Genomic DNA, 230,686 nt, shown 5'->3' on the forward strand with positions numbered 1-230,686 from the left:
GGAACGCACCGACCTGGCAGTCTCCGTCCGCCCGGCCGGTGCCGGAAGTACTGACGCTGCACTCCGGCGACCGGGTGCCCTTCTTCAGGAACCCGGTGTCGTCGACGATCAGCACTCCGGCCGGGTCGCCGAGGTGCTCGACCACGTAGTCCCGCACATCGTCGCGGACCGCGTCGACGTCCCAGTCCGCCCACCGCAACAACCTTTGCATCCCGTCCGGCGACGCATCCCCGGCCTGCTCAGCCAAGGTCCAGCCGTTCTTACGACCCAGACCAGAGACCAGCCCACACAGGTACTGACGGACCCGCAGCCGCGGCTCCGACCGCCGAAACCTGGGCCCGATCCGGGCATGCAGCCGGTCCAACTCTCCATGCCAACGATCGACATCAACATCCGTCACAGTCGGACCAACGAACACGAGTCGAACTCGATTCGCCTACTGCCGTTGCAGTACTAGGCCGTGTCTTCAAAGGTTCATAACCATTGGAGTAGCGCGGCGATGGTGACGGTGGCCCGGTATGACGTTGCTGTCTTGTCGTATCGGGTGGCCAAGCTGCGGCACTGCTTGAGCCGGTTGAAGCACCGTTCGACGACGTTGCGCCGCTTGTAGGGCTGCTTGTCGAACGCTGGTGGCCGGCCGCCGCGGCTGCCTCGCCGGCGGCGGTTGGCCTGCTGATCAGCGCGTTCGGGGATCGTGTGTGGGATGCCTCGTCGGCGTAGGCCGGCGCGGATGGCCTTGGAGCTGTAGCCCTTGTCGGCGATGACGTGCTCCGGGCGGACGCGGGGCCGGCCGGGGCCTGAACGCTCGACACGGATGCGGGTGAGGACCTGGGTGAAGCGGGTGCAGTCGTTGACGTTGCCGCCGGAGAGCACGAAGGCCAGGGGCCGACCCAGGCCGTCGCAGGCGAGGTGAATCTTGGTGGTCAGTCCACCTCGAGATCGGCCGAGGGCGTGATCTTGTGGTTCGTCCGTTTCTCGGCGCCCCCTTTAGCGCCTGCAGCGTGCTGGTGGGCTCGCACGATGGTCGAGTCGACCGACACCAGCCAGTCGATGTCACCGGCCGCGTCCGCGTCGGCCTGCACTCCGGCCAGCATCCGCTCGAACGTCCCGTCCAGGGCCCACCTGCGGAAACGGGTGTAGATCGACTGCCAGGACCCGTAACGGGCGGGCACGTCCCGCCACGCTGCCCCGGCCCGGACCTTCCACACGATCCCGTTGAGCACCCGCCGGTCATCGACCCGCGGCCGACCACCCGTCACCGCCGACGGCAGATACCTGGACAGGGCTTCCCACTCGACGTCAGACAACTCGTAGCGACGACCCACGCGCTACATCATCCGATACCAAGATCCTTTGAAGACACTGCCTAGTGCCCCGCCATGCGGCCTTGAACGGGTAATCCGGATGGCGGATCTTGGAGTTGGTGGCGTATCCGGTTCTTCGGTTGGGCGCGCTGGTTGTGCCAGCGGACATAGTCGCTGATGGCCCCGTCCTACTCAGCGTGGGTGCGATGGTCGGTGCCGTTGAGGGCGAAGTAGCGCAGGGCGGCGAACTCGGCTTCGATCCAGTTCAGCCAGGAGCTGCAAGTCGTCAGGAACACCAACTCAACGTCATTGGCCTGGCACCAGGCGTGATCGCTCACGCCATCCAGGGATCGAATTCGATTGAGGGCTACCAGGTATCCGTGGACGACGCTGCCGCGGCTGTCGCCGGTGACGAGCTGGTGGAGACGAACCCGCAGATCTGGGAGGTCATCACCGGCTACCGGGATGCCCTGACCTACGTGCAACAACTCGCCCGCTCACGCGAGTTCACCTGGCAGCACATGCTGCTCAACACACTGCACTTCATGATGCTCCGCCATGACCTCAGCAAATGGCCGGGCCGCTACCGTCCAGGAGACATCCACATCGACGAGGCGCACACCGGCCGACGCGTCTACACCGGGCCGGACGCCGACGATGTTCCGTCGCTGATCTCCGAGCTGATCGATTGGCTGGCCGACGGCGAACCGGAGACCCCGCTGCTCGTCCGGGCCTCCATGGCCCACCTGAACCTGGTCAAAATCCACCCGTGGCGGGACGGAAACGGCCGAATGTCGCGCTGCCTGCACACCCTCGTACTCGCCCGCGACGGCGTCCTCGCCCCGGAGTTCTCCTCGATCGAGGAGTGGCTCGGCGTCGGCCGAAACACCTACGCCTACTACGACGCGCCCGGCGAGGTAGGCGGCACAAACTGGCAGCCGGACAACGACACCAGCAGGTGGATCCGATTCTGCTTCAGCGCCCACCACCAACAAGCCCAACTGGTCCGGCAACGCCTCGACCAAGCAGCGCATCTCTGGGAACTGCTCGACACCTGGGTCCGACGTCACGGCCTGCCGGAGCGGGTGGTCAGCGCCCTACACCTCGCCGCGACCGGCGGCCGAGTGCGCCGCACCCTTTATCAACGCGACGAGAACCTCACCGACGACCAAGCAACCCGCGACCTACGCGCCCTCGTCCCGGGAGACATGCTCGAACAACACGGCGAGACCCGCGGCAGGTTCTACCTCACCTCGCCGACACTGCGCGACCTCGCCGCCCCCGCGCTACACCCAAAGGAAATCATCGACCCATACCGACAGTGACGCGCAGGCCCCGGCACTGCCACTCTCCGACGGTCAACGCGCTGCGGACAGACCAAATTGGGCCCATCCACCAGGCAAACCAGACTCATGACATTTGAGCCTAGATAGGCACAATAGGACACTCAATCTGTCCTATTTATCGTGATTTTCCACGAAATTTGGTGTCCGAGGGGGGACTTGAACCCCCACGCCCTATACGGGCACTAGCACCTCAAGCTAGCGCGTCTGCCATTCCGCCACCCGGACCTGCTCGTTCAGCCTACCTTGCCGCCCAGATGATCTTTCCATCCGAGGTCGGCACGGCGAGCCGCACGGGGAGTTACTGTACACGGCAGTCGTGGATCATGCACATCGCCTACCGTGCCCCGCCGGCTCGCCCTCCCGCCGCTGCTCACACCCGTCACCGAAGGTCACCGAAGCGGGATCGGGTGTAGGCCCGGGTAGCGTCGGCGGCCCGGTGACGGCAGCATTGCCCTGTGTCCCATCCCTCTCCTCTGGCCGCCGTCCAGCAACAGGCCCTCGCACTACGCACCGCGGGCGACCTCAACACTGCCCGGCAGCTGCTCGCGGACGCCGTCGGGTCCGCCCGTCCGCCGTACGGCGAGGACCATCCCGAGATGCTGCACACCGCGCACCTGCTGGCCCGCCTGCACCGCGAGGCGGACGACCCGCTTGCCGCCCGCCGGGTGCTGGAGGAGGCCTTCGCGGCGGGCGAGCGGCGCTGGGACCACTCCGAGTCGACGATGCTCGCGCTCGCCTTCGAACTGGCCGAGGTCGCCGAGGAGTTGGGCAACAGGCACGAGGCCCGCCGCAACTACACGCGCGTGGCCAGCGCCGGGCCCGCCGTGCTCGGTGAGCACCACCCGGTGGTACGCAGGGCCCGTGACTACCTCGGCGAGGCCAGCCCCGGCCCGAACCGGCCGGACGTCGGGTCGTCGACGTCCACCTCCGGAACGTTGACGGAGAGCTCGGGGGCGTTGACCGGCCCGACGCTGTCCCTGGCGACCATTGCCGCGATGCGGCCGGTGGCGGGCGACCCTCCGGCGCCCGCGTCGCCCTGGGCCCCGTCGCCTCCCTCGACTCCCGCCCAGCCGGTGCCGCCCACGCCCGCCGTGTCGCCGGCACCGGCCACCCCCGTCCGTCCGGCACCGTCCGCGCCCGCCACGTCACCGGCGTCGGCCACCCTCGATCGTCCGGTGCCGCCGCGCCAGCGGGCCGAGCAGCAGCCGGCGGCGTCGCCTCGGCCACCGGTCGCGCCAGCGCCCCGAGCGGCCGGCCGGCCGACGTCGCCCGTCCGGGAGCAGCCACCACCCGCACCGCCGCGTCAGCGCACGGGTGATCAACCGATCCAGCCGGTCCCCGAGACGCCGCCTTCGGCGCCGACGGCCGCGTACCCGGCCCACCCGCCGGCCGCCGCACGGCCCTCCGCCGCGCCGGCGGCACCCCCACCGCCGGTTCCGGCTCCGCGGTGGGCCGACCCGACCATTCAGGTACGGCAGATCGAGCCCCTGCTGGCCGAGGAGGCCGCCCGGATCGCCGCGACCGGGTCGAGCGGGCCCACCGGCACGACGGACGGGCCGGGGCACTCCGGGGCACTCCCGACGACTCCGGGCGCAGCCCCCTCCCGCGCGGCGAGCGGGCCGCCCCTGCACCACGCGGTCGGCGCGACGCCCGCCGCGCCGCAGCCGGTCTCCGCACCGCCCGTGCAAGCCGGCCCAGTCACCGCACCGGCCGGGGGTCCTTCCCGTCCGGTGTCGGCCCCGCCCGAGCACGGCCAACCCGTCTCCCGACCGCCGGACCGGTCCCACGCTGCCTCCGGGCCCCCGGCGGCCTACACCCAGCCGGTGTCCGGACCACCCGGCTACGGCCCGCCCGTCTCCGCGCCACCCGTCCACACGTTTCCCGTGTCGGGACCACCAGCACCGACGTTCCCGGTGTCGGGGCCACCTACCCACCACTACCCCGTGTCCGGGCCACCCGGTTACGGCCCGCCCGTCTCCGGACCGCCCGGACACCCCCACCCCGTCTCCGGACCACCAGCGGACGGCCAGCCGGTCTCCGGACCACCCGGACACTCCTACCCTGTCTCCGGACCACCAGCGCCGACGTTCCCGGTGTCCGGGCCACCCGCCCACCACTACCCCGTGTCCGGACCACCCGCCCACCACTACCCCGTGTCCGGACCACCCGGCTACAGCCAGCCCGTCTCCGCGCCGCCGGTGAGCGCGCCGCCCTGGGGACTGACCGCCCCGCCCTGGAGCAGCAGCGCGCCCCCGCATCCGCTGCCCACGGCCGGCGGCGACACCACCGATCCGACCAGGGCGGACATCGGGGAGACCACACCGGACGGGGAGACCACACCGGACGGCTCGGCCACGCCGATCAGCGCGGCCATCGTGGTCGACCCCTCCACCGCGGGTGGCGAGAGCATGCCGATCGTCAGCTCGACGATGTCCACCGGGCAGGGCGAGCCGTCGGGGTTCGCGTCCGCGTCGACGGAGGTGTTCCCGGCCGTCGGGCCGGCGCCGGCCCCACCGCAGGACACGACGGCGGGGCCCGCCGCGCCCGTGACCTACCTGCCGCCGGCCACCCCCACGCACCCGCCCGCCGCGCAGTACGCGGCCAGTCAGCAGTACCCGGGACAGCCCTATCAGCAGAGCCACGAGGTGTACCCGGGGCAGCGCTACCAGCAGGACACCTACTCCGCCGCGTACGCCGATGAGGGTGGTTCGGCAGGCCGCAGCCGGGCGACCCTGATCGGTACGGCGGTGGCGGCCGGGGTTGCCCTGGTCGCGGTCGCCGGCCTGGGCGCGGTGGTGCTGAACCGCGACGACGCGCCGCCGCCACCCGGCGCCACCGTGGCGGCGACACCGTCGGCGAGCGGCCCCCCTCCCGGGGACCTGAAGCTCCGCGACGACCTCGTGACGATCACTCTGACCTGGACGGACCCGTCCGGGGGCGCGGTGCCGTTCATGGTCGCGGGCGGACGGGCCGGTCTCGCGCTCGGGGTGATGGCCACTGTCGAACCGGGGCGCACCAGCCACACGGTCAACGGGCTCAGCTCCCGGGTGGACTACTGCTTCACCGTGCTGGCGGTCTACTCCACGGACAGCTTCGCGACCTCCGGCCAGGTCTGCACGAACCGGGAACGGTCCACGCCGCCGAGCTGACACAGTCGGGTTCGCGATCGTCGAGGTGAGCTGGGCGTCCACTGCGCACGCTCGGTATCCACAGGGGTGACCGTGCGGGTTCCCCCGTTCCCGGCCGGGCCATATGATGGCACCCGGCTCAGGGGAGGGGTCGCCGCGAGGCGTACGCCACCTGCCACGACTCAGGGAAGGCAGCCGGCTGTGGCCAGCATCGACGACGCCGAGCGGACCGACGCCCCCCGTTCCCGGTCCCGACTGCGCGGCGGGCTGGTGACGGTCGGCACGGTCACCGCGCTGCTGGCCGCCATGGGGCTGACCGTCCTGGGGCTGGGGGCGGCGGACAACGCGGTCGCCAACTACGACGCGAGTTCCTGGCTGTGGAGCGCGGTGCGCAGCGAGCTGGCCCGGGTCAACGGGGTCACCGCCCGGGTGGACACCCGCACCGAGGTTCCCGGCGCCCGCCGCCACCCGATGCAGGTCGCCCAGACCGATCGGCTGCTGATCCTGCGCGATCTGCAGACCGGGCAGATCAGCTCACTGGACCTGGCCACCCTGCAGCTCACCGCGACCACGCCGACCACCCCCGGTCTGGGTGTGAGCGTCGCCCTGCACGAGGACGCGGCGTTCGTCGTCGACGCCGTGCAGGGCATCGTGCGGCAGCTCGACCCGCGGTCGTTGAGCCCGGTCGGCGAGCCGGTGCGCTATCCCCCGGGCATCACCGGCGGCACCTTCGACGGTGAGGGCCGCCTCTGGATCGCGGTGCCCAGCGAGGGCACCGTCTCGGCGGTCACCGCCGCGAAGCTGCCGTCCGCACCGGCCTCAGCCGCCGCGCCGGCCGGGGGCGGGCTCAGCCCGGAGCGGGTCGAGACGTACGACGTGGCCGACGCCAGCCACGAGCTGGTGATCTCCACGCTGGACGACGGGGTGGCGGTGCTCGACCGCACGGCCGCCCGGCTGGTGCGGGTGCAGCGCGGTGAGGTCCGTCCGACGCCGTTGACGCTTCCCGGCCGTGCGGCGATGCCGACCCGCACCTCCGGACCGCGGGTGCCGGTGACGGTGCCGGCCGAGCGGCGGGTGTTGGTGGTGGGTGACACCGGCGAGGAGCGGGCGTTCACGGTGCCGGGCAGCGGCGACCGGCTGAGCCCGGCGGTGGCCTGGGCCGACCGGTTCTACTGCGCCGACGAGGCGACCGGCACCATCTACTCCTTCGACGCGGGCGGCCAGTTGGTCGACACCATCAAGGGCCGGGCGAACGGGCCACTGGAGATGGAGGTTCGGGAGAACCACCTCTTCATCAACTCGCCCGACTCGGCGACGGCCCGGGTGGTGGACGACAAGCACCAGGTGCGCGAGGTCGACAAGTACGCCAACGACGTGCTGGGCGGTGACCCGCCGCCTGCTCCCCCGCCGCCGCCCCCGCCGAAGAAGCCCCGGGTGGGCAAGCCGAGCGCGCCGCGCAGCGTCACCGCCGCCGCCGGTAACGCCCAGGCCCGGGTGAGCTGGCGGCCGGCCGCCGCGAACGGCGCCGAGATCACCAAGTACGTCGTGCAGGGAGCCGACCAGCGCCTGGAGGTGGGCGCCAACCAGCGTTCGGTGGAGGTCAAGGGGCTTACCAACGGCGAGACGTACCGTTTCGCGGTGCACGCCGTCAACGCCAAGGGTGACGGCCCGGCACGGAGCAGCAACCCGGTGACCCCGACCGCCGCGGTGCCCGACCCGCCGGCCAGCGTCACGGCGCAGGAACGGCCGGACGGCACGGTGGTGGTGAAGTGGCCGGCCGCGAACGGGCAGGGCAACAAGATCGCCAAGTACGCGGTGACGGCCACGTCGGCGGGGACGAACGCGCCGGCCGGCGAGTCGACGAAGACGGAGCTGGTGGTGCCGGCCGGCGAGTTGGAGTTCGGCACCCAGTACGCGTTCACAGTGGTGGCGGTCAACGACAAGGGGGCCGGTTCGGCGGCGTCGCCGGTCAGCAACACGGTGGTGCCGTTCGCGGCGCCCGGTCGGCCGCTCGACCTGCAGGCCGGTACGGTCGCCGACCAGCCGGGCGCGGTCACGGTGCAGTGGTCGCCGGCCGAGGCGAACGGTCGGCCGGTGACGAAGTACCAGGTGGACGTCGGTGGCAGGACCAGCGAGGTGACCGAGACCCGCACCACCGTCACCGGGCTGGGCAACGGCCAGAACGTCACGGTGAAGGTGAAGGCGGTGAACGAGGCCGGGCCGGGCCCGGAGGCCACCGCCACGGCCCGTACGGTCGCGGCGCCGCAGGTCACGGTGACCGGCTCGTCGGCGACCGCCACGTCGGCGACTGTCACGTTCACCGTGGACGCGGGCGGCGGGAGGGCCACCTGCTCGCTGAGCACGTCGGGTGAGCCGGCGAAGGCCGGGGCGTGCTCCAGCATCACGATGACGGGGCTGACGCCGGGCACGTCGTACTCGTTCACGGTGACGGCGAGCAACGCGGCCGGCAAGGGCACCGCGACGAAGGCTCAGCCGACCGACGCCCTGTACGGCGTCGCGACCTGCCGCAACGGCGCCTCGGGGCCCGAGTCGACCTACTGCGACCGGGACGTGAGCGGCCGCAACGGCAACGAGATCTTCTCGGTCACCCGGCAGGACAACGACAAGCAGGTGGGCTGGGCGAAGCCGGGCACGCGGCTGAAGGCGTACTGCAAGAAGTCCGGCGAAGAGGTCTACGCCTACATCTACAACAACGACAAGCGCAGCACCTGGTGGGTGCAGGTCGAGTACAGCGGGAAGAACTACATCCCCTGGGCCTGGCTCAACCTGGAGGGCGGCGACAACATCAACGTCCTGCCGACCTGCTGAACCACCAGCCGAGGAGCACCGCCGACCGTGAACATCCACGAGCCGCTCACCCAGCCGGAGGTGCAGGGCTTCGCCGCCCTGGCCGCCCGGCTGGCCGAGAACGTCAACGCGGTGGTGCTCGGCAAGCCGCAGGTGGTCCGGCTGGCGCTGACCGCGCTCTTCGCCCAGGGTCACGTGCTGCTGGAGGACGTGCCGGGGGTCGGTAAGACGACCCTGGCGCGGGCCATCGCCGCGACGGTGAAGGGTCAGTGGCGGCGCATCCAGTTCACGCCCGACCTGCTGCCCTCGGACGTGTCCGGTGTGACCATCTTCAACCAGGCGAGCAGGGACTTCGAGTTCCATCCGGGGCCGGTGTTCGCCAACATCGTGATCGCCGACGAGATCAACCGGGCGTCGCCGAAGACCCAGTCGGCGCTGCTGGAGGTGATGGAGGAGCACACGGTCACCGTGGACGGGGTGCGGCACCCGGTGCCGGCGCCGTTCCTGGTGGTCGCCACGCAGAACCCGGTGGAGATGGACGGCACCTACCGACTGCCCGAGGCGCAGCTCGACCGGTTCCTGGTGAAGCTGTCCGTCGGCTACCCGGACGAGGCGGTCGAGGTGGAGGTGCTGCGCGGCGCGACGGTCCGCTCACCCGAGGCGCTCGCCCCGGTCACCGACACCGCGACCGTCGGGGAGATGGTCCGGATGGCCCGCCGGGTGCACATCGCCGAGCCGCTCTACGCGTACGCGGTCCGGCTGGCCGCCGCCACCCGCACCCATCCGCAGGTACGCGTCGGGGTCAGTCCCCGGGGCGTGATCGCGTTGACCCGGGCGGCGTGCTCGTACGCGCTTATCGACGGTCGGGGCTGGATCATGCCGGAGGATCTGAAGGCGCTCGCCGAACCGGTGTTCGCGCACCGGCTGCTGCTCACCCCGGACGCGCAGGTGCGCGGGGTGACCCCGGCGGAGGTGCTGCGCCAGGCGATCGCCTCGGTGCCGGTGCCGTTGCCGTCGGGGCAGCCGGCCCCGGTGCAGGGCTGACCGGCAGCAGCGCCATGGGGATCACCGCCCGCGGGGTCGGGCTGCTCGTCGCCGCTGTCGTCCTGCTCGGCCTGGGGTTCCGCTTCGCGTACCCCGAGTTGACGTTGCTCGGCGCGGCGGCCGGCGCGGCGGTCGGCTACGCGGCGCTGACCGCGGCCTGGCGGCCCCGCCTGCTGGTCAGCCGCCGGGCGGACCCGGACCGGGTGGCGCGCGGGGAGCCGGCGAGCATGACGCTCACCGTCCGCAACGCCGGCCGGCTGCGGTCGGCGAACCTGCTGGCAGAGGACCGGTGCGGCAGCCGCGCGGTGCCGGTGCCGCTGCTGCGCCTGCGGCCCGGTCGGGACAGCGAGGTCCGCTACGACGTGCCGACCGTCCGTCGGGGGGTCGTGCCGGTGGGTCCGCTGCGGGTGACCCGGCGCGACCCGTTGGGTCTGGTGGCGGTGGCCCGCCCGTACGGGGAGACGGCGCCGGTCTGGGTGCACCCTCGGATCCATCCGCTGACGGCGGTGCCCACCGGCGCGGGGCGCAGCCTCGACGGCCGGGTGGACGGGGTGCCGCACGGGTCGATCACGTTCAATTCGCTGCGGGAGTACGTGGTGGGTGACGACCTGCGTCGGGTGCACTGGCGCACGAGCGCCCGGGTCGGTGAGCTGATGGTGCGCGAGAACGTGGACACCAGCCTGCCCCGCCTGGTCGTCCTCCTGGACAACCGCGCCGCCGCACACCCGCAGCGGGTGGACGGGGTGGCCGAGTCGTTCGAGTCCGCGTGCGAGGCGGCGGCGTCTGTCGTCACCGCCGCGCACCGCGCGGACCTGCCGGTGCTGATGCTGCTGGTCGGCCCGGAGCTGGTCGAGGGCGGGTCGGCGGGGGACGCCGGGATGCCGCCGCTGGACCGGCTCGCCGCCGCCGAACTGTCCGGCGAGGACGACGCGCTGCAAGGGGTCACCACCCGGCTGCGTCAGGACCGGCTCGGCGACACGCTGATCTTCCTGACCGGCCCCGGCGGGCGGGACGGGTTGGGGCACGTCGGCGCGCTGCGCGGCGCGTACCCTTCGGTGCTGGTCGGGGTGTTCGGGGCGGCCGAGCCGACGCCGGCGGGCACGGCCGGCCTGGTGGTGGTGGACGCGGTGGACGGCGCGCAGTTCGCCGCCGAGTGGGACGGGGTACGCCGGTGGTGACGGGCGTCGAGCCGCAGCGTGCGCCGGACGTGGCGGCGACGGACCCGCGGCGGACGACGTCGCGGGCCGGCGGCGCGACCGGGCGGGTGGTACGCGCGCTGCGGGCGGCCGTGGTGCCGCTGGCGCTGATCGCGCTCACCGCGCTCGCCGGGGTGGTGCTCGGCCGGGTGTACGCGGGCGACCTGCTGACCCGGCTGGTCATCGGCGCGGCGGTGGGCTCGGTGCTGGTGAGCGTGGCCGCCCGACGGCTGCCGTCCTGGCTTGTCGCACCGGTGTCGATGGCGGCGTTGGCCGGGTGGACGCTGTGGTCGTTGCGGCTGGCCGCCGACCGCGCCGACCTGCCGGGCAGCCTGTTGGAGGTGAGCGCGGACGCGGCGCGCAACGGCATTCCGCGGCTGCTCACCGCGATGATCCCGGTGGAGCCCACACCGGACACGGTGCTGGTCCCGGTGGTGGCGGCGTGGCTGGCCGGTCTGGCCGGGGCGGAGGTGGCGCTGCGCACCGGCCGGGTGCTGCTCGGCTACCTGCCGGCGGCGGGGCTCTACGCCGCGGCCCTCTACGTGGTCGGCCCGAACGCCGCACCGGCGATCGGGACGACTGTGGCCTTCGTCGCGGTCGCGGCGGTCGGGCTGGCCGCGCCGTCGGGTGCGTCGCCGGCCGGCGGTGACCCGACGGCCGGTCTCGCCCCGGGGATGCGCGCGGCGGTGCGACTTCGGCTGGCGACGTCGGCGACGCTCGGCGTGGCCCTGGTGATCGGTCTGGTCGCGCTGCTCGGTCCGGTGGTCGCCGGTCAGGTCGACGGGCGGCCGGTGGACCCGCGCCGGTACGTGGAGCCACCGCAGGTGCAGACGCTCGACGAGAACCCGTTGATCCGGATCTCCGGGTGGGCACTGCACCCGGAGCAGAAGCTCCTCGACGTGCGCACGGTGGGCGTCGCCCCACCGGCCGGCGGCGCGGACGACCCGACGGCGACCGGCGCTGCGGACGATCCGACGTCGGCCCCACCCGTACGGATCCGGTTGGCGGTGCTCAGCGACTACGACGGGATCACCTGGCGGGTCGGTGCGACCTACCGCAACGCGGGGCGGATCCTGCCGGCCACCGCCGCGGCCCGGGACAGCACCGTAGAGACCGTTCGGCAGGAGATCACCGTGGCGGAGCTGAGCGGTCGCCTGCTCCCGGCCGTGGCGACGCCGCGTGAGGTCAGCGGCGCGCGGGTGGCGTACGACCCGGCGACGGGGACGCTGATCCGGCCGGAGGGGCTGACGCCGGGGTTGCGGTACACGGTGACGTCGGCCCGGGAGCGCCCGGACAACAACCTGCTGGCCACCGCGAACGTGCCGGCCGGCGAGGAGGTGGCCCGGGTGCTGCGGGTCGCCGACGGGGTACCCGACCCGCTGCGCCGGCTGGCGGCACAGCTCGCCGAGGAGAACGGCGCCCCGTACGCGCGGGCGGAGGCGATCGAGCAGTTCCTGGCCGAGCACTACCGGGTGGTGGCCGACGCCCCGAGCGGGCACGCGTACCCGAATCTGGCCTTCTTCCTCTTCGGCCCCCGCAACGGGGGCGGGCAGCGGGGCACGTCGGAGCAGTTCGCGGCGGCGTTCGCGGTGCTGGGTCGGCTCTCCGGGCTGCCGACGCGGGTGGTGGTCGGCTTCTCCTCGGGTGGGCAGGGGCCGGTGCGGGCCGGCGACGCGTACGCCTGGCCGGAGGTGCTCTTCGACGGGTTGGGATGGGTGGCGTTCGACCCGCTGCCCCGCCCGGAGAACGAGCCGAGGCCGGTGGAGGAGGACTTTCGTCCGGCCCCTGAGGACCCGCCGCCGTCGGAGGTTCCGGCGCCCACCGCGGAGCCGACGGCGTCGCCGGAGCCGGTGGCCGCCCCGGACGGGCCGCCCGCACGAGGTGGTGTGTCCACGCCGGTGCTGGTCGCGGGCGGCAGCGGTGGGCTGCTGCTGGTGGTGGGGGCGCTGCTGCTGACCCTGTTGGCGATGCGCCGCTCCCTCTCCCGCAACCGGCTGGTGCGGGGTGACCCCGGCCAGCGCATCGCCGGCGCCTGGCGGGAGGTCACCGACGCGCTGCGACTGGCCGGCCGCCCGGTCGGCGACGACCTGGCGGCGACCGAGGTGGCCGGACAGGCCCGGCAGGCTCTGGCCGAGGCCCGCTCGGGCAGGAGCGGCGACGGCACGATCGGCGAGGGCACAGTCGGCGACGGGCCGGCCGTCGACGAGTTGGCGGCCCTGCTCAATCAGGTGGGCTTCGCCCCGGGTGCCGCAACGCCGGATCAGGCGGCCCGGGCCGCAGAGGTGGCCACCGCCTACGTGGCCACCCTGCGCTCCGCGCGCCCCCGGTGGCGCCGCCTGCTCTGGTCGCTGCACCCCGCTCCCCTGCGCCGAGCCCGCCGCGCCCCGCAGTGATCAGGACGCCTGCCGTCACCATCGGTGCGGCAGGGGTCCTCTCGCGTCGAGGGACGTCATCGGGCCGGTGATCGAGCCAGGGCGGCCCGACGACCGTAGTCGACGGCCACGGCAATGACGAGCGGCCCCCAGGCAAGCATCGGGGCGTAGTACCGGAGCACCTCCCAGCCGGGAGGCGGATGCACCGGTTCGTCTTCTCCGACTCCGACCCACGTGCGCTGCACGAAATGGAACCTGTGGTTCAGGAGGAAGTACGCGTAGATGGCGACGAGTAACGATCCGCCGATCAGCGCGACGAGCACCACTGCGCGCGCCGGGATCCGACGACCGCCGAGCACCGGCAACCAGCCCGGCACCCGTTGTCCCCAGCGCTGCACCAGCCCGAGTGTCAGCAGCGCCAGGCCCATCGACAGGACGGACAGGAAGATCATGTACCAGGTCGTGACGGCGCTGTCGGTGAACACGAGCGACAGTCGCCACAGCGCGGACGGCAGGACGCAGAGGGGGACGGCGTAGGCGGCCCAGACGGCCCAGGGTTTCGGGGCGGCCGCCCAGGTACGGTCGACGTCAGCGAGGGTCACGGTTGCTCCTGTCGGTGCGGGCCGGAGCCGCGAAGGCACCGGCGATTGTGGACGGATCGGAAGCCTCACGACGACGCGCTGGTGGCGGCTGTCTGCTCCTGGCGCGCGCGTGTGGCGCGGGCGTAGCCGGTGGTCGTGACGCCCAGCGCGACTCCCCAGCCGAGGAAGACCAGCAGCGTGGCGGCCACCGCCCACTCCTGCACCACGTCGGACCAGGGCAGTTCACCCGTCACCAGTCGACCGACCACGATCCCGCCGCTCAACACGCCGTAGGTGACGAGCGTGAGCGCCACCGCCCCGGCCGGGATCAGCGCCAGCAGCCGGGGAACCGGTCGACCGCGCAGCCCCGGCACCCAGCGCGGGAACTGCTGCCCCCACCGCTGCACCAGCCCGAGAACGAGCAGGCCGGCGAGCGGCGGGATCAGCGTGATCGCCACGCCCGTCCCCGTCGAGAGGCCCCGCTGGATCTCGGTCAACTGCCGCTCGGGAATGCCGAACGGAACGCCGAGCACCCAGAGCCCGTGCGGTACGGCCCAGCCCACCACCGGTAGCGCGACGGCCACGTACGCCCAACGGCTGGCCCACCGTGGCACCGGACGATAGCCGGCGGCCACCGGCGCACGCCGCGGACCGGAGGCGTTCGCCAGCCCGGCGAACAGGACGCCGCCGGCCGTCAGCGCGAGCCGGGCGCCCAGGTCACGCCAGTCCGAGGGACGCCCGGACACCGCGGCTGGCAGCTCGAAGATCAGGTGCAGCGGGAAGGCGAGGACCGTCAGCAGGGCCGCCGCGGCCCAGCTAGCGGCGGACGCGAGGCGGCCGGAGGACCGGACCGTGTGGAGAGCCACCGCCGCGAGGACGATGCCGCCTCCCACCGCGCCCCATCCCGCCCAGAAGGGCAGCGACTCGACGCGGTCCGCGCCGCACCCACCCCCGGGGTCGACCAGATCGGTGCGGTCGCAGGCGGTGTACGCCCACCGGCCCCCCGCGATCCAGTACAGACGGAGAGCCACCTCACCGACGACGAAGACGACGCACGCCACCGCCCACCGTCTGGTCGGGCCGGACGTTTCGGATGGGTGTGGACGGGCGGCGACAGTCATGCACCGATGATCTGCGCCGATGGACGGACCGGTCCTCCCCGGCGCAGGGGAAGCCGCTCCCGTCGCCGGGGGATGCCCCGTTACCCACCGTCACCCGGCCGGCTCGTGCCGACGGGTCCGTCGACTGGTGAAATGCGTTGGCGCGCGGGCGGCACGGCGATGACCATCAGCGTGTGGATCAGCATTCGAGCGACATCGTCGACTACTACACGCGGCGCTACCGCGAGGACCAGCGTCTCACCGGCCGACCCCAGGCCCGTCTGGAGTGGATCCGGACGTTGGAACTCCTGCGGGACCTCCTGCCGGAACCCGGCGCCCGCGTCCTGGATGTCGGCGGTGGCACCGGCGCGTACGCTCGCGCGCTCGTCTCCGCCGGTCACGAGGTGCGCCTCGTGGACCTGGTGCCGGGTCACGTCGCGCACGCCCGTGCCGGCCAGCCGTCCATCGAAGCGCAGGTCGCCGACGCGCGTGCCCTCCCGTACGCCGACGGCGCGTTCGACGCCGCGCTGCTGCTGGGCCCGCTCTACCACCTGGTGCGACGCGCGGATCGGCTACGGGCCCTGCGGGAGGCCGTCCGCGTCACCCGCCCCGGTGGCCGGGTCGTGGCGGCGGTCATCTCACGGTTCGCGGGTGCGCTGGACTTCGCGGCCACCGGCCGACTGGACGAGCGGACCCTCGCGGAGGCACGGGCGTTGCTCAGCGACGGCACCAACGACCCGCGGATCGGTTTCACCCACGCCTACTTCCACCGGGTCGAGGAAATCATTGACGAGTGCCAGGCCGCGGGGTTGACCGAGGTGGTCGTGCACGGGGTCGAAGGGCCGGCGTGGACGGCAGCGGAGGCAGCGATCGGCGGCCCGGCGGAGGAGACGGTCTTCGGTGGCGCGCTGGACCTCGCCCGGGTGTACTCCAGCGAGTCCGCGCTCGTCGCGTCGAGCGCGCACCTCCTCGCCATCGGGCGCGTGCCCGCGCGGTAGCGGCGGTCAGGCGGTCAGGCGGCGGACCAGCTTGCGGAGGCCGGCCTGCCAGCCGTCCGGGTCCTCGGCGCGGCGGCGCGCGTAGTCGGCGACCTCCGGGTGCGGCAGGATCAGGAACCGCTCCTCGGCCAGCCCGGCGATTGTCGCCTCGGCGACCTGGTCCGGGGTGAGCACCGCCCCGGAGGCGGCGATCACCCGGGCGCCCAGGTGGCCCTCCGCGATGCCGTCGGCGAGCATCGGGGTGTCCACTCCCTGCGGGCAGAGGGCGCTGACCCGGATGCCCCGGTCGCGGTAGGTGATGGCGAGCCACTCGGCGAAGCCCACCGAGGCGTGCTTCGTCGCGGTGTAGGCGGCGTCGCCCACCGCGGTCAGCACCCCCGCCGCCGAGCAGGTGTGCAGCAGGTGGCCGCCGCCGCGCGCGAGCATGCCGGGCAGCACCGCCCGGGCCGAGTAGACGTGGGCGAGCACGTTGACCCGCCACGCGCGGTCCCACGCCGCGTCGTCGACCTCCACTCCCCCGCCGGTGGTCACCCCCGCGTTGGCGCAGAACAGGTCGATGCGGCCGAAGCGTCGTTCGGTGTCGTCGACGAGCGCGCGTACCTGGGCCTCGTCGGTGACGTCGAGGGCGGCGGCGTGCGCCACCGGGCCGATGCCCTCGGCCACCGCGTGGGCCGCCTCGGCGTCCAGGTCGGCGACGACCACCGCCGCGGCGCCCTCGGCGGCGAAGCGCCGCGACAGTGCCGCCCCGATGCCACCGGCGCCGCCGGTGACGACCGCGATCCGATCGGTCAGGTTCACGCGGACGCTCCCACGGGCTCGGTGCCCAACTGTGCGATGAGGGTCATCAGCGCGGCGGCGCTGCCGGCGCTCACCTCCGGGGTGGGCAGCAACGCGAGGACCGGCACCTGGACGCCGGCGTCGGCGTAGCGGCGGACCTGGGCTCGGCACCGCTCCGGTGAGCCGTGCAGCACCAGGGCGTCGACCACCTCGTCGGGGACGGCCGCGCCGGCGCCGCGCCGGTCACCGGCGGCCCACGCCTCCCACATCGGCGCGAGGACCTCGTCGCGACCGAGCCAGCGGTGGAACTCGGCGTACGCCGGCACGGTGAGGTAGCTGGTGATCAGCCGGCGGCCGAGTTTGCGGGCGTACGCGGCGTCCTCGGTGGGGCAGACGAAGATCCGCGCGGCGACCTCGAAGCCGGCCCGGCGCTCGCCCAGCTCGGCGAGGGTCCGCGGCACGTCGTCGGCACTCAGCCAGTTGAGGATGACCCCGTCGGCCTCCGCGCCGGCGAGCCGGAGCATGCCCGGGCGCAGCGCGGCGAGCAGGATCGGCGGCGGCACCGCAGGTGGCCGTTCGAGGGTGAACCGGCGCACGGTGAAGGTGTCGTAGACCTCGTCCACCGTCTCGCCCCGCAGCGCCGCGCGCAGGAACCGCAGGACGTCGCGGGTGCGTCGGAACGGCTCGTCGAACCGCACCGCGTTCCAGTCCCGCACGAGCACCGGCGAGGACGCGCCGATGCCGAGCGCGAACCGGCCCGGGGCCGCCTCGGCGAGCGCCGCCGCGCTCATGGCGAGCAGCCCGGGGCCACGGGTGAAGACCGGGGTGATCGCGGTGCCCAGCCGCAGCCGTGGCTGCCACGCCGCCGCCAGCGCCAGCGGGGTGAAGGCGTCCGTCCCGGCGACCTCGGACGACCAGACGTCGGTGAACCCGGCGCGATCGAGGGTCGCGTAGACCGCCTCGTGATCGGCCAGCGGGATCCCGCCCAACGGCACCGTCATGCCCCATCGATTCGTCACCGGTCGATCGTGCCCGTTGACGGGGCAGGTGAGCAAGATCCCCGAAGTGGGCAGAATCGCCGGTTTCCGGCCGTGCGCGCCGGCCGGGGTGCTACGACTTCGGGGTGAACCGGAGCACCGGCGCAGGCCGCTGACCATGGGTTTCAGGGAATCTGGGCGCCTGGAGCCCGTCGCCTCGGCGGCCGCGCCCGGCCGGGCCACGTTCCTGGAACTCTTCTTCGACCTGGTCTACGTCTTCGCGCTCACCCGGATCTCCACGCGGGCGTTCGAGGACCTGACCGAGAGCCCGGCCCGGGATCAGGGCTGGGCGGCGGTCACCGGCAGCGGAAAGACCCTGCTGTTGCTGCTGGCGCTCTGGGCGGTGTGGCAAGGCACCGCGTGGACGACCAGCCGGTACGACCCGTTCCGGTTGAGCCTGCAGGCCGTGGTGTTGATCGCGCTGGTGTGCAGCATGGTGATGGGGGTGGCGATCCCCCGGGCGTTCAGCCAGACCGGGTTGATGTTCGCGGTGGCGTACGTGGTCGCGCAGGTGTCCCGGCCGCTGATCCTGGCGGTCGCGCTGGGCCCGCACCCGTACCGCCGGTTGAAGGTGCGCATGGCGGTGGTGTACGCCGCCACCGGGGTGCTGTGGATCGTCGGCGCGCTGCTGCCCACGAACGCGCAGGTGATCCTCTGGGCGGCGGCCCTGCTCGTCGAGTACCTGGACGCCCGGTGGGGCTGGCCGGTGCCGGGGCTGGGCCGGTCGACGGTCTCGAAGTGGGAGATCGCCGGAGAGCACCTGGCCGAGCGGTACCAGCAGTTCTTCCTCGTCGCGCTGGGTGAGACGATCCTGGTGGCCGGCTTCGCGTACACCAGGGGGACGGACGAGCCGGGGCAGGTGTGGGCGATCACGCTGGCGGTGGCCACGTCGATCATGTTGTGGCGGATCTACGTCCAGCGCGCCGGTCAGATCCTGGGCGAGGCCGTCATGGAGGCCCGGCACCCGGCCAACATCGGCCGCTCGGCGGCCGACACGCACCTGGTCATGGTGGTCGGCCTGGCCGCCACGGCGGTCGGCTACGAGCTGATCATCGAGCATCCGCTGGGTCACCCCCCGGGCTCGTGGCTGGTCATGGTGCTCGGTGGACCCGCGTTGTTCCTGGCCGGTCGGGCCCGTTTCGAGTACGAGGTGTTCGGGCGGGTCTCGCCGTCGCGGTGGATCGCCGTCCTGGTGCTGGCGGCCGCCGCCGTACCGCTGCTGTTCCTGCCGGGGTTGTTCGCGTCGGCCGCCGGCGTGCTCGTGCTGGGCGGCGTCGCGGTCGCCGACGCCCGCCGGGCGCAGGGCGCGCCGCCGGAGGCCGCCGCGACGCCGTTCTGACCCGTCGGCGTACGCCCCGACGCCGGTTAGTCTCGGCGGGTGACCTTCTCCCTCGTCGCCCGCTCCGCCGACGGCCGCCGCCACGGCGTCGTCGTGGCCAGCAAGTTCCTCGCCGCCGGGGCGTTGGTGCCGGCGGCGCAGGCCGAGGTCGGCGCCCTGGCCACCCAGGCGCACGTCAACCTCGCCTACCGCCCGCAGGGGCTGACGCTGCTGCGCACCGGGGTGGCCGCCGCCGACGTGGTGGCCGGCCTCGTCGCCGCCGACGGCGAGCGGGAGCACCGGCAGCTCGGCGTGGTGGGTACCACCGGCCCGGGCGCGAGCTGGACCGGCCCGGCCTGCCACCCGTGGGCGGGCGGGCGGACCGGCGACGGCTGGGCCGCGCAGGGCAACGTGCTCACCGGCCCGGAGGTCGTCGACGCGCTTGGCGAGACGTGGCTGGCCTGCGCGGCGCTGCCGTTCGCCGAGCGGCTGGTCGCCGCGCTGCGCGCCGGGGACGAGGCCGGCGGGGACCGGCGCGGCCGGCAGAGCGCCGGTCTGCTGGTGGTCGAGCGCGGCGGAGGGTACGGCGGCACCAGCGACGTGCTTGTCGACCTGCGGGTGGACGACCATCCCGACCCGGTCACCGAACTGGGTCGACTGCTGGCCGTGCACACCATGCTGTTCAGCCGACCCGACCCGGCGACCCTGCTCGACCTGAGCGGCGCGGTCGCCGACGAGGTGGCGACGTTGCTCACCGCGCTGGGCCACCAGGTGGGCCGCGCCGGGACGGAGGCCGCGCTGGTCTCCTGGGCGGGGCTGGAGAACCTGGAGGAGCGGCTGGTGCCGGGGCGGATCGACCCGGTGGTGCTCACGCACCTGCGGGGCGTCGCCCCGCACGTGCCCGCGCCGCGCCCGGCGAGCTGACCAACCAGGCTGGTTGGCCGGCCCGGGGCGCGCCGGTCAAGATCCGCGCAGTTTCGGGGAAACTGCCGCATCCTCGGCCGGCGAGGCGGCAGCTTCCCCGAAGTTGCGTGAATCTTGGGCCGCCTCGCGCGCGCGGTGGTGACGACCGGCTCGGGCGGGTGGTCAGCGACCGAAGACCAGCCAGCGGAAGCCTGCGGCATCGATCGTGGCCTGTTCCGGGACCGTCAGCGTCTCCCGACCGGTGGTCTTGCGGATCACTGTCAACCGATCCCACCGCAACCCGGCCGGGGCCGGTCGCCCACCGGTGAGCAGGTCGGCGATCACCGCCTCCGCCTGCGGGGTGAGCCACGGCGGTCGGCCCAGCGCGGCGGCCAGGTCCAGGCCGTGCACTCCCACCTCGACCACCCGTGTCCGCAGGAACTCGGTGAGGCTCATCGCGTCACCGTGCCGGGTGCGGATCACCCGATCGGGTGGGGCGTCAGCGACCGCCGCGTCGGCGGCCTGCCAGGCCTGTTCGAACTCGACCGCCACTGCCGCCCGTCCCGCAACCCGCCCGTCGCCACCGATCCGCGCGGCATCGGACCGCGCGGCCTCAGCCCGGGCGGCGTCGATCCCGGCGGCCTCGGACCACGCGGCCTCGGACCGGGCGGCCTCGGACCGGGCAGCCTCGGACCGGGCAGCCTCGGACCGGGCGGCGGCAGACCGGGCGGCCTCGGACCACGCGGCCTCGGACCGTGCGGCTTCGGACCGTGCGGCGTCGGACCGGGCGGCGTCGATCCGGGCGGCGTCGACCTGCGGGGTGAACTTGGCCGCGCCGAAGTAGCCGGCGGCGTCCACCTCGGCGCGCGGCGGGGCGGAGGCGGCGAGCATGTCGGCAAGCCGCCCGGCGCCGGTACGGACGTGGGCGATCAGCTCCCGCACGGTCCACGGCGGGCAGGGGGTCGGCCGGTCGAGATCGGCGTCGTCCACCTCGGACAGGATGTCGGTGAGCCGTACGCACTCGGCACGGAACGCCGCGCGAACCAGGTCCACCTGTCGACTCAGCCCTTGACCCGGGGCACCAGCCGGTGCACGACGGTCAGCACCTGGGCCATCACCAGCGCCATGGTGCCGGCGATGCCGGCGGCGCTGCCGGCGTACCCGACGAAGAGCGGGCGGCGGCTCAACTCCTCCGGGCCGGTCCCGCGCAGGTCCACCAGCCAGGTGAGCGCCAGTCCGGAGGCGATCAGGGCGAGGACGCCGGCCACGCCGAGCACGATCGCGGCGATGCGGTGCGCGTCGCCGGGCGCGATCTGGGCCTGCTCGCGCTGCGTGATCAGCAGGACCAGGCCGGCCAGTGCCGCCCAGACGCCCACCACCAGGTAGGCGGCGACCGCGTCGCTGGGTCGGTGCCAGCCGGCGGAGAGGGTCGCCACCCCGGCGATGGCGGCGTAACTCGCGCCGACGAAGGCGCCGACGGCCCGCACCTTGGGCGGCAGGACGAGCATCAACGCGACCGCCACCGACGCGGCGACGGCGGTGTGCCCGCTGGGGAGGCTGTTGCCCACCGCGGCGCGGTCGGGGTCGAGACCGAGGTCGGGCCGGCTCAGGCCGTACTTGAGCAGTTGGGTGGAGACGTTCGCCCCGGCGATGAGCAGGGTCGCGGTGACGGCCAGGGCGATCCGCCCCCGGATGAGCGCGATGAAGCCGATCATCGCCGTGGCGGCGAGCAGGGAGACGATCGACATCGCGTTGAGGATCCGGTCCACCGGCCCGTCGATGCGATCGTGGCCGATCTGGTTGCCCGTCAGGGCGACCGTGTCGACCCACTGGCCGATCTCGGTGTGCACGGCCACCCGCCAGACGGCGAGGAAGGCGGCCGCCTGGACGAGGGCCAGTACGACCAACCAGACCGCGGTCCAACCCCGTGCCGTCGCGCGCATCCGCACACCGTAGCGGCCGGTGCCGGCCGGTCGGCCGGTGGCCCACCGGCTCCCGGCGGTTAGGTTGAGGCGGAGGCGAGGAGGTGGCGGTGGGCGGCACACCGGAGCGGGAGTCCGGCCAGGTCGAACGCGGCCCGGACGGGCCGACGACGCCCGGCCCGGACGGGTCGACGACGCCCGGCCCGAACGGGTCGACGACGCCCGGCCCGAACGGGTCGACGACGGCCGGCCCGGACGCCGGCGGGGCGGCCCGGGCCGAGTCCCTGGCGGACCTGCTGGGCGGGCGGAGTGGCGCGGTGGACGCCACCCTGCCGCCGGTGGCTTTCGCGCTGGGCTGGCTGCTCGGCGACGAGTCGCTGTGGGCCGGGGTGGGCGCGGCGCTCGCCGTGGGCGTCGTGGTGGCCGGCGTACGACTGCGGCGGGGTGACCGGCCGCGCTCGGTGCTGATCGGGCTGCTCGCCGTCTGCGTCGCGGCGCTGATCGCGGTCCGGACCGGCCGGGCCGAGAACTTCTTTCTGATCCAGTTGCTGTCGAACGCCGCCAGCGCGCTGGCCTGGGCCGTCAGCATCGTGGTGCGCTGGCCGCTGCTCGGCGTGCTGGTCGGTGCGGCGCTGGGCCAGCGCGCCCGGTGGCGACGGGACCCGGCGCTACTGCGGGCGTACGGCCGGGGCAGTTGGGTGTGGACGGCCACCTACCTGCTGCGGCTGGCGGTGTTCGTCCCGCTCTACCTGAGTGGGCAGGTGCTCGCGCTCGTGGTCGCCCGGGTCGCGTTGACCTGGCCGCTGGTCGCGGCGGCGCTGGCCGTGAGCTGGGTGGTGGTGCGCCGGTCGTTGCCGGCCGGGCACCCGGGGCTGCGTCACCCGGTCGTCGGCGGCCCGGACACCCGGCCCGACGAACCTGCCGGGAAGGGGCCCCGAGGGGCATAAAAGTGGAGAGGCCGCCACGGGGGGAGCGGCCTCTCCGGTGACGTACGTTACTCCGTCATGCTCATTGGTGTGATCCCGTGCCAGCCCGAATTTCTGGGCTTTTTCGCGGCAGTCTTCAGTCCGGGCGGTGGGGTGGGCCGGTCGACCCGCTGCGTTGGCCAGATGACCGGCCCACCCCGGCCTGACCGTGGGTGTCAGGCCGTCCGCCGGCCGGGTCCCGTCGTTCCCCCGGACCCGGCCGAACCCCGGGGTGGGTGGGGCACTCCACCCACCCCGGGTCGCTCTCAGCCGTTCGGGAACAGGCTCCCGTAGTCGGCGTAGGCCATGGCCACGTCGGCCTGGGCCCAGAAGCGGTGGTAGTTGAACGTGGGCTCCGGGCCACCGTTCAGGTACGCCTGCACCTTGGGCCAGTCCGGGTCGTTCTTGTAGAACGACCGGATGTCGAGGAAGCTCTTGCCGGCGGCGATGGCGTCGCCGTTCGGCATCTTCCCGGTCCAGCCCGGCGGGACGTAGAGGCCCTGCCCGGTGGACGCGTCGTAGGTGTCGTCGAAGCGCTTGTAGTCGCCACGCGTCTCGGTGGTGGAGACGCCCTTCGCGTCACTGGCGGCGTCGAGCGCGTCGAGGAGCCCCTTGGCGGTGGTCTTCGCCGCCGCGTTGCCCGACTTGGCCGCGTACGCGATCAGGATCCGGGCGTAGGAGGCGGCGACGCCGACGTCCTGGCCCTTGCTGATCACCTCGACGTGCAGGTTGGTGTTGGGCTGCGGGCTGGACGGGTTCCAGGTGGTCGGCTGGCCGGTCCACTTCATGTCCGACGGGATCGACCAGTTGGTGCCGACGGTCGTGTTGGCGATCGCCCACGGCACCCACTTGTCCAGCAGCGCCTTGGCCTTCGCGTTGCCGGTCTGCAGGTACAGCTCGGCGATGCGCTGCATCGACCACGCCTGCATGCCGAACCACTGGTTCGACGGCGGGTCGTTGTAGACCGGGTCGACGTCGTAGAACATGCCGTAGAAGGTGCTGGTGCCCGACGGCGGCTGGGCGTAGCTGCCGTCCCAGCTGTTGGTCGCGCCGCCGGCGATGCCGCCCTCGGAGGACTGCAGCCAGGTGTAGAACTCCAGCTGCCGGTCGAAGCTCTTCGTCCAGTCGGCGACCGCGGTCGACGACTGCGGCTTGAGCTCCGGGGTGTTGGTGAGCGCCCAGGCCGCGAACGGGTTCTGGTAGCCGAAGTGGTTGTGGCTGGAGCCGATCCGCCAGGACCAGTTCTGGCTGGCGTCGTACGCGCCGCCCCAGGCGTAGTACCAGGACAGCAGGTAGTGCGCCGAGTCCTTGCCGCTGCCGGCGGGGCAGGTGCTGGCCCCGACGCAGTTGCCGATCTTCTTGAAGTACTTGTCGAACATCGCGTACCGCAGGTAGTCGCCCATCTTGGCGGCCTTGGCCACGGTGGCGGCGACGTCGGCCTGCTTGCCCTGCGCCTTGGCCCAGGTCAGCGCCCAGTACGCGGCCTGCACGGCGCGGGCGTCGGCGTCCGGGGCGTTCGTGTACTTCCACTGCTTGGCGGGGGCGCCGGTGTCCTTGACGAACAGGTCGAGGTAGCCGTACTGACCGCCGTGCTTGAAGGTGTCGCAGGACGGCTGCGGGATGGTCTCCCACACCGACTCCTGGGTGCCCCGCTGGAAGGTGTTGATGTACGCCGGCTTGGTGGTGCCGTCACCGCAGTGGCCGAAGCCGTAGGTGTTGTCGACGTCCATCAGCCAGTGCATGCCGTAGATGTCGCCGGTGCCGTAGGTGGACTGGAGCTCCGAGCGGAGCGGGTCCTGTCCGACGGAGATGTTCGGGTTCAGCGCCGACGGGTACTGGCTGGGCAGGTTGTACTCCGCCGCGTACTGCGGCGTGCCGGCGGAGCCCGCGGTGGGCTGGTCGGCGTGCGACGGGATGATGTACTTCTCCATCACCGTCCAGGCGTTGTTGAACGGCGCCCAGTTCTGGGTGACGCGGCCGTACTGGGCCTCCAGCCAGATCCAGAAGCTGAACGCCTCCGAGGTGGTCTCGTGGCCGTGGTCGGGCGCCTCGACGATGAGCGTCTCGACCGAGTGGTACGGCACTCCCTCGGGGCTGAAGTAGCCCGAGTTCTTGATCTTGCCGTACTGGGCGAGGAACTTCTTGATGTAGGCGTTGTCGCCGCCGGGGGTGTCGTTGTCGATCTCGGTGGCGCTGACCGCCAGGGACGCGAGACCGGTGGCGGACGCGGTGATGGTGGCGGCGCCGCCGACGGTGTCGGTGTCCTCCGCCGCGGCGACCGTGACGGTGACCCCGGTGTTCCAGTTGGTGGGCGTCAGCGTGGCGCTGGTCGGCGAGACCGTGACGTCGGTGTCCCCGCTGGGGGTGAGGGTGACCGGCACGCTGGCGCTCGGCGCGGCGCTGAGCTTCAGGTTGAAGGTGGTCGTGCCACCCTCGTTGACGCTCACCGCGGACGGCGTGGCGACAAGCGTCGGGCCGCTGGCGGCGCCGACGGTGAACGCCTTCTCGGCGACACCGATGCCGTTGGCGTTGTCGTACGCCTTGGCCTGCACGGTGTAGTTGCCGGCCGGCAGGTCCTCCTGCGTGTACGCGTACGGCGCGCTGGTGTCGGTGTTGATCAGCAGGCCGTTGCGGTAGAACTCGACCTTGCTGATCGTCCCGTCCGGGTCGCTGGCCGTGGCGGTCAGCGGCACGTCGGCGGGCGCGGTGAACGGCCCGGTCGGCAGGCTGAGGGAGACCGTCGGCGGCTGGTTGGCCGGCGTGCCGTTGCAGGAGGTGCCGTTCAGGGTGAACGAGGTGGGCTTCGGGTTGCTGCCCGAGTAGGAGCCGTTGAAGCCGATGGTGGTGGAGGCCCCGGTGCCGAGGTTGCCGTTGTACGACTCGTTGGTCGCGGTGACCTCACTGCCGGTCTGGCTGAACCTGGCCGACCAGCCCTGGGTGACCCGCTGGCTGCTGTTCGGGAAGGTCCACTTGAGCGTCCAGTTGTTGACCGCGTCGCCCAGGTTCTTGATGGTGACGTTGGCGGTGAAGCCGTTGTTCCAGTCATTGGTCGCGTAGACCACGTCGCAGGCGGGTGCGGCCTGCGCGGCGCCGGCGGGCAGGGTCACCCCGCCGATGACGAGCGCGGCGGCGGCGATGATCGCCACTCGGCGGCGTCGTGCCAGTTGTCTCATGTGCGCGGTGTCTCCTCGGACCAGGCCGGGGTGGTCCCCGGCGTGGCGCCTGCCCGCGGGGTGTGGTGGTACGCGGGGGATTCGGGCGCCGGGAAGGTGGTCGCCCCGGGCCCGGCCGGGGTGCGGCGGTGCGGCCCGGCGGGAGGGGGTCCCGCCGGCTGCGGTCGGGTGCCGTGACCGGAAGTCGTGCTGCCGGCTGCCCTCGGCGGACCCGCGCCCACGCGATCTGGCTCCTGTCGCGTTGAATCGACAGTGTGCCATGGAAGCGCTCCCACAACAAGCGCACAGGGGACAGGATCACCCAGTTGTTTCGATCTCGTTTTGGGTCTTTCACAAAGGCGTGACGGGGGTTACAGTCGCAACATCGGTCGATGGGAGCGCTTCCATCGACAAAGGTTCCAACTGGAAGATCACCGGGACCGTCCTCGTGGCGGGCCCGGGGAACCAACCCGAAGGCCGACGGCGGGCCAGCCCGGACGCCGCCGTCAGCCATCATCCCGCCACAGGGAGGGAGGTGGAACCAGAGCCACTCGCGTGGCCCGGCTCCCGCGCGACACGCACGGCAGGACCCAATTCCGCCCGTGTGTGTGCAGTTACGGTGGGGACGGGGGTTGCCCTCCCCCGTCCCCACACTAAACCCCCGTACACAATGGGAAAAGAGGCCGACGGGACAGGCGCGAAGCGCCGCCCGGTCGGCCTCGTTCGCTGTCCGGGGCCCTCACCCGCCTCGACCCGCCATGTCCGGCCGCCGTGACGGCCGGCTCACGGGGCCGGCCGCTCCTGGCCTATCCTGGGAGCGCTCCCGAATCTCGGCGGCGGCCCCGTATCCACGAGGAGAATCCATGTCGATACCTACCGGGCCCGCCGGCCCGCTGCGCTTTCCCCGCGACTTCGGCTGGGGCGCGGCCACCTCCGCCTACCAGATCGAGGGCGCCGCCAAGGAGGACGGCCGCGGCGAGTCGGTCTGGGACACCTTCAGCCGTGTCCCCGGACGCACCCGCAACGGCGACACCGGCGACGTGGCCGCCGACCACTACCACCGGTACGCCGAAGACCTCGACCTGATGCGCGACCTGGGTCTGCGCAGCTACCGCTTCTCCATCTCCTGGCCCCGCGTCCAGCCCGACGGCACCGGCGCACCCAACCAGCGCGGGCTGGACTTCTACCGCCGGCTCCTGGACGGCCTGCACGAGCGCGGCATCGCCCCGATGGCCACCCTGTTCCACTGGGACCTGCCGCAGGCGTTGCAGGACGCCGGCGGCTGGGAGTCCCGCGACACCGCCCACCGCTTCGCCGACTACGCCGACGCGGTCTTCACCGCCCTCGGTGACCGGGTACCGGTCTGGCTCACCATCAACGAGCCCAAGACCGTCGTGCAGAACGGCTACCTCATGGGCCATCACGCGCCCGGCCGGCAGGACCCGGACGCCGCCTACCTCGTCGCCCACCACCTGCAGCTGGCCCACGGCCTCGCGGTGCGCGCGCTGCGCGCCGGCAACGGCACCGGCCGGATCGGCCCCGCCCTCAACCTGCACCCCTGCTACCCCACCGACGACTCCCCCGAGGCCACCGCCGCCGCTCGGCTCTACGACGGCTACGAGAACCGCCTCTACCTCGACTCGCTGCTCAAGGGCAGCTACCCGCAGGACGTGCTGGCCGACCTGGGCCCGCAGAGCCGGATGGTTCGCGGCATCCGCGACGACGACCTGGCGGTGATCTCGTCCCCGGTCGACCTGCTGGCCGTGCAGTACTACACGCCCATCTACGTCACCGCCGACGGCAGCACCGAACACCGCTGGCCGACCTCCGAGGCCGGCTGGCAGCAGATCTACCCCGACGGGATGTACGACATCCTGACCCGGGTCACCCGTGACTACGGGCCGATCCCGCTCACCGTCACCGAGAACGGCCTGCCCACCCCCGACACCCTGACCGGGGACGACACCGTCGACGACAGTGGCCGGATCACCTTCCTGCGCGACCACCTGACCGCCGCGCACCGCGCCATCAGCGCCGGAGTGCCGCTGGAGAGCTTCCACGTGTGGTCGATGCTCGACAACTTCGAGTGGGACGAGGGGTACGACCAACGCTGGGGCCTGGTCTACGTGGACTACGCCACCCAGCGCCGGGTGCTCAAGCGCAGCGCCCACTGGTACCGCTCCGTCATCGCCGAGGGCGGTTTCTGAACGGGCCGCCCGGACGGCCGGGCCCGGACGGCTCGGCTCCGGGTGAGCCGGTGACCGTCCGGGTCGCGGTCGGGAACGCTCAGCGGGGCAGCGCCTGCTGCAACTCCGCTCGCAGCGCGGGGGTGAGCATCTCCCCCGCCTGCTTCGCCAACCGGGCCATCTCGTAGCCCACCACGCCGATGTCCGCGTCGCCGGCCGCGAGCGTGGCCAGGATCGACCCGTCACGCACCTGCATCACCAGGAAGTAGCCCCGGCCCATCTCGACCACCGTCTGCTTGACGATGTCGCCGTCGAACATCTGCGCCGCGCCCGCAGTGATGCTCATCAGCCCGGACGTCACCGCGGCGAGCTTGTCCGCGTTGTCGCGGGGCAGATGGTCGGAGATCGCCACCAGCAGCCCGTCGGAGGAGACCACCACCGCGTGCGCCACACCCGGCACCCGCTCGGCGAACGCGCTCACCAGCCAGCTCAGGTCACGTGCCTCCTGGCTCAACGTCGTCACTGTCGTCGTCCTCCTTCGTCGTGCCCCCACGAGGGTGGCACCGGTATCTCGGTGGTGTCCTCGGCCTCGGCACGCCGCACCCCGCTGTAGAGCCGGGACAGCATGCCGCCGACCGCCTCCGGGTCCAGCTCGGCGCGCGTCGGCGCCGACTCCGGCTGGGCCGGACGGGTGACCGCGGAGAGTTGGGCCATCGGCACGCGTACCGGCAGGCCCCGTTCGTTCGTGCCGGCCGTCACCGGAGTGGCGGGCGGAACGGCCGGGCCGGCGGCCGCCGCCCCGGGGGTCGGCCCCTGCCGGGACCACCAGCCGCCGCCGTCGTCGGAGCCGGCGGCGGCCGGGGCCAACACGTCCTCGGCGCGTACCGGGACGGGTCGGGTCTGGCGGGGCACGGCGGCGGGCGGGCGACCGGCCACCGGCAGGTCCAACGGCGCGGCGACCGGTCCACGGCCACCGGCCGACGCGGGCGTCCCCGACATCCGCTGCGCCGCGGCACCCCGCGCCGCACTTGCCGCAAGCATCCGGGCCGGCGCCGGCGGATCCAGCTCCACCGCACCGGCCGGCGCCAGCAGGGCGGCCGGCAGCACCAGCCGCGCGACCAGGCCGCTCTGGCCCGCGTCGAGCTGCACCCGCACGCCCAGCCGGCTCGCCAGGTGGCTGACCACGAACAGGCCCATCCGCTCGACCGCCGCGACGTCCGCGGCCGGCGGGCTGGCCAGCACGGCGTTCGCCTCGGCCAGCGCGGTCGGACTCATGCCCAGGCCGTCGTCCACGACCTCGATCAACGCGCCCGAAGCCTCGGCCCGGGCGGTCACCAGCACCACCGTGTCCGGACGGGAGAACGCGGTCGCGTTCTCCAGCAGCTCGGCCAGCATGTGCACCAGTTCCCCGACCGCGTGCCCCACCACGTTGACCTCGCCCACCGAATCCAGCCGGACCCGCTGGTACTGCTCGATCTCGGCGGCGGCGGCCAGCAGCACGGTGCCGAGACCCACCGGACGGTTCCACCGACGGGTGGAGTCGGTGCCGGCGAGGACCAGGAGGCTCTCGTCGTTACGGCGCATCCGGGCGGCCAGGTGGTCGAGTTTGAACAGGTTGTCGAGCTGGTCCGGGTCGCTCTCCTCACGCTCCAGGTCGTCGAGCAGTTCCAGTTGGCGCTCCACGAGCACCTGGCTGCGGCGGGCCAGGTTGACGAACATCGCGTTGACGTTGCGACGCATCAACGCCTGCTCGACGGCGACGGTCACGGCGCTGCGGTGCACGGCGACGAACGCCTCCGCCAGCTCACCGATCTCGTCGAGCGAACGGACCACCGCCGGCGCGACCTCGATGCCCGGCACCCCGCCGGTGACGGTCCGCAGCCGATCCAACGCGTCCGGCAGCTCGATCTGCGCGATGCGCAGCGCCTGGCTGCGCAGCAGCCGCATCGACCGGGCGACCGACCGCCCCACCAGCAGTGAGATCAGCAGGGCGACCAGCAGCACGGCGACGACACCGCCGACCACCAGCAGGGTGGTGCGCAACTGGCCGCTGCTGGCGTCGTCGGCCTGACGCACCGCGTCGTCCAGGACCCCCGCCTCGACCTGGCGCAGCAACTCCTGGCGCTGCTGGCTGGCCGACCACCACTGCTCCGACGGCAGCACCTCGGGCGCGGCGCTCCCGGCCGGCAGGCTGCGCTCCTCCAGCTGAGTGGCGACCAGGAACAGCGGGTTCACCGACATCTCGTCGTACCGGCGGATCTGATCCGTGGTGGCGGCCACGCGGAACGCGCCGAGGGCGGTCAACTGCTGGGCGCGCAGATCACTGAGGATCACCCGGTCCTCGGTGCCGTACCGACCCGCGCGGGCGGCGGCGTAGAGCTGGGCGCGGACCCGGGAGGAGAGCTCCTTGACCCGGGCCAGCTGCACGTAGCGCAGCACCGAGTCGCTCAGCGCCGCCCGGTCCTGACCTGGCGTCGGCTCGGCGAGCAGATCCAGCAACGCGCCCACGGCCCGGTGGTAGTTGCTCAGGATGGTGTCGTTGCTGAGCACCGCCGGCGGGATCGCCGGACGGATGTCGATCACCTGGTCGTACGCCTCCTGCGCCTCGGAGAAGGCCACCCGCCAGGACGCGTCGGCGTCGGCCAGCGGTCGGGCCGCCCGACTCAGGTCGGCCATCGCCCGGTCGGAGGCCACCTGCAACGGCCGCAACGCGCTGGCGGCGGCCTGGCGGTCGCCACCGCGGCGCAGCTCGCCCAGCTCACCCGCCGAGCGATCCCGCTCCTGCTGGAGCTGGTCCACCACTGCGGTGATCTGCCGGCCGATGTCGACCTGCCGGGAGAAGTCGTTGAGCGCTGTCGTCCGTCCGACCAGGGCGCTGGTCTGCACACCCGCGAGCACCAGGAACGCCAACGACGGCACCACCAGCACGGTGGCCAGCTTGGTGCTCATCCGCCAGTCCCGCAGCCGGAACGGTGAGCGGCGGCGGTGCGGAACGACGCGGACGTCGAAGCGTCGCCGGCGGTGGTTCGACACCCCGCCGGTCGCCGGGTCGGGACCTGCCGCCACCCTGCCTCCTCCTCCTGCCGCGTCCACCGCGACCCGGGGAGCGCAGTCCATCCAACCAGGCTCGGTAGCGCTGTCAACGGCCCGGGCAGGGCGAAAGTTCAGGAAGGATACTGCGGGTGGGAACGTCCTGTCGTGGTCGGTAATACCAGCTCATCCGTCCGGCCGATGTCGGCGAGCTCGGCCGCCTCGCCAAAGCGGCCCAGCGCCACGAGCGCCGCGCCGGTGGCGCCGATCTCCGGGTTGCGTTGGTGCGACACCGGTCGCGGCGCGAGCGCGGCCGCGAACGCCTGCCGCCACCACACCGAGGCGGCCACCGCGCCGCCACCCAGCACCACCCCGACCGGTTTGTCGACCGTGGACTCCAGCACCGCGAGATCGTCGGCGACCAGCTCGCACAGCCCCTGCATCAGCCCGGCCAGGATGTCCACCGCCGTGGTGCTGAAGCTCAGACCGCGCAGCTCGCCCGAGCCCGCCGGCACCAACCCCGGAGGGCGGTCACCCCCGAAACGGGGGTCGGTCGGCCGGCCGCCGCCCGTCGGCACCAACGCCAGCGCCGCGTCCAGCTCGTCCCCGCTGGGCAGTCGCAACTCCCGGTTGGCCCAGGCGAACAGGTTGCCACCGCTGGAGTACGCCGCGCCGGTCACCACGTGGTCGTGGTCGACCCGGTACCGCCAGAGTCGTTCGGGCAGCCGCGGCAGCGGCTCTCCGGCCGGGATCCGCTGCATCAGGCGTACGGCCGCGGAGGTGCCCACCGTGACCGCGGCCCGGCTCGGGTCGGCGCAGCCCGAGCCGACGTTCGACGCCCCGCCGTCACCCACCGGCGGCGCCCACCGGGCCTCGGCCAGCTGCGGCCAGCGGCGGGCGCGGTCGGGTCGGAGCCGGCCGTGCCAGTCCAGCTCGCCCAGGGACGGCAGGTCGCGCGGTCGCGCACCGGCGAGCGTCAGCGCCTCCTCGTCCCAGCGCAGGCTGCTCAGGTCCAGCAGGCCGGTGCCGGATGCCTGGGAGACCGACATGGGCGCCGCCTGCAGCAGCTCGCCCAGCACGTACTCCGGCAGGCCGACGAACCGGGCGATCGGGGTGCCGGACTGTTCCCGCAACCAGGGCAGGCGCATCGACCAGTAGGAGCGGTGCCACCAGCAGCCGGTGCGCTGGTGGAAGCCGTCCGGGTCGGCGGGGCCGGGCGTGTCGCCGACCGGCCTGGGCCGGGTGTCCAACCAGGTGACGACCGGGCCCAGCGGGCTGCCGTCGCGGTCCAGCGGAAGCACCGAGTGCCACTGCGCGGAGGTCGCCACCAGGTCGACGTCGTGCAGGTGCCCCGCCTCGGCCAGCTCGTCCAGACACTCGATGAGGCAGGCGAGGTAGTCGGGGCCGGAGAGCGTGCCGGTGCCGTCGTCACCGATGGCGAGGTTGACCTTCCGCCGGGCCAGGGCGCCGGGCAGCGGCTGGGTCTCCCCGTCCAGCACCAACCCGCGTACGGAGGAGGTGCCCAGGTCGAGCGCGAGAATGTTCATCGCCGGTCAAGTTACCCGGTGCCGGCCGCGCGGGAACGGTGGTCCGGCCGGGCACGCCGGTACGCCCGAAGGGGTCCCGAGCCGGGCCGCGACCGCGTAAGGTGGACCGCATGCTCGCGCACCCAACCTCCTGGTGGCCCGCCGACCCGGCGGCCACCCCCCGCGCGTAGCTTCATCCACGCGGCCGCCACCGAGGCGGCCGCCGGATCTCCCGGCCCGGATGGCCGCCACCGCTGGCGGCGCCCGGCCCCACGGAGACCACGATGACCAGCCTGACCCACCTGACCGACCTGCTCGCCGCCATCTCCCGTGGCGACGACCCCGGCCCGTTCGCGCTGCTGCGCCGCGAGGGCGCCGACGAGCTGGAACTGTTCACCGGCGTCGTCACCACAGTCGACCGGCTGGCGGACATCCCGCTGTCGCCGGGTGCGCCCGGCGCACGGACGCTGGCCCTGGTGCCGTTCCGGCAGATCGCCGAACGCGGCTTCGCCTGCGTCGACGACGACGCCCCGCTGGAGTGTCTCCAGGTCGGTGAGCACCGGCGGATCCCCCTGGCCGAAGCCCTGGCCGCGCTGCCCGACCAGCCGGTCCGCACCCGCGACGCCGCGTTCGACGTCAGCGACGAGGAGTACGCGCGGATCGTGCAGCAGGTGCTCACCGAGGAGATCGGCCGCGGCGAGGGCGCGAACTTCGTCATCCACCGCACCCTGCACGCCACCGTGCAGGGCGCCCCGCTGGTGGCCGCGCTGGCCGCGCTGCGCCGGCTGCTGGTCGCCGAGCGCGGCGCCTACTGGACGTTCGTGGTGCACACCGACACCCGGACCCTGGTCGGCGCCAGCCCGGAACGACACGTGAGCGTCGACGACGGGCTCGTGATGATGAACCCGATCAGCGGCACCTTCCGGCCCGGCGGCGACACCCCGAACCGGGAGGCGCTGCTGCGGTTCCTCGCCGACCCGAAGGAGGTCGAGGAGCTGTACATGGTGCTCGACGAGGAGCTGAAGATGATGGCTACAGTCGCCGAGCACGGCGGCCAGGTCATCGGGCCGTACCTCAAGGAGATGTCGCACCTGTCGCACACCGAGTACCTGCTGGCCGGTCGGGGCACCCGCGACGTTCGGGAGGTGCTGCGGGAGACGATGTTCGCGCCCACCGTGACGGGCAGCCCGATGGAGAACGCCTGCCGGGTGATCGCCAGGCACGAGCGCCGGGGCCGCGGCTACTACGCAGGTGTGCTGGCCCTGCTCGGTCACGACGACGCCGGCCGCCAGACGCTTGACGCGCCGATCCTGATCCGTACCGCCGAGATCTCTCCCACCGGCCGGCTGCGGGTGCCGGTCGGCGCCACCCTGGTCCGGCACTCGACGGCGGCCGGTGAGGTGGCCGAGACGCACGCCAAGGCCGCCGGGGTGCTGGCCGCGCTCGGTCTCGGCCCGGCGGCGCCCGCCGGCGACCGCGGGCCGGTCGTGCGGCTGGCCGACGACCCGGCGGTACGCGACGCGCTCGCCGCGCGGAACACGCCGCTGGCCCGGTTCTGGCTGGACCAGCGGGCACCGGACGCGCCGGGGCTGCCCGGGTTGGCCGGTCTGCGGGCACTGATCGTGGACGCCGAGGACACCTTCACCGGCATGTTGGCGCACCAACTGGGCGCGTTGGGTCTCGCGGTCACGCTGCGGCCCTGGCACGCCGGCGGCTCGGTCGACGAGTACGACCTGGTGGTGGCCGGGCCCGGACCGGGCGACCCGGGGAGCCCGGACGACGCGAAGATGGCCGCGTTGCGGGAGCTGCTGGACGGGCTGCTGGCGACCGGCCGGCCCACCCTCGCGGTCTGCCTGGGGCACCAGGTGCTGGCCGGGCTGCTGGGGCTGCCCCTGCACCGCCGGGACGCTCCCTATCAGGGGTTGCAACGGGAGGTCGACCTGTTCGGCCGAGCCCGCCGGGTCGGCTTCTACTCCTCGTTCACCGCGCGGGCCGAGACGGACCGGCTGGACACCGCGTACGGGACGGTGGAGCTGGCCCGCGACGAGCGCGACGGGTCCGTGCACGCCCTGCGCGGGCAGGGCTTCGCGGGGGTGCAGTTTCACCCGGAGTCGGTGCTCAGCCCGGACGGGGTGACAGTGCTGAGCGAGTTGCTGGCCGATCTGCTGCCGGCGCCGCGTCCGGCCCGGCAGGTGTAGCCGCGACCGGCCTGGCCGGCGTAGCCGCGACCGGCCCGGCAGGCGTGGCACGCCGGCCGGGCCCGCACGGCATGGTCCCCGCCGTTGTGGGGTACGGCTGGTGCGACCGGTGGTGCGGGCGGGCCGAGAGCCCCCGCCCGCGCCACCGGTCGCCCGCGTCGGTCAGCCGCCCATGCCCTGCTTGAGCGCGGCGCCGATCAGCACCGCCCGGCGGGCGGTGAGGGCGCACGCGCCAAGCGCCACCGCGTCCGGGGCGATCTCCCCGTTGTTGCTGGTGTGCGAGGCGCCGTACGGGTTGCCGGCGATGAACTGGCTGGAGTCGGTGTAGCCCGGGGGCACCACGACACCACCCCAGTGGTAGAAGACGTTGAAGAGCGAGGTCAGGGTCGTCTCCTGCCCGCCGTGCGAGGTCGCCGTCGAGGTGAAGCCCGCGTAGACCTTGTTGGCCAGCGCGCCCTGCGCCCACAGCGGACCGGTGGTGTCGATGAACTGCTTCAGCTGAGCGGCGATCATGCCGTACCGGGTAGGCGATCCGAAGATGCCCACGTCGGCCCACGCCAGGTCGTCGATCATCGCCTCGGGCACGTCCTGGGTCTCCAGGTGGTGTGCCTGCCAACCGGAGTTGGAGCGGATCGCCTCGTCCGGCGCCAACTCCCGCACCTTGCGCAGGCGCACCTCGGCGCCGGCTTCCCCGGCGGCCTCGCACACGGCCTGCGCCATCTGGTACGTGACGCCGGTGGCGCTGTAGTAGATCACCGCTACCTTGGTCTGGGCAGCCATCAGATGTGTCCCCTTCTCGTCTCGGGTCAGCTCCCGCGACTACCCCTGAGGCACTGTGACAAACGACGGACGGCGGGCTTCCGGTAGTCCGGGCTCAAGTTTTCCGCAAGTTCCCGGTCGTTCCGGCCCGGCCGCCCGCGCGGGCGGCGATCCTGATGCCATCCGGTGTCGGCGCGCTCCTACGCCCCCCGGGCACCGGGCGCCTGAACGGGGGATCGCGCTCCGCCGGCAACGACGCTGGCGTAGCGCGATCAGGGGTCACCTCCCCCGAGGGCTCCCGCCGGTCCGCTCAGCGGACCAGCGCCGCCATCAGCCGGTCCAGCTCGGCCGCCGGGTCAGCGGTGAGGCCGGTGTGCACCGGGCCGGCCTGGATCATCGTGCTGCGGGGCGCGACCAGCCAGTGGAACCGCTCGCCGAGCCGCATCCGGGTCGCCGGCCCGTCGCCGGAGCAGGTCCGGTCCAGGGAGTCGAGCACCGCGGCCACCGCCGGCAGATCGACATCGGGTGCCAGCGCCCGGACCCGGTCGGCGTCCAGGTGCGTCCGCGCGGCCAGGAAGTCGCGCTGCTGGCAGTAGAGCAGCACCCCGACGTTGATCTGCTCGCCGCGCTCGATGCGGGGCACCAGCCGGATGAGGGCGTACTCGAACGGTTGCCTCACGCCACGCTCCCCGCCGGTAGCCAGTCCGCCCGGCTGGCGACCCGCCGCGACAGGTGCGCCACGTACGCCTCCCGCGCGGCGTCGGCCGAGTCGAAGTCGGCGGCGGTCAGCCACTGGGCCGGCACCAGCGCCAGCACCTCCCGCAGGAGGTCCGGGGTGACCCGCGGCGCCAGCTCGGCGTCGGCCTCGGCAACCCGCGACGCGTACGGCTCCAGCACGTGATCGTCCGCGCGGTAGGCGCGGTGCACGGCGGCGTCGGCGCGCGGCCAGTTGTGGTGGAAGTACAGCGCTGCGCCGTGGTCGATGAGCCACAGCTCCCGGTGCCAGACCAGCAGGTTCGGGTTGCGCCAGCTCCGGTCGACGTTCTCCACGTACGCGTCGAACCAGAGCACCCGGGAGGCCAGCGCCTCGTCGACGGGGTGCGCGACCGGGTCGAAGCCGAGCGCTCCCGGGAGGAAGTCCATCCCCAGGTTGGCGCCGCCGCTGTTGCGCAGCAGTTCCTGCACCTCCTGGTCGGGCTCGGCCCGACCGATCACCGGGTCGATGTCGAGGACCACCAGCGGCGGCACCCGCAGCTCCAGCCGGCGGGCCAGCTCACCGCAGATCACCTCGGCGATCAGTGCCTTGGGCCCCTGCCCGGCGCCTCGGAACTTCGCCACGTACGTGCCGAGGTCGTCGGCCTCCACGACACCGGGCAGCGAGCCGCCCTCGCGCAGCGGCGTGACGTAACGGATCGCGGTGACCTGGCGGAGCACGTCGCCCACCCTACTGGGCTCCGGCCGCGACCGGCACCGGCCGCACCGAGTCGGTCGCACGCTCCGTCACCACCACCTGCCGAAGCCCGTCGCACCGAACGCGCGTGACACTCGGTGACGCCCCCGCCGAAGGCGCTACGCCGGCTGTCGCCTTTGCTCTGCTTCAACCGACGCACCACCAGCACTGAGCAGCGCCGACGTAGCGGCGGCGGAGCCCGCCGCGCTCGGCATGCAGCGCTCTGGGTAACTGTTGCGTGGGTTGAAGCAGAGCAAAGGACTCGCAGGGCACGGCGGGGCCACCCGCCGATGTCACCGAGCGTAAACCGTCGGCGCGACGACTGGCCTGAGCAGGCCGCCGGCCCTGCACGACCCGGCACGCGCGGGTCAGTCGAGCTTGTCGCGCAGCTTGTCGACCTGGGTCTGCAGGCGGTTCACGGCGTTCTCGTTGTTGACGAAGGTGCTGATGCCCGCGGCGAGGCCCAGGCCGATCAGTACCGCCAGGATGCTGAGCACCAGACCGCCGATCGACACACCGCGGCCGGTCACCCCGGGTCGGCGTGCCATCTTGAGCCCGACGATGCCGAGGATGATCCCGATGATGCCCAGCACCAGCCCCAGCCAGGCGAGGATCGCGGTCAACACACTGAACAGGCCGGCCACCCCGAAGACCAGTGCGAAGGTGGCGGCCGCGCTGGTCTTGGCGTCGGTGGGCCCCCGGTGTGTCCGGGACCCGGCCGGTACGCCGGCACCCCGGGCCGGCTCGCTTGCGGCAGTCATGTGACTCCCCTTTCGTACGCGCGGCTCGCGTACTTCCGGTCGGCCGCCTTCCCGCTGCTCCGGTCGTTATGCACAGGCGATCCTGTCGGTCGGGTGTCCTACCCTGGCCCGATGACCGGGGAGTTCACCGCATCCGAGGCGCTCGACCTGCGGATGACGAGCCTGCTGCTGCGCCCGCATCCGACCATCCGGCCCGGTGACGTGGCCGAGGTGGTCGAGTGGTTCGGCGCGATGCAGGCGCAGGATCTGGCGAGCGGTCTGTGGTCGCTGGGCGCCCGACTGCCGAGGTGGACCAGGTCCGACGTGCAGGCGGCGCTGGAGCGCCGCGAGGCTCTGCGGACGTGGCCGATGCGGGGCACCGTGCACCTCGTACCCCCCGCCGACACCCGCTGGATGCTGGAGCTGACCGGCGTCCGGTCGCTGGCCGGCGCGGCGACCCGTCGCGCGCAGCTCGGGCTCACCGAGGCCGACGCGGACCGCGCGCTGGACGTGCTCGGCGCCGCGCTGACCGGCGGGGGGCGGCTCACCCGGGCGCAGTGCCTGGCGGCCCTTCGCGCGGCGGGCCTGTCGACTGACGACCAGCGTGGCTATCACCTGCTCTGGTACGCGAGTGTGCGCGGGGTGACCTGCGTGGCGCCGAACGTCGGCAGCGACCAGACCTTCGCGCTGCTCGACGAGTGGGCGCCGGAGCAACGTCGGCTGGAGCGGGACGAGGCGTTGGCCCTGCTCGCCCACCGCTACGTCCGGGGGCACGGGCCGGTCACCGCCCGCGAGTTCGCGGGCTGGAGCGGCCTCACCCTGACCGACGCGCGGCGCGGCCTGGCCGCCGCCGGCGACCTGCTGAGCACGGTACGTGTCGACGGCGAGCCGATGCACGTCGACGCGGCGCTGGCCGGTACGCCGCGCACTCCGGTCGACGACGTGCTGGCGCTGCCCGGCTTCGACGAGTACCTGCTCGGCTACCGGGATCGCACGCTGATGCTCGACCCCGCGCACCAGGCGGCAGTCGTGCCGGGCAACAACGGCATCTTCCAGGCGACGGTGGTCCGTGGCGGCCGGGTGGTGGGCGTCTGGAAGCGCACGCTCGGCCGGACCGCCGTCACCGTGACGATCCGGCCGCTGGCAACGCTTGACGCGGGCGCTCGGGCCCGGGTGGAGCAGGCCCTGGGGCGGTACGCCGACTTCGTCGGGCTGCCGGCCCGCTACGACTGGTCGGCCTGACCGTCGCCCGCCGCCGGCCGACGCGCGCCATCCGAGGGGGGCGTGGCCGGTCGGGGGCGCGCGGCGGTGAGCAGGTCGACGATCCGGGTCACCCGTTCATCGGCGCGGATCTGCGCCACCGTGGCCGGCAGCGGCAGCCGCCAGTTCGGATACTCGTCGACGGTGCCCGGCATGTTGGGTTGGCGCACCTCACCCAGCACGTCGTAGAGGGAGACGCCGAGCAGCCGGGTGGGGCTGGCCGCGAGGGCGGCGTGCATCGCCACCACCACGTCGTCGGGTGGCGCCGACTCGCCGGCGACCACCGGTCCGGGGTCGGCCGGTTCGGGCAGCAGCGCCTCGTCGCGCAGCATCGTCAGCAGCCGCTCGCGGTCGGCGGTGGCCCGGGCGCGTTCGACAGCCACGTCGGTGCCGAGCAACTTCAACTCGTCGCGGACGCGGACGTGCTCGCCGGCCAGGAAGCCCGGCGCGGTGGGCAGGTCGTGGGTGGAGATGCTGGCCAGCGCGTTACGCGGCCAGCGGGCCGGCGGGACGAAGTCGCCGTCGTCGTCCCGGGCGAACCACAGCACCGTCGAGCCGAGCATGTTGCGCCCCCGCAGGCCCCGGGTCACGGCGGGTTGGACGGTGCCGAGATCCTCGCCGACCACCAGCGCGCCGGCCCGGTGGGCCTCCAGCGCGAGGATGCCGAGCATCGCCTCGGCGTCGTACCGGACGTAGGTGCCCTCGGCGGCGCCCGCGCCCGGCGGCACCCACCACAGCCGCCACAGCCCCGCGACGTGGTCGACCCGGAGGCCGCCCGCGTGCCGCAGGGTCCGCCGCAGCATGTCCCGGTACGCCGCGTACCCGGTCTCGGCGAGCCGGTCCGGCCGCCACGCGGCGAGGCCCCAGTCCTGGCCGAGCTGGTTGAAGTCGTCCGGTGGGGCGCCGACCCGCACGCCCTGGGCCAGGACGTCGGCGAGCTGCCAGCCGTCCGCGCCGCCCGGGTCGATGCCGACGGCAAGGTCGTGCACCACGCCGACCGGCATCCCGGCCGCCCGGGCCGCCGCCGTGACGGCGTCGAGCTGCTCGTCGCACAGGTGTTGCAGCCAGGCGTGGAAGGCCACCCGGTCGGCGAGCTGCCGACGCTGCTCGGCGACCGCCGGGGCGTCCGGGTGGTGCAGCTCCGCCGGCCAGGCACGCCAGTCGTTGCCGTGCCGCTCCGCAAGCGCGCACCAGGTGGCGAAGCTGGCCAGCGCCGGGTCCGCGGCCAGGTCGACCGGCTGGGCGTACGGGTGCAGCAGCTCCAGGGCGTGCCGCTTGGCGGTCCACACCTCGTCGTAGTCGATCAGGTCGCCTCGGTCGGGGCGCAGCGCGTCCACCACCGCCCGGGTCGCCGGGTCCGCCGCGGCGTAGGCGGCGGTGTCGCTGACGCGCAGGTAGAGCGGGTTGACGAAGCGCCGACTGGCCGGGGAATACGGTGAGGCGGCCACCGGATGCGCGGGCCCCACCGCGTGCAGCGGGTTGAGCAGCACCAGCCCCGCGCCGGTGGTGCCGGCCCAGCCGGTGAACTCGGCGAGGTCCCCGAGATCGCCCATGCCCCAGGAGCGTTCCGAGTTGAGCGCGTAGAGCTGGAGCATCCAACCCCAGGTGCGCGGCGGCACGGGCAGCCGACGGGGCACCACCACGAGGGTCACCTCGCGGCCGGCGCAGCCCAACCGGTGCCAGCCCAGCGGCAGGTCCCCCGGCAGTTCGCCGTCGACGTCGCGGCGGCTGCCGTCCTCCAGGGTCACCACACCGGGGCCGGGCAGCGCCCGCGTCGTGCCGTGGGTGAGCACCACAGTCGCCGGTAACGCTGCCCGGTCGACCGCGCGGGTGGCGGCCAGCGCGTCGGCCACGGCGGCCGGGCTGGTGGCGTCCACGCCGAGCAGGCCGAGCACGCCCACGACGGTCTCCGGAGCGACCTCGACGCGACGGCGTCGCCAGTCCTCGTACCAGGTGGACACGCCATGCGCCTTGGCCAGCGCGGTCAGTCGTCGGTCCATCCCGCCCCCCACCTCACGATGCGACCCACGACCACCTTGCCACGCCCACCCGCCCCCCGCAGCGCGGAGCGAGCCGTACCCGCCCCACCGCACCCGCGCCGATCTTGCATTTTCTGTCGCGACACCGAAAGTGCAAGATCGGCGGGTCGGGGTCGGGCGTCAGTCGGCCAGCGCGCCGGCTGCGCGGCCCTCGTGCAGCGTGAGGTTGCGGCCGTTGGTCGGGTCGAACAGGTGGATCTTCTCCAGGTTGAACCAGACCCGGCGGGACTGCCCCTCCACGACCGGCGACTCGGCCGACAGCCGGGTGACCAGGTTGCCGCCGCCGCCGGCGAAGTCGCCCGCCCCCGCGTCGGCGGCCAGCTCCTCCAGCTCGGCGGCGCTGGCCCGCTCCCCCTCCACGGTGAAGTAGACGTACTTGTCCGAGCCCATCGACTCGACGATCTCCACCGGGGCCTCGAACTCCAGGCCCCGGCGACGGGTGTCCTCGTCGACCAGCTCGGCGTCCTCGAAGTGCTCGGGGCGTACGCCGAGGATCAGCTCGCGGGGCGCGTCGGCGGCCTCCAGCTCACGGCGGACCCGGTCGCCGAGAGGCACCTCGCCCAGCGCGGTGTGCAGGCTGCCGTCCTGCACGGCGGCGTGCAGGAAGTTCATCGACGGGGAGCCGATGAAGCCGGCCACGAAGAGGTTGCGCGGGTGGTCGTACAGCTCCTGCGGAGGCCCGACCTGCTGGACCGCGCCACCGCGCATGATGACCACCCGGTCGCCGAGGGTCATCGCCTCGGTCTGGTCGTGGGTGACGTAGACGGTGGTGGTGCCGAGCTGCTTCTGCAGGCGGGACACCACGGTGCGCATCTGCACCCGCAGCTTCGCGTCCAGGTTGGACAGCGGCTCGTCCATGAGGAACGCCTTGGGCTGGCGGACGATCGCCCGGCCCATCGCCACCCGCTGACGCTGGCCGCCGGAGAGGTTGGCGGGTTTGCGGTCCAGCAGTGGCACCAGCTCCAACACCTTGGCCGCCTCGTCGACCTTGGCGTTGATGGTCTCCTTGTCGAGCTTCGCCAGCCGCAGCGGAAACGCCATGTTCTCCCGCACGGTCATGTTCGGATACAGCGCGTACGACTGGAACACCATCGCGATGTCCCGGTCCCGGGGAGCCTTGTCGTTGACCCGCTGGCCGGCGATGCGCAGCTCGCCGGAGGTGATGTCCTCCAGGCCCGCGATCATGTTGAGGGTGGTGGACTTCCCGCAGCCCGACGGGCCGACCAGGATGACGAACTCGCCGTCGGCGATCTCCAGGTCGACGTCCTGCACGGCGACGGTCCCGTCCGGGAAACTCTTGCTCACCTTGTCGAGCACGATGTCAGCCATGACTACTCACCTATCCCTTGACTGCGCCGGAGGTCAGGCCGGACACGATGCGGCGCTGGAAGAAGAGGACGAACAGGATGATCGGTACGGTGATCACCACGGCGGCGGCGCAGATCGCCCCGGTGGGGTCCTCGAACTGCGACGCGCCGGTGAAGAACGACAGCGCGGCCGGCACCGTGCGGGAGCGCTCGGTGGAGGTCAGCGAGATGGCGAACAGGAAGTCGTTCCAGCAGAAGATGAAGACCAGGATCGCCGTGGTGAACAGGCCGGGCGCGGCAAGTGGCGCGATCACCCGCCGGAACGCCTGCGCCTGGGTGGCGCCGTCCATCTTCGCCGCCTTCTCCAGATCCCACGGGATCTGCTTGAAGAACGCCGACAACGTGTAGATCGCCAGCGGCAGCGCGAACGTGATGTACGGCAGGATCAGCCCCGGCCAGGTGTCGAAGATCTTGAGCTGACGCTCGATCTCGAACAGCGGCGACACGAGTGACACCTGCGGGAACATCGCGATCAGCAGGGACACCCCGACCAGCAGCCCCTTGCCGGGAAAGTCCAGCCGGCTGATCGCGTACGCGGCCATCGCGCCGAGCACCACCGCGACGAGCGTGGCGACCAGGGCGATGCCGATGGAGTTGATCAGCGCGCGGACGAACTGGTCGGTGTCGAAGATCGTCTTGTAGTTGTCAAGCGTCCACTCCCGCGGAAAGAACTTCCCGTCGGTGAGCGTGGCCGGCGTCTTGAACGACAGCGAGGCGATCCACAGCACCGGGACCATCGCGAAGACGATCACGAGGACGTCGAGCAGACCCCAGCGCAGCTTCGCCCGGGTGGTGGTTTCGACAGCCATGTCAGCGCCTCTCCCCGTCGTCGCTGCCGGGGGCAGCGGTGCCGAACAGCTTCACGAAGACGAAGGCGATGATCGCCACGGTGATGAAGATGAGCACCGACATCGTGGAGCCGATGCCGAGGTTCAGACCCCGGATCAGGTTGTTGTAGGCGAGCATCGACACCGACGAGGTCTCGTTGCCGCCGGCCGTCAACACGAAGATGTTGTCGAAGACCCGGAACGCGTCCAGGGTGCGGAACAGCAGCGCGACCAGGATCGCCGGCTTCATCACCGGCAGCATCACCTTGGTGAACTTCTGCCAGGCGGTCGCCCCGTCGGTGGAGGCGGCCTTGAGCAGGTCCTCCGGGACCAGCGCCAGCCCGGCCATCAGCAGCAGCGCCATGAACGGGGTGGTCTTCCAGATCTCCGCGAGCATGATGATCGCCAGCGAGCTGGCCCGTTCGGTGAGCGGCGCACCGTCGCTGAACAGGTCGGCCAGGTAGCCGGTGCCGGGCGTCCAGGCGTACCGCCAGGAGAACGCGGCGACCACCGTGACGATCCCGTACGGGATGAGCGCCGAGGTGCGGACGAGCCCGCGCCCGACGAGCGTACGGTGCATGATCAGCGCCAGCCCCATGCCGAGCACCAGCTCGACGGCCACGGTGACCACCGTGATCAGCGCGGTCACCCCGAACGCCGTCCACCAGAACTCGTTGGTGAGCACGGTGACGTAGTTCTCCAGCCCGATGAACTCGCGCTGGTCGGGGAAGCGCAGGTCGTAGCGCTGCAACGACAGCCAGACCGAGTAGATGATCGGGTACGCGGTCACCGCGACCATCACCAGCGCGGCGGGCGCGCAGAGCAACCAGCCGAGTCGGCGTTCGGCCTTCTTGTTCTCACTCAGCGGCGGCTTGCGGCGGCCGCCCCGCTGGGTGGGCACGGTGGTCTGTCGTCTGGTCTCCTCGACTGCGGTGTTGGCGCCGGTCGGCGTGGCGCTGATGCTCACGGCAGGACCCCCTTGGACTGGAGGGCGTCGGCGATGGCGCCGCGCAGCTCGTCGGCCGTCTGCTGCGGACGGATCGCCGACGGCGGCGACAGGATCGCCGACATGACTGTCGAGATGCTCTGGTAGGCCGGGGTCAGCGGACGGGTCGCCGGATCCTTCAGCTCTTCGAGGATGGTGTCCTTCATGGGGTACGCCTCGGTCATCTCCGGCTCGTCGAACACCGCCTCGATGGTCGGTGGCACGCCGTCGTTGATGGCGGAGAACTTCTGGTGCTCGGGGCTGCGCAGACACCGGGCCGCCTCGAACGACTGCTCGGGGTGCCGGGAGTAGGCGCTGACCGCCAGGTTCACGCCGCCGATGGTGACCTTGCTGGGGGTGTTCTCGTCGATGCCGGGCACCCGCGCCCAGCCGACCTGCTTGGCCAGCTCCGGGTTCGCCTCCTGCAACGCCGGGTAGACGAACGGCCAGTTCACCTGGAAGGCGCCCGAGCCGGACTGGAACTCCAGCCGGACCGGATCCTCGGTGGCGTTGCTGAACGACGGCGACGTCACGCCCGACGTGGCGAACGTCTTCAGTTGCTCAAGCGCCCGGACCGTGCCGTCGTCCATCACGGCCTTCTTGCCGTCGTCGGAGAGGACCTTTCCGCCGGCGCTCTCGGCAAGCGTGTTGTAGAGGACGACCAGGCCCTCGTACTGGGCGCCCATGGTGAGCACCTGGTACGGCTTGCCCTGGTCCTTGAGCTGCTGAGCGGCCGTGATCATCTGGTCCCAGGTGGTCGGCGGCTGCGGCACGAGGTCCTTGCGGTACCAGAGCAGCTGGACGTTCGTGTTCTTCGGCGCGGCGTAGAGCTTGTCCTCGTAGCGGGCGGTGTCCAGCGGCCCGGCGAGGGTGCCCTGCTCGACGTCGGAGCGGTCCTGACCGGTCCACTCGCGGATCCAGTCGGCGCTGGCGAACTCCTGGGTCCAGGTGACGTCCAGGCCGAGGACGTCCATCCCGCTGTCCTCGGCGGCCAGCCGGCGCACCATCTGCACCCGCTGGTCGTCGGCCTGTCGGGGCAGCACCCGGTAGACGATCTTGTATCGTCCCTGGGCCTGCGCGTTGCAGTCGTCGACCACCTTCTGCAGGTTCTGCTCCGGCGGGTAGTACAGGTTGATCGTCGGCGTACCGCCGCCACCGTCGTCGGCGCCACACGCGGCCAGCGGCGCGACAAGCGCCAGCGCGGCGGCCGCGGCGCCGAGCCGGGCAGCCGGCCGACGCCGGTGTCGAGCCGTTTCGGGGTCCGTCATCGCCCTCCCCCTCTCTTCGGCGAGAAACCGGGGAGGGGCATCCGTGCCCCGGTGCACGGCGAGACGATTCCGGGCCGATGAGCTGCGGAAATGCCCGGCCCGGATGCTCCTGGCGGCTACACTGCCCCACCTGCCACGTCACGAAACCTGCCCGTCACAGCGGGACACGCTCGGACATCAACAGAGAGTTGCCGCACGACTCCGTATGACAGGGATAAGCTGCGCGTATGACAGAACCACAGCGCCGCTTCACGATCTCCGTCCCCCCGGACGTGGCGCAGACTCTGGAGAGCCAGGGCAACCGCATGGCCAGCGCCTACGTCACCGAGTCGGTACGCCGTCGCCGACGGGTGGAGCAGCACAAGGAGTTGCTGCTCGCCGCCGGCATCCACGTGACCGAGCAGGGCGTCGCCGAGGCTCGGGCCCGACGCCTGGGCACGGAGGCAGATTGGCCCTCGGAGCGCTTCGCGGCCGAGCGCGCCAAGATCCGCGCCGCCATGGAGGCCGAGATGAACGGCGACGACGACACCGCTCCTCACGCTGACGCCGCATGACGGCCGAGCCACAACCGCCGGTCCGGCTGATCCTGGACCGGTCCGCTCTGCTCGGCTATGCCGTGCTGCGGACGGTGCACGTGGGCGAGCCCGTCCACGAGGTGATCGAGGACGGGGTGCGGTTCGGAGTGCCGGTGGTGGCTGCCGCCGAAGCCCTGAACCTGGCGACCGGCAAGGACCTGGCCCTGCTGCACAGGCTGCTGGCCCTGCCCTCCTGCGCACTGCTGCCCGAACGGGCGCAGGACCTGCCGGAGTTGACGTTCTGGCAGCGCAGGACGCGCCGCTTCGACCTGGCCGCGGCCGCCGTGGCGGGCCTGACCCACGATGCCGCGGTGCTCACCGGCGAGGGGCCCGGCTACTCCGACGGGATCCCGCTGATCCACTTTCCAGGGTGAACGACGCCCGCCGAACGGCGGCCTGCACGCTGCGTCGAGGCCGCCGACAACCTGCCTCGCTCCGCCCCGCGCGGACGCCACGCGAGTGATCGACTCGGGTTCACGGAAGTCGGGCGGTCTCCGCGCCGGGATGCCCCAGCTTCCAGGAAGCGGAGTGGATCAATCAGTGCGCGACACCGAAGACCGCGTGGGCGGCACTGATCGGGCATCCTGAGGGCGTGATCGCGCGCTTCAAGGACCTCTGCCTGGACGCCTCGGACGCGCGCCTGCTGGGTGCCTTCTGGGCCCGGATCCTCGACGGGGAGGTGGCCGACGCCGGCGGCGACGACACCCGCGTCGACCCCCGCTCCGCGCGTTCCGACGCCGAGTCGATCTGGGTGAACCGAGTGCCCGAGCCGCGGGTCGGCAAGACTCGCGTACACCTGGATCTGCGGTTGGCCGGCGCGGACCCGGCGCCGCTGCTCGCAGCCGGCGCCCGGCTGGTTCGCGAACCGGACGGTGACGTCACCTGGTGGGTGCTTGCCGATCCGGAGGGCAACGAGTTCTGTGCGTTCGGCGCTCGCGAGGGTACGCGGCCGGGCCCGTTCGAGGTGGTCGTGGACTCGGTCGACCCGCTCGCGCAGGCGACCTGGTGGGCCGGTGTGGTCGGTGGCGTGGTCGAGCACGGGTCGTCCACGGCGTCGGTGGTCGGCGCGGCCGGGTTCCCGTGGGAGTACTGGGTGTTCGTCGGGGTGCCCGAGCCCAGGACGGTCAAGAACCGGATGCACTGGGACGTCGAAATGGTCACCCCGGAGCCGACCGCGTTGCTCGACGCGGGCGCGACGCTGGTACGCGAGCCGAGCGACGAGGCGCACTGGTGGGTGCTGGCCGACCCGGAGGGCAACGAGTTCTGCGCCTTCGCGCCGCGCCCCACCGGGTGAACGGCCGACTACCCAGCGCGGGTGGTGTCGGCTAGCGTTTCCGTAGCGCCGCAGCCGGCGCGTTCGCCGCCGACGTCGACACGCCTCCGGCCGGCCCAGCCTGCCCGATCGGTTGGTTATCGCGGGAACGTCCCACCGCCGCTGCACCGGTTCGGCAGGATCGTCCCAATGAGGGAGGTGCCGTCGTGCAGGACACCCGCGCTCTCGCCCTGACGTTCGAGGTGAGCGGCCTGCCACCGGTCAAGACCGAAGCGTTGTCCATCTTCGCCGCCGGGCACCGGCAGGCGACGAGGGTCCGCACCCTGCTCCAGGCCGCCCTGGTCGCGGCCCAGCGCACCGGCTGGACGCCGTTGCCCGGGCCGATCGAGGTGGACCTGGTTCTGCGCTGCCCGCCCGGGCACCGTACGTCCGACGCCAGCACGCTGCTCGGCGGCGTCTGCGCGGTGCTGCAGGACAAGAAGCGGGTCTCCACAATCGGCCTGGCGCACCTCGGCGTCCTGGTGGACGTCGCCCTCTACGACGACGACCGGCAGATCCGCCGCTTGTCGTACCACGAGGAGCCGGCGGAGGAATTCTCGTACCAGGTGCGGGTCGCCGCCGTGCCGACAGGCGTTTGACCGACGGCCGCGGTGGGGTATCGCGGACGCCGACGAAGGGAGCACCGATGTCGGAGCCACATGTCACGCTCGACCCACGCGGGCTCGATCCCGTGCAGCAGAAGCTGCGCGGGCCGCTGGAGGACCAGCTGACCTCGGCTCTCCAGGCAGCCACCGACCGGATTCGGGCCGGCTACGCCGGTGAGCCGGTCGAGTCGGTGTGCCAGCGGCTGTTGGACGAGACCCGCTCCGGGTTGCATCCCGACATCGCGGCCGGGTTCAACCCGGACATGGACGAGTTCTGCCGGGTGGCGATCTCGATCGTCCGCGGCGGGTCCGAGGAGTCGGACGCCCGCCACACCGGCGACGGCCGGCACCGCGCGTAGCGCACGGCACCGATAGCAGTGGCCGGGTCAGGGCCGGGTCCGCAACTACCCGGCCCTGACCCCCGGCGGTCCGACGGGGAGCGGACAGGTCGAGCACCCCACCGCGCGTGGGCGCGGCACGACGCCACGCGGCTCGGTGGGGAGGCCCGGCCGCCCTGCACTCAGCTCCACGGTGCCCACCTGCCGGACGCCGGTGCGCCCCCGGCACACCCCGAAAGGCCGCGAACGCCGGCCCAGGTTAGGCGGACCGCGACGGGCCGGACAAGCGTTGCCGGGCCGTCCGCGGCGTGACTCATCTCAAGGGCGAAAAGCGGCATGTGCGCGTAACGAGACCATGATCGGCGACGCTGTTGGGTTTCGACGGTCAGAAGTGTCGGAGCAGGTCCCGGAAGGCGGCCAGGCGCAGTACGCCGTTGTCGGTCGGGTCCAACTCGTCGTCCTCAAGCACCCACGTGTTCTCGTTCGGAATGAACACCGCGTTCAGCCCGGCCGCCCGCGCCGGGAGGATGTCGGACTTCGGGGAGTTGCCGATCATCCACGCGCTGGCCGGCTCGAACCCGTGCTCGCGGATGAGCCACCGGTAGGTGTCCACGTTCTTCTCGGCGACGATGTGCGCGGCCCGGAAGTGGTGCAGCAACCCGCACGCGTCCAGCTTGCGCTGCTGCTCCTCCCGCTCACCCTTGGTCAGCAGCAGCAGTTCGTGCCGGCCGGCCAACTCGTCGAGCGCCTCGGCGACACCGGGCATCAGCTCCACCCGGTGCTCCACGAGCGCCAGGGCCAGCCGGTCGATCTCCCGGCGCTCGGCGTCGGTGACCGGCCGTTCGCGCAGCCGCTCCAGGCACTCGGCGAGGCTGCGGAGGAAGACCTTGCTGCCGTACCCGTGCGCCACCGCGTTGGCCCGCTCGATGTCGTCGAGGATCGCCCGGGTCTCGGCCCGGTCCAGGGTGGGGTGGTCGAGCCAGGCCAGGAAGTCGTCGATCACCCGCTCGAAGACGACGTTGTTCTCCCACAACGTGTCGTCCGCGTCGAAGATCAGCACCTTCGCCTGCCGCCGCGCCGTTCCGCCGACCGTCATCTGTCCCTCCCCCGCACCAACGGCCCCCGAAGGCCGAGGGACCAGAATAGGCGCGCGAGAGTCCGGGACCGATTCGAGGAGTACGCGATGTTCACGGTGAATCGAGTTGCCGGCGCGGTGCTGCTGGCGTGCGCCGGCGCGCTGGTGGCGTGCGGCAGCGGTCCCGACAAGGCGCCGGGCGCCGCAGCCGGCACGGCGTCGCCGTCGGACGCCGCGGCGAGCACCACGGCCGCGGTGGTGACGCCGACCGCCGCGGCACCGGCGACCGACCCGCTGTTGTCCGGCAGGCGTGAGGTCACGATCACGCGGGTGCAGGGGTCCGGGAGCAAGCTGGAACTCAGCGGCCGACTCGAGGAGGGCGGCGACACCGGTGGCCGCGTCCTGTTCGTTCCGACGCCGATCGGCAACGACCAGTACGTCATCAGGGCGTTCGGCACGAAGGACGGGCATCCCGCAAACGACGATCCGTCCTGCTGGCAGGTCAACGGCCTGGACATCGAGCCGGAGCTGACGGTGGAGGCCGCCGTCTGCGACGAGGACAACCCGATCCAGCGGTTCACGATCACCACCAAGGGCAAGGGGACGTACGCGATCGGCAGCGAGACCCGGTTCCTCCAGCACAAGGCGGGCAACGGCCTGATTCTCAAGGAGTTGGGCGCTGCCCCGCTGACCACGTTCCGGTTCGTCGACAAGGGCCCGGCCAACCGCGAGCCCCTCGACTGAGCAGAGTGCCGCGCGCCGCCGACGCCGCGTCGGTGGTCACGGCCACCGCAGTAGCCGTCGTGCGATCAACGCCTCCCGGTCCTCCTGCCCCTCGGGTCGCAGCCGACCACCCCGGGTGAGCATCACCACGCCGTGCAGCAGGCTCCAGCCCACCTCGGCGAGGGTGTCCGGGTCCCGGCCCGCCGCCAGTGGGGTCAGCGCCGCCCGCAGCTCGGCGAAGACGGCCCGCGGCGCGGCCGGCACGCCATCGACGCCGAGGGCCAGGTCGGGGGTCAGCGCGAGCATCGCGTCATAGACCTCGGGATTCGTGTACGCGAAGTCGAGGTACGCGGTCGCGACCGCCGGCCAGACGCCCTCGGGACTGCCGACGGCCTGACTGTGCGCCTGCGCGAGAGCGGCTGCCAGGTCGGCGAAGGCGCACACGGCGACGGCGGCGAGCAACGCCTCCAGATCCGCGAAGTGCCGGTAGAGGTCGCCGACGTCGACCTCGGCGCGCTCGGCCAACCGTCGGGTGGTCATCCCCGCCCAGCCCTCCGCCTCGGCCAGCTCTCGCGCGACCGAGACGATGAGGTCGCGCCGGTCCTGTTCAGTGGCCTGCTCAGCGGGTCCGGGCACGCCCCCGAGCGTAGAGGCGAACACGTGCCGTGGTCGTCGGCTGACGGATTGGTGACTGGCCGGGCAGGCCCCGCACACACCTTTCACATCCACCACCGCGAACCCCTTGCGCAATGGTCAAGAAACGTTGACCATTGCTCCCATGCCTACCGACGATCTTCCCGAGACGTTTCACGTCACCACCGACGAGCAGCTACGTGCCGTCTCCAATCTCACGCGTCACCGGATCATGGCCATGCTCCGCTTCGAGCCCGCGACGATCACGCAGATCGCCGAGCGGGTGGGCCTGGCGAAGGGGAGTTCCAGCTACCACGTACGCCTGCTGGAGCGGGCTGGCCTCATCACCGTGGTGCGGACGCGCAAGGTCCGGGGCGTCACCGAGCGGTACTACGCCATGGCCGCGCGGTCGATCGTGCTGCCGGATCCGGGCGAGGGAGGGCCGGACATGCTGATGCGGCATGCGGTGGCCGACCTGGAGGCGGCGCCGGCGCAGAGCGAGCGGCACGTACGGATGGCGCACCTGCGGCTCACCGACGAGCAGTTCGCGGAGCTGGGGGCGCGCCTGCAGGCACTGGCGGACGAGTACCGGGAGTTGTCGGATCCGTCGCTGCCGGACGCGTCACTCGTCTTCGCCCTGTTCCACCCGGCCCGGCGCCAGCAGGCCGAAGGGGGTGCCAAGTGACCTCGGACGCACAGAAGTTGCCGACCGGATTCGGACGACTGTGGACCGCGCAGACGGTCTCCTCGCTCGGTGACGGGGTGTCGCGTGCCGCGCTGCCGCTGCTCGCGTTGACGTTGACGCGGGATCCGATGGCGCTCGCCGTCGTCGCGGCCGCGGGGACGCTGCCGTGGCTGCTCTTCGGAGTGCTCGGCGGCGCCCTGGTGGACCGCTGGGACCGCCGGCAGACGATGTGGATCACGGACGCCGCACGTGCGGTGCTGCTCGGGATACCCGCGGCGGCCGCCATGCTCGACGTGCTGAGCATTCCGCTGCTCGCGACAGTCGCCTTCCTGCTCGGCCTCGGCGGGCTCTTCTTCGACACGGCGGCCACGGCCTACCTGCCGGACCTGCTCGGCCGTCACCCCGCGCTCCTGGAGCGCGCCAACTCCCGCCTGCGCGGCGCCCAGACCGCCATGTCCGGCTTCGCGGGGCCACCCGCGGGCAGTGCCCTGCTCGCGCTCGGACGGGCGGTTCCGCTGCTCGCCGACGCGGTGTCGTTCGCGGTCTCCGCACTGCTCGTACGGTCGCTGCCCGCCGTGCCCCGACCCGTGCCGCAGGTCCGTGAGTCGCTGCTGCGGCAGGCGCGCGCCGGCGCCTCGTACGTCTTCCGGGATCGGCTGCTGCTCGGCCTCGCGCTGCGTCCGGCGGTCGGGAACATCGCCTTCCTCGCCGTGGAGACCGTCCTCGCCCTGTTCGCGCACGACCGCCTCGGCATCGACACCTACGGCTTCGGCCTGCTCCTCACCGCAGAGGCCACCGGCGGTCTGCTCGGGGCGGGCATCGCCTCGCAGCTCGGCCGACGACTCGGCACCGGCACCGCACTCACCTGCACAGCCGCCCTCGAAGGGCTCGCCATCCTCGGTCTGGCGGCCGCCCCGAACCCGTACGTAGCCGGTCTCGCGCTCGCCGTCTGCGGCGCGGGCATGGGCGCCACGATGGTGCTCGGCCCCTCCCTCCGGCAGACGATCGTCCCCGCCCACCTGATGGGCCGGGTCGCCTCCACGTCCCGGATGCTCGCCATGTGCGCCGCCCCGCTCGGCGCCTTCCTCGGCGGCTGGCTGGCCACCGCCTACGACGTACGCGCCCCGCTCTACGCCGCCGCGGGCCTCCTCCTCGCCATGACCGCCGTGACGGCGACCATGACCAGCAACCGCCGGGTCGAGGCGGCGCTCCGTGCTTCTTCCGACCGGGAGGGTCCGGCGGAGGACAGCCGCACCGACGTACTGGTCCCTGCCTGATCGACGCACCCACCCGCTCCGACGTCACGACTGCCGGAAAGGCACCAGATGCTCTACTCGACCGCACGCGTCAACGCCGACAGCCCTCACCGCCACATCACCCGACTCGTCTCCCAGCTCGGGCACCCGGCGCCCACCGAACTCGACGAAAGCTTGTCCATCACGTTCGGTGGCGGCACCTGCCTGCTCGTGGCGGCGACGACCCACTTCGACATGATCGTCAAAGCCGGCGAGTCGGACGCCGTCGCGGCGGTGGAGGACACCATCACCCGCGAGCTGCTGCGATTCGGGACCGGGGACGAGCGCACCGTCGACTGGCGGCCCCTGGTGCGACCCGCCACGAGCGGCGACGACGCCGCTCTCCTCGCCCTCGACAGTGCGGCGTGGACCGCCGGGTCGGGTCTCGCCTCCGCCGAGGGCGAGGAGCGAACGGCGTACTTCTCCGAACGGCGCAGGCCCGAGACCCACCTCGTCGCCGCTCTCGGCGACCAGATCGTCGGCGCGGTGAGCACCCACCGGACGACCCCCTTCCCGGAAGGGGCGCACGTCTTCGGCCTGTGGAACCTGGTGGTGGCCCAGCAGGCCCGCCGCAGGAACATCGCCTCGGCCCTGCTCTCGGCCGCCGAACACCGTGCCCGCGCGCAGGGCGCGAAGAAGATCGGCCTGCGCGTCCTGGCGACCAACACCGGCGCGGTACGCCTCTACGAACGGCACGGTTACGCCGTCGAGGGCCGACACGTCGACGAGTTCCTGATCGACGGCGCCTACGTCGACGACATCAGCATGGGCAAGCGCCTGACGCCGCTCTCCTGACGGACGTCGCCGCCGAGGCGTGCGCCGGTCCCCGCCTCCGCGTGCCACGGCCGATCCCTCCCTCGTTAGGCGAGGGGATCACCAGGACGGGAGGGCACGTGGCCGTTGGGCGGCACCGGCCCGTGGCAGGCCGATGAGCGGAAATTCGGGCGTGCCGCTGGTGCGCGGCGAGGCCAGCCTCCAGCGGGCCACCTTCCTGGAACTCTTCCTCGACCTGGTCTTCGTCTTCGCCCTCACCCGGATCTCGGCACGGGTGATCGCCGACTTCACCGACGGCCAGCGCGGGGTGCTCGCCGGTCTCGGGCAGGCCCTCCTGCTGTTCCTGGCCCTGTGGGCGGTCTGGTCGCTGACCGTCTGGTCGACCAGTTGGCTGGACCCGGAGGCGCCGATAGTCCAGACCGTGATCGTTCTGACGATGATCGGCGCCATGACGATGGCCGTCGCGGTGCCCGACGCCTTCGGCGCGCGGGCCGCCCTCTTCGCCATCACCTACGTGAGTCTCCAGATCGGCCGCGTGGTCTACTTCCACGTCGCCGGGCACGGCCGACCGGATCCGCGCCAGACCCTCCGGGTCCTGCTCTGGTTCGGTGTGAGCGCGCCGCTCTGGATCATCGGTGGGTTGGTCGACGACGGCACGGTCCGGGGGCCTCTGTGGACGGTCGCCGTCCTGGTCGACTACGTCGGGCTGTACCTCGGATGGCCGACCCCCCGCATCGGCGCACAACGGATCGGCGGCCGGATGATCGCGGCCGAGCACCTGGCCGAGCGGTACCAGCAGTTCCTCCTCATCGCGATCGGGGAGGCGATCTTCGTGCTCGGGCTGGCGTTCAGCGGCAGCGGGTTCCACGCCGACCAGACGGGCGGCTACGTCCTGGCGCTGGCGACCACCGTGCTGCTCTGGCGGATCTACTTCCACGTCGCGGGCAGGGTGCAGGACGCCGCCGTCAACCACTCCCGCAACGCTCCCCGGCTCGCCACCGAGATGGCGTTCGCTCACCTGATCATGATCGCGGGGATCGTGCTGACCGGCGTCGGCTTCGAACTGTTCATCACCGAGCCACGCGGGCACCTCCCGGCGGCCTGGCTCATCGCCATCCTCGGCGGCCCCGTGCTCTTCCTCGCCGGACGGTCGGCCCTCGAATACCAGGTCTTCGCCCGGGTCTCCCGCTCCCGGCTGGCGGGCCTGCTGGCCCTCGGCCTGCTGGTCCCGGTGACGATCCGCCTCGAGCCACTCACCGCCGGCGCCGCCGCCGCCGTCGTGCTGGCCGCCGTCGCCGTCGGGGACGCGCGACGCTCCCGCCGCCGGCTTGCGGAGACACCCCGGCCCCCGTTCTAGACGAGTACGTCCTAACTCAAGGCGGGGCTGGGTGACTCGGACCCGAGCCCTTCACTAACTGATCACTCCCCCTCCTCCTACGATCGATCTTGACTCGCTACCCTGCCGGCATGACGTCGGAGACCGCGCCGAGGAGACGCCGTACGAAGCGCGTCCTCGTGGCCGTCGCCGTCACGGTGGGCCTGCTGTCGTGCCTGTGGGTCCTGTGGTTCCTGTCGTTGCGCGTGTTCGGCGATGAGGGAGCCCTACCGCCGAAGTCGCGACTACCCGAGGTGCCGGCCGGGGCGAGCGTCGTCGACGAGAGTACGGAATGCGCCTCCGGTGGATGCTGGCGGCAGCTCACCGTGGCACCCGCGGCGGGGCAGACCCCGGAGGACCTGGCACGCGAGATGGGCCTCACCGAGGAGCGGAAACTGCCTCCGACGTTGTTCGACCCCGGGTCCGTCTACGTCGGGGCCCGCGTCGCCGACGGCAGGCTGATCGTGCACGTCGGCTACGAGTGAGAGCCCGACTCCGGGCACTCAGAGGTCGGTAAGCGTCTTGATGTCGTGTTTCTCGAGCAGCGCGGGCAGCGGGTCCGCGAGGCGCCGCCAGATGCGTCCCACCGTGGTCGGCGAGTTCGGTCCCGGCACGTCGTAGGGACCGCCCTGGGGGTAGACCGTCAGGGTGCTCCCCCACAGCCCGGCATCCACCCAGCCCAGGCGGACGATCTCGGCCCAGGCGTACGAGCGCCGCAGGCCACCGCGACCACGGATCAGCAGCCCCACATCGTCGGCGAGCACTGCGTTTCGCCGCACGACGACGGCCACGATGATCGAAGCGGCGGCAGCCGCCAGGATGTTCCAGCCGAACAGGTCGAAGACCACCCCGACGACGATCACCACGACCAGGACCGCGACGGGTATCGCGATCGCGGGCCAGGCCCGGGACTCGCCGAGGACGTGGACCTCACCCACCGGCTGCACCGACTCCCCCACAGCCGTTCACGATAGTGAATGAGTTCCACATTCTCGTCCCCGAGCTGCGGGTCGCTGACGCGTACGTCGCGTCACATCGTTTGACGTGAAGCGCTTGAAGTTGGGGACGCTTCACCCATGGCAGCGACGGCAGCGGGACGAACCGAATTTCCCCTGACCATTCAGGAGATGGCCCAGCGGTCGGGCTTCAGCGAACCGACGCTGCGGTACTACGAGAAGGTCGGCCTGCTCGGCGTGGTGCCACGCGACGACAGCAGCGGCCACCGCCGCTACGACACCCGACTCGCCGAGCGCGTCGACGCCCTGGCCTGCCTGCGCTCGTCCGGGATGAGCGTGGCGGACATGCGCCGGTACCTGACGTTGCTCGCCGAGGGCGACCGCGAGGCTGCCGCCGCGCAGCGCGACCTGTTCGCCCGGCACGCCGAACGGCTGTCCGCCGAGATCGAGCGCCTACGGGTACGCCAGGCGTACATGCGTGGCAAGGCGGACATGTGGGACGCCCGACACCGAGGTGACGCCGCCGCCGAGACCCGCGCGATCGAGCAGGTCGAGCGCGCTCTTCAGGATTTCTGAGAAACGAGGACACGAACAATGTCGAACGACGTTCAGCTCCCCGCCACCGACGACGCGCTCGTGCTGGTGACCGGCGCCACCGGGCACGTCGGCGGGTACTCCGTGGCCAGACTGCTCGACGAGGGCTACCGGGTACGGGTGACCGTCCGCGCGCCGGGCCAGCAGGACGAGGTGCTGGACCGGGTCCGGCGGACCGGCACCAACCCGGACGGCCGGGTCGAGTTCCGGACCGCGGCCCTCTCCGCCGACGAGGGCTGGGCCGAGGCGGCCGAGGGCGCGCGGTACGTGCTGCACCACGCGTCGCCCTTCCCGTTCACCCCGCCCGCGAACGACGACGAGGTGATCCGCCCAGCCCGCGACGGAGCGCTGCGGGTCCTGCGGGCCGCCCGCGAGGCCGGGGTACGGCGGGTCGTGCTGACCTCGTCGTACGCCGCGGTGGGCTACACGGTGAAGGCCGACGGCCGGTACAGCGAGGCGGACTGGACGAACGTGGACGACGACATCCCGGCGTACCACCGGTCGAAGACGCTCGCCGAGCGGGCCGCCTGGGACTACGTCCGGGACAACGGCGGGGTCGAGCTGAGCGTGGTCAACCCGACAGGCATCTTCGGACCGCTGCTGGGCGCACGGATGTCCGCGTCGACCGGGCTGGTGCAGGCGTTCCTCCGGGGCTCGATGCCTGTCGTACCCCGGATGTACTTCGGGGTTGTCGACGTCCGCGACGTCGTGGACCTGCACCTACGCGCGATGCTGCACCCGGCCGCCGCCGGCGAACGGTTCATCGGCGTCGGCGGCCCGTCGATCAGCTTCCTCGACCTGGCGAAAATGCTGGCCCGGCACCTGCCCAGCCTGGCCGACAGGGTGCCGGCCCGGGAACTCACCGACGAGGAGGTCCGCGAGGCCGCGAAGACCGAGCCGGCGCTACGCGACGCGGCCGCCCTGCGGGGCCAGGTGCCGGTGATCAGCAACGACAAGGCGCGCGACGTCCTCGGCTGGCGGCCTCGTCCGGTGGAGACGACCATCACCGACACCGCCGACAGCCTGATCAAGCTCGGCCTGATCACCGCCTGACCGTCCGCGTCCCGCAGATCCGGGTACGACGGTCAGCGGCGCAGCGTGAGGATCAGGTCGGCGATCAGGGCCGTCCAGCCGGTCTGGTGCCAGGCGCCCAGACCGGCGCCGTTGTCGCCGTGGAAGTACTCCGGGAACGAGATCAGGTCGCGCCAGTCCGGGTGGGTCTGGAACAACTGCGCAGCCCCGTAGATAGGTCGGCGGCCCCAGTCGTCCTGGGTGAACAGCGAGATCAACCGGGCCGACAGGTCGTCGGCGATCTCGTCCAGCGAGCGTTTCACCCCGGAGCGGGTCGGATACTCCACCTGCAGGTCGTCGCCGAAGAACGCCGCGTAGTCGCGCAGCGCGCTGATCAGCAGGAAGTTCGTCGGCATCCAGATCGGCCCGCGCCAGTTCGAGTTGCCGCCGAACAGGCCGCTTGTCGACTCGGCCGGTTCGTAGCCGACGGAGAACTCCTGCCCGCCGAGCGTGACCGAGAAGGGCTTGTCCAGGTGCGCGCGGGACAGCGTCCGCAGGCCGAAGTCGGAGAGGAACTCGTCGGGGTCGAGCATCCGCGCGAGCAGCCGGACCACCTGCTCCTGGCCGACCATGGACAGCAGCCGTTGCTGGCGGCCGTCCGGGCCGAGTCGGCGGGTGCCGATCACCTGGGCGTACTCCGGTCGGTTGGTGAGGAACCAGCGCAGCCGGGCGCCCAGCTCCGGCAGCCGGTGCAGGGTCTTGGCGGTGAGGCGGGTGGTGGCGGCCAGCGGCAGCAGCCCGACCACCGAGCGGACCTTCAGCGGCACCTTCGTGCCGTCGGCGAGGCGCAGCACGTCGTAGAAGAAGGCGTCCTCGTCGTCCCACAGCCCCTGCTCGTACGCGGCGGCGGCGATGTAGAGGAAGTGCTCGAAGAACTTCGTGGCGGTGTCGACCCACGTCCGGTCGTGCTCGGCCAGCACGATGGCCATGTCGAGCAGGTTGAGGGCGTACATGGCCATCCAGCCGGTGCCGTCGGACTGCTCCAGCACCCCGGCCACCGGCAGCGCCGCCGAGCGGTCGAACGGCCCCACGTTGTCCAGCCCGAGGAAGCCACCCTCGAAGACGTTGTTGCCGCCGGTGTCCTTGCGGTTGACCCACCAGGTGAAGTTGAGCAGCAGCTTGTGCATCACCCGGCCCAGGAACTCGAAGTCCCGGCCGCCGTCGATCTCGAACACCTTGAGCGCCGCCCAGGCGTGCACCGGCGGGTTCACGTCGCCGAACGCCCACTCGTACGCCGGGATCTGCCCGTTGGGGTGCAGGTACCACTCGCGCAGCAGGAGCAGGATCTGCTCCTTGGCGAAGCCCGGGTCGACCCGGGCGATGCTCACGCAGTGGAAGGCCAGGTCCCAGGCCGCGTACCAGGGGTACTCCCAGGGGTCGGGCATGGAGATGACGTCGAAGCTGGTCATGTGCCACCAGGCGCTGTTGCGCCCGTGCCGACGCCCGGCCGGCGGGGGCGACGAGCCCGGGTCGCCGTCCAGCCAGCGTTTGACGTCGAAGTGGTAGAACTGCTTGCCCCACATCAGCCCGGCGATGGCCTGCCGCGCCACCAGCGCCTCGTCCGCCGTCGCGGCCTCCGGGATCACGCCGGCGAAGAAGCGGTTCGCCTCGGCCCGCCGGGCCCACACCACGGCCTCGAAGCCGTCGCGGAGGTCGGCCGGGGGCGGCGGGGCGGCGGCCGGCGGGGAGGCGGTACGGGTCAGCCGCAGCCGGATCTGGCGCTGCCCACCGGCCGGCACGTCGAGCACGTAGTGCAGCGCGCCCTTGGTGCCCTCGCGGGCCGGGTTGACAGTCGGGGCGCCGTTGACCACGTGGTCGTTGATGCCGTCCTTCGGGTACGGGGAGCGGCCGGGCAGCCCCCACAGCCGTTCGGCGTTGGTGTCGTTGTCGCAGAGCAGCGGCACCGGGCCGCCGTCGCCCTCCAACAGCAGTTGGCCGAGCACCCGGTGCTCACCGACCAGCCGGGTGCCCTCCCCGGTCAACCGGGGGATCCGGTCGCCGCCGGGCAGGCCCCAGGCCCACGTGTTGCGGAACCACAGGGTGGGCAGCACGTGCAGGGTCGCCGCCCGGTCACCCCGGTTGGCCACTGTCACCACGATGCACAGGTCGGTCGGTGACGCCTTGGCGTAGTCGACGGTCACCGCCCAGTACCTGTCGTCGTCGAAGATCCCGGTGTCCACCAGCTCGTACTCGGTGTCGTCCCGGCCGCGCAGCGCGTTCACCGCGACGAGTTCGTCGTACGGGAAGGCGGCCTGCGGGTAGTGGTAGCGCCAGCGCATCCAGGAGTGGGTGGGCGTGGAGTCCTCGTACCACCAGTACTCCTTGGCGTCCTCCCCGTGGTTGCCACTGTCGCCGCCGAGGCCGAACATCCGCTCCTTGAGGATCGGGTCCCTGCCGTTCCACAGCGCCAGGGCGAAGGCGAAGGTCTGTCGGTCGTCGCAGACGCCTGCCATCCCGTCTTCGTTCCAGCGGTAGGCTCTGGACCGCGCATGGTCGTGCGGGAAGTAGTCCCACGCCGTACCGTGCTCGCTGTAGTCCTCCCGTACCGTCCCCCACGCCCGTTCGGACAGATAGGGACCCCATGCGCGCCAGTCCTGCTCCCCCGAGTCGGCCTGGGCGAGCCGGAGCCGCTCAGCGTCGGGTGGCGAGGCGTCGGAGGACGAGCGGTCATTGATCACGTGCACATCTTTGACGCCGCCGCGGTGCTTGACCACAGCGGCCATTCTCGTCGTGGCGTGTTACACCTCGGCGGCGGTGGAGGAAAGTTGATCGACATTCACTTCGGTCCGCAGGTCTGCGGCGATCTGACCAGCGCGTCCAGCCGGGAGTGGCTGGTGCCCGACGGCCTCGGCGGGTACGCGATGGGCACCGTCGGCGGGCTGCGGACCCGCCGCTACCACGGTCTGCTGGTCGTGCCCGGCGAAACTCCCGCGTCCCGCCAGGTGGGACTCGTCAGCCTCGACCCGACTGTCACCCTGCCGTCCGGCGCGCGGGTCCGGCTCGGCGCCCACGAGTGGTCCTCGGGCGACGTCGACCCGCGCGGCTTCGAGCTGCTGGAGCGCTTCGACCTGGTCGACGGGCTCCCCCGCTGGCGGTGGCGGATCGGCGGGGTGGTGATCGAGCGGGAGCTGGCCATGCTGCCCGGCCGCTCCTGCGTGGCGGTCGTGCACCGGCTGGTCGCCGGCGGTCCGGTCCGGCTGGAGCTGTCGGCGGCGTGCACCTGGCGCGACGCGCACGGCGAGCGGCGGGCCGACGGCCCGACGCCGCAGGTCGAGGCCGTCGCCGACGGCGCGGTGGTCGAGGGCGCGTACCGGCTCGCCGGGCCCGGCTGGGCGCCGGAGGGGCAGTGGTGGCTGGGCGTGCACCACCGCGAGGAGGCCGTCCGGGGTCTGCACCCGGACGAGGACGTCTGGTACGCGGGCCGCTTCGCCGGCGAGCTGGAACGCCCCGGTGACACGGTGTCGGTGCGGGCCTGGGCGGGTCGGCTGGACGAGGAGCCGCCGCCGGCCGCCGAGATCGTGGCGACGGCCCGGCGACGCAACCGGCAGGTGGTGGCCGCGGCGAAGCCGGCCGACGAGGTGGACGCGACGCTCGCGCTGGCCGCCGACGCGTTCGTGGTACGTCCCGGCGGCGCGGCGGTCGACGTGGTGGCCGGTTATCCGTGGTTCGGCGCCTGGTCGCGGGACACGATGATCTCGTACGAGGGGTTGTTCCTCTGCACCCGTCGGGCCGCCGAGGGGCGCGAGCTGCTGCGGGCGTACGCGGCGACGCTGTCCGAGGGGATGCTCGCCAACACGGCCGACACCGGCCGGGTGGAGTACAACACCGTCGACGGCACGCTGTGGTTCCTGCACGCGGTGAGCCGGCACGTGACGGTCACCGGCGACACCGATCTCGGTGACGAGCTGCTGCCGGCGCTGCGCACTGTCGTCGACGCGCACGTGGCCGGCACCCGGTACGGCATCGCCGTCGATCCGGCGGACGGGCTGCTCACCCAGGGCGCCCCGGGCGCCGCCCTGACCTGGATGGACGCCCGCGTGTACGGGGTGCCGGTCACCCCCCGCACGGGCAAGCCGGTCGAGGTCAACGCGTTGTGGATCAACGGGCTGGCCGGTCTCGCCGAGCTGACCGAGCTGGCCGGGCAGGATGCGGCCGAGCTGTGGCGGCGGCACGCGCAGGCGACCGCGTCGTTCCGGGACCGCTACCCGGCCCCGACCGGCTGGCTGCACGACGTGCTGGACGCGCCGGCTCCGGCGTACCCGCTGGGTGGGGCGGCCCTGCACGACGACGACGCCCTGCGCCCCAACCAGTTGCTGGCCTGGTCGTTGCCGTTCGCGCCGCTGGAGCCGGACGAGCCGACGCTGCGCCGCATCGCGACCGGGCTGCTCACCCCGCTCGGGCCGCGCAGTCTCGCCCCGGATTCCCCCGAGTTCGTGGCCCGACACCGGGGTGGCCCGGCCGAGCGGGACGGCGGCTACCACCAGGGCACGGTGTGGCCGTGGCTGCTCGGGCCGTACGTGGATGCCGCCCGTCGGGGCAAGATGTCGGTCGATGACGCATTGATCGGCATAGAGTCCCATCTGACCGAATATGGGCTAGGATCGGTAAGTGAGACGGCCGACGGCGTCGCGCCGCACTCCGCGACCGGCTGCCCGTTCCAGGCGTGGTCGGTGGCCGAGCTGCTGCGGGTACGCCGAAAGGGCCAGTAGCGCTTTACACGACCGCAACGGCGGTGTCTCCGCTGGTTATCTCGGCCCCGGCAGGATTGGCCCCGATCCAGACGCGACGGCGACATCGACTCCGGTGTCGGTCGGCGCGCGCCCGGGGACAACTCAAAGGGGGCCGCATGTCACCCGACGCCCACGTGATCGACATCCACCCCGCCCGTCAGCTGCGGGTGCTGATGCTGTCCTGGGAATATCCGCCGGTGCTCGTCGGCGGCCTGGGCCGCCACGTGCACGCGCTCTCCGTCGCCCTCGCCGCCGCCGGCCACGACGTCACGGTCGTCACCCGCCACGCCGAGGGCGCACCCCTGGAGGAGTACGCCGACGGCGTGCGCATCCTGCGCGCACCCGAAGACCCCGTCACCTTCCCCCTCGCCACCGGCTCCCTGCTCGCCTGGACGATGGCCTTCAACCACACCCTCACCCGCACCGCCCTACGCGCCACCCAGGCCGGCAGCTACGACGTCATCCACGCCCACGACTGGCTCGTCGCCCACACCGCGACCACAGTCGCCGAACACCTCGACCTGCCGCTGGTCACGACCATCCACGCGACCGAGGCGGGCCGGCACCAGGGCTGGCTGCCCGAGGAGATGAACCGCACCATCCACGGCGTCGAGCACTGGCTCAGCGGCTCCTCCACCCGGGTGATCACCTGTTCGGGTTACATGCGCGACCAGGTCACCGCGCTGTTCGACGTACCGGCCGGACTGGTCGACGTGGTCCCCAACGGGGTCGACGACCGGGCCTGGCGGGCCCGCCCGCGCGCGGTCGCCTCGGCCCGCGCACGGTTCGCCGCGGACGGCCCCCTCGTCGGGTACGCGGGACGCCTGGTCTACGAGAAGGGCGTGCAGCACCTCGTGCACGCGGTGCCCCGACTGCGCGAGCGGCACCCCGGGCTGCGCGTGGTGATCGCCGGCGACGGCCCGTACCGCCCCGAGTTGGAAGCTCAGGCCCGTCGCCTGGCGCTCGGCTCGACAGTCCGCTTCACCGGCTTCCTCGACGCCACCCAACTGCCGGCGGTGCTCGGTGCCACCGACGCGACGGTGGTGCCCAGCCTCTACGAGCCGTTCGGCATGGTGGCCCTGGAAGCGGCGGCCGCCGGGGCGCCCCTCGCCGTGGCCCGTACCGGCGGCCTCGCCGAGATCGTCGAACCCGGCGTGACAGGCGTGACGTTCCCGCACAGCGACCCGGCGGCCCTCGCGGGCGCGGTCGACCAACTGCTCGGCGACGAGGTCTTCGCCAGGCGGGTGGCCCGACGGGCCCGCACCATGGTCGGCGAGCGGTACGGCTGGGCCACAATCGCGGCCCGCACCGCCGCCACCTACGCCACCGCCCGTCGCGAACACGGCCCGCTCCAGGCCCGCCGGGCCGCCGCCCGACTGGCCGGCGGGCGTGACCGGATCGCCATCCCCGAGGGCAATCTGCTGGCTGCCGCCGACCACGCCGCCTGCTGAGCAAAGTCGGACGACCGATAGGTGACTTCCGATCCGCTGGTTAGGGTGTACCCCGGACAGCGGCTGAGGAGGAGCGTGCGCAGGTGCTGATCGCCGGTCGGTACCAGCTGCTCGACCTGGTGGGTCGCGGAGGCATGGGTCGGGTGTGGCGAGCGCGCGACGAGATGCTGCACCGCGAGGTCGCGGTCAAGGAAGTCGTACCGCCGAGTTGGTTGGCCGACCACGAGCGGGCCGAGCTGCGCTCGCGCACGCTGCGCGAGGCGCGCGCCGCGGCCCGGCTCAACCACCCCGCCGTGGTCCGGCTCTACGACGTCGTTCCGGTCGAGGGCAGCCCGTGGATCGTGATGGAGTACGTCCCGTCGCGCACCCTGCAGGACGTCATCGACGCCGAGGGGCCGCTGGCGCCGGCCCGCGCCGCCCGGATCGGCCTGGCCCTGCTCGGCGCGCTGGAGGCGGCGCACACGGCCGGAGTGCTGCACCGCGACGTCAAACCCCAGAACGTGCTCGTCGCCCACGACGGCCGGGTGATGCTCGCCGACTTCGGGCTGGCCACCTTCGACGGCGGGGACGGCGCGATGACCCGCCCCGGGATGGTGCTGGGCTCTCCGCAGTACGTCGCCCCGGAGCGGGCCGCCGAGGGGGTGTCCACGGTGGCCGCCGACCTGTGGTCACTCGGGGCCACCCTGCACGCCGCCGTGGAGGGCCGCTCCCCGTACGCCCGTAGCAACGCGATGGCCACGCTCAGCGCCCTGGCCGCGGGCCCACCGGACCCGGCCCCGCACGCCGGAGCGCTCGCGCCCGTGCTCGCCGGGCTGCTGCGCCGCGACCCGAGCGACCGCCTCGACCACGACGAAGCCCGCCGGCTGCTCACCGCCGCCGCGACCGGGCAGCCCAGCCCACCGGCGCACTCGCCGGAAGCCGCAGCCGACGCCCCGACCTCGTTCGCGGGCGCGACGGGCCCCGCGGTCTCGGCACGCTCCACAGGCTTCGCAGGCCCGACAGGCTTCGCAGGCCCGACCGGCTCCTCCGTCGAGAGGGTGTCCGCCTCCGGGGAACCGGCCGGCCAGGACGTCACCGTCTCGCTTCCCGAGCCCGACCCGACCGCCGGCACCGACGGCAGCGGGGCAGTTCCACCTGGGAACGCGTCGACCGGCGCCCGCCCGAGCGCCGAACCGGGCGTCGGGGCCTCGGCGGAGGCGACAGCCCCCACCCCGGCAGCGTCCGAGCAACCGGGCGAGCGACCGGTCGGGCGACTGAGCGGGAGACTGGGCGGGCGGCCCACGGCGCGGCGGGCGGCGCTGGCCGTCGTCGCGCTGCTCGTGGCCGCCGCCGCTGGCGTGGGCACCGCGCTGGCCGTCGCCGGTGACGCCCCGACCGACACCGCAGCGCGGTCCACCGCGTCACACGCGAATAGTCCGAACGACGGCGGCAGCCCGGACGGGGGCCACGGCGATGACCGGGGCGGCCCGTACGGCGGTGGCGGGCCCGGCGGCCCGTACGGCGGCGGTGGCCCCGGCCGGCCCGGCCCGCCGCCGAACGGCCGCGACGTGCCCCCGCCGCCGTTCCCCTGCGTCCATCCGGACGTCGCGGGTCCGCCGGTCTCGGCCGGAGCACCCGGTCCGGGTGAGCGGTTCCGGCCGCCCCCGGGGTGGGTCTGGCACGCCGACAGCACCGGCTTCCGGGTGTCCGTGCCGGCGAGCTGGCACTACTCGCGCGAAGGCGCGGTGACCTGCTTCCAGGACCCGGCCACCGGCCGGGCGTTGAGTGTCGCGCAGGATGGCACGGCCGACCCGCTGACCAGACTGCGGTCGGCCCGCGACGACGCGGCCGGCCACGGCGCGCTGCCGGGCTACGACGAGATCCGGCTCGCCGCGGGCGGCGGCGGCGCGGAGTGGGAGTGCCGGTGGACGGCCCCGTACGGTCCGGTGCTGCACGCCCGGCAACAGGTCCTCGCGGACAAGCGCTGGACACTGGGGTGGATCACCGACGACAGGGACTGGACGGCTGCCGGCGCGGACTGGACGGCAGTGCGAGACAGTTTCCGACCACCCCGCTGACCTGCGCCGTATGGCCCTGATCGGCCCTCCGTCCGGCGTGGATCGAGGCCGCTCAGCGGATGAGAAAAACAGCGTTGGTGGCTATCGTGTAACTCGGGGTGACCGAGGGGGAGCGGCGGTGCAGCAGTTGCTGATCGCGGGTCGGTACCGGCTGCTCGACCTGGTCGGCACCGGCGGGATGGGCCGGGTGTGGCTGGCCCGTGACGAGATGCTGCACCGGGACGTGGCGGTGAAGGAGGTCGTGCCGCCGGCCTGGCTGGCCGAGTCCGAACGCGCGGAACTACGACTGCGGACGCTGCGCGAGGCGCGCACCGCCGCGCGGCTCAACCACCCCAACGTCGTGCGTCTCTACGACGTGGTGCACCACGGGGAGAACCCGTGGATCGTGATGGAGTACGTGGCGTCCCGGTCGGTGCAGCAGATCATCAACGCCGAGGGCCCACTGAGTCCACAACGTACCGCCCGGATCGGGCTGGCCGTGCTCGCGGCGTTACGGGCGGCGCACACCGCAGGTGTGTTGCACCGCGACGTGAAGCCGCACAACGTGCTGGTCGCCGACGACGGGCGGGTGGTGCTCACCGACTTCGGACTGGCGACCTTCGACGGCGGCGACGGGGCGATGACAGGTCCCGGCCTGGTGCTCGGCTCGCCGCAGTTCGTCGCACCGGAGCGGGCCCGCGAAGGCGTGTCGGATCCACGTACCGACCTGTGGTCGCTGGGCGCGACGCTCTACGCCACTGTCGAGGGGCAGTCCCCGTACGCCCGGTCCAGCGCGATGGCGACGTTGAGCGCGCTGGCCACCGAACCGCCGGATCCGATGCGTCGGGCCGGCCCGTTGCGTCCGGTGATCACCGGCCTGTTGCAGCGCGATCCCTGGCGGCGGTTGACAGCCCTGGAGACCGAGCCGCTGCTGCGCGCCGCGGCCGCCGACCACGACCGGCCGGCCGAGCCGGCCGGGCCGGCCGCTTCCTCCGCGGTGGCGGCGGTCCGCAGCGCGGGCCGTTCCGCGGTGTCCGTTCGGGGCGGCCAGGCCGGTCCGCCGGACGACGCGCCGCCGACCCGCCCACCGGTGACACGCCCGGCCACCCGCCCACCGGACGACGCGCCGCCGGCCCGCCCACCGGTGACACGCCCGGCCGGCCGACGCGGCCGGCTGATCGCGCTGGGTGGCGCGGCGACGGCCGCCGTCCTGCTCGTCGCCGGGGGTGTCACGGCGGTGCTGCTCACTCGCCATGACGATCTGACGCCGCCGTCCGGCGCCGGAGGAGGCGCGACCGCCACCCGACCGGCCGCGTTCGCCTGCGCGGCGGCTCCGCCGCCGACGGCCACCCCGGTGCCGTCGGTGTCGCCGCCCGTCGACGCGCGGTACGGGCTGCGGGACGGTTGGACCTGGCACCTCGACCCGAGCGGCTTCCGCATCGCGGCGCCGGTGGGCTGGGCACGCTGGACCGAAGGGGCGGTGACCTGCTTCCGGGAGCCCAGCGGGGCTCGGGTGCTCAGCGTCGAGGCGGGGGCGCCGCGGGCCGATCCGGTGGCGCACTGGAAGGCCGAGGAGAAGCGGCTCGTCGGCGGCGACGCCCTGCCGGGCTACCGCAAGCTGGACATCTCGGCGCTCGACGTCTTCGACGGCGGGGCCCTCTGGGAGTGCAGTTGGGAGAACGCCGCCGGTGAGCGGGTGCACAGCATCCGGCTGCTCGCCAACACCTCGGCCGGGCGCGCCTACACCGTCTCGTGGTTGACAAAAGAGTTCGACTGGCAGGTCAACGCGGCATACTTCGTGATGATCCGGCAGAGCTTCACGCCCACCCTCTGACACTGTCCGATGTGGACGCTCCGACTGACGCCCCTGCGACACCGGCGCTGGCTACAGTGGCGTAGTTTTGGCGCTCAAGATCCCTGGGGAGGGTGAGCCGAGATGATGGGACCGTCGCACGCGCTGTCCGGCGCGGCGGTATGGCTGGCCGGGTCCTGGGCGCTGGACCAGTTCGCCGACTACCACCAGTCGCCCCTGGCGCTGGCGGTGGGTACGGCGGTGTGCGCGGGTGGGGCGCTCTTTCCCGACCTCGACCTGTCCGGCAAGGTGACCCGCAACCAGGGTGGCGCCACCGTCGCCCGTACGTTCGGGGTGTTCTCGCTCTTCGTCGCCGAGGTGATGGAGAAGATCTCGCTCGGGGTCTACTACGCGACGAAACTCAGCAAGGATCCACGCCGCAACAACGGGCACCGGACGCTCACCCACACGCTTCCGTTCACGCTGCTTGTCGGCTGGGGCACCACCGCGCTCTGCGCCGCGTACGGCAAGTGGGCGGTGATCACGATCCTGTTCTTCATGTTCGGCCTCGCCCTGCGCGGCCTCTTCGACGAGTGGGCCGAGCGGGCCGGCTGGGTGATCGTGACGCTCGCCTCGGCCGGGGCGGCCTGGTTCACCTTCGCCAACCTGCCGGGTGGCCGGGGCTATCCACTGATCGGCACGGCCGTCGGGGTGGGCTGCTTCGTGCACATCCTCGGCGACATGATCACCAGAGCCGGGGTGCCGATCCTCTGGCCGATCCCGATCCGCCGTCGCATGTGGACGATGATCGGCCTGCCCAACAGCATCGCGCTGCGGACCGGCAGCAAGACCGAGGTGGTCGTCCTGCGTGCCGTCCTGACCGTCGTGTCGGTGCTCGCCACCGCCGGCCTGATCGCCCCATCGGTGCTGCAGCGGTTCAACATCGACATATGACCGATCCCGCGCCACCGTCACCTCCGGCCGAGGACGCGCGGGTGCCGGAGTTCTGGGGCGCGCTCGGGCTGCCCGGCCTGGCGGACGTGCACGTGCACTTCCTGCCGCCGAGGCTGCTACGCCGGGTGTGGGAGTACTTCGACGCCGCCGGGCCGCTGGTGGGCACCGAGTGGCCGATCCGCTACCGGTGGAGCGACGCCTACCGCGTCGCCCACCTGCGCCACCTCGGGGTACGGGCGTTCAGCGCGCTGGCGTACGCCCACCGACCCGGCATGGCGGCCGACCTGAACCGCTGGACGCTGCGGTTCGCCCGGGACACCCCGGGCTGCCTGCCCTCGGCCACCTTCTTCCCCGAGCCCGGTGTCGCCGCGTACGTCGATGACGCGCTGACCGACGGGGCGCGGCTGTTCAAGGTGCACGTGCAGGTCGGCGGCTTCTCCCCCACCGATCCGGCGTTGGACGAGGTGTGGGGGACGCTCGCCGACGCGGGCGTGCCGGTGGTCGTGCACGCCGGACACGCTCCGGTGGGGACGACGCACACCGGGCCCACCCCGTTCGCCGACCTGCTCGCCCGCCATCCCCGCCTGGTCGCCGTGGTGGCGCACCTCGGCGCCCCGGACTACCGGGCGTTCCTCGACCTCGCCGAGGCGTACGAGCGGGTCCGGCTGGACACCACCATGGCGTTCACGCCGTTCTTCGACCGGTTCGTGCCCTTTCCCGCCGACGAGTTGCCCCGACTGCGCGACCTGGGCCTCGCCGGCAAGGTGCTGCTCGGCAGCGACTTCCCCAACATCCCCTACCCGTACGCCGACCAGCTGACCGGGCTGGCCCGGCTGGACCTGGGCGACGACTGGCTCCGCGCGGTGTGCTGGAACAACGCCGCCACCCTGTTCGACCTGCCCTGAACTCCCACCCGCGGGAGCGCGTTTCGGCGGCTCGTCGAGAGGGCTTCGGGGCGCGCGGCGGTGCGGTCGAGGGGTCGGACTTGTTTTCGACATCGGCTATTGACGTCGTCGTAACAGGTGGCCTAGCGTCTGTCGAACCGCTTCGTCGAAACGCTTCGACGATCATTCGGGAGCGATCCCACGCCGGGCCGGAGGAGGTGCGCGGTGGCCACCATGCACGACGTCGCCCGCCTCGCGGGGGTCTCCCCCAGCACCGTGTCGTACGTGCTCACCGGCACCCGGCCGATCTCCCAGGCCACCCGGGACAAGGTCCTCGCCGCGATGGCCCAGCTCGACTACCAGCCCAACGCCATGGCCCGTGGGTTGGCCAGCCGGCGCAGCCGGATCCTGGGCCTGCTGATGCCGATGGACGAGCGCGGCCTGGGCGCGACCGAGACCGCGTTCGTCACCGGCGCCGCCGCGGCGGCCAGCGCCGTCGGCTACCACCTGGTGCTCTCGCCGGTCGGCGGCGGCAACCTCGACGACCTGCGGCGGCTGGCCAGCCAGCGGATGCTCGACGGCGTCGTGCTGATGGAGGTGCAGCTCGCCGACGAGCGGGTCACCGTGCTCCAGGAGGCGGGCGTGCCGCTGGTGCTGATCGGGCGCACCGGGGACACCACCGGGCTCTCCTACGTCGACATCGACTTCGAGCAGACCGTGCGGGAGGCCGTCGCGCACCTGGTCGGCCTGGGGCACCGTCGGATCGTCTACGTCAACCACTCGGCCGCCACGCTGGCCAGCGGCTACGGTCCCGCGTTGCGGACCCGGGACGCGTTCGTCTCGGCGATGAGCGGGCACGGCCTGGAGCCGGTCATGATCCCGGCCGAGGACAGCGCCGCCGGCGGGCGTGCCGCCCTGGCCGCCGCGTTCGCGCGGACGCCGGGGCTGACCGCAGTGGTGGCGATGAACGAGACCGCGATCTTCGGCATCCTCGGCGAGTTGACCGGACGAGGGCTGTCGGTGCCCGACGACGTCTCGGTCGTCTCGATGGTCACCTCGCCACAGGTCGCCGAGCTGGCCACCCCGGCGCTGACCGCGATGACGTCGCCCGGGTCGACCCTGGGCCGGATCGCGATCGAGGCGCTGGTGCGCCACCTGGACGGGCGCGGCAACGAGCGCCACCAACAACTGCTGCCATGCGCGCTGGAAATCCGGGGATCGACCGCCGAGCCACGACGGCCGGCCCCGGCCAGCGCCGAACCGTCTCCGACGAGCGGGGGCTGACCAGCCAAAACGGCCCGCCGCCGCGCGGCAACGCGACGACGGACCCAGTGAAGTACCGGGCTCGATACTCAACGAGGAGGATAGCAATGCAGCGATTCCGCCGGATCGTCGCGGCGATCGCCCTGGCGGCGACCGCGACGACCACCGTGGCCGCGTGCGGCGGCGGCGAGAGCGAGGACGACAGCGGGGCCAAGACCCTCAAGCTCTGGCACTACGAGAGCGAGAACAGCGCGATGGGGGTCGGCTGGAACCGGGCGATCGAGATCTTCAAGGCCGAGCACCCGGGCGTCGAGGTGCGCTTCGAGCGCAAGGCGTTCGAGCAGATCCAGCAGAACGCCGGCATGATCATCAACTCGTCCGAGGGCCCGGACATCATGGAGTACAACAAGGGCAACGCGACGGCCGGCCTGCTGTCGTCGCAGGGTCTGCTCACCGACCTGAGCGCCGAGGCCGACAAGCGCGGCTGGGCCGGCAAGCTCAGCCCCAGCCTGCAGACCACCGCCCGGTACAGCGACAAGGGCGTGATGGGGTCGGGCAAGTGGTTCGGCGTGCCGAACTACGGCGAGTACGTCACGGTCTACTACAACAAGGACCTGTTCGAGCGCAACGGCGTCAAGGTGCCGACCACGCTTGCCGAGATGACCGCCGCGATGGACACCTTCGTCGGCAAGGGCGTCACGCCGCTGGGCATGGCCGGCGCCGAGTACCCGGCCGGGCAGCTCTTCTACCAGTTGGCGCTCGCCAAGGCCGACCGGCAGTTCGTCGACAATTACCAGCTCTACAAGAACCCGGTCGACTTCAAGGCGGACCCGCTGAAGTACGGCGCGGACACCTTCGCCGAGTGGGTGCGCAAGGGCTACGTGGCCAAGAACTCGGCGAGCCTCAAGGCCGAGGACATGGGCACCGCGTTCATCGCCGGCAAGACCCCGATGATCGTCTCGGGCAGCTGGTGGTACGGCCGGTTCAAGACCGAGATGAAGGCCAACTGGGACACCTTCCTCTTCCCCGGCAACACCCTCAACGCCGGCTCGTCGGGCAACATCTGGGTGGTCCCGGAGAACAGCAAGGCCAAGAGCCTGGCGTACGACTTCATCGACATCACCCTGCGTCCGGAGATCCAGGACCTGATCGGCAACAACGGTGGCGTACCGGTCGCCGCCGACGCGTCGAAGATCAGCGACCCGAAGGACCGCAAGCTGATCGAGGACTTCAACACGGTAAGCAAGCAGGACGGCCTGGCCTTCTACCCGGACTGGCCGGTGCCCGGCTACTACGACGTGCTGGTCGGCGGCTTCCAGGGCCTGATCAACGGGTCGAAGTCCCCCGACCAGGTGCTCGACACGATCGCCAAGCCGTACGCCGACGGCGTCAAGGAGATCACCGGCAAGTGACACGGCGAGCGGCGGGCACGACCGGCACGACCGGCGTGCCCGCCCGCTCCACCGGGAAGGATCTTCCATGGCAGTCTCCGAGACCGTCGCCGCCACATCCCCGACGGCGACGACACCCACCCCGCGCAAGCCCCGCCGCGCACCTCGCGGCCGCAACGCGGCGTACTGGCTCTACCTGCTCCCCGGAGCGGTGCTGTTCGTCCTGGTCATCGGCGCTCCGCTGGTCGGCACCGTCTATCTGTCGCTGACCAAGTGGTCCGGGATCGGCGACCCCACCTTCGTGGGGTTCGACAACTACCAGCGGCTGCTGCACGACGACGTGTTCTGGGCGTCGTTCCGCAACACCGTGGCGATGATCGTCGCGATGGTGGTGGTGCCCACAGTGCTCGGGCTGCTGCTCGCCTCGGTCCTCTTCGACGTCATCGGGCGTCGGTTCAAGCCGCGCACCGCCGCCGCGCTGCGGGCCGCGTTCTACCTGCCGCAGGTGCTGCCCGTGGTGGTGGCCGGCATCGTCTGGGGCTGGATCCTGCGCCCCGACGGCGCGTTCAACAGCCTCCTCGACGCGGTGGGCCTCGGCGCGCTGCGCCACGACTGGCTCGGCGACCCGGGGACGGCCCTGCCGGCCGTCATGGCGGTGATGATCTGGGTGCAGATCGGCTACCCGGTGGTCGTGTTCATGGCGGCGTTGCAGCGGGTCGACCCGGAGCTGTACGAGGCGGCCGAGGTCGACGGCGCGAACTGGTTGCACCGGTTCCGGGCGATCACCCTCCCGCAGATCCGGCCGGAGACCTTCGTGGTGGCCCTGACCTGCACCATCGCCGCGCTGAAGGTGTTCGGGCCGATCTTCGCGCTCACCAGGGGTGGCCCGGAGAACGCCACGAACGTGCCGTCGTACTTCGCGTACTACACGTTCTTCAAGAAGCTCCAGGTCGGCTACGGCTCCGCGATCTCCACAGTGCTCACGCTGATCATCGTCGTGGTGGCCGTGGTCTTCATCTGGATGCAGGCGCGCAGCGAGCGCCGGAACCGGGGGTTCTGACATGGCAGTCACGCTCACGCCGGCACCGGTGCCGGTGCACCGGCCGGTACGCGACAGGCACCACCGCGGCGTCAGCCGCTGGGTCGTGCTCGTCCTGGTCACCGTCGGCGCGCTCGTCATGCTTGTGCCGTTCGCGTTCATGCTGCTCAACGCGTTCAAGTCGCCCGGCGACTACTCGTCGGGCGGGCCGCTGAGCTGGCCGACGGAGTTCTACACCAAGGGTCTGCGGACGTACTGGACCGAGGTGAACTTCCCCCTCAAGCTGTGGAACTCGGCGCTCATCGCCGGCTCCGTGGCGGTGCTCGGCGTCGTCGTGTCGCTGCTCAACGCGTACGCCCTGGGCATCGGCCGGGTCCGCGGCCGGCTGTGGATCGTCGGGTTGTTCCTGCTGGCCAACATGCTGCCGCAGGAGGCGCTGATCTACCCGCTCTACTACGTGGCCAAGGAGGTCGGGCTCTACAACACCCGACTCGCGGTGATCATCATCTTCACGGTGATCCAGAGCGCGTTCGGCACGTACCTGCTGGCCTCGGTGCTGGGGACGTTCCCGCGCTCGCTGCTGGAGGCCGCCGCGCTCGACGGCGCCGGCAAGTGGACGGTGCTGTGGCGGGTGGTCTTCCCCAACCTGCGGCCCACCCTCGCCGTGCTGCTCATCTTCTTCTTCATCTGGACCTGGAACGAGTTCCTCATCCCGCTGGTCATGCTCATCGACAACCAGACGCAGACCATCCCGGTCGCGCTGGCGTCGTTGCAGGGCGACCGGCTGATGGACGCCCCGACGACAAACGCCGGCGCGTTGATCAGCCTGGTGCCGGCCATCCTCTTCTTCCTCATCTTCCAGCGCACCCTGGCGCGCGGCATCACGGCAGGAGCCGAGAAGTGAAGTTCACCGACGGGTACTGGCAACTGCGCCCGGGGGTCAGCGTGCTGCGCCCCGGCACGGTGGAATCGGTCGAGCCGGACGAGCGCGGCTTCACCGTCTTCGCGCCGGCCGGTCAGATCACCGGGCGGGGCGACACCCTCAACCGGCCCGTCGTCACCGTCCGGTTCTTCTCCCCCGCCCCCGGCGTCGTCGGGGTGACCATCGGTCACCACAGCGGTGGGCTGCCCCGCGAGCCGCACTTCGGGCTGAGCACCGACGGGGAGCACCAGGTCACCGTCGACATCACCGGCATCACCGCGTCGCTGACCACCGGCGAGCTGACCGCCCGGGTCGCGCTCATCGACGGCTGGCGGGTGGAGTTCCTGCACGGCGACCGGTTGATCACCGCGTCCACCGCGCGCAGCGTCGGCATCGTCACCGACGGCGAGGGCCGCCGGCACGTGCACGAGCGGCTCGCCCTCGGCGTCGGCGAGACGGTGTACGGGCTGGGCGAGCGCTTCGGCCCGTTCGTGAAGAACGGCCAGACCGTCGACATCTGGAACGCCGACGGCGGCACCGCCAGCGAGCAGGCGTACAAGAACGTGCCGTTCTATCTGAGCAGCGCCGGCTACGGGGTCTTCGTGGACCACCCCGAGCACGTGTCGTTCGAGGTCGGCTCGGAGGTCGTGGCGCAGAACCAGTTCAGCGTCGAGGGCCAGTCCCTGACCTACCACGTCATCGACGGGCCCACCCCGAAGGACGTGCTGCGCCGGTACACGGCGCTGACCGGCCGGCCGGCCCGGGTGCCCGCCTGGTCGTACGGGCTGTGGCTGTCCACGTCGTTCACCACCTCGTACGACGAGAAGACGGTGACCGAGTTCGTCGACGGGATGGCCGAGCGGGACCTGCCGCTGTCGGTGTTCCACTTCGACTGCTTCTGGATGCGCCAGTTCCACTGGGTCGACTTCGTCTGGGACCCGGCGACGTTCCCCGACCCGGAGGGGATGCTGCGCCGGCTGCACGAGCGTGACCTGAAGGTGTGCGTCTGGATCAACCCGTACATCGCGCAGCGCTCGTACCTCTTCGAGGAGGGCCGCCAGGCCGGCTACCTGGTCCGCAACCCGGACGGGTCGGTCTGGCAGTGGGACAAGTGGCAGGCCGGCATGGCGCTTGTCGACTTCACCAACCCGGACGCGGTTCGCTGGTTCACCGGCAAGCTCAAGGTCCTGCTGGACATGGGCGTCGACTGCTTCAAGACCGACTTCGGTGAGCGCATCCCGACCGACGTGGTGTGGCACGACGGCTCGGATCCGCAGCGGATGCACAACTACTACTCGTACCTCTACAACAAGGCCGTCTTCGAGCTGCTCGAGACCGAGCGGGGCGAGGGCGAGGCGGTGGTGTTCGCCCGCTCGGCCACCACCGGCGGGCAGCAGTTCCCGGTGCACTGGGGCGGCGACTGCGAGTCGACGTTCGTCGCGATGGCGGAGTCGCTGCGCGGCGGGCTGTCCCTGGCGTCGTCCGGTTTCGGCTACTGGAGCCACGACATCGGCGGCTTCGAGGGCACCCCCGACCCGGCCGTCTTCAAGCGGTGGATCGCGTTCGGCCTGCTCTCCTCGCACTCCCGGCTGCACGGCTCCGGCTCGTACCGGGTGCCGTGGGCGTACGACGAGGAGGCCGTCGACGTGCTGCGGCACTTCACCCGGCTCAAGCTCAGCCTGATGCCGTACCTGGCGGCGACGGCCGAGGAGGCGCACCGCGACGGCATCCCGATGATGCGTCCGATGATCGTGGAGTTCCCGGACGACCCGGCCGCGGCGCACCTGGACCGGCAGTACATGCTCGGCTCCGACGTGCTCGTCGCACCCGTCCTCAGCGCCGACGGCCAGGTCACCTACTATGTGCCCGCCGGCACGTGGACGCACCTGGTGACCGGCGCGCAGCTCACCGGCCCGGCCTGGGTCACCGAGAAGCACGAGTTCGACAGCCTTCCGGTGCTCGTCCGGCCGGGCGCGGTCATTCCGTTCGGGGCGCGCTCCGACCGGCCCGACTACGAGTGGGCCGACGGCGTGCGCCTGCGCCTCTACGCCCCGGCGGAGGGGCAGCGGCAACGGGTGCGGATTCCGTCGCCCGGCGAGGGGCCGGGCGCGGAGTTCGAGGTGAGCTTCCGCGACGGCGTGGCCACCGCGGAGCTGGTGGCGGGTGAATCGTCGGCGTACCACTGTGTGGTCGCCGGGACGGAGGTAGCAGGACGATGACGGCACGCACCTTTCCGGAGAGCTTCCTCTGGGGTTCGGCCACGGCGGCGTACCAGATCGAGGGCGCGGCCGCCGAGGACGGCCGGGGGCCGTCCATCTGGGACACCTACAGCCACACTCCCGGGCGGACGCTGAACGGCGACACCGGTGACGTGGCCGCCGACCATTACCACCGCTGGCCGCAGGACCTCGACCACATCGCTGAGCTGGGCCTGGGCGCGTACCGCTTCTCGATCTCCTGGCCGCGGGTGCAGCCGGGCGGGTCCGGCCGGTTCAACCAGGCCGGCCTGGACTTCTACTCCCGGCTCGTCGACGGTCTGCTGGAGCGCGGCATCCGCCCGGTCGCCACCATGTACCACTGGGACCTGCCGCAGGAGCTGGAGGACGCCGGCGGGTGGCCGGTGCGCGACACGGCGCTGCGCTTCGAGGAGTACGCGTCGGGGATCGTCGCCGCGCTCGGTGACCGGGTGCACACCTGGACGACGCTGAACGAGCCGTGGTGCTCGGCGTACCTGGGCTACGGCTCCGGCGTGCACGCGCCGGGACGGACCGAGCCGGCGGCCGCGCTGGCGGCGGTGCACCACCTGAACCTGGCGCACGGCCTGGCCGGCCGGGTGGTCCGGGAGCTGGCCCCGACCGCCGAGCTGTCGGTGACGCTGAACCTGCACGTGATCCGCCCGGCGTCGGACTCGGCGGCGGACGTCGACGCGGCCCGCCGCATCGACGCGCTTGCCAACCGGGCGTTCCTCGGCCCCATGCTCAACGGGGCGTACCCGGCCGACCTGCTGGCCGACACGGCGGGCGTCACCGACTGGTCGTTCGTCCGCCAGGGCGACGAGAAGGTCGCCGCCGTGCCGCTTGACGTGCTGGGCGTCAACTACTACTCGAGCACCCTGGTGCGCGCCTGGGACGGGCACTCGGCCCGCTCGGACGCCGACGGGCACGGCGCGTCGGCGCACTCGCCGTGGGTCGGCGCCGACGACGTCGACTTCCTGCCGCAGCCCGGCCCGTACACGGCGATGGGTTGGAACATCGACCCGCCGGCCCTGACGGAGCTGCTGCTGCGGCTGGGTCGGGAACACCCCGGGCAGCCGCTGATGATCACCGAGAACGGCGCGGCCTTCGACGACGTCGTGTCGGCCGACGGCCGGATCCACGACGACCTGCGGATCGACTACCTGCGTCGGCACATCTCCGCCGTGGCGGACGCCCGCGAGCAGGGCGTCGACGTGCGGGGCTACTTCGTCTGGTCGCTGCTCGACAACTTCGAGTGGGGCTACGGCTACGACCGCCGGTTCGGGATCATCCGCGTCGACTACGACACCCAGGAGCGCACCTGGAAGGACAGCGCGCACTGGTACCGGCGGCTCGCCGCCACCGGCGAGCTGGACCAGCCGCAGGATTAACGGCTACGACCGGCGATCGGTGGCAGTTCAGCAGCGCGATGCTCGGCGTGTCGAATTGCTCAGCTGCCACCGATCGAGAAACTCCTGCGCTCAGACTCCGACCCGCTGGGGCGGGACCGTGAGCCCGTAGAGCGCCATCAGCTCCGGGGTGTCGACGCGACTGCCGTCGGCCACCGTGTCGCAGGCGATGTCGACGATCTGGTCCTTGTGCGCCAGCAGGTACGGCCGGGCGCCCACGTCGGCGCTGGCCAGGGTCGCGATGCCGGGCCAGTGCCGGCGGCCGAACAGCATCGGGTAGCCGCGCAGCCCGTCGTAGGTGGCGCAGACCAGCACGTCCGGGTACGGCAGTGCGGCCACCCGGCGGACCGCCGCGGCGGTCAGGCCCGGCATGTCGACGGGCACCACCACCACGGCCTCGATCCCCGCGTCGTCCATGGCGGCCAGACCGGCGCGGATGGACGAGCCGACCCCGGTGCCCCACGCCTTGTTGATCACAACGGTCGCCTTGCCCAGGTCGGCGGTCTCCCGGACCTGTTCCGCAGCGGCCCCCAGCACGACCACGATCTGCTCGCAGCCCGCCTCGGTCATCGTGTCGATCATCTGGTTCACCAGGGGCTTCTCACCCTGGTGCAGCAGCGCTTCGGGACCGCCGATGCGGCGTCCCCCGCCCGCGGCGATGATCATTCCTGCGATCCGGTTCAGCTGCGCCCCCTCAAGCACGGGATCGACCGTGACGGCCGGCCCCCTCCTACGGACACTGCAACGAGGAGGGCCGCGCACGAGTGGCGGGGCAAAAAGGAGAAATAGCGCAACCGTTACACACTAGCCAGCTGCGTCGGTGGATCAATTGATCATTGAACGCTCTCCCGGGGGTAGCGGAGGTGTTCGGGTCGTCCTTTGCTCTGCTTCAACCGACGCAACACCAAGGGCCCGAAAGTGTTGCGTCGGGTTAAGCAGAGCAAAGGGGGCGGTGCGGAGGTGCCCCCCTCGTCCGACACCCGGTGCGGGCACCCGACGTCAAGGGTGGTCTTCAGAGGGTTGTCGCCAGGACTCAGGCCCTTGACGCGGCGGAGGCGACCGACGTCTCGTCAATGGACAACGGCAGGGCGGTGGCCGCCAGTCAGGCCGCGTCGGCGTAGCAGTCGACGATGGACAGATCCAGGGGGAAGCGCACCGGGGTGTCACCGAACAGCAGGGCGGTGGCCCGCTCACCCGCCCGGCGCACCGCCGCCGCGACGGCCTCGGCCTGCTCCGCCGGACAGTGCGCCACCACCTCGTCGTGCTGGAAGAAGACCAGCTCCGCGTCGGTCCCGGCCAGCTCGGTGCGCAGGGTGGCCAGCAGTGTGGAGGCCCACTCCGCGGCGGTGGCCTGGATGACGAAGTTGCGGGTGAACCGCCCCCGGGACCGGGCGGCCCGCGCCCGAGGGCTCTGCCGATCGGCCGCGGCGTCCGGATCGGCCGGCCCCTCGTCGGGGTCACCGAGCCCGACCGAGCCGGGTGGGCAGGTCCGCCCCAGCCACGAGCGGACCAGCCCACCCGCCTCGCCGGTGCGCGCCGCCGCCTCGACGTAGCCGAACGCCGTCGGGTAGCTGCGTTTCAGCACCGCCAGGGCCGGCACCGCCGCACCGCCGGTCTGCCCGTACATGGCGCCGAGCAGGGCCACCTTGGCCCGGGGACGGTCACCACCGAACGAGTCCCGGGCGAGCGCGGCGTACAGGTCGCCCGCGCCGCCCGCCGCCGCCAGCCGCGCGTCACCGGAGACCGCCGCCAGGACGCGGGGCTCCAACTGGCCGGCGTCGGCGACCACCAGCCGCCAGCCCGGATCGGCCACCACCGCCCGGCGGATCACCTTGGGGATCTGCAACGCGCCACCGCCCCGGGTCGCCCAGCGCCCGGAGACCACTCCGCCCGGCACGTACTCCGACTGGAACCGCCCGTCGCGCACCCACTGCTCACGCCAGGACCAGCCGTGCGCCGTCCAGATCCGATACAGCTCCTTGTATTCCAGCAGCAGGGGCACCGCCGGATGGTCCACCCCACGCAACACCCAGGCCCGGGTGCTGGGCAGCTCCACCCCGGCCCGGGCGAACGCCTTCAACAGCTCGGCCGGGGAGTCGGCGTGCAGGTGGCGCACGCCGAACGCGTCGGCGATCCGGGACGCCAACTCGGCCAGCCGGCGCGGCGGCCCGCCGACCGGGGACGGCTCCCCCAGCAGCTCGGCGAGGATCTCGTCGTGCACCTCGGCCCGCCAGGGCAGCCCGGCGGCGCCCATCTCCACCGCGATCAACGCGCCGGCCGACTCGGCGGCCACCAGCAGCCGGAACCGGCCCGGGTGCGCGGTGGTGGCGACCCGGGCGAGCTGGTCTGCGTACACCTGGGTCAGTGCCTCGATGCCCGGGCCCGGCGGGCCGGGCAGCGTGTCGAAGAGGGCGCCCTGGCCGTGCCCGGGTGGCGCGGCGGCGCGCGGTGGCGGGTCGGCCGGCACCGGCCCGCCGGTCAGGCGACCCCAGGCGGCGGCCAGCGAGCGGGGCTCGCCCCAGCGGCCGGCGTGCCCGAGCAGCAGCGCCTCGGTCAGCTCGACGTCGTGGCAACGCTCGACGCGCACCCCGGCCCGCAGCAGGGTCGGGTAGATCGCGCCCGCGGTGGCCCAGACCCACCGCGGGTGCTCGGTCGCCTCCCGTGCGGCCATCGCTGCCGCGAGGTCGCTGACGGTCTCGGTCGGGCCGACGGGTCGGCCGGCGGCGTCGAGCGGACGCAGCTCTCCCCCACCACGCTCGCCCGCCACCACCGCCACCAGCACGAATGTGATTCTGCCTTCCCCCTCCGACAGGAAAACAGGTCGGTGGGTCGGCCCGGCGCTCGGTAGCGTGGCGAGGTGCCTCCCCAGATCCCGCACGCCGACCCCGGCACCCCCGACACCCGCGGTCCGATGCGGTACCTGTGGTGGCTGGTCCGGTGCCAGCCCTGGCGGGTGCTGCGCGGCAGCCTGTTCAGCATGGCCTGGATGACCGGGCTCTCGGCCCAGCCCTACCTGATCGCCCACGCCGTCGACGACGGCCTGCGCGCCCGTGACACCCGTGCCCTGACCCTGTGGGTCGCGGCGGTCGTCGTGGCGGGGATGGCGTTGTCGTACCTGGGCATCATGCGACACCGCACGATGACCTTCATCCGCGAAGATGCCAAGGCCCGCTCGGCGGAGGTGCTGCTGCGTCAGCTCTCCCGGATCGGCGCGGCGCTGCCGCGCCGATCCGCCGCCGGTGAGGTGGCCACCGTGGGCGGTTCCGACATCGACTGGACGGCGCAGGTGCTGACCCTGACCGGGCCGGGGGTCGGCGCGATCGTCGCGTGCGGGGTCATCGCCGTGGTGCTCTGGTCGATCTCGCCGCTGCTCGCGCTCTGCGTGCTGGCCGGGGTGCCGGCGGTCGCGCTTGTCGTCGGGCCGCTGCTGCGCCGACTGGAACGGGCGGAGTCGATCTACCGGAAGCAGCAGGGCGCGCTCACCGCCCGATCCGGCGACATCGTGGCCGGGCTGCGCGTGCTCGCCGGGGTGGGCGGCCGGGACCTCTTCGCCCGACGGTACGCGGCCCGATCCCAGGACCTTCGCGCCGAGGGTTACCGCGTCGGCGCGGTCGTCAGCTGGATCGACGCGGCGACCGTCGCCATCCCCGGCCTGTTCCTGGCGGTGGTGGTGTGGTTGACGGCCCGGATGGCGGTCACCGGCGCCGTCAGTGTCGGTGAACTCGTCGCCGTCTACGGCTACGTCGCGAGCCTGATCGTGCCGGTCTGGTTCCTCATGGAGGGCAGCCACCAGCTGATCCGGGGTCGGGTCGCCGCCCAGCGCATCGCCGACCTGCTCCGGCTCACCCCCGACGATGTCGGCGGCCCGGGTCGCCGGTGGCCGTCCGCCGTTCCCGACGCGCGACACCCGGACGCGGTGGCCGCGCCGAGCGGCCCCGCCGACCTGCACGACCCGGTGACCGGGCTGACCGTGCACGCCGGCCGGCTGACCGCGGTGGCCGCCGACGACCCGGCGGCGGCCGTGGCGCTTGCCGACCGGCTGGGCCGGTACGTCGTCAGCGACACCACCTGGGGCGGCGTACCGCTGACCGGGGTCGCCCTGGACGAGGTCCGCGCCCGGATCCTGGTCGCCGATCACGACTCGTACCTCTTCGCCGGAGCGCTGCGCGACGTCCTGCGCCCCGGCAGCGACGACGAACGGCTGCGCACCGCCCTGCGGACCGCCTCGGCCGACGACATCGTCGACGCCCTCCCGGCCGGGCTGGACACTCCGCTGGACGCCCGGGCCCGGACGCTCTCCGGCGGTCAACGCCAACGGGTACGCCTGGCCCGGTCGCTGCTCGCCGAGCCGGAGGTGCTGATCCTCGTGGACCCGACCTCGGCCGTGGACGCGCACACCGAGGCGCGGATCGCCGATCGGCTGCGGACCGCCCGGGCCGGGCGGACCACCGTGGTGCTCGCCACGTCGCCGCTGCTGCTCGGCCGCGCCGACGTGGTGGCGCTCCTGAGCGGGGGCCGGATCACCGCCACCGGCACCCACGAGGGCCTGCTCGAATACGTTCCGGGGTACCGGCACCTGGTGGCCCGCGGCGACGACGACCCGGTGGCCGAGCGGCCCGCCGACGCCGAGGAGGCGTACCGGTGACCCGGCTGCCGGTCGCGGACCGCCGCACCGTACGCCGTGCCCTGCGCGACCTGATCAGCCGGCATCGCCGGGCGGTAGGCATTGTGCTGGCGTTGCACAGCGCCGCCGCGCTCGCCGGGCTCGCCCCGCCCTGGCTGCTGGGCACCATCGTCGACCGGGTCACCGCCGGCACCGTAGTGGCCACCGTGGACCGGCTGGCACTGGCGATCGCCGGCTGCGTCCTGGTCAGCGCGCTGCTCTCCCGCTACGCCCAGTACGCCGGTCACCGCTTCGCCGAACGGGCCGTCGCCGAGCTGCGCGAGCAGTTCGTCAGCCGCACGCTCGGGCTGCCCGTCTCGGTCGTCGAGCGCGCCGGCTCCGGCGACCTCGCGACCCGCAGCTCGATCGACGTGGCGACCGTCGGAACCACGGTGCGGGACGTGGTGCCCGTCATCGTCATCGCCTCGGTGCAGTTGACATTGCTGTTCGGAGCGGTGTTCCTGCTGCATCCACTGCTCGGGCTCGCGGCGCTGGCCGGGCTGCCGTCGATCGTGGCGGTGACACGGTGGTACCTGCGTCGGGCCAGCTCCGCGTACCTCACCGAGGGCGCCGCGGCGGCCGAGCTGACCGAGACCCTGACCACCACCGCCGAGGGCGCCCGCACGGTCGAGGCGCTGCGGCTGGCCGACGACCGGATCCGGCACGGCACCGCCCGCGTCACAGGTGTGTGGCAGGCCCGGCGGGCGACCCTCGCGCTGCGTACCGTGTTCTTCTCGGCCGTGGAGGCCAGCTACCCGCTGCCCATCGCCATGGTCCTGCTCGTCGGCGGTTACCTGCTCGCCGCCGACCGGGTCTCGCTCGGCGCGGTGGTCGCCGCCGCGCTCTACCTCCAGCAGGCCGTCGACCCGATGGACCGGCTGTTGCAGTGGACGGAGCAGGCGCAGCGCGGGTTCGCGTCGTACGCCCGGGTGCTCGGCGTCGGCCTGGTGCCCCCGGAGCCGCCCGGCGCCACGACCACCTCGCGGGGCGAGCGGCTCGTCGTCCGCACGGCGCGGTTCTCGTACGCCGACGGTCACGACGTGCTGCACGGCATCGACCTGGAGGTGCAGCCCGGCGAACGGCTGGCCGTCGTCGGCCCGTCGGGCGCCGGCAAGTCGACCCTGGCCCGGCTGCTGGCCGGCATCGACGCGCCCCGGCAGGGGGTCGTCAGCATCGGCGGTTGCCCGGTCACCGACCTGGACCCGGCCGAACGCCGGCGGCGGATCGCCCTGGTCACCCAGGAGCACCACGTGTTCATCGGCTCGGTACGCGACAACCTCGCGTTCGCCGCGCCGGACGCCTCGGACGAGCAGATGCGCGCCGCGCTGGCCACCGTGGGCGCCGACTGGTACGACGAGCTGGCCGAGGGTCTGGACACGGCGCTCGGCGACGGCGCCCGGCAGCTCGGCGCGGCCGAGGCCCAGCAACTGGCGCTGGCCCGGTTGGTGCTCGCCGACCCGCACACGCTGATCCTGGACGAGGCGACCGCGGCGCTCGACCCGAGCACCGCCCGACGGACCGAGCGGGCCCTGGCCGCCGTGCTCGTCGGGCGGACCGTCATCGCCATCGCGCACCGGCTCAACACCGCGCACGACGCCGACCGGGTGGCCGTCCTGGCCGACGGCCGGATCACCGAGATCGGCAGCCACGACGACCTCGTCGCGGCCGGCGGGGCGTACGCGGCGCTCTGGCGCTCGTGGCACGCACACGCCGACGAGCGCCAGAGGTGAGCGCCTACTTCACGGCGCCGGAGGTGAGACCGGCCTGGATCTGACGCTGGAAGACCGCGTACACGATGATCATCGGGAGAATGGCGATGGTCAGCGCCGCGAACAACCCGGACCAGTCCGCCTCGTAGCCGGCGTTCACCGAGATGTCGGCGATGCCCTGGGTGAGCACCCACTTGTCCTTGGCGTTGGAGAGCAGCACCAGCGGGAGTTGGTACTGCGCCCACTGCCCGATGATGTTGAAGATCGCCACGCTGATCAGGCCCGGCTTCGCCATCGGCATCATGACCTGGAAGAACAGCCGGCTGTGCCCGCACCCGTCGATCATCCCGGCCTCGGCGACCGAGGTCGGCAGCGTCTTGAAGAACGCCGCCAGGAAGAAGATCGTGAACGGCAGCGAGTAGGCGATGTAGACCAGGATCACGCCCTGGTAGGTGTCCAGCATGCCCAGCTGCTTCACCACGAAGAAGAGCGGCACCAGGGCCAGGAACACCGGGAACGCCAGTCCGGAGACGAAGAGGTAGTAGATCGCCCGGTTGCCCCAGAACCGGTAGCGGGCCAGCACGTACGCCGCCATCGAGCCGAGCAGCATGGTGCCGAAGGTGCTGCACCCGACCACGAGGACGCTGTTGAGGAAGTACCTGCCGACGTGCGCCTTGGTCCACGCCCGGCCGAAGTTCTCCCACCGCAGCTCCGCCGGGAGCGTCCACGGGCTGCTGAAGATCTCGCTGGTGTTCTTGAACGCGGCGAGGAAGGTCCAGAGGATCGGCACGATCACGATCACCGCCCACACGGCGAGCGCGACGTGCCCCAGGCCGGCGAAGAGCCGTACCTCGGAACGGGGGTCCTTGTCGCGCCGACCGCCGGCTGCGGACGGGTCGCCGGTCTTCGGCGGTAGGGCCGCCGGCGTCGGCGGCAGCGTCGACTGGGGGTTCATCAGTACTCCACGCTTTCCCGCTTGGTGAGCCGCAGCGTCAGCGCCGCGAACGTGAGGGTGAGGAAGAACAACGCGACGCCCATCGCCGAGGCGTAGCCGTACTTCGAGTAGACGAACGCGTTGCGGTAGATCTCCATGGCCAGCACGGTCGTGGCACCGTCCGGGCCGCCACCGTCCACCGAGAGCACCGCCACGATGGCGAACGCGTCGAACGCCGCGATGCCCAGATACACCCACGCGACCTGGAGGGTGTCCCAGAGCAGCGGCAGGGTGACCCGGAAGAACAGCGTCACCCTGCTCGCCCCGTCCATCTCCGCGGCCTCGTAGATCTCACCCGGGATGGAGGCCATCCCGGCCGAGAAGAGCACCACGTAGAAGCCGACGGCCTGCCAGACCAGCACCGCGAGGATCGACCAGAGGGCCAGGTTCGGCTTGACCAGGAAGAGGATCGGCTCCAGGCCGATCTTCATCAGCACGCCGTTGATCAGACCCGACTCGTTCGGCCGGTAGACCATCTGGAACAGCACCGCGATGATCGCCACCGCCAGGACCTGGGGGAAGAAGAACACCACCCGGTAGAACTTCGCCCCCCAGACCCCCTGGCGTTGACCGCCACTGCTCTTGCCACCCACGTTGAGCAGGAAGGCGAAGAACAACGCGATGGCGATGGTGATCAGCGGCAGGGCAAGCAGCAGTACGCCGTGGTGCTGGACCGCCTTCCAGAAGGCGCCGTCGTCGAGCAGCCTCCGGTAGTTGTCGAAGCCCACCCACTGCGGGGCGGAGAGCCCTCGCCAGTTGGTCATCGAGATCTGGAACGCCTGCGCGTACGGCCAGATCACGAATGTCACGTACAGCGCGACCGGGGCGAACAGGAACCCGATCACGAATGGATACTTGCCGTGCCGCATGACCCTAGCTCCGATCGATCAGCGCTTGAACTTGGCGACCGAGCTGTCCTTCTTGATCGCGTCGGCGCGCTTCTGGATCCGCTCCACGAAGGCGTCCGCGTTGATCCGGCCGAACATCAGCTCGTTGGTGGCGCTGCGCGCCTCCGTGTCGAGCTCCTTGTACCAGCCGTCGAAGTACAGGTTGAACACGTCCTGGCCGGCCGCCTTGAGCGCGGCCTGCGAGCTGGCCACACCGGGCGGGAAGGCGAAGCCCTCCGAACCGGCGGTGACCACGGTCGGGGCCTTGACCACCTCGGTGAAGCCCTTCGCGCCCGCCGTGGACAGCATCTGGCGCATGTACTCCAGGCCGCCCTTGGGGTTCTTGCTCTTCGCCGAGACGAAGTAGCCCTCGCCCGCGGTGGCCCGCAGCGCGGTGGCCGGCAGCTTGTCCGACGCGGTGAGGCTCGGCACCGGCATGAGCTGGTAGTCGAAGCCGGCCGGGGTGTCCTGCTTCTGCTCGCCCTCCAGCCAGTCACCGCTGGGGTACAGGGCCACCTTGTACTGGTTCTGCCGCAGCTGCACGTCGGTGTGCTTGAGCCCTTCGAAGCTCTTGTCGCTGAACTTCGCGCCGACCTCGGCCCACGCCGTGGCCGCCTGCTTGACCGCGTCCTGCTTCCAGGCGCCGTCCTCCAGGTTGTCGATGTTCTTCAGCACCTCCACGCCACCGATCTTGGCGGCCTGGGTGAGGATCACGTTCCACTGGTAGTAGGCCGCGTTCGCCCCGGCGTAGCCGTACGGGGTGATGCCCTTGGCCTTGATCTTGGTGAGCAGGGCGATGAAGTCGTCCCACGTCTTCGCCGGCGCCCAGCCGTTGTCCTTGAACAGCTTGGCCGAGTACCAGATGCCGAAGACCGTGGAGACGTAGTACAGCACGTACGGCTTGCCGTTGAACGAGCCCGCCTCGACGGTGCCCGGCACCACGGTGTCGCGGACCTTCTTGGCCGGGTCGTCGACCGACGGGGCGTCCCACAGCTCGGTGAGGTCCTGGAGCTGACCGTCGGCGACAAGCGCGCCGAAGTCCATCAGCTTCTCGCCCGAGTTGTTCACGAACTCCGGCGGGTTGCCGGACGCGAACCGCGGCTGCAGGACGGTGGAGACGGCCTGCGTGGACTGGTGCTTGATCTCCGCCTTGGGGAACGCCTTCTTGTACAGCGGCTCGTGCACGTCGGTGGCGTACTTCTCGCCGTAGCCGCCGTTGAAGATGATCACCTCGATGGGTGCGTCCTCCTTGACGCCCAGCGGGTTGGTCGCGCTCTTGGTGCCTTCGGCGGCCTTCTCGTTCTCCTTGTCACCGCCGCTGCTCGTGGCGCAGGCGCTGAGCAGGCCGATGGCCGGGGTGGCGAGCATGCCCACGGCGGCGGCGCGACGCAGCACCGTGCGCCGGTCGAGTGCGGCCGGGTGCTCGGGGGTAATCGACATCGTCGTCTCTCCTTGTGGAATTTCGGGTCAGGCGGTGCGCCGGAGACGCCCGGCGTACCGCGACTCGAGGGCGATGTTGTGCTCGTCCCCGCCGGGGACGTTGGCGGAGAGGTAGATAGGGGGTACCTCCCCGGCCTGGTGGAACCGTCGTACGACCTCAGCGGTCAGCAACTGCGCCAGCAGCGCCGTGGTGACCGAGGAGACCGCACAGACCGCGCCGCCGCCCTCGAGCGGCAGCAGTGCGTCACCGTACGGCGCGCCGTTGTCCAGCACGACGTCGGCGAGGTCGGCGAGCCGTTGACCGGACGGGTGCCGTGGCGCCACCCGTGCGGTGTGCTCGACCGAGGTGACCGCGATCAACGGGTGACCGCGCTCGGTGACCAGCGCCGCCAGCTCGACCACCGAGCCGTTGATGCCGGACTGGGACGCCACCACGAACACGTCGCGCGGCTGGGGCGCGGCGAGCGCGTAGATCTGGTGGGCGATGGAGGGATCGCGTTCCAGCTTGGGGTCGGCGAGCACGTCGCGTGGGGCGTCGCCGTGCACCACCAGGTCCCGTACCGAGAGCCGGTTGGTGGGGACCAGCCCACCGGCGCGGGCGACAAGCTCGGCGGCGAACGCCTCGGAGTGCCCGGCGCCGAACGCCTGGAGCACGCCGCCGGCGCGCAGGCTGTCGGCGATCAGGTCGGCGGCCCGGGTGATCCCGTCGGCCTCCGAGTCGAGGAGGCGGTCGAGCACCGGGCGGACGGCGTCCGCGTACCCCTGGGCGCTGATCATGAGACGACCCCTTTCGCGGCCTTGTGCCCGTCGACGGCCTGCGCGGTACGCCGGAAGGCCGCGTGGGCGCGGTCGTGGGTGCGTTGGGCGACGGCGATGTAGAGCAGGTCGAGCACCACCAGTTGCGGGTGCCGGGCGGAGAGCGCGTCCGGCCGGAAGGTGGTGGCCTGGCTGGCGGTGAGCAGCACGATGTCGGCCAGCTCGGCCAGCGGTGAGCGGGGAAAACCGGTGAGGGCGAGGGTCGTGGCGCCTCGGCTGCCCGCCTCCGCGAGCATCTCGATGGTCTCCCGGGTCTGGCCGGTGTGCGAGATGCCGAGCGCGACGTCGCCGACGCCGAGCAACGCGGCGCTGGCCAGCCCCTCGTGCACATCGCTCCAGGCCCAGGCGGCCACCCCGATGCGGTGCAGGCTGAACTGCATCTCCTCGCCGACCAGGGCGCTGCCACTGGCGCCGAAGATGTTCACCCGGTTGGCCCCCGCGATCGCCACCGCGGCGCGTTCCACCTCGCCCAGGTCGAGCAGCGTGGCGGTGTCGTGCATCGCCCGGGTGTCGGCAGCCATGATCTGGTCGAGGACCCGCGCGAGGGGGTCGGTCGGTTGGATCTCGCGGCCGATGTCGACGGTCCAGCCGGCCGAGCGGGCCCGGCCGGTCTCGGCGGCGATGCCCAGCCGCAGGTCGGCGTACCCCTCGAAGCCCATCGCCCGGCAGAAGCGGGTGATGGTGGCCGGCGAGGTGCCGCTGCGCTCGGCCAGCTCCACGATTGTGGAGCGCGCGGCGGCCTCGGGGTCGCTGAGGACGTGGTCGGCGACGCGGCGCAGCGCGCCGGTCAGCTCGCCCAGCTCGTTGCGCACCCGGGCCAGTACCCCGTCGGAGGGCGAGTGCCTCCGGTCGGTCACGTGGGCGTCGACCACCGCGGTCCCCGCGGCGGTGTCCACCTCGTGATCAACCATGGGACGCCTCACCTTTCCGAAAAGACTGTTAACTGTTAGTGGTAAAAGTTCTTACTGAAGGGCCCTCTGTGTCAAGACTGTGGGCGAAGTTTTCAAACTGTTACCTGGCGCACAGCCCTCCGCGCTCGCCCCAGGTTGCCCCGCGCGACCGCGCCGACCAGCATGAACAGGCCCAGCACCGCGCAGCGCAAGGAGGCCCGTGCCGATGTCCGACACCGTCGTGGTCGGTCTCGACGTCGGGGGTACGTCCACCCGGGCGACCGCCCTGACCCTCGCCGGCGACCGCCTCGGCACCGGCCGCGCCGGCGGGGGCAACCCCACCAGCCACGGTGCCGAACGCGCCGCCGCCGAGCTGTTGACCGCGCTCCGCGAAGCGCTCACCGACCTCGAACCGACCCGGGTGGCCGCCGGCACCATCGGGCTCGCCGGAGCCGGCCGGCTGCTCGCCGACCCGGCCGGGCGGGCCGCCTTCGACCAGGCCTGGCACGACGCCGGTCTGCGCTGCCCGTACGAGGTGCACGGCGACGCCCTGGTCGCGTACGCCTCGGGCACCGCCGCCCCGGACGGAACCATCCTCATCGCCGGCACCGGGGCGATCACCGCACAGGTCACCGACCTGCGGCTCGACCGGATCGCCGACGGCCACGGCTGGCTGCTCGGTGACGCCGGGTCGGGCTTCTGGCTCGGCCGCGAGGCGGTGCGCCGACTCCTCGCCGACCTGGACGCCGGCCAGGCGCCGGGCACGCTGGGCACCGCTGTGCTCACCGAACTGGTGGGCAGCGCCGACGTCGCTCCCCGCCCCCGCGACACCGTCGACGCCACGATCCAGGCAGTCACCCGCCGGCCGCCGATCGAGCTGGCCCGGCTGGCGCCACTTGTCGTCACCGCCGCGACCGACGGCGAACCGGTGGCCACCGCGCTGATCGCCGAGGCCGCCGCCCACCTCGCCGGCAGCGTCGGCCGGATCCGCCCCGGCGGGGCGACGACGCCCGTCGTGCTCGGCGGCGGTCTACTCACCGCGGACACCCCGCTCGCCGCAGCCGTCCGGGCCGAGATCGCGCGAGACTGGCCGGACGCGACACTGCGCACGGCCGGAGACGGGGCCGCCGCCGCAGCCTGGCTCGCCGCCCGCGGCCTGCCCGAGGTGACCGACCCAGCCGCGCTGCACGCCCGCCTCTTCCCCACCCCCTGACCCGCGCACCCCCGCGCCCCGCCCCGCGCGCCAGGCGCCCCGCCCCGGGCCGTGCCCCCCGCGCCCGCGCCCCGCGCGCCAAGATCCGCGCAACTTCACTGAAGTTGCGGCCTCAGCGCGCCGGGAGGCAGCAGTTTCACTGAAGTTGCGGGGATCTTGGTCGCGTAGCGGGCGGGAGCGGGCCCTCGGGCGGGTAGGTCTGCGCTGCGTCGTGATGATCGGTATTGGTCAGGTTCGGTTGCGCGACGTCGGGCCGGGTGTGCGGAGCCGGAGTTCGTCGACGCAGCGTCGAGGCGGTGGTCGCCCCTGCCACGCCGCATCGTCGGGTCGGTCGCGGCGGCCCAGCGGGCGGGAAGGCAGAGGGCGGGGGCGGTCCTGGCGAGTTGGCCGGCGACGCCCGCCGCCTGGACCCACTGTTGGAGAACCACGTGGATCACCAGCCCGACGTCGCGATGCCCAACTGGCGACAGGCCGACCGTAGCCCCTGACCCACCGACAGCGAACAGCCCTCCGGGCTGGCACCCACGTCGACTCGTTGTCCCTGTGTCAGCACCTGCGGAGGCAGGGACTGGTCCGGCGGATGAGGGAAGCCGAAGACGTACACCGATCACTTCCGGACGCGACATCGCCAGCATCACCCGAAGGGGAAGCCGGACGCGAACGCAGCCGTCGGCCACGACCGCCTGCGCCGCCGAGGTCGGCAGGCTCCAGAAGAACGCGCCCAGGGAGCTGGCCGGGGCCTCCTACCCTGGGTCCGTCCACTGTCGCCGAGGAGGCACGCGGTGCGTATCGACGAGACCATCGCCGCGCTGGAACGCGTCGCCGCGCGCGAGGTGGGCCGGGGCAGCGAGGCGCTGGCCGCGCCGGCCGCCGGCGGACTGCTGGCCGCCGCCAGCTCGCTCGTCGCCGCTGGCGCGCCGGACGCCGCGGTGTTCACCGGATTCTTCATCCCGGGCGCGGAGCCACCGGCCGCGGAGACCGACGGTCCGCTCGGCGCGGTCCAGATCGCCGTCGCCCTGCGCCTGCTCGGTGGCCGGTGCCGGCTCGTCACCGACCAGCCCTGCGCACCTGTGGTCGAGGCGGCCGTCGCCGCCGCCGCGCCGGGCCTGCCGGTCGACGTCGCGCCACTGCGGGGGTACGAGGAATGGGCCGCCACCCTCCTGCCCCGCTACGGCCGCCTGACGCACCTGATCGCCTGCGAACGGGTCGGACCCGGGGTGGACGGTCGACCCCACAACATGCGCGGCGAGGACATCGGCGCGCACACGGCGCCCCTGGACCGGCTCTACACCGCCGGATCGGCGTACCGGATCGGCATCGGCGACGGCGGCAACGAACTCGGCATGGGCCGTCTGCCGGCGGAGCTGATCGGCCGGGTGGTCGCCTCGGGTGAGCGGATCCGGTGCGTGGTGGGCGCGGACGCACTGCTCGTCGGCGGCACCTCCAACTGGGCCGCCGCGGCCCTCGTCGGCGCGCTGTCGCTGCTGCGCCCCGAGGTGCCGGCGCTTCGGACGCTGCTGGAGCCCGCGTGGTCGTCCGACCTGTTGGCCGCGATCGTCGCGGCGGGCGCGGTGGACGGGGTGCGCCGCCGCTCCACCCTCAGCGTCGACGGCCTGGACTGGCCCTCGTACAGCGAACCGCTCACCGAGATCGCCGACCTCGTCAGGGCAGGCCGGTAGGGCTGGGCGGTTCGGCCGCCGGCCGCAGAGGTCTCGACGCGCGTCTCGGCGGGCCGGCCCGGGCGACTCCGCGACGACGCAGCGGCAGGTGCAGGGCGGCGGCGACCACCGCGAAGGCCACCCAGCCGGCGCCCAGCGCGACGGCCGACGAGACGTCCTGAACGTAGTGGTACGCGGAGAGGAAACCGACGAGCGCGAGGCTGTTGCGGGCGAAGTGCCCGCTGAACTCGAACAACTGCCGGCGGGCCTCGACGGCGACAAGCACCCCGGAGTACGGGAACGTCACCACCATGCCGCGCAACACCGCGCCGAGCAACGCGGTGAGGATCGCCCCGACGAAGATCACCACCAGCTTGAGCAGGACGGGCAGCCCGTCCGTACGCGTCCTGGCGCCGTCGACCGGATCATCGGCGGGTGCGGTGCGCGGGCCGGCGTCGCGGCGGGCGCGACGGCGTAGCAGCAGCATGGCCGCCAGCCAGAGCACAAGCGTGCCGGCGAGGGCCGCCTCGAACGGGACGTCGACGGCCAGCAGGCCGGCGCTCAGCGCCACGTACACACCGATCCCCGCGGCGTCGGCGAGCAGGATCGGCCAGCGCAGCCCCTGGTGGGTGACCGCCACGGTGACGAAGAACAGGTTGAGCCCGAGCACGCCGAGCACCTGCGCGCCGTCCACCCCGTAGGGGGTGCTGACCAGGGCGAGCGTCATCGGCAACGGCAGGCTGTAGACAAGCGCCCGGAGCCGGATCGAGCGGATCACGCTGACCGCCCAGACCACGGCCGTCACCAGCAGGACCGCACCCCACGTCATGGCTTCCCCGTCTCCGCCGTCAGTCCGAGAAGGTAGCGGCGTTCACGCAGACGTCGAACACGCGGGTGAGCCGCTCGACGTCCGTCCGGTTGACCGAGAACTGGTTCTCGCCGATCTCGCCGTGCGCGGTCATCCGGGCCTCCCAGCAGCTCGACCCGTCCCAGACTGTCAGGTTGACGAGGAGCTGCGGACTGACCACACCGAAGGGCAGCAGCCCCACTCGCGCCCCGGCCGCGCGCTGCCGCTGCACCAGGTCGGACAGCTCGTCGGTGAGCGTGGCGTAGACGAAGACCCGCGTGATCCGGACACCCCGTTGCAGGGCCGCGAGGTTCGCCTCCCAGTAGCGCCGGCCGATCTCGCTGCGCCACCAGCTCAGCTCCCCGCTCACCCGGGGCATCACGTTTGTCAACGCGTCCAGCCGGTGCACGCAGCCGCGGGTCGCGCCGACCAGGTCCTCGTCCTCGTCGCCGCGTCGGATGATCCGCCCCTGCGCGAGCTGCTCGGCCTCCAGCCGGAACTGCTCGTAGCGCCGCTGCGCCTCCGTCGCGACCCGCGTGCCCGCGTGCTGCTCGGCCGCCTCCCGCATGGCCCCGGCCAGCTCCGTGGTGGTGTGGACGAGCCACGGCGGGCCGTCCAGCAACGTCCGCAGGTGGAACCGGCGTTCCGCGCGGGCCAGCGAGTCCACCAGCAGGGAGATGGTGATGCCCATCAGGCCGGCCAGCAGCGACTCCACCCCGGAGGCGGCGTTGGTGAGGTCGAGGATGACGCTGAGGCTGATCGACAGCGTGATGCCTACCAACGCCACCGGGTCGGTGTGCGCCACCAGACGGGCGAAGCCGTCGGACGCGCCGCCGCGCCCCCGCAGCCGCCGACGGGGCACGTCCCGGGGCATGTCAGGGGCCAGGTCACGGGCCATCGAACGTCTCCCATCCGCCGGTGCCGCCAGGGTAGACGCCGGCCACAATCGCCGGCCCCGCCGAGCCGGGGCGGTAGCATCCGGCAGGTGCAGAGCGCGGACGCGGCCCCGTCGACCGGGACGGTCGCCGACCAGATCACGGCGGACGTCCGGGCCTGGGTCGACTCCACCCCGCTCCGCGGCCTGGTCCGGCACTTCGGCGGTCACTGGCCGGCTGGCGACCTCGGCGACGTGCTGCGGTTCCTCGACGACTTCTCCGAGCGGCACTGGGACTTCCGGCAGGGGCGGGAACGCCCGGACGCGCGGGAGCCGACCTTCGACGCGTCCACGTCCAGGCTGGTCCTCGACGCGGCCGCCACGCTGGGCATGGTGCGTGCGACACCGCCGGCCCGCCCGACGTACGCCCATCTGGTCGTGCTGGGCGGCCTGGCGCACGCCTGCGTGCGTCGCGTCGCGTACGCCGCGCACCTGCTGCGTACCGGCCTGCGGGTGACCGGCGAGGTCGCGGTGCTGGGCAGCTTCCGACCGCTGTCCGAGTGGGAACGCGCCACCCTCGCCGACGCGGGCCTGCCACCGGACGAGACCGAGGTGGACGTGCTGGACACTGCGGTCCGCCAGGTGTTCGGGGTGACCGCCCCGACCGAGCGGGCCGGTGTCGACGCCGGCCACCCCCACCACTCCTGGTCGTCGCGGACCTACCGGCCGAGCGGCCTGCCGGCGGTACGCGTGCTGGCCGCGCCGTCCAGCGACCCGCACCGGCGGCGCGCGCACACGGCCGACACGCAACGGTTCTGGGCCGAGCACGTCCGGCTCGCGCCGGGCGACGAGGTGCTGATGGCGACCGCGCCGATCTACGTGCCGTTCCAGCACTGCGACGCGCTGCGCACCCTGGCCGTGCCGTCCGGGTGCGCCATCGAGACCGTCGGGGTGGACCCGACGCTCGCCGACCTCGCGGTGCTGCCCGAGCAGACGCTCACGCCGGGGCGCTACCTCCAGGAGATCCGCTCGGCCATCCGCTCGATGCGCGCCCTGCACGACGAGGTCGCCCGGCAGTGAACCGGACGACCAGGTCGCGCCACGGCGTCTGTCAGCCCGTCGTGGATTCGGCAGGTGCGACACGCCCGGTGGTCGTGGCCGGCGCGACGTGGCGGTGTCGCGGTAGCACGAGGCCGGCGGCGCTGGCCGCGAAGGCGAGCGCGGCGGAGACACTCATCGCTGGGACGTAGCCGTCGCTGAACAGTCCAGCGGTGGCGTAGCCGCCGGCCGTGGCGAACACGGCGCCGGTGAGGGCGATCCCGAACGCGCCCCCGAACTGCCGGAGGGTGCTGAAGGTGCCCGACGCCCGGCCGATGTCCTGCGGCGCGACGCGGCTGACGACCGATCTGGTGACTGCGGGAAGGGCCAGCGAGAACCCGAGGCCACCGACCGTCATCGCCACGGCGGTCGTGGCGTAGCCGATGCCGGGCTCGGAGATCAGCGCGATCCATCCCATGCCGACGCCGAGCAGGAGCGTACCGACGAGGACCAGCGCCCGTTCGCCGATCCGATCGGTGAGCGCGCCCGCCCGTGGCGCGATGAGGAACGGTGCGATGCCCCACGGCAGCAGCCGCAAGCCGGCTTGTACCGCACCGTGGCCGAGCGCGACCTGCTGGAACTGGGCGGTGAAGAAGATCGCGCTGGTCAGCGACGCGTTGATGAAGAACACCGCGGCGTTGCCGGCGGAGAAGGCCGGTGAGCGGAACAGGCGCATCGGCAGCATCGGGGCGGGGGTCCTCAGCTCCCGGACGATGAACAGGCCGCCGAGCAGGATCCCGCCGACAAGCGTCGACAGTGTCTCGGCGCTGCTCCACCCGGCCGCGTTGCCGCGCACCAGAGCCCAGGTGACGCCCAGCGCCGACCCGGCGGCCAGGGCCAGGCCCGGAAGGTCGAGCGTGCCGCCGGGCCCGCGGGTCTCGGCGATCCGGCCGAGCACCAGCGGAATCGCGATGAGCGTGATCGGCACGTTCAGCCAGAAGATCCACTGCCAGGTGAGGTTCTGGGTGACGACGCCACCCAGAACCGGCCCGGCGACCGCGGCGAGCCCGGTCACGCTGCCGTAGATGCCCGTCGCCCAGCCACGCCTCTCGGGCGGGAACGCGCCGTTGAGCACGCCCAGCGCGACCGGCATGATCATCGCCGCGCCGGCGCCCTGCGCGACCCGCGCCGCGATCAGCGGGCCGACCTGGGTGGACAGCGCGCAGGCGGCCGAGGCCACGCCGAACAGGCCCAGCCCGATCGCGAACAGGCGACGCCGTCCGTAGCGATCGCCAAGCGCCGCTCCGGTCATCAGCAGGACCGCGAAGCTGAGCGTGTAGGCGTTGACCGTCCACTCGAGGTCTTCGAGCGACGCGCCGAGGTCCCGTTGGACAGCGGGCAGCGCGGTCGCCACCACAAGCATGTCCAGCACCACGATGAACGATGCCAGGGAGCTGAGGGCCAGAACCCACCGCTGTGCCGGCGTTGTTGTTCCTGTCTTGTGCACGTTCTTCTCCAGGGGTGGACGAGGCGGAACGGTCAGGCGGCGGGGCAGTCGTGGTACGCCTCGACGAGCCAGCGCCCGGAGCGGCCGGACAGGACCCACGTGGCGATCGACCAGCGATCGGCGCCCGGCTCGTTCTCGCCGGCGTCGACGGTCACGCTGCGGCTGATCACGATCGCGGTGACGTCGTCGAGGAACCGCACGCCCTGCACGCGGTGGACGCGCCGGGTGCCCTTGAGCTGGTCGGCGAACGCCGCCGCCATCGCGGTACGGATCACCGCCCTGCTCAGGAGGGCGACCCCGGGCAGTACCGCGGTCGCGTCGTCGGCGTAGTGGGCGACGAACGCGTCCACGTCGTTGTCCCCCCATGCGGCCGAGACGCTGTCGATCAGCGCTCGCACCGCCTGCTCGGCGGTGTCCTGGCTCGTGGAACTCATGGTCGTCCTCTTCTCGATCGGGGAGGTGCCCTGGCTGGCCGGGGACCAGGCGAGGAGGCAGCTCGCCGGTCACGAGTGCAGACTCGGCGGACGGATCGGACTGGTCGGCCACCGACGGGGACGTGGGCTTCGCCACACCGGAGCCCGGACCGATCACTTTCCGGCGGACCGCAGGTCTGTACCAGGACAGGTCAGGCCGCAGACGGGTGGAGTGACGACATGACCCAGGCAGCGCAGGCTCCGGTGCAGGGGACGTACGCGGGGACGGCCGACGAGGAGTTCTCCCGGCTCACCGAGCCGTACCGCCGCGAACTCCTGGCGCACTGCTACCGCATGCTGGGCTCGACGCACGACGCCCAGGACGTCGTCCAGGAGACCTACCTGCGGGCCTGGCGCGGCTTCTCCGGTTTCGAGGGCCGATCGTCGCTGCGGGTCTGGCTGTACCGCATCGCCACCAGCGCCTGCCTCACCACACTCACGCACCGCAGCCGACGGGTCCTGCCCTCCGGACTGGGCCCCTCCGGCGACCCGGACCAGCCGCTGACGGTCGCCGGCCCGGACGTCGCCTGGGTCCAGCCGCTGCCGGACGCGGAACTGCCCGGCACGGATCCGGCCACGATCGTCAGCACCCGGAGCAGCGTCCGACTCGCCCTCGTGGCAGCCCTGCAACACCTTCCGGCCCGACAGCGGGCCGTGCTGATCCTGCGCGACGTGCTCGCCTGGCACGCCTCGGAGGTCGCCGACCTGCTCGACACCACCACCGACGCGGTCAACAGCGCGCTCGCCCGGGCCCGCGCGCACCTGGCTCGCACCGGCCTCACCGAGGACATGTTCGCCGAACCGGCCGATCCGGCCGACCGGATGCTGCTCGACCGGTACGCCCGGGCCTTCCAGAACGCGGACACGGATGCGCTGCTACAGGTGCTGCGCGAGGACGTCACGATGGAGATGCCGCCACACCTGACCTGGTTCGCCGGACGCGACGCCGTCCTTCGCTTCCTCACCACCACCGTGTTCGGCCGCGCCGGCGCGATCCGCGCCATTCCGGCGACGGCCAACGGCCAGCCGGCGCTCGCCACCTACACCCGCGGCGCCGACGGGCTCTACCGCCCCCACAGCCTCCAGGTGCTCACCCCCACCCGGACGGGCGTCTCCCGGATCGTCTCCTTCCACGACCGGAGCCTCTTCGAGCCCTGCGGTCTCCCGACGTGCGTCGACGGGGACGGCCGTTCCGTCCGAGGACGGTGGTCCCGCCGGCGGTGACGCCCCGGTCAGGCCCGAGCGGTGTCGGCGACGGCCTGGGCGAAGACCTCGGAACGGTGCTCGAAGTTGCGGAACCGGCCGTAGCTCGGAGCGGCCGGGGACAGCAGCACCACCCCACCCGCCGGGGTCACCTCCCGGGACAGCCGGACCGCGTCCACCAGGTCGTCGACCAGCTCCGTACGCACCTTGGGCAGGCCGTCGAGCGCCGCCACGATGCGGGCGCCGCTGTCCGGGATGCCGATCACGGTCAGCTCCCGCTCGGCGAGATGCTCGGCCAGCGGCGTGTAGTCCAGCCCTCGGTCGTTCCCGCCGACGATCACCGTCAACGGCCTCCCGTCGTACGCGTCGATGGCGTGCATGGCCGCGTACGGGCTGGTGGCCAGGGTGTCGTCGACGAAGGTCAACCCGGACGGGTCGGTGATCTCGGTGAGCCGGTGGGCCAGCCCCTGGAACTCGGCGACAGCGACGGCGAGGTGGTCCCTGGCGGCCACCACGTCGACGCCGAGCGCGTCGAGCACGGCCAGGGCCACGCACAGGTTGCCCTCGTTGTGCCGGCCGACGAGCGGCAGCACGGCACGGGGGAAGAGCGGCTGGTCACCGAGGTGGAACCACTGCGTGCCGTCCGCGCCGGTGGCGACGTGGGTGGTGTCGGGGCGGCCCGCGCGGACGGCCGGCAGCTCCCCCAGCTCGGCGGCGAGCCGCGGGTCGGCGCCGTTTACCACTGTCGTCTGCGGATCGTGGGCGAGCAGGTTGAGCTTGTCCCGGTAGTACTCGCGCTCGCCGCCGTGCGCGTCCAGATGTTCGGGGAAGAGGGCGGTGACCACCGCCACCCGGGGCGAGTCGGTGAGGTCGCTGCACTGGTAGCTGGACAGCTCCAGCACGTACAGCTCCGCCTCGGGCAGGTCGAGGGTCGGCACGCCGATGTTGCCGCCGAAGACGTTCGGGCGGCCCATCGCGGTGAGCAGGTGGCTGATCAGGCTGGACGTGGTGCTCTTGCCCTTGCTGCCGGTGACGCCGACGGTGCGCGCGGCGTGGTCCGCCATCCACAGCGCGGTGCCCTGGGTGACGGGCACGCCGCGTCGGCGCAGCTCGACCAGCCAGGGGTGGGTCTGCGGCACGCCGGGCGAGCGGACCACCACGTCCGCGGCGGCCAGCCGGGCGAAGCCCGCCTCGCCGGTGACCAGCGGGGCCGCCTCGGCCAGCGGGCCGTCCCAGGGCAGGGACAGGAAGTTGGCGCTGTCGTCGACGGCGACCAGCTCGGCGGGGCCGTGCGCGGCGATCGCCGTCACAGCGGCCCGGCCCTCCCGGCCGGTCCCCCAGACGGCGACGGTACGTCCGCGCAGGTCAGACAGGCGCACTGGGCTCTCCTCGGGGTCGCGGCGGCGGCAGGGCGGGGGCCCGGTCCGGACACGGCCGGACGAACCAGGGCCTAGTATGGCGTGTGCCCAACGAGCAGCTCCGGCGGATGGACGCCTTCACCTTCCCGTCCTACTCGATCGACTTCGCCACCGGCGAGGTGTTGTTCGACTACGCGCTCACCGGTCCGGCAGGTGAGCAACGGTTCACCGAGGTGATCACCCTTCCGTTGCCGGCGCAGCCGCCCTCGGACGAAACGGTGGCGACCCTCGGCCGGGTGCTGGAGGTGCTGCACCTCGTCGCCGGGGTCAGCTACTACAAGGTCGCCGCGCCGCCCCGACTGGTGCTGCCGGCGCCGCTGGGCGCGGCCACCGTCGACTACGTCACGGCCGTCTACACCAAGGGCCTCGCGGAGTACGCGTACCGCAACCAGTTGCCGCACGTGCTGGAGTTGCGCCCGGAGTTGCCGGCCGGCTCACCGGAGCCGCCGCGCGTGTACGACGACTCCGACCGCCGCCCGCTCTCGGCCGTCGGCGGCGGCAAGGACTCGATCGTCAGCCTGGAGGCGCTGCGCCGCGCCGAGCTGGACCCGGTGCCGTTCTCGGTCAACCCGAACCACGTCATCGTCTCGGTCAACGAGGCGTCCGGGCTCACCCCCCTCGCGGCCCGGCGACGCATCGACCCGGTGCTGTTCGACCTGAACGCGGCGGGCGCGCTGAACGGGCACATCCCCGTCACCGCCATCAACTCGCTGATCGCGGTGGCGACGGCGGTGCTGCACGGGCTCGGCCCGGTGGTCATGTCCAACGAGCGCTCCGCGTCCGACCCGAACCTGGTCTGGAACGGCCACGAGATCAACCACCAGTGGTCCAAGGGCGTCGAGGCCGAAGGGCTGCTGCGGGGGGCGCTGGCCGAACACGCCGGCCTGACCGAACCGTACTTCTCGCTGCTGCGGTCGCTGTCCGAGCTGCACATCGCCCGGCTGTTCGCCGAGTTCACCAGGTACGACGACGTGGTGACGAGCTGCAACCAGGCGTTCAAGCTGCGCGACGCGTCCGAGCGCTGGTGCCGGGACTGCCCGAAGTGCCGGTTCGTCTTCCTCGCGATGGCGCCGTTCATGCCCCGCGAGCGGGTCACCCACATCTTCGGCGGCGACCTGCTGGCCGACCCGGAGCAGATCCCCGGCTACCGGGAGCTGCTGGGCGTGGACGGGCACAAGCCGTTCGAGTGCGTGGGCGAGGTCGAGGAGTCGGTGGTGGCTCTCGGCCTGCTCGCCGAACAGGACCAGTGGCGCGACGCCCCGGTGATCAGGGCACTGGTCGAAGCCGTACCGGAAACGGCCTGGTCCGCGGTGGCGACGTCGGACGTCTTCACCCCCGGCGGCCCCAACCACATCCCCCCCACGTACGCAAAAGCCCTGGCCGCCCTCGCCTAACTCGCAAAGTGCCGGCGCTCCGCCCCTGTGACGCCGCGTAACCGCCGCAGCGCCCCACCGACAGCACCCCACCGACGCAGTGCCCCCGGGACGGGTGTCGCTGCTCCTTTGGAGCTGATGTCGTAGACGAATCAGGGCATGCCCCCGGCCGGGCGGGGCGAGCCGGGGCGGGCCGAGCCGAGCGAGCCGGGCCCGGACGAGCCGGGGCGGGGCGAGTGATTCGTTCACGGCATCACCTCGACAGCGTGCCGGACCCGCATGCCCAGCCCCCTGCCCGGGCCGATCCCCGCCCGGCGTCAGGGGGCTCGGACCGCTTCCAGGGCCAGCAGGGCCACGTGGAGGGAGAGGCTTGCCTCCACCGAGTCGAGGTCCACGTCGAGGATGCGGGCGATGCGGGCCAGGCGTTCGTAGAAGGCCGGTCGGGACAGGTGGGCGGCGGCCGCGCCGGCGGACTTGTTGCGCCCCTGCTCCAGGTAGGCGCGCAGCGTGTCGAGCAGCCGCTCCCGGGGGTGCTTGGCGTCGTACTCCAGCAGCGGGCCGAGTTCGCGTTCCACGAACGTCTGGAGCCGGGGCTCCTCGCGCAGCAGGTGCAGCAGCCCCGCGAGGCCCACGTGCGGCAGTCGGAAGATCGGTAGGTCCCGCCGGTCCCGCCGGGCCGCCTCGGCGATCTGCCGCGCCTCGACGAGCGACCGTCGCGCCTCCCGCAGACTGCTCACCCCGGACCCGGCCGCCACGATCACCGCGCCGGGACCACCACCCCGGGACGGATCGGCGCCGGATGGTGTCCGGCCAGATCCGGCGTCGAGGCGTACGCGACGAAGCGCGCCGGCGAACGCGGACAGTGCGCGGTCCTCAGCGGCCGGGTCGGGCAGCGCCAGCAGCGCGCCCACCGAGTTGTCGTCGACGGCACTGGTCAGCGCGGTCAGCTTCGCTTCCCGCAGCGCCTGGCCGACGGCCTCGGACAGGTCCCGCAGCCGGGCCGGGCCGGCCTCGGGGCCGCCCTCTCCGGCGGGGTCGTCGGCCCGCTGGCGAACCATCACGCCGACGAGGTGCCGCCGGTCCAGCGCCACGCCGAGCGCCTTGGCCCGCAGCGCCACCTCGTCGACAGGTCGGGAGTGGTCGAGCAACGCCGTGAGCAGGGTGCCGTGGAGCTGCCGTTCCAGCCCTTCGGCGTCGCGGCGGATCAGCCGGCCCAGCGCGAGGGTGGACGCGGCCCGCTCGACGAGGATGGTGAGCCGGGTGGGCGGGGCGACGGTCGGCTCGCCGGCTCGGGCGCTGGGCGCGTCCCCGCCGGCCGGCCAGCGCAGCAGCAGCCGCCCCCAGTCCTGCCCCCGGGCACCGACGACGGTCACCAGCCAGCCGCTGTCCGGCTCGTACGCGGTACGCCCGGCCGGCCGGATCCGCCGGGAGTGCTGCTCCCAGCCGTCCAGCAGCAGTTCGGCGCTCTCCCCCGCCGGGTCGTACCCGAGGACCTGCCGGGACAGGTTCTCCAGCACAACGGGGCACCCGGACAGCTCGGCGGCCTGCCGGATCACCTCGGCCGCGTCGGCGCCCTCGACGGAGAGCTCGGTGAACCGCTGGTGGATCTCCTCGGCGGCCCGCAGCTCGGTGAGCTGCGCGTCGACGATCAGCGCGTGCACCGCCTCGGTGATGCGTACGAACGGGGTGGCCCGGCGCAGCTCGACCAGGGGCAGGCCGCGCCGCTCGGCGGCGGCGGCCATCACCCGGGGCGCGCCGCTGACGTACCGGCGGCCCAGCTCGACGACGAGCCCGGAGACGCCGACGTCGGCGAGGTCGCCGATGAACGCGCGCAGCCCCGCGTCGTCGGCGGGCAGCCCGATGCCTGTGGTGAGCACCAGCTCGCCGCCGCCGAGCAGGGTGGCGATGTCGGGCACCTCGGCGACGTGCACCCAGCGGACCGGCCGGTCCAGCCCGGCGTCCCCGGCCACCACGCGGGGAGCGCCGTGGCGTACGGGGTCCAGGGCGAGGACCTCACGGACGGTAGGGAACACGGCCGACACGCTACCGTCCGTGACCCCCGACCCTGGAACTCGACCTGCCGGGCCGGTCAGTCGACGCCGAACTCCATGGCGGCGCGGTCGAGCGCCTCGTCGGCGGCGGAGGCGACGCCCCGGGAGGCGATGGCCTCCGCGCCGCCCTCGGGCATCGCACCGATCAACCCGGTGGAGGCTGCCTGCGCGGCGCCGATCATCGGCTGGCGCGCCGCGCCGCCGACCATGCCGAGGGAGGCGTACTGCTCGAGCTTCGCCCGCGAGTCGGCGATGTCCAGGTTGCGCATGGTGAGCTGGCCGATCCGGTCGGACGGGCCGAACGCCGAGTCCTCGGTGCGCTCCATCGACAGCTTGTCCGGGTGGTAGCTGAACGCGGGGCCTGTCGTGTCCAGGATCGAGTAGTCCTCGCCCCGGCGCAGCCGCAGCGTCACCTCGCCGGTGACCGCGGTGCCGACCCAGCGCTGCAACGACTCGCGCAGCATCAGGGCCTGCGGGTCGAGCCAGCGGCCCTCGTACATCAGCCGGCCGAGGCGGCGGCCCTCGCTGTGGTAGTTGGCCAGGGTGTCCTCGTTGTGGATGGCGTTGACCAGCCGCTCGTACGCGGCGTGCAGCAGCGCCATGCCGGGCGCCTCGTAGATGCCCCGGCTCTTGGCCTCGATGATCCGGTTCTCGATCTGGTCGGACATGCCCAGGCCGTGCCGACCGCCGATGGCGTTGGCCTCAAGCACCAGGTCGACGGGGCTGCCGAACTCCTTGCCGTTGATCGTCACCGGACGACCCTGGTCGAACCCGATCGTGACGTCCTCGGTCGGGATCTCCACCGACGGGTCCCAGAACCGGACGCCCATGATCGGGCTGACCGTCTCGATGCCGGTGTCGAGGTGCTCAAGGGTCTTCGCCTCGTGCGTCGCGCCCCAGATGTTGGCGTCGGTGGAGTATGCCTTCTCGGTGCTGTCCCGGTACGGCAGGCCACGCTCCAGCAGCCACTCCGACATCTCCTTACGGCCACCCAGTTCGGTGACGAAGTCGGTGTCGAGCCACGGCTTGTAGATGCGCAGCTGCGGGTTGGCAAGCAGGCCGTAGCGGTAGAACCGCTCGATGTCGTTGCCCTTGAACGTCGAGCCGTCGCCCCAGATCTGGACGTCGTCGGAGATCATCGCCCGCACCAGCAGGGTCCCGGTCACGGCCCGGCCCAGCGGGGTCGTGTTGAAGTACGCCCGCCCGCCCGAGCGGATGTGGAAGGCGCCGCAGGTCAGTGCCGCCAGCCCCTCCTCGACCAGGGCGGCGCGGCAGTCGACCAGTCGGGCGACCTCGGCGCCGTAGCTGAGCGCACGGCCGGGCACCGAGCCGATGTCGGGCTCGTCGTACTGGCCGATGTCGGCGGTGTAGGCGCAGGGGACGGCGCCCTTGTCGCGCATCCACGCGACCGCGACAGAGGTGTCGAGGCCGCCGGAGAAGGCGATGCCGACACGTTCGCCGATGGGCAGGGAGGTGAGAACCTTGGACACGGGGAAGATTATTCAACAAGACGCATGGTCATGCAAGCGGATCGTCGCGACCCAGTTCCCAGAACGCCACCGCAGCGGCTGCGGCGACGTTCAACGAGTCCACGCCACGCCGCATCGGGACGACCACCCGCACGTCGCTTGCCGACTGCGCCGCGGCGGTGAGGCCAGGCCCCTCGGCCCCGAGCAGCAACGCCGCCCTCCCGCGCTGCGCCGGGGTCAACCGCTGAATGGGTACGGCGTCCGGCGCCGGCGTCATGGCGAGCACTGTGAAGCCCGCCTCCCGCACCTCGTCGAGGCCGGCGGGCCAGCGCTCCAGCTTGGCGTACGGCATCGCGAAGACCTCGCCCATGCTGACCCGGACGCTGCGCCGGTAGAGCGGATCGGCGCAGGACGGCGACAGCAGCACGGCGTCGACGCCCAGCGCGGCGGCACCCCGGAAGATCGCGCCGAGGTTCGTGTGGTTGTTGACGTCCTCCAGGATCACCACCCGGCGCGCGGCGGCGAGCACCTCGGCCGCCGTCGGCAACGAACGGCGGTGGAACGACGCCAGCACCCCCCGGTGTACGTGGAAGCCGGTGGCCCGTTGCAGCACGTCCTGGGTGGCGGCGTAGACGGGCGCGTCGCCGGTGTCGAGGTCGGCGAGCTGGTCGACGCGCTTGGCGTCGACCAGGTACGACCGGGCCGGGTAGCCCGCGCGCAGCGCACGGCGCAGCACGAGCTCGCCCTCGGCGATGAACAGGCCGTGCGGAGGTTCCCAGCGGGTGCGCAGCTCGACGTCGGTGAGCGCGCGGTAGTCGGCGATCCGGTCGTCGTCGGGGTCGGTGATCTGGTGGACGGGCACCCGACGATTCTGCCCCGACGGCCGACCGCCACCCCGGACGCCCGCCCGACGTGGTGTTTTGTCCGGTCAGGAAGGGGAACGACCGGCACACGAGCGGACTCGACGGGAAGGACCAGCCAGGTGAGCGCAGACCACACGGCACCGGGCGAAGGGGGCACCCTGCCCCGGCGTCCGACAGTCGCGGACCACATCGTGTCCCGCCTGGCGAGCTGGGGCGTGCGCCGCTACTTCGGCTATCCCGGCGACGGCATCAACGGCATCACCTCGGCTCTGCAACGCACCAACGAGCGCGCCCAGTTCATCCAGGTACGGCACGAGGAGACCGCCGGCTTCGCCGCCTCCGCGCACGTCAAGTACGGCGGCGGGCCGCTGGGCTGCGCGCTCGTGACCAGTGGACCCGGCGCCATCCACCTGCTCAACGGCCTGTACGACGCCAAACTCGACCACCAGCCGGTGGTCGCCCTGGTCGGGCACACCGCGGTCACCGCCGAGGGCGGCGGCTACTACCAGGAGGTCGACCTCCTCGCCCTCTACAAGGACGTCGCGGCGGCGTTCCTGGCCCAGCTCGACCACCCGGCGCAGGTCCGCCACCTCGTCGACCGGGCGTGCCGCACGGCGCTGTCCCGGCGTACCGTCACCGCCCTGGTGCTCCCGTCGGACCTGCAGGACGAGGCGGCCATCCCCGACCCGCCGCACGCGCACGGCTACTACCACACCAGCAACGTGCCGAGCAGCACGCCTACCGTGCCGCCGCAGGCCGACCTGCGCCGCGCCGCCGAGGTCCTGCGCGGCGGCGAGCGGGTGGCCATGCTGGTCGGGCAGGGCGCGCTCGGCGCCGAGGACGAGGTCCGCGAGATCGCCCACCGGCTCGGCGCCGGGGTGGCCACCGCGCTGCTCGGCTTCACAGTGGTCGACCATCGCGAGCCGTGGGTGACAGGCGCGATCGGGCTGCTCGGCACCCGGCCGAGCTGGCAGCTCATGAGCGGCTGCGACCGGCTGCTGATCGTGGGCAGCAACATGCCGTACTCGGAGTTCTACCCGCCACCCGGGCAGGCCCGCGCGGTGCAGATCGACCTGGACGGCACCCAGCTCGGGCTGCGCTACCCGACCGAGGTGAACCTGACCGGCGACGCCCGCCCCACGCTGCGGGCGCTGCTGGACGAGCTGGGCCCCGGCCCCGGCCCGACCGCCTGGCGGGGGGAGATCGCCGAGGCCACCTCGGCGTGGCGACGCGTCCAGCGCGACCTGGCCGCGCAGACCGCCGACCCGGTCAACCCGCAACTGCTGTTCACCACGCTCAGCGACCGACTCCCCGACGACGCGATGCTCGCGGTGGACTGCGGCACCGCCACCGCCTGGTACGCCCGGCACGTGCAGGTCCGGCCCGGGATGCTGGCCAGCCTCTCCGGGACGCTGCTGTCGATGGGCGGTGCCATGCCGTACGCGCTGAGCGCCAAGTTCGCCCACCCGGACCGGCCGCTTGTCGCGCTGATCGGCGACGGGGCGATGCAGATGAACGGCGTCAATGAGCTGATCACCGTGGCGAAGTACTGGCGCGGCTGGGCCGACCCGCGGTTCGTGGTGCTGGTGCTCAACAACCGGGACCTGGCGTTCGTCAGCTGGGAACAGCGCTCCAGCGAGGGGACGCCGATGTTCCCGGACAGCCAGCAGTTGCCGGACATCGCCTACCACCAGTGGGCCCAGGTGCTCGGGCTGCACGGAGAGCTGGTCGACGCGCCGGAGCAGGTGCCCGGCGTCTGGGAGCGCGCGCTGGCCGCCGACCGGCCGGTCGTCATCAACGCCCTGGTCGACCCGGCCGAGCTGATGCTGCCGCCGCACTTCACCGCCGAGCAGGCCCGCAAGACCGCGGCAGCGGTGCTCCGCGGCGACACCGACTGGGCCGGCATCATCCGCCGCGGTCTCCCCGCGACGATCGCCAGCTACCGCCTCCGCCGCCGCGAACGCTGACGGCGCGACGCCGCTTGACACCGGGACTCCACAGTCGTCTACTTCATGTCACGACATACATGTCGTGACATGAAAAGGAGCGACCCAATGAACCCGATCAAGCGGGTGACCGTCGTCAGCACGGGCACCGTCCGGATCCGTCCCGAGCACGTCGAGACGAACGGCACCCCACTGCTGTGGTGGCTCAACACGTCACGCCGGTGGACCGACCCCCTCCCGATCAACGTGTACGTGATCGAGCACGACAGAGGGCTGGTGCTGTTCGACACCGGCCAGGACCGGCGCTCGGTCACCGACCCGGGATACTTTCCCGGCGGCCTGGCCGGACACGTCTACCGCCGACTCGCCACCTTCGACGTGCCCGCCGGCGCGACCCTGACCGACCGCCTCCGCGAGCAGGGCTACGACATCGCCGACGTGCGCGTGGCAGTCCTCTCGCACCTGCACCAGGACCACATCGGCGGGCTACGGGAGCTGCCCCGATCGACGCGGATCCTCGTCCACGCCGCCGAACTGGCCGAGGTCGACAAGAGGTTCGCGGTCTTCGCCGGTCTGCTGCGGGAGCACATCCACGTGCCGGGCGTCAGCTTCACGGCCGTCACCCCGCAGCGGGTCGACGACCCGGCGATCGTGCCGTTCACCCACGCCCACGACGTCATGGGTGACGGGTCCCTGTTGCTGCTGCCCACCCCCGGGCACACGCCCGGATCGATGTCGCTGCTGCTACGCGGTGCGGGGATGCCGCCCATGTTGTTCGTCGGCGACGTCACCTACGACGTGCGGCGGCTCGCTGCCGACCGCGTCCCCGGAGTCGGCGACGCCGCCGGGCTGCACGAGGTCACCGGGCGGGTCAACGCGCTGGCCGCCCGCTACCCGAGCATGCCGATTCTCGCCGCACACGATCCCGCGGCGGCCGGGCTTCTGGCCAGGGCGCTGGCCGAACACGGCACCATACCGGTGTGAGAACAGCCGAACAGCTCCGCTACCTCATCCTCGCGGCACAACGAGAGGGCAACCGCCAGCTCACCGTGCTGCTGTCCGCGATCGGCCTCACGCCGGCGCAGTCGGAAGCACTGCGCATCATCGCGGACCACGGACCGCTGGCACTCCGGGAACTCGGCGACATGCTCGTCTGCGACACCGGCACCAACCCCAGCCGCATCGTCGACCGACTCGTCGCCGCCGGCCTCGTGGAGAGAACCAGCAGTGAACACGACCGGCGGCAGGTCAAGCTCACGCTCACGCCGACGGGCCAGGACAAGGCCCTCCGCGTCGCAGAGATCGAGAACCAGCTGTACGACCTGCTCGACGACGCCACGGCGGGCACGGACGTGGGCGCCCTCATCGCGTTCCTGGACGGGTTCACCCGACAGTCACCCGCCGGAACCGCCCTCGCGAACCGCCTCGCCGCCGAGAAGAAGCAACCCGACTGACCCGTCGCCGAGTGCGACACGCCCCAAGGGAATCGCATGAGCTTCCAGCTGACCCTCGACATCAAGGCCCCCGCAGCGCAGGTGTTCGACTTCGTCGCCGACTTCACCACCATGCCGAGGTGGTATTCCGCGGTGCGACGCGTGGAGCGTGTCGAGGGCACCCACGGCCTCGGCACCCGCTACCACGTGTACCGGAACCTCCCCGGCGGGCCGGCCCGCAACGACGTCTCGATCACCACGTACACAGCGGGTGACGAGGTCACCTTCACCTCGGTGAGTGGGCCGACTCCGTTCACCTACCGCTACCTCGTCCGACCGTCGGGCGACATGACGGCACTCGTCCTCGAAGGCACGATCAGCGCCTCCGGGCTCACCGGCCCGGCGGCACTCCTCGGACCGTTCGCCGAGAAGCTTTTCAGCGGTGGGATGCGCGACAACCTCGGCACGCTCAAGCAGATCCTGGAGGCGGCCCCGCGCCATCAGCGCCGGATCACCTGAACGCCGTGCCGGGACGACGGACAGATCGAAGGATTGCCCGAGATCAATCGCGGGTACCTGCCCTGTCCGCTCACCCACGGGGGGTGGCACAAGGGAGCTGACGATGAGATCGACGACAGTCCGAGGAAGTGTGCTCGCCATTGTGGTGGCGGCCCTGCTGAGCGGCTGCGGGGGTGGCGGTGACGACGGGCAGCCGAAGTCGACGGCACCCGCCGACAACGGCGTCGCCGCGCTCGCGCCGAACGAGGCCCTGCAGCGCGCCACGACGGCCGTGCAGAACGCCAAGTCGTACCACCTGGTGGGCGACGTCGACAACGACGGCCAGAAGATGAGCCTGGACTTCAAGGTGACCGGCAGCGACCTGGGTGGTCGGGTGTCCACCGGCGAGGGCAGCGTGGAGTTGCTCTCCGTCGGCGGGCAGCAGTACATCCGGCCGGACGAGAAGTTCTGGGCCAAGAACGCCGGCGCCCAGGCGTCGGACGAGATCGTGAAGCTGATGGGCGACAAGTGGGCCAAGGTGTCCGCCAAGGACGACTTCTCGCAGCTGTTCGACGTCGCCAACATCGACGAACTGCTCAAGCCGGACGGCACCATGACCAAGGGCGAGGGCAAGGAGATCGACGGCGTCAAGACCATCGGCCTCGTCGACGGCGACAAGAGCGGCACGCTCTACATCGCCACCACCGGCGAGCCGTACCCGATGCGGATGGAAGGCAACCAGGACTCACCCGGTCAGATCACGTTCAGCGAGTTCGGCGCGACCTTCGACGACGTGAAGGCGCCGCCGGAGGGCCAGGTGGTCGACTTCGACCAGTTGAAGAACAAGAAGTAGACGACGCACTGCTGTTCGGCCGGCGCCTCCCCACTCTGCGGTGGGGAGGCGCCGTCGCGTAGCGGGTCAGTCCCGCCGGTCGCTGGCCGGGCTCGACAGGGCTTCCTGCGCGGTCTGGAGGATCTCCTCCGACAGGGGCGTCTGACCCGTCGCGCGGGCCAGCGTGAGCGCACCGACCATCGTCGCGAGGTCGACGAGCGCGCGCCGCCGGGCCTCGGTTCCGTCTCGGCCGGGCGCCTCCGCGAGGTCCGTCATGCGCTTCACGGTCTCCTGAAGACCCACCGCGTACGACGTACGGAGCGGGCTGTCGGCGGATGCCCGGGCGGCGTCGGCGGCCAGCGCGGTGTTGGCACATCCGGTGCCGGGTGTGTCGCGATGCTCGGGTGACAGGTAGTGCCGCAGCAGCGCGCTTCGCGCTTCCGACCGGTCGGGTAGGTCGTCGGAGAACTGGTCCAGCAGGGCCAGGAGTTCGCCGAACGCCGTCGTGGCGGCAATGCCCAGCAACTCGTCCTTGGAGCTGAAATGCTTGTAGAAGCCTCCGTGGGTCAGTCCGGCGGCACCCATGAGGTCCTGCACGCTCATGCCCGCCGTGCCGCGTTCACGCAGCAGCCGTGAGGTGACGGCCACCACCTCCTCGCGGTGCCTCGCCGCTTCGGCACGTGACGTTCTGCCCATCGCTCTTCCTCCCTCACGTGCTCACCGCTCGACCCCTCGATTATAGAGGACGACCCTAATCCAAAACTTGTCGCAACGGCGAGGCTCGGTTAGATTATGAGCGTCATCTAAAGCACGAGCACTGGAGATCCCCATGAGCACCTACCTGATCAATCACCTGCGCATCCCCGGCGGCATCCCGAACGAGGCGGGGCTGTCGTACCTGGAGCAGGTCGAGGCGACCGTGCACCCGTACGGCGGCAAGTGGCTCGCCCAGGGCGACGTGGACGTGGTCGAGGGCACCTGGCCCGGCTCCGTCGTCCTGATGGAGTTCCCCACCCGCGCCGACGCCGAGAACTGGTACAACTCGCCCGAGTACCGGGCGATCCTGCCGCTGCGGACGAACAACGCGGTCTCGGACATCATCCTGGTCGACAGCCTGGCACCGGACTTCACCGTCGCCGGTTTCGCCCGGCAGGTGCGCGCCGCCATCTCGGCAGCCTCCACCAACGGCTGAGTCTGGGCCCGGTCGAGTCGCACTCCGAGGTCCCGCCGGCCACGGCGGTGACCTCGGAGCGACCGACGCCAGCCAACGGTCCTGCGGGAAGAGCACGGCGGCCCGGCCCGAGGTGGGCCAGGCCGCCGTCACTGAATCCGGGGTCAGCCCCGGCGGTCGAGCCAGCGTTGGAGAGCCGAACGCGGGTCCTGGGTGGGCTGCTGCCCGCGGTCCGGGACGGCGGGGCGCTCGACCGGGCGGCGGGGCTCGCCGGCCAGCTCCTTGCTGGGCGCGGCGAACGCCTTCTCCGGCTGCCCCTTCACCGCCGTGGCGATGACCCGGGCGACCGCGTCGATCACCTTGCTCTGCACCGCCGAGCCCACCGAGTCGGCCGGGTCGTCCGGGTTGGCGGCGATGCCGGCCACCGCGACCTGCGGGGTGAAGCCGACGAACGTCTCCGTGGCGTTCTCCTCCGAGCTGCCCGTCTTACCGGCCACCGGCCGCCCGCCGAGGATGTCGTTCACGCCGGTGGCGGTGCCGCCGTTGCACTGCCCGTACGGCGACTGCTGGCCCACCGGGCAGCGGGCCGCGTCCGTCGCGGCGCGCGCCACGTCGGCGTCGAGGACCCTCTTGCAGGACGGCTGACCGACCGGCACCTTCGCGCCCTTCGCGTCGGTCACCGAGACCACCGGCACCGGCGTGCAGTACGTGCCCTCGGCGGCCACCGTGGCGTACGCGTTGGCCAGGTCCAGCGGCGTGGTGGCGGCGACGCCCAGGGTGAACGACCCCCAGTTCGCGGCGTTGTCCTTGGCGAAGGAGGCGTCCGAGTCGGCGCGGAAGGTGATGCCGAGCCGCTGCGCCATCTCGACCACCTTGTCCTGGCCGACCTGCTCGGCCAGCCAGACGAAGTAGGTGTTCACCGAACGGCCGAAGCCGTCCCACATCATCCGGTACCCGTCCATCCAGTCCGGGTTGGCGTTCGCCGGGCACCAGTGCCCGTCGCAACTGCCCGGCCCCTCGGCCGCGTACCGGGTGGGCAGCTTGGCGGGGGCGTCGAACCCGGTGGAGAGGGTACGGCCCGACTCGAGCGCGGCGAGCATGGTGAACAGCTTGAACGTCGAACCCGCCTGGTACCCGTCGACACTGGCCCCGCCGGAGATCAACGGGTTGACGGTGTTCGGGTAGTTCGCCTGCCCGGCGGGGTTGTCGGCCAGGCTGTAGTGCCTGTTGACCGCCATCGCCAGCACCTGCCCGGTGCCCGGCTGCACAGCCGCGATCGGCAGGGCGCGCTTGTTGTCGTAGCCGTACACCTTGGTGGCCTGCTGCTGGGCGGTGGCCTGGACCTGCGGGTCCAGCGAGGTGACGACCGTGTAGCCGCCCGAGCGCAGGGCCTGCTCGCGCTCGGCGGTGGTGGCGCCGAAGGCCGGCTGGGTCAGCCACCACTGGCGCAGATAGTCACAGAAGTAGCCCCAGTCGTCGTGGCCCTGGGCGACGGCGGTGCAGCCGTTGGGCTGCGCGGTCGGGTGCAGGGTCAGCGGCTCGGCCTTCGCCTGCGCGGCCTGGACGGCGGTGATCGCGCCGGTGGCGACCATCGAGTCCAGCACGTACGACCGACGGGTCAGCGCCTCGTCCTTGTCGCCACCGATCGGGCTGTACGCGTCCGGGGACTGCACCAGGCCGGCGAGCAACGCCGACTCGGCCAGGGTCAGCTTCGCCGGCGGCTTGCCGAAGTAGCGCTGGCTGGCCGCCGCGATCCCGTACGCCCCCGCGCCGAAGTAGGCGATGTTCAGGTACCGGTTGAGGATCTCGTCCTTACCGAGGCTCTTGTCCAGCGCGCCCGCGTACCGGATCTCCTGGAGCTTGCGCCCGACGGTGGGGTCGGTGGCGGCGGCGCGCTCCTCCGGCGTGCGGGTGGGGTCGGTCTTGAGGACGTTGCGGACGTACTGCATGGTCAGCGTGGAGCCGCCCTGCTCGGTGCCGCCGCCCTTGACGTTGGCGACCAGCGCCCGGGCCAGGCCGCGCAGGTCCGCGCCGCCGTGGTCGTAGAACCGCCGGTCCTCGGCGGCCACGATCGCCTGCCGCATCACCGGGGCGATGTCCGCCAGCGCGACGTCGGTGCGGTTCACGTCGTAGAACGTGGTGAGCAGCGTCTTGCCGTCATTGGCGTAGAGATACGAGCGCTGCGGGGTGGCCGGCGTCTTCAGCGAGGCCGGCAACGCGGCGTACGACCCGATCGCGGCGCGCGCGGCGAACCCGACCAGCAGGTTGCCGGGCAGCGCGGCGACAGCCAGGGCAAGCCCGGCCAACACGCCGGCGAGCAGCACGGTGAACAGCCGCGACAGCGGCGAGCGAGAGGCGGCCATGCTCCCCAGGATTGCCACAAAAACCGCCAACCGACCACCCCCACCCCGCGATTGTCACCAACTTCACGCCCATCCCCCCACCCCAACCCCCAACCCCTCCCCCAACCCCCAACCACCCCGGTGATCATGGGGTTAGCGGGGAGTTTGATCAGAGAACCGCCCGTCAACCTCATGATCACCGGGGTGGGACGGCCGGCGCGCGGGGCCGGGCGCAGGGCCGGGTGGGTTTTAGGGGGTTGGGGTATTTAGGCTGGCTGCGGCGGCGTCTCTTGCGGTTTCGCGGGGCATCAGGCGGCCGGAGCGGTAGCCGATGCCGATGCCGGCGATCAGCACGAAGATCGCGCCGAACGTCTGGAGTGAGCCGATCAGGGCACCGCCCAGGCCGAGCAGCGGCGCGGCGATGATCAGCATGACGCCGTCACCGAGGCTGAAGGTGCCCGAGCGGGCCACCGCCCACCCAGTGAGGAACCAGCCCACGCTGTAGAAGGTCGCGCCGAGCAGGACCAGCGACCGCGCGGTGGTCCCGAAGACGGGCGTCTGCTCCTCCAGCCCGGCGAAGGGCAACATCAGCACAGTGCCGGCGATGCTGACCAGCAGCCCGGCGGCGGCCACCCGGCGGCTGCGCGTGGCGGCCAGCAGGCCGGTGAGGGCCAGCAGCGCGAGCAGGCCGAGCCAGACCGCGGCCACCCAGCCGATCAGGTACACGGCACGGCCGTCGGCCGGATAGGGGTCGTTCCCCACCCCGCCGTCGCTGGCCATCGCCACCGCGCCGTAGAGGATGGCGTACGCGGGCAGCAGCCACACCGCGGCCCGCGCGAACCGGCGTACCGACCAGGCCCAGCTGGCGTTCGTGGCCGGTCCGGCCGGGGTCGGCTCGCCCACGAAGGGCAGTACGCCGAATCCACCGCCGGTGCTCCGGGAGCCCAGTGGGGCGGCCGGGTCGTGCGCGCCGGGCACCGGGGCCGAGGACCACATCCGATTCGCCGGATCCTTCATGCGTCACCTCGCTCGTCCGCGAGCGGTGCGAGACGCGCCGGGGCGCCCCGATTGCCTGGTCACCACCCGTCCTAGGACCGATCGTGGCAGGCATCGGAGCGCCCCATGAGTCTTTCTCGCATTTACCCCGCCGAGCGGCGGCGGACTGGATCAGCCGCGCTCGCGCTGGTCGGCCGGGTCCTCGGTCAGGCTGGCCGGGGTGACCGGCTCCGGCGCGGGCAGCCCCTGCGGCTTGTTGCCACCGGTGGCCTGCGCCTCGGCGACGCGTACCTCGTCGTGGATCTGCTGGGCGGCGTCCGCCGCGGCCTGCGCCGCCTCCGCGGCCTCGCGCTCCACCTGGCTCGCGTGGTCGGCAGCCTCCGGCGAGGGCAGGTCCCCCACCATCTGGCTGAGCCCCCCGAGCGCGCCACCCATGCCCTCCAGGGCCTTGGTCAGCTCGGCCGGGATGATCCAGACCTTGTTGGCGCTGCCCTGGGCGATCTGCGGCAGAGCCTGCAGGTACTGGTAGGCGAGCACCTTCTGGCTCGGGTTGGCCTGGTGGATCGCGTCGAAGACCGTCCGGATCGCCTTCGCCTGACCCTCGGCCTGCAGGATCCGGGCCTGCCGGTCACCGTCGGCCCGCAGCACCGCCGACTGCTTGTCACCCTCGGCGGTGAGGATCACCGACTGCTTGTGCCCCTCGGCGGTCAGGATCGCCGCGCGACGGTCCCGCTCGGCGCGCATCTGCTTCTCCATCGAGTCACGGATGCTGGCCGGCGGCTCGATCGCCTTGATCTCGACCCGGGTCACCTTGATGCCCCACCGGCCGGTGGTCTCGTCCAGCACGCCGGACAGGTGCCTGTTGATCTCGTCCCGGCTGGTCAGCGCCCGCTCCAGGTCGAGGGAGCCGATCACGTTCCGCAGCGTGGTGACGGTGAGCTGCTCGATGGCCTGGAGGAAGCTGGAGATCTCGTAGGTCGCCCGGACCGAGTCGACCACCTTGAAGTAGAGGACCGTGTCGATCGAGACCACCAGGTTGTCCGAGGTGATCACCGGCTGCGGCGGGAAGCTGACGACCTGCTCCCGCATGTCGACCTTGGTGCGTACGGCGTCGATGAACGGCACCAGCAGGTTGAGGCCGGGGTTGAGGGTGCGCTTGTACTTACCGAGCCGTTCCACCACGTCCTGGCGCTGCTGCGGCACGATCCGCACCGCCTTGGCCAGCGTTATCACGGCGATCAACGCCACCGCGATCACCAGCACGCCGAGTATCGTCATCCCGTTCACCCTCTCGCTTCCGGCAACTCGCCGGCGGAAGAAACATCGTCCTGCCAGACCAGGGCGGTCGCGCCCCGGACTTTTATCACCCGAACCCGCTGACCGGCTTCGAAGGTCTGCATCGTGTCGTACGGCCGGGCGGTCCACAGCTCCCCGTCGATCTTGACGAGGCCGTGGTCGGCGTCCACCCGCTCCAGCACGAGGGCGCTGGAGCCCTCGATCGCCTCCACGCCGAACGGCTGCTCGCCGCTCTCCAGCGCCGAACGGCGATGCCGCCGGATGACCGGACGGGCCACCACCAGACTCAACGCGGACACCACCGCGAAGACCAGAGCCTGCACGGCCACCGGCGCGCCCAGGGCGGCGGCACCGGCGGCGGCGAACGCACCGAGCCCGAACATGATGAGAAAGAGCGTCGTCGTGAAGATCTCGGCGACCGCCAGCACCACACCCAAAACGATCCACACCACCGCGTCCACCCCCTGATCGTGACACGCAAATGCACGCACGGCCTCCCCGCAAAGATCAGTAGGCTCGGCCAGGCCCTTTCCGGCCCGCCGAAACACCACGAATCGGTGGCCCAACCCGAGGAGGTCCCCTTGACCCTGCTGCCCGAGACCGCCCGGCAGATCGACGCCCTGGTCGCGCAGGCCCAGGCCGACGGCCACGTCCCCTCGCTGGTGCTGGGCGTGGTGCGCGACGGCGCGCTGGCGCACCTGGCCACCGCCGGCGAGCACCCCCGCCCGGACGTCGATCTCCAGTACCGGCTGGGCTCGATCAGCAAGACCATGACCGCGACCCTGATCATGCAGTTGCGCGACGCCGGCCGGCTCGCCGTGGACGACCCGCTGGAGCGGCACCTGCCGGGCACCGGCGTCGGCGCCCTCACCCTGCGCCAACTGCTCGCGCACGCCAGCGGCATGCAGCGTGAACCCGAGGGCGACTGGTGGGAACGGGCCGCCGGCGTCGACCTCACCACCCTGCTCGCCGGGATCACTCCCGACAAGATCGCCTATCCGCCATACACCATCTACCACTACTGCAACCTGGCGTACGGGCTGCTCGGCGGCGTCCTCGAACGACTCACCGGGACGCCCTGGGCCGACCTGCTCGCCGAGCGGATCCTCACTCCGCTGGGCCTGCGCCGCACCACGTACGCGGCCACCGAGCCGTTCGCCCGCGGCTACGTCGTGCACCCCTGGCACGACACCCTGCGCGAGGAGCCGCGCACCGACACCGGGGCGATGGCCCCGGCCGGGCAGCTCTGGTCGACGATCGAGGATCTGGGCCGCTGGGCCGCGTTCCTGGCCGACCCCGACCCGTCGGTGCTGGCCGCCGAGACGCTTACCGAGATGTGCTCCCCCGTGGTGATCAGCGACCACGAGTCCTGGAGACACGGCCACGGCCTCGGGCTGGAGCTGTTCCGGGAGGGCGACCGGGTGTACGTCGGACACGGCGGCTCCATGCCCGGCTACGTCGCCTCGCTTGCCGTGCACCGGCCCAGCCGCACCGCGGTCGTGGGCTTCGCCAACTCGTACGGTTTCCGCACCGGTTACCTCGGCGCGCTGAGCCGACAACTGCTCACCCTGGTGCTGGACGCCGAACCCGCACCGGTCACCCCGTGGCGACCGGCCGCCGCCCCACCGCCCGCCGAACTCGCCGAGCTGGCCGGCCGCTGGTGGTGGATGGGCACCGCCATCGAGGTGTACGCGGACGCCGCCGGCGACCTGCACGCCGGACCGGTCGGCGCGCCGAACCTCCGCTTCGTCGCCGAGGGCACGGACCGGTGGCGGGGCCGGACCGGCGGACAGGACGGCGAGATCCTCACGGTGTGCCGCGACGCGCACGGCCGGGCGGTCGCGCTGGACATCGCCACCTTCGTCTACACCCGCAGCCCCGACCAGGAGCCCTGAGCACCCACCCGCCACCCCGCGCCGCGTCACCCGCGCCGCCCGCCCGCAGCGTCGTCGCCGGCGGGCGGCGCGGGCGGGCAAGCGGGTCAGGCTGGCTCGGTGACGAAGTCGATGAGGCGTTCCATGGCGTTGATCAAGGGGGTCTCGACATCGGCGAAAGTGTTGACCCGGGACAGGATGTGTCGCCACATGTCGGCCGGCTCGGCCACCCCGAGAGCCGCGCACACCCCCTCCTTCCACGGGCGCCCTGGTGGCACCACCGGCCACGCCGCGATGCCCAGCGCCGCCGGCTTGACCGCCTGCCACACGTCGACGTACGGGTGGCCGGTCACCAGCACGTACGACGAGTTCACCCGGGCCACGATCCGGCTCTCCTTGCTGCCCGGCACGAGATGGTCGACAAGCACACCCAGCCGCCGGGTGGGCGCGGGGCCGAAATCGCGCACCGCGGCGTCGAGGTCGTCGATGCCGTCCAGCGGCTCCACGACCACGCCCTCGATCCGCAGGTCGTCGCCCCAGATGCGCTCGACGAGCGCGGCGTCGTGGATGCCCTCCACCCAGATCCGGCTGGCCTTGGCCACCTGGGCGCGAACGTTGTCCACCGCCACCGAGCCGGACGCGGTACGTCGACGGGCCGCCGGCACCGGCGCGCGGCTCGGGCGGCGCAGTGTCACCGGACGGCCGTCGAGCAGGAACGCCGCGGGCAGCAGCGGGAAGTTGCGCCGTTTACCGTGTCGGTCCTCCAACACCACGGCGCCCGCCTCGAAGCCCACCACCGCGCCGCAGAACCCGGAGTCGGCGTCCTCCACCACGAGTTCCGGTTCGGCGTCCACCTCGGGGGTGACCTTCCGCCGCCGCCAGTCCCCCGCCAGCACGTCCTCGCCGTATCGCCCCGCCATGTCGATCACGCTAACCCCGCCCCTCCGACCCGTTCACCCCGACACACCGGCACGCGTGCCACGGGCGGCGGGAGGCGGGGCAGCGCGGGAGCGGGTGGGGCGAAGGGGGCAGTTCGGGGCAGGCAGGGCGGCCGGAGCGGCAGTCGAGACAGGGCCACCGATGACCACGTACCCTTTCGGCATGTCCACCCCCGCAACGGGCGCGGCCACGCTTGCGCCGCGCCGGTCGAGCCGGTTCGTTGCCTGGGTGCGCGCGTGGCGCGCCGGGCTGGTGCCGTACGACGAGGTCGCCGACGCCATCGCCGGTGACGAGGAGCATCTCGTCGCGGACGCCCCCGGCACCTGGACCGACGTCCCGCTGGGCGCCGCGCTGCCCACCCTGGCCAAGCTCTCCCCCGACGAGATCCGTCTGGTGCTGCCCGCGCCGGGCGACCCACGGGGTCTGCCCGGTCCCGGGGACTTCGCCGGGGCGGCGCTGGTGGCGGGCGAGGCGGTGGTGGCCGGTGGGCTGGGCCTGATTCCGCAGGTCCGCAGCCACACGTCCGGCTCGGGGGACTGTTTCGAGACGGTGCTGTGGCGGGTGTACCCGCTGCCGGCCAACGCCCCGGCGGCCTCGCTGTCGCTGCCCGGCGCCGCCGAGGCCGAGGCGGAGCTGGCCGCCGCGCTGGCCGAGACGACTGCCGCGCTGACCCGCCTCGACGTGGCCCAGTGGCGGCCCGAGTTGGCCGGAGCGCTTGCCGCGCTGCGCCGCCCGGACGGCGCCACCGACCTGCCGCCCGGCTTCGACCCGCGGGCGCGCCGGCTCTTCGCCCGGGCCGCCGTGCTGGACCGGGTGCTCGCGCTGGCCGGGCATGCCGCCCCCGGTGGCGCGATCAACAACTACGAGGCCCAACAGCGCGACGCCGCCCTGCGCCCGCTCACCACTGCCTGCCGGCAGGCGCTGGTCGCCGCCTGCAACGCACCGCTACGCCCCTGACCCGCCGACCGCCGACCGCCGACATGATCGCGCTCGAACCCGGATGTGGTGGCCTCCGGCGCGGAAATGACCACTGCATCCCGGTTACCGCGCGATCATCGCCGCCCCAGCGTGGCGCGTGCGCCGTCAGATCTCGTCGAGCAGGTCGGCGACCGAGTTGATGATCCGGGACGGGCGGTACGGATAGCGCTCCGCCTCGGTGCGGCTGCTGATGCCGGTGAGCACCAGGATGGTCTCCAGCCCGGCCTCCAGGCCGCAGAGGATGTCGGTGTCCATCCGGTCGCCGATCATCGCGGTGGTCTCCGAGTGCGCGTTGATGGTGTTCAGCGCGGAGCGCATCATCATCGGGTTGGGCTTGCCGACGAAGTACGGCTCCACCCCGGTCGCCTTGGAGATCATGGCGGCGACCGAGCCGGCGGCGGGCAGCGCGCCCTCCACGGACGGGCCGGTGACGTCGGGGTTGGTGCAGATGAACCGGGCCCCGTCGTTGATCAGCCGCACCGCCTTGGTGATCGCCTCGAAGCTGTAGGTGCGGGTCTCACCGAGCACCACGTAGTCCGGGGCGAAGTCGGTGAGCACGTAGCCGACCGCGTGCAGCGCCGTGGTCAGGCCGGCCTCCCCGATGACGTACGCCGTGCCGCCCGGCCGCTGGTCGGCGAGGAACTGGCCGGTGGCCAGGGCGGACGACCAGATCGACTCCTCCGGCACGTCCAGGCCCATCCGGCTCAACCGGGCCGTCAGGTCCCGCGGCGTGTAGATCGAGTTGTTGGTCAGGACCAGGAACGGCTTGCCGGAGGCGCGCATCCGGTTGATGAACTCGGGTGCGCCGGGCACCGGCTGACCCTCGTGCACCAGCACGCCGTCCATGTCGGTGAGCCAGCTCTGCACGGGCTTGCGGTCATGCATCGGTGCTCCCAGCGGGTGTCGGACGGCGGGTCGGCACGCAGCACACGGTGGGGCAGGTGTCCCACATCGGCAGCTCGCCGAGGCGGCGGCGCAGCTGCGCGCCGTCCGGGTCGGTCCGCTCGGTGACCAACTCTCGGACCATGGTGACGAAGCGACTGTCGGTGCCCGGGGTGCCGGCCCGGACGAAGTCCAGGCCGAGCTGCTTGGCCGTCTCCAGCGCCTCGGTGTCGAGGTCCCACACGACTTCCAGGTGGTCGGAGACGAACCCGATCGGGCTGACCACCACGCCCGTGGTGCCGGCCTCGGCGAGGGCGGCCAGGTGGTCGTTGACGTCCGGCTCAAGCCACGGCACGTGCGGGGGGCCCGAACGGCTCTGCCAGACCAGGTCGTACGCCAGGTCGGGGGCGGCGGCAGCGGCCACCAGCGCGGCGGCCTCGCGCAGTTGCGCCTCGTACCGGCCGCCGTGCGGGCCGGCGTTGGCCGCCATCGAGGTGGGGATGGAGTGGGCGGTGAACACCAGCCGGGTGGTGTCCCGCCGGGCCGGGTCGAGCTGGCCCAGCGCGGCGCGGACGGCGTCGACGTGCGGCTCGATGAAGCCGGGGTGGTCCCAGAACTGGCGGATCTTCTCGATCACCGGGGCGTCCGGACCGACGGCGGCGCGGGCGGCGGCGATGTCCTCCTGGTACTGCCGACAGGACGAGTAGCCGCCGTACGCGCTGGTGACGAAGGCGAGCGCCCGGGTCACCCCGTCGTCGCGCATCTGCGTCACGGTGTCGGCGAGCATCGGGTCCCAGTTGCGGTTGCCCCAGTAGATGGGCAGGTCGAGACCGTGCGCGGCGAAGTCGGCGCGGAGGGCGGCCAGCAGTTCGCGGTTCTGCTGGTTGATCGGGGACACCCCGCCGAAGTGCTGGTAGTGCTCGGCGACCTCGGCCAGCCGCTCGGGCGGCACGCCTCGGCCGCGGGTCACGTTCTGCAGGAACGGCATCACGTCCTCGGGCCGTTCGGGCCCGCCGAAGGACACCAGCACCACCGCGTCGTACGCCATGGGGTCATTCTCGCCCCTCGGCCGCGACGGCCCGGCGACGCCCCCTGGTCCGGACGCGTGGATCACGCGGACGGCGACCAGGGAGCGTCGCGGAACGGCGTCAGGAACCGACGGCGTGGTAGCCGCCGTCGACGTGCACGATCTCGCCGGTGGTGGCCGGGAACCAGTCGGAGAGCAGCGCCAGGCAGGCACGGGCGGCCGGCTCCTGGTCGGTGAGGCTCCAGCCCAGCGGCGCCCGCTCGGCCCAGGCCTCCTCGAACTGGTCGAAGCCGGGGATCGACTTCGCGGCGATGGTCCGCAGCGGCCCGGCGGCGACCAGGTTGCTGCGGATGCCCTGCTTACCCAGGTGCATGGCGAGGTAGCGGGACGCGGACTCCAGGCCGGCCTTGGCCACGCCCATCCAGTCGTAGACCGGCCACGCCTTCGTCGCGTCGAAGGTCAGGCCGACCACCGCGCCGCCGGACGACATCAGCGGCAGCGCCGCCATGGCCAGCGACTTGTACGAGTAGGTGGAGACGTGCAGGGCGGTCGCCACGTCCTCCCAGGGGGCGTCGAGGAAACCGCCGCCCAGGCAGCTCTGCGGGGCGAAGCCGATCGAGTGCACCACGCCGTCGAGGCCGTCGACGTGCTCGCGGACCCGGTCGGCGAGGCTGGCCAGGTGCTCGGTGTTTGTCACGTCGACCTCGATCACCGGCGCGGGCTCGGGCAGCCGCTTGGCGATCCGCTCGACCAGGGAGAGCCGTCCGAAGCCGGTCAGCACGACCTGCGCACCGTTCTCCTGGGCGAGTTTCGCCACCGAGAAGGCGATCGAAGCCTCGGTGATCACACCGGTGACGAGCAGCCGCTTACCGGCGAGCAGTCCGGACATCGCAGATTTCCTCCGTAGTCAAAAAGGTCAGTGGCCCATGCCGAGGCCACCGTCGACCGGGATCACGGCGCCGGAGACGTACCCGGCGCTGTCCGAGGCCAGCCAGGCGACCACTGCGGCCACCTCGTCCGGGCTGGCCATCCGGCCGGCCGGGATGGACTTGCGGATCTCCGCCTTGCGGTCGTCGCTGAGGCTGGCGGTCATGTCGGTGTCGATGAAGCCGGGCGCCACCACGTTCGCGGTGATGTTGCGGCTGCCCAGCTCACGGGTGATCGAGCGGGCCACGCCGACCAGGCCGGCCTTGCTGGCGGCGTAGTTGACCTGACCGGCGCCGCCGGAGAGGCCCACCACCGAGGAGATGAAGATCATGCGGCCCCACTTGGCCCGCAGCATCTTGCCGGAGGCCCGCTTCGCGACCCGGAACGCGCCGGTGAGGTTGGTGTCCACCACACCGGTGAACTGCTCCTCGGACATCCGCAGCAGCAGCGTGTCGTCAGTCATGCCGGCGTTGGCGACAAGCACCTCGACCGGCCCCAGCTCGGCCTCGACGGCGGTGAACGCGGCGTCGATCGAGGCCGCGTCGGTGACGTCGGCGCGTACGCCGAACAACCCGTCGGGGGCGTCGCCGCTGCGGTGGGTGACCGCCACCCGATCGCCCTGCTTGGCGAACGCCTGCGCGATGGCCAGGCCGATCCCCCGGTTACCCCCGGTAACCAGCACGGTACGGGCCACAGTTCCCCCTTGCTCAGCTGATCTCAGTCGCAGGCGAGCCTAGGCGTTACCGGTAGGTAAGCGCTAACGGGAGCCGCGTCACACCGTGGTACGACACGGGGATCAACCCCTGGTGGCACGCCCTGCGACGGGGTCGGCCCGTAGCCTCCCGATGGTGAACCGGCATCCGATCGCCACGGCCCTGCGGGCGCTGCGACAGACCCTGTGGGGGCCGGACGGCCCGCCCGGTCGGCCGCTGCTGGCCCGCTGGCCCCGGCTGGCCCGACCCGCCGCCCCGGTCGGGCTGCTCGCCGTGCTCGGCGTCTTCTGGATCACGCTCACCGTGGAGAGCGACTGGGGTCTGCCGCCCCCGATCGCGGTGCTGTTCGCGGCGATGACCGTGGCGCCGCTGCTGGCGCTGCCCCGGCGTCCGCTGCTGGCCTGGCGGCTCACGGTGCTGGCCCTGTTGATCTGCACGTTCAACGCCCCGGCCGGGCTGCCCGGACCGTGGACGCCGCCGCTGGCGCTCGGGTCGGTCGCGGTGGTCGCGGTGGTCCTCGCGCGGGTCGACCGGCCGGTCCTGGCCTGGGTGGTGGCGATCACCACGGTGCCGGTGCTCACCCTGGTGCACGCCGAGAACCGGGCCGCCGTCCTGGCGCTGCTCGGGGCGCTGGCGATCGTCGGTGACCTGATCCGGCGCAACCGGCTGTCCCGGCGGGCGCTGGCCGCGCAGACCGAACTGAGCGAGCGGGAGCAGGAGCGCCGCGCGGTGCTTGAGGAGCGCACCCGGATCGCCCGCGAGCTGCACGACGTGGTGGCCCACCACATGTCGCTGATCGCCGTGCAGGCCGAGACCGCGCCGTACCGGCTGACCGACGTGCCGGCGCCGGCAGCCGCCGAGTTCGCCGCCATCGCCGGCTCGGCCCGCGACGCGCTCACCGACATGCGGCGGCTGCTGGGGGTGCTGCGCAGCGAGGCCACCGGCCCGCCTACCGCGCCCCAACCCGACCTGGGCGACCTGGGCGCGATGGTGGACACCGCCCGCCGCGCCGGACTGCCGGTGACGCTCGACGTCGACCCGCCGGTGGACGGGCGGGTGCCCGCGCCGGTCGGGCTGGCCGCGTACCGCATCGTGCAGGAGGGCCTGGCGAACGCGGCCCGGCACGCGGCCGGCGCCGCGGTGCGCGTCACCGTCCGCGCCCACCGGTCCGGTCTGGGAGTACGCGTCGAGAACTCCCCGGCCGACGCCCGACCGACCGCCGACGGCGGCCCGGGGCACGGGCTGACCGGCATGCGGGAACGGGCCACCTCGCTTGGCGGTACGTTCACCGCCGGGCCGCTGCCCGACGGCGGTTACGCGGTGGCGGCCGAACTGCCGTACCAGGCGGAGAGCGGGGACGCATGATCAAGGTGCTGATCGCCGACGACCAGGCGATGGTCCGGCAGGGGTTCGGCGCGCTGCTGGCCGCCCAACCGGACCTTCTCGTGGTGGGCGACGCCGCCGACGGCGCGCAGGCCGTCGCCGCCACCCGCCGACTCGACCCGGACGTGGTGCTGATGGACGTGCGGATGCCGGTCATGGACGGGCTGGAGGCCACCCGCAAACTGCTGGGCGACAGGTCGGCGCAGCGCCCCCGGGTTCTCATCCTCACGACGTTCGACCTGGACGACTACGTGTACGAGGCGCTGCGGGCCGGCGCCAGCGGCTTCCTGCTCAAGGACGCTCCGGCGGCCGACCTGGTGCAGGCGGTGCGGGTGGTGGCGGCCGGCGACGCGCTGCTCGCGCCGGCGGTGACCCGTCGGCTGATCGCCGAGTTCGCGGCCCGCCCGGACCGCCGCCGACCCCGCCCCACCGACCTGGCCGGGCTCACGCCTCGCGAGACCGAGGTGCTGCGGTTGATCGCCCGGGGTCGCAACAACGCGGAGATCGCCGGTGACCTGGTGGTGGCGGAGCAGACCGTGAAGACGCACGTGGGGCGGATCCTCGGCAAGCTGGGCCTGCGCGACCGGGCCCAGGCCGTGGTGCTGGCGTACGAGACGGGTCTGGTCGCCGCCGGCGAGTAGTCCCCCGGAGCCAGCCGGAAAACGGCTCCCCGGTGCGACGCCCGCGACCCGTACGCCCCCGCACTCTCCCTCCGGACGACATACCCGGAGGGAGAACTGATGCGACGACGAGGTGCCGCCCGCTTCGCACTGAGCGCACTGCTCGGCGTGAACCTGGTCCTGCCCACCCGACCCGAGCCGGTCGCCGCGGCGGGGTTCGTCGAGGCGTACCCGGTCAGCGCGGCGGCGATGCGCGCGGCCGGCCCCCCGTACGCGGACTGGGCGGCCGACGGACGCCGGTTCCTGGTCTTCGACCCGCGCGGTGACGGCCGGGCCGTGGAGGTGCTCGGCGACCTGGCCGGCGCGGACCGGATCGCGGTGCTGGTGCCCGGGGTGGGCAGCACCCTCGCGGACTTCGACAGCGGGTTGGGCGGGGTGGCGCGGCGGGCGCCGGCGGTGCAGGCCACGCAGCTCTACGCGCAGGTGCGGGCGACCGACCCGACGGCGCGGGTAGCGGTGCTGGCCTGGCTCGGCTACGACCCGCCCGACGGGGTGCTGACCGCCGTCAGCGACGCCAGCGCCCGGCGCGGGGCGACCGGGCTGGTCGGACTGCTGCGGGAGCTGGCCGCGCGTCGTCCCACCGCGACGATCACGGTGATCGGGCACAGCTACGGGGCGTTGGTGGCGGCGCTGGCGGCGACGCACGCCCCGGCGCAGGTCGCCGACGTGGTAAGCCTCGGTGGCGTCGGCGCCGGGGTGCAGCGCGCCGCCGACCTGCGCGACGGACTGCGGTTCTGGGCGGCCGAGGCCCCGTCGGACTGGATCCGCCGGGTGCCACCGGTGCGGCTGCCCGGCCTCGGCTACGGGCGTCGCCCCGGCGATCCGGCGTTCGGCGCCCGGCCGCTGCCGGTGGACGGGGTGTCCGGGCACGACGGCTACCTGGCGACCGGCAGCGCCACCCTGGTCGCGGTCACGGCGGTCGTGCTGGGCACCGGCCCGGTCGAGGACGTCAGGTGAGCCGCGACCGCGCGGTCGACGCGCTGCGGGCGTACGCGATCGGTGGGGTGGTGCTCGGGCACTGGCTGGTCACCGGTCTGGTGCTGGCCGCCGGCGGCGGGCTGCACCAGGCCAGCCCGCTGACCGCGATGCCCGACCTGGCCCCGATGACCTGGGTGTTGCAGACGCTCGGCCTGTTCTTCTTCGCCGCCGGCTTCGGCTCGGCCCGCTCGCTGGCCCGGCACCGGGGCGGGACGGGTCGGTGGCTGGCTCGTCGGTCGCGTCGGCTGCTGCTGCCCACGGTGGCGTTGCTGGGCGCCGGCGCGGCCGTACTGCTGATCGCCACCGTGGCGGGCGCGCCCGACGACACGCTCACGGTCGGACTGCACCTGGCGGTCAGCCCGCTCTGGTTCCTGGCGCCGCTGCTGCTCCTGGTGGCGGTGAGCGGCCCACTGCGCGCCGCCGTACGCCGGTGGGGAGTGTTCCGCTGCGTCGTCCCGGCGGTGGCCGTGGTGGCGGTGAGCGACGTGGCGGTGCGCCTGCTGCCGGACGGGGTGGCTGTGGTGCCGGTCAGCGTGGTGGCGGCCTGGGCGGTGCCGTACCTGCTCGGCCTGGCGTACGCCGACGGACGTCTGGCCGGGCGGCGGGCGGCCGGCCTGCTGGCGGCCGGTGGGGCGGCGGCGCTGGCCGTGCTGCTGGCGGTGGGCTACCCGGTCAGCGCGGTCGGGGTGCCCGGGGACGGGGTGTCCAACCTGAACCCGCCGTCGCTGCTGGCGGTGGCGTTGGCGGTCACCCAGGTCGGGCTGGGTCTGCTGGCCCGGCCCGGCTGGGAACGGCTGCTGGCCCGACCGCTGCCGGGCCGGGCGGTGACCGCGGTGAACCACAACGCGGTGCGGATCTACCTGTGGCACCAGCCGGTGCTGGTCGCGGTGACGGCGCTCACCGCCCGGGGTGGCCTGGCCCTGCCCGGACTGCACACCCCGCCGGACGGCCCGGGCTGGGTGCTGGCCCGCTTCTGCTGGCTTCCCCTGCTCGCCGTGGTGCTGGTGACTGTCGTGCGCACGGGCCGCCGGAGCGGGTCGGTGGACCGCACCGACAGACAGCGTCGGCCGGGCGGTGGAGCGCTCGCCGACCGGTCGGCCGAGTGCGTCCCGGCGTCGGCTCAGGTGTACGATCATCGACGTTCCGGCCGGGCCGACTTGCAGGAGGTGATCGCTGTGCGAGATAGCGATCCTCCCAGTCGTGGCCGGGCCGATGGTCAGCCCCGCTGAGCCACGACTCAGTCTGGCGAGCTGACCCCGCTCCGCTCCCCCACCGCCTCGGCTGACGCCGGGGCGCGTGTGCCGCGCCGTCCGATCACCGGACGGCCGCCGGGAGCCGCCCGGTCACGACTTCGTGTGCGCGTCCCCGCCCCCTGCGGTCCGCCCCCGCACGCGGACCGTCCAGCCGCCACCCGGAGCCGTCCATGAGCCGCTACGTCGCCCCGCTGGGCTTCACCCTCGCCGCCGTCTGGGTGGCAGTCGTCTTCGTCCTGGCCGGCGGCGGTCACTGACCACCGCCGGCCGTTCTCTTCCCTGGTCGCTGCCGTGGCCGGCGATCAGACGATCCGCGACGACCAGAGCAGACTGAGCGCGCCGGCGCACAACGCCAGCAGCAGCGCCAACCCCGCGTACCACTGGGTCACCTCGCGCGGCTCGGTGCGGAACCCGATCGAGCTGCCCATGTCCTGGTAGACCTGCTTCAGCTCGCTCACCGAGGCCGCCTCGTAGAAGTAGCCCTCGGTGGTCTCGGCCAGCTCCGCGAGGGCCAACCGGTCCACCGGCACCCGCTGCAACTGCCCGCCGATGTCGACCTGACCGGTGTCGGTGCCGAACGCGATGGTGGAGACCGGCACGTTGGCGGCCTGCGCGGCGGCCGCCGCCTCCTCCACCGACCGGCCGGAGGTGCGGAACCCGTCGGACAGCAGCACGATCCGCGCCGGTGGGATGCCCGCCGCGCCGTCGGCCGGCACCGACCGGATCGCCTCCAGGCAGGTGAACACCGCCTCGCCCGTCGCGGTCGCCTCGGCCAGCACCAGCCCGTCGATGGCGGTGGTCACCGCGTCCCGGTCCTTGCCCGGCGGCACCAGCACGTTCGCCGCCTTGGCGAACGAGACGAGGCCCAGGTTGTAGCTCTCCGGCAGCTCACCGACGAACTGCTTGGCCGCCTCCTGCGCGGCCTCCAGCCGGTTCGGCGCCACGTCGTCGGCCTGCATGGACAGCGACACGTCGATGGCGAGCATCACCGTCGCCCGCTCCAACGGCTCCTTCGTGTCAACCGCCGGACGGGCCAGCGCCGTGGCGAGCACCAGCAGGCAGAGCAGGAACGCGGTCGCCGGCACGTGCCGTCGCCAGCCCAGACCCTTCGGCGCGACGGTCCGCAACAGGTCCACGTTGGTGAACCGCATCGCGTACGCCCGGCGGTGCAGCTGCCGCCAGACGTAGAACGCGGCGAGGGCGAACACCGGCAGCACGGCCAGCAGCCACCACGGTTGCAGAAAACGGATCATCGTGTCGTCCCCCGGGTGCGGGCGTGCCGCTGCGCGGCCACGAAACGCACCATGTCCAGCAGCCAGTCTCGGTCGGTACGCAGACGCAGGTGGGCCGCACCGGCGCCGCGCAGCGCGGCGGCGATCGCGGCCCGTTGGGCGGCGGCGGCCTCGGCGTAGCGCTGCCGCAGCCGCGGGTCGGCGGTCTGCACCTCGTGCAGCTCACCGCTCTCCGGGTCGACCACCGGCAGCACCCCCACGTCGGGCAGCTCCAGCTCACGCGGGTCGACCACCTCGATCGCCAGCACGTCGTGCCGGACCCGCAGCTTGCGCAGCGGTCGGGCCCACTGCTCGGTCGGCGCCAGGAAGTCCGACACCACCACTGCCACCCCGCGCCGCCGGGGCGGGCGGTTGAGCATCTCGACAAGCGCGCCCAGGTCGCCCCGGCCGGGCTGGATCGCGGTGCCGGCGACGGCTCGCAGCAGGCCCTGCGCCTCCTTGCGGCCGGAGCGGGCCGGCAGACGGGTGAGCACCCCCGGCCCGGCCGGCGGCGGGCCACCCCGCCACCGGCGCGCCGGTGCGGACGCGCCCCCGCCGGTGCCGATCACCGCGCCGATCCGGTTGCCGCCGCGCACGGTCAGGTGGGTGATGGCGGCGGCGGCGGCCACCACCACCTCCCGCTTGAGCCACTGCCCGGTGCCGAAGTCCAGGCTGGCCGAGAGGTCAAGCGCCAGCCACGTCTCCAACTCCCGGTCCGCGACCGTCCGCCGCACGTGCGGGGTCGTGGTCCGCGCGGTCACCGGCCAGTCCATCCGGCGTACGTCGTCGCCGGGGCGGTACTCCCGCGACTCCCCCGCCTCGCTGCCCGGCCCCGGGAGCAGGCCGGCGTAGTCACCCTGGAGCAGACCGTCGAGCTTGCGGGTGACAAGCAACTGGAGTCGGGACAGCACGGCCTCGCTGCGGTCGGGGGCGGGACGAGGGGTGGGTGAGGTCACGGCCGCTGCCCGGGCCAGCCGGCGCCCGGCGGCGGGGTGCTCGACGGCGGGGTGGCCTGCTGTCGGGGCGCGACCGCCGGGAGCGGGATGGTCGACATCACCCGGTGCACGATGTGGTCGGCCGGCACGTCGTCGGCAAGCGCGTCGTAGCTGAGCACCAGCCGGTGGCGCAGGATGTCCGGGGCGATGTCCTGCACGTCCTGCGGCAGGGCGTAGTCGCGCCCGCGCAGCAGCGCCAGCGCGCGGGTGGCCCGGACCAGACCGAGCGAGGCGCGCGGGCTGGCCCCGTACTGGATGAGCTGGGCGACGTCCGGCATGCCGTGCTCGGCGGGCGCGCGGGTGGCCAGCACCAGGCGCACCGCGTAGTCGACGAGCGCGTTGTGCACGAATACCTGGTCGGCCTTGCGTTGCAGGGCGATCAGCTCGGGGGTGTCGAAGACCGCCGTCGGCTCCGGGGCGGTCACGCCCATCCGGTAGACGATCTCCCGCTCCTCGGCGTCCGTCGGGTAGCCCACGACGATCTTCATGAGGAACCGGTCCCGCTGCGCCTCCGGCAGCGGGTAGACGCCCTCCTGCTCGATCGGGTTCTGGGTGGCCATCACCAGGAACGGGTCGGGCACCCGGTGGCTCTCCCCGCCGATGGACACCTGGCGCTCGCTCATGACCTCCAGCAGCGCCGACTGCACCTTGGCCGGGGCGCGGTTGATCTCGTCGGCGAGCAGGAAGTTGACGAAGACCGGGCCCAGCTCGACGTCGAACTTCTCGCTCGACTGCCGGTAGATCCGGGTGCCCATGATGTCGGCCGGCACCAGGTCCGGAGTGAACTGCACCCGGGCGAAGGACCCCCCGACGACCTTGGCGAGGGTCTCCACGGCCAGGGTCTTGGCCACGCCGGGCACGCCTTCGAGCAGGCAGTGGCCGCGGGCGAGCAGCGCGACGAACATCCGCTCGACCATCCGGTCCTGCCCGACGATCACCCGTTTGATCTCGAAGAGCGCCTTCTCCAGCAGGGTGGCGTCCTGCGCGGGTGTGGTCACCGGCGCGGGTTTCTCCGGAGCCACCCCGTTCGGCGTCGGGGCGTCGGGCATGGTCGGCTGGGCCACCGGTCCTCCACAGCGTTTGTCGGTCGTCGCGGCTGGTGCGGTATCAAGACTCGCATGCCTTCCTGAGTGTCGAGGTGGGGAGAAGCCGATTTTCGCCGCGGCTTCCAATGTCCGAATCGCGCATCACGGGTGGACAGGAACCGGCCCGCCGTGTGTACGATTCACCCCGTCGCCGGGCGGCTCCCCCCGTGGCCGCCCGGCGCTCAAGCTCTCCGTCCCGCCGCCCTAGACTGGCCCGGATGAGCCTCCCCTCCCCTGCCGACGAGCCCCTGGTCTGCTCGGCCCGGGGCTGCCGCGCCCCCGCCGTCTGGGCGCTGGAGTGGAACAATCCGCGCCTGCACACCGCCGATCGGCGCAAGACCTGGCTGGCCTGCGCCGAGCACCGCGGCAGCCTCGGCGAATTCCTGGAGCTTCGCGGCTTCCTTCGTGCCGTCACTCCGGTGCCCGCATCGCCTACCCTCGACACGTGAGCGAGCGCAGCGAGCGACCGATGAGGCACGGCAGCGTGGCGCTCCGCGCCGCCGACGGGCAGGGCGAGGCGGCGGCACACGGCACACGGACCGTGCGGCGTCGCGGCGTGCGGAACGGCGCCCGCCGGTGAGCGCGGAGGACCGCGTCGACCGCCCGACCTTCCCCGACCCCACCTCCCCCTCCGGGCCACCCGCCCCGGCCGGGCCGCCGCCCGGCGTCGCGCCGCCGCCCGGCGCGTTCCCGGCACCCGGCACACTCGGCCCGGACCCGTCCCCACCGGACGTGTCCTGGCCGGCCCCGCTGCCGCCGAGCGCCCTGCCCCCGCCCGGCGGGTACGACGCCGGTTCACCCCCGCCCGACCTGCCGTTCCCTGGTCTCCTGCCGCCCGGCCCCGGCCCGTTGGCCCACTCCGGCCCTCAGTCGTCGGGGCGGGGGCCGCTGGAGCCCTGGCCGGACAGCGTCCGGTGGCAGCCGATCTCCACCGACCTGATCTGGGTGGAGCTGATCCGGCTCGCGGTCGTGGTGGCCATCGGCCTGGCGGTGACCGCGATCGGCTGGGCGCTGAGCGGCCACTGGCTGTTCGGGCTCGCACTCGCCCTCGTGGTGGTGCTCGGCGCGTGGCGGGCCACGGCCGTCGTCCGCGCCGTCCGCGCCTGGGGTTACGCCGAACGCGACGACGACCTGTTGGTGCGGCACGGGCTGCTGGTCCGGCGGTTGTCCATCGTCCCGTACTCCCGCATGCAGTTCGTCGACGTGAGCGCCGGCCCGCTGGAGCGTGCCTTCGACCTGGCCACGGTGCAGTTGCACACGGCGGCGGCCGCCAGTGACGCGCGGGTGCCGGGCCTGCGTCCGGCGGAGGCGTCCCGGCTGCGCGACCGGCTCACCGCGCTCGGCGAGGACCGGGCGGAGGGCCTGTGACCGCCCGCGCGGCCGACCGTCGACGCCGCCGAGAGCCGGCCCGATGAGCGACGGCCCCGCCGAGCCGGGCACCCGGCCGCCGCTACCGGCCGATGTCGCGCCTCCCACCGGCAGCGCGCCCCCCACCGGCGCACCACACCCCGCCGGACCGCCCGGCGGTCCGCCGCCGCCCGCCGGCCCGCCTGGTCCGGCGCACGCAGCCGGCCCGGCTGGTCCGCCGTACCCGGTGGGACCGCCCGGCCCGGCACACCCCGCCGGACCGCCCGGGGCGGTACACCCCTGGCCTGCGTCGCCGGGCGGCGGTGACGGTGAGCCGCGGCAGCGGCTGCACCCGCTCAGCCCGCTGCTGCACGGCGCCAAGTCGCTGGTCGTGGTGATCGCGGGCCTGTCCTGGTCGACGCTGTCGCGGGTCGGCTTCGGCTGGTTCGCCGCGATGGTGGCGGTGCTGGCGCTCGGCGCGACAGTGCTGTCCCTGATCAGCTGGTACAACACCGGCTACCACGTGGTGGGCCGCGAACTTCGTGTGCACGAGGGGCTGCTCTGGCGGCGTACGCGGGCCATCCCGCTGGAGCGGTTGCAGGCCGTGGAGGTGGTCCGGCCCCTGCTCGCCCAGCTCACCGGCCTGGCCGAGCTGCGCCTGGAGGTGGTCGGCGGCGGCAAGACCGAGGCGCCGCTGGCGTACCTCGGGGTGGCCGACGCGGCCCGCCTGCGCGAGCGGCTGCTGGCCCTCGCCGGGCGGACGACGCCGCCGCCCCCGCCCGGCGTCGCCGTGCCCCCGACGGAACCCGGAACGTCGACGGCCGCGTCGGGCCGGCCGCTGCACGCGGTACGCAACAAGAACCTGCTGGTCAGTCAGTTGCTCACCCCGCAGGCGTTCCTGCTCCCGTTCGGCCTGGCCTTCGTCGTGGTGCAGTTCGTCACGGCCGGGTCGTGGTCGTTCGTCGCGGTGGCGAGCACGTTGACCGCGATGGCCGGGGTGCTGCTGCAACCGATCCGCCGGGTCCTCGACGACTGGAACTTCCGACTGGCCCGCGACGGCGGCATCCTGCGGGTGCACAACGGCCTGCTGGAGACGCGCGCGCAGACCGTGCCACTGGACCGGGTCCAGACCGTGCGGGCCACCTGGCCGCTGCTGTGGCGGGTCAACGACTGGCTGCGACTGCGGTTGGAGGTGGCCGGCTACTCCGTTGCGGAGGCCGACGACCGCAACCGGCCGGACCGGCTGCTGCCGGTAGGCGACCTGCCGACCGCCACGATGATCGTCGCCGAGGTGCTGCCGGGCGTACGCCTGGACGCGCTGGCGCTGAGCCCACCACCGCCCCGGACGCGCTGGCTGCACCCGCTCGGGCGCGGCGCGCTCGGAGCGGGTCTGTTCGAGCGGGTCTTCGTCACCCGGTCCGGTCTGCTCACCCGGCAGTTGGCGATCGTGCCGTACGCCCGGATCCAGAGCGTGCGGGTGGTGCAGGGGCCGGTGCAGCGCCGACTGGGCCTGGCGACCGTGCACGCGGACACGGCGGGCGGTTCAGGCGCGACCGCCCAGGACCGCGACGTGTCCGAGGCGTGGGCCCTGGCAGCCGACCTGACCGCCCGCGCACAGACCGCCCGCCACACGCCCTAGCTCGCGTCGATCATGAAGTTATTGCCTCGACACGCCGGTCGGGACGGCAACAACTTCATGATCGACGGGGTCTTGGGTTTTTGGCGGGCGCGTGCGCCACGCCGCCCAGGCGCGTTCGGCAAGGCCGACGACCAGGTAGGTGAGCCCGACATACGTCCAGCCCACCAGCACGTCGATCACGTAGTGCTCACCGGAGTAGACCAGGGTGAAGGTCATCGCCAGCGGGTACGCGAGCAGCAGCGGCCACCAGCGGCGGCGGGTGGTGCCCAGGAAGAACAGCACCACGAACAGCGCCCACGCCGTGTGCAGCGACGGCATCGCGGCGACCGGGTTCGAGGCGATCTGACCGGCGTTGAGCACGTTGCCGGCGCCGTGCATACCGAACGCCTTCCAGCCCCGGGTGGAGATCCGGGCGACCTCGGTGAGCAGGCCGTTCTGCGCGGCCCACCAGGGCGGGGCGGCCGGGTAGATGAAGTACGTGGCCAGGCCGGCGGCGCACAGGAAACCCCAGCGCCGCATGTACGCGGCCCAGCGGTGCCGGTCGCGCAACCACAGCACCGCGGCGGCGGCCAGCGCCACCACGAAGTGCGAGAAGTACACCCAGCTCGCCGCGATGTCCCACCAGTGCACCTGCGGGCGGTAGAGGTGCTCCTGCAACCAGACGGTGGGCACCTCCCCGCCGGTGGCCCAGCCGAACATGAACCGGTCGGCGACGATCAGCTCCATGGCGTGCGGGGTGGCGCCGTTGTCGGCGAACCCGCGCGACAGGTTGTACGCGGCAAGCAGCAGCACCACCGGCACCCAGTCCCGGGCGAAGCGCAGGTGGCTGCGCCACGGGCGGTCGCTGTTCCAGGCGATGGTCCCGAGCCAGATCCACACGAAGGCGTACGCGGGGTCGGTGGGCAGCCCGATCGCGAGCCAGGCGGCGACGAAGGCGACCGCCCAGACCGTCATGGCGACGATGCGCCGACGGCCCCCGTCCGGGGACGCGGGCGGGTCGGTCCGGGCGGGGGGCTGGGGGTCAGTCACGACGGCCATCGCGGTCAAGGTTAACGACGGGTACGGCATCGACCGACGGGGACCACCCGCGACCGCTGCGGACGGCTGCCCCCGGATCGCCGGGCGCGTGCCCGACGCCTCCGGCGAGCACCTAGGCTGACGACCATGCAGGAGCAGCCCGAGCCGGCCCTCGCGCCGGGTCTGACCGCCCAGGTCGAACTGACCGTCACCGACACGGACACCGCCCAGGCGGTCGGTTCGGGGGACGTACCGGTGCTGGGCACACCCCGGGTGCTCGCGCTGGCCGAGGCGGCCACCGTCGCGGCCACGGCGGCCACGCTGCCGCCCGGGTCGACCACGGTCGGCACCCGGGTCGAGTTGGAGCACCTCGCGCCGACGGTGGTCGGGCGCACGGTGCGAGCCCAGGCCCTGCTGGCGACTGTCGACGGTCGCCGGTTGTCGTTCGAGGTCACCGTCGCCGACGGCGACCAGACGGTGGCCCGGGGCCGGGTCGACCGGATCCTGGTGGATCGGCAACGCTTCGTCGACCGGGCCGGGCGGCCGTCGTGAGCCCCGGGTTCGCCGAGGTCGCCGACCGGGTGTACGTGCTGCGTGAGCCCCTGCTGCGGGTGAACGTCACACTTGTCGTGGGCGACGACGAGGCGCTGCTTGTGGACACGCTCTCCTCGGCCCGGCAGGCCACGGAGCTGGCCGCCGCCGTCGGGCGGGTCACCGACCGTCCGCTGACGCTCGTCAACACCCACCACCACTACGACCACTGCTTCGGCAACGCCGTCCTGGCCGGCGACCCACCCCGCCCGGTGTACGCGCACGAGCGGGCCGCCGCGGCCCTGCGCGAGGAGCCGGAGCGGCTGCGCCGGGAGGCGTACGAGGAGGTGCGTACGGAGCACCCGGAGCTGGCGGCCGAGCTGGCCGGCACCCCGCTGCTCGCTCCGACGCACCCGGTGCACACCGAGACGGCGCTCGACCTGGGCGGCCGGCGGGTGGTGCTGCGGCATCCGGGGCGTGGGCACACCGACGCCGACCTGGTGGTGCACGTGCCCGACGCGGACGTGCTCGTCGCCGGCGATCTGGTGGAGCAGAGCGGCCCGCCCGCCTTCGAGGACTCGTACCCCCTGCAGTGGCCGGACGCGGTAGCGGACCTGCTGCGGCTGACGACCGCGCGCACGGTGGTCGTGCCGGGCCACGGCGACCCGGTGGACGTCGGGTTCGTCCGCGCCCAGCACGCCGAGCTGGTGCGACTGGCCTGGCTGATCCGGGCCGCGCACACCGGCGACGCGCCACCGGAGCGGGTGGCCGCCGAGGCGCCCTTCGGCGCCCGTGCCGCCCTGATCGCGGCCCGCCGCGGCTACACCGAACTCAACGGCACGCCCTAACGCCCGAAGCGGCGGGTGACGTCGGCGCGGGTGGGCATGGCGGTGGCGCCGCCCGGGGATTCGCAGACGAGGCCCGCCACCCGCAGCGCGAAGGCCACCCGCTCGACCCAGCCCGCCGGGTCGGCCGGCTCGCCGTCGAGGAGCAGGTCGGCGATCAGCGCGGCCATGACCGAGTCACCGGCGCCGGTGGCGTCGATCGCGTCGACCTTGGGGGCCGGCACTCGCACCGGATCGGCGCCGGCGGCGGCCAGCACCGCGCCGGCAGCGCCGAGCGTCACCACCACCGTCGCCGCGCCCAGCTCCCGCAGGTACGCGGCCACCCCCTCGACCGGCTCGCCCGGGTAGAGCAGCTCGGCGTCGGCGGTGCTCAGCTTGACCAGGTGCGCGCCCGCGGCGAACTCGGCCACCACCTCGCGCAGCCCGTCCAGGGCGGCCGGCCCGTCGAGCAGGCGGGGGCGTACGTTCGGGTCGAGGACGCGCAGCCCGGCGGCGAGCGACCAGGCCCGGCGCGCGGCGGCCAGGGTGCGCTGTTGCAGCAGCACGACCGAGCCGCAGTAGAGCACGTCCGCGCCCTCCAGCAGCGCCAGGTCCAGATCGTCGGGGCCGAACAGGGCGTAGGAGGGCGGCTCTCCGTAGAAGCGGAAGTCGGGTTCCGGCCCGGAGTAGGTGACCACCGCGAGCGTGGTCGACGCCGGCGCTGTGAGCGCACCGGCGAGACCCACGCCGACGTCGGTCAGAAACCCGCGGATCCGCCCGCCCAGCACGTCGTCGCCGAGCGAGCCGACGAACTGCGCCGCACCGCCGAGGCGGGTCACCCCGACGGCGACGTTGAGGGGCCCACCGCCGATCGCCTGCCGGTAGACCCGTTCCCCGTCGCGCTCGGTGTCGAGCAGGTCGACGAGCGCCTCGCCGAACACCACCGCGTACCCCATCGAAGTCCCTCCGTCGTCGTCAGCCGGCAGCGCCCCGGCCCGCCGGCCTCCGCTGGCCCGCCGGCGACAGTCGGGCCGGACCTGGTCGGCTGGCACCAGGCTGGCACAACCGACGCCCTGCTGGGCGGCGAAGACGCGGTACCGGTGCGACGTCAGCCCGGGTGGTGGATCGGCCCGTCGAGCGCGGACAGGGGCCGGCCGCTGCCGCCCCACCGGGCGGCGACGATCTGCGCGGCGACGCTCACCGCGGTCTCCTCGGGTGTACGCCCGCCAAGGTCCAGCCCGATCGGTGAGGCGAGCCGGGCGAGCTGCTCCGGGCTGAGCCCGGCCTCGCGCAGCAGCTTGTGCCGTTCGTCGTGGGTGCGCCGTGACCCCATCGCGCCGACGTACGCCACCTGTTGGCGTAGGGCCAGCGCCAGCAGCGGCACGTCGAACTTCGGGTCGTGGGTGAGCACGCAGACGACTGTGCGCGCGTCGACCCGGCCGGCGTCGACCTCGGCCCGCAGGTAGCGGTGCGGCCACTGCACCACCACCTCGTGCGCGTCGGGGAACCGCCGGCCGGTGGCGAAGACCGCCCGGGCGTCACAGACGGTCACCCGGTAGCCGAGGAACGCGCCGATCCGGGCCACCGCGGCCGCGAAGTCGATCGCCCCGAAGACGATCATCCGGGGGGCGGTGGCGTACGCGGCCACGAAGAGGCTGAGGCCGGTGCCCCGACGCTGCCCGTGGTAGCCGTACCGGAGCACACCGCTGTGCCCGGCGGCGAGCAGCCCGAGCGCGTCGTCGGCCGCCGCGTCGTCCAGCCGGTCGTCGCCGAGCGAGCCGGTCACCTGCCCCCCGGTGAGCGCCAGCCGTCGACCCAGTCGCCCCGCCGGGTCGGTAGGCGTCGCGCCCGGGAGGTCGCCGGCGTCGGCCGCCACGCAGGTGACGACCGCGGCCGGTTCGCCGGCCCGCCGCGCGGCGGCGACCGCGTCCAACTGCGCGAGGGCGCCGTCGTCGATCCGCTCCACGAACACGTCGAGCATCCCGCCGCAGGTCAGGCCCACGGCGTACGCCTCGTCGTCGCTGACGCCGTAGTGGACCAACTCCGGTACGCCGGTGTCGAGCACGTGGCGGGCGCGCTCGTAGAGGTCGGCCTCGACGCAGCCGCCGGAGACGCTGCCGGTGACCGTGCCGTCGGCGGCCACGAGCATGGCGGCGCCGGGCGGCTGCGGCGCGGACCGCCAGGTGGCGACGACTGTGGCCAGGGCCACCGTCTCGCCGGCGCGGCAGCGGCGGTGCAGGTCGTCGAACACGTCGGGCACGCGCTGCCGCCTCCTTCGTCTCGTCGCCGTCCGGTTCCGCCGTACGACCGAGCGGGCGACGTGCGCCGCGCCGACGCGGGAGATCTGCCCGGACGGCAGTCGTCGCCGTGGGGATGCAGACCATCACTATAGGAGAGAACCCGTCGATCCGATCGGGAGACGGGCGAGCCGGCGGGCCACGCCAGCCGTGTTTCGCACATCGAGGTTCGACTATTGCGCCGACGGCGGACGGCGTGATGGGATGACGCGTACCGGGCGGTGCGAGGGCTGCCGCGCCGCCGGTTGCCGGGTTGGTTAAACGCGAGGGCACCGGTCCAGGACAGGACCGTTGATGGCGTGTGTCCGCTGGCTGGTCTTCTGCCGGGGCACGTCACCGTGATCGCCGCATCCGCCCCCGCGGCGCTGCGACGACACCACACCCCACCCGATTGCGGCGGGGCGGCCTGGGCGGCACGCCTCGCGAGTCAGGAGAACCCGTGAACCGTTCCCGTACGGCCGCAGTGCTCACCGCGGCCCTAACCTTCGCTCTGGGCGCCGTCGCCCTGGCGTCCAGTCCGCAACCGGCAGCCGCGCACGGCGCGGCGATGACGCCGGGCAGCCGCACCTACCTCTGCTGGCAGGACGGCCTGAGCCAGACCGGCGAGGTCAGGCCGAACAACCCGGCCTGCTCCGCCGCGGTGGCGCAGAGCGGGGCGAACTCGCTCTACAACTGGTTCAGCGTTCTGCGCTCGGACGCCGGCGGTCGGACCACCGGCTTCATTCCGGACGGGCAGCTGTGCAGTGGCGGCAACCCCGGTTACAAGGGCTACGACCTGCCCCGCACCGACTGGCCGCTGACCCACCTGACCTCCGGCTCGCGGCTGGACTTCCGGTACAGCAACTGGGCGCACCACCCGGGCACGTTCTACTTCTACGTCACCAAGGACAGCTGGAGCCCGACCCGGGCGCTGGCCTGGAGTGACCTGGAGGAGCCGTTCCTGACGGTGACCAACCCGCCGCAGCGCGGCAGCGTCGGCACCAACGACGGGCACTACTACTTCAGCGGCAACCTGCCGTCGGGCAAGAGTGGCCGGCACATCATCTACTCCCGCTGGGTGCGCTCGGACTCGCAGGAGAACTTCTTCGGCTGCTCCGACGTGACCTTCGACGGCGGCAACGGTCAGGTGACAGGTGTGGGTCCTGGTGGCTCGAACCCGCCCACCACCGCACCGCCCACCACCGCGCCGCCGACGACCGCGCCGCCGACCACCGCGCCGCCGACCACCGCGCCCCCCACCACCGCGCCGCCGACCACCGCACCGCCGACCACCCCGCCGCCGGGTGGCAGCGACTGCATGGCCGTCTACAAGGTGGCGAGCACCTGGCAGGGCGGCTTCCAGGGCGAAGTCACGATCATGAACCACGGCAGCACGCCGTTCGCCGGCTGGACCGCGAAGTGGACCTGGCCCAACGGGCAGGTGATCAATCAGATCTGGAGCGCCACCCAGACGACCTCCGGGGCGTCGGTGACGGCGACGAACGTCGGTTACAACGGCACGATCGCACCGGAGGGCACCACCACGTTCGGCTTCCTGGCCAGCAGCACAGGAACGAACGGCCTCCCGACGGTCACCTGCGCCCGCCGCTGAGGTTTCCCTGAAATGATCAAGAGGTTTGCGTCACCCGAGCGATTCCGGGTGACGCAAACCTCTTGATCGACAGAGTGGAACCGGTCAGCGGACCATGGAACCGACCACCGGCTTCGTCAGCAGCGCCGACTGGTTGCGCTGGATGCCCGGGTCGAGCGTCTTGGCCACGAAGATGGCGTGCCAGATGCAGAAGATCAGCACCGTCCACACCTTGCGGGAGTGGTCGGCCTCCTCCCGCTTGTGCTCGTCGAGCAGTCGCAGCGCGTACGACAGGTCGAGCAGGTCACCCGCGCCCGAGGTGCTCAGCACGTGCCGGGCCCACTCGTACATCTCGCCGCGCAGCCAGACCCGGGTGGGCGTCGGGAAGCCCAGCTTCTTGCGGTTGACGATCGCCGGCGGCACGACACCCTGCAACGCCTGCCGCATCGCGTACTTGGTGGCGTCCGAGCGCGGCGGCAGCTTCAGGTCCACCGGGATCTTGGCCGCGACGTCGAAGACCTCGCGGTCGAGGAACGGCACCCGCACCTCAAGCGAGTGCGACATCGAGATCCGGTCGGCCTTGACCAGGATGTCGCCGCGCAGCCAGGTGTAGAGGTCGACGTACTGCATCTTGGTGACGTCGTCCAGCTCGGTGCACTCGGCGTAGATCGGGGCGGTGACGTCGGTGTAGCGCACCGAGGGGTCGTAGCGGCGCATCAGGTGCTGCTTCTCCTCCTCGGTGAACATCCGGGCGTTGCCGTAGTAGCGCTCCTCGATCGGGGTGGTGCCGCGCTCCAGGAAGCTCTTGCCCTTGACCCCCTGCGGGATCGCCTTGGAGACGGCGCGCAGCCCCTTCTGCACCCCGCCGGGCAGCCCGTTGACGGTGCCGAGCGACAGCGGCTCCCGGTAGATCGTGTAGCCGCCGAAGAACTCGTCGGCGCCCTCACCGGAGAGCACCACGGTGACGTGCTCGGCGGCCTTCTTGGCCACGAAGTACAGCGGCACCAGCGCCGGGTCCGCCACCGGGTCGTCGAGGTGCCAGACGATCTTCGGCAGCGCGTCGATCATGTCCTGCGGACCGATCTTGGTGGGGATGGTGGTGACGTCCAGGTGCCGGGCCGACTCCTGCGCGACGTCGATCTCCGAATATCCCGGCACGTCGTAGCCGACGGTGAAGGTGAGGATGTTCGGGTTGAACTCGCGCGCCAGCGCGACGACCGCGGTGGAGTCGATGCCGCTGGAGAGGAACGAGCCGACCGGCACGTCGGAGCGCATGTGCATGCGGACGCTCTCGCGCAGCGTCTCGCGAATCTCGTGGTAGAGCTTCTGCTCGTCGTCGACCGGCGCGGGCCGGAACACCGGCCGGTACCACCGGCGGACGTCGATGCGCCCACCCGGGGACCAGCTCAGGTACTCCCCCGAGCCGATGCGGCTGATGCCCTTGTGCAGGGTGCCGGGCTCGGGAACGTACTGCAGCGTCAGGTAGTGGCTCAGGTTGGCCGCGTCCACACCCGCGTCGCCCTGGTAGTTGCTGTGCGCGAACGGCAGCAGCGCCTTCTTCTCCGACGCCAGGTACAGCCCGTCGGCGGTCTCCAGGTAGTGCAGCGGCTTGATGCCGAAGTAGTCGCGGGCGCCGAACGCGCGCCGTTCCTGCCGGTCCCAGATGACGAAGGCGAACATGCCGCGCAGGCGGGTGAGCACCTGCTCGCCCCAGAAGTGGTAGCCGGCGACGATCACCTCGCCGTCACCGGCGGTGGCGAACTGCGCGCCGAAGTTCCGGACGAGCTCGTCGCGCAGCTCGATGTAGTTGTAGATCTCACCGTTGAAGGTGAGCAGATAACGGCCGTTCGCGTAGGGCAGCGGCTCGTGACTCGACGCGACGTCGATGATGGCGAGCCGCTTGTGGGCGAACACGCCGTCCGCGTACCGGCCGGAGGCGTCACCGACCACCTCGACCCCTGTCTCGTCGGGGCCGCGGTGGTGCAGGCATTCCAATGCTCCGGCGATGTGGTCGCGGTGCGCCGCGGCGTTGCCGTTCGCGCTGAAGAAGGCCAGGAGTCCGCACATGGTGGTCATCTTTCCACGCGGTCCGTCGGCCCGTCGCAGCCGTCCGACGATCCGGAGCGCTCCCCGGCGCCACCAACACGAACCGGGCACGCGGTACCGTCGGGACCAGCAACGACGCGGAGGGAGCGGCGCAATGACCGAGGAACGCACCGACGGTACGCCGACAGACGGCACGGAATCGCACGATCCGGACTTCCCGGAGGCGTTCCTGTCCTTCATGCGGCAGGGCTGGCGCGACACCGAACTCCCGGTCACGCCCCGCCCCGAGGCGCCCAACTACGCCAAGCGCCGCGCCGCGCTCTCGGCGGCCTTCCCCGGCGAGACACTCGTCATCCCGACCGGCGGCGAGAAGGTCCGCGCCAACGACACCGCCTACCCGTTCCGGCCGGGCAGCGACTTCGCCTACCTGACCGGTGACCACGACCCGGACAGCGTGCTCGTGCTGCGCCCGAACGGTTCGGGGCACGACGCGACGCTGTACATGCGGCCCCGCTCGTCCCGCGAGACCGACGAGTTCTTCCGCAGCCGCCACGGCGAGCTGTGGGTCGGCCGGCGGCACACCCTCGGCGAGAAGTCCACCGAGCTGGGTCTGCCCACCGCCGACCTGACCGGCCTGGAGGCGACGCTCGCCGACCTGGCGCCCGGCCGCACCCGGGTGCTGCGCGGCTTCGACCCCCAGGTCGACGCGGCCGTCCGCCCGTACGACGGGGTCCGCGCCGAGGGGCAGCCGCCCCGTGACCGGGAGCTGGCGATCGCCATCTCGGAGCAGAAGCTGGTCAAGGACGAGTGGGAGATCGGCCAGCTCCAGGACGCCATCGACGCCACGGTGCGCGGCTTCGAGGACGTGGCCCGGATCCTCCCCGCCGACCGCGCCGTCTCGGAGCGACTGCTGGAGGGGATCTTCGCGCTGCGTGCCCGCCACGACGGCAACGACGTCGGGTACGGCTCGATCGTCGGCGCCGGCGAGCACGCCACGATCCTGCACTGGGTGCACAACCACGGCGCCACCCGTCCGGGTGACCTGCTGCTGATGGACATGGGCGTCGAGGGGCGCAACCTCTACACCGCCGACGTGACGCGGGTGCTGCCCGTCAGCGGCCGGTTCACCGCCCTGCAACGCCAGGTCTACGACATCGTGTACGCCTCACAGCAGGCCGGCATCGACGCGATCCGCCCCGGCGTCAAGTTCAAGGACGTCCACCTCACCTGCATGCGGGTGCTCGCCGAGGGCCTGGCCGACCTGGGCCTGCTGCCGGTGAGCGTGGACGAGGCCATGGACGAGAAGTCCTCGGTCTACCGCCGGTGGACGCTGCACGGTTTCGGTCACATGCTCGGCATCGACGTGCACGACTGCTCGAACGCCCGCAAGGAGACCTACCGCGACGGCGCCCTGGGCGAGGGCTACGTGCTCACCGTCGAGCCGGGCCTGTACTTCCAGCCGGAGGACGAGCTGGTCCCCGCCGAACTGCGCGGCATCGGCATCCGCATCGAGGACGACGTACTGGTCACCGCGACCGGCGCCGTGAACCTGTCCGCCGGCCTGCCGCGCACCGCCGACGAGGTGGAGACCTGGCTGGCCGAGCAGCGCGAAGCAGGCCCCCGCCTGCCCGTCTGACCCTCCGACCGTCTGACCGCAGGCCCCGCCCCTCCCCTCGCCCCGACTCCCGGGTGCCGGCGGGAGGGGCGCGGCGTTCCCCCACCCCGTCGCGCCGACCGAGCGGCACCGGGCCGCCGGAACACGCGCTGTCGGCGCGACGGAGTGGACCACGCCCCGCGCGCCGAACAAGATCCACTCGACTTCCTTGAATCCGGGGCCTCCGACCCACTCGGACAGCGCGCTTTCCAGGAACCCGAGTCGATCACCCCGAGAATGGTCACGTCCTGCCTGGCGGGCCCGGGACCACCCGACCACGGCCCGGCGCCATCGATCCACTCCAGGTCGCCGACGTTGCGGTGTCCGGGCGCCGGGATACCGCGATATCGGCGCAACGGAGTGGATCACGCCCCGCATTAGTCAAGATCCACTCGGGTTCCTGGATGTCGGGGCTTCCGACCCGCTTGGAGAGCGCGCTTTCCAGGAACGCGAGTGGATCACGCGCGGCGGCAGCGTTTGGGCTGCTCACGCCTCTTCCTGTCACCCCGGACGGTTACCGGATCCCTGCCCCAACCTGAGGCATATGCGGGGTTTTCTCGGATACGTCCGCCTCGCGAAGATAGTTCTCATACGGTGGGCATCGGAGGCTGCAACCGATTTGTGGCTGGTCGTGGCGCTGCGGGCGGTGCGACCCCGTCTGGTAGTAGGAAGGGCGGAAGGCTCTGATGTCCAACGACGTAACGAGTACCGACGGCGGGGCCTCGACGGCTCCGCCGACACGACGACGACGGGCGCTGTGGGTTGCCGGCGTCGCCGGCCTGACCGGGGTGGTCGGGCTGGCCGCCCTCGGTGGTGTGGCCGCCCGGGACGACAAGCCCACCTCCGGCCGGGTGTCCGACGCCCAGCCGTCGACCAACAGGCAGAACGTCAGCGACGCCGGCGGGAACACCGACGGTGGCAGGGAGAGTGGCGCCAAGGAGAGCGGCGGCGACGACGAGTGGAGCGGCGACGACTGGAGTGGCTTCGACGACCGCGCCGGCAAGGACGACAAGCGGGACGAGAAGGACCGCACCAAGCAGGTGCCCTGCGACTCGGACAAGCTGATCCAGGCGATCACCTTCGCCAACAACGGCGACGGCGGAGTGCTGGACCTGGCCAAGGGTTGCACGTACACCCTGACCCGCAATCAGGACGGCAACGGCCTCCCGGTGATCACCGAGCCCATCACGCTCAAGGGCGAGCACACCACCATTGGTCGTGAGGCCACCGCCGACTACTTCCGCATCCTGAACGTCGGTCCGGGCGGGCAACTCACCCTCAAGGGCCTGAGCATCAAGGGTGGGCAGACCATCCAGCAGGCGATAACCGTGGATCCGGCGACGGTCTGGGGGCCGTACTCGCCCTCGGTCCGGGCCACCGCGGCGACGGCCGGATCGACGGTCGCCACCGCATCCGGCGCCGCGGCCAAGCCGGCGGGGGCGACAACGACGGCGACGAAGCCGGCGGCGACAACCGACCCGGCAACGACGGCGGCAGCCAAGGCGGGAACGACGGCGGCCAATCCGACGGCGGCCAAGCAGGCAGCGACAACGGCGGCGGCGACCGCACCGGGAGCAGCCAAGGTGGCGGAGCCGACGGCGGCGACCAAGCCCGTGACCAAGGCGGCAGCGCCGACGGGAACAGCCAAGGCGGCCACGGACGCGGCAGCAGCCAAGGCGGCCACGGACGCGGCAGCAGCCGAGCAGGTAGCGGCAGCCAAGGCGACGGCAGCCAAGGCGGCAGCAGCCAAGGCGACAGCAGCCAAGGCGACGGCGGAGTCGGCAGCAGCCAAGGCGACGGCGGAGTCGGCAGCAGCCAAGCAGGCAACGGCAAAGACGGCCGCGGCAGCGAAGGCAGCGGTAGACAAGCAGGCAGCGGCCAAGCAGGCTGCGGCCGAGCCAGGGACCACAGCGGCCCAGCAGGCAGCGACAATCGCCAAGGCCCCGCCGGCCGCGGCGAGCACGGCGGCGGTCGTGCCGCTGGTGGAGGAGCCCGGATTCAACGACGGTGCCGGGGTGCTCGTGCAGCCCGGGGGCCGGGCGGAGATCCTGGACAGTGAGCTGCTCTACAACCAGTCCGGCGGCAACGGCGGCGGGCTGGCCAACTTCGGCAGCACCAGGCTCAGCAAGACGACGGTCGCGCACAACACCGCCTTCTTCGTCGGCGGCGGCATCTTCAACGCCGGCGTACTCCAGGTCGACGAGTCGAAGATCAAGGACAACACCGGAATCATCGGTGGCGGTGGCATCTCCAACGGCGCGCCGGCGATTCGCAGCGAGGGCGTTGTGGGCGGTTCGGTCTGGGTCTACAAGAGCGAGGTCACCGACAACGAGACGCTCGGCTTCGGCGGCGGCGTGCTGGATGTCGAGGGCACCACGACGCTGCACCAGACGACTGTCGGTGACAACACCGCGGTGCTCGAGGGTGGTGGCGTCGCGGTGGCGGACAGCCAGCTCACCCTCAAGGACGCCACGGTGGTCAAGAACAGCGCCGCCCGCGAGGGTGGCGGCCTGTTCGTGAGCTCCGACAGCGTTGCGACGATCGAGAACAGCAGGATCAAGGACAACACCTCGGGCTTGTCCGGCGCCGGCCTCTACAACGACGACGGCGTCACCACGCTGCGCGACAGCGAAGTGGTGGGCAACCGGGCCGTCGGTCCGTTCGGCCGCGGCGGCGGCATCGTCAACGCCGAGGGGAGCGAGGTCAGGCTCTACCGGACGACTGTGGCGTACAACTTCTCCACCCTCGAGCCGGGGGGCATCTTCAACAGCCTGGGCGGCACGGTCCTGCTGGACGACGAGTCCGCGGTCACTGCCAACCGCCCGACGAACTGCTTCAACGTTCGGGACTGCTTCGCCTGATCGGGTGGGGCTGAACCACATAGAGGGCGCGCCCCTCCGAGCCGGTCACGGCACGGAGGGGCGTACCCATTTGGGCTGCTCAGAGGCCCGACGGCCCGGCTTGGGGGCGGCGTGCCCGGCCGGGCCCTCCCGGCCGCCGAACGCGCAACGTGAACCTAATGTGGGGTTGTTTCGGATACGCCCGCGAGGCGAGGAACATTCTCATACGGTGTTTTTGGGAGCTACAACCGATTTGTAGCAGGGGACGACCGCCTGAGGGCGGCGACCCTGTCTGGTACGAGGAGAGGGCAGAGAGCTCCGATGTCCAACTACCTAACGAACAACGAAGCCTCCGGGCGGGCGACGGCCAAGAGCCGCCGCAAGCTCTGGCTCGCCAGCGGCGTGGCCGGTCTGACGGGCGTGATCAGCCTCGCGGCGGTGGGCGTCGCGGGCAGCGCCGGAGCGGTTGGCCTGAACTGGAACACCGCGCAGGTCAGCAAGGACGGCGACCAGCACGGTGACGAAGGCCGCGACTGGGACAAGGACAAGGACCAGGACAAGGGCAAGGACCGCGACAAGGACCACGAGCGCGGGAAGGAGGTGCCCTGCGACACCGACAAGCTGATTCAGGCGATCGTGTTCGCCAACAACAAGCACGGCGGTGTGCTGGAGCTGGCCAAGGGCTGCACCTACAACCTGAGCCGCAACGACTACGAGGGCAACGGCCTTCCGATCATCACCGAGAACATCACCCTCAAGGGCGAGCACACCACCATCGTCCGGGAGGCCACGGCCGACTACTTCCGGATCCTGAACGTCGGCAGCGGTGGTCACCTCACCATCAAGGGCCTGACCATCAAGGGTGGCCAGACCCTCGAACTGTTCGACTCCGTCGAGCCGGCGGCCGTCTGGGCGTCCTACTCGGACTCCGAGGCGATCGCGGCGCAGGTGAAGGCGGGCGTTCCGCTGAACCAGGCGCTCGCGACGCGGCAGGCCAACCCGAAGGCCGGCCTGAAGGCCGCGCCGAAGGTGACGCCGAAGGCCGCGACGAAGGCGGCGCCGGGCGTCGTCACGCCGCTGGTCGAGGAGCCGGACGAGAACGACGGTGCCGGCATCCTGGTCCAGCCGGGTGGCACCGCCGAGATCCTGGAGTCCGAGGTCGTTCTCAACCAGTCGGGCGGCAACGGCGGTGGCGTGGCCAACTTCGGCACCACGAAGATCTGGCACAGCACCGTCACCCGCAACACCGCCTTCTTCTTCGGTGGGGGTGTCTTCAACGCCGGCCTGCTCAAGGTCGAGGAGTCGAAGATCACCGACAACACCGCAGTCATCGGTGGTGGCGGTATCTCCAACGGCGCCGCGCGGATCTTCACCGACGACGTCGACGGCGGGACCGTCGAGTTGAAGAAGGCTGAGATCACCGACAACGAGACGCTGGGCTTCGGCGGCGGCTACCTCGACATCGAGGGCAACACCACGGCGTACGAGACGAAGTTCGCCTCGAACACCGCGGTCCTCGCCGGTGGCGGTCTGGCCGCGGCGGACAGCCAGCTGAACCTGTACGGCAGCACTGTCGAGAAGAACAGCACCGCCGGTGTCGGCGGCGGCGTGGCCATCGCGTTCGACAGCGCTGTCACGTTCGAGAAGGGCGCCATCAAGGACAACACCGCCGGGTTCTTCGGCGGCGGGCTCTTCAACGCCGGCAGCATCACCACGCTTCGGGAGACCGAGGTCGTGGGCAACCGGGCGATCGGTCCTATCGGGGTCGGTGGCGGCATCTTCAACATCTTCGGCGAGGTCAACCTGTCGAAGGCGAAGGTCGCCCACAACTTCTCCACCTTCGAGCCGGGCGGGGTCTTCAGCTTCTTCGGCGAGGTGAACGTGGACGACAAGTCCGCGATCACCGCGAACCGTCCGACGAACTGCCTGGCCATCCCGGGCGGCACCATCGAGAACTGCTTCGCCTGATCAGGGCGTAGCGCCAGCACGACGGGCCGGCCCCCTTCCGCACGACGCGGAAGGGGGCCGGTCCACGTCCCTACTTCCTGACGAACACCGCCACGCTGCGCGCCGGCACCGTGAACGTGCCGGCGGCCCGGTCGAACGACGCCGTCCGCAGCGCCGGGTCGGCCGAGTCCACCAGCACCGGGTGCAGCGCCACGTCCGCCCCCCGCAGACCGGTAACGGTCTGCGTCGCCGTCTCCGGCGTGCTGTTGAAGACCACTGTCAGCGACGTCCACGGCCCGCCCAGGCCACGGGCGTCGAGAGTCATGGTCAGCACACCAGGGGTCTCCTGCTCCCCGGACAGCGGGAACGCGACCCGCCGCTGCACCTGCTCGGCGGTGCTCAACCCGAACACCGGCGAGGACGCCCGGATGCGCAGCAGCTCGGCGTACCGGGCGTCGGTGGTGGTGATCGCCGTGCAGTCGGGCACCAGGGCAGGGTCGGCGAGCAGAGGCTTGGCGTACGGCCACTTGTCCTGGTTGTCCGGCGCCGGCGGCAGGCCGGCGCCGAACCCGTTGCCCCGCGCGCAGTCCCAGCGGATCTGGTTGAACCAGTCACCGGAGTTGAACGAGTTGCGGTCCAACGACTTCGACCGCAGCCGTTCGCTGCCGGCGGTGACGAACCCGGTGCCCTGCCCCAGCACCACGGTGCTCAGCGCCAGCACCTGCATCCGGGACCGGTCCGCCGCCGAGGTGGCCTGCGGCAGCTTGTACGCCAGCGCGTCGTACAGGATCTCGTTGTCGTGCGCGTCGACGTAGGTGACGGCCTCCCCGGGCGCCGCGGTGTAGCCGGCCGGGGAGCCGTTGTAGTCGACCTGCGCGCCGGTGACCGTGCGCCCCGAGGTGTCGGTGAACCGGTATTCCCGCAGGTTGCCGGTGAGACCCACCTTGATCAGGTCGTGGGCGTGCAGCAGGCGGGCCTTCTGCGCGGCCGCCGACCCGTTCACCGGGTCGCCGTTGGGGTCGGTGTAGAGCCCGGACGCGAAGCCCTGCGCGCGGGGGTTGGTGTCGAACGGCCCGCCGCCGCGCACGGCGTCGCGCATCCGGTCGTTGAACGTGCCGACGCCGGTGCCGGCCATGTTGGCCTGGGTGGCCTGCACGAACCGGGCGTCATTGGCGACCTCGCCGAAGTTCCAGCCCTCGCCGTAGAGCAGGATCGCCTTGCCGTCCACCCCGTCGCGGGCGACGGTCAGCCGGTCCAGCGCGGCGCGCACGGCCAGGATGTTCGCCTTCGGGTGGTGCCCCATGAGGTCGAACCGGAAGCCGTCCACCCGGTACTGCTTCGCCCAGGTGACGAGCGAGTCGACGACCAGCTTGCCCATCATCGCGTGTTCCGGGGCGGTGTTGGCGCAGCACGTGGAGTTGGCGACCGTGCCGTCCTCCAGCAGCCGGTGGTAGTAGCCGGGCACGATCTGGTCGAGCACCGACTTCTCGTCGACGCCGGCCGCCGACGTGTGGTTGTAGACCACGTCCATGACCACCCGCAGGCCGGCCTCGTTCACCCCGGCGACCATCCGCCGGAACTCGGTGGTCCGCGCCGCACCGACCGGGTCGACCGCGTACCCGCCCTCGGGGACGGTGTAGTGCAGCGGGTCGTAGCCCCAGTTGTAGCCGTCGGTCTCGGCCACCGCCGCCACGCACTTCTGCTGCTGCTCGGAGTCCGGCGGGAGCGCCGCCAGGTCGCAGGCCGGCTGGCGCTGGTCGGCCCGCTTCTCGGGGATCGTGGCGAAGTCGAACACCGGCAGCAGGTGCAGGTGGGTGACACCGGCGTCGCCCAACGCCCGCAGGTGGGTCATCCCGGCGGTTTTCGGGTCGGTGAAGGCCAGGAAGGTGCCCCGGCGCTCGGCCGGCACGGTGTCGTCGGCGATGGAGAAGTCGCGTACCGACAGCTCGGAGATCTGCGCCTTCGACGCCGGCACGGCGGCCGGTTTACGCAGGGTCCGCCAGCCCGGTGGGGCCAGCGCCGGGTCGTTCAGGTCGACCAGCTGACTGTGCGTGGAGTCCGCGGCGAGGGCCACCGAGTACGGGTCGGTCACCGACGCGGTGACCATCCGCTGCGCGGCCGGCTGCCACGCCTGCACCTGGTAGCGGTAGTACTTCCCCGTCCAGGCGTGGCTGCCGCGCACCGACCAGACGCCGGTGCGGTCGTCGCGGCGCATCGGCACCGTCCTCGGCGTCGCCGTCGGTGCGTCGAACAGTTGCAGCGCCACCGTCCGGGCGGTCGGCGCCCAGAGCGCGAGGCTCGGGGTACGACCGGCGAAGGTCGGGCCGAGCGTGACCTGGGTGGCCCGGGAGTACACGTCGTCGAGCACGCCGGGGATCTGCACGCCGGTCGCGGCGAGCAGGGCGCCCGAAGCGTCGCGCTCGGTGACCAGCAGCTGCCCGCGCAGCGCCGACGGCACCTTCGCCAGGTCACCCCGGTCCAGCGTGAAGGCCCGGTAGGACCACAGGTGCGGGAACGCCGCGCGCTGGGCCTCGGCGAGCCCGTTGCGCTGCGCCCGCAACGGCAGACTGGTGTACGTCCCGGACAGCTCGCCGTCGACGACGCTCACTCCGCCGGTCGGGGCGGCCACCAGGGCGTACACCCGGCCGTCGGTAGGTGGTGTCCGCCAGGCCACTGTGGACCTGTCGATCCAGTGCGCGTTCTGCTTGCCGATGTCGGTGTCCCCGCCTGCGCTTGTCGCGGTCGACGGCAGCAGCCGCCCCGGGGTGGCGGCGAGCAACCACACCTCCCGGCCGACGCTGGCGAAGTCGAGCCGCTGGTCGTCGGGCAGATCCTTGGTGTCGCCCTGGTGGATGATGTAGTTCAGCCCGGTGGCCCCGGCCGCCAGCGGCACCCGGAACACCGCGCCGAACGCGTCGGTGGAGGTCGGCGTGAGCGGGGTGGCCCAGTCGGTCGGGTTGGCCGCCCCGTCCCACAGGTGCAGACCCCACCCGTCGTAGTTGCCGTCGGCCCGCCGGTAGTGGATGACTGCGGTGCCCTCCTCGACCGGCGGGTCCGGTTGACCGGTGGCCGCCTGCCTACTCGGGTAGACCGTCGGGTCGCCCTGCTTGAGCCAGACCTCACCGGTCTGCGTGACGTCGATGCTGCGGTCCTGGGCGACGTCCTTCGTGCCGTCGGAGTCGACCACCACGAAGCCCACCGACGTCGCGCCCGGCTTGAGCTTCACCCAGGCGAACCGGCCGTAGGAGTCCTCACCGGCGAACGGCTGTCCCTTCGGCCACTCGGTGACGTACGCCGGGTCGATGTCACCCCACGCGTACAGCCCCCAGTCGTCGTACCCCCCGGCCGGACGCTTGTAGTGCACCACCGCCCACTCCCGCGACCCGCCCTGCTCGGGTGTGCCGACGACGGCGTCGGACCGCGCGGTCGCGGTGCGGCCCCGACCGTCGCGGACGACGGCGCGGTACTCGATCCGGGTGCCGCCGGCCAGCCCGTCCAGGTCGTGGTGCACGGTGTACGGCGCGTGGTCGGCGCTGCCCAGCAACGTCCACCTGCCGCCGGCCACCCGGGCCGCCACGGTGACGGTGGCCAGCGGGTCGCCTGTCACCGTCGCGGTGACCGCCGCGGGGGTGGCCACCGACGCGCCCGGTGCGGGAGTGGTGATGGCGATCGCCGGGTTGCCGGTCGGCCGGGCGATGGCGGTGCCCGCCCGGTACACGGCCGCCGACAGCGGCGGCACGGTCAGCGTCAGCCTGCCGTCGCCGCCCGCCGTCGCGGTGTTCGATCCGCCGTAGATGCCGGTGAAGGTGGCGCCGGCCGACCAGGTGTCCACCGTGACAGTCTGCGCGGTCGCGGCGTTGTTCACCGCCACCACGTACTCGGTCCGGTCGGCGGGCGCGATCCGGGAGGCGGCGAACACGCCGGGGCCGTCGGCGGCGTACCTGGTGACCTGGATGCCGTCGCGCAGCGCCGGGTGCGCCTGGCGCAGGCGGCCCAGCTCCGCGATCGTCCGGTACAGCGGGTGACCGGTGTCGAACTGGTCGCTGGCGTGGGTGCGGTCGGTGCCGAGCAGGTCGTCGTCGAGATAGTCGTCGACCTTGGACGCGAACATGTCCTGCCGGGCGTCCCTGTCCCCGCCGGGGCCGGTGAAGCCCTGCTCGTCGCCGGAGTAGACCACCGGCTGGCCACGGGTCAGGAACATCAGCTGGTGGGCGAGCTGGTCGCGACGCAGGTGGCTGGCCGGGTCGGTGCCGCCGCCGGCGATGAACGACCCGATCCGGCCCATGTCGTGGTTGCCGAGGAAGGTGGTCAGCCGGCCCGCGTCGGTGTCCCGGGCGGCGTAGAGGTCGTCGCGGGCGTACACGTCGGCGAGGGCCTTCGCCGATCCGGCGCCCGCCGTGTAGCCCCGCGCGGCCTCCTGGAACGCGAAGTCGATGGTGGCGGGCAGGCCGCCCCGCCGCACGTACGTCGACGTGATCTCCGGGTTGGCGCTGTACACCTCGCCGAACAGGAAGAAGTCCTTCTTGCCGGCCTTCTCGGCGGCCCGCTCGACACCCCGGGTGAACTGCGGCCAGAAGTCCATGTTGACGTGCTTGACGGTGTCCAGCCGGAACCCGTCGACGCCTGTCGCGCCGATCCAGTCGCCGTACGCCTTCGTCATTCCCCGCACCACCTCGGGACGCTCGGTCCACAGGTCGTCGAGGCCGCTGAAGTCGCCGTACTCGCTGTTCTCGCCGGAGAAGGTCGAGTCGCCCCGGTTGTGGTACATGGTCGCGTCGTTGAGCCAGGCCGGCACCTTGACTGTGGCGTCGCCGGGCTCGGGAAGGACCGGCGTGTACGGGCCGGAGTTCCTGTCGACAGTCGGGAAGTCACGGCTGCCGTCGGCGTAGTTGCGGTCCTCGAAGGCCCGCCCCTGCGCGTCGGTGTACGGCGAGGTCGCCTTGTCCACGTAGGCGTAGGAGTCCTCGGCGTACTTGATGACGTCGGCGGTGTGGTTGACCACGACGTCGAGGTAGACCTTGATCCCCCGCCGATGCGCGAGCGAGACCAGCTCCTTGAGCTGCGCGTTGGTGCCGAAGTGCGGGTCGACCTGGGTGAAGTCGGTGATCCAGTAGCCGTGGTAGCCGGCCGAGACGTCATCGCCCCTGCTCTGGACCGGACGGTTCTTGAAGATCGGGGCGAGCCAGATGGCTGTCGTGCCCAGACCCTGGATGTAGGCCAGCTTGTCGATGACGCCCTTGAGGTCGCCGCCGTGGTAGAAGCCCTTGTCGGTCGGGTCGAGCCCGGTGCGCAGCCGGCCGCCGGTCAGGCCGCCGGAATCGTTGCGCCGGTCGCCGTTGGCGAACCGGTCCGGCAGGACGAAGTAGAACTGCTCGGCACGCGCGGTGTCGGCCCCGGCGGCCAGCAACGCCTCGGCGGTGGGCTCGTCGCGCCACTGTGGGGCGCCGGCCGCGGCGAGGGGGTCGACACCGGACGGTCGGGAGTCGGCGTCGGCGCCGAGGGGACGCGTGGAGTCCGGCGTACCGACGAGGGTGAAGGTGAACAGGCAGACGAGCGCGAGCACGGCGGTGCGCAGGATCGGCGGGGGTTTCATCGACGGCCTTCCTCTGGTCGTGATTGGCCGCACGCTAACCCTTGCCGAAACAATCTGCAATACCTTGCAAACAAAGTCGTAACAGAGCAAGGTCCTTGCGGAAGGGCAGCTCAGAACCCGCCGCAGCGCACTCCGTCGACTGTGCAGCCCCGCGGCGTGGTCGACGCCCGCTCCAGGTGGAACCGCAACGGCACCGACCCGCCCGCCGGCACGTCCACCCCACTGACGTACGTGAAGCTCCCGTCGGACTGTCGCAACGTCCCCTGTGGCACCCCCTCCACCCAGGCGGTCACCAGCCGCCCACCGGTGAAGTCGAACCGCACCGTCCAGCCATGGTCCGCACCCGACGCGTTGACGATCAGCACCTCGCCGATGAAACCCCCGTCGAAGCTCTGCACGACCCGGTACCGGCCGCTCACCGCGGGCGGCCGCTGCGGCGCCCGGGTCGACGGCCGCGCCGAGGTCGGCGCCACCGTCGGGCCGACCGCCGGTGGCCGCGACATGGCCGGCGTACTCGGCGGCAGCCCGCTCGCCCGCGGCGACAGCCCCGGCAGCACCGGCGACCGCTCCGGCAGCGGCGTCGCCGACGTGTCGGACGGCACGACAGGCACCTGCGGCAACGGCAACCCCGCCGGCGGCGGCCCGTCGTCGGAAGCCGGACTACGCCCCCGGTACGCGCCCAGAGCCACGAAGAGCAGAACCAGCATCACGACGAGGCCGGCGCACGCCACGATCCACGGCGACGACGCGATGGCGGCCGGACCACGCGACGGTCGCGACGCGCGACGCATGCCGGACATGTACCTCCCTCAGCGGGCCGTCCGGGCAGCGTAGCGACCGACGGCGCGGCCCGGAAGCGCCGACGGCCGCCACCGGCGCCCGTTCAGCCGAAGCGGCAGTCGACCCCGTTGACAGTGCACCGCACCGGCCGCTGCCCCGACCCGTCCCAGGCCAGCCGCAACCGCACCGTCTGCGTGTCACCCGGATCCAGCGCCGCGCCGCCGCTCAGCACGAACTCACCGTCGCCCTGCGCCGACACCGAGATCCCCGCCTCACCGCTGACCCGCAGGCCCCGCATGTCGTCCTCGAACGCCAACTCCACCCGCCAGTCCGTCGACCGGGCCGACTCGTTCGTCAACGACAGCACCGCCTCGGTCGCGTTCCAGCCGTCCGTACCGACCTGGTACCGGGCGGTCACCGCCCCGTTCGCCGCCGCGACCGCCGGGGCGCTCGTCCGGGCCGGCGACGGCGAACCCGTGGTGGCGCGCGGCGACGGCGTCCGGCTGCTACGCGACGGCCGTGGCGATGCCGTGCGCCGCTCCAGCCCACCCGTCGTCGGCGCCGACGACGCCGTGGCCGGCACGGTCGGCAGGAACACCGGCGGCGCGGCCTGCGGCGCGCTCTCCCGCTCCCGGGTACGGAACGACAACAGCGCGACCACCAACAGCACCACAAGCGCGCCGATGCCGAGCAGCACCACGATCCACGGCACCGACACCAGCACCCGCGCCGTCCGCGGACCGCCCGCGCCCTCCGGCCCCACCGCCATCAGGTCTCCCCTCGTCCCACCGACGCGACAGCGTAGCCAGCGGCGGCCAGACCGAAAACCTGGCGGGTACGGATCGGACCGACCGGCCCACGTGATGCGGAAAACGGCTCGCCCGCGTGGACGGTCCGCCGGCGGTCAGGCCGTCCGGATGACGGTGCAGATGAGCGGACCCTCACCCGACGTACGCAGCAGGTAGCGGTACCGCTCCCCGGGCACCGAATGCCCCCGGCTGTCCAGGAACTCCCACTCCACCGACACCATGGTCAGCAACGCCGACACCGGTTGCACGTCCTCGATCCGAGCGTGCGCGGCGATCAACTCCCGGTCCTGGTAGTCGGGTGCCGCGCCCACGAAGGACAGCGCGACCGCCGCCAGCGAGGTGAACGAGAAGCTGTACGTGTCGGCCACCACCAACCCCGGCAGGGCGTAACAACCAGCGAGGGACGGCAGGTCGCCGCAGGTCATCGCGGCGCCGTACCGGTCGAAGAAGCCGGTAAGCGTGTCGAGATCCGTGGAGGCGTTCACGCGACAGCAATTGCCGCTCACCGGGCGGGCCAAACCTCAACGGGGCGGAACCCGCACCTCGATCTCCGCACCCAACCGGGCGCCACCGGTCAACCCCAGATCGTCACCACTCCAGAACCGCCCCGGGTCGTACCAGTTTGGACGCTTACCGGCCGGCAGCAGGCCCATCGCCTCGTAGGTCACCGCCACCACCTCGGCGCAGTACGCCGTCTCCAACGCCCTCTCCCGCGCAGCCGCGCTTACCGGAGCGGCCGGAGCTCCGGGACCGGCCGGGTTGCCCGAGGCCGCCGAGTTGACCCGACCCGTCCGGGACCCAGGCCCGGTCGGGCCTGCCCCGGTGGTCGGGGCTCCCGACGAGGCCGAGCCTGCCCCGGTGGTCGGGGCTCCCGACGAGGCCGGGCCTGCCCCGGTGGTCGGGCTTCCCGAGGCGACCGGCGCGGACGGGTCGGCCCCGGTGGTCGGGGCTCCCGACGCGGTCGGGTCGGCACCGGTCGTCGGGTCTCCCGACGCGGCAGGGTTGGCCCAGGCTGCCTGGGCGGCCCGCGACACGGCTCGGAGTGCGGCCCGGCCGGGGCCGGGCAGCGACGGCACCCGACCGCGCACCCACCGCCACGCCAACTGCGCGGTCGACGGGAACGGTGTGCCGTCCAACCGCGCGACGGTCCGCAGCACCGCACGCTCCATCTCCCCGGCGGCCGGCGGGTCGAGCTGCCGCAGCCAGGCCCGCTGCCCGTACCGGTTGGCCCACACGCAGACCGCGTCCCGCAGGTCGTGCAACTGCACACCGCGCTGGTGCGTGCCCGACCACAGGTCCGGCAGCGACCTGCCCAGCTCCGCGTGCCACATCAGCGGCGGCATGTCGTCAAGCACCACTGCCATCCCGACATGGTTGACCGGGCTGTTCGTGGTGAACTGGATCGCCCGGTCCGGCACGCTGCGACCCCGGAACACCCACACGTCACCGGTGCGGGTCAACTCGACGGCCTCATCCAGGCTGATGCTCATGAGGGACTAGCCTAGGCCGATGCGGCAAGGAATGCGGTGGTGGAAGGTCCTCGGGCTCGCCGGCCTCGCCGGGGTCGCGGCGTCCGGCGTGGTCATAGCGCGAGCCGAGCGGCGCCGACGCGCGTACACGCCGGAGGAGATCCGGCAACGGCTGCTGGAACGACACGCCCAGGCCAGCGAGGCCCCGAAACCCGCCGACCCGGCCTGACCATTCCGGCCGGTCCCGCCTCCCCTGTGGCCAGTCGTCAGACAGCCACCACAGGCGGGACGATCGTCATGATCGACTCGGGTTCCCTGAAGTCGCGGTATCCGACGCGCCCGGACACCCCGACTTCAAGGAACCCGAGTCGATCATCCCCGGCCGGCGGCGGATGCCCGTTCCCGGCTGGGTGGTTTGGGTGGTTTCGGGGGTCGCCGTCCCGTGGCCGGCGGCACTCGGGTGGCGGAATCGTCGGTCCGGCGGGGTCGTTATACCTGGCATGCCGCCGCGACCCCCGGGCCACGGCGCACGGCAGCCGCCGGGAACACCCGACCGGCCGCCACGGTTACATCCCCCGCACGACCGGGCACCACGAGCGGCCCGCCTGTGCGGCGGTCGCCGGGAACACCCGACCGGCCGGCACGGTTACATCCCCCGCACGGCCGAGCACCACCGGCCGGCGTCCGGAAGCCCTCGGCGGAATGACTCGCCACCCGGACCGGTTACACCCCCGGACACCCGAGCAGGCCCCCCGAGCCGCCGGGCAGATCCCCCGAAGACTTCCCGCCCGGCACACACCCCCCGTTTCGTGTGCCGACGCGTATCCCCCCATGCAGAGGAGCACGCCACCATGCGTACCGATCTGATCCGTAAGACCGCTCTGACCGCTGCGGGCCTGGCCTTCACCGGCGGCGCCATCGCCGGCCCCGTGACGACCGCGTTCGCCGCGCCGAGCACCGACAAGCCCGCCGCCGCGAGCCAGGGTGACCGTAAGCCCTCGGGTGAGCGTCAGCTCGGGGTGCGCTACGAGGCGCAGCCGAACTTCTACTACTGCGGTCCTGCCGCCGCCCGCAACGCCCTGTCCGTGCAGGGCAAGGACATCAGCGTGGACGCCATGGCCAAGGAGATGGGCACCACCGAGGCCGGCACCAACAGCATCAACGACATCACCCCGGTGCTGAACAAGGAGACCGGTAAGGCCGACGCCTACCACTCCGTGGAGATCAGCAAGCCCGACGCCGACGCCAAGCAGACCGACCAGCTGCGCGCCGATGTCGTGAAGACCGTGGACAACGGTCGGGCCGTGGTCGCCAACATCGCCGGCACCACCACCGACACCGACGGCGGTATCCACTCGTTCGAGGGTGGGCACTACATCAGCGTTGTCGGCTACCGCGACAACGGTGCGGTCGTGCGGATCGCCGACTCGGCCGACCCGAACACGGCCTCCTACGAGGTCACCGTCGAGCACCTCGCCGACTGGATCGCCACCCGCGGCTACGCCACCAGCTGACCCGCGAGAGCAACAACCGGAAGGGCCGGACCCCACCAGGGGCCCGGCCCTTTCGGCATGACCGGGTCAGCGATTCCTGCCGGTACGGGCCGGTGCGGCGCCCGGCACCGGGGCCGGCTCCACGTCCAGCGCCGGCCCCACGCTCAGCGGCGGGTCTCCGTCCGGCGCCGGCGTCGGCGTGGCGGACTCCGCCGGCTCGGCGGACTGCACAGGCTCTGCGGACTTTGCCCGCTCGGCGGACTCCGCCGGTTCCGTGGACTGCGCCGGCTCCGGCTCGGCGGACCCCGCCGGCTCCGTAGACTGCGCCGGCTCGGCCGCCTCCAGGCGGTGGGCACGTCGGCGTAGCCACCACGTGCTGGCCAGCCCGGCGAGCACCGCCAGGACCAGGCCGGCCCAGGAGATGTCCTTGAGCCAGTGCTCGGCGGCGCGGCCGACGGTGAACAGCAGGTACGTGGTGCCGAAGGCCCACACCAGCCCACCGGCGGCGTTCGCTACCAGGAACCGCCGGTACGGCACGTGCAGTGCCCCGGCGAGCGGGCCGGCCAGGATCCGCAGCAGCGCCACGAACCGGCCGAAGAACACCGCCCAGACGCCGTGCCGGGCGAAGCTCTGCTCGGCGCGGGCGAGCTGGGCGGGGCCGAGATGGCGGGGGAAGCGTCGGCCCAACCGGGCCAGCAGCGGGCGGCCACCTCGGCGACCCACCGCGTACCCGATGGAGTCACCCACGATCGCTCCGGCCGCGGCGGCCGTGGCCACCCACTCCGGCTCCACCACTCCGGTGGCCGCGAGCAGGGCGGAGCTGACCAGGACGATCTCACCGGGCAGGGGGACGCCCATGCTCTCCACGCCGATCACCCCGGCGACGAGCAGGTAGACCGCGATCGGCGGCAGCGACACGAGCCAGTGCTGGACGTCGAACACGGTTGACCCTCCTCCGACCGGGCCTCGAACCCTACCCGCGCCGGTGCGCTCGACCGGCCCTCCCACCGAGAGCCGGGCCCGCCAGTGAGAGCAGGGCGCCCGCCGATGGGAGCCAGGCCCAGCGGCTCCGCGCACACCCCCTGCCCGTCCTAGGAGGCTAGGGGTGAGGCGGTCGGCGGGACGCGCGGTCGGGTTGCGTAACTAGCAAGACGGACGTACGGTTTTGTTTGAGAGCGGATTCGGCGGTAAGTGTCACCTAACCTCGGCGGCACCCCGGCCGGTGCGACACACTGCTCAGGACTACTCACGGTCGCTGGTGTGAAGGAGTACGACGTGGCGAGCCTCGACACCTTCGGTGCGAAGACCCAGCTACGCGTCGGAGACGCGAGCTACGAGATTTTCAAGATCGACAAGGTGGACGGCCACGAGCGGCTGCCGTACAGCCTGAAGATCCTCCTGGAGAACCTGCTGCGGACCGAGGACGGCGCGAACATCACCGCCGACCACATCGAGCAGCTCGGCGGGTGGGACCCCACCGCCGACCCGAGCGTGGAGATCCAGTTCACCCCGGCGCGGGTGCTCATGCAGGACTTCACTGGCGTGCCCTGCGTGGTCGACCTGGCCACCATGCGCGAGGCCGTACGCGAGCTGGGCGGCGACGCCACCAAGGTCAACCCCCTCGCCCCCGCCGAGCTGGTCATCGACCACTCGGTGATCGCCGACCTGTTCGGCCGCGAGGACGCGTTCGCCCGCAACGTCGAGCTGGAGTACGAGCGCAACAAGGAGCGCTACCAGTTCCTGCGCTGGGGCCAGACCGCGTTCAACGAGTTCAAGGTCGTCCCCCCGGGCACCGGCATCGTGCACCAGGTCAACATCGAGTACCTGGCCCGCACCATCATGGAGCGTGGCGGCCAGGCGTACCCGGACACGGTTGTCGGCACCGACTCGCACACCACGATGGTCAACGGCCTGGGCGTGCTGGGCTGGGGCGTCGGCGGCATCGAGGCCGAGGCCGCCATGCTCGGCCAGCCGGTCAGCATGCTGATCCCGCGCGTGGTCGGCTTCAAGCTGTCCGGCGAGATGCCTGCCGGCACCACCGCCACCGACCTGGTGCTGACCATCACCGAGATGCTGCGCAAGCACGGTGTGGTCGGCAAGTTCGTCGAGTTCTACGGCCCCGGCGTGAGCGCCGTGCCGCTTGCCAACCGGGCCACCATCGGCAACATGTCCCCGGAGTACGGCTCCACCGTCGCGATCTTCCCGATCGACGCCGAGACGATCCGCTACCTGGAGCTGACCGGCCGCGACGCCGCGCAGGTCGCGCTCGTCGAGGCGTACGCCAAGGAGCAGGGCCTCTGGCACGACCCGGAGGCGGAGCCGGCCTACTCGGAGCGCCTGGAGCTGGATCTGGGCACCATCGAGCCGTCGCTCGCCGGCCCGAAGCGCCCGCAGGACCGGGTGCCGCTGGGCGCCGCGAAGACGCTGTTCCGCTCGGCGCTCACCGACTACGTCGCCGACGACTCCGTCGGTGAGCGTGACCTGAAGCCGGGTGTGGCGCGCGAGCAGTTGCCGGTGGGCGCGAACGGGCCGGCCGACGAGGCCAGCGCCGAGTCCTTCCCGGCCAGCGACCCGCCCGCCAACCAGTTCAGCGACCCGGCCGACGAGCCGCGCGACCTGGAGACCGCTGCGGTCGGCGCGGGCGGCCGGGCCAGCAACCCGGTCCGGGTCACCGGCGCCGACGGCGTCGAGTACGAGCTGGACCACGGCGCGGTCGTGATCGCGGCGATCACCTCCTGCACCAACACGTCCAACCCGCAGGTGATGATCGGTGCCGCCCTGCTGGCCCGCAACGCCGTGGAGAAGGGCCTGACCCGCAAGCCGTGGGTGAAGACCACCCTGGCGCCGGGTTCCAAGGTCGTCATGGACTACTACGAGCGGGCCGGCCTCACGCCCTACCTCGACAAGCTGGGCTTCAACCTCGTCGGGTACGGCTGCACCACCTGCATCGGCAACTCGGGCCCGCTGCCCGAGGAGGTGTCGGCGGCGGTCAACGAGCACGACCTGTCGGTCGTCTCGGTGCTCTCCGGCAACCGGAACTTCGAGGGCCGGATCAACCCGGACGTCAAGATGAACTACCTGGCGTCCCCGCCGCTGGTGGTCGCGTACGCCCTCGCCGGCACGATGGACATCGACCTGGCCAACGAGCCGATCGGTGAGGACAGCGAGGGTAACCCGGTCTTCCTGCGCGAGATCTGGCCGAACAGCGCCGAGATCCAGGACGTCATCGCCCAGGCGATCGGCGCGACCGGGTTCAGCGCCGCGTACGCCGACGTCTTCGCCGGCGACGAGCGGTGGCAGTCGCTGCCCACCCCGACCGGCGACACGTTCGCCTGGGCCGACGACTCGACCTACGTGCGCAAGCCCCCGTACTTCGAGGGCATGCAGCCGGAGCCGAGCCCGGTCGTCGACATCTCCGGCGCTCGGGTGCTGGCCAAGCTGGGTGACTCGGTGACCACCGACCACATCTCACCGGCCGGCTCGATCAAGGCCGACTCGCCGGCCGGCGCGTACCTCGCCGAGCATGGCGTGCCGCGCCACGAGTTCAACTCGTACGGCTCCCGCCGGGGCAACCACGAGGTGATGATCCGGGGCACCTTCGCCAACATCCGGCTGCGCAACCAGCTGGTGCCCGGGGTGGAGGGCGGTTTCACCGTCAACCACCTCACCGGCGAGCAGACCTCGATCTACGACGCCTCGATGGCCTACCAGGAGGCCGGCATCCCGCTGGTCATCCTGGCCGGCAAGGAGTACGGGTCGGGCTCGTCGCGGGACTGGGCGGCCAAGGGCACCATGCTGCTGGGCGTCCGGGCGGTCATCGCCGAGTCGTACGAGCGGATCCACCGCTCGAACCTGATCGGCATGGGCGTGCTGCCGCTGCAGTTCCCGGTGGACGTCACCGCCGAGTCGCTCGGCCTGACCGGCACGGAGATGTTCACCATCACCGGGGTGACCGCGCTCAACGACGGCGACACCCCGCGCACGGTGACGGTCACCACCGACACCGGCGTGGAGTTCGAGGCCGTCGTGCGGATCGACACCCCGGGCGAGGCGGACTACTACCGGCACGGCGGCATCCTGCAGTACGTGCTGCGCCGCATGATCGCCAACTGACACCGTACACCTGAGAAGGGCCGCTTCCCGCGCTGGCGGGAGCGGCCCTTCTCCGTCTCTGCCGACGGACGCTCGCGGTCAGGCCGGCAGACCGGGCGGGTCGTTCCGGTACCCCAGGTTGCTGTTCGGGCCCTTTGCTCTGCTTCAACCGGCGCACCGAAAAAGGGCTGCCAGTGGTGCGTCGAGTGAAGCAGAGCAAAGGGCCCACAGGTGGTGCTGCCAGCTCAGGAGCCCGACGGGGCTCTTGGTCAGCGCAGCCGCAGCGCGACCGCGCGGGCCTCCTCGTCGGTGAGAGGCAGGAACCAGAGGAAACGGCGGACGATGGCCACCGGATCGGGTCCGCCCGGCCGGCCGCGCAGGTCGCGGATCGCCCGGCGGGTGATCCGCGAGAACTCGGGGATCAGGGTCGCGCGGCGGGCGGCGTCGGTCGGGGTCGCCCGCATCGTCGGGCAGGGCCAGTCCCGCCCGCAGGCGTCGCACGTCCACAGGGGGCCGTCGGCGGTGTGCGCGACCGGCGGGCCACCCCGGGAGCGCCAGCGTGCTTCGGGTACGACGTTCGGCGCGCGACCCGGGCCACGGTACGGGGGATGCGGTGGTCCGGTCGGGTCGGCTGTCATCGAACGGGGGCGAGAGCGGCCAGCCGGCCGCTTGCCTGACTGGTGGGGGCGCCATGCATCGACGTTGACGGGCACCTGCATCGGCTTCTCCTCGGACAGCATCGGCACCACCTCCACATGACGGGCGAGACGCCCGCCTCCTGTCACGAGGCGGGACGCCCTTCCTATTCGGCTGCGACCCGTGCCGACTCGATGTCCACCAGGGGCCGCGCCTCACTCCGCTCAAATTAGTGCCAGCAGTGCCAGAAGGTCAAGTAGTGCCATAGGTGCAAGCAGGGTCCAACTGGGTAGGAAGGACCATGACGTCCGTGCCCATCCCGTACACGGCCCGAGAGATCGAGGACGACCTAACTCGACGCATCGCCGCCGGGGAGTTCCGGCCGGGCTCGCGCCTACCTACGTATGACGCGCTGGCAGAGGAGTACGGGTCAGCCCGACGGACCGTCGCCCGTGCCGTGGAGGCTCTCAAGTCGCGCGGACTGGTGGTTGGCGTACCGGGCTCAGGAACCTTCGTCGCGGAGTAGCGCGCAAGCGCAGCTCATCGGACAAGGCGGCCGACGTTGCTACGCTCGACGACGGTGGGAACGTATTCGCGACGGAGCCCTGTCGCGTGCCCAGTCCCTCCATCCCATCAGAGAAGCGGCCGCATCATGGACCTGACCGGCGCTCGGTGGCGCAAGAGCAGCAAGAGTGGCAACAATGGCGGCGACTGCGTCGAGGTGGTCGACAACCTCGCGGGCGTCGTCGGCGTACGCGACTCCAAGGACCCGGCCGGTCCGACGCTCGCCTTCGACCCGGCGGCCTGGACCCGATTCCTGGCGATGGCCAAGCGCGGCTGACGCCCACCCCGATCGGGCGAGTCCGGCCTACCGGGCGAGGTCGGCAGCGCGGTCGAGCAGGGCGCGGCGCTCGGCGGCCGAATCCACCGCAGCCGCCGCCGCCCGGAACAGCGCGGCGGCACGCGGCCGGTCACCCTGCCGGGCCACCAGATCGGCCTGAACCGCCACGGCCACCGGGTGACCGTCCAGCCCTCCCCCGGCGCGCGCGGCGTCGAGCAGGACCAGTCCGGCTTCCGGCCCGTACGCGTAGCCGTGCGCGACCGCGCGGTTGAGCGCCACCACCGGCGACGACCGGAGGCCGAGCAGGGCGTCGTAGGCGCGGGCGATCGCCGGCCAGTCGGTGGCCTCGACGGACTCCGCGGTGGCGTGGCAGGCGGCGATGCGGGCCTGCCACGCGTACGGGCCGTGGTGCCGGACCCGGGCCAGCGCGGAGAGCCCGTCGGCGACGGCGGCCCGGTCCCAGCGGCGGCGGTCCTGCCGTTCCAGGGAGAGCAGGTTGCCGTCGGCGTCGCGGCGGGCGTCGCGCCGGGAGTGCTGGAACAGGACGAGCGCCAGCAGCGCGGCGACCTCGGACTGCTCGGGCATCAGCCGGTCGAGCAGGCGGGCCAGCCGGACCGCCTCGTCGGCGAAGGCCGGCTCGCCGTCGACGGAGTATCCCCGGGTGAAGAGCAGGTACAGCACGGCGAGCACACCGGGCAGCCGTTCGGCAAGCGCCGGCCCGCTCGGCACCCGGTACGGGATGCCCGCCTGCGTGATGCGGGTCCGGGCGCGGGTCAGCCGGCGGGTCATCGTCGACTCGCTGACCAGCAGGAGCCGGGCGATGTCGGCGGTCGGCACCCCGCAGACGGTACGCAGCGTCAACGCCACCCGGGCCTCGATCGCGAGCGCCGGATGGCAGCAGGTGAAGATGAGCCGCAGCCGGTCGTCCACCACGTCCTCCCCCGCCGGGGTCTCGGGCCACGCGTCGTCCGGCGCGAGCACCGCCAGTTCGTGCAGCTTGCGGCGCTCGACGGCGGCCCGCCGCAGCACGTCGATCGCGCGGTTACGGGCGACGGTCAGCAGCCAGCCGCCCGGGTTCGCCGGCACGCCGTCGTCGGGCCAGCGTTCCAGCGCGACGGCGAGGGCCTCCTGCGCGCAGTCCTCGGCCAACGCCCAGTCCCCGGTCAGCCGGATCAGGGTCGCGACGATCCGGGGGTACGCGTCCACGCCGGCGGCCGCGACGGCCTGAGCCGCCGCGGCCGCGCCGACGGGCGCACCGGTCGTCGTGTCGGTGCGGGTCATCCGATCAGGCGGACAGGTCCGCGAACGGGCGCAGTTCCAGTCGCCCCTCCCGCGCCATCGGGTGGGTGCGCGCCACCTCGATCGCCTCGTCGAGGTCGGCGCAGTCGATCAGGTCGAAGCCCACGATGACCTCCGTGGTCTCGGCGAACGGCCCCTCGGAGACGAGCAGTTCCCCGTCGCGGACCCGGACCATGGTGGCCGCGCTTGTCGGCGCCAGCACGTTGCCGGTGAGGCGGCGGCCACGGGAGTCGTTCTCCGCCACCCACTTGTGGATGTCGGGCAGCTCGGTCGGGTCGGTGTCCGGTGCGGTGTCGGTGCAGACGAACATCATGAACTTCATCTGGCGCTCCCTCGGGTGTCCGGGTGTTTGCCAGCATGACGAACGGCCGGGGCCGTTCCGGACAGCCTCCCCGAAAAAACTTTGTCAGTCCGTGCCGGCCGCCCGGCGACGCGCCTCGCGGGTCTTCATGGCGTGCTCCATGAGGGTCACGAGCACCTCCTTGCTGGACTCGCGCTGACGGGCGTCGCAGAGCAGCACCGGCACGCCCGGGTCCAGGTTCAGCGCGGTCTGCACCTCGTCGAGCCGGTACTGGCGGGCGCCCTCGAAGCAGTTCACCGCCACCACGAACGGGGTGCCCCGGCCCTCGAAGTAGTCGATCGACGGGAAGCAGTCGGCCAGCCGGCGCGTGTCGGCGAGCACCACCGCGCCGATCGCGCCCAGCGCCAGCTCGTCCCAGACGAACCAGAACCGGTCCTGCCCGGGTGTGCCGAACAGGTAGAGCACCAGGTCGTCGCTGATGGTGATCCGGCCGAAGTCCATCGCCACGGTGGTGGTGGTCTTACCCTCCACCCCGGACAGGTCGTCGATGCCGACGCCGGTCTCGGTCAGCACCTCCTCGGTGCGCAACGGCCGGGTCTCGCTCACCGCGCCGACCATGGTGGTCTTGCCCACGCCGAAGCCGCCGGCGACCAGGATCTTGATCGCGGTGGGCAGCGGCGTCGCTCCCGCCGGCCGCTCAGAGTGCCCGTAGTCCATTGATTACCGCCTCGAAGATGCTGTTGTCGGGAAGACCGGCCGTGGTCTGCGGTTCGCGTACCTGCACGAGGTTGCGGGCCGCCAGGTCGCCGAGGAGCACCCGGATGGTCCCCACCGGCAGGTCGAGGTGGGCGGCGATCTCGGCGACGGACTGTATTCGCTGGCACAGGCCGACGATCGCCAGGTGCTCGGGACCGAGACCCACCTCCGGCGTCACGTCGGCTCGGGTCGCGGTGACCAGGGAGATCAGGTCGAACGTGCCGGTGACCGGACGGGCACGCCCCCGTGTCACCGCGTACGGGCGCACCACCGGGCCCGCATGGTCATCCACCCACTGGTGTTCTGCGGACTCCCCCTGCACCGTCATGGCCGTTACCTCTCGCCAGCCGACTGTTCGGTGCCCCGCGACGGGGAGGCCACGTACTTGCCGACCCGGGTGACGAGCATCGCCATCTCGTACGCGATGAGGCCGACGTCGGCGTCCTCGCTGGCGAGGACCGCCAGGCAGGCGTTGCGGCCGGCGGCCGTGACGAACAGGAACGACGACTGCATCTCGATGATGGTCTGCTGCACCTGGCCGCCGCCGAAGCGCTTGCCGGCGCCCCGCGCCAGGCTCTGGATGCCGGCCGCCATCGCCGCGAGGTGCTCGCCGTCGTCGCGGCTCAACCCCTGCGAGGAAGCCATCAACAGCCCGTCGGTGGAGAGCGCGACCGCATGCTCGGCCTGCTTCACCCGGCCCACCAGATCATCCAGCAACCACGTCAGGTCGGCACTCGAAGCCGTCTTCTGGGCCACTTCGTCGTCCTCTTCTCGCCCGGCAGTTGCGCCGTATTCGTCTTGGGCTTGACCGTCACACCGCGCGGGAACCCGCAGCACCGGCGCTCGGTCAGGTGGCTTGCGGTTCCTCGTCGGTCGGCTCGGGCGTCGGGCTCGACGAGGCGTCGGACGCGCCACCGAGCAGTCGCGCCGCGTCGGTCCGACCGCGCCGGGTGCCGGTCTGATACGAGCTCATCATCCGGCGTACCTGCTCCGGCGGCCGCACCACGTCCTCCTCGTCGGACTCCGTTGCCGCCGGGTCGTCGCGCAGCTCGGGAACGATGTTCGCCTGGCGAACGCGGACCGGCAGGCCGGAGCCGGTCCGGTCCGTCTCGGCCCGCGCCGGAACCGGCCCGCCGTCGGCGCCCGGCTCGCTGCCGCCGCCGCTCGGCGCGGCCCGGTCCACCGCGGGCAGGCCGGTGGGCACCGTCGGACCCTCCAGGGCCGGCTGGCCCGGGCTCCGCCGGGCCCGGGTGGGCAGCTCCGCCGCCGTGGCACTCACTGTCGTCCGCTGTCGGGTGGGGAGTACGACGTCGGTGTCGGTTCCGTCCACCTGCTGCTCGGTCGGGGTGCTGCTCTCGGCCGGCACCGGGGCGAGGGGGGTCACCGGCTGCGCCGCGGCCGGTCGGTTCGTGTCCGTCGCCGCGGCGGCCACCGCGACCGACGACAGGCTTGCGGATCGGCCACCGCCGGTGGGGCCGGTGGTCGTCGGGCCCGAGGGCAGCGCGATGGCCGTCGGCCCGGCCGGCAACGCGCCGGAGTCCTCCGGGTCGGTCCCGTTGGCGCTGACCAGGGCCTGCGGGATGAGCACGACGGCGGTGGTGCCGCCGTACGCCGACTCCTTCAGCCGGACCCGCACGCCGTGCCGCTCGGTCAGCCGGCTCACCACGTACAGGCCGAGCCGGGCGGCGTTGGCGAGGTTCAGCTCGGACTGGTCGACGATGCGGTGGTTCGCCGCGGCCAGGTCCTCCTCGCTCATGCCGAGGCCACGGTCCTCGATCTCGATCGCGAACCCGTTGGCGACGAGCTGGCCCCGGACCTCCACCGTGGTGTGCGGCGGTGAGAACGACAGGCCGTTCTCGATCAGCTCGGCGAGCAGGTGGATGATGTCGCCGACCGCCCGACCGGCGAGCGAGACGGGCCCGAGCGGCAGCACGTTGACCCGGGTGTAGTCCTCCACCTCGGCGACCGCGCCGCGCACCACGTCCACCATCGGGACGTTGCGCCGCCAGGCCCGGCCGGGGGTGGAGCCGGAGAGCACGATCAGGTTCTCCGCGTTACGTCGCATCCGGGTGGCCAGGTGGTCGACCCGGAACAGGTCCTCCAGCTCCTCCGCGTCGTGTTCCCGCCGCTCCATCGCGTCGAGCAGGGTGAGCTGGCGGTGCACAAGCGCCTGCGTACGCCGGGCCAGGCTGAGGAAGACCTCGCGGACGTTGCGGCGCAGCTCGGCCTGCTCGACGGCGGTGCGCAGGGCGGTCTCCTGGACGGCGTTGAACGCCTTGCCGACCTGGCCGATCTCGTCGACGCCGAACTCCAGCGGGGGCGCCTCGGTGGCGACGTCGACCTCCTCGCCGCGGCCCAGCCTCTCGACCACCCGGGGCAGCCGCTCGTCGGCGAGCTGCCAGGCGGCCTGCCGCAACCGTTCCAGCTGGCGCAGGAGGGTCCGGGCCGTGGTGATCGAGACGACGACCGAGGCGATGACGGCGAGCAGACCCAGGCCGGTGGCGAGCACCAGCCGGACGACGACCATCACGGCCACGCCGGTGGCCCGGCCGACGATGCCCTCGCCGCCGTCGGCGACGGCGTCGTTCACCTCGGCCAGCGCCGGCTCGACGGTGCCGCGCCACTGCTCGGCGCTCACCGGCAGCTGGGTGGTCGGCCGACCGTCGTGGATGATGCCGTCCTGCACGGCGCGCAGCCGGGTGAACGCCTCGCCCTCGACGAGCTGCTGGTAGCGGCGCTGGTCGGCGTCGGCGAGCCGGGCCCGGGCCTCCTCGCCGAGGAACCGCTCGGCGGAGACCAGGCTGACATAGCGGGCGTACTCCGGCCCACTCATCCGGCCGTTGCCGAAGAGGCCGCTGAGCAGCGCGTCCTCCTGCGAGATCAGCTCCTTCATCCGGTTGAGCTGGATCAGGGCCGCCGCGTCGGCGGCGATCTCCTTGTCGTCCAGGCTGCCGGTGACGTCGTAGACCCGGAAGATCGATTCGATCGCGTCCGTGTAGGCGTCGGCGGCGGAGATCCGGTCGACCTTGCGGGCGAGCACGTCGGCGCGCGTCTGCTTCAGCCCGTCGACCTGTGCGATCGTGCGGTCCAACTGGGCGTCGAGCGCCGCGCTGCCGGCCACGTCGACCTGCCAGTTGCGCACCGAGTTGGCAAAGTCCCCGGCCAACTGCGCGGCCTTGCGCTGTTCGGTCTCCAGCGCCGCGCGCTGCGCGGCGTCGGGATTGCTCAGATACGCCTGGGTCAGCCGTCGTTCCAGCTGGAGCTCCTGGAGCAGCGGGTCGGTGGGCGTGTAGACCTTGCTGTTGATCGCCTGGACGCCGAGCAGGTTGAAGCCGTCGCGCAGGGTCACCCACGCCGCGAACATCCAGAGAGCGACCAGGGAGAGCAGCAGGGCGACAACCTTGGTGCGGATACTCGTACCGCGAGAACGCATTGAACCGTCCCAGGCCGGGCGTTGACTCAGCTCATCAACGGGTGATCATGGAAGACGACGTCCCGCCACAGCGGGCATACGGGGCTGAGGCTCTGCGTACGCTAGCAGTGTCCACACAACCCCTCAAGTTGTTGTTTTTGTTGCCTGGTAACCACAATCCACCACCGAACGGTCGGCGTCCGCCAGGTGCACGGAGGCCAACCGGCAGGCGGCCAGCACCGTCGCGCGAACGATCGCGGTAGGACAGTACAACTCCTTGCCGTACCACAGTGGAGGGTGCGGCCGGCCGGACGGTTGGTGCAGGTAGGCGTGGCCGCGAGCCACCGCGTCGTCGACCCGCGGCGCTCCCGTCGGCGCGGCCAGCAGCACCTGCAGGGCGTACGCGGTCTCCTCGGCCGTCCCGCCCCAGCGCCCCCACGAACCATCGGCACGTTGGTTCTCCAGCACCCAGCGGGCCGCCCGGTCCACCGCCTCGGCCGCCGCGCCGCCGCGACCGAACTCCGCCAGGGCCAGCACGCAGCAGGACGTCGCGTAGTACGGCGAGGCGTGCCACCGGTCCTGCCAGGGGCCCTCGGGGAGCTGGTGGGCGGGCAGCACGACGCTGAGCCGCTCGACCGCCCGGTGGTACCGCGCGTCCGCGCCGGGCCGCACGTTCACGTACTGGCCGAACGCGTCCAGCACGTGGGCGTTTGTGGTGACCGAGAAGCCGTCCTCGCTCCCCGGCCAGGTGCAGAAGCCGTCCGCCGTCTCGTACGCCCAGAGGCTCGCCGGGTCGGCGGGGCGGCCGAGCCGGGCCAGCGCGTCAAGCGTGACCGAGGTGGTGTCGGCGTCGGTCGGCAGGCCCTCACCGGTGGCGACGCCCTCGGCGCCGGTGGCGGCGGCGAGGGTGCGCAGCACGGTGGCGGGCGGGTCGACCGCGACGCCTGCGCGACGCAGCCCGCTGAGCACCCAGGCCCGCTCGAAGACGGTGATCGGGGTGGGGCAGGGCACCGGCCCGTCGCCGTCGCGGATCAGCTCCCGCAGGAAGGCGTGCGCGGCGGGGCCGACGTCCGGGCCGGCGGCGGTCAGCCAGCCGGCGGTCGCGGCGGGCGACGCGCCGACGGCGGTGAGGGTCGGCCCGGCGTCGGACGGTGTCGCGTCCAGCACCTCGTAGAAGTGGGCCAGCTTCGCCGGCAGCGCCGCCCCGGCGGCCACCGCGGCCCGTACCGCGCGCAGCCGGTCGGGGCCGAGCCCCGCGGGGAGTGTCAGCGGCGGGCGGGGCAGCCGGTCGGCGACCACCCGGTCCAGCCGGACCAGCCGGTCGTTGAGCGACTCGACAAGCGCCGGGACGATGAGGTCCAGCGCCGGGGTGTCCGGCAGTGCCCGCGCGTGCGTGGTGAGCAGACGGCCGCTGAGCGCGTCCAGCCCGCGCGCCACCGGGGCGATCAGGTCCGCCCCGGACCACAGGCCGTCGGCCAGCACGGCGAGCAGCGCGTCGGTGGCGCTGAGCGTGGGCACCAGGGCGTACCCCTCGGGTGGGCCCCACGCGCCGTCCGGGCGCTGCTCCCGCAGCAGGAACCCGATGCGCTGGTGGTGCCCCGGCAGCCAGGACGCGTCGGCGACCAGCCGGGCACTCTCGTACACCGAGGCGGCGACCTGCCCCCACGGCCGCAGCGCGAGACCCGCGATCAGCTCGCGCGCGGCGGCGTCGGTGGCCGGCTCGGCCAGGACCCGGGGGGAGCTTTCACTCACCGCGATCTCCCCAGAAGTCCGACAGCTCGTAGAAGCCACCGGTGAAGGAGATCTGCCGGTGCAGGTATTCCGCCTGACGGGGGCAGCGCTCGGCGAGGACGGCCAGGTCCCCCCGGGACCGGGCGGTCAGTTCGGCAAGCCGGGAGTGCACCCGCGCCGGATCGTCGACCAGCTGCAACGCGTTCAGGTCGCCCCACTCGGCGTCCCGGTCCTGGGTGGCGAGGTCGTTGACCAGCCGCAGCACTCGCTGCACTCCCCGGCCGGCGTCCAGCAGGTCGGTCAGCAGCGCGAGCGTCCGCTCGTCGCCGGTCGCGATCCAGTGGGTGACGTTGACGAAGGAGCTGCCGGAGTTGTCGGCGTTCTCCAGGTAGCGGTCCAGGTCCGGCAGACGCCGCCCGGTGGTCGGGTCGGTCGGCAGGTTCTTCCAGTCCCACTCCCGGGCCGCAGCGGCGAGCATCCGGGCCAACTCGTCTCGCCAGATCGGGCGCAGCCGGGCGAACGCCGGCACCGTCTCCAGCTCGTCGCGCAGATCGGCCAGCAGCCGCGCGAGGTGACGCCCCGGTGGCGGAGCGGCGCCGTCGGCCACCGCCAGGCAGTCGGTCACCACCTGCCGGACGTCGTCGGCGGACCGGGCCAGGTAGTCGACCTGCCAGTCGGCGGCGAAGACCCAGAGCACGGTACGGGTGGTGATCCGCAGTTCGGCGGCGGTGTGCCAGGGTGCGATGAAGGCGACCACGGTGGCCACCGAGCTGAGCAGCGCCGGGTCGAACGGCGCGGCGTCGAACAGCTCCGGGTGGGCGGCGGTGACGTCCTGGAGGTCCCGGACGCCGCGCACGGCGAGCGCGCACACCCGGCCCTGCTCGGCGACCGCGTCCGGGCCGGCCTGCACCGGCCACGGCGTGCCCGTCATGAGGCGACCGGGCGCTCGACGGGGGTGACGATCAGCTCGGCCCGCTGCTTGGGTTGCAGCGAGGCGCCGAGCCGGGGTGTGAGGCCGACGGGTTCGCGCAGTCGGAACCGGTAGCGGCTCAGCACGGTGCTGACGATGAGCTGCGCCTCCAGCAGGAAAAGGTACTGCCCCAGGCACTGGTGCGGGCCACCGCCGAAGGGGAAGTACGAGTAGCGGTAGCGCCGGCGGGGCCGTTCCGGCGCGAAGCGCTCCGGGTCGAACAGCGTGGGGTCGTCCCAGAACGTCGACATCCGCTGGGTGACGTACGGGCTGACCAGCACGGTGCCACCGGCCTTGATCCGCATCCCGCCCAGTACGTCGTCGCCGACAGCGGTCCGCGGGATCATCCACCCGGCCGGGTAGAGCCGCAGCATCTCGTCGAGCACCATCCGGCCGTAGCGCAGCTGGGGCAGGTGCTCACGGCCGACCCGGTCGGCGCCGACCACCCGCTCGATCTCGTCGGTCATCCGCTCGGCCACGTCGGGTCGGTTGGACAGCACCGGCCAGAGCCAGGAGAGCAGGGCGATGGTGGTCTCGGTGGCGGTGGAGAACATGGCCACGACGTCGCCGCGGATCGCGTACTCGTCGGGTTCGCTGCCGTCGGCGCGCGGCCGGCAGAGGGTGGAGATGATGTCGTCGCCGTCGCTGGGGTTGGCCCGGGCCTGCCGGATGATCGGCAGCACCACCTCGTCGATGGTCCGCACGGCCTCGTTGAAGGCGCGGTCGCGGGGCATCGGCACCGCGTACGGCACGAAGGGCACCAGCAGGCGCGGGAGCATCGCGGTCGTGAGGGTGTCCAGCGCGGCGCTGATCCGCAGCGCGTCCGGCACCGAGATCCGGTCGGCGAAGAGCACCCGCATGGTGGTGCGCAGGACGATCCGGGTCAGCTCGGCGCCGCCGTCGATCGGCCGGCCGTCCCGGGCGGGCTCCAGCCACTCGTCGACGGCCTCGTTGATCGCCTCGGCCATCCGGTCGACGAGCGTCTCGGCCCGTTTGGCGGTGAACAGCGGTTGCAGCGCGCCCCGGCTGGACTCCCAGATCTCGCCCTCGGCGACGAGGATGGCGTCGCCGACGATGCGGCGTACCGGCCGCCACAACAGGCCGTCCCCGTCCCGGGTGTAGTTGGCAACGTTGTCCCTCAGCACGCGTTGCAGGTGCTCCGGGTGGCTGACGAGGTAGGGGCGGAACGATCCGAGGTTGAGCCGAACGACCTCGCCACCGGCGTCGTCCGCGAAGCCGACGAGCGCGCCGAGCGGGTCGCGGACCAGCGCGGGCAGGGCGCGTCGCAGGGGGATCATCCGGGGTTCGGTGCTGACGGGGGCGGGGCCGGCATCGGACACCTGGGTCATGCAACGTCTCCTCGTCGTTCCGCCGGCCTGCGTTGTCTACTGTGGCCGGTCGGGACTGTGGAAATTTCACCTTCTGGGCGACGGAAGCATCTCACCAAATCCCAGGCACCTCCATACCTGCGACAGGTGAGATTCCCCGCCCGATCCTGACCGGTGTCGATGTCATGGGGCAACTGTTGTCCTGAGTGGATGATCGGGTCGAGACACCGGCGCAGGTCGTGCCCGTACACCCAGGGGCGAGACGGGCGCGAGGGCCGCGCGGACGGCCCGCCGGCCCCCGGAGGCCGGGCCGCCCCCCGGGTGCCCGGGCGGCTGCCAGCCGGGCGGGTGCGAGTGAGCCAGGACCCACCGGTACCCCCGAATCCGGGCGATGCCGGGCACCCTGTGCCAGGCTCTGTGGCATGGACGACAAGACCATCCTGAACCGGATCTCCGAGCTGGTCGACGAGGAACACAAGCTGCGCTCCGATGCCCAGGCCCACGAGTCGGGCACCGAGGGCGAGGCAAGCGAGCGGCTGCGCGCCCTGGAGGAGTCCCTCGACCAGTGCTGGGACCTGCTGCGCCGCCGCCGGGCCGCCCGGGCCAGCCACGGCGACCCGGACTCCCAGGGCGAACGCCCCAAGCCCGAGGTGGAGCGCTACCTGCAGTGACCCCTACGGGCGGGTCGGGCAGCCGCTGGGGCCGCCCGATCCGCCCGTACCGCCCGACCCGCTCCGGTCAGCGCAGGCCCGCCTCGCGCAGCAGCTCCCCGGTCAGCGCGCCGGGGTCGACCTGCTCGGTGGTCAGCCCCCGGGCCACGAACCAGGCGCTGACCACCCGCACGTCGCGGGCCAGGAACTCGGGCCCCTGCGGGTTGGCCACCACGTCGACCACCTGCGGCAGATCGATCACGACCAGACGCCCGGCGTGCACGAGCAGGTTGTACGGCGACAGGTCGCCGTGGGCGTAGCCGGCCCGGGCCAGGACGCGCAGCGCCTCCACCAGCTGGTCCCACAGGTCGAGCAGCTCGGCCGGGCCGGGCCGCAGCTGGGCCAGCCGGGGCGCGGCCTGCCCCGACTCGGCGTCGCCGACGAACTCCAACATCAGCTCGGTGCCCCGCAACTGCACCGGGTACGGAACGGCGATCCGGTCGTGCCCGGCGCCGATCTCCCAGAGCCGGGCCAGCGCGGCGAACTCGGCCGCCGCCCACTGCCCGGCGATCATCTCCCGGCCGAAGGCCGTCCGGCCGGCCATCGCCCGGTTCTCCCGGGACCGCCGCACCCGGCGGCCCTCCAGATAGCCGGCGTCGCGGTGGAACAGCCGGTGCTCGGCGTCCCGGTATCGCTTGACGGCCAGCAGGCAGGACCGGCCCGTGTCCGGTACCGCACGGCGGACCAGGTGGACGTCCGCCTCCTTGCCGGTCTTCAGCACACCCAGCTCGGTGTCCTTCGCGGCCAACTCGGTGACCAGCCACTGCGGGTGCGGCGCAGGGCCGTGGACGGCGTCGTCCCAGGACGACCAGCGCTCGCCGGTCGTCGGGTCGGGGTCGCTGTCGGGGTCGGCGAGCGGCGCACTGGGCCGCCCGCGCTTCAGAAACTGCGGTTCGTCGTCGTCGAAGCGGCTCTTGCCGCGGCTGCGGCGCTCCAGCGCCGGCAGGTCATGATCGCGCACTGTGGTGAGGTTCCCTTGGTCGAGGCTGAGATAGGCGGCTGGAAGCGACCCGCGAAGACGGCCATGACCGACCCCCTCTCCTCGACCGGGCGTACGCCCGGGTGCACGATGCGCCGCTGATCCTGCCGCCGCCCCGACGGCCGGTCAATCGAATTACCGCCGGCACCGCCGCCCCGACCGCCGCGAAGCCGCGTCCGGCGGCGCCTCGACCGCTCGGACGCCGCGCCCGGTGCCGCCTCGACCGCTCGGACGCCGTGTTCCGCCGCGGCGGACCGCGTCAGCTCGCGAGCACCGTGGCGACCGCGGCGATCAACCCGTCCACCGTGCGACTCGGCGCGAACCGGACGTCCGACCAGGTCCGCCCCCGGTGCAGCCAGACGCTGGGCAGCCCGACCGCGGCGGCGCCGCCGATGTCCGCCTCCGGGCTGTCACCGACCACCCAGGCGCCCCGCAGCGGCATCCGGACCCGCTGCGCGGCGAGCGCGAAGATGCGCGGGTTGGGCTTGCTGACCCCGGCCTCCTCGGAGATCACCCAGTCGGCCACGTACCGGTCCAGGCCGGTACGGCGGATCTTGGCGTCCTCCACGCGTACGGTGCCGTTGCAGACCACCACCGGCACCCAGCCCGCGTCGTCGGCGATCCGCAGCGCGCAGGCGGTCAGCGGGTCGAGGCGGGTCTGCGCCACCACCCCGTCGTGCAACTCCTCCACCAGGTCGATCGAGGGGATACGCAGCTCGTAGCGGTCCCGGATCGCGTCGGCCAGGTCCCAGCGATCGGTCAACCCGTCCGCGTCGATCGAAAGCAGCCAGTCGATGTCGGTGGGGGGCGCGCCGATGCTGTCCAGGAAGCGCTCACCCCAGCGGCGGAACGGCCCGGCCCGATCCAGCAGGGTGTTGTCCAGGTCCAGCAGGAGCAGTGGCACTCGGGCACCCTACGGGACCGACGTGTCCGCCAACAGGTCCCCGGGGTGTCGACCTGACGGTGGGCTCAACCGGTCAACGACACCCGTGGGCCGCCCTGGCTGGGCAGCAGATCGGCGAGCATCGAATGGGCTGCCCGGGTGTCCGCGAGCACTGCCGGGTCGAGGCTCGCCACCAGCACCGCCGTGCCCTCGTCGGCGCCCCGGGCGAGCGGACGTCCCTGCGGGTCGTAGATCGCCGCGCCGCCGTTGAACCGCCACGGGTCGCCGCCGCCGACCGCGTTGGCGAAGACCACGAACATCGTGTTGTCCAGGGCCCGGGCGGCGTAGTACAGATCGCGGCGGTGCTCGGAGCCGGCCAGGTAACCGCTGGGGCACAGGTAGGCGTGCGCGCCGTCGAGCGCGGCGGCGCGGCCGTGCTCGGGGAAGCAGCCGTCGTAGCAGACGCCCAACCCGAGCCGCCAGTCGTCGACGAGCAGCGTGGCGCCCCGACCGCCGGGGCTGAACAGCTCGCGTTCGTCGCCCCAGAGCTGCTGTTTGTCGTACCCGACCCGGACCGTGCCGGCGCGGTCGACCACCAGGGCGGCGATGGTGCGCCGGCCGTCCGGGTGCCGTGCCGCCGCACCGACCACCACGGTGATCCCGGCCGTCCGCGCGGCGGCGCGCAGCGGGTCGAGCCGACCGTCGGCGACCACCCCGGCCGGGTCGACCGCGACGTCGGTGCCGACCGGGTCGGCGGCGAGGGTGGGCGGGTGGTACGCGCACAGGTACAGCTCGGGGAGGACTGCCACCCGGGCGCCCTGCCCGGCGGCCCGACGGACCAGCTCGGCGGCGGCGAGCGCGTTGCCGGCCACGTCACCGGGCGTCGGTGTGGCCTGCACGGTGGCCACGGTCAGCGGGGCGGACGGCACGGGGTGCGGCGGGGTCACCGGCCGATGGTAGACGGCGACATACCAAGCCGTACGTACGGTTTGCATGGCCCGGGGTGACCTGCGACGATCGCCGTGTGCCCAGAGTAAGCCAGGACCAGCTCGACGCGCGCCGGCAGGAGATCCTCGCCGCCGCGCGGGCGTGTTTCGCGCGGCTCGGCTACGAAGGAGCCACCGTTCGCCGCCTCGAGGAGGCCACCGGGCTGTCCCGGGGCGCCATCTTCCACCACTTCCGGGACAAGGACTCGCTCTTCCTCGCCGTCGCCGAGGACGACGCCGCCGTCATGGTCGAGACGGTGGCCCGCAACGGTCTGGTGCAGGTGATGCGCGATCTGCTGGCCCGCGCGATGTCTCCCGACACCACCGGCTGGCTGGGCAGTCAACTGGAGGTCTCGCGCCGGCTGCGCACCGATCCGGCGTTCGCCCGGCGCTGGGCCGAACGGTCCGCCGCGATCGCCGAGGCGACCCGCGACCGGTTGGCCCGCCAACGCGACGCCGGGGTGCTGCGGGAGGACGTACCGATCGACGTGCTGGCCCAGTTCCTGGAGCTGGCCTACGACGGCCTGGTGCTGCACCTGGCGATGGGCCGGCCGGCCGGCGACCTGGGCCCGGTCCTCGACCTGGTCGAGGAGGCCGTCCGCCGCCGCTGAGCGCCGCCGCCGTACGCCGGCGTGGGACCCGTGGCGGTGGTGCTCCACAATGGGGCCGCCGATCCCTCCGGCGACAGGAGCAGCCGATGATCGTCCACGCCGCGTCGGGCGACACCTGGGGTGTCCCGGGCCCGACCTTCCTCCGGTTCTACCTCGTGGCGGCCGCCGTGGTGGTCGCGTTCGCGGTGCTGCACCGGGTCCGTCCCGCCACCGCCGAGGGGCACGCCCTCACCGACCCGCTCGGCCCGCAACAGGTCGCGTATCTCAACGGTGGGGCCGGCCTCGCCGTGCACGCCTCGCTCGGCGGGCTGCGCGGCAGCGGGGCGATCGGCGTACGGCCGGACCGCCGGCTGACCACTGGCGGGCCCGCGCCGACGGGGCTCACCCCGTTGGACACCGCCATCCACTGGGCCGCCCACCAGCACTCCCGCGTGCGGGACCTGAGCCAGAACGAGCGGGTGGTCGCCGCGCTCCACCAGCTCCGCATCGGTCTCGAAGAGCGTGGGCTGCTCGTGAGCCCGACGCGACGGGCCACCGCGGGACGGTGGGCGCTGCTCCTCACCGGGCTGCTGGTGCTCGGCGTGGTGCGGCTGTTCGCCGGCCTGGCCAACGGGCGGCCCGTGGGTTACCTGGCGCTCACCCTGGTCGGGGTGCTGGTGGCGACGCTGCTGCTCTGGCGGATACCGCGGACCACCCGGGCCGGTCGCGCCGCTTTGCGTGACCTGCGCAAACAGCACACCCACCTGACCCCCGACTCGTCCCCCGCGTACGCCACCTACGGCGCGGCAGGCGCGGCGATGGGCGTGGCCCTGTACGGCACCGCCTCGCTCTGGGCGCTCGACCCGGGCTTCGCCGAGCAGGCCGAGATCCAGCGCCAGGCCATCGCCGGCGGTGGCTGGTCCTCGGGCTCCGGCAGCGGAACGTCGGGCAGCTCGTGTGGCGGCGGAAGCTCCTGCGGTGGTGGCGACGGCGGCGGTGGCGGCGGTGGGTGCGGCGGCGGCGGTGGGTGCGGCGGATGACCGGCCCGTCCGGCGTCGGCATCGGCTGGCGTCCCGAGATCGCCGGTTTCGTGGCCGAGCTGCCCGGGTTGCGCTTCGTCGAGGTGGTGGCCGAGTCGGTGCCGCCGACCGGGCCGCTCCCGCCCGGGCTGGCGCAACTGCGGGAGCGCGGCGTGACAGTCGTACCGCACGGGGTGCGGCTCTCCCTCGGCGGCGCCGAGCCGGTCGACCCGACCCGCGTCGCCCACCTGGCCGCGGTGGCGCAGCGGGTCGACGCGCCGCTGGTCAGTGAGCACATCGCCTTCGTCCGGGCCGGCGGGCTGGAGGCCGGGCACCTGTTGCCGCTGCCACGCAGCCGGGAGGCGGTCGACGCGGTCTGCGCCAACGTGGCCCGGGCGCAGGCCGAGCTGCCTGTGCCGATCGCGCTGGAACCGATCGCGGCCCTCTTCGACTGGCCCGACGACGAGTTGGACGAGGGGGACTTCCTCACCGAGATCCTCGACCGCACCGGCGCGCTGCTGCTGCTTGACATCGCCAACGTGCACGCCAACGCCCGCAACCGGGGCACCGACCCGCTCGCGCTGCTCGACCGGCTGCCGCTGGACCGGATCGGCTACGTGCACGTCGCCGGCGGGGCCGAGCACGGCGGGTTCTACCACGACACGCACACCGATCCCGTACCGCCGGAGGTGCTGGAGCTGGTCGGCGCGCTCTGCGCCCGGCAGCGGCCACCGGCGTTGCTGCTGGAACGCGACGGTGGCTATCCCCCGGCCGCGGAGCTGCGCGCCGAGCTGGACGCCCTCGCGGCCGCCGGGGGCTTCCCGGCCGTGACGTGACGGGCACGCTCGCCGAGCGGCAGGCCGAGCTGGTCGCGGCGCTCGTCGCCGGGGGCCCGGCACCCGCCGGTTTCGCGGCCGGCCCGCTGGCCGCCGCCCGGGCGGCGCTGAGACGCAAGCGGGCCGGTGAGGTGGCCCGGCACTGGCCGCTGCTCGCCGTCGGCCTCGGCGCGGCCTGGCCGTCGACCTTCGCCGACTGGGCCGCCGAGCGCCCCACGGCCGGATCGCTGCGCGACGGCTGGGACCTGGCCCGGGCGCTGCGGGAGCGCGACGCGCTGCCGCCGGGCGGCGCCGAGGAGCTGGCCGTCCGGGAGGCGGGCCTGCGCTACGACGGGCGTCGGGCGCCGCGCCCGCGCCGGCTGCCGGCCGTGGCCCGCGCCGGCGGCGCCGTCGCGGTGCAGATCGCCGGTCGGGTACGCCTGGTGCGCCCCGCCGCGCGTCCACCCGCCCACGTCGGCGGGCGCTACAGCTAGGGCTGCGTCATAAGGGCGGTCGCGCCGAGGCGGAGTCCGGGCGGCGATCCGGCCGCCTGGGCCCGCCGCAGGCCGGCCAGGGGCTGTGACGCGGGCCGTGGCCGGATGCGGCAGGATTGGCGGCATGGATCTCGGACTGACCGACCGGGTGTACGTGCTCACCGGCGCCTCGCGCGGCCTCGGTTACGCGACGGCGCGGTGCCTGGTGGCCGACGGCGCGCGGGTGGTGCTCTCGGCCCGTGACGCCGACGCGGTCGCCGCAGCCGCGGAAGGGCTGGGTGGCCCGGACCGGGCGGTCGGCGTCACCGCCGACCTGACCGACCCGCAGACCCCGGATCGGCTCGTCGCGGCGGCCCGGAAGCACTTCGGTCGGATCGACGGCGCGCTCATCTCGGTCGGCGGCCCACCCGCCGGCAACGCCGCGTCGATCACCGACGAGCAGTGGCGGCACTCCTTCGAGACCGTGTTCCTGGGCACCGTCCGCGCGGCGCGCACGGTCGCCGCCGCCCTGCCCGACGGGGGCGCGATCGGGCTGGTGCTCTCCACCTCCGCCCGTGGCCCGGTGCCCGGCCTCGGCATCTCCAACGGCCTGCGGCCCGGACTGGTCGGCGTCGCCAAGGACATCTCCGACGAGTACGGCCCTCGCGGCGTACGGGTGGTCGGCCTGCTGCCCGGCCGGATCATGACCGACCGCAACCGGGAGCTGTTCGCCGCCACCGGCGACCCCGAGCGGGCCCGCGCCGAGGCGGAGGCCAGCATCCCGCTACGGCGCATCGCCGACCCGGCCGAGTTCGGTCGGGTGGCCGCGTTCGTGCTCTCCCCCGCCGCCAGCTACCTGACCGGGCTCACCGTGCCTGTCGACGGCGGCGCGCTACGCGGGCTGTGACGCCCGACCCGGACCACCCGACCCATGATCGACTCGGCTTCACGGAAGTCGGGCTGTCGACGCGACCAGGACACCCCGGCTTCCAGGAACCCGAGTCGATCAAGACGCTGCCGCCCGGCACGTCCCGGCCGACGCGGGCGGAGCTGGCGGCGGCTGCGGACCGGACCATCCCCGACGTGCTCGCGCCGGGGTTGGCGGTGCTGTTCGTCGGCATCAACCCGGGCCTCTGGTCGGCCGCCACGGGCTGGCACTTCGCCCGACCCGGCAACCGGTTCTGGCCGGCGCTGCACGCCGGCGGGTTCACCCCTCGACTGCTGCATCCGAGCGAGCAGGACGAGCTGCCCGCCCTGGGTCTCGGCATCACCAACATGGCCGCCCGGGCCAGCGCCCGCGCGGACGAGCTGACCGCCGCGGAACTCCTCGACGGCGCGGCGATCCTGACCGACAAGGTGACCCGGTACCGGCCGCGCTGGGTGGCGGTGGTGGGGGTGACGGCGTACCGGATCGGTTTTCAGCGGCCCAAGGCCACCTTCGGGCCGCAGCCGGAGTCGTTGGCCGGGGCGCGGCTGTGGGTGCTGCCCAACCCGAGCGGCCTGAACGCGCACTTCACGCCCGTCACGCTGGGCGCCGCGTTCGCCGAGCTGCGCGCGGCAACCGAGCTGGCGGACGGTTGATCAGTTGGCGGCGGCGGGCGGCATGGCCTCGTCGGCGACGTACGTGCCGAGGGGCATGACCACCGGCTCGGGGCCTGTCGCGTCCACGTACGGCTTCGGCGAGTCCACGACGGCGAACTGCGTGCGGTACAGCTCGGCGTAGAGCCCGCCGACCGCGACCAGCTCGTCGTGGCGTCCCCGCTCGACGATCCGCCCGCCGTCGAGCACGAGGATCTGGTCGGCGTCGCGGACGGTGGAGAGCCGGTGCGCGATCACCAGGGCGGTACGACCGGCCAGCGCCACCGACAGCGCCCGCTGCACCGCTGCCTCGCTCTCCGAGTCCAGGTGTGCGGTCGCCTCGTCGAGGATCACGATCGACGGGGCCTTGAGCAGCAGTCGGGCGATGGCGATGCGCTGCTTCTCGCCGCCGGAGAAGCGGTAGCCGCGCTCCCCCACAGTGGTGTCCAGCCCGTCGGGCAGCGCCCGGACGAGATCGGCCACCTGCGCCCCGGCCAGCGCCGCCCAGATCTCGTCGTCGGTGGCGTCGGGCTTGGCGTAACGCAGGTTCTCGGCGATCGTCTCGTGGAACAGGTGTGAATCCTGGGTGACGACGCCGATCTCGTCGCGCAGGGAGGCGAGGGTCGCGTCGCGCACGTCGACGCCGCCGACCAGCACCTGCCCGTCGGTGACGTCGTAGATCCGGGAGATGAGCATGGACAGCGTCGACTTGCCGGCGCCGGACGGGCCGACGAGGGCGACCATCTGCCCCGGCTCGACGCTGAACGAGACGCCCTTGAGCACCGGCTCGTTGACGGTCCGGTCGAGCGTGGCGACCTCCTCCAGCGACGCGAGGGAGATCTCGGCGGCGCTCGGGTAGCGGAAGCGCACGTCGCGGAAGTCGACCCGGCCGGTGCCGCGGGGCACCGGCACCGCGTCGGGCTTCTCCACGATGCCGGGTTCGAGGTCGAGCACCTCGAAGACGCGGTCGAAGGACACCAGCGCGCTCATCACGTCCACCCGGACGTTGGAGAGCGCGGTGAGCGGCCCGTACAGCCGGGTGAGCAGCAGCGCGAGGGTCACCACGGTGCCCGCGCTGACGCCGCCGGTGACGGCGAGCCAACCACCGAGGCCGTAGGTGAGCGCCTGCGCCAGCGAGGCGACGAGCAGCATCGCCACGAAGAACGTCCGGGAGTACATGGCGGACTGGATGCCGATGTCACGCACCCGCTCGGCCCGGTCGGCGAACCGGCGGGCCTCGATCTCGGGCTGGCCGAACAGCTTCACCAGCAGCGCGCCGGCCACCCCGAACCGCTCGGTCATGGTCGCGCTCATCTTGGCGTCGAGGTTGTACGCCTCGCGGGTGATGTCGGCGAGCCGCCGCCCGACCCGTCGCGCCGGAATGATGAAGATGGGCAGCAGCACCAGCGAGAGCGCGGTGATCTGCCAGGAGAGGGTGAACATCACCGCGGCGGTGAGGACCAGCTGGATGACGTTGCTGACCACACCGGACAGGGTGGAGGTGAACGCGCGCTGGGCGCCGAGCACGTCGTTGTTGAGCCGGCTGACCAGGGCGCCGGTCTGGGTGCGGGTGAAGAACTGCAACGGCATCCGCTGCACGTGGTCGTAGACCCGGGTGCGCAGGTTGAGGATGATGCCCTCGCCGATGCGGGCCGAATACCACCGCTGGGCCAGCGACAGCAGCGCGTCGGCGACGGCCAGCCCGGCGATGAACAGGGCCAGCCGGACCACGAGCCGGCCGGCCTCGCTGCCACCCCGGTTGATCGCGTTGATGACGTCACCGGCGAGCACAGGTGTGGCCACGCCGATGATGGCGGCCAGCACCACGGTGGCCAGGAAGACGATGATGTCGCGTCGGTAGGGCTGGGCGAAGGCCACGATGCGGCGGGCCACGCCGTGCTTGAGCCGGTGGGTGGAGACCTCGTCGCGGTTGCGCATCGACCGGAGCATGCTCCACCCGGCCATGCCACCGCCGGACATCGGGTTGGACACCGCTCACCTCCGGGTCGTCGGGTGGACCTCACACGTCAGGTCAATTCTCCCGACGACTCTGACAACCTCGGTCGTAACCCGGATCTTCCCGTACGGTCCTTACGACTATTCTCCCCGGCCGGCCAGGTCCCGTAGGCGGCGGGTCTGCGCCTCCCGCTCGGCGCGCTGCTGGTCGGCGTGCGACCGGCCGGCCGCGCCGGCGAGCAGGGCCTTGATCTCCACCACCGCGTCGCGGGCCCCGGCCAGCAGGCCCGCGGTCAGGTCACGGACCGCGTCGTCCAGGTCGGCCGGCGGTACGACGAGAGTGGCCAGCCCGATCCGGTCCGCCTCGGCGGCGTCCAGTCGGCGGCCGGTCGCGCAGATCTCCAGCGCCCGGGAATAGCCGACCAGCTCGACGAGGCGCTTCGTGCCGGCCAGGTCGGGCACCAGCCCGAGGGTCACCTCGGCCATCGACAGTTTCGCGTCGGCGGCCAGGACGCGCAGGTCACAGGCCAGCGCGAGTTGGAAACCGGCGCCGATCGCGTGCCCCTGCACGGCGGCCACGGAGATGACGTCCGGACGGTGCAGCCAGGTGAAGCCGGCCTGGAACGCCGCGATCTGGTCGGCGCTCTCCTGCTCGGGCAGCGTGGCCAGCTCGGCGAACGACCCTGGGCCGGAGGCACCGGCCACCGCGAGGTCGAGGCCGGCGGAGAACGCACGCCCCTCGCCCCGCACCACCACCACACGGACGTCGCCGGGCAGGTCGCGGGAGAAGTCGCTCATCGCGCGCCACATGGCGGGCGTCTGGGCGTTGAGCACGTCGGGCCGGCACAACGTCACCGTGGCAACCGGCCCGTCGCAGGTCAGCCGGACCCCGGTCGCCTCGGCGGTCACCGGGCGGCCCGGGGCGCGGCGCTGGTGGACGACGCTGAGGGGCGGGTCACGCCTTCTTGCGGCGCCGGGCACCGCCGCGCTGACGCAGCTGAACCCCGGACTCGGTGAGCACTCGGTGGATGAACCCGTAGGAACGGCCGGTCGAGGCCGCCAGCGCGCGGATGCTCTCCCCCGACGTGTACCGCTTTACCAGGTCCTTGGCGAGCGTCTGACGCTCGGCTCCGACGATCCGGCGACCCTTCTCAGTGCTGGTGGCTGTGCCAGTGGCTGCCATGCTGTGTCCTCACGTCCCAGACTGTGCGGTTCGGATACGGTCCCACCTATTAGACCGCCTCGGACGATCATGCGCCAGATATCAACTCTTCGCCAACCGACACGCTATGCAATGTCAGCTTCCCGATAGAGTGATCCTCGCGATCGGTCCGGGCGCGCCGTCCGGAAGGGCCACCGCCGCCGGGCGACACCTCGGCCCGTACGCTCCCGGGCGTGATCGACCTGCTGGGCACCGCGGCGGGAGCGGCAGTGGTCTTCGCCGCCACCGACATCGACGACATCGTCATCCTCACGCTGTTCTTCGTGGCGGCCCGCACCACCGGCCGGCCCCGCACCTCGCAGATCGTCGCCGGCCAGTACCTCGGCATCGGCGCGCTCGCGCTGGCCAGCGCGGTGGTCGCCGCCGGGCTGCTTGTCGTGCCGGACCCGTGGACCGGGCTGCTCGGCCTGCTGCCGATCGCGTTGGGCGTCCGCGCGCTGCGCGGCTCCGACGACGACAAGCCGGCCACGGTCGTCACCGGGACACTCGGCGTCGCCGGGGTGACCATCGCCAACGGCGCCGACAACGTGGCCGTCTACGTACCCGTGTTCCGGGCCCTCGGCCCCGGCGACAGCGCGGTCTTCCTGCTGGTCTTCGTGGTGCTCGTCGGCCTCTGGTGCGCCGCCGCGGCCTGGCTGGGTGGACACCGCCGGGTGGTCCGGCTGGTGGAGCGCGCCGGCCACTGGCTGGTGCCGGCGATCTTCGTCGCCATCGGTGTGGTCATCCTGGTCAGCTCGGGCGTGGTCGGCCGCCTGCTGGACCTGCTCGGCTGAGAACGGGCCGGCCCGCCGGCCCGGAGCCCGACGGCCCAGAGCCCGCCGGGCCGAGCCGGACCACCCGAGCCGGACCACCCGAGCCGGACCACCCGAGCGGCCCGAGCCTGACCGGCCGGGCCGGTCAGGCCAGCTCGACCAGTTCGAGGAGGTCGTCGCTCCAGGCGTCCTCGTCGCCGTCGGGCAGCAGGATCGCGCGGTCGGGCTTGAGCGCGAGCACCGCGCCCGGGTCGTGCGTGACGAGCACGATGGCGCCCGGGTAGTTGGCGATCGCGTCGAGCACCTGCTCGCGGCTGACCGGGTCGAGGTTGTTCGTCGGCTCGTCGAGCAGCAGCACGTTGGCGCCGGAGCAGACAAGTGTGGACAGCGCCAGCCGGGTCTTCTCGCCGCCGGAGAGCACCCCGGCCGGCTTGTTGACGTCGTCGCCGGAGAACAGGAACGCGCCGAGGATCTTGCGCAGGTCGGTGTCGGACTGCTCGACGGCTGCGGCGCGCATGTTCTCCAGCACCGTCCGCTCCACGTCGAGCGTCTCGTGCTCCTGGGCGTAGTAGCCCAGGCGCAGCCCGTGCCCCGCGTGCACCTCGCCGGTGTCCGGGTTGAGCAGGCCGCCGAGCATCCGCAGCAGCGTCGTCTTGCCGGCGCCGTTGAGCCCCAGGATGGCCACCCGGGAACCCCGGTCCACCGCGACGTTGACGTCGGTGAAGATCTCCAACGAGCCGTACGACTTGGACAGGCCGGTCGCGGTGAGCGGCGTCTTGCCGCACGGGGCGGGGCTGGGGAAGCGGACCTTGGCCACCCGGTCGGCGACGCGTACCTCCTCCAGACCGGAGATCAGCTTCTCGGCACGGCGGGCCATGTTCTGCGCGGCGACGGTCTTGGTGGCCTTGGCCCGCATCTTGTCGGCCTGCGCCATCAGCGCGCCGGCCTTCTTCTCCGCGTTGGCCCGCTCCCGGCGGCGGCGGCGCTCGTCGGTCTCGCGTGCCTCCAGGTACGCCTTCCAGCCCAGGTTGTAGACGTCGATCACGGACCGGGTGGCGTCGAGGAACCAGACCTTGTTGACCACCGACTCCAGCAGCGCGCCGTCGTGGGAGATCACGATGAGGCCGCCCTTGTGGTTGGCGAGGAAGCCACGCAGCCAGGTGATCGAGTCGGCGTCGAGGTGGTTCGTCGGCTCGTCGAGCAGCAGGATGCCGCCGCCGTTCTCACCGGCGTCGCGGAACAGGATCCGCGCCAGCTCGATGCGCCGGCGCTGACCGCCGGAGAGGGTGCCGATGGTCTGGGCGAGCGCGCGGTCCGGAAGCCCCAGGTTGGCGCAGATACGGGCGGCCTCGGCCTCGGCCGCGTACCCGCCGAGGGCGGCGAACTGGTCCTCCAGAGCGCCGTAGCGACGGACCAGCTTGTCGCTGGAATCCTCGACGAGCTGGGCCTCGATCTCCTTCATCTGGGACATCAGCACGTCCAGGCCACGGGCGGAGAGCACCCGGTCGCGGCCGGTCACCTCCAGGTCACCCGTGCGCGGGTCCTGCGGGAGGTAGCCGATGGCGCTGCGCTGGTCGATCTGCCCGCCGTACGGCTGTCCCTCGCCGGCGAGCACCTTCAGGGTGGTCGTCTTGCCGGCGCCGTTGCGGCCGACCAGGCCGATCCGGTCACCGGGCTGCACGCGCAGGGTGGTGTCGGACAGCAGGATCCGGGAGCCGGCACGCAACTCCAGGCCGGTGGCAGTGATCATCTCGTGGGACTCGCTCTCGGGGTCTGGAAGGCTGACTCAGGGCACGCGAAAGCGCCGACGGGCTCAAGGGGCCCGGCGGCGCGGGGCGGTTCAGCCTTCGCAGCGCAGCACCCGACAAGTGTACCGGGCGCTCCCGGGCGGCCCGCCCGGATTACCAATCAAGATCATCGGGTACCGGAACGCCTGTCCGGACCCCGTCCGGCACTGAAGCGACACAACGACATACACACGACATTCACCGGCATACGGCGATCGGGGTCACCATGGAACTCAACGAGCGGGCCGAGCTCGACACCTCCCAGGCCAACGATCTGGGGCGTGGATCCGGCGGTGGGGGCGGCGGCATGGGCATCCCCATCCCGGGCGGCGGCGGTCGGGGCGGCATCATCGGCATCGTGGTCGCCGTGCTCATCGCCCTGCTCGGCGGCGGCTTCGGCCTGAACGCCATGACCAACGGCGACGACGGCGGCCAGGCTGGCGGCGGCGACATAGACCAGGCGTGCGGCACCGCCAACCCGGACCGTCTCCAGGACGCGCGCTGCCGCAACCTGCTCTACGTCAACAGCATCCAGGGCTACTGGCAGAAGGAATACCCGGAGCTTGGCAACGGAAAGTACGAGCCCACCACCACGAACTTCTTCCAGCAGGCCGTGAACACCGGCTGCGGTCAGGCCGACTCGGGCGTCGGCCCGTTCTACTGCCCCGCCGACAAGTTGGTGTACATCGACCTGAGCTTCTACGACGAGCTGGCCACCCGGTTCGGGGCGAAGGGCGAGTTCGCCCAGCCGTACGTGCTCGCGCACGAGTACGGCCACCACGTCCAGGACCTGCTCGGCACCAACGCCAAGGCCGGCCAGGGCGACCAGAGCGGCCCCAAATCCGCGTCCGTACGGCTGGAGTTGCAGGCCGACTGCTACGCCGGCGCCTGGGCGAAGCACGCCACCGAGAGCAAGGACAAGACCGGCCAGCAGCCGCTGTTCAAGTCGATCACCGAGGCCGACGTCAGCCAGGCCATCGACACCGCCGAGGCGATCGGTGACGACAGCATCCAGGAACGCTCCGGCGGAAAGGTCAACCCGGACCAGTTCACCCACGGCACGTCCGAGCAGCGCAAGCGCTGGTTCACCCAGGGCTACACCGGCGGCGACCCGAAGAACTGCGACACCTTCGGCACCGACCAGCTCTGACAACCCATTCCGCTGTACGTCGTGGCAGGTCCTCCGGGGCCTGCCACGACCCCGTTCGCGCCTCAGTCGAGTCGGGAGACCTGGTAGTGCCCGATGAGCCAGTCGTCGTCGATCCGTCGGACGACCACGCCGAGGTGGACGGTGAGGGCCGGCCGGTCGGTGAAGCCGAACTCGACCTCCAGATAGCCCAGGACCACGTCGTCGGCGAGACGCCGGGTCTCCCGGATCTCGTACGCGGCGGTCAGGCCGAGCGGCTGCGCGGCGTAGTACGCGGCGACCCCGTCCCGGCCGACCGTGTACGGATGCAGACCCTGGAAGATCGCGTCCTCGGTGAAGCAGGACGCGACATCATCTGGCTCGTGCGCGTCGACCGCCGACTTCCACCGGTCGAGGACGTCCCGCAGGATCTGCGCCTCGCTGCTGACCATGGTCAAGCCCTCGGCTGCCGGATCGGCTGACCCGGGTCGTTCGGGTGCGGCGTCAACGGGGTGACCGTCTCACGCCGCCAGGCGCGCAACGGCATCGACGCGAGGACCCTCTCCAACTCGTCGGCGTCGGCGGCCTCGAAGAGCCCCCACGTACGCCACTCCCCCGGCGCCAGCGGCGGCCGCCACAGCCGCAGGAGGCTGCCCTGCGCCGTCAGCTCGGCCGAACGTGCCGCCTCGCGCGTGCGCATGTCGGCGACCCCGTCCTCGGACGTGCCGTCGGGAACTGTCGTCACCATGTCCACCAGAAACTCCACGGGCCCATCCTCCGACCGCCGGCCCGGGAGTACGACGGGAACCCGCTTCTTGGTGGCGGTCGTCTCCCCGCGGGCCGCCGTTCGCCACCGCCGGAAAGGGCCGGGCTCCGCCCCACACGTCCTGCCGAACGCGGTGCCGGAGAGCGCCGGGCGGTCCGCACATCCCGGCGACACGCTGGCCGGAAGAGGGCGGGGCGGCCCGCACATCCGGGACGCGTGCCGCCGTCGTCACCCGGCGAGGTCGGGTGCCGGGTCGCGCAGCCGGATCCGCACCGCCCGGGCCGCGACCACCGCCGCGACCAGCACCGCGTGCCGTGGCTCCGGCACGTCGAGCAGCCGCTCGGCGCGCAGCGGCACGAGCGGGGCCAACCGTCGGTCGGCCAGCACCGTGTCCACGGCCCGCCGGTCACCGCCGCAGACGAGCGCCGTCAGCCGTGCCGCCTCCGGCAACAGCAGGCGTACGGCCAGGTCCGCCGCGTCACCCAGCGCCGCCTTGGCCTGATTGTCGCGCCGACGGGCGAACCGGTGCTGCGACCAACCTCCGGCGGCGGTGCGCCCCTGCACGTACCTGGTGTCCACCTTGGAGACCACGAGGTCGGGGCCCTGCGCCACACCGACCGCCACCGCGCCCTTGCGGGCCAGTAGCAGGCCGATCCGGTGCGGCGTGCCGGCGGCGGCCACGAAGGCGTCCACGTCCGCGCCGACCGGAGCGCCCGGTGGGGCGTACAGCTCGGCGGTGCTCCCGTCGGGGGCGGTGAGCAGCAGCCCGTACTCCCGTGCGGTGGTGGTGGGCGGGCCGTGCCGGTCGGCGAAGCCTTCGACCCAGCGGCCGACGCGGGCCGGGTCGACCTCGACCCACCGGCCGCCCCCGGCTGCGGGTCGACTGGTCACGGCCCCGACCGTACGCCACCGCCGCCCCGATCGGGCCGTCGGGCGGGTGCGGCTCAGCCCGGCAGCAGCGCCGCCACGGCGAGCGCGGCGATGAGCGCGCTGGAGACCAGGCCGGTGACCAGCCGGCCGCGCGGCCCGGTCAGGGCCCGACCGACAATCGTGCCGCCGCCGGCGATGAGCAGCTGCCAGCTCGCCGACGCCAGGAAGACGCCCGCCACGAAGAACGCGGCGGTCAGCCCGTCCGCGTCGACGGTGGCCCGGCGGCCCAGCACCAGCGCGGCGAAGTAGAGCACCGTCGTCGGGTTCAGCAGGGTCAGCCCGAGCAGCGCCGCGTAGGCCCGCCCCGGAGTGCTCAGGCCCTGCCCGGCGCGTGCCGCCGGCGGTCGGCGCGAGCGGTGGGCGGCCCAGGTCCGCCAGAGGCCGTGCGCGGCGAGACCCAGCAGGACCACGGCGGCCACCACCCGCAACGGACCGGCGGCCGGCGCGATGATCCCGGCCAGACCCGCGCCGCCGAGCGCGGCGACCGCCGCGTAGAGCCCGTCGGCCGTCGCCACCGCGAGCGCCGCGGCCGCCCCGACCCGGAACGAGGTACGGGCACTGAGCCCCAGGATGAGAATCGCGATCGCGCCAACGGGGATGGCGACGCCGTAGCCGGCCACCAGACCGGCGAGGAACGCCCCGCTCACGACGGCGGGCGGCGGATCGAAGCGACGGCCGGTGCGGTGCGCTGTCGACGCGCGGCAGTGGCCGCACGGACAGAAACCTGCATCGGGTACGCCTCAATCACCAGCGCATCCTGCGCGCCGAAGCCACGCCCCCGCCACCGATTTTTCCCACCCCGACACCCCCACCCCACCCCACCCCACGCCACGCCCCGCGTCACCGCCGGGAACGCGCAACGTCGGGGATGTTGCTGTCTCTGGGACTGGGGAGGCAGCACTCTCGCCGATGTTGTGCGGATCTTCGGCTCGGTCGGGGCCGAGATCGTGCTCGATCCTGGTTCTGGTGGCCTTACCACCGAAGCGCCGACACCACTACATCCAGGAAACTGCGTGATCTTGCCCTGCGGCGCGCCTGCTTCGACGTGAAACGGGTCGAGCGCGGCGCCCCTGGTGGGGCGTCGCGCTCGACGGGTGGAGCCGACCGGGGTCGGGTCAGACGTTGAAGCCGAGGGAACGGAGCTGGTCCCGACCCTCGTCAGTGATCTTGTCCGGGCCCCACGGCGGGAGCCACACCCAGTTGATCCGGATGTCGTTGACCAGGCCGCCGCCGGGGCCGGTGGTCAGGGCCTGCCGGGTCTGGTCCTCGATCACGTCGGTCAGCGGGCAGGCGGCGGACGTGAGCGTCATGTCCAGGGTGGCGACGTTCTCGTCGTCGACGTGCACCCCGTACACCAGGCCCAGGTCGACCACGTTGATGCCCAGCTCGGGGTCGACGACGTCCTTCATCGCCTCCTCGATGTCGGCGATCATGGCCTTGCTGACGCCGCCCGCCGAGGTGACGGCATCGCCGGCACCCGGAGTCGCAGCGCCGTCGGCCGCGGCAGCGTCGCCTGCGCCCGGCGCCGCAGCGCCGTCGGTAGCAGCGCCGTCGCCGGCAGCCGGCGTCGCGGCGGCGTTGGTCGTCGCGGCGGCGTTGGTCGTCTGGGCTCCGTCGGTCGTCACGGCGTCGGTCTGCGGCGCCGCGGTGGCGTCACCGGCCTCCGGCGTCGCCGCGGTAGCGGTGTTCTCGCTCATGCCGTCCCTCCGGTTCGCTTCGTGATGCCACCGGGCACCACAGTGCTGCTGGAACTCGCTCGCTGTCGCTCGCTCACGCCTTCACCTCCGGGCTCGCGCCCACGCCGGCGCGTGCCGCGGCGTCCTTGAACGCCATCCACGGCAGCAGCGCGCACTTGACCCGGGCGGGGTAGCGGGCGACGCCCGCGAAGGCCACCCCGTCACCGAGTACGTCCTCGTCCGGCGTGACCTGGCCACGGCCGGACATCAACTCGACGAACGCCTCGTGCACCTCGAATGCTTCCCCGGCGTCCCGACCGCGCAGCAGTTCGTGCAGGACGCTCGCCGACGCCTGGCTGATCGAGCAGCCCATGCCGTCGTACGAGATGTCGTGCAGCACGTCGCCGTCGGTGGCCACCCGGACGGTGACCTCGTCGCCGCAGGTCGGGTTGACGTGGTGCGCCTCCGCGACCCGGTCGGTCGCGTCGTCGGCGTCGCGCAGGCCACGGCCGTGCGGATGCTTGTAGTGGTCCAGGATGATCTCCTGGTAGAGCTGGTCGAGTTGCACCATCAGTCGAACACCTTCCGCACCTGCTCCAGACCGCCCACCAGAGCGTCGATCTCCTCGGTGGTGGTGTAGAGGTAGAACGAGGCCCGGGTCATCGCCGGGACGCCGAACCGGCTGCACACCGGCTTGGCGCAGTGGTGGCCCACGCGCACCTGCACACCGAGCGAGTCGAGCACCTGGCCCACGTCGTGCGGGTGCACGTCACCCAGCGCGAACGAGATGGTGCCGCCCCGGCCGATCGGTACGGTCGGGCCGAAGATCCGCAGGTCCGGCACCGTGCCGAGGGCGTCCAGCGCGTACGCCGTCAGCTCCTTCTCGTGCCACTGGATGGCAGGCATTCCGATGCCGGTGAGGTAGTCCACCGCCGCGCCGAGCGCGACCGCCTCGGCGATCGGCGGGGTGCCCGCCTCGAAGCGGGCCGGCGGCGCGGCGAACGTCGAGCGGGCCATGGTGACCGTCTCGATCATCGAACCGCCGCCGAACACCGGCGGCATGGCCGCCAGCAGCTCGCCCCGGCCCCAGAGCACGCCGATGCCGGTCGGGCCGCACATCTTGTGCCCGGTGAAGACGATGTAGTCCGCGTCCAGGTCGACCACGTCGATGGGCAGGTGCGGCACCGACTGCGAGCAGTCCAGCAGCAGCAGCGCGCCCACCTCGCGGACCCGGGCGGTGATGCGGGAGGTCGCGTTGACGGTGCCGAGGATGTTGGACATGTGCACCAACGAGACGATCTTCGTCCGTTCGGTGATCAGGTCCTCCAGGCCGGACTCGTCCAGCCGGCCCTGCTCGGTGACTCCGAACCAGCGCAGGGTCGCGCCGGTGCGCTCGCAGAGCAGCTGCCACGGAACGATGTTGGAGTGGTGCTCCATCTCGGAGATCACCACCTCGTCGCCCGGCCCCAGCCGGAACCGCGGGTCACCGTCCGCGCGCAGCGAGGCGTTCGAGAAGGCGTACGCCACGATGTTGATCGCCTCGGTGGAGTTCTTGGTGAACACCACCTCGTCGACGCTCGGCGCGTTGATGAACGCGGCGATCTTCGCCCGCGCCCCCTCGTACGCCTCGGTGGCCTCGGTGCCCAACGTGTGCACCGAGCGCGACACGTTGGCGTTGTGCCGCGTGTAGTGCTCGTCGAGCACGTCGAGCACCTGACGCGGCTTGTGCGAGGTGTTGGCGCTGTCGAGGTAGACCAGCGGGTGCCCGTTGATCTCCCGATCGAGGATCGGGAAGTCGGCGCGCACCCGGGCCACGTCGAAACGCGGCACGTCGTCGTACTGCGGCATCCCTGACGGGATCGCGATGCTGGTCATCTCGGCAGCGCCTCTCCCGCTCAGGCCTTGGCCGTGCCGGCCCCGGCGGCGTACCGCTCGTAGCCCTCGGCCTCGAGCTTGTCGGCCAGCTCCGGGCCGCCCTGCTCGACGATCCGGCCGGCCACGAAGACGTGCACGAAGTCCGGCTTGATGTAGCGCAGGATCCGCGTGTAGTGGGTGATCAGCAGCACGCCGGTGTCGCCGGTGTCGCGGACCCGGTTGACGCCCTCGCTGACCACGCGCAGCGCGTCGACGTCGAGGCCGGAGTCGGTCTCGTCGAGGATCGCGATCTTCGGCTTGAGCAGCTCCAACTGGACGATCTCGTGCCGCTTCTTCTCACCGCCGGAGAAGCCCTCGTTGACGTTGCGCTGGGCGAACGCCGGGTCCATCTGCAGGCGCTCCATGGCGCCCCGCAGCTCGCCGCCCCAGGTGCGCAGCTTCGGCGCCTCGCCGTCGATGGCGGTCTTCGCGGTGCGCAGGAAGTTCGCCACCGAGACGCCGGGCACCTCGACCGGGTACTGCATGGCGAGGAAGAGGCCGGCGCGGGCGCGCTCGTCGACGGTCATGGCCAGCACGTCCTCGCCGTCGAGGGTCACCGTGCCGCCGGTGATCTCGTACTTGGGGTGGCCGGCGATCGAGTACGCCAGGGTGGACTTGCCGGACCCGTTCGGGCCCATGATCGCGTGGGTCTCACCCGACTTCACGGTCAGGTCGACGCCGGCCAGGATCGGCTTGAGCTCACCCTCGGGCAGCTTGACCGACACCTTCAGGTCGCGGATCTCCAGGGTGCTCATTATCGGGTCACTCCATTACTCGGCGTCAGGCTGAGGTAGATGTCGCCGTCGCGGACTTCGACGGGGTAGACGGGTACGGGTTCGGTGGCGGGCAGGCCGCTCGGCGCGCCGGTGCGCAGGTCGAAGCGCGAGCCGTGCAGCCAGCACTCGAGGGTGCAGCCGTCGACCTCACCCTCGGAGAGGGCGACCGCGGCGTGCGAGCACTCGTCGTAGGCGGCGTAGAACTCGCCGTCCTCGCCGTGCACCAGGGCGATCGGGGTGCCGTCGACGTCCGCGCTGATCGCGGTGCCCTTCGGCACGTCCTCGGTGGAGCAGATCCGGATCATCAGGCGCCGCTCCTCGCCAGGCGCGCCTCGATGGCGTCGCCGAGGCGCTCGCGCAGCTCCTCGACCGGGATCTTGTTGATCACCTCGGCGAAGAAGCCGCGGACCACCAGACGGCGGGCCTCACCCTCCGGGATGCCCCGGGCCATCAGGTAGAACAGCTGCTCGTCGTCGAAGCGGCCGGTCGCGCTGGCGTGGCCGGCGCCGGCGATCTCGCCGGTCTCGATCTCCAGATTGGGTACGGAGTCCGCCCGCGCGCCGTCGGTGAGCAGCAGGTTCCGGTTGATCTCGTACGTGTCGGTGCCTGTCGCCTCGGCGCGGATGAGCACGTCGCCCACCCAGACGGTGTGCGCGTCAGCGCCCTGCAGCGCGCCCCGGTAGCCGACGTAGCTGCGGCAGTCCGGCACGGAGTGGTCGACCAGCTGGCGGTGCTCCAGGTGCTGGCCGCCGTCGGCGAAGTAGACGCCGTACAGCTCGGCCTCGCCGCCCCGGCCCGTGTACTCCACGCTTGTGAACTGGCGCACCAGGTCACCGCCCAGGCTCACCTGCACGTGCGTCACCCGGGCGTCCCGACCGAGCTTGATCTTGAGGTGCTGCGCCTGCACCGCGTCCGACGCCCAGTCGGCGACGGTGACCAGGGTCAGCTTGGCCCCGTCGCCCACCGACACCTCGACGTTGTCGGCAAGGGTCGCCGAGCCGACGTGCTCCAGCACCAGCGTCAGCTCCGCGAATCGGCCCACGTCGACGAAGGTGTGCCCGAAGGCCAGACCCTCGCCGCCGTCGCCGACCACCCGCACGCTCACCGGCGCGCCCACCACGACATCGCTCGCCACCGAGAGCAGCAGCGCCTGCCCGGCGCCGCCGTACGCGAGCGCGCTGACCCGGTCGACCGGGGTGAGCACGCTGCCCACCCGCGGGTCGTCGGTGCCGATGCGCTCGATGGCCACGCCCTCGGGCAGCTCGCCGTACTCGTGCCGGACCGTGCCGGCGCCGGCCTGGGGCTCGCCGGCGAGGCCGCGCAGCCGCTTGAGCGGGGTGAAACGCCACTCCTCCTCCAGGCCGGTGAGGGCCGGGAAGTCGGCGACGTCGTACGAGCGCAGCGCCTGCGACTTGGTGCTGGGCGGCGCGGAAGCCTGGGTAGTCATGTCTTCCTTGGTCTGTCTGTTCCGTGGCGACGAGGGTGGGGCGGGGTGCGGGCGGGCCGAGGTTCCGGCCCGCCCCGCGGGAGCGGCGGCGTCAGCCGACCGCGCCCTCCATCTGAAGCTCGATCAGGCGGTTCAGCTCCAGGGCGTACTCCATCGGGAGCTCCTTGGCGATCGGCTCGATGAAGCCACGCACGATCATGGCCATCGCCTCGTCCTCGCTCAGGCCCCGGCTCATCAGGTAGAAGAGCTGGTCGTCGCTGATCTTGGAGACGGTCGCCTCGTGCCCCATCGACACGTCGTCCTCGCGGATGTCGACGTACGGGTAGGTGTCCGAGCGGGAGATCGTGTCGACAAGCAGCGCGTCGCACTTGACAGTGCTCCGGCTGTGGTGCGAACCCTCCAGCACCTGCACCAGACCCCGGTACGAGGTGCGGCCGCCGCCCCGGGCGATCGACTTGGAGATGATGGTCGAGGAGGTGTGCGGCGCGGCGTGCACCATCTTGGCGCCCGCGTCCTGGTGCTGGCCCTCGCCGGCCATCGCCACCGAGAGCACCTCGCCCTTGGCGTGCTCGCCGGTCATGTAGACCGCCGGGTACTTCATCGTCACCTTGGAGCCGATGTTGCCGTCGACCCACTCCATGGTCGCGCCCTCGTGGCAGACGGCGCGCTTGGTGACCAGGTTGTAGACGTTGTTCGACCAGTTCTGGATGGTCGTGTACCGGCAGCGCGCGTTCTTCTTGACGATGATCTCCACGACCGCGCTGTGCAGCGAGTCGGAGGAGTACAGAGGCGCGGTGCAGCCCTCGACGTAGTGCACGTACGCGCCCTCGTCGACGATGATCAGCGTCCGCTCGAACTGGCCCATGTTCTCCGTGTTGATCCGGAAGTAGGCCTGCAGCGGGATCTCCACGTGCACGCCCTTCGGCACGTAGATGAACGAGCCGCCGGACCACACGGAGGTGTTCAGGGCGGCGAACTTGTTGTCGCCGACCGGGATCACCGTGCCGAAGTACTCCTTGAAGACGTCCTCGTGCTCGCGCAGCGCGGTGTCGGTGTCCAGGAAGAGAACGCCCTGCTCCTCAAGGTCCTCACGGATCTTGTGGTAGACGACCTCGGACTCGTACTGCGCCGCGACACCGGCGACCAGACGCTGCTTCTCCGCCTCCGGGATGCCCAGCCGGTCGTAGGTGTTCTTGATGTCCTCGGGCAGGTCCTCCCAGCTGGTGGCCTGCTTCTCGGTGGACCGCACGAAGTACTTGATGTTGTCGAAGTCGATGCCGGTGAGGTCCGCGCCCCAGGCCGGCATCGGCTTGCGGCCGAACAGCCGCAGGCCCTTCAGGCGCAGGTCGAGCATCCAGGCCGGCTCGTTCTTCTTGGCCGAGATGTCCCGCACCACCGCCTCGTTGATGCCGCGCTGGGCGACCGCCCCGGCGGCGTCCGGGTCGGACCAGCCGTACTCGTAGCGACCCAGGGCGGCGAGCTGCTCTTCCTGGGTCAGGGGCTGGACGATCTGCTCGGTCATCTATCTGTCCTCACAGTGGTGACGGGATTACCGGATTGGGCGCGGCCCGGCTGGGTCGGGATGTGCGTGGTGCACACCCCGTCGCCGTGCGCGATGGTGGCCAGGCGCTGTACGTGGGTGCCGACCAGACGGGAGATCACCGCGGTCTCGGCCTCGCACAGCTGGGGAAACTCGGCGGCCACGTGCGCCACCGGGCAGTGGTGCTGGCAGAGCTGGCCGCCGGAGGCGATCGTGGTCGCGTTGGCAGCGTAACCCTCGGCGGTGAGCGCTCCGGCGAGTGCCTCGGCCCGCGCGAGCGGCTCGTCGCCGGCGTCCTCCATGGCGGCGCGGCAGCGCGACTCCAGCGCGGACACCTGCTCGGCGGCGAACGCCTCGACCGCGTCCGGACCACCGCTGCGGGCGATCCAGCGCAGCGCGGCGGTGGCCATGTTGTCGTAGTGGTGTGTGCCACAGCGGACGCGGGCCGCCTCGGTCAGCACGAAGACCTTGGCCGGACGTCCCCGACCGCGGCTGCCCTGCACCGTCTGCTCGCGGGCGACGACGTCACCGTCGGCGAGCATCGCGTCCAGGTGCCGGCGGATCGCCGCCGGGCTCAGGCCGAGCGCCAGGCCGAGCTGCGCGGCGGTGGTCGCGCCCCGCTCCAGCAGCAGCTGGGTGACGCGGTCCCGGGTCGAGGTTTCGGTGGCGGCGCCGCCGAGGGTCGGCGACGGGGCCCCGACGAGGGCGGACGCGGACGCGCCGACGGCCGGGACAGCCGTCGGCTGGTGCCCGGAGAGCGCCGCCGCGTTTTTCACAACGCCAACGTTACGTAATTACCTCAACGGCCGCAAACCCGGGCCCCGGTGATCCGAACCACCGACCCGACGGAGTCGGACGAACCTCGATCACTACGGTGCGTAGGATTTGTGCCGTGAACCGCATCGTCCGCCCGGTCTCCGGCACCCTGCTGCGCCGCCTCGCGCTCGCCTCGATCATCGCGAACGTCGGCATCGTCGTCACCGGCGGGGCGGTCCGGTTGACCGCGTCGGGCCTCGGCTGCCCCACCTGGCCCCGGTGCACCGACGACTCGTACGTCACCACCCCCGAGATGGGCGTGTACGGGGTGATCGAGTTCAGCAACCGGCTGCTGACCTTCGCGGTGGGCCTGATCGCGCTGGCCACCGTGCTGGCCGTGCTGGCACACCGGCCACGCCGCCGCGGGCTGCTGACCCTCGCCGTCGCCGACTTCCTGGGCATTCCCGCCCAGGCGGTGATCGGTGGCATCACGGTGCTCACCAACCTCAACCCGTGGGTGGTCGGGTTGCACTTCCTCGCCTCGATGGCGGTGATCGCCGCCGCGTACGCCCTCTGGCGGCGGGCCGGCGAGCCGGACGCTCCGACGGTCGCCGTGGTGCCCAGTCCCCTGCGCGCGCTGGCCCGGGTCACCACCGGCGTCGCCGTGGCGGTGCTGGTCGTCGGCACCTGGGTCACCGGCAGCGGCCCGCACGCCGGGGACCACGGCGCGGCCCGCAACGGGCTCGACCCGGAGTCGATCTCCCAGGTGCACGCGGACGTCGTCTTCCTGCTCATCGGCCTGTCGGTGGCGTTGATCTTCGCGTTCCGCGCGGTCGGCGCGGCCCGGGCCACCCGGGCCGCCGTCGTCCTGCTCGCGGTGGAGCTGGGTCAGGGGCTCATCGGCTTCGTGCAGTACTTCACCCACGTACCGGCGATCCTGGTCGGCGCGCACATGCTCGGCTCCTGCCTGGTGCTGCTCGCCGCGCTGTCGGTGCAGTGGTCGACACGCGAACGCCGCCCGGTCACCGCACCGACCGCCCCGGCCACCCGGGTCGAGACCGAAGCCGTCCCGGTCACCGCCTGACGCCCCGCGCGGGCCACCTGGTGGCGTGATCGACTCGGCTTCCTGGAAGCCGGTCGGACGGACGGGCCCGGACACCGCGCCTTCAAGGACGCCGAGTCGATCACACCGGCCGGACTCACACGAGGCGGGCCAGGTGGGTGGCGATCGCGGTGGCCAGGCGGTCGGGGGCGCCGTCGGCGTACCCGATGAAGAGCGACGGCTCGGTCAGCTCCAGTTCGACCAGGACCGGGTCGCCGTCCGGGCCGGGGATCAGGTCGACCCGGGCGTAGAGCAGTTGACGCGTGCCGCCGGGCACCGCGGCGAGGGTCTTCTCCGCCACCGCGAGCTGTTCGGGTCGGGCGGTACGGGAGGTGATCTCCTCGGCCTTGTAGAGGCCGTCCGGGCCGAGATCCGGGCCGGTAAGCATCGGGCCCTTGCGGATGGCGTGGCTGTACGCGAGCCCGTCCGGGCCGGCCAGGAAGAGCAGTGCGGTCTCCCCCTCGTTGTCGACGGCGCTCAGGTACGGCTGGACCATTGTCGTCCGGCCGGCCTCGGAGAGCCGGCGTACGTGCGCGGCGGCCAGGTCGCGGTGCTCCGGGTCGGCCAGGTCGTACCGGCCGGTGTCCTGACTGCCGGCGCTGACCGAGGGCTTGAGCACGTACTCGCCCGTCTCGGCGGGGGGCGACCAGGTCTCGCCCGGCTCGACCCAGGACGTCGGCACCGTCGGCACCCCTGCGGCGCTCAGCTCGGCCAGGTAGCGCTTGTCGGTGTTCCACCGCACCACGTCGGCCGGGTTGACCAGAGTTGGGACGGTTGCCGCCCAGGCGACGAACTCGTCGCGGCGCAGGGCGTAGTCCCACGGTGAGCGGAGCACGACGAGGTCGTACGAGGACCAGTCGACGTCCGGGTCGTCCCAGACGGCCGCCTCGACGGCGATCCCCCGGGCGGTGAGCGGGTGGAGGACGAGGCGGTCGTCGGGGTCGAGCTCGACCAGCTCGGTGCAGGTGACGAGAGCGACCCGGGGTTCCCCCCGGGTCGACTGGTGGTGGTCGGTCAATTCAGCTGTCTATCTCAACGGGCCATCGTGCGCCGGGCCATCGACCGCCAGAGGTCGTTGCTCGGTCGCATCTGGTCCATCAGTTCACGCTCCCAGGCGTTCTCGACGGTGACTCCCGCCTTGGCGCACGCCTCCCGAGCGGTGACGGTGTCCTCGGCGAACTGGTCGCCCCACTCACCGTCGGTGCCCACCAGGACGATCCGTGCGCCTCGCTTACCGACGTACTCGATGACGGCCTTCGCGCCGCCGTGCTCGGCGGCGAACGACTTGAGGCCCGCGACCAGGCCGTGCGGGGCCTGCTCGCCGGCGGTCTGCTCGGCCGTCAGCGTCGTATCGGAACCATCTGCCATGACGCGAAGCCTAAGCAGAGTTGCACTCGCGCGGGCGAGAACCATGAACCTTTTGTGATGCCAATTACCTACAGGTTTAAGGAAGACCATGGCCTTCCTGCCCGGTTATATCTGGACTTTCCCGTACTAACTACTCGGTCAAATCCGGTTCAGTCTCCGCGACTTGAGTCGATCCGACTCATGCCGAAAGTTACTCTGATGTGACGTTAAACCCGGACAACTCATCCATGAGCGTGATTAGCCGGCCGATTTACACCGGAGATGCGCGGGAATCCCGCGACGCGCGTCAGATCAGCGCGTCGAGCGCGACGGCGACGAAGACGATCGTCAGGTACGTCGTCGACCAGTGGAACAGCCGCATCGGCTTGACCGCCTCGCCGCGCGTCGCCCGCCGGCAGAGCCGGTGCGCCTCGACGATGAAGATGGCGCCCACCACCAGGGTCGGCACCCCGTAGATCGCGCTGAGGCCCAGCGGCCAGACCGCGAGGGAGGTGAGCACGGTGAGCCACGCGAAGATCAGGATCTCGGCGTTCACCCGGCGGGTGGAGGCCACCACGGGCAGCATCGGGATGCCGGCGCGGGCGTAGTCGTCCTTGTACTTCATCGCGAGGGGGTAGAAGTGCGGCATCTGCCAGAAGAAGACCACCGCGAACAGCCCCCAGGCCGCCGGGGCCAGCCCGCCGGTCACCGCCGCCCACCCGATCAGCACCGGAGCGGCCCCGCAGGCGCCACCCCAGAACGTGTTCGTCGGGGTGGAGCGCTTGAGCCACAGCGTGTAGACGACGTCGTAGTAGACGATCGCGGCCAGGGTCAGCCCGGCGGCGAGCAGGTTGGTGAACGCCGCCATCAGGACGATCGAGATCGCCGCGAGCACCAGCCCGAAGACGAGCGCGCTGCGCGGCGACACCGTGTGCGCCGGCAGCGGACGACGCTTGGTCCGCCGCATCAACTGGTCGATGTCCCGGTCGATGTAGCAGTTGAGCACGCTCGCCGCTCCCGCGGCGAGCGAGCCACCGACGAGCACCACGGCCATCAGCCACAGCGACGGCAGTCCCCCGTCGGCGAGCATCATCGCCGGGACGGTGGTGACCAGCAGCAGCTCGACGATGCGCGGCTTGGTCAACGCCACGTACGCCGAAATGATCGCGCGCACGTCCCGCCGCGCCACCGGACCCTCGGCAGCCCGCGCCGAGGGCTGCCCGGCGGGGTTGCTCGCGGGGCGCTCGGTGATCATGCTCACGGATTGCCACCTTCCGGCATCGGCACGGGGAGATCGAGTCGGCGGGGCCCGCTCGGGGACCGCACACCGACCCACACACTACGCGTTGTCGTTTTGGCTGCCCGGCCGACCCGACAACGGTGCGGGCCGTCACACCACCGGGTTGAACGACTGGGCGCAGAGTCACGTACCGCACACCATGCGGAGATCCCCGGGCGGACGTTTAGTCGCGCTCGATAGGGTCATCAGTGAGGGTTCCGCCCATCTGCCGAGGAGCACAACCATCGTGGCTGCCAACCGACCCGAGCACTCCGAACTCAACTGGTCCGACCTCGATCGCCGGGCTGTCGACACCGTCCGCGTCCTGGCCATGGATGCCGTCGAGAAATCCGGCAACGGCCACCCGGGCACCGCGATGAGCCTGGCGCCCGCGGCCTACCTTCTCTTCAACCGGGTCATGCGGCACAACCCGGCCGACCCGAACTGGCCCGGTCGGGACCGGTTCGTGCTCTCCGCCGGGCACTCCAGCCTGACCCTCTACATCCAGCTCTTCCTGTCCGGCTACCCGCTGAGCCTGGACGACCTGAAGTCGCTGCGGCAGTGGGGCTCGATGACCCCGGGTCACCCCGAGCACGGCCACACGCCCGGCGTGGAGACCACCACCGGCCCGCTCGGGCAGGGTCTGGGCAACGCGGTCGGCATGGCGATGGCGGCCCGTCGCGAGCGCGGCCTGTTCGACCCGGAGGCCGAGCCGGGCGCGTCGGTCTTCGACCACAACATCTGGTGCATCGTCTCCGACGGCGACATCGAGGAGGGCATCAGCCACGAGGCCAGCGCCCTCGCCGGGCACCAGCAGCTGGGCAACCTCACGGTGGTCTACGACGACAACGAGATCTCCATCGAGGACGACACCCGCATCGCCAAGAGCGAGGACGTCGCAGCCCGCTACGAGGCGTACGGCTGGCACGTGCAGACCGTCGACTGGCGTCTCGGTGACGCCGACCAGGGTGACTACCACGAGGACGCCGAGGCGCTGTACCGCGCGCTGGTCGCCGCCAAGGCGGAGACCGCCCGTCCCTCCTTCATCGCGCTGCGCACCATCATCGGCTGGCCCGCGCCTAACAAGCAGAACACCGGCAAGATCCACGGCTCGGCGCTCGGCGCCGACGAGGTGAAGGCCACCAAGCGGATCCTCGACTTCGACCCGGAGCAGACCTTCCAGGTCGACGAGGAGGTGCTCGCGCACGCCCGCAACGTGATGGGCCGCGGCTCCGACGCCGAGCAGCAGTGGACGAGCGCGTTCGACGCCTGGAAGAAGGCCAACCCGGAGCGCACCGCCCTCTACGAGCGGATGGCCGGCCGGGTGCTGCCGGACGGCTGGACCGACGCGCTGCCGGTCTTCCCCGCCGACGCCAAGGGTGTGGCCACCCGCGCCGCGTCCGGCAAGGTGCTGGAGGCGCTCGCGCCGGTGCTGCCGGAGCTGTGGGGCGGCTCGGCCGACCTGGCCGAGAGCAACAACACCACGATGAAGGGCGAGCCGTCGTTCATCCCGGCCTCGCACGCCACCAAGGACTTCCCCGGCCACGAGTACGGCCGCACCCTGCACTTCGGCATCCGTGAGCACGCGATGGGCGCGGTCCTCAACGGCATCGCGCTGCACGGGGGCACCCGCCCGTACGGCGGCACGTTCCTGGTCTTCAGCGACTACATGCGCCCGTCGGTGCGGCTGGCCGCGTTGATGAAGCTTCCGGTGACGTACGTCTGGACGCACGACTCGATCGGCCTGGGCGAGGACGGCCCGACCCACCAGCCGGTGGAGCACCTGACCGCGCTGCGCGCCATCCCGGGCCTGGACGTGGTCCGCCCGGCGGACGCCAACGAGACGGCGTGGGCCTGGCGGCAGGCGCTTGTGCACACCGACCGGCCGACCGCGCTGGCGCTGAGCCGCCAGCCGCTGCCGACCCTGGACCGGGACGTCCTGGGTGGCGCGGACGGGGTGGCCAACGGCGGCTACGTGCTGGCCGAGGCGTCAAACGGCAAGCCCCAGGTGATCATCATCGGGACCGGCTCCGAGGTGCAGCTCTGCCTGACCGCCCGGGAGCGGCTGGAGGCCGACGGCACCCCGACCCGCGTCGTCTCGATGCCCTGCCAGGAGTGGTTCTACGAGCAGGATGAGGCTTACCGGGAGTCGGTGCTCCCGCGCGGGGTAAAGGCACGGGTGAGCGTGGAGGCCGGGATCGCCATGTCCTGGCGCGGCATCGTCGGTGACCTCGGCGAGAGCGTCAGCCTGGAGCACTACGGGGCGAGCGCCCCGCACACCGTGCTCTTCGAGCAGTTCGGGTTCACCCCCGACCGGATCGTGGCGGCGGCACACGCCTCGCTGGCCCGGGTGGGCGACATCACCGGTTTCACGACCGGCAACTGAGGGAGCGTGGACGGCATGACGGACAAGCTGAATGAGCTCACCGCCGCGGGTGTGGCGGTATGGCTCGATGATCTTTCCCGGGTACGTTTGAGCTCCGGCGGGCTGGACCAGCTCCGCCGTGAGAAGCACGTCGCCGGCGTCACCACCAACCCGACGATCTTCGCCAAGGCGTTGAGCGACGCCGACGAGTACAACTGGCAGCTGCACGACCTCGCCACCCGTGGCGTGGACGTGGAAGAGGCCGTCCGGATGCTCACCACGTACGACGTGCGGTGGGCCTGTGACGTGATGCGCCCGTCGTACGACGGCAGCGAGGGCGTCGACGGCCGGGTCTCCATCGAGGTGGACCCGCGCAGCGCACACGACGCGGACAAGACCGTGGCCGAGGCCAAGGCCCTGTGGTGGCTTGTCGACCGGCCCAACCTCTACATCAAGATCCCGGCCACCGAGGAGGGCCTGTCGGCGATCACCGACACCCTCGCGGAGGGGATCAGCGTCAACGTGACGCTGATCTTCGGCCTGGACCGCTACTCGGCGGTCATGGAGGCGTTCCTCGCCGGCCTCGAGCAGGCCAAGGCCAACGGTCACGACCTGTCGAAGATCGGCTCGGTGGCGTCCTTCTTCGTCTCCCGCGTCGACTCCGAGGTCGACAAGCGCCTCGAGAAGATCGGCTCCGAGCAGGCCAAGGCCCTGAAGGGCAAGGCCGCCGTCGCCAACGCCCAGCTGGCGTACGAGCGCTACACCGAGGTGTTCTCCTCCGACCGCTGGAAGGCGCTCGCCGCCGCCGGCGCGCACCCGCAGCGGCCGCTGTGGGCCTCCACCTCGACCAAGAACCCGGACTACCGGGACGTGATCTACGTCGAGGAGCTGATCGCGCCCGGCACGGTCAACACCATGCCGGAGGCGGTCATCCACGCGTACGCCGATCATGGCGAGACCCGCGGCGACACCATCACCGGCGCCTACGACGCGGCCCGCACGGTCTTCGCGGACCTGGAGTCGGTCGGGGTCGACATGGACGACGTGATCGCCACCCTGGAGCGCGAGGGCGTGGAGAAGTTCGAGGCGAGCTGGCAGGAGCTGCTCGACGGCGTCCGCAAGTCGCTGGAGGCCGCTGCCAGCGGTAAGGGCGCGCCGAACAAGGCCGCCAAGGGCAACGCCAAGGGCGCCGAGAAGGCCGGTGGGGCATGAGCGAGCAGAGCGAGCGAATCAGCAGGCTCAGCGCGAAGGTGCCTCATGGCGGCACGCAGCGAAGCGGAGTGACGGCATGAGCGACCTTCTTGCAGGGCCGGTGGAGGCCGCCGCCGGCCTCGCCGTGTACGGCGCGGACGCGGTCGACAAGTCCGCGCCCGCCTCGACCCGGGAGGCGCTGGTCAAGGCCGGCGTCCCCGGCAAGCTGGCCGCCAAGGACGCCGGCCTGTGGGGTCCGGACGCCGAGGCCGAGGCGAAGATCCGGCTCGGTTGGGTGGACACCCACCGGCGCAGCCGGGAACTGCTGGCGCAGTTGGCCGAGCTGAAGGCCGAGCTGGCCGACCTGGACCACGTGGTGCTCGCCGGCATGGGCGGCTCGTCGCTCGCCCCCGAGGTGATCACGCGGACCCTGGGCCGGCCGCTGACCGTGCTGGACACCACCGACCCGGGCCAGGTCCGGGCGGCCCTCGGTGACCGGCTGGAGCGCACCGTGGTGGTGGTCGCCAGCAAGTCCGGCTCGACGGTGGAGACCGACAGCCACCGTCGCGCCTACTGGCAGGCGTTCCTGGACGCCGGGATGACCGAGGCGGAGGCCGGCCGGCACTTCGTCATCGTCACCGACCCGGGTTCGCCACTGGAGACGACCGCGACCGAGATGGGCGCGTTCACCGTGCTCGCCGACCCGAACGTGGGCGGCCGGTACTCGGCGCTCACCGCGTTCGGGCTGGTGCCCTCGGCGCTGGCCGGCGTCGAGGTCGCCGAGCTGCTCGACCAGGCCGACGCGCTGGCCGAGTCGCTCGCCGGAGACAGCGACAACCCGGCGCTGGCGCTGGGCGCCGCGCTGGGCGCCGCGGCCACGCTGGCCCGCGACAAGGTCGCCCTGGTGTCCGACGGCACCGGCATCGACGGCCTGGGCGACTGGGCCGAGCAGTTGATCGCCGAGTCGACAGGCAAGGCCGGGGTGGGCATCCTGCCCGTCGTGGTCGAGTCTCCGCAGAGCCCCGGCGCCACCGGACCGGACGTGTTGACCGTCAGCTACGGCGGCGCGCTCGCCGCCGGTGACGTTCCGGGCGGCGGCGCCGACCCGGACGTGGCAGTCAACGGCCCGCTCGGCGCGCAGTTCCTGGCCTGGGAGTACGCGACGGCGGTGGCCGGCGTGGTGCTCGGCATCGACCCGTTCAACCAGCCGAACGTCACCGAGTCCAAGGAGAACACCAACAAGATCCTGGCCTCGGGCCTGCCGGCGGAGACGCCGTCGTTCACCGAGGGCGCGATCGAGGTGTACGCGCCGCAGGGCGCACCCGGTAACCTGGCGGGCGTGCTGCGCTGGCTGCTCGACGGCCTCGGCGACGACGGTTACCTCGCGGTGATGGCGTACCTGGACCGCTTCTCCGACGCCGACGCGGCCCGGCTGCGGCCGCTGCTGGCCGGTGCGTCCGGTCGCCCGGTCACCTTCGGCTGGGGGCCACGGTTCCTGCACTCCACCGGCCAGTACCACAAGGGCGGCCCACAGGTGGGCAGCTACCTGCAGGTGACCGGCGCGGTCACCGAGGACCTGGCGGTGCCGGGCAAGCCGTACACCTTCGGTGAGCTGCAGGCGGCACAGGCCGCCGGCGACCGGCAGGCCCTCGCGGGTCGGGAGCGACCGCTGCTGCGGTTGCACCTGACCGACCGGGCAGCCGGCGTCGCCCAACTACTCGACGCGGCCGGTGAGCTGCGGGCGTGAGGATGGACGCTGTGACAGAAGCGGAGCGAGGAGGCGGTTCGGTGAACCCGCTGCGCGACCCGCAGGACCGCCGGTTGCCCCGGATTCCCGAGCCGTGCGCTCTGGTGATCTTCGGGGTGACCGGCGACCTGGCCCGCAAGAAGCTGCTCCCCGCGGTCTACGACCTGGCGAACCGGGGGCTGCTGCCGCCCGGTTTCGTGGTGCTCGGCTTCGCCCGCCGCGACTGGGGTGACGGCGACTTCGAGACCCTCGCGTGCGAGGCGGCCCGCAAGCACGCCCGCACCCCGTGGCGGGACGAGGTCTGGGCACGGTTGGCCGGCAACATCAAGTTCGTCGGCGGGTCGTTCGACGACGACGCGGCGTTCGACCAGCTCGCCTCGACGCTCGACGATCTGCGGCAGACCCACGGCATCGCCGGCAACGCGGCGTTCTACTTCTCCATCCCCCCGGCCGCGTTCCCCGTCGTGCTCAAGCAACTGGCCCGCACGGGGATGGCCGACAACGAGAAGTCCGGCGGCTGGCGCCGGGTGGTGGTGGAGAAGCCGTTCGGAAACGACCTGCCGTCGGCGAAGGCGCTCAACGACCTCGTCGACGACGTGTTCACCCGCGAGGACGTCTTCCGGATCGACCACTACCTGGGCAAGGAGACCGTCCAGAACATCCTGGCGCTGCGGTTCGCCAACAACCTGTTCGAACCGCTGTGGAACTCGAAGTACGTCGACTCGGTGCAGATCACCATGGCCGAGGACGTCGGCATCGGCAGTCGCGCCGGCTTCTACGACACCGTCGGCACCGCCCGCGACGTGCTCCAGAACCACCTGCTCCAGCTCCTGGCCCTGGTGGCGATGGAGGAGCCGACAAGCTTCGACGCCGACGAGATCCGCGCCGAGAAGCTGAAGGTGCTCAAGGCGATCACCCTGCCGAAGGACGTGGCCCGCGACACCGTCCGCGGCCAGTACCTGCCCGGCTGGGTGGGCGGCGAGCGCGCGGTCGGCTACCGCGAGGAGCGGGACGTCCCCGCCGACTCCACCACGGAGACGTACGTGGCGGTGCGGCTGGGCATCCAGAACCGGCGCTGGGCCGAGGTGCCGTTCTACATCCGGGCCGGCAAGCGGCTGCCCCGGCGGGTCACCGAGGTCGCCATCATGTTCAAGAAGGCGCCGCACCTGCCGTTCAACGACGCCGACATGGAGTCGCTGGGCAACAACCAGCTCGTCATCCGGGTGCAGCCGGACGAGGGCGTGGTGCTCAAGTTCGGCTCGAAGGTGCCGGGCACCACCATGGAGGTCCGCGACATCGCGATGGACTTCCAGTACGGCGAGGCGTTCACGGAGTCCAGCCCGGAGGCGTACGAGCGGCTGGTGCTGGACGTGCTGATCGGGGACCGCACCCTGTTCCCCGACGCGGCCGAGGTCGAGCAGAGCTGGCAGGTGATCGACCCGCTGGAGCACGCCTGGGAGGGCACCACGCCGGAGCCGTACCGCGCCGGCGAGTGGGGGCCACGGGCGGCCGACGAGATGCTGGCCCGCGAGGGCCGCGCTTGGAGAAGAGCATGATCGGGCTGTGGGACACCACCGGCAACGAGGTGGTCAAGGCGCTCGCCGCCGAGCGGCGCAGCGCCGGTGGTGTGGCCAGCGGCATGGCGCTCACCCTCATCGTGGTGGTGGACGAGAAGCGGGTCCGGGAGGCGGAGGCGGCGGCGACCATCGCCGCCGCCGCCCACCCGTGCCGGCTGGTGGTGGTGGTCCGCTCCGAGATCGAGCGGGACCGCAACCGGTTGGACGCGGAGATCGTGGTCGGAGGCCGGCTCGGCCCCTGCGAGGCGGTCGTCACCCGGATGTACGGGCGGCTCGCCCTGCACGCCGAGTCGGTGGTGATGCCGCTGCTGGTGCCGGACGTGCCGGTGGTCACCTGGTGGCACGGCGAGCCGCCGGCGGAGATCGCCACCGACTTCCTCGGGGTGGTCGCCGACCGCAGGATCACCGACTCGGCGCAGGCCGCCGACCCGGTGGAGGCGCTGCGGCAGCGTGCCCGCGACTACGCCCCGGGCGACACGGACCTGGCGTGGACCCGGATCACCCCGTGGCGCACCCTGGTCGCGGGGGCGTTCGACACCGCCAGCGAGCAGGTCGTCGAGGCGACAGTCGTCGCGCCGCCCAGCGACCCGACGGCGGCGCTGATGGTCGGTTGGCTGTCCAGCCGGCTCGGCATCACCCCGCACCGGGTGGACACCGACGAGTTCCCCCGGATGCGGGAGGTGCGGCTCAGCTGCGCCAACGGCGACCAACTGACGCTGACCCGCGAGGACAGCATGGCGGTGTTCCGACGTACCGGCCAGGACGACCGGGCCCTGCCGCTGGTCCGTCGGCCGCTCGGCGACGAGCTGGCCGAAGAGCTGCGTCGACTGGACGCCGACCAGGTGTACGCGGAGGCGCTCGGCGCGACCGCCGGGCTGCGGGGCCTGGAGCAGCGCCCCCCGCAGCGGGTGCACGTCTGGAAGGATCCGGCCACGGCCCAACGCGCCGAGGCCGGGGTCACCGCGCACACCGGCACGAGCGGCGAGAGCTGAGCAGCACCACACCCGAGGGCCGGGACGCCACGTCCCGGCCCTCACCGCCGCCCCGGACGTGGCGTCCGGGCACGACGCGACAGCGACCGCCCAGCGGTCGGGAAGGCACAACCCATGAGTGAGGCGAGTGTCGCCGTCCACGCCGACGCCGACCTGCTGGCGCAGGCAGTGGCGGTCCGGTTGCTGGTGAAGTTGCTCGACGCCCAGGCCGATCGGGGCGAGGCCGCGATGGTGCTCACCGGTGGGCGGATCGCCGCGGCCGTCTACCGGGCGGTGGCGCAGTTGCCGGCCCGCGACGCGGTGGACTGGTCCCGCGTCGACGTGTGGTGGGGTGACGAGCGGTTCCTGCCCGCCGGCGACCCGGAGCGCAACGAGACCCAGGCCCGTGCCGCCCTGCTGGACGTGGTGCCGCTGGACCCGGCCCGGGTGCATCCCATGCCGGCCTCCGACGGCCCGGCCGGCAACGACCCCGAGGCCGCCGCGGCCGCGTACGCCGACGAGTTGGCTCGCGCCGCCCGACCCGGGCACGCCACGTTGCCGCACTTCGACGTGCTGATGCTGGGCGTCGGCGAGGACGGGCACGTGGCGTCGATCTTCCCCGAGCACCCGGTGCACTACGACACCCGCCCGTGCAGCGCGGTGCGGGGCAGCCCGAAGCCGCCGGCCGTGCGAACCACCCTCACCCTGCCGACGATCAACACCGCCGAGGAGGTCTGGCTGGTGGCCGGCGGCGCGGACAAGGCGCGTGCGGTGGGCATGGCGCTGGCCGGTGCCGGACCGGTGCAGCTGCCGGCCGCCGGGGTGCACGGCGTGGACCGCACCCGCTGGCTGCTGGACCGCGCGGCGGCCGCCGACGTGCCCGCCCGGCTGCGTAGCCTGCGCTGAGCGACGGGAGGGGCCCCTGCCCGGGGCCCCTCCCTAACTCTCGCCCCGGCGGCGGCGCAGCGCGGCGAGCGCCTCCGCCAGCAGCGCCTCGCCCTCCTCGGCGGTACGCCGCTCCTTCACGTACGCCAGGTGGCTCTTGTAGGGCTCGGCGCGGACCCGCCCGGGCGGGTTCTGCGCGTCCGGACCGGCGGGCAGCCCACAGCGGGGGCAGTCCCACAGCGGCGGCGCCGTGGCGTCGGCAGCGATCCGGATGTCGGTCCGGTGGTCGTTGCGACACCAGTAGGTGACGTCCTGTCGGGGTGCGGGTTGGTGCCGCTCGTCCGGGCGCATGGGTGCGGACCCGACGCGGGCGCCGCGGATGACGTTGCCACTGGGCACGGCTGCTCGCTCCTGTCGTCGGAGGGGACCCGCCGCCGTCGGGGATGGGCGGCGGGCGACGCGGTGCAGCGGGAAAAGGACTGCGCGCGGCCCGTCGAGTGACGGACCGCGCGCAGATTGTACGACTTCGCGGGCCTGCTCAGGTGCCGCTGTTCATCTGGAGGCGGAGCCAGAGCCCCAGCCCGACGATCGCCGCGAACCAGACGACACCTACCAGAACGGTGTAACGGTCCAGGTTCTTCTCGGCCACCGAGGAGCCGGCGAGGCTGGAGCTGACGCCACCGCCGAACATGCTCGACAACCCGCCGCCCTTGCCGCGGTGCAGCAGGATGAGCATGGTGAGCAGGATGCTCGTGATGACCAGCAACACGATCAACGTGTATGCGAACCAGATCGGCATGGCTGGGGGCAGTCCTCTCGTAGCGATCCTCGCCCGGACAGGTCGGGCACGGCGGCACCGGCCGGTGGACGGGCGGTGTCCAGGATAGCGAGCGATCAGCGAGCGATGTGCTCGGGGAACCGGCAGATCTGCGCGAATTCTTCCGCGTCCAGGCTGGCGCCGCCCACCAGGCCCCCGTCCACGTCCGGCTGGGCCATGATCGAGGCGACGTTCGACGCCTTGACCGAGCCGCCGTAAAGGACCCGGACGGCGTCGGCGGTCTCCTGGTCGAGGCGCTTCGCCAACCGCTGGCGAACCGCCCCGCAGACCTCCTGGGCGTCCTCCGGTGTCGCGGTCTTGCCGGTGCCGATCGCCCAGACCGGCTCGTACGCGATGACGACCTGGCGCACCTGCTCGGGGGTGAGCCCGGCGAGGCCCCCGTCGAGCTGGTCGGAGCAGTGCGCCACGTGGGTGCCCTGCTCGCGGATGTCCAGCCCCTCCCCCACGCAGAGGATCGGGGTCAGGCCGTGCGTGAGCGCGGCCTTCACCTTCGCGTTGACCACCCCGTCGTCCTCGTGGTGGTAGGCCCGCCGCTCGGAGTGGCCGACCACCACGTACGTGCAGCCGAGCTTGGCGAGCATCGCGCCGGAGATGTCCCCGGTGTACGCGCCGGCGGCGTGCGGGGAGAGGTCCTGCCCGCCGTAGCCGATCAGCAGCTTGTCGCCGTCCACCGCCGTCTGCACGGTGCGCAGGTCGGTGAACGGCGGCAGCACGACCGTCTCGACCTCGGTGAGCTGCTTCTCGGTGAGGCTCGCGGCCAGCTTCTGCACGAGCAGGTTGGCCTCGAGGTGGTTGAGGTTCATCTTCCAGTTGCCGGCCATCAACGGCCGGCGGGTCGTGCTCGCCATGCTCAGTTCTCCAGGGCCGCGATGCCGGGGAGGGTCTTGCCCTCCAGGTACTCCAGGGAGGCGCCGCCGCCGGTGGAGATGTGACCGAAGCTCGACTCGTCCAGCCCCAACGCCCGCACCGCCGCGGCGGAGTCGCCGCCACCGACGACGCTGAACGCGTCGGCCTTGGTGATGGCCTCGGCGATCCCCCGGGTGCCGGCCGCGAACGCCGCCATCTCGAACACGCCCATCGGGCCGTTCCAGAAGATCGTCTTGGCCTGGGACAGGGCTGCGGCGAAGCCGGCGACCGTCTCCGGGCCGACGTCCAGGCCGAGCCGGTGGCTCGGGATGCCGTCGACGCGGACCGTGTCGTGCGCGGCGTCCGGGGCGAACGCGTCCGCGACCACCACGTCGACCGGGAGCATGATCTTGCCCTCGGACCGCTCCAGCAGGTTGCGGCAGGTCTCGACCATGTCCTTCTCCAGCAGCGAGGTGCCCACCTCCAGGCCCTGGGCCTTGAGGAAGGTGAAGCACATCCCGCCACCGATGAGCAGCCGGTCGACAGTGGGCAGCAGGGCCTCGATCACCGCGAGCTTGTCGGAGACCTTGGACCCGCCGAGCACCACCACGTACGGCCGCTCGGGCTCGCTGGTCAGCTTGGAGAGCACCTCGACCTCGCGCAGCACCAGCCGGCCGGCCACGTGCGGCAGTCGCGCCGGCACGTCGTACACGCTTGCGTGCTTGCGGTGCACGGCGCCGAACGCGTCGTCGACGTACGCGTCGCCGAACGCGGCGAGCTGGTCGGCGAACGCGCCCCGCTCGGCCTCGTCCTTGCTGGTCTCACCGGCGTTGAAGCGCAGGTTCTCCAGCAGGGCTACCTGGCCGTCGGCCAGGTCGGCGACCGTGGAACGGGCCGAGTCGCCGACCGTGTCGGTGGCGAAGTGCACCGGAGCGCCGAGCAGCTCACCGAGCCGCGCGGCGACCGGGCTCAGGCTGAACTGCGGGTCCGGCGTGCCCTTCGGGCGGCCCAGGTGCGAGCAGACGACCACCTTCGCGCCGGCCTCGACCAGCGCGCCGAGGGTCGGCAGCACCGCGCGGATCCGGCCGTCGTCGGTGATGTCACCGGTCTGCTTGTCGAGCGGGACGTTCAGGTCGGCGCGCACCAGCACGCGCCGACCCGACACCCCCTCGGCGAGCAGGTCGTCGAGGGTCCGGATGCTCACAGCGAGGAACCCACCAGCTTGACGAGGTCGACGAGCCGGTTGGAGTAGCCCCACTCGTTGTCGTACCAGCCGACGACCTTCACCTGGTTGCCGACGACCTTGGTCAGCGGCGCGTCGAAGATGCACGACGCCGGGTCGGTGACGATGTCGGTGGAGACGATCGGGTCCTCGTTGTAGACCAGGATGCCCTTGAGCGGGCCGTCCGCGGCGGCCTTCAGCGCGGCGTTGACCTCGTCCACGGTGGTCTCGCGACCCACGTTGACGGTGAGGTCGGTGACCGAGCCGGTCGGGATCGGCACGCGCAGCGCGTACCCGTCCAGCTTGCCCTTCAGGTCCGGCAGCACCAGACCGATGGCCTTGGCGGCACCGGTCGAGGTCGGGACGATGTTCAGCGCGGCGGCCCGGGCCCGGCGGAGGTCCTTGTGCGGAGCGTCCTGCAGGTTCTGGTCCTGGGTGTACGCGTGGATCGTCGTCATCAGACCGTGCTGGATGCCGAACGTGTCGTGCAGAACCTTCGCCATCGGGGCGAGGCAGTTGGTGGTGCACGAGGCGTTGGAGATGATGGTGTGCTTCGCCGGGTCGTAGGTGTCGTGGTTGACACCCATGACGACGGTGACGTCCTCGTTCTTCGCCGGGGCGGAGATGATGACCTTCTTGGCCCCGCCGTCGACGTGCGCCTTGGCCTTTGTGGCGTCGGTGAAGAAGCCGGTGGACTCGATGACGACGTCCGCGCCGACCTCGCCCCACGGCAGCGCCGACGGGTCCTTCTCGGCGTACGCCTTGATGGTCTTGCCACCGACGGTGATCTCGTCGGCGGTGGCCTTCACCTCGTACGGCAGGCGGCCGAGGATGCTGTCGTACTTGAGCAGGTGGGCGAGCGTGGCGTTGTCGGTCAGGTCGTTCACCGCCACGACCTCGATGTCGGCGTCGGACGCCAGCACTGCCCGGAAGAAGTTACGGCCGATTCGGCCGAAGCCGTTGATGCCAACCCGGATGGTCACAGGTCCCATCTCCTCGCGTTCTGGTCCGCCGGCTGCAGACAACGCGCCGGCGGGAATGGTGTGCGCCGACCGTTGGAGCCGGCCGCTGACGGTTCATCTCGGCCACCCCGCCGCGCGGTCTGAGGACCTGACCGCCCGAGGCGGTGGGCACGGCGAGGAGTGCCGGTGTCGGCCCCCTTGCCGTACGCAGCGACCCTATCCGAGCGCGTGAGACCACGCTGCGCCGGGGCGTGCTCCCGCCGCACCGTACGACCCCACCGTCCTATCAGACCACGAGCATGTCGGGCGTGACGGCCGCTTCGGTATCCGGGATGCCGAGGTCCCGGGCCCGCTTGTCGGCCAACGCCAGCAGACGCCGGATTCGTCCGGCGATGGCGTCCTTGGTCAGCGGAGGCTCGGCCAGCGCGCCCAGCTCCTCCAGCGACGCCTGCCGGTGCTCCAGGCGCAGTCTCCCTGCGTCGGTGAGGTGGTTGGGCGCCTCGTCGGACAGGATCTCCAGCGCCCGGGTCACCCGGGCGGCGGCGGCGACGGCCGCGCGCGCCGAGCGGCGCAGGTTGGCGTCGTCGAAGTTGGCGAGCCGGTTGGCGGTGGCCCGCACCTCGCGGCGGACCCGGCGCTCCTCCCAGGCCAGCACGCTGGAGTGCGCGCCGATGCGGGTGAGCAGCGCGGCGATGGCGTCGCCGTCCTTGACCACCACCCGGTCCACCCCGCGCACCTCGCGGTTCTTCGCGGTGATGCCGATCCGTCGGGCCGCCCCGACGAGCGCCAGCGCCGACTCCGGCCCGGGGCAGGTGATCTCCAGCGCACTGGAGCGGCCCGGCTCGGTGAGCGACCCGTGCGCCATGAACGCGCCCCGCCACGCCGAGACCGCGCAGCAGACGTTCGCCGCCACCACGTGCGGGGGCAGCCCGCGCACCGGCCGGCCGCGCACGTCCAGCAGGCCGGTCTGCCGTGCGAGCGCCTCACCGTCCTTGACCACGCGGACGATGAAGTGGCTGCCCTTGCGCAGCCCACCGGACGCCAGCACGTGGATCTCGCTGGGGTAGCCGTAGACCTCCGCGATCTCCCGGCGCAACCGACGCGCGACCGCCCCGGTGTCCAGCTCAGCCTCCACCACGACGCGGCCGGAGACGATGTGCAGGCCGCCAGCGAAGCGCAGCAGCGCGGCCATCTCCGCCCGCCGACAGCAGGGCTTGGGCACGTCGACCCGACTCAGCTCGTCCTTGACCGAAGCCGTCATCGCCATTGTGCGTCCCCTCACGGACCTGTTCCGGCGTGTCGCCGGAGATTACGTACGTGTCTAACGATCGGCGCCCAGGACAGGCACCAGCGCGGCGCCCAGGGCAGCCGGATCATGGCGGGGAGTGCCGTCGGTGACGGCGACGGGGGCGAGGACCAGGCGGGCACCAAGCGATTCTGCCGCACGTTCGACCGGTTCAGGGTCACCCACCGCCTTGGCGTCCGCGAGCACGAAGTCGACCTTGAGCTCGGGCAGGTACCAGCGCAGCGCCGCCAGATGATCGGCGACCGAGAGGCCGAGGGTCTCCTTCTCCGCGGCCAGGTTCAGCGTGACCAGCCGCCGCGCCGAGCTGGACACGATCGCGTCGGCCAGCTGTGGCACCAGCAGGTGCGGCAGCACGCTCGTGTACCAACTGCCCGGGCCGAAGATCAACCAGTCCGCCGCGCCGATCGCCGCCAGGGCTTCGGTACAGGCCGCCGGGGCTGCCGGGGTGAGGCGCAGCGACTCGACCCGCCCGGTGGTGACCGCCACCTGGTGCTGACCGCGTACGGTGCGCACCTCCTCCGGGGCGGCCGGGTCGGCGCCGCGTACCCGCGCCTCGATGCCGACCGGCTGGCGCGACATCGGCAGGACCCGCCCGACCGTGCCGAGCATCGCCCCGGCGTGCTCCAACGCGGCCACCGGGTCGCCGAGCAGCTCCATGAGGCCGCAGAGCACCAGGTTGCCCACCGCGTGCCCGGCCAGCCCGTCGGTGCGGGCTGCGGCCCGCTGCGGGTCGCTTTCCTCGGGTACGCCGGCAGTCGGCGCGGCGGCGAAGCGGTGCTGGAAGAGCCCGGCGCTACGTCGGGTGGCCGGGTGGTCGCCGGCCAGCGCGACCAGGGCCTGCCGCAGGTCACCCGGGGGCAGGCCGCCCCGTTCCGCGCGCAGCCGGCCGCTGGAACCGCCGTCGTCGCCGACCGTGACCACCGCCGTGATGTCCAGGTCGAGCTCGGGGGCACAGTGGCGCAACGCACGCAGCGACGCGGACAGTCCGTGCCCTCCGCCGAAGGCCACCACCCGACGCGCCGTCATTCCCGCCCCAGGTCGCGGTGCTGCGCGTTGGCGGCCAGCCCCGACTGGCGCAGCCGACCGGCCAGCTCCTCGGCGATGGCCACGCTGCGGTGCTTGCCTCCGGTGCAGCCCACGGCGACGGTCAGGTACCGCTTGCCCTCCCGCTCGAACCCGGCGGTGGTGGCGTTGACCAGGTCGGCGTACGAGGTGACGAAGGCGTCCGCGCCCTCCTGACCCAGCACGTACGCGCTGACCGCCTCCTCCCGCCCGGTGTGCTCGCGAAGCTCCGGCACCCAGTACGGGTTGGGCAGGAACCGGGCGTCCAGCACGAAGTCGGCGTCCGGCGGCAGGCCGTACTTGAAGCCGAACGACAGCACGGTGACCCGCAGCCGGCGGGCGTCCTCGCCGCCGAACAACTCCTCGATGCGTCGGCGGAGCTGGTTGACGTTCAGGTGGCTGGTGTCGATGATCACGTCGGCCTGGTCGCGGGCCTCCTCCAACAGCCCGCGCTCCACGGCGATGCCGTCGGCGAGCCGCCCGTCGCCCTGCAACGGGTGCGAGCGCCGGACGCTCTCGAACCGGCGGATCAGCACCTCGTCGTCGGCGTCGACGAACACCACCCGGGGTGAGAAGCCCCGCTCCTTCAGCTCGCGGATCGCCCCGGCCAGGTCGGTGGAGAAGGCCCGCGAGCGCACGTCCAGGACCATCGCGGTACGCCGGGCCGCGCCGCCGGCCTTGAACGCCAGCTCGGCCATGTCGAGCATGAGCGCCTGCGGCAGGTTGTCCACGACGTAGTAGCCGACGTTCTCCAGCGCCCGGGCGACGGTGCTGCGACCGCCACCGGACAGCCCGGTGACCACCACGAGGGTGGTCTCCGACTCGGCCGTCGGCTGCCCGTCCGTGGCCACCGGAGGATCGGTCCGGTCCCCGTGTGTGCGCGCCTCGCTCACCCGTACCCCCAAGCCGTGGCGCCGCGGCCGCCATCGGCCGCGATTGGTCAATCAGCGACTCTATCCCGCCGCCCGGCGTCGGATCGGGCGCGTCGGCGCCCGGTGAGCGCGGGTCGCCCTCCCGACAGCCCCACCCCCTTGATGGCGGTCAGTAATCATCTAAACGCTCTTCGTGATCACCGCAGGTCAAGGCCGACATCTGGGAGGGTGCGATGCACGATCTGGCGGACAAGAACAAGTACGTCGGTTTCCTCTTCATGCGGATCAGTCCGGAATACTTCGCCCTCGGCCGGGAGGGCATCCACGAGGTCTCCGCCGAGCACGCCCGGGATCTGGGCCGCTTCGCCAAGCAGCTCACCCACGTCGTGTGCACCGGGGTGAACGGAAAGTACGACCAGGTCACCATGGTCGAGGCCGACACCCTGGAGGAGATCAACGCCGCGGCCACCGCGTTCCGGATGGGGGCCAAGGCCCGCTACATCGAGATCGTCGACATCGTGGTCGGGATGAAGGCCCCGCCGCGCGGTCTGGCCAACCGGTCCAGCCAACCGGGCTGACCGGGCGCTCGGCCCCGGGCGCGCCCGGCCCCCGGGCGCGCCGGTGGGCCATGTGATCGACTCGGGTTCATGCAAACCGGGGTGTCAGAGCAGGAGGACACCGCGGTTTCCAGAAAGGCGAGTTGATCATGGACGTCCGGACGAGGCGGGGCGGTGACGGCAGCCGCGGATCGACGGGCGCGCCGGGCAGGTGTGGGGGCGTCGGTGTCGGGGTGGGCTCGTAGACTCCGCGAATGGCTTCCCCCACCGACCTGCGTACCGAGGACGCGCTGCCGGTGCTGCGCCGGGTGTTCGGCTACGACGCCTTCCGCGGCTTCCAGCAGCAGGTCATCGACCATGTCGTCGCCGGTGGTGACGCGCTGGTGCTGATGCCCACAGGTGGCGGCAAGTCGCTGTGCTACCAGATCCCGGCCCTGGTCCGCGACGGTGTGGCGGTCGTCGTCTCCCCGCTCATCGCGCTCATGCAGGACCAGGTGGACGCCCTCACCGCGGTCGGCGTCCGCGCCGGGTTCCTCAACTCCACCCAGACCCTGGACGCCCGACGGCGGGTGGAGGCCGCGTTCGTCGCCGGCGAGTTGGACCTGCTCTACCTGGCGCCGGAGGCGCTCGGCGTCCGGTCCACCCTCGCCCTGCTGGACCGGGGGCGCATCTCCCTGTTCGCGATCGATGAGGCGCACTGCGTGTCCCAGTGGGGGCACGACTTCCGGCCCGACTACCTGGCGCTGTCGATGCTGCACGAGCGCTGGCCGCAGGTCCCCCGGATCGCGCTGACCGCGACCGCGACGAGCGCCACCCGCACCGAGATCGCCAGCCGGCTGGGGCTTGACGACGCGCGGCACTTCGTGGCCAGCTTCGACCGGCCCAACATCCAGTACCGGATCGTGCCCAAGCGGGAGCCGCGCAAGCAACTGCTGGCCCTGCTGCGCGACGAGCACCCCGGCGACGCCGGCATCGTCTACTGCCTGTCCCGCGCCTCGGTGGACAAGACCGCCGAGTTCCTCGTCGCCAACGGCGTGGCCGCCCTGCCGTACCACGCCGGCCTGGACGCGGCCACCCGCGCCGCCAACCAGCAACGGTTCCTCCGCGAGGACGGCCTGGTCATGGTGGCCACCATCGCCTTCGGGATGGGCATCGACAAGCCGGACGTACGCTTCGTCGCCCACCTCGACCTGCCCAAGTCCGTCGAGGGCTACTACCAGGAGACCGGTCGTGCCGGCCGCGACGGGCTGCCGTCCACGGCCTGGCTGGCGTACGGCCTGCAGGACGTGGTCCAGCAGCGCAAGATGATCGAGACGTCGGACGGCGACCTCGCGCACCGGCGCAACCTCGCCGCACACCTGGACGCGATGCTCGCGCTCTGCGAGACGGTGCGCTGCCGACGGGTGCAACTGCTCGAATACTTCGGCGAGACGACACCGACGGCCTGCGGCAACTGCGACACCTGCCTCAACCCACCGGAGTCCTGGGACGGCACCGTCGCCGCCCAGAAGCTGCTCTCCGCCGTCTTCCGCCTCGACCGCGAGCGCAACCAGCGGTTCGGCGCCGGGCACTGCATCGACATCCTGCTCGGCAAGCAGAACGACAAGATCAGCCAGCACGGTCACGACTCGCTCACCGTGTTCGGAATCGGCACCGAGTTGAGCGAGGCCGAGTGGCGGGGCGTGGTCCGGCAACTCCTCGCCGAGGGACTGCTGGCCGTGGAGGGCGACTACGGCACCCTCGCGCTGACCGAGGCGAGCGCCGACGTGCTGGGCCGCCGCCGCACGGTCACGATGCGCCGCGAGCCGGAGCGGCAGGCGTCGAGCCGGTCGTCGAAGCCGCGCGGGGCGGCCACCGTCGTCGCCGAGCTGACCCCGGCGGCCGCGTCGGTCTTCGAGCGGCTGCGGGCCTGGCGCGCGGCCACCGCCAAGGAGCAGGGCGTCCCGGCGTACGTCATCTTCCACGACGCCACCCTCCGGCAGATCGCGGGCGACGCGCCCACCTCCCTGGCCGAGCTGTCGCGGGTCAACGGGGTCGGCGAGAACAAGCTCGCCAAGTACGGCGAGCAGATCCTGGCCGTCCTCGCCACCGACTGAGGTCATGCCGGAAGGGCCGGGCCCCTGGTGGGGTCCGGCCCTTTCGGTGGTGTGCTGGGTGTTCGGGTCAGCTGGTGGCGTAGCCGCGGGTGGCGATCCAGTCGGCGAGGTGTTCGACGGTGATCTGGTAGGCGGCGGTGTTGGGGTCGGCGGAGTCGGCGATGGTGACGGTGTTGCCGTTGTCGTGGTAGCCGACGACGCTGATGTAGTGCCCGCCCTCGTAGGAGTGGGTGTTGCCGTCGGTGTCGGTGCTGGTGCCGGCGATGTTGGCGACGACGGCGCGGCCGTTGTCGACGGTCTTGACGATGTCGGCGCGCAGTTGGTCGGTCTGCTTGGCGTCGGCGTCGGGCTTGCTGATCTCGACGGAGTGGTAGGCGTCGGCCTTGCCGGTCTCCTTGTTCAGCACCGGGGTGATGTCGTTGATGCTGTTGGTGCCGGCCTCGGTGGTGCCCATTTCCTTGGCCATGTCGTCGACGTTGATGTTCTTGCCCTGGACGCTGAGGGCGTTGCGGGTGGCGGCGGGGCCGCAGTAGTAGAAGTTGGGTTGGGCTTCGTAGCGCACGCCCAGTTCCCGCTCGCCGTGGTTCTTGCGGTCGGTCTGGGTCTGCGACACAGGCTTGGCGTCCGAGGCCGCGTAGGCGGCGGTGACGGGGCCGGCGATGGCGCCGCCGGTGAAGGCCAGGCCCGCAGCGGTCAGAGCGGTCTTACGGATCAGATCGGTACGCATGGTGGCGTGCTCCTCTGCATGGGGGGATACGCGTCGGCACACGACGTTCGCGGGGGTGTGTGCCGGGCGGGAAGTCTTCGGGGGATCTGCCCGGCGGCTCGGGGGGCCTGCTCGGGTGTCCGGGGGTGTAACAGGTCCGGGTGGCGAGTCATTCCGCCGAGGGCTTCCGGACGATGCCCGGCCGGTGGTGCTCGGCCGTGCGGGGGGTGTAACCGTGGCGACCGGCGGGGTGTTCCCGGCGACCGCCGCACAGGCGGGCCGCTCGTGGTGCCCGGCTGTGCGGGGGATGTAACCGTGGCGGCCGGTCGGGTGTTCCCGGCGACCGCCGCACAGGCGGGCCGCTCGTGATGCCCGGCCGTGCGGGGGTTGTAACCGTGGCGGCCGGTCGGGTGTTCCCGGCGGCTGCCGCACGGGCCGGCCGGTGGTGCTGCCCGGCGATGCTGGGGGGTAACCGTCGCGGCCGGCGTGGTGTTCCCGGCTGCCGTGCGCCGCAGCCCGGGGGTCGCGGCGGCATGCCAGGTATAACGACCCCGCCGGACCCACGATTCCGCCCCCGGAGTGCCGCCGGCCACGGGACGGCGACACCCGAAACTGCCCAAACCGCCCAACCGGGAACGGGCATCCGCCCCCGACCCGGGTGATCGACTCGGGTTCCTTGAAGTCGGGGTGTCCGGGCGGGTCGGACACCCCGACTCCATGCAACCCGAGTCGATCACCCGGGTCGAGGGTGCGCAACGACGCCGGGGCGCCGGAGCGCCGCGATTCCGGACCACGATCACAGCCGGTCACACCCTGCCGACATCCCAGACCGGACATTACGCCCAGACTCGTCCAGCGGCCACCCTCCGGGACGACCGTCCCGTAGTGATCAACACGGGATCGGCGATATCGGGGTATCCGGGACGCCGGGATACCGCGACATCGGTGATGTCGTGTTGATCAAGCCGCGCCCGGGATCAGTCGGGCGGGCGGCGCATTCAGTGTGACCTGACCGGCCGCCCCAGCCGGACGAGAACACGGCAGGCGCTCGCCGACCGTGGCGGGGTGACCCGACCGGCCGCCCCAGCCGGGGCGAGAAGGCGGCAGGCTCTCGCCGACCGTGGCGGGATGACCCGACCGGCCGCCCTCCAGCCCAGGCGACGGCAGGCGCTCAGGTGCTGGGGGCCGCCTCGGCGCTGTCGTTGGCTTTGGGGCCCTTGTCGAGGGCGGCCAGGATCGCCTCGGCGGTGCGTCGACCCACCCCGGGCACCTCGGTGATCTCTTCGACGGTCGCCGTGGAGAGTCGCTTCAGCGAGCCGAAGTGTCGTAGCAGCGCCTTGCGGCGGACCTCGCCGAGGCCGGGGACGTCGTCCAGCGCGGACTCGGTCATCCGCTTCGAGCGACGCTGGCGGTGGAACGTGATGGCGAAGCGGTGCGCCTCGTCGCGGACGCGTTGCAGCAGGTAGAGACCCTCCGAGGTGCGTGGCAGGATGACCGGGAACTCGTCGTCGGGGAGCCACACCTCCTCCAGCCGCTTGGCGAGGCCGCACAGCGCGACGTCGTCGATGCCCAGGTCGGCGAGGGCCTGGGCGGCCGCCGCGACCTGCGGGGCGCCGCCGTCGACGACCACCAGTTGTGGCGGGTACGCGAATTTGCGCGGCCGGCCGGTGGTCGGGTCGACCAGGATGCCGACCTGCGGGTCGGTGGCGCCTCCGGGTGCGGTCGGGTCGTCGGCCGACTCCACGCCCACCTCGCCCGTCTCGGCCCGCGCGTCGAGGTAGCGGGCGAAGCGGCGGCGCAGCACCTCGGACATGGCGGACAGGTCGTCGGTGGCGCCCCGGACGATGAACCGCCGGTACTCGCTCTTGCGGGGCAGCCCGTCCTCGAAGACCACCATGCTGGCGACCACGTCGGTGCCCTGGATCTGGGAGATGTCGAAGCACTCGATGCGCAGGGGTGAGGTGCGCATGTCGAGCGCCTCACTGATCTCGTCCAGCGCCTTGCCCCGGGTGGTCAGGTCGCCGGACCGTTTGAGCTTGTGTCGGGCCAGCGCGTCCTTGGCGTTGCGCTCCACCGTCTCCATCAGCGAGCGCTTGTCGCCGCGCTGCGGCACGCGGAGCGACACCCGGCTGCCCCGGTGGTTGCTGAGCCACTCGGCAAGCGCGTCGGCGTCGGCGGGCAACTCGGGCACCAGCAACTCGCGGGGCACGTCGGCCTCGCCGTGCTCGCCGCCGTACACCTGGGTGCAGAAGTGGTGCACGAGGTCGCCGGTGCTCAGGTCCTCGGTCTTCTCCACCACCCAGCCGCGCTGGCCGCGGACCCGGCCGTCGCGGACGTGGAAGACCTGCACGGCCGCCTCGAGCGGGTCGTCGGCGAACGCGACCACGTCGGCGTCGGTGCCGTCGCCGAGCACCACTGTCTGCTTCTCCATGGCCCGGCGCAGGGCGGCCACGTCGTCACGCAGCCGGGCGGCGCGTTCGAACTCCAGTTGCTCGCTCGCCTCGGTCATCTCGCGCTCGATCTTGCGGACCATCGTGTCGGTGCGTCCGGCCATGAAGTCGCAGAAGCCGTCGACTATGGCACGGTGCTCGTCGGCGGAGACGGTGCCGACGCACGGCGCCGAGCACTTGCCGATGTAGCCCAGCAGGCACGGCCGGCCGACCTGGCCGGCGCGCTTGAACACGCCTGCCGAGCAGGTGCGCGCGGGGAACACCCGCAGCAGCAGGTCGAGGGTCTCCCGGATGGCCCAGGCGTGCGAGTACGGACCGAAGTAGCGCACACCCTTGCGCTTCGCCCCGCGCATCACCTGCAACCGCGGATACTCCTCGTCGAGGGTGACGGCGAGATAGGGGTACGACTTGTCGTCACGGTAGCGGACGTTGAACCGGGGGTCGTACTGCTTGATCCAGGTGAACTCCTGCTGGAGCGCCTCGACCTCGGTGCCGACGGTGATCCAGTCCACCGACTCGGCGGTGGTGACCATCTGCCGGGTGCGCTCGTGCAGGTTCCAGACGTCGCCGAAGTAGGAGTTGAGCCGGCTGCGCAGGTTCTTCGCCTTGCCGACGTAGATCACCCGGCCGGTGCCGTCACGGAAGCGGTAGACCCCCGGTGACTCCGGGATGGTGCCGGGTGCGGGTCGGTAGGTCGAGGGGTCAGCCACGTCGACAAGCCTAGTCCGCACCCCCGACACCCCACCGCGAGCGCTTGATCCACTCGGCTTCCGGGAAGGCGGGGCGTCGGCGGGCCGCGGACACCCCGACTTCCCGGAACACGAGTCGATCAAGCCGTCGAACCGGTCAAGCCGTCGAACCGGTCGCGCCGTCGCGCCGTCAGCGTCAGGCGAGGGAGATCTGGTCTCCGGTCACCTTGATCTCCTTGGGCGGCAGCGGCTTGGTGGCCGGCCCCGCCTTCACCGAGCCGTCCTCGATCGAGAACTTGCTGCCGTGGCAGGTGCAGTTGATGGTGCCGCCGTCGACGTTCGTGACCGGGCAGTTCTGGTGCGTACAGATGGGGCTGAAGCCCTTGAACTGGCCGGCCGCGGGCTGGGTGATGACCACGCCCTCGGCGGCGAGGACCTTGCCGCCGCCGACCGGGATGTCGGCGGTGGTGGCCAGCGACTGGGCGTTCTGCCGGTCGCCGCCGCCGGCGTCGCCGGTGCTGGGCACGGCGGGGCCACCACTCGTGGGACCGCCACTGCCGCCGTCGTCGTCACTGCCGCAGGCAGCCAGGACGACAGCCGCGCCGACTGCCCCGACGCCGGTGAGCAGGGTACGACGTGTCTGCGTACCCGGACCGGTCAGCGCCTGATCGTCACTCATGCCTCGCCTCTCTCTCGCCCGCTGCGCCGGTCAACAGCCGGCACACTTTTCCACACGGGCAACTGTGCCGGATGGTTCATCGCGGCATCCGTCCGACCCGGGAAATGGGTCGGGGCGGAGCGCCGAGCGCCCCGCCCCGCAGAGATCGAGCTCAGCGTGCGCCGGCCGGCACCTTGCGGCTGGCCCGCGCCTTGGTGACGCCGTTGGCCTTGGCGGCGCGGGTGGTGGCGGCGGCCGCGCCCTTGGCCTTGCCGTCGAGCTTGAGCACCTGACGCAGGAACTCGCCGGTGTGGCTCTCGGCCACCTCGGCGACCTCCTCCGGGGTGCCGGTGGCCAGCACCATGCCGCCCCGGTGGCCACCCTCCGGACCCATGTCGATCAGCCAGTCGGCCGTCTTGATCACGTCGAGGTTGTGCTCGATGGTGATCACCGTGTTGCCCTTGTCGACCAGGCCCTCCAGCACCATCAGCAGCTTGCGGATGTCCTCGAAGTGCAGGCCTGTGGTCGGCTCGTCGAGCACGTAGACCGTTCGCCCGGTGGAGCGCTTCTGCAGCTCCGACGCGAGCTTGACCCGCTGCGCCTCACCGCCGGAGAGGGTCGGCGCGGGCTGCCCGAGGCGGACGTAGCCCAGGCCGACGTCGACAAGGGTCTTGAGGTGCCGGTGGATGGCCGGGATGGCGGAGAAGAACTCGGCGGCCTCCTCGATCGGCATCTCCAGCACGTCCGAGACGGTCTTGCCCTTGTAGTGCACCTCAAGGGTCTCCCTGTTGTACCGGGCGCCCTTGCAGACCTCGCAGGGGACGTACACGTCGGGCAGGAAGTTCATCTCGATCTTGATGGTGCCGTCGCCGGAGCACGCCTCGCAGCGGCCGCCCTTGACGTTGAACGAGAACCGGCCCGGCCCGTACCCCCGGACCTTGGCCTCGGTGGTCTCGGCGAAGAGCTTGCGAACGTGGTCCCAGACCCCGGTGTAGGTGGCCGGGTTGGAGCGCGGCGTACGGCCGATCGGCGACTGGTCCACGCCGACGACCTTGTCCACGTGCTCCAGACCGGAGACCCGGGTGTGCCGGCCGGGCACCAGCCGGGCGCCGTTGATCTGGTTGGCCAGCACTGCGTACAGGATGTCGTTGACGAGCGTCGACTTGCCCGAGCCGCTGACCCCGGTGACCGCGATGAGCTGGCCCAGCGGGAACGAGACGGTCAGGTTGCGCAGGTTGTGCTCGCGCGCGCCGTGCACCACCAGCTCGCGGGCCGGATCCTGCGGCCGGCGGCCGGCCGGTGTCGGGATCGACCGCTTCCCGGACAGGTACGCCCCGGTGATCGACTCCTTGTTCTTCAGCAGCGCCGGCACCGAGCCGCTGTGCACGATGTTGCCGCCGTGCTCGCCGGCGCCCGGCCCGATGTCGACGATCCAGTCGGCGACACGGATGGTGTCCTCGTCGTGCTCCACCACGATCAGCGTGTTGCCCAGCCCGCGCAGCCGGATCAGGGTCTCGATCAGCCGGTGGTTGTCGCGCTGGTGCAGACCGATCGACGGCTCGTCGAGCACGTAGAGCACGCCGACCAGGCCGGAGCCGATCTGGGTGGCCAGCCGGATGCGCTGCGCCTCGCCGCCGGACAGCGTGCCCGCCGGCCGGTCCAGGGAGAGGTAGTCCAGGCCGACGTCGAGCAGGAATCGCAGCCGGGCGTTGATCTCCTTGAGGACGCGCTCGGCGATCATCTTCTGCCGGTCGGTCAGCTCGATGCCGGCGAGCAGGTCGGCGCACTCCCCCACGGACAGGTTGCAGACCTCGGCGATGCTCTTGCCGGCCAGGGTGACCGCGAGCACCTCGGGCTTGAGCCGCGCGCCGCCGCACGCCGCGCACGGCACGTCACGCATGTAGCCCTCGTACTTGTCGCGGGACCACTCGGACTCGGTGTCGGAGTGCCGGCGCTCGATCCACTGCACCACGCCCTCGAAGCCGGTGTAGTAGGAGCGCTCGCGCCCGTACTTGTTGCGGTAGCGCACGTGCACCTGGTCGTCGGAGCCGTGCAGGATCGTCTTCTGCGCCCGCGCCGGCAGCGCCCGCCACGGGGTGTCGACGTCGAAGTGCTGGGCCTCGCCGAGCGCCTCCAGCAGGCGCAGGAAGTATTCCAGGTTGTGCCCGGTGGACCAGGGCTGGATGGCGCCCTCGCGCAGGCTGCGCTCCGGGTCGGGGACCAGCAGCTCCGGGTCGACCTCCTTCTTGGTGCCCAGGCCGGTGCACTCCGGGCAGGCGCCGTACGGCGCGTTGAAGGAGAAGACTCGGGGCTCGAGGTCCTCGATGGCGAGCGGGTGGTCGTTGGGGCAGGCCAGGTGCTCGGAGTAGCGGCGCTCCCGGTCCGGGTCGTCCTCGGGGAGGTCGACGAAGTCGAGGAGCACCAGGCCGCTGGACAGGCCCAGGGCGGCCTCGACCGAGTCGGTCAGCCGCTGCTTGGCGCTCGGCTTGACGGTGAGTCGGTCGATCACCACCTCGATGGTGTGCTTCTCCTGCTTCTTGAGCTTCGGCGGCTCGGTCAGCGGGTGCACCACGCCGTCGACGCGGGCCCGGGCGTAGCCCTTGGCCTGCAGCTCGGCGAAGAGGTCGACGTACTCGCCCTTGCGGCCGCGGATCACCGGCGCGAGCACCATGAACTTGGTGCCCTCGGCCATCGCGAGGACCCGGTCGACGATCTGCTGCGGGCTCTGCCGGGAGATCCGCTCGCCGCAGACCGGGCAGTGCGGCTCGCCGATGCGGGCGTAGAGCAGACGCAGGTAGTCGTAGACCTCGGTGATGGTGCCGACGGTCGAGCGCGGGTTGCGCGAGGTGGACTTCTGGTCGATCGAGACGGCGGGGCTCAGCCCCTCGATGAAGTCGACGTCGGGCTTGTCCATCTGGCCGAGGAACTGCCGGGCGTACGACGAGAGCGACTCCACGTAGCGCCGCTGGCCCTCGGCGAAGATCGTGTCGAAGGCCAGGCTCGACTTGCCCGACCCGGACAGCCCGGTGAACACGATGAGGGCGTCCCGGGGCAGGTCGAGACTGACGTCACGCAGGTTGTGCTCGCGCGCGCCACGGATGATCAGTCGGTCGGCCACAGTGCGTGTACTCCCGGGAGAAGACGAAGCGAAGGATGTGTCCCGCTCTGGGTGACTTTGAGCGGTCGTGCGGGCGCGGAAAACACGCCTCGGCAACTCTAGCCCCGAGGTATGACAGTTTCCCCCGCCCGCACATTCCCCCAGCTCAGCCCGGTCGGCCGCGTCGTCCGCGAGCGCTGCGGACGACCGCGGTCAGTAACCTCCGGGCGACGGTGGCCGGGCCGCCCTGCGCCGTGCCGAGCGCCATCCACCGCGCCGCTCGGCGGCCAGCCGCGCCTCGCGCCGCCGGCTCTCGTGGGTGACCTCCGACTGCAGACGCCGCCAGCTCTCCCACCGGCGGGTGGACAGCTCACCGGTCCGCAGCGCGTCGCGGACCGCGCAGGCCGGTTCGGCGTCGTGGCCGCAGTCGGCGTACCGACAGCCCTCGGCCAGCCCGGCGATGTCGGCGAACGCCCGGTCGAGGCCGGCCACGCCGTCGAGCAGGCCGACCGCCCGTACACCCGGGGTGTCGATCACGGCGCCGCCGCCCGGGATCGGCACCAGGGCCCGCCACGTGGTGGTGTGCCGGCCCTTGCCGTCGACCCGACGGATCGCCTGGGTCGGCATCATCACCGCGCCGGCGAGCGCGTTGACCAGGCTCGACTTGCCCGCGCCGGACGGCCCGAGCAACCCCAGCGTGCGACCCGGCGCGACCTCGGCGCGCAACGGGTCCAGACCGGTGCCGCGCTCGGCGCTCACCGACAGCACCGGCACGCCGGGAGCGATCGCGGCGAGCTGACGGGCCAGCGCGGCCGGGTCGGCCGCGAGGTCGGCCTTCGTCAGCACCACGAGCGGCCGCGCCCCGGACTCGTGCACCAGGGAGAGCAGCCGTTCGATGCGGCCGACGTCCGGCTCCGGGTGCACCGGCTCCACCACGGCGGCGGCGTCGAGGTTGGCGGCCAGCACCTGGCCGCTGGCGTCCTTGCCTGCGGTACGGCGGACCAGCGCGGCCCGCCGGGGCAGCACGACCGCCACGGTGATCCGGCGGTCCGGCCAGTGGGTGAGCAGCACCCAGTCCCCGGCACAGGGCAGCGTGGAGGGGTCCTGGGCGGCGGCGGCCAGCACGGACGGGCCGAGGCTGGCCCGGACCGGGCCGTCGGCGGTGAGCACCGTGCAGACCCCCCGGTCCACGCGGGCCACCCGGCCGGGGTGGTGCTCGCCGCGTCGGGCGGCGTACGTCGCCCGGTCGGCGTCCCAGCCGAGGGCGGTCAGATCGATAGTCATGGCATCCTCATCGGTGTCGAGCTGGTGATGGCGGAACACGCGTGCCACGTCCGGCATGAACACCACCTCCGTCCGACGTCCCGGTGCCGCTTGTCAGGCCGACGGTAGGGCGCGGGGCGACGCGCCGAAAGCGATTTCCGCGACGACGGCGCGGCGCGGGCCGGCTAGGGTCGGCTGGGCCAGGTTCGCCGTCGACCCGACGGTCCCCTGCCTACTCCACCGGAACGGATATGGACACGACATGACCTACAGCGGAGATGTCACCCACGGCGGCCCGCCGGCGGTACGGGAGTTGGACGGGCTCACCATCAGCAAGCTGTCGGTGGGCCCGATGGACAACAACGCCTACCTGCTGCGCTGCGCCGGCACGGGCGACCAGGTGCTGATCGACGCGGCCAACGAGGCGCCCCGGCTGCTGGAGCTGATCGGCGACGGTGGTCTGGCCGCCGTGGTGACCACCCACCAGCACATGGACCACTGGGTGGCGCTGGAGGAGGTGGTCGCCAAGACCGGCGCGCGGGCGCTCGTGCACGCCGACGACGCGGCCGGACTGCCGATCGAGGCGGAGCGGCTGGCCGACGGCGACACCGTCGCGGTCGGTGACTGCGCGCTGGAGGTCATCCACATCAAGGGCCACACGCCGGGTTCGATCGCGCTGCTCTACCGCGACCCCAACGGCACGCCGCACCTCTGGACTGGGGACAGTCTCTTCCCCGGTGGTGTGGGCAACACCGACAAGGACCCGCAGCGCTTCGCCGCGCTGATCGACGACGTCGAGCACAAGCTGTTCGACAAGCTGCCGGACGACACCTGGTTCTACCCGGGCCACGGCAAGGACAGCACCCTGGGAGCAGAACGCCCGGCCCTCCCTCAGTGGAAAGCCCGAGGCTGGTAACCCCACCCAACCCGAGCCCCAGCTCTCGGCCCCGAATCCGGTTCATCCACGGCTGACCGAGAACCACAAAAGACCCACAACCGCGAGGTGGGACGCCGCACCACCGGACGAACCGTCCCCACGAGGGGGCGGGGGCCTGCCGTGCCCGGCGCAGGGATCAAGCCTGACCGCCCGGAGCCGGGCACGGCAGGC

197 protein-coding genes, 1 tRNA gene and 3 pseudogenes are annotated in these 230,686 nt (G+C 72.4%); 91 read left to right on the forward strand and 110 right to left on the reverse strand.

Translation table 11 applies throughout. From position 1 onward, the window contains the following. The coding region (locus MILUP08_RS23530; RefSeq protein WP_039906521.1) for a transposase at positions 1-400 on the reverse strand (400 nt) is incomplete at its 3' end. Between the two features lie 74 nt (positions 401-474). Beyond that, positions 475-1,325, reverse strand: a pseudogene (locus tag MILUP08_RS34885) (IS5 family transposase). 185 nt (positions 1,326-1,510) lie between these two features. On the opposite strand from MILUP08_RS34885, the gene MILUP08_RS23555 reads away from it, so the two are divergent. Beyond that, entirely contained in the window at positions 1,511-2,629 is a 1,119-nt protein-coding gene (locus MILUP08_RS23555) for a Fic family protein (RefSeq protein ID WP_144057004.1), read from the forward strand. Positions 2,630-2,788: 159 nt separating this feature from the next. Here MILUP08_RS23555 and MILUP08_RS23560 read toward each other — a convergent pair. Continuing rightward, positions 2,789-2,875, reverse strand: a tRNA-Leu gene (locus tag MILUP08_RS23560). A 230-nt stretch (positions 2,876-3,105) separates the two neighbouring features. Here MILUP08_RS23560 and MILUP08_RS37465 point away from each other — a divergent pair. From MILUP08_RS37465 to MILUP08_RS23600, 5 genes are all read left to right on the forward strand, one after another. Further along, entirely contained in the window at positions 3,106-5,799 is a 2,694-nt protein-coding gene (locus MILUP08_RS37465; protein ID WP_007462405.1) for a tetratricopeptide repeat protein, read from the forward strand. A 180-nt stretch (positions 5,800-5,979) separates the two neighbouring features. Next, positions 5,980-8,607, forward strand: coding sequence for a fibronectin type III domain-containing protein (locus MILUP08_RS23585; protein WP_007462411.1), 2,628 nt, complete (start codon positions 5,980-5,982; stop codon positions 8,605-8,607). Between the two features lie 27 nt (positions 8,608-8,634). After that, complete coding sequence (locus tag MILUP08_RS23590) at positions 8,635-9,630, forward strand: AAA family ATPase (protein WP_007462413.1); 996 nt, start codon at positions 8,635-8,637, stop codon at positions 9,628-9,630. A 14-nt stretch (positions 9,631-9,644) separates the two neighbouring features. Then, the gene (locus MILUP08_RS23595; protein WP_007462416.1) at positions 9,645-10,808 is read left to right on the forward strand and encodes a DUF58 domain-containing protein; all 1,164 of its coding nucleotides are present in this window, start codon (positions 9,645-9,647) and stop codon (positions 10,806-10,808) included. Continuing rightward, positions 10,784-13,219, forward strand: a complete 2,436-nt coding sequence (locus MILUP08_RS23600; protein ID WP_039906526.1) for a transglutaminaseTgpA domain-containing protein — start codon at positions 10,784-10,786, stop codon at positions 13,217-13,219. The genes MILUP08_RS23595 and MILUP08_RS23600 overlap by 25 nt, the downstream gene beginning before the upstream one ends. Before the next feature lie 56 nt (positions 13,220-13,275). Here the strand turns inward: MILUP08_RS23600 and MILUP08_RS23605 are convergent, their stop codons facing one another. Continuing rightward, a complete protein-coding gene (locus MILUP08_RS23605; RefSeq protein WP_007462419.1) occupies positions 13,276-13,800 on the reverse strand; it encodes a hypothetical protein in 525 nt (174 codons plus the stop codon). A 65-nt stretch (positions 13,801-13,865) separates the two neighbouring features. Continuing rightward, positions 13,866-14,810 (reverse strand): hypothetical protein, encoded by a 945-nt coding sequence (locus MILUP08_RS34005; protein ID WP_144057005.1) that lies wholly within the window; start codon positions 14,808-14,810, stop codon positions 13,866-13,868. A gap of 263 nt (positions 14,811-15,073) precedes the next feature. On the opposite strand from MILUP08_RS34005, the gene MILUP08_RS23615 reads away from it, so the two are divergent. After that, positions 15,074-15,877: a class I SAM-dependent methyltransferase gene (locus MILUP08_RS23615; RefSeq protein ID WP_007462421.1), complete on the forward strand. Its 804-nt coding sequence runs from the start codon at positions 15,074-15,076 to the stop codon at positions 15,875-15,877. Between the two features lie 6 nt (positions 15,878-15,883). Here the strand turns inward: MILUP08_RS23615 and MILUP08_RS23620 are convergent, their stop codons facing one another. Together MILUP08_RS23620 and MILUP08_RS23625 are read right to left on the reverse strand one after the other, a co-directional pair. Next, entirely contained in the window at positions 15,884-16,675 is a 792-nt protein-coding gene (locus MILUP08_RS23620; protein WP_007462422.1) for an SDR family oxidoreductase, read from the reverse strand. Next, positions 16,672-17,655, reverse strand: a complete 984-nt coding sequence (locus tag MILUP08_RS23625) for an LLM class F420-dependent oxidoreductase (RefSeq protein WP_007462423.1) — start codon at positions 17,653-17,655, stop codon at positions 16,672-16,674. Before MILUP08_RS23625 ends, MILUP08_RS23620 begins: the two co-directional genes overlap by 4 nt. A 154-nt stretch (positions 17,656-17,809) precedes the next feature. Here MILUP08_RS23625 and MILUP08_RS23630 point away from each other — a divergent pair, with 154 nt between their 5' ends. Beyond that, positions 17,810-19,030, forward strand: coding sequence for a low temperature requirement protein A (locus MILUP08_RS23630; protein WP_039908665.1), 1,221 nt, complete (start codon positions 17,810-17,812; stop codon positions 19,028-19,030). A 39-nt stretch (positions 19,031-19,069) separates the two neighbouring features. Then, the gene (locus MILUP08_RS23635; protein WP_007462425.1) at positions 19,070-19,933 is read left to right on the forward strand and encodes a DUF1028 domain-containing protein; all 864 of its coding nucleotides are present in this window, start codon (positions 19,070-19,072) and stop codon (positions 19,931-19,933) included. A gap of 162 nt (positions 19,934-20,095) precedes the next feature. Here MILUP08_RS23635 and MILUP08_RS23640 read toward each other — a convergent pair whose 3' ends face one another. After that, complete coding sequence (locus MILUP08_RS23640; RefSeq protein WP_420329276.1) at positions 20,096-20,959, reverse strand: maleylpyruvate isomerase N-terminal domain-containing protein; 864 nt, start codon at positions 20,957-20,959, stop codon at positions 20,096-20,098. Between the two features lie 14 nt (positions 20,960-20,973). Further along, positions 20,974-21,861: a phosphatase PAP2 family protein gene (locus MILUP08_RS23645; RefSeq protein WP_193376580.1), complete on the reverse strand. Its 888-nt coding sequence runs from the start codon at positions 21,859-21,861 to the stop codon at positions 20,974-20,976. A 257-nt stretch (positions 21,862-22,118) separates the two neighbouring features. Here MILUP08_RS23645 and MILUP08_RS23650 point away from each other — a divergent pair, with 257 nt between their 5' ends. Continuing rightward, positions 22,119-22,781, forward strand: a complete 663-nt coding sequence (locus MILUP08_RS23650) for a DUF3159 domain-containing protein (protein ID WP_051066040.1) — start codon at positions 22,119-22,121, stop codon at positions 22,779-22,781. 284 nt (positions 22,782-23,065) lie between these two features. Here the strand turns inward: MILUP08_RS23650 and MILUP08_RS23655 are convergent, their stop codons facing one another. Beyond that, positions 23,066-25,972 carry a glycoside hydrolase family 48 protein gene (locus MILUP08_RS23655; RefSeq protein ID WP_007462429.1) on the reverse strand — a complete coding sequence of 969 codons (2,907 nt, stop codon included), beginning with the start codon at positions 25,970-25,972 and terminating at the stop codon, positions 23,066-23,068. An 842-nt stretch (positions 25,973-26,814) separates the two neighbouring features. Here MILUP08_RS23655 and MILUP08_RS23660 point away from each other — a divergent pair. Beyond that, the gene (locus MILUP08_RS23660; protein ID WP_007462430.1) at positions 26,815-28,158 is read left to right on the forward strand and encodes a GH1 family beta-glucosidase; all 1,344 of its coding nucleotides are present in this window, start codon (positions 26,815-26,817) and stop codon (positions 28,156-28,158) included. A 79-nt stretch (positions 28,159-28,237) separates the two neighbouring features. On the opposite strand, the gene MILUP08_RS23665 is transcribed toward MILUP08_RS23660, so the two are convergent. The 3 genes from MILUP08_RS23665 to MILUP08_RS23675 form a co-directional block, all read right to left on the reverse strand. Continuing rightward, positions 28,238-28,660: a roadblock/LC7 domain-containing protein gene (locus tag MILUP08_RS23665; protein ID WP_039906528.1), complete on the reverse strand. Its 423-nt coding sequence runs from the start codon at positions 28,658-28,660 to the stop codon at positions 28,238-28,240. After that, entirely contained in the window at positions 28,657-31,203 is a 2,547-nt protein-coding gene (locus MILUP08_RS23670; RefSeq protein WP_007462432.1) for a sensor histidine kinase, read from the reverse strand. The genes MILUP08_RS23665 and MILUP08_RS23670 overlap by 4 nt, the downstream gene beginning before the upstream one ends. A gap of 98 nt (positions 31,204-31,301) precedes the next feature. Next, positions 31,302-32,714 carry an FGGY family carbohydrate kinase gene (locus MILUP08_RS23675; RefSeq protein ID WP_007462433.1) on the reverse strand — a complete coding sequence of 471 codons (1,413 nt, stop codon included), beginning with the start codon at positions 32,712-32,714 and terminating at the stop codon, positions 31,302-31,304. A gap of 272 nt (positions 32,715-32,986) precedes the next feature. On the opposite strand from MILUP08_RS23675, the gene MILUP08_RS23680 reads away from it, so the two are divergent. Then, positions 32,987-34,891, forward strand: coding sequence for an anthranilate synthase family protein (locus MILUP08_RS23680; protein WP_039908670.1), 1,905 nt, complete (start codon positions 32,987-32,989; stop codon positions 34,889-34,891). A 162-nt stretch (positions 34,892-35,053) separates the two neighbouring features. On the opposite strand, the gene wrbA is transcribed toward MILUP08_RS23680, so the two are convergent. From wrbA to MILUP08_RS23700, 4 genes are all read right to left on the reverse strand, one after another. Then, positions 35,054-35,671 (reverse strand): NAD(P)H:quinone oxidoreductase, encoded by a 618-nt coding sequence (wrbA, locus tag MILUP08_RS23685; protein WP_007462435.1) that lies wholly within the window; start codon positions 35,669-35,671, stop codon positions 35,054-35,056. Between the two features lie 289 nt (positions 35,672-35,960). Beyond that, complete coding sequence (locus MILUP08_RS23690) at positions 35,961-36,329, reverse strand: DUF3037 domain-containing protein (RefSeq protein WP_007462436.1); 369 nt, start codon at positions 36,327-36,329, stop codon at positions 35,961-35,963. Continuing rightward, positions 36,326-37,084, reverse strand: a complete 759-nt coding sequence (locus tag MILUP08_RS23695; RefSeq protein WP_039908671.1) for a HipA family kinase — start codon at positions 37,082-37,084, stop codon at positions 36,326-36,328. Before MILUP08_RS23695 ends, MILUP08_RS23690 begins: the two co-directional genes overlap by 4 nt. Positions 37,085-37,468: 384 nt before the next feature. Next, positions 37,469-37,861 carry a hypothetical protein gene (locus MILUP08_RS23700; protein WP_007462438.1) on the reverse strand — a complete coding sequence of 131 codons (393 nt, stop codon included), beginning with the start codon at positions 37,859-37,861 and terminating at the stop codon, positions 37,469-37,471. A gap of 111 nt (positions 37,862-37,972) precedes the next feature. Between MILUP08_RS23700 and MILUP08_RS23705 the strand changes: the two genes are divergently transcribed. Then, complete coding sequence (locus MILUP08_RS23705) at positions 37,973-39,082, forward strand: winged helix DNA-binding domain-containing protein (RefSeq protein ID WP_007462439.1); 1,110 nt, start codon at positions 37,973-37,975, stop codon at positions 39,080-39,082. On the opposite strand, the gene malQ is transcribed toward MILUP08_RS23705, so the two are convergent. From malQ to MILUP08_RS23730, 5 genes are all read right to left on the reverse strand, one after another. Then, on the reverse strand, positions 39,064-41,100 hold the full coding sequence (gene malQ / locus MILUP08_RS23710) for a 4-alpha-glucanotransferase (protein WP_007462440.1): 2,037 nt from the start codon (positions 41,098-41,100) through the stop codon (positions 39,064-39,066). The genes MILUP08_RS23705 and malQ overlap by 19 nt on opposite strands. A gap of 159 nt (positions 41,101-41,259) precedes the next feature. Further along, positions 41,260-42,468, reverse strand: a complete 1,209-nt coding sequence (locus tag MILUP08_RS23715) for an ABC transporter ATP-binding protein (protein ID WP_007462441.1) — start codon at positions 42,466-42,468, stop codon at positions 41,260-41,262. Between the two features lie 10 nt (positions 42,469-42,478). Further along, entirely contained in the window at positions 42,479-43,315 is an 837-nt protein-coding gene (locus MILUP08_RS23720; RefSeq protein ID WP_007462442.1) for a carbohydrate ABC transporter permease, read from the reverse strand. Position 43,316: 1 nt separating this feature from the next. Next, on the reverse strand, positions 43,317-44,300 hold the full coding sequence (locus MILUP08_RS23725) for a carbohydrate ABC transporter permease (protein ID WP_007462443.1): 984 nt from the start codon (positions 44,298-44,300) through the stop codon (positions 43,317-43,319). Further along, positions 44,297-45,586, reverse strand: a complete 1,290-nt coding sequence (locus tag MILUP08_RS23730) for an ABC transporter substrate-binding protein (protein WP_007462444.1) — start codon at positions 45,584-45,586, stop codon at positions 44,297-44,299. Before MILUP08_RS23730 ends, MILUP08_RS23725 begins: the two co-directional genes overlap by 4 nt. A 227-nt stretch (positions 45,587-45,813) precedes the next feature. On the opposite strand from MILUP08_RS23730, the gene MILUP08_RS23735 reads away from it, so the two are divergent. The 5 genes from MILUP08_RS23735 (at position 45,814) to MILUP08_RS23755 (ending at position 48,437) form a co-directional block, all read left to right on the forward strand. After that, positions 45,814-46,140, forward strand: coding sequence for a hypothetical protein (locus tag MILUP08_RS23735; RefSeq protein WP_007462445.1), 327 nt, complete (start codon positions 45,814-45,816; stop codon positions 46,138-46,140). Beyond that, a complete protein-coding gene (locus MILUP08_RS23740; protein ID WP_007462446.1) occupies positions 46,137-46,535 on the forward strand; it encodes a hypothetical protein in 399 nt (132 codons plus the stop codon). Before MILUP08_RS23735 ends, MILUP08_RS23740 begins: the two co-directional genes overlap by 4 nt. Before the next feature lie 218 nt (positions 46,536-46,753). Further along, complete coding sequence (locus tag MILUP08_RS36275; RefSeq protein ID WP_007462447.1) at positions 46,754-47,455, forward strand: VOC family protein; 702 nt, start codon at positions 46,754-46,756, stop codon at positions 47,453-47,455. Positions 47,456-47,640: 185 nt separating this feature from the next. Continuing rightward, positions 47,641-48,072 carry a RusA family crossover junction endodeoxyribonuclease gene (locus MILUP08_RS23750; protein ID WP_007462448.1) on the forward strand — a complete coding sequence of 144 codons (432 nt, stop codon included), beginning with the start codon at positions 47,641-47,643 and terminating at the stop codon, positions 48,070-48,072. A gap of 47 nt (positions 48,073-48,119) precedes the next feature. Then, on the forward strand, positions 48,120-48,437 hold the full coding sequence (locus MILUP08_RS23755; RefSeq protein ID WP_007462449.1) for a hypothetical protein: 318 nt from the start codon (positions 48,120-48,122) through the stop codon (positions 48,435-48,437). A 364-nt stretch (positions 48,438-48,801) separates the two neighbouring features. On the opposite strand, the gene MILUP08_RS23760 is transcribed toward MILUP08_RS23755, so the two are convergent. Then, positions 48,802-49,512, reverse strand: coding sequence for an HAD family hydrolase (locus MILUP08_RS23760; RefSeq protein ID WP_007462450.1), 711 nt, complete (start codon positions 49,510-49,512; stop codon positions 48,802-48,804). Positions 49,513-49,599: 87 nt separating this feature from the next. Here MILUP08_RS23760 and MILUP08_RS23765 point away from each other — a divergent pair, with 87 nt between their 5' ends. After that, complete coding sequence (locus tag MILUP08_RS23765) at positions 49,600-50,235, forward strand: hypothetical protein (protein WP_007462451.1); 636 nt, start codon at positions 49,600-49,602, stop codon at positions 50,233-50,235. Between the two features lie 36 nt (positions 50,236-50,271). On the opposite strand, the gene MILUP08_RS23770 is transcribed toward MILUP08_RS23765, so the two are convergent. Continuing rightward, on the reverse strand, positions 50,272-50,850 hold the full coding sequence (locus MILUP08_RS23770) for a TetR/AcrR family transcriptional regulator (protein WP_039906534.1): 579 nt from the start codon (positions 50,848-50,850) through the stop codon (positions 50,272-50,274). Between the two features lie 142 nt (positions 50,851-50,992). On the opposite strand from MILUP08_RS23770, the gene MILUP08_RS23775 reads away from it, so the two are divergent. From MILUP08_RS23775 to MILUP08_RS23795, 5 genes are all read left to right on the forward strand, one after another. Continuing rightward, positions 50,993-51,532 carry an ArsR/SmtB family transcription factor gene (locus tag MILUP08_RS23775; RefSeq protein WP_007462453.1) on the forward strand — a complete coding sequence of 180 codons (540 nt, stop codon included), beginning with the start codon at positions 50,993-50,995 and terminating at the stop codon, positions 51,530-51,532. Next, positions 51,529-52,809: an MFS transporter gene (locus MILUP08_RS23780; protein ID WP_007462454.1), complete on the forward strand. Its 1,281-nt coding sequence runs from the start codon at positions 51,529-51,531 to the stop codon at positions 52,807-52,809. Before MILUP08_RS23775 ends, MILUP08_RS23780 begins: the two co-directional genes overlap by 4 nt. 48 nt (positions 52,810-52,857) lie before the next feature. Beyond that, positions 52,858-53,622 (forward strand): GNAT family N-acetyltransferase, encoded by a 765-nt coding sequence (locus tag MILUP08_RS34010; RefSeq protein WP_007462455.1) that lies wholly within the window; start codon positions 52,858-52,860, stop codon positions 53,620-53,622. 133 nt (positions 53,623-53,755) lie between these two features. Continuing rightward, positions 53,756-54,958, forward strand: a complete 1,203-nt coding sequence (locus tag MILUP08_RS23790; protein ID WP_007462456.1) for a low temperature requirement protein A — start codon at positions 53,756-53,758, stop codon at positions 54,956-54,958. 110 nt (positions 54,959-55,068) lie between these two features. Then, positions 55,069-55,461 carry a hypothetical protein gene (locus tag MILUP08_RS23795; RefSeq protein ID WP_007462457.1) on the forward strand — a complete coding sequence of 131 codons (393 nt, stop codon included), beginning with the start codon at positions 55,069-55,071 and terminating at the stop codon, positions 55,459-55,461. A gap of 18 nt (positions 55,462-55,479) precedes the next feature. On the opposite strand, the gene MILUP08_RS23800 is transcribed toward MILUP08_RS23795, so the two are convergent. Next, positions 55,480-55,935: a hypothetical protein gene (locus MILUP08_RS23800; RefSeq protein WP_007462458.1), complete on the reverse strand. Its 456-nt coding sequence runs from the start codon at positions 55,933-55,935 to the stop codon at positions 55,480-55,482. A gap of 117 nt (positions 55,936-56,052) precedes the next feature. On the opposite strand from MILUP08_RS23800, the gene MILUP08_RS23805 reads away from it, so the two are divergent. Beyond that, positions 56,053-56,508, forward strand: a complete 456-nt coding sequence (locus MILUP08_RS23805) for a MerR family transcriptional regulator (protein WP_007462459.1) — start codon at positions 56,053-56,055, stop codon at positions 56,506-56,508. Between the two features lie 18 nt (positions 56,509-56,526). Beyond that, the gene (locus MILUP08_RS23810; RefSeq protein ID WP_007462460.1) at positions 56,527-57,579 is read left to right on the forward strand and encodes an NAD-dependent epimerase/dehydratase family protein; all 1,053 of its coding nucleotides are present in this window, start codon (positions 56,527-56,529) and stop codon (positions 57,577-57,579) included. A 32-nt stretch (positions 57,580-57,611) separates the two neighbouring features. On the opposite strand, the gene MILUP08_RS23815 is transcribed toward MILUP08_RS23810, so the two are convergent. After that, a complete protein-coding gene (locus MILUP08_RS23815) occupies positions 57,612-60,320 on the reverse strand; it encodes an MGH1-like glycoside hydrolase domain-containing protein (RefSeq protein WP_007462461.1) in 2,709 nt (902 codons plus the stop codon). A gap of 42 nt (positions 60,321-60,362) precedes the next feature. On the opposite strand from MILUP08_RS23815, the gene MILUP08_RS23820 reads away from it, so the two are divergent. The 12 genes from MILUP08_RS23820 to MILUP08_RS23875 all read left to right on the forward strand — a co-directional run bounded on the left by MILUP08_RS23820 (position 60,363) and on the right by MILUP08_RS23875 (position 77,684). Continuing rightward, complete coding sequence (locus MILUP08_RS23820) at positions 60,363-62,306, forward strand: amylo-alpha-1,6-glucosidase (RefSeq protein ID WP_007462462.1); 1,944 nt, start codon at positions 60,363-60,365, stop codon at positions 62,304-62,306. Positions 62,307-62,443: 137 nt separating this feature from the next. After that, on the forward strand, positions 62,444-63,778 hold the full coding sequence (locus MILUP08_RS23825) for a glycosyltransferase family 4 protein (RefSeq protein WP_007462463.1): 1,335 nt from the start codon (positions 62,444-62,446) through the stop codon (positions 63,776-63,778). An 83-nt stretch (positions 63,779-63,861) separates the two neighbouring features. Further along, positions 63,862-65,835: a serine/threonine-protein kinase gene (locus MILUP08_RS36900; RefSeq protein ID WP_007462464.1), complete on the forward strand. Its 1,974-nt coding sequence runs from the start codon at positions 63,862-63,864 to the stop codon at positions 65,833-65,835. A gap of 178 nt (positions 65,836-66,013) precedes the next feature. Next, positions 66,014-67,648: a serine/threonine-protein kinase gene (locus tag MILUP08_RS23835; protein ID WP_237747290.1), complete on the forward strand. Its 1,635-nt coding sequence runs from the start codon at positions 66,014-66,016 to the stop codon at positions 67,646-67,648. 102 nt (positions 67,649-67,750) lie between these two features. Beyond that, a complete protein-coding gene (locus tag MILUP08_RS23840; RefSeq protein WP_007462466.1) occupies positions 67,751-68,560 on the forward strand; it encodes a metal-dependent hydrolase in 810 nt (269 codons plus the stop codon). After that, on the forward strand, positions 68,557-69,465 hold the full coding sequence (locus MILUP08_RS23845) for an amidohydrolase family protein (RefSeq protein WP_007462467.1): 909 nt from the start codon (positions 68,557-68,559) through the stop codon (positions 69,463-69,465). Before MILUP08_RS23840 ends, MILUP08_RS23845 begins: the two co-directional genes overlap by 4 nt. Positions 69,466-69,678: 213 nt before the next feature. After that, on the forward strand, positions 69,679-70,728 hold the full coding sequence (locus tag MILUP08_RS23850) for a LacI family DNA-binding transcriptional regulator (protein ID WP_039908686.1): 1,050 nt from the start codon (positions 69,679-69,681) through the stop codon (positions 70,726-70,728). 86 nt (positions 70,729-70,814) lie between these two features. Further along, positions 70,815-72,119, forward strand: a complete 1,305-nt coding sequence (locus tag MILUP08_RS23855; protein WP_007462469.1) for an ABC transporter substrate-binding protein — start codon at positions 70,815-70,817, stop codon at positions 72,117-72,119. Positions 72,120-72,186: 67 nt separating this feature from the next. After that, a complete protein-coding gene (locus tag MILUP08_RS23860; protein ID WP_007462470.1) occupies positions 72,187-73,158 on the forward strand; it encodes a carbohydrate ABC transporter permease in 972 nt (323 codons plus the stop codon). A 1-nt stretch (position 73,159) separates the two neighbouring features. After that, a complete protein-coding gene (locus MILUP08_RS23865) occupies positions 73,160-74,041 on the forward strand; it encodes a carbohydrate ABC transporter permease (protein ID WP_007462471.1) in 882 nt (293 codons plus the stop codon). Next, a complete protein-coding gene (gene yicI / locus MILUP08_RS23870; protein WP_007462472.1) occupies positions 74,038-76,278 on the forward strand; it encodes an alpha-xylosidase in 2,241 nt (746 codons plus the stop codon). Before MILUP08_RS23865 ends, yicI begins: the two co-directional genes overlap by 4 nt. Next, complete coding sequence (locus MILUP08_RS23875) at positions 76,275-77,684, forward strand: GH1 family beta-glucosidase (RefSeq protein WP_007462473.1); 1,410 nt, start codon at positions 76,275-76,277, stop codon at positions 77,682-77,684. Before yicI ends, MILUP08_RS23875 begins: the two co-directional genes overlap by 4 nt. 90 nt (positions 77,685-77,774) lie before the next feature. Here MILUP08_RS23875 and MILUP08_RS23880 read toward each other — a convergent pair whose 3' ends face one another. Together MILUP08_RS23880 and MILUP08_RS23885 are read right to left on the reverse strand one after the other, a co-directional pair. Beyond that, the gene (locus tag MILUP08_RS23880; protein WP_007462474.1) at positions 77,775-78,368 is read right to left on the reverse strand and encodes a nucleotidyltransferase family protein; all 594 of its coding nucleotides are present in this window, start codon (positions 78,366-78,368) and stop codon (positions 77,775-77,777) included. Between the two features lie 436 nt (positions 78,369-78,804). Then, positions 78,805-80,514 (reverse strand): bifunctional 3'-5' exonuclease/DNA polymerase, encoded by a 1,710-nt coding sequence (locus MILUP08_RS23885; protein WP_039908687.1) that lies wholly within the window; start codon positions 80,512-80,514, stop codon positions 78,805-78,807. Between the two features lie 99 nt (positions 80,515-80,613). Here MILUP08_RS23885 and MILUP08_RS23890 point away from each other — a divergent pair, with 99 nt between their 5' ends. Both MILUP08_RS23890 and MILUP08_RS23895 read left to right on the forward strand, forming a co-directional pair. Further along, positions 80,614-82,347: an ABC transporter ATP-binding protein gene (locus MILUP08_RS23890; protein ID WP_202805295.1), complete on the forward strand. Its 1,734-nt coding sequence runs from the start codon at positions 80,614-80,616 to the stop codon at positions 82,345-82,347. Beyond that, on the forward strand, positions 82,344-84,095 hold the full coding sequence (locus tag MILUP08_RS23895) for an ABC transporter ATP-binding protein (protein WP_007462477.1): 1,752 nt from the start codon (positions 82,344-82,346) through the stop codon (positions 84,093-84,095). Before MILUP08_RS23890 ends, MILUP08_RS23895 begins: the two co-directional genes overlap by 4 nt. A gap of 4 nt (positions 84,096-84,099) precedes the next feature. On the opposite strand, the gene MILUP08_RS23900 is transcribed toward MILUP08_RS23895, so the two are convergent. From MILUP08_RS23900 to MILUP08_RS23920, 5 genes are read right to left on the reverse strand one after another with little or no spacing between them, the layout of a single operon-like run. Beyond that, positions 84,100-85,029, reverse strand: coding sequence for a carbohydrate ABC transporter permease (locus MILUP08_RS23900; protein WP_007462478.1), 930 nt, complete (start codon positions 85,027-85,029; stop codon positions 84,100-84,102). After that, positions 85,029-85,937 carry a carbohydrate ABC transporter permease gene (locus MILUP08_RS23905; protein WP_007462479.1) on the reverse strand — a complete coding sequence of 303 codons (909 nt, stop codon included), beginning with the start codon at positions 85,935-85,937 and terminating at the stop codon, positions 85,029-85,031. The genes MILUP08_RS23900 and MILUP08_RS23905 overlap by 1 nt, the downstream gene beginning before the upstream one ends. 18 nt (positions 85,938-85,955) lie before the next feature. Next, the gene (ngcE, locus tag MILUP08_RS23910) at positions 85,956-87,395 is read right to left on the reverse strand and encodes an N-acetylglucosamine/diacetylchitobiose ABC transporter substrate-binding protein (protein WP_007462481.1); all 1,440 of its coding nucleotides are present in this window, start codon (positions 87,393-87,395) and stop codon (positions 85,956-85,958) included. A gap of 27 nt (positions 87,396-87,422) precedes the next feature. After that, a complete protein-coding gene (locus tag MILUP08_RS23915) occupies positions 87,423-88,172 on the reverse strand; it encodes a sugar isomerase domain-containing protein (RefSeq protein ID WP_007462484.1) in 750 nt (249 codons plus the stop codon). After that, entirely contained in the window at positions 88,169-89,122 is a 954-nt protein-coding gene (locus MILUP08_RS23920) for a MurR/RpiR family transcriptional regulator (RefSeq protein WP_007462486.1), read from the reverse strand. The genes MILUP08_RS23915 and MILUP08_RS23920 overlap by 4 nt, the downstream gene beginning before the upstream one ends. Positions 89,123-89,327: 205 nt before the next feature. On the opposite strand from MILUP08_RS23920, the gene MILUP08_RS23925 reads away from it, so the two are divergent. Further along, complete coding sequence (locus MILUP08_RS23925) at positions 89,328-90,314, forward strand: N-acetylglucosamine kinase (RefSeq protein WP_007462488.1); 987 nt, start codon at positions 89,328-89,330, stop codon at positions 90,312-90,314. 782 nt (positions 90,315-91,096) lie between these two features. Further along, a complete protein-coding gene (locus MILUP08_RS23930; protein WP_007462492.1) occupies positions 91,097-91,993 on the forward strand; it encodes a glutamate cyclase domain-containing protein in 897 nt (298 codons plus the stop codon). Here the strand turns inward: MILUP08_RS23930 and MILUP08_RS23935 are convergent. Beyond that, on the reverse strand, positions 91,977-92,801 hold the full coding sequence (locus tag MILUP08_RS23935; RefSeq protein ID WP_007462494.1) for a hypothetical protein: 825 nt from the start codon (positions 92,799-92,801) through the stop codon (positions 91,977-91,979). The genes MILUP08_RS23930 and MILUP08_RS23935 overlap by 17 nt on opposite strands. 19 nt (positions 92,802-92,820) lie before the next feature. Continuing rightward, positions 92,821-93,717 (reverse strand): hypothetical protein, encoded by an 897-nt coding sequence (locus MILUP08_RS23940; protein WP_007462496.1) that lies wholly within the window; start codon positions 93,715-93,717, stop codon positions 92,821-92,823. An 87-nt stretch (positions 93,718-93,804) separates the two neighbouring features. On the opposite strand from MILUP08_RS23940, the gene MILUP08_RS23945 reads away from it, so the two are divergent. Next, entirely contained in the window at positions 93,805-94,773 is a 969-nt protein-coding gene (locus MILUP08_RS23945) for a hypothetical protein (RefSeq protein ID WP_007462498.1), read from the forward strand. A 31-nt stretch (positions 94,774-94,804) separates the two neighbouring features. Here MILUP08_RS23945 and MILUP08_RS23950 read toward each other — a convergent pair whose 3' ends face one another. Beyond that, entirely contained in the window at positions 94,805-96,238 is a 1,434-nt protein-coding gene (locus MILUP08_RS23950; protein WP_007462500.1) for an MFS transporter, read from the reverse strand. Between the two features lie 32 nt (positions 96,239-96,270). Next, entirely contained in the window at positions 96,271-96,672 is a 402-nt protein-coding gene (locus tag MILUP08_RS23955; RefSeq protein WP_007462502.1) for an SgcJ/EcaC family oxidoreductase, read from the reverse strand. 219 nt (positions 96,673-96,891) lie between these two features. On the opposite strand from MILUP08_RS23955, the gene MILUP08_RS23960 reads away from it, so the two are divergent. Then, positions 96,892-97,935, forward strand: a complete 1,044-nt coding sequence (locus tag MILUP08_RS23960) for a sigma-70 family RNA polymerase sigma factor (protein WP_007462506.1) — start codon at positions 96,892-96,894, stop codon at positions 97,933-97,935. 8 nt (positions 97,936-97,943) lie between these two features. Here the strand turns inward: MILUP08_RS23960 and murD are convergent, their stop codons facing one another. Further along, entirely contained in the window at positions 97,944-99,293 is a 1,350-nt protein-coding gene (gene murD, locus MILUP08_RS23965) for a UDP-N-acetylmuramoyl-L-alanine--D-glutamate ligase (RefSeq protein ID WP_007462508.1), read from the reverse strand. Between the two features lie 83 nt (positions 99,294-99,376). Between murD and MILUP08_RS23970 the strand changes: the two genes are divergently transcribed. Beyond that, positions 99,377-100,726 (forward strand): MurL-like N-terminal domain-containing, encoded by a 1,350-nt coding sequence (locus MILUP08_RS23970; RefSeq protein ID WP_007462510.1) that lies wholly within the window; start codon positions 99,377-99,379, stop codon positions 100,724-100,726. A 296-nt stretch (positions 100,727-101,022) separates the two neighbouring features. On the opposite strand, the gene MILUP08_RS23975 is transcribed toward MILUP08_RS23970, so the two are convergent. The 3 genes from MILUP08_RS23975 to MILUP08_RS23985 are packed head-to-tail and all read right to left on the reverse strand — an operon-like array spanning position 101,023 to position 105,087. Further along, complete coding sequence (locus MILUP08_RS23975; protein ID WP_475028994.1) at positions 101,023-102,738, reverse strand: PucR family transcriptional regulator; 1,716 nt, start codon at positions 102,736-102,738, stop codon at positions 101,023-101,025. Positions 102,739-102,794: 56 nt separating this feature from the next. Continuing rightward, entirely contained in the window at positions 102,795-104,246 is a 1,452-nt protein-coding gene (gene argG / locus MILUP08_RS23980) for an argininosuccinate synthase (protein WP_007462514.1), read from the reverse strand. A gap of 28 nt (positions 104,247-104,274) precedes the next feature. Then, a complete protein-coding gene (locus MILUP08_RS23985; RefSeq protein WP_007462516.1) occupies positions 104,275-105,087 on the reverse strand; it encodes a TrmH family RNA methyltransferase in 813 nt (270 codons plus the stop codon). 120 nt (positions 105,088-105,207) lie between these two features. Between MILUP08_RS23985 and MILUP08_RS23990 the strand changes: the two genes are divergently transcribed. The 5 genes from MILUP08_RS23990 (at position 105,208) to MILUP08_RS24010 (ending at position 109,818) form a co-directional block, all read left to right on the forward strand. Further along, entirely contained in the window at positions 105,208-107,055 is a 1,848-nt protein-coding gene (locus MILUP08_RS23990; RefSeq protein WP_007462518.1) for a thiamine pyrophosphate-requiring protein, read from the forward strand. Between the two features lie 87 nt (positions 107,056-107,142). Continuing rightward, positions 107,143-108,018 (forward strand): MBL fold metallo-hydrolase, encoded by an 876-nt coding sequence (locus tag MILUP08_RS23995; RefSeq protein ID WP_007462520.1) that lies wholly within the window; start codon positions 107,143-107,145, stop codon positions 108,016-108,018. Then, entirely contained in the window at positions 108,015-108,488 is a 474-nt protein-coding gene (locus MILUP08_RS24000; protein WP_007462522.1) for a MarR family winged helix-turn-helix transcriptional regulator, read from the forward strand. The genes MILUP08_RS23995 and MILUP08_RS24000 overlap by 4 nt, the downstream gene beginning before the upstream one ends. A 36-nt stretch (positions 108,489-108,524) precedes the next feature. Continuing rightward, a complete protein-coding gene (locus MILUP08_RS24005; RefSeq protein WP_007462524.1) occupies positions 108,525-108,986 on the forward strand; it encodes an SRPBCC family protein in 462 nt (153 codons plus the stop codon). Positions 108,987-109,089: 103 nt separating this feature from the next. Further along, a complete protein-coding gene (locus MILUP08_RS24010; protein WP_007462526.1) occupies positions 109,090-109,818 on the forward strand; it encodes a LolA-like protein in 729 nt (242 codons plus the stop codon). 66 nt (positions 109,819-109,884) lie between these two features. Here the strand turns inward: MILUP08_RS24010 and MILUP08_RS24015 are convergent, their stop codons facing one another. Further along, positions 109,885-110,493, reverse strand: coding sequence for a TetR/AcrR family transcriptional regulator (locus MILUP08_RS24015; protein ID WP_007462528.1), 609 nt, complete (start codon positions 110,491-110,493; stop codon positions 109,885-109,887). Between the two features lie 133 nt (positions 110,494-110,626). On the opposite strand from MILUP08_RS24015, the gene MILUP08_RS24020 reads away from it, so the two are divergent. After that, positions 110,627-110,989 (forward strand): DUF1330 domain-containing protein, encoded by a 363-nt coding sequence (locus MILUP08_RS24020; protein WP_007462531.1) that lies wholly within the window; start codon positions 110,627-110,629, stop codon positions 110,987-110,989. Between the two features lie 143 nt (positions 110,990-111,132). On the opposite strand, the gene MILUP08_RS24025 is transcribed toward MILUP08_RS24020, so the two are convergent. The 4 genes from MILUP08_RS24025 to MILUP08_RS24040 form a co-directional block, all read right to left on the reverse strand. Continuing rightward, positions 111,133-113,331 carry a transglycosylase domain-containing protein gene (locus tag MILUP08_RS24025; protein WP_039906547.1) on the reverse strand — a complete coding sequence of 733 codons (2,199 nt, stop codon included), beginning with the start codon at positions 113,329-113,331 and terminating at the stop codon, positions 111,133-111,135. Positions 113,332-113,559: 228 nt separating this feature from the next. Beyond that, positions 113,560-114,327 carry a hypothetical protein gene (locus MILUP08_RS24030; RefSeq protein ID WP_007462534.1) on the reverse strand — a complete coding sequence of 256 codons (768 nt, stop codon included), beginning with the start codon at positions 114,325-114,327 and terminating at the stop codon, positions 113,560-113,562. Positions 114,328-114,477: 150 nt separating this feature from the next. After that, positions 114,478-115,584, reverse strand: a complete 1,107-nt coding sequence (locus tag MILUP08_RS24035) for an SPFH domain-containing protein (RefSeq protein ID WP_039908693.1) — start codon at positions 115,582-115,584, stop codon at positions 114,478-114,480. Positions 115,585-115,589: 5 nt separating this feature from the next. After that, positions 115,590-116,063: an NfeD family protein gene (locus MILUP08_RS24040; protein ID WP_039908694.1), complete on the reverse strand. Its 474-nt coding sequence runs from the start codon at positions 116,061-116,063 to the stop codon at positions 115,590-115,592. Positions 116,064-116,183: 120 nt separating this feature from the next. On the opposite strand from MILUP08_RS24040, the gene MILUP08_RS24045 reads away from it, so the two are divergent. Then, the gene (locus MILUP08_RS24045; protein ID WP_007462541.1) at positions 116,184-117,497 is read left to right on the forward strand and encodes a serine hydrolase domain-containing protein; all 1,314 of its coding nucleotides are present in this window, start codon (positions 116,184-116,186) and stop codon (positions 117,495-117,497) included. Positions 117,498-117,583: 86 nt separating this feature from the next. On the opposite strand, the gene MILUP08_RS24050 is transcribed toward MILUP08_RS24045, so the two are convergent. After that, positions 117,584-118,396 (reverse strand): DUF3097 domain-containing protein, encoded by an 813-nt coding sequence (locus MILUP08_RS24050; protein ID WP_007462543.1) that lies wholly within the window; start codon positions 118,394-118,396, stop codon positions 117,584-117,586. A gap of 181 nt (positions 118,397-118,577) precedes the next feature. Between MILUP08_RS24050 and MILUP08_RS24055 the strand changes: the two genes are divergently transcribed. Next, the gene (locus MILUP08_RS24055; protein WP_039908695.1) at positions 118,578-119,372 is read left to right on the forward strand and encodes a hypothetical protein; all 795 of its coding nucleotides are present in this window, start codon (positions 118,578-118,580) and stop codon (positions 119,370-119,372) included. 126 nt (positions 119,373-119,498) lie between these two features. Here MILUP08_RS24055 and MILUP08_RS24060 read toward each other — a convergent pair whose 3' ends face one another. The 4 genes from MILUP08_RS24060 to fabG all read right to left on the reverse strand — a co-directional run bounded on the left by MILUP08_RS24060 (position 119,499) and on the right by fabG (position 122,923). Next, positions 119,499-120,278: an HAD-IIA family hydrolase gene (locus MILUP08_RS24060; RefSeq protein WP_007462546.1), complete on the reverse strand. Its 780-nt coding sequence runs from the start codon at positions 120,276-120,278 to the stop codon at positions 119,499-119,501. Further along, positions 120,271-121,323 carry a ferrochelatase gene (locus tag MILUP08_RS24065; RefSeq protein WP_007462548.1) on the reverse strand — a complete coding sequence of 351 codons (1,053 nt, stop codon included), beginning with the start codon at positions 121,321-121,323 and terminating at the stop codon, positions 120,271-120,273. Before MILUP08_RS24065 ends, MILUP08_RS24060 begins: the two co-directional genes overlap by 8 nt. 100 nt (positions 121,324-121,423) lie before the next feature. Further along, positions 121,424-122,191 carry an enoyl-ACP reductase FabI gene (fabI, locus tag MILUP08_RS24070; protein WP_007462550.1) on the reverse strand — a complete coding sequence of 256 codons (768 nt, stop codon included), beginning with the start codon at positions 122,189-122,191 and terminating at the stop codon, positions 121,424-121,426. 27 nt (positions 122,192-122,218) lie between these two features. Then, on the reverse strand, positions 122,219-122,923 hold the full coding sequence (gene fabG, locus MILUP08_RS24075) for a 3-oxoacyl-ACP reductase FabG (RefSeq protein ID WP_007462552.1): 705 nt from the start codon (positions 122,921-122,923) through the stop codon (positions 122,219-122,221). A gap of 154 nt (positions 122,924-123,077) precedes the next feature. Between fabG and MILUP08_RS24080 the strand changes: the two genes are divergently transcribed. From MILUP08_RS24080 to MILUP08_RS24095, 4 genes are all read left to right on the forward strand, one after another. Continuing rightward, on the forward strand, positions 123,078-124,307 hold the full coding sequence (locus MILUP08_RS24080; RefSeq protein ID WP_144057007.1) for a sensor histidine kinase: 1,230 nt from the start codon (positions 123,078-123,080) through the stop codon (positions 124,305-124,307). Then, positions 124,304-124,966 (forward strand): response regulator, encoded by a 663-nt coding sequence (locus tag MILUP08_RS24085; RefSeq protein ID WP_007462555.1) that lies wholly within the window; start codon positions 124,304-124,306, stop codon positions 124,964-124,966. The genes MILUP08_RS24080 and MILUP08_RS24085 overlap by 4 nt, the downstream gene beginning before the upstream one ends. A 99-nt stretch (positions 124,967-125,065) precedes the next feature. Continuing rightward, complete coding sequence (locus tag MILUP08_RS24090; protein WP_007462557.1) at positions 125,066-125,962, forward strand: alpha/beta hydrolase; 897 nt, start codon at positions 125,066-125,068, stop codon at positions 125,960-125,962. After that, positions 125,959-127,212 carry an acyltransferase family protein gene (locus MILUP08_RS24095; RefSeq protein ID WP_007462559.1) on the forward strand — a complete coding sequence of 418 codons (1,254 nt, stop codon included), beginning with the start codon at positions 125,959-125,961 and terminating at the stop codon, positions 127,210-127,212. Before MILUP08_RS24090 ends, MILUP08_RS24095 begins: the two co-directional genes overlap by 4 nt. Before the next feature lie 326 nt (positions 127,213-127,538). Here MILUP08_RS24095 and MILUP08_RS24100 read toward each other — a convergent pair whose 3' ends face one another. The 3 genes from MILUP08_RS24100 to MILUP08_RS24110 are packed head-to-tail and all read right to left on the reverse strand — an operon-like array spanning position 127,539 to position 130,566. Further along, positions 127,539-128,489, reverse strand: coding sequence for a VWA domain-containing protein (locus MILUP08_RS24100; RefSeq protein WP_007462563.1), 951 nt, complete (start codon positions 128,487-128,489; stop codon positions 127,539-127,541). Then, positions 128,486-129,481, reverse strand: a complete 996-nt coding sequence (locus tag MILUP08_RS24105; protein WP_083915914.1) for a DUF58 domain-containing protein — start codon at positions 129,479-129,481, stop codon at positions 128,486-128,488. Before MILUP08_RS24105 ends, MILUP08_RS24100 begins: the two co-directional genes overlap by 4 nt. Beyond that, positions 129,460-130,566 carry an AAA family ATPase gene (locus MILUP08_RS24110; RefSeq protein WP_007462567.1) on the reverse strand — a complete coding sequence of 369 codons (1,107 nt, stop codon included), beginning with the start codon at positions 130,564-130,566 and terminating at the stop codon, positions 129,460-129,462. The genes MILUP08_RS24105 and MILUP08_RS24110 overlap by 22 nt, the downstream gene beginning before the upstream one ends. Before the next feature lie 239 nt (positions 130,567-130,805). Between MILUP08_RS24110 and MILUP08_RS24115 the strand changes: the two genes are divergently transcribed. The 4 genes from MILUP08_RS24115 (at position 130,806) to MILUP08_RS24125 (ending at position 133,573) form a co-directional block, all read left to right on the forward strand. Next, positions 130,806-131,036, forward strand: coding sequence for a hypothetical protein (locus MILUP08_RS24115; RefSeq protein ID WP_007462569.1), 231 nt, complete (start codon positions 130,806-130,808; stop codon positions 131,034-131,036). Further along, on the forward strand, positions 131,033-131,167 hold the full coding sequence (locus MILUP08_RS37195; protein ID WP_007462571.1) for a hypothetical protein: 135 nt from the start codon (positions 131,033-131,035) through the stop codon (positions 131,165-131,167). Before MILUP08_RS24115 ends, MILUP08_RS37195 begins: the two co-directional genes overlap by 4 nt. A 248-nt stretch (positions 131,168-131,415) precedes the next feature. Further along, a complete protein-coding gene (locus MILUP08_RS24120; RefSeq protein WP_051066044.1) occupies positions 131,416-131,955 on the forward strand; it encodes a PH domain-containing protein in 540 nt (179 codons plus the stop codon). A 43-nt stretch (positions 131,956-131,998) separates the two neighbouring features. After that, entirely contained in the window at positions 131,999-133,573 is a 1,575-nt protein-coding gene (locus MILUP08_RS24125; protein WP_420329263.1) for a PH domain-containing protein, read from the forward strand. Positions 133,574-133,591: 18 nt separating this feature from the next. On the opposite strand, the gene MILUP08_RS24130 is transcribed toward MILUP08_RS24125, so the two are convergent. Continuing rightward, entirely contained in the window at positions 133,592-134,611 is a 1,020-nt protein-coding gene (locus MILUP08_RS24130; RefSeq protein WP_051065802.1) for a phosphatase PAP2 family protein, read from the reverse strand. A gap of 126 nt (positions 134,612-134,737) precedes the next feature. Here MILUP08_RS24130 and MILUP08_RS24135 point away from each other — a divergent pair, with 126 nt between their 5' ends. Both MILUP08_RS24135 and MILUP08_RS24140 read left to right on the forward strand, forming a co-directional pair. Then, on the forward strand, positions 134,738-135,142 hold the full coding sequence (locus MILUP08_RS24135; RefSeq protein WP_007462582.1) for a thioesterase family protein: 405 nt from the start codon (positions 134,738-134,740) through the stop codon (positions 135,140-135,142). Then, entirely contained in the window at positions 135,139-135,969 is an 831-nt protein-coding gene (locus tag MILUP08_RS24140) for an MBL fold metallo-hydrolase (protein WP_007462585.1), read from the forward strand. The genes MILUP08_RS24135 and MILUP08_RS24140 overlap by 4 nt, the downstream gene beginning before the upstream one ends. Here the strand turns inward: MILUP08_RS24140 and MILUP08_RS24145 are convergent. Both MILUP08_RS24145 and MILUP08_RS24150 read right to left on the reverse strand, forming a co-directional pair. Continuing rightward, positions 135,966-136,901: a carbohydrate kinase family protein gene (locus MILUP08_RS24145; protein ID WP_007462586.1), complete on the reverse strand. Its 936-nt coding sequence runs from the start codon at positions 136,899-136,901 to the stop codon at positions 135,966-135,968. The genes MILUP08_RS24140 and MILUP08_RS24145 overlap by 4 nt on opposite strands. 152 nt (positions 136,902-137,053) lie before the next feature. Beyond that, the gene (locus MILUP08_RS24150) at positions 137,054-138,205 is read right to left on the reverse strand and encodes an XdhC family protein (protein ID WP_007462588.1); all 1,152 of its coding nucleotides are present in this window, start codon (positions 138,203-138,205) and stop codon (positions 137,054-137,056) included. 476 nt (positions 138,206-138,681) lie between these two features. Between MILUP08_RS24150 and MILUP08_RS24155 the strand changes: the two genes are divergently transcribed. Then, positions 138,682-139,833, forward strand: a complete 1,152-nt coding sequence (locus tag MILUP08_RS24155) for a lytic polysaccharide monooxygenase (RefSeq protein ID WP_007462590.1) — start codon at positions 138,682-138,684, stop codon at positions 139,831-139,833. A gap of 84 nt (positions 139,834-139,917) precedes the next feature. Here MILUP08_RS24155 and asnB read toward each other — a convergent pair whose 3' ends face one another. After that, the gene (asnB, locus tag MILUP08_RS24160; protein WP_039908707.1) at positions 139,918-141,879 is read right to left on the reverse strand and encodes an asparagine synthase (glutamine-hydrolyzing); all 1,962 of its coding nucleotides are present in this window, start codon (positions 141,877-141,879) and stop codon (positions 139,918-139,920) included. A gap of 133 nt (positions 141,880-142,012) precedes the next feature. Here asnB and MILUP08_RS24165 point away from each other — a divergent pair, with 133 nt between their 5' ends. The 3 genes from MILUP08_RS24165 (at position 142,013) to MILUP08_RS24175 (ending at position 148,320) form a co-directional block, all read left to right on the forward strand. Next, positions 142,013-143,494: an aminopeptidase P family protein gene (locus MILUP08_RS24165; RefSeq protein WP_007462594.1), complete on the forward strand. Its 1,482-nt coding sequence runs from the start codon at positions 142,013-142,015 to the stop codon at positions 143,492-143,494. 704 nt (positions 143,495-144,198) lie between these two features. Beyond that, on the forward strand, positions 144,199-146,373 hold the full coding sequence (locus MILUP08_RS24170) for a hypothetical protein (protein WP_007462596.1): 2,175 nt from the start codon (positions 144,199-144,201) through the stop codon (positions 146,371-146,373). A gap of 300 nt (positions 146,374-146,673) precedes the next feature. Beyond that, a complete protein-coding gene (locus tag MILUP08_RS24175; protein ID WP_007462598.1) occupies positions 146,674-148,320 on the forward strand; it encodes a hypothetical protein in 1,647 nt (548 codons plus the stop codon). A gap of 70 nt (positions 148,321-148,390) precedes the next feature. On the opposite strand, the gene pulA is transcribed toward MILUP08_RS24175, so the two are convergent. The 6 genes and pseudogenes from pulA to MILUP08_RS36410 all read right to left on the reverse strand — a co-directional run. Continuing rightward, positions 148,391-153,892 (reverse strand): pullulanase-type alpha-1,6-glucosidase, encoded by a 5,502-nt coding sequence (gene pulA / locus MILUP08_RS24180; protein WP_007462600.1) that lies wholly within the window; start codon positions 153,890-153,892, stop codon positions 148,391-148,393. Positions 153,893-154,002: 110 nt separating this feature from the next. Further along, positions 154,003-154,692: a cellulose binding domain-containing protein gene (locus MILUP08_RS37200; RefSeq protein WP_272944014.1), complete on the reverse strand. Its 690-nt coding sequence runs from the start codon at positions 154,690-154,692 to the stop codon at positions 154,003-154,005. An 83-nt stretch (positions 154,693-154,775) separates the two neighbouring features. Beyond that, a complete protein-coding gene (locus MILUP08_RS24190; protein ID WP_007462607.1) occupies positions 154,776-155,441 on the reverse strand; it encodes a hypothetical protein in 666 nt (221 codons plus the stop codon). 135 nt (positions 155,442-155,576) lie between these two features. Next, positions 155,577-155,966, reverse strand: a complete 390-nt coding sequence (locus tag MILUP08_RS24195; protein ID WP_007462608.1) for a hypothetical protein — start codon at positions 155,964-155,966, stop codon at positions 155,577-155,579. A 36-nt stretch (positions 155,967-156,002) separates the two neighbouring features. Continuing rightward, positions 156,003-156,191: pseudogene (locus MILUP08_RS36405) on the reverse strand (hypothetical protein); the annotation flags it as partial. 312 nt (positions 156,192-156,503) lie between these two features. Beyond that, a pseudogene (locus MILUP08_RS36410) lies at positions 156,504-156,971 on the reverse strand (hypothetical protein); the annotation flags it as partial. A gap of 19 nt (positions 156,972-156,990) precedes the next feature. Between MILUP08_RS36410 and MILUP08_RS24205 the strand changes: the two are divergent. Then, positions 156,991-157,179 carry a hypothetical protein gene (locus tag MILUP08_RS24205; protein WP_039906551.1) on the forward strand — a complete coding sequence of 63 codons (189 nt, stop codon included), beginning with the start codon at positions 156,991-156,993 and terminating at the stop codon, positions 157,177-157,179. A gap of 622 nt (positions 157,180-157,801) precedes the next feature. Next, on the forward strand, positions 157,802-158,464 hold the full coding sequence (locus tag MILUP08_RS24210; protein WP_007461545.1) for a C39 family peptidase: 663 nt from the start codon (positions 157,802-157,804) through the stop codon (positions 158,462-158,464). Positions 158,465-158,530: 66 nt separating this feature from the next. Here the strand turns inward: MILUP08_RS24210 and MILUP08_RS24215 are convergent, their stop codons facing one another. Further along, the gene (locus MILUP08_RS24215; protein ID WP_007462614.1) at positions 158,531-159,385 is read right to left on the reverse strand and encodes a DedA family protein; all 855 of its coding nucleotides are present in this window, start codon (positions 159,383-159,385) and stop codon (positions 158,531-158,533) included. 318 nt (positions 159,386-159,703) lie between these two features. Between MILUP08_RS24215 and MILUP08_RS24220 the strand changes: the two genes are divergently transcribed. Then, entirely contained in the window at positions 159,704-162,556 is a 2,853-nt protein-coding gene (locus MILUP08_RS24220) for an aconitate hydratase (protein WP_039906552.1), read from the forward strand. Positions 162,557-162,804: 248 nt separating this feature from the next. On the opposite strand, the gene MILUP08_RS24225 is transcribed toward MILUP08_RS24220, so the two are convergent. Further along, entirely contained in the window at positions 162,805-163,173 is a 369-nt protein-coding gene (locus MILUP08_RS24225) for a hypothetical protein (RefSeq protein WP_237747182.1), read from the reverse strand. A 299-nt stretch (positions 163,174-163,472) separates the two neighbouring features. Here MILUP08_RS24225 and MILUP08_RS37470 point away from each other — a divergent pair, with 299 nt between their 5' ends. Next, complete coding sequence (locus tag MILUP08_RS37470) at positions 163,473-163,697, forward strand: winged helix-turn-helix domain-containing protein (RefSeq protein ID WP_007462621.1); 225 nt, start codon at positions 163,473-163,475, stop codon at positions 163,695-163,697. A 126-nt stretch (positions 163,698-163,823) separates the two neighbouring features. Then, positions 163,824-164,012, forward strand: a complete 189-nt coding sequence (locus MILUP08_RS24235) for a DUF397 domain-containing protein (RefSeq protein ID WP_007462623.1) — start codon at positions 163,824-163,826, stop codon at positions 164,010-164,012. Between the two features lie 27 nt (positions 164,013-164,039). Here the strand turns inward: MILUP08_RS24235 and MILUP08_RS24240 are convergent, their stop codons facing one another. The 9 genes from MILUP08_RS24240 to MILUP08_RS24280 all read right to left on the reverse strand — a co-directional run bounded on the left by MILUP08_RS24240 (position 164,040) and on the right by MILUP08_RS24280 (position 173,776). After that, on the reverse strand, positions 164,040-165,293 hold the full coding sequence (locus MILUP08_RS24240) for an RNA polymerase sigma factor (RefSeq protein ID WP_007462625.1): 1,254 nt from the start codon (positions 165,291-165,293) through the stop codon (positions 164,040-164,042). Positions 165,294-165,297: 4 nt separating this feature from the next. Continuing rightward, a complete protein-coding gene (locus tag MILUP08_RS24245) occupies positions 165,298-165,633 on the reverse strand; it encodes a YciI family protein (RefSeq protein ID WP_007462626.1) in 336 nt (111 codons plus the stop codon). An 84-nt stretch (positions 165,634-165,717) separates the two neighbouring features. Beyond that, on the reverse strand, positions 165,718-166,329 hold the full coding sequence (locus MILUP08_RS24250) for a GTP-binding protein (RefSeq protein ID WP_007462628.1): 612 nt from the start codon (positions 166,327-166,329) through the stop codon (positions 165,718-165,720). Beyond that, positions 166,310-166,696, reverse strand: a complete 387-nt coding sequence (locus MILUP08_RS24255) for a DUF742 domain-containing protein (RefSeq protein ID WP_007462630.1) — start codon at positions 166,694-166,696, stop codon at positions 166,310-166,312. The genes MILUP08_RS24250 and MILUP08_RS24255 overlap by 20 nt, the downstream gene beginning before the upstream one ends. Positions 166,697-166,701: 5 nt before the next feature. Then, on the reverse strand, positions 166,702-167,124 hold the full coding sequence (locus MILUP08_RS24260) for a roadblock/LC7 domain-containing protein (protein ID WP_007462632.1): 423 nt from the start codon (positions 167,122-167,124) through the stop codon (positions 166,702-166,704). 91 nt (positions 167,125-167,215) lie between these two features. Further along, on the reverse strand, positions 167,216-169,801 hold the full coding sequence (locus MILUP08_RS24265; RefSeq protein ID WP_007462634.1) for a nitrate- and nitrite sensing domain-containing protein: 2,586 nt from the start codon (positions 169,799-169,801) through the stop codon (positions 167,216-167,218). Between the two features lie 123 nt (positions 169,802-169,924). Beyond that, complete coding sequence (locus tag MILUP08_RS24270) at positions 169,925-171,532, reverse strand: prenyltransferase/squalene oxidase repeat-containing protein (RefSeq protein ID WP_007462636.1); 1,608 nt, start codon at positions 171,530-171,532, stop codon at positions 169,925-169,927. Further along, positions 171,525-172,442 carry a terpene synthase family protein gene (locus tag MILUP08_RS24275; RefSeq protein WP_007462638.1) on the reverse strand — a complete coding sequence of 306 codons (918 nt, stop codon included), beginning with the start codon at positions 172,440-172,442 and terminating at the stop codon, positions 171,525-171,527. The genes MILUP08_RS24270 and MILUP08_RS24275 overlap by 8 nt, the downstream gene beginning before the upstream one ends. Further along, a complete protein-coding gene (locus MILUP08_RS24280; RefSeq protein ID WP_039908717.1) occupies positions 172,439-173,776 on the reverse strand; it encodes a cytochrome P450 in 1,338 nt (445 codons plus the stop codon). Before MILUP08_RS24280 ends, MILUP08_RS24275 begins: the two co-directional genes overlap by 4 nt. A gap of 455 nt (positions 173,777-174,231) precedes the next feature. On the opposite strand from MILUP08_RS24280, the gene MILUP08_RS24290 reads away from it, so the two are divergent. Beyond that, positions 174,232-174,480 (forward strand): DUF2630 family protein, encoded by a 249-nt coding sequence (locus tag MILUP08_RS24290; RefSeq protein ID WP_007462644.1) that lies wholly within the window; start codon positions 174,232-174,234, stop codon positions 174,478-174,480. A gap of 67 nt (positions 174,481-174,547) precedes the next feature. Here MILUP08_RS24290 and MILUP08_RS24295 read toward each other — a convergent pair whose 3' ends face one another. The 3 genes from MILUP08_RS24295 to MILUP08_RS24305 all read right to left on the reverse strand — a co-directional run bounded on the left by MILUP08_RS24295 (position 174,548) and on the right by MILUP08_RS24305 (position 177,328). Further along, entirely contained in the window at positions 174,548-175,480 is a 933-nt protein-coding gene (locus tag MILUP08_RS24295) for a serine protein kinase RIO (RefSeq protein ID WP_007462646.1), read from the reverse strand. Between the two features lie 277 nt (positions 175,481-175,757). Further along, positions 175,758-176,402 carry an HAD family hydrolase gene (locus MILUP08_RS24300; RefSeq protein ID WP_007462648.1) on the reverse strand — a complete coding sequence of 215 codons (645 nt, stop codon included), beginning with the start codon at positions 176,400-176,402 and terminating at the stop codon, positions 175,758-175,760. A gap of 65 nt (positions 176,403-176,467) precedes the next feature. After that, the gene (locus tag MILUP08_RS24305) at positions 176,468-177,328 is read right to left on the reverse strand and encodes a carbon-nitrogen hydrolase family protein (RefSeq protein WP_039906559.1); all 861 of its coding nucleotides are present in this window, start codon (positions 177,326-177,328) and stop codon (positions 176,468-176,470) included. Positions 177,329-177,405: 77 nt separating this feature from the next. Here MILUP08_RS24305 and MILUP08_RS24310 point away from each other — a divergent pair, with 77 nt between their 5' ends. The 6 genes from MILUP08_RS24310 (at position 177,406) to mug (ending at position 181,845) form a co-directional block, all read left to right on the forward strand. Then, positions 177,406-177,978 (forward strand): TetR/AcrR family transcriptional regulator, encoded by a 573-nt coding sequence (locus tag MILUP08_RS24310; protein WP_039906560.1) that lies wholly within the window; start codon positions 177,406-177,408, stop codon positions 177,976-177,978. Between the two features lie 86 nt (positions 177,979-178,064). Beyond that, a complete protein-coding gene (locus MILUP08_RS24315) occupies positions 178,065-178,997 on the forward strand; it encodes a TIGR04222 domain-containing membrane protein (RefSeq protein ID WP_007462655.1) in 933 nt (310 codons plus the stop codon). Next, complete coding sequence (locus MILUP08_RS24320; RefSeq protein ID WP_007462657.1) at positions 178,994-179,812, forward strand: MbnB/TglH/ChrH family RiPP precursor modification enzyme; 819 nt, start codon at positions 178,994-178,996, stop codon at positions 179,810-179,812. Before MILUP08_RS24315 ends, MILUP08_RS24320 begins: the two co-directional genes overlap by 4 nt. Beyond that, positions 179,809-180,285, forward strand: coding sequence for an SCO6045 C-terminal-like domain-containing protein (locus MILUP08_RS24325; RefSeq protein WP_007462659.1), 477 nt, complete (start codon positions 179,809-179,811; stop codon positions 180,283-180,285). The genes MILUP08_RS24320 and MILUP08_RS24325 overlap by 4 nt, the downstream gene beginning before the upstream one ends. Positions 180,286-180,409: 124 nt before the next feature. After that, entirely contained in the window at positions 180,410-181,171 is a 762-nt protein-coding gene (locus MILUP08_RS24330; RefSeq protein WP_007462661.1) for an SDR family oxidoreductase, read from the forward strand. A 98-nt stretch (positions 181,172-181,269) separates the two neighbouring features. Further along, positions 181,270-181,845 carry a G/U mismatch-specific DNA glycosylase gene (gene mug / locus MILUP08_RS24335; protein ID WP_051066050.1) on the forward strand — a complete coding sequence of 192 codons (576 nt, stop codon included), beginning with the start codon at positions 181,270-181,272 and terminating at the stop codon, positions 181,843-181,845. Here the strand turns inward: mug and MILUP08_RS24340 are convergent, their stop codons facing one another. From MILUP08_RS24340 to MILUP08_RS24350, 3 genes are all read right to left on the reverse strand, one after another. Beyond that, entirely contained in the window at positions 181,846-183,822 is a 1,977-nt protein-coding gene (locus tag MILUP08_RS24340) for an ABC transporter ATP-binding protein (protein ID WP_039908721.1), read from the reverse strand. Between the two features lie 117 nt (positions 183,823-183,939). Then, the gene (locus MILUP08_RS24345) at positions 183,940-184,707 is read right to left on the reverse strand and encodes an enoyl-CoA hydratase/isomerase family protein (RefSeq protein WP_039906561.1); all 768 of its coding nucleotides are present in this window, start codon (positions 184,705-184,707) and stop codon (positions 183,940-183,942) included. 46 nt (positions 184,708-184,753) lie between these two features. After that, the gene (locus MILUP08_RS24350; RefSeq protein ID WP_007462679.1) at positions 184,754-184,981 is read right to left on the reverse strand and encodes a helix-turn-helix domain-containing protein; all 228 of its coding nucleotides are present in this window, start codon (positions 184,979-184,981) and stop codon (positions 184,754-184,756) included. A 212-nt stretch (positions 184,982-185,193) separates the two neighbouring features. Between MILUP08_RS24350 and MILUP08_RS24355 the strand changes: the two genes are divergently transcribed. Next, positions 185,194-185,793 (forward strand): cadmium resistance transporter, encoded by a 600-nt coding sequence (locus MILUP08_RS24355; protein WP_007462681.1) that lies wholly within the window; start codon positions 185,194-185,196, stop codon positions 185,791-185,793. A 124-nt stretch (positions 185,794-185,917) separates the two neighbouring features. On the opposite strand, the gene MILUP08_RS24360 is transcribed toward MILUP08_RS24355, so the two are convergent. Further along, positions 185,918-187,522, reverse strand: a complete 1,605-nt coding sequence (locus tag MILUP08_RS24360; protein ID WP_007462683.1) for an ABC-F family ATP-binding cassette domain-containing protein — start codon at positions 187,520-187,522, stop codon at positions 185,918-185,920. A gap of 263 nt (positions 187,523-187,785) precedes the next feature. Here MILUP08_RS24360 and ypfJ point away from each other — a divergent pair, with 263 nt between their 5' ends. Beyond that, positions 187,786-188,709 (forward strand): KPN_02809 family neutral zinc metallopeptidase, encoded by a 924-nt coding sequence (ypfJ, locus tag MILUP08_RS24365; RefSeq protein WP_007462685.1) that lies wholly within the window; start codon positions 187,786-187,788, stop codon positions 188,707-188,709. Between the two features lie 62 nt (positions 188,710-188,771). On the opposite strand, the gene MILUP08_RS24370 is transcribed toward ypfJ, so the two are convergent. The 12 genes from MILUP08_RS24370 to MILUP08_RS24425 all read right to left on the reverse strand — a co-directional run bounded on the left by MILUP08_RS24370 (position 188,772) and on the right by MILUP08_RS24425 (position 198,366). Further along, the gene (locus MILUP08_RS24370) at positions 188,772-189,137 is read right to left on the reverse strand and encodes a YybH family protein (RefSeq protein WP_039906571.1); all 366 of its coding nucleotides are present in this window, start codon (positions 189,135-189,137) and stop codon (positions 188,772-188,774) included. Between the two features lie 2 nt (positions 189,138-189,139). Then, positions 189,140-189,451 (reverse strand): muconolactone Delta-isomerase family protein, encoded by a 312-nt coding sequence (locus tag MILUP08_RS24375; RefSeq protein WP_007462689.1) that lies wholly within the window; start codon positions 189,449-189,451, stop codon positions 189,140-189,142. Between the two features lie 228 nt (positions 189,452-189,679). Next, positions 189,680-190,342, reverse strand: a complete 663-nt coding sequence (locus MILUP08_RS24380; protein WP_007462691.1) for an acVLRF1 family peptidyl-tRNA hydrolase — start codon at positions 190,340-190,342, stop codon at positions 189,680-189,682. A 53-nt stretch (positions 190,343-190,395) separates the two neighbouring features. Next, entirely contained in the window at positions 190,396-191,028 is a 633-nt protein-coding gene (locus MILUP08_RS24385; protein WP_007462693.1) for a LysE family transporter, read from the reverse strand. A 468-nt stretch (positions 191,029-191,496) separates the two neighbouring features. Continuing rightward, the gene (locus tag MILUP08_RS24390; protein WP_039908727.1) at positions 191,497-192,006 is read right to left on the reverse strand and encodes a metal-sulfur cluster assembly factor; all 510 of its coding nucleotides are present in this window, start codon (positions 192,004-192,006) and stop codon (positions 191,497-191,499) included. A gap of 145 nt (positions 192,007-192,151) precedes the next feature. Then, a complete protein-coding gene (gene sufU / locus MILUP08_RS24395) occupies positions 192,152-192,625 on the reverse strand; it encodes a Fe-S cluster assembly sulfur transfer protein SufU (RefSeq protein WP_039908730.1) in 474 nt (157 codons plus the stop codon). Between the two features lie 2 nt (positions 192,626-192,627). Beyond that, the gene (locus MILUP08_RS24400; RefSeq protein ID WP_007462700.1) at positions 192,628-193,932 is read right to left on the reverse strand and encodes a cysteine desulfurase; all 1,305 of its coding nucleotides are present in this window, start codon (positions 193,930-193,932) and stop codon (positions 192,628-192,630) included. Positions 193,933-193,952: 20 nt separating this feature from the next. Beyond that, on the reverse strand, positions 193,953-194,726 hold the full coding sequence (gene sufC, locus MILUP08_RS24405) for a Fe-S cluster assembly ATPase SufC (RefSeq protein WP_007462702.1): 774 nt from the start codon (positions 194,724-194,726) through the stop codon (positions 193,953-193,955). Continuing rightward, positions 194,726-195,052, reverse strand: coding sequence for a non-heme iron oxygenase ferredoxin subunit (locus tag MILUP08_RS24410; protein WP_007462703.1), 327 nt, complete (start codon positions 195,050-195,052; stop codon positions 194,726-194,728). The genes sufC and MILUP08_RS24410 overlap by 1 nt, the downstream gene beginning before the upstream one ends. Then, complete coding sequence (gene sufD, locus MILUP08_RS24415) at positions 195,052-196,194, reverse strand: Fe-S cluster assembly protein SufD (protein WP_007462705.1); 1,143 nt, start codon at positions 196,192-196,194, stop codon at positions 195,052-195,054. Before sufD ends, MILUP08_RS24410 begins: the two co-directional genes overlap by 1 nt. Positions 196,195-196,285: 91 nt before the next feature. After that, entirely contained in the window at positions 196,286-197,716 is a 1,431-nt protein-coding gene (gene sufB, locus MILUP08_RS24420) for a Fe-S cluster assembly protein SufB (protein ID WP_007462707.1), read from the reverse strand. Further along, on the reverse strand, positions 197,713-198,366 hold the full coding sequence (locus MILUP08_RS24425; RefSeq protein ID WP_144057198.1) for a helix-turn-helix transcriptional regulator: 654 nt from the start codon (positions 198,364-198,366) through the stop codon (positions 197,713-197,715). The genes sufB and MILUP08_RS24425 overlap by 4 nt, the downstream gene beginning before the upstream one ends. A gap of 242 nt (positions 198,367-198,608) precedes the next feature. Between MILUP08_RS24425 and MILUP08_RS24430 the strand changes: the two genes are divergently transcribed. Beyond that, positions 198,609-199,574, forward strand: a complete 966-nt coding sequence (locus tag MILUP08_RS24430) for a COX15/CtaA family protein (protein WP_167626065.1) — start codon at positions 198,609-198,611, stop codon at positions 199,572-199,574. Positions 199,575-199,689: 115 nt separating this feature from the next. Here MILUP08_RS24430 and MILUP08_RS24435 read toward each other — a convergent pair whose 3' ends face one another. The 3 genes from MILUP08_RS24435 to MILUP08_RS24445 form a co-directional block, all read right to left on the reverse strand. Continuing rightward, complete coding sequence (locus MILUP08_RS24435) at positions 199,690-200,610, reverse strand: ATP-grasp domain-containing protein (protein ID WP_007462713.1); 921 nt, start codon at positions 200,608-200,610, stop codon at positions 199,690-199,692. Positions 200,611-200,624: 14 nt separating this feature from the next. Continuing rightward, the gene (locus MILUP08_RS24440) at positions 200,625-200,960 is read right to left on the reverse strand and encodes a hypothetical protein (RefSeq protein WP_039906575.1); all 336 of its coding nucleotides are present in this window, start codon (positions 200,958-200,960) and stop codon (positions 200,625-200,627) included. Positions 200,961-201,246: 286 nt separating this feature from the next. Then, positions 201,247-202,200, reverse strand: a complete 954-nt coding sequence (locus MILUP08_RS24445; RefSeq protein WP_007462719.1) for a heme o synthase — start codon at positions 202,198-202,200, stop codon at positions 201,247-201,249. A 265-nt stretch (positions 202,201-202,465) separates the two neighbouring features. On the opposite strand from MILUP08_RS24445, the gene tkt reads away from it, so the two are divergent. The 6 genes from tkt to pgl all read left to right on the forward strand — a co-directional run bounded on the left by tkt (position 202,466) and on the right by pgl (position 210,975). After that, positions 202,466-204,604: a transketolase gene (gene tkt / locus MILUP08_RS24450; protein ID WP_007462721.1), complete on the forward strand. Its 2,139-nt coding sequence runs from the start codon at positions 202,466-202,468 to the stop codon at positions 204,602-204,604. 15 nt (positions 204,605-204,619) lie between these two features. Further along, positions 204,620-205,795 carry a transaldolase gene (gene tal, locus MILUP08_RS24455; protein WP_039906577.1) on the forward strand — a complete coding sequence of 392 codons (1,176 nt, stop codon included), beginning with the start codon at positions 204,620-204,622 and terminating at the stop codon, positions 205,793-205,795. A 76-nt stretch (positions 205,796-205,871) separates the two neighbouring features. Then, positions 205,872-207,521: a glucose-6-phosphate isomerase gene (locus MILUP08_RS24460; protein WP_007462725.1), complete on the forward strand. Its 1,650-nt coding sequence runs from the start codon at positions 205,872-205,874 to the stop codon at positions 207,519-207,521. A 2-nt stretch (positions 207,522-207,523) separates the two neighbouring features. Continuing rightward, the gene (gene zwf / locus MILUP08_RS24465) at positions 207,524-209,077 is read left to right on the forward strand and encodes a glucose-6-phosphate dehydrogenase (RefSeq protein WP_007462727.1); all 1,554 of its coding nucleotides are present in this window, start codon (positions 207,524-207,526) and stop codon (positions 209,075-209,077) included. Beyond that, a complete protein-coding gene (locus MILUP08_RS24470; RefSeq protein WP_039906580.1) occupies positions 209,074-210,090 on the forward strand; it encodes a glucose-6-phosphate dehydrogenase assembly protein OpcA in 1,017 nt (338 codons plus the stop codon). Before zwf ends, MILUP08_RS24470 begins: the two co-directional genes overlap by 4 nt. 114 nt (positions 210,091-210,204) lie before the next feature. Beyond that, positions 210,205-210,975 (forward strand): 6-phosphogluconolactonase, encoded by a 771-nt coding sequence (gene pgl, locus MILUP08_RS24475; protein ID WP_007462731.1) that lies wholly within the window; start codon positions 210,205-210,207, stop codon positions 210,973-210,975. 33 nt (positions 210,976-211,008) lie between these two features. Here pgl and MILUP08_RS24480 read toward each other — a convergent pair whose 3' ends face one another. The 8 genes from MILUP08_RS24480 to rapZ form a co-directional block, all read right to left on the reverse strand. Then, positions 211,009-211,353: an RNA polymerase-binding protein RbpA gene (locus tag MILUP08_RS24480; protein WP_007462733.1), complete on the reverse strand. Its 345-nt coding sequence runs from the start codon at positions 211,351-211,353 to the stop codon at positions 211,009-211,011. A 139-nt stretch (positions 211,354-211,492) separates the two neighbouring features. Next, positions 211,493-211,753 (reverse strand): preprotein translocase subunit SecG, encoded by a 261-nt coding sequence (gene secG / locus MILUP08_RS24485; RefSeq protein ID WP_007462735.1) that lies wholly within the window; start codon positions 211,751-211,753, stop codon positions 211,493-211,495. Positions 211,754-211,848: 95 nt separating this feature from the next. Next, entirely contained in the window at positions 211,849-212,640 is a 792-nt protein-coding gene (gene tpiA, locus MILUP08_RS24490; protein WP_007462737.1) for a triose-phosphate isomerase, read from the reverse strand. Positions 212,641-212,642: 2 nt separating this feature from the next. Then, positions 212,643-213,842 carry a phosphoglycerate kinase gene (locus MILUP08_RS24495; RefSeq protein WP_007462738.1) on the reverse strand — a complete coding sequence of 400 codons (1,200 nt, stop codon included), beginning with the start codon at positions 213,840-213,842 and terminating at the stop codon, positions 212,643-212,645. Continuing rightward, positions 213,839-214,843 (reverse strand): type I glyceraldehyde-3-phosphate dehydrogenase, encoded by a 1,005-nt coding sequence (gene gap / locus MILUP08_RS24500; RefSeq protein ID WP_007462740.1) that lies wholly within the window; start codon positions 214,841-214,843, stop codon positions 213,839-213,841. The genes MILUP08_RS24495 and gap overlap by 4 nt, the downstream gene beginning before the upstream one ends. 265 nt (positions 214,844-215,108) lie before the next feature. Then, positions 215,109-216,089, reverse strand: coding sequence for a DNA-binding protein WhiA (gene whiA / locus MILUP08_RS24505; RefSeq protein WP_007462742.1), 981 nt, complete (start codon positions 216,087-216,089; stop codon positions 215,109-215,111). Positions 216,090-216,143: 54 nt separating this feature from the next. Beyond that, the gene (locus MILUP08_RS24510) at positions 216,144-217,154 is read right to left on the reverse strand and encodes a gluconeogenesis factor YvcK family protein (RefSeq protein ID WP_007462744.1); all 1,011 of its coding nucleotides are present in this window, start codon (positions 217,152-217,154) and stop codon (positions 216,144-216,146) included. Continuing rightward, a complete protein-coding gene (gene rapZ, locus MILUP08_RS24515; RefSeq protein ID WP_039908736.1) occupies positions 217,151-218,041 on the reverse strand; it encodes an RNase adapter RapZ in 891 nt (296 codons plus the stop codon). The genes MILUP08_RS24510 and rapZ overlap by 4 nt, the downstream gene beginning before the upstream one ends. 254 nt (positions 218,042-218,295) lie before the next feature. Between rapZ and MILUP08_RS24520 the strand changes: the two genes are divergently transcribed. Together MILUP08_RS24520 and recQ are read left to right on the forward strand one after the other, a co-directional pair. Continuing rightward, positions 218,296-218,640 (forward strand): hypothetical protein, encoded by a 345-nt coding sequence (locus MILUP08_RS24520; RefSeq protein ID WP_007462749.1) that lies wholly within the window; start codon positions 218,296-218,298, stop codon positions 218,638-218,640. A 233-nt stretch (positions 218,641-218,873) separates the two neighbouring features. Then, complete coding sequence (gene recQ / locus MILUP08_RS24525; protein WP_007462751.1) at positions 218,874-220,715, forward strand: DNA helicase RecQ; 1,842 nt, start codon at positions 218,874-218,876, stop codon at positions 220,713-220,715. Positions 220,716-220,782: 67 nt separating this feature from the next. Here recQ and MILUP08_RS24530 read toward each other — a convergent pair whose 3' ends face one another. The 5 genes from MILUP08_RS24530 to rsgA form a co-directional block, all read right to left on the reverse strand. After that, positions 220,783-221,442, reverse strand: coding sequence for a C39 family peptidase (locus tag MILUP08_RS24530; protein WP_007462754.1), 660 nt, complete (start codon positions 221,440-221,442; stop codon positions 220,783-220,785). A gap of 1,150 nt (positions 221,443-222,592) precedes the next feature. Continuing rightward, the gene (gene uvrC / locus MILUP08_RS24535) at positions 222,593-224,581 is read right to left on the reverse strand and encodes an excinuclease ABC subunit UvrC (RefSeq protein WP_039906585.1); all 1,989 of its coding nucleotides are present in this window, start codon (positions 224,579-224,581) and stop codon (positions 222,593-222,595) included. 175 nt (positions 224,582-224,756) lie between these two features. Beyond that, positions 224,757-225,239, reverse strand: coding sequence for a Rieske (2Fe-2S) protein (locus tag MILUP08_RS24540; RefSeq protein ID WP_007462758.1), 483 nt, complete (start codon positions 225,237-225,239; stop codon positions 224,757-224,759). A gap of 151 nt (positions 225,240-225,390) precedes the next feature. Beyond that, complete coding sequence (gene uvrA / locus MILUP08_RS24545; RefSeq protein ID WP_007462760.1) at positions 225,391-228,336, reverse strand: excinuclease ABC subunit UvrA; 2,946 nt, start codon at positions 228,334-228,336, stop codon at positions 225,391-225,393. A 192-nt stretch (positions 228,337-228,528) separates the two neighbouring features. Further along, the gene (gene rsgA, locus MILUP08_RS24550; protein ID WP_039908737.1) at positions 228,529-229,599 is read right to left on the reverse strand and encodes a ribosome small subunit-dependent GTPase A; all 1,071 of its coding nucleotides are present in this window, start codon (positions 229,597-229,599) and stop codon (positions 228,529-228,531) included. 241 nt (positions 229,600-229,840) lie between these two features. On the opposite strand from rsgA, the gene MILUP08_RS24555 reads away from it, so the two are divergent. Then, positions 229,841-230,494: an MBL fold metallo-hydrolase gene (locus MILUP08_RS24555; protein WP_007462766.1), complete on the forward strand. Its 654-nt coding sequence runs from the start codon at positions 229,841-229,843 to the stop codon at positions 230,492-230,494. Positions 230,495-230,686 lie beyond the last annotated feature (192 nt).

Origin of the sequence: Micromonospora lupini str. Lupac 08 (assembly GCF_000297395.2) — a bacterium.
Classification (GTDB): Bacteria; Actinomycetota; Actinomycetes; order Mycobacteriales; family Micromonosporaceae; genus Micromonospora; species Micromonospora lupini.

Excerpts from the sequence above, each read along its gene's own strand:
- MILUP08_RS23555 (WP_144057004.1), top strand. The coding sequence starts at position 1,511 with ATGGTCGGTGCCGTTGAGGGCGAAGTAGCGCAGGGCGGCGAACTCGGC.
- MILUP08_RS23595 (WP_007462416.1), top strand. The coding sequence starts at position 9,645 with ATGGGGATCACCGCCCGCGGGGTCGGGCTGCTCGTCGCCGCTGTCGTC.
- MILUP08_RS23625 (WP_007462423.1), bottom strand. The coding sequence starts at position 17,655 with ATGACGGTGCCGTTGGGCGGGATCCCGCTGGCCGATCACGAGGCGGTC.
- MILUP08_RS23630 (WP_039908665.1), top strand. The coding sequence starts at position 17,810 with ATGGGTTTCAGGGAATCTGGGCGCCTGGAGCCCGTCGCCTCGGCGGCC.
- MILUP08_RS23655 (WP_007462429.1), bottom strand. The coding sequence starts at position 25,972 with ATGAGACAACTGGCACGACGCCGCCGAGTGGCGATCATCGCCGCCGCC.
- MILUP08_RS23660 (WP_007462430.1), top strand. The coding sequence starts at position 26,815 with ATGTCGATACCTACCGGGCCCGCCGGCCCGCTGCGCTTTCCCCGCGAC.
- MILUP08_RS23675 (WP_007462433.1), bottom strand. The coding sequence starts at position 32,714 with ATGAACATTCTCGCGCTCGACCTGGGCACCTCCTCCGTACGCGGGTTG.
- wrbA (WP_007462435.1), bottom strand. The coding sequence starts at position 35,671 with ATGGCTGCCCAGACCAAGGTAGCGGTGATCTACTACAGCGCCACCGGC.
- MILUP08_RS23700 (WP_007462438.1), bottom strand. The coding sequence starts at position 37,861 with ATGACTGCCGCAAGCGAGCCGGCCCGGGGTGCCGGCGTACCGGCCGGG.
- MILUP08_RS23705 (WP_007462439.1), top strand. The coding sequence starts at position 37,973 with ATGACCGGGGAGTTCACCGCATCCGAGGCGCTCGACCTGCGGATGACG.
- malQ (WP_007462440.1), bottom strand. The coding sequence starts at position 41,100 with ATGGACCGACGACTGACCGCGCTGGCCAAGGCGCATGGCGTGTCCACC.
- MILUP08_RS23715 (WP_007462441.1), bottom strand. The coding sequence starts at position 42,468 with ATGGCTGACATCGTGCTCGACAAGGTGAGCAAGAGTTTCCCGGACGGG.
- MILUP08_RS23720 (WP_007462442.1), bottom strand. The coding sequence starts at position 43,315 with ATGGCTGTCGAAACCACCACCCGGGCGAAGCTGCGCTGGGGTCTGCTC.
- MILUP08_RS23730 (WP_007462444.1), bottom strand. The coding sequence starts at position 45,586 with ATGACGGACCCCGAAACGGCTCGACACCGGCGTCGGCCGGCTGCCCGG.
- MILUP08_RS23735 (WP_007462445.1), top strand. The coding sequence starts at position 45,814 with ATGACAGAACCACAGCGCCGCTTCACGATCTCCGTCCCCCCGGACGTG.
- MILUP08_RS23740 (WP_007462446.1), top strand. The coding sequence starts at position 46,137 with ATGACGGCCGAGCCACAACCGCCGGTCCGGCTGATCCTGGACCGGTCC.
- MILUP08_RS23755 (WP_007462449.1), top strand. The coding sequence starts at position 48,120 with ATGTCGGAGCCACATGTCACGCTCGACCCACGCGGGCTCGATCCCGTG.
- MILUP08_RS23760 (WP_007462450.1), bottom strand. The coding sequence starts at position 49,512 with ATGACGGTCGGCGGAACGGCGCGGCGGCAGGCGAAGGTGCTGATCTTC.
- MILUP08_RS23765 (WP_007462451.1), top strand. The coding sequence starts at position 49,600 with ATGTTCACGGTGAATCGAGTTGCCGGCGCGGTGCTGCTGGCGTGCGCC.
- MILUP08_RS23775 (WP_007462453.1), top strand. The coding sequence starts at position 50,993 with ATGCCTACCGACGATCTTCCCGAGACGTTTCACGTCACCACCGACGAG.
- MILUP08_RS34010 (WP_007462455.1), top strand. The coding sequence starts at position 52,858 with ATGCTCTACTCGACCGCACGCGTCAACGCCGACAGCCCTCACCGCCAC.
- MILUP08_RS23790 (WP_007462456.1), top strand. The coding sequence starts at position 53,756 with ATGAGCGGAAATTCGGGCGTGCCGCTGGTGCGCGGCGAGGCCAGCCTC.
- MILUP08_RS23795 (WP_007462457.1), top strand. The coding sequence starts at position 55,069 with ATGACGTCGGAGACCGCGCCGAGGAGACGCCGTACGAAGCGCGTCCTC.
- MILUP08_RS23805 (WP_007462459.1), top strand. The coding sequence starts at position 56,053 with ATGGCAGCGACGGCAGCGGGACGAACCGAATTTCCCCTGACCATTCAG.
- MILUP08_RS23810 (WP_007462460.1), top strand. The coding sequence starts at position 56,527 with ATGTCGAACGACGTTCAGCTCCCCGCCACCGACGACGCGCTCGTGCTG.
- MILUP08_RS23815 (WP_007462461.1), bottom strand. The coding sequence starts at position 60,320 with ATGGCCGCTGTGGTCAAGCACCGCGGCGGCGTCAAAGATGTGCACGTG.
- MILUP08_RS23825 (WP_007462463.1), top strand. The coding sequence starts at position 62,444 with ATGTCACCCGACGCCCACGTGATCGACATCCACCCCGCCCGTCAGCTG.
- MILUP08_RS23835 (WP_237747290.1), top strand. The coding sequence starts at position 66,014 with ATGGGCCGGGTGTGGCTGGCCCGTGACGAGATGCTGCACCGGGACGTG.
- MILUP08_RS23840 (WP_007462466.1), top strand. The coding sequence starts at position 67,751 with ATGATGGGACCGTCGCACGCGCTGTCCGGCGCGGCGGTATGGCTGGCC.
- MILUP08_RS23845 (WP_007462467.1), top strand. The coding sequence starts at position 68,557 with ATGACCGATCCCGCGCCACCGTCACCTCCGGCCGAGGACGCGCGGGTG.
- MILUP08_RS23850 (WP_039908686.1), top strand. The coding sequence starts at position 69,679 with ATGCACGACGTCGCCCGCCTCGCGGGGGTCTCCCCCAGCACCGTGTCG.
- MILUP08_RS23855 (WP_007462469.1), top strand. The coding sequence starts at position 70,815 with ATGCAGCGATTCCGCCGGATCGTCGCGGCGATCGCCCTGGCGGCGACC.
- MILUP08_RS23860 (WP_007462470.1), top strand. The coding sequence starts at position 72,187 with ATGGCAGTCTCCGAGACCGTCGCCGCCACATCCCCGACGGCGACGACA.
- MILUP08_RS23865 (WP_007462471.1), top strand. The coding sequence starts at position 73,160 with ATGGCAGTCACGCTCACGCCGGCACCGGTGCCGGTGCACCGGCCGGTA.
- MILUP08_RS23875 (WP_007462473.1), top strand. The coding sequence starts at position 76,275 with ATGACGGCACGCACCTTTCCGGAGAGCTTCCTCTGGGGTTCGGCCACG.
- MILUP08_RS23880 (WP_007462474.1), bottom strand. The coding sequence starts at position 78,368 with ATGATCATCGCCGCGGGCGGGGGACGCCGCATCGGCGGTCCCGAAGCG.
- MILUP08_RS23890 (WP_202805295.1), top strand. The coding sequence starts at position 80,614 with ATGCGGTACCTGTGGTGGCTGGTCCGGTGCCAGCCCTGGCGGGTGCTG.
- MILUP08_RS23900 (WP_007462478.1), bottom strand. The coding sequence starts at position 85,029 with ATGAACCCCCAGTCGACGCTGCCGCCGACGCCGGCGGCCCTACCGCCG.
- MILUP08_RS23905 (WP_007462479.1), bottom strand. The coding sequence starts at position 85,937 with ATGCGGCACGGCAAGTATCCATTCGTGATCGGGTTCCTGTTCGCCCCG.
- ngcE (WP_007462481.1), bottom strand. The coding sequence starts at position 87,395 with ATGTCGATTACCCCCGAGCACCCGGCCGCACTCGACCGGCGCACGGTG.
- MILUP08_RS23915 (WP_007462484.1), bottom strand. The coding sequence starts at position 88,172 with ATGATCAGCGCCCAGGGGTACGCGGACGCCGTCCGCCCGGTGCTCGAC.
- MILUP08_RS23920 (WP_007462486.1), bottom strand. The coding sequence starts at position 89,122 with ATGGTTGATCACGAGGTGGACACCGCCGCGGGGACCGCGGTGGTCGAC.
- MILUP08_RS23925 (WP_007462488.1), top strand. The coding sequence starts at position 89,328 with ATGTCCGACACCGTCGTGGTCGGTCTCGACGTCGGGGGTACGTCCACC.
- MILUP08_RS23935 (WP_007462494.1), bottom strand. The coding sequence starts at position 92,801 with ATGACGTGGGGTGCGGTCCTGCTGGTGACGGCCGTGGTCTGGGCGGTC.
- MILUP08_RS23940 (WP_007462496.1), bottom strand. The coding sequence starts at position 93,717 with ATGGCCCGTGACCTGGCCCCTGACATGCCCCGGGACGTGCCCCGTCGG.
- MILUP08_RS23955 (WP_007462502.1), bottom strand. The coding sequence starts at position 96,672 with ATGAGTTCCACGAGCCAGGACACCGCCGAGCAGGCGGTGCGAGCGCTG.
- MILUP08_RS23960 (WP_007462506.1), top strand. The coding sequence starts at position 96,892 with ATGACCCAGGCAGCGCAGGCTCCGGTGCAGGGGACGTACGCGGGGACG.
- MILUP08_RS23995 (WP_007462520.1), top strand. The coding sequence starts at position 107,143 with ATGAACCCGATCAAGCGGGTGACCGTCGTCAGCACGGGCACCGTCCGG.
- MILUP08_RS24005 (WP_007462524.1), top strand. The coding sequence starts at position 108,525 with ATGAGCTTCCAGCTGACCCTCGACATCAAGGCCCCCGCAGCGCAGGTG.
- MILUP08_RS24010 (WP_007462526.1), top strand. The coding sequence starts at position 109,090 with ATGAGATCGACGACAGTCCGAGGAAGTGTGCTCGCCATTGTGGTGGCG.
- MILUP08_RS24015 (WP_007462528.1), bottom strand. The coding sequence starts at position 110,493 with ATGGGCAGAACGTCACGTGCCGAAGCGGCGAGGCACCGCGAGGAGGTG.
- MILUP08_RS24020 (WP_007462531.1), top strand. The coding sequence starts at position 110,627 with ATGAGCACCTACCTGATCAATCACCTGCGCATCCCCGGCGGCATCCCG.
- MILUP08_RS24025 (WP_039906547.1), bottom strand. The coding sequence starts at position 113,331 with ATGGCCGCCTCTCGCTCGCCGCTGTCGCGGCTGTTCACCGTGCTGCTC.
- MILUP08_RS24030 (WP_007462534.1), bottom strand. The coding sequence starts at position 114,327 with ATGAAGGATCCGGCGAATCGGATGTGGTCCTCGGCCCCGGTGCCCGGC.
- MILUP08_RS24035 (WP_039908693.1), bottom strand. The coding sequence starts at position 115,584 with ATGACGATACTCGGCGTGCTGGTGATCGCGGTGGCGTTGATCGCCGTG.
- MILUP08_RS24050 (WP_007462543.1), bottom strand. The coding sequence starts at position 118,396 with ATGGCGGGGCGATACGGCGAGGACGTGCTGGCGGGGGACTGGCGGCGG.
- MILUP08_RS24055 (WP_039908695.1), top strand. The coding sequence starts at position 118,578 with ATGTCCACCCCCGCAACGGGCGCGGCCACGCTTGCGCCGCGCCGGTCG.
- MILUP08_RS24060 (WP_007462546.1), bottom strand. The coding sequence starts at position 120,278 with ATGCATGACCGCAAGCCCGTGCAGAGCTGGCTCACCGACATGGACGGC.
- MILUP08_RS24065 (WP_007462548.1), bottom strand. The coding sequence starts at position 121,323 with ATGGCGTACGACGCGGTGGTGCTGGTGTCCTTCGGCGGGCCCGAACGG.
- fabI (WP_007462550.1), bottom strand. The coding sequence starts at position 122,191 with ATGTCCGGACTGCTCGCCGGTAAGCGGCTGCTCGTCACCGGTGTGATC.
- MILUP08_RS24085 (WP_007462555.1), top strand. The coding sequence starts at position 124,304 with ATGATCAAGGTGCTGATCGCCGACGACCAGGCGATGGTCCGGCAGGGG.
- MILUP08_RS24090 (WP_007462557.1), top strand. The coding sequence starts at position 125,066 with ATGCGACGACGAGGTGCCGCCCGCTTCGCACTGAGCGCACTGCTCGGC.
- MILUP08_RS24100 (WP_007462563.1), bottom strand. The coding sequence starts at position 128,489 with ATGATCCGTTTTCTGCAACCGTGGTGGCTGCTGGCCGTGCTGCCGGTG.
- MILUP08_RS24115 (WP_007462569.1), top strand. The coding sequence starts at position 130,806 with ATGAGCCTCCCCTCCCCTGCCGACGAGCCCCTGGTCTGCTCGGCCCGG.
- MILUP08_RS24125 (WP_420329263.1), top strand. The coding sequence starts at position 131,999 with ATGAGCGACGGCCCCGCCGAGCCGGGCACCCGGCCGCCGCTACCGGCC.
- MILUP08_RS24130 (WP_051065802.1), bottom strand. The coding sequence starts at position 134,611 with ATGGCCGTCGTGACTGACCCCCAGCCCCCCGCCCGGACCGACCCGCCC.
- MILUP08_RS24135 (WP_007462582.1), top strand. The coding sequence starts at position 134,738 with ATGCAGGAGCAGCCCGAGCCGGCCCTCGCGCCGGGTCTGACCGCCCAG.
- MILUP08_RS24145 (WP_007462586.1), bottom strand. The coding sequence starts at position 136,901 with ATGGGGTACGCGGTGGTGTTCGGCGAGGCGCTCGTCGACCTGCTCGAC.
- asnB (WP_039908707.1), bottom strand. The coding sequence starts at position 141,879 with ATGTGCGGACTCCTGGCCTTCTTCAGCGCGAACGGCAACGCCGCGGCG.
- MILUP08_RS24165 (WP_007462594.1), top strand. The coding sequence starts at position 142,013 with ATGACCGAGGAACGCACCGACGGTACGCCGACAGACGGCACGGAATCG.
- MILUP08_RS24170 (WP_007462596.1), top strand. The coding sequence starts at position 144,199 with ATGTCCAACGACGTAACGAGTACCGACGGCGGGGCCTCGACGGCTCCG.
- MILUP08_RS24175 (WP_007462598.1), top strand. The coding sequence starts at position 146,674 with ATGTCCAACTACCTAACGAACAACGAAGCCTCCGGGCGGGCGACGGCC.
- pulA (WP_007462600.1), bottom strand. The coding sequence starts at position 153,892 with ATGAAACCCCCGCCGATCCTGCGCACCGCCGTGCTCGCGCTCGTCTGC.
- MILUP08_RS37200 (WP_272944014.1), bottom strand. The coding sequence starts at position 154,692 with ATGTCCGGCATGCGTCGCGCGTCGCGACCGTCGCGTGGTCCGGCCGCC.
- MILUP08_RS24190 (WP_007462607.1), bottom strand. The coding sequence starts at position 155,441 with ATGGCGGTGGGGCCGGAGGGCGCGGGCGGTCCGCGGACGGCGCGGGTG.
- MILUP08_RS24205 (WP_039906551.1), top strand. The coding sequence starts at position 156,991 with ATGCGGCAAGGAATGCGGTGGTGGAAGGTCCTCGGGCTCGCCGGCCTC.
- MILUP08_RS24210 (WP_007461545.1), top strand. The coding sequence starts at position 157,802 with ATGCGTACCGATCTGATCCGTAAGACCGCTCTGACCGCTGCGGGCCTG.
- MILUP08_RS24225 (WP_237747182.1), bottom strand. The coding sequence starts at position 163,173 with ATGACAGCCGACCCGACCGGACCACCGCATCCCCCGTACCGTGGCCCG.
- MILUP08_RS37470 (WP_007462621.1), top strand. The coding sequence starts at position 163,473 with ATGACGTCCGTGCCCATCCCGTACACGGCCCGAGAGATCGAGGACGAC.
- MILUP08_RS24235 (WP_007462623.1), top strand. The coding sequence starts at position 163,824 with ATGGACCTGACCGGCGCTCGGTGGCGCAAGAGCAGCAAGAGTGGCAAC.
- MILUP08_RS24240 (WP_007462625.1), bottom strand. The coding sequence starts at position 165,293 with ATGACCCGCACCGACACGACGACCGGTGCGCCCGTCGGCGCGGCCGCG.
- MILUP08_RS24245 (WP_007462626.1), bottom strand. The coding sequence starts at position 165,633 with ATGAAGTTCATGATGTTCGTCTGCACCGACACCGCACCGGACACCGAC.
- MILUP08_RS24250 (WP_007462628.1), bottom strand. The coding sequence starts at position 166,329 with ATGGACTACGGGCACTCTGAGCGGCCGGCGGGAGCGACGCCGCTGCCC.
- MILUP08_RS24255 (WP_007462630.1), bottom strand. The coding sequence starts at position 166,696 with ATGACGGTGCAGGGGGAGTCCGCAGAACACCAGTGGGTGGATGACCAT.
- MILUP08_RS24265 (WP_007462634.1), bottom strand. The coding sequence starts at position 169,801 with ATGCGTTCTCGCGGTACGAGTATCCGCACCAAGGTTGTCGCCCTGCTG.
- MILUP08_RS24275 (WP_007462638.1), bottom strand. The coding sequence starts at position 172,442 with ATGACGGGCACGCCGTGGCCGGTGCAGGCCGGCCCGGACGCGGTCGCC.
- MILUP08_RS24290 (WP_007462644.1), top strand. The coding sequence starts at position 174,232 with ATGGACGACAAGACCATCCTGAACCGGATCTCCGAGCTGGTCGACGAG.
- MILUP08_RS24315 (WP_007462655.1), top strand. The coding sequence starts at position 178,065 with ATGATCGTCCACGCCGCGTCGGGCGACACCTGGGGTGTCCCGGGCCCG.
- MILUP08_RS24320 (WP_007462657.1), top strand. The coding sequence starts at position 178,994 with ATGACCGGCCCGTCCGGCGTCGGCATCGGCTGGCGTCCCGAGATCGCC.
- MILUP08_RS24330 (WP_007462661.1), top strand. The coding sequence starts at position 180,410 with ATGGATCTCGGACTGACCGACCGGGTGTACGTGCTCACCGGCGCCTCG.
- MILUP08_RS24340 (WP_039908721.1), bottom strand. The coding sequence starts at position 183,822 with ATGTCCGGCGGTGGCATGGCCGGGTGGAGCATGCTCCGGTCGATGCGC.
- MILUP08_RS24350 (WP_007462679.1), bottom strand. The coding sequence starts at position 184,981 with ATGGCAGCCACTGGCACAGCCACCAGCACTGAGAAGGGTCGCCGGATC.
- MILUP08_RS24360 (WP_007462683.1), bottom strand. The coding sequence starts at position 187,522 with ATGATCACTGCCACCGGCCTGGAGTTGCGTGCCGGCTCCCGGATCCTG.
- ypfJ (WP_007462685.1), top strand. The coding sequence starts at position 187,786 with ATGGAACTCAACGAGCGGGCCGAGCTCGACACCTCCCAGGCCAACGAT.
- MILUP08_RS24370 (WP_039906571.1), bottom strand. The coding sequence starts at position 189,137 with ATGGTCAGCAGCGAGGCGCAGATCCTGCGGGACGTCCTCGACCGGTGG.
- MILUP08_RS24400 (WP_007462700.1), bottom strand. The coding sequence starts at position 193,932 with ATGACCAGCATCGCGATCCCGTCAGGGATGCCGCAGTACGACGACGTG.
- sufC (WP_007462702.1), bottom strand. The coding sequence starts at position 194,726 with ATGAGCACCCTGGAGATCCGCGACCTGAAGGTGTCGGTCAAGCTGCCC.
- MILUP08_RS24410 (WP_007462703.1), bottom strand. The coding sequence starts at position 195,052 with ATGATCCGGATCTGCTCCACCGAGGACGTGCCGAAGGGCACCGCGATC.
- sufD (WP_007462705.1), bottom strand. The coding sequence starts at position 196,194 with ATGACTACCCAGGCTTCCGCGCCGCCCAGCACCAAGTCGCAGGCGCTG.
- sufB (WP_007462707.1), bottom strand. The coding sequence starts at position 197,716 with ATGACCGAGCAGATCGTCCAGCCCCTGACCCAGGAAGAGCAGCTCGCC.
- MILUP08_RS24440 (WP_039906575.1), bottom strand. The coding sequence starts at position 200,960 with ATGGCAGATGGTTCCGATACGACGCTGACGGCCGAGCAGACCGCCGGC.
- tal (WP_039906577.1), top strand. The coding sequence starts at position 204,620 with ATGACGGACAAGCTGAATGAGCTCACCGCCGCGGGTGTGGCGGTATGG.
- MILUP08_RS24460 (WP_007462725.1), top strand. The coding sequence starts at position 205,872 with ATGAGCGACCTTCTTGCAGGGCCGGTGGAGGCCGCCGCCGGCCTCGCC.
- zwf (WP_007462727.1), top strand. The coding sequence starts at position 207,524 with ATGGACGCTGTGACAGAAGCGGAGCGAGGAGGCGGTTCGGTGAACCCG.
- MILUP08_RS24470 (WP_039906580.1), top strand. The coding sequence starts at position 209,074 with ATGATCGGGCTGTGGGACACCACCGGCAACGAGGTGGTCAAGGCGCTC.
- pgl (WP_007462731.1), top strand. The coding sequence starts at position 210,205 with ATGAGTGAGGCGAGTGTCGCCGTCCACGCCGACGCCGACCTGCTGGCG.
- secG (WP_007462735.1), bottom strand. The coding sequence starts at position 211,753 with ATGCCGATCTGGTTCGCATACACGTTGATCGTGTTGCTGGTCATCACG.
- tpiA (WP_007462737.1), bottom strand. The coding sequence starts at position 212,640 with ATGGCGAGCACGACCCGCCGGCCGTTGATGGCCGGCAACTGGAAGATG.
- whiA (WP_007462742.1), bottom strand. The coding sequence starts at position 216,089 with ATGGCGATGACGGCTTCGGTCAAGGACGAGCTGAGTCGGGTCGACGTG.
- MILUP08_RS24510 (WP_007462744.1), bottom strand. The coding sequence starts at position 217,154 with ATGACGGCGCGTCGGGTGGTGGCCTTCGGCGGAGGGCACGGACTGTCC.
- MILUP08_RS24520 (WP_007462749.1), top strand. The coding sequence starts at position 218,296 with ATGCACGATCTGGCGGACAAGAACAAGTACGTCGGTTTCCTCTTCATG.
- recQ (WP_007462751.1), top strand. The coding sequence starts at position 218,874 with ATGGCTTCCCCCACCGACCTGCGTACCGAGGACGCGCTGCCGGTGCTG.
- MILUP08_RS24530 (WP_007462754.1), bottom strand. The coding sequence starts at position 221,442 with ATGCGTACCGATCTGATCCGTAAGACCGCTCTGACCGCTGCGGGCCTG.
- MILUP08_RS24540 (WP_007462758.1), bottom strand. The coding sequence starts at position 225,239 with ATGAGTGACGATCAGGCGCTGACCGGTCCGGGTACGCAGACACGTCGT.
- rsgA (WP_039908737.1), bottom strand. The coding sequence starts at position 229,599 with ATGACTATCGATCTGACCGCCCTCGGCTGGGACGCCGACCGGGCGACG.
- MILUP08_RS24555 (WP_007462766.1), top strand. The coding sequence starts at position 229,841 with ATGACCTACAGCGGAGATGTCACCCACGGCGGCCCGCCGGCGGTACGG.